Raw genomic sequence first — 229233 nt, 5'->3', positions numbered from 1 at the left:
ACCGTGATCGACTGGTGGCGCGGCCCCGGCGCCCTGCTTCTGGGTCTTGATGGTACCCGGCTGCACGAAGCCAGCGCGCCAATCCGTCTGCTTGTGCCGCTGGCCGGGGCGCTCATAATCGGCGCCCTGATTACCGCGCTGCTCAAACCGCCGCGGCAGACTGGGATTGCCAGCGTGATCGAACGGCTGGTCTATCACCAGGGCTACCTGCCGATCCGCACGGCGGCGGTGGAGTTCTTCACCGCGGCGCTGGCAGCGGCCTCGGGGCAGTCGGTGGGCCGCGAGGGCGTGGCCGCCCACGTGGGGGCCGCCTCGGGAAGCTGGCTCGGCGGCCGGCTGCAGCTGCCCAACAACAGCGTGCGCACCCTGGTGGGCTGTGGCGCCGCGGCGGGCATCGCCGCCTCGTTCAACACACCGCTGGCGGCGGTCATGTTCACCATGGAAGTGGTGATGATGGAATACACCATCGCCAGCTTCGCCCCGATCATCATCGCCGCGGTGGCGGGCGCGCTGACCACCTATAACCTCACCGGGATCCACCCGGAGTTGTTCGCGGCCGAACCCGGCCTGCACGGCATGACCGAGCTTCCCTACATCGTCTTCGTCGGCGCGCTCATGGGCCTGGCGGCGGCCGCGCTGACCCGGGCCACGGGCTGGCTGACGGATGGCTTCAGCCGCATGCCGGTGATGGTCCGCATGGGTCTGGCCGGGCTGGCAGCCGGCCTGTTGGCCTTGCCGTATCCACAAACGCTGGCGCCGGGTTTCGACACCATCAACCTGGCCCTGGCCAGCGAACTCGGCCTGGGACTGGCGCTGGGACTGGGTCTCGCCAAGCTGGCGACCGCGGCGATGGCGACCGCCGCCGCGATCCCCGGCGGCGTCATCCTGCCCGCCTTCGTGATTGGCGCGGCGTTGGGCAGCGCCCTTGGCGCGGCTGGCGGTATGCTGGCACCGTCCCACGCCAGCGACCCGGGCTTCTACGCGCTGATCGGCATGGGCGCGATGATCGGCGCGCTGCTGCATGCGCCGCTTACCGCCATGGTGACTCTGCTGGAACTGTCCGACCGCACCGAGTTGCTACTGCCGGGGATGCTGGCCCTGATTCCCGCGCTGGTAATATCCCGGCGCTTCACCGGCGGCGACTCCATCTTCCAGATGCTGCTGCACCGACGCGGCCTGGATTACCGCAACGACCCGGTATCCCAGTACCTGCGCCGGGCGAGTGTGACCGCGACCATGAACCGCAGCCTCGCCGTCATCGACGACCCGATCGACCCCGACGGTCTCCGGCAGCGGCTGGTCAAACGCCCCGTGGAATGGCTGCTGCTGCGCCGGCCAGAGGCCCGCGTCACCCTGCTCCGCTCCGCCGCCCTGATGCGCTATCTGTCAGCCGCGGAGGAGGACGAGGACGTGGGCCTGCCCGAAGCCGTCGCCGTGCGCGATATCCCGGGCAAACGCCTGGATGCGGTGGCCATCGATATTCGCGCCACGCTTCAGGAAGCCCACGATCAGCTGCAACGCACCGAGGCCGATGCGCTCTACGTGATCCGCCGTCAGGCCGGCGAGGGCAGCCCGGTCTTCGGGGTGCTGTTACCCGAGGATATCGAGCGGGCCTATCACCCCTGAACGCGCCGTGCGCCCGGCCACATTGCTCTACAATGCCGCGCCCGGACGTCCCTGTCCGCGAAAACAGCCCGTCTACGCTCAAGGAGATAATCAATGCTCTGGATACAGGCATTCCACGTCATTTTCATGGTCACCTGGTTCGCCGGGCTGTTTTATCTTCCGCGCCTGTTCGTCTATCACGCGGATGCCACCGACGCGATCAGCATGGACCGGTTCTGCGTCATGGAACGTCGGCTGTCGATCCTGATGAGCATTGGCGCCGCCCTGACCATCGCGTCCGGGCTGTGGCTGCTCTGGAATCTCGGCCTGTCCTGGCTGTCGGGCAACGGCTGGATGCACGCCAAGCTGCTGCTGGTGGTCGGCCTGGTGGGCTACCACGGCTGGGGCCAGGTTCAGGTCAAGCGCTTTCGCGAACAGCGGGCCACCGGCAGCGCCCGCTACTACCGGCTGATGAACGAGGTGCCGGGCGTGTTCCTGATCGCGATCGTGGTGCTGGCGGTGGTCAAGCCATTCTGACCTGGCATCGATCGGTGCCATGAAAAAGGCCCGCCGAAGCGGGCCTTTTCATCATCGTGAGCGCGTTTCGGCTCAACCCTTGCCGGCACCCTCCTGGTTCGGATTGCCGGTCTGACTCTGCAGGTAGTTCTGCAGGCCCATGCTTTCCACCAGCCCGAGTTGCGTCTCGAGGAAGTCGATATGCTCTTCCTCGTCGGCCAGCACCTCGGCAAACAGCGCGCGGGTGGTGTAGTCCGCGATCTTTTCGCAGTATCCAATGGCTTCCGAATAAAAGGCGTGGGCTTCATGCTCGGCATCGAGATCGCACTTAAGCATTTCCGGCACGTTCTCGCCGATGCGCAGCTTGCCCAGGTCCTGCAGATTGGGCAGGCCCTCGAGGAACAGGATGCGCTCGATGAAGCGATCCGCGTGCTGCATTTCCTCGATGGATTCCTGGTACTCCTTGGCGCCGAGCTCGTAGAAGCCCATGTCCTTGTACATGCGCGCATGCAGGAAGTACTGGTTGATGGCGGTGAGCTCGAGCTTGAGCCCCTGATTGAGGTACTCGAGTACCTTGGCGTCACCTTTCATGCGATCTCCCGACGTAGCGGCGTTGGCTTTGCGCCGGAGTATAGCACTTCAACGCCCGGCATCAAACCGTAAGCGTCTGTTTTTATTGATTTATTAGTTGCTTCTAGCTCGCATTCGCGGTCGCAGGCAGGAACGGCGCCGGCAACAGCCGGGTCTTGCGATGCTGCTCTTGCAGCGTTTCCGCCAGAATTTCGCGTGCACAGGGCGCGCAGCAGCCACAACACTCGGCCACACCGAGACGCCGCTGCAGCTCGCGCATGTGGCAGGCGCCCGAGCGGACTTCCTCGCGAATCTCGCGTTCGGTAACACCCTTGCAGAGACAGACGTACATCCGGCTTCTCGAACCAAGCAACTATGCGCAGTTAACCGCAAATGAGAATGAGTGTCAAACCACTAGAAGGTGGGACCTCATCCGCATAGCTTAATAGGAGTGATTTGCATTCAGGAATAGGGTTGGCTAGAGTATCGGCAGATTCGGTAGCGCGCTTTCCCGGCACCGTCCGCCTGGCGGAGGTGCCGCGCCGGATCTAACCAACAAAACAACAAGGCCGCGGCGACCTCACTCGCACACGGCCCGACCGTCCTCTCCCCCAACTACGCCCGACTCGCCTCCGAGGGTCGGGCATTTTTTTGCCCGCCCACCGCCTCCGGCAGACAGTCGGCCAGCTCCCTGAGCGCGCGCCGGTAAACGTCGCGCTTGAAGAACACCACCTCGTCCACCGGATGCCAGTAATCCACCCACCGCCAGCCGTCGAACTCGGGATGATCGGTGCTGTCGAAACGCACGCAGGATTCGGGGGCCTCCAGACGCAGCAGAAACCATTTCTGCTTCTGTCCGATGCACAGCGGGCGGCGATGACGGCGCACAAAACGCTTGGGCAGTCGGTAGCGCAGCCACCCGCGGGTAGCACCGACGATGCGCACGTGTTGCTGCATCAGCCCGACTTCTTCCTGCAGTTCACGGAAGAGTGCCTGCTCGGCGCTTTCGCCCGCCCGCACGCCTCCCTGCGGAAATTGCCAAGCATCCTGGCCGATTCGCTTGGCCCAGAGCACCCGACCGTCTTCGTGGGTGAGGATGATTCCGACATTGGCACGAAAGCCGTCCGAATCGATCACGGTCTTACCTATGAAACACTTTCCCCGATTCTTTCACACCGGGGCTGAATGTGCCAAAGGCGTCATCCGGCGGGCCCCGAACGGGCCCGCCGGCATCGGTTGGATGCGATCAGAGCGCTTCGCAGCTACCGCCTTCGGCCATCCAGCTACTGCCATTTGCTTCAGCGCATTCGTCCTGCGACACCCCGAACAGCATCTGATGACCGTCGGCGCAGTCCACCTTGCTGAAACAGGTGCCGCCCGAACCCGCGTCATCGCTGCTCATGGCCTGATCGCCGCCATCCGCGGCCCCGGCATCGGCCTCCGATCCGCTGTCCGACTGGCCGCAACCGGCCAGGGCCAGCACCAGAACAATCCCCGTCAATCCCGATTTCCACATTATCTGTTCCTCCTGTGCGCGGCCGGCGGGCCGGCCGTTTATGATTGTTGCGCGGAACATCTTTCGTGTCCGCAGGCCCAGTCTAGCGGTGAGACGCGCCGGATGCAGCCAATCCCCCGATTGGCGAAGCGATACCCGGCTGCCGTAACCTCTCGCGCTCGCACTCGATGGACGTTTGAATCATGCAGCTGGCGGCATTCGATCTGGACAATACCCTGCTCAACGGTGACAGCGATTACCTTTGGGGCCGTTACATCTGCGATCAGGGAGTCGTGGATGCCGCCGAGTTCCGGCGCCGGAATGACGCGTTCCATGCGCAGTACCTGAACGGCACCCTCGACATCCACGCGTTCCAGCGTTTTGCTCTACAACCGCTGATCGACAACCCGCTGACCACCATGCAGACCCTGCGGACCCGCTACGTGGCCGACTGCATCGAGCCGGTCGTCGCGCCCGGCACGCCGGCACTGATCGACTGCCACCGCCGGCGCGGCGATACGCTGCTGATCATCACCGCCACCAACCGGTTCATTACCGAGCCGATCGCGGAACTGCTCGGAGTCGAGCATCTGCTGGCCACCGATCCGGAATTCGTCGACGGCCGCTACACCGGCCGCATCCAGGGCACCCCCTGCTTCCGCGACGGCAAGATCACCCGGCTGGAGGACTGGCTGGCGGCCCACGGGCCGTTCGAGAGGATCACGGCCTACTCGGACTCCCACAACGATATTCCGCTGCTCGCGCGCGCCGACCGGGCCGCGGCGGTCGACCCCGACGACCGGCTGGCCGAACACGCCCGGCAGCAGGGCTGGCCGGTGGTCAGCCTGGTGGATCAGCCCGGCGCCGAGGTGTTCCGCACGGTGACCGGCGCCGGCTGACCGTCAGCGATAGCGAACGCGATAGGTCAGCCGGGTTTCGCCCTCAGCCGGGACTTCCAGCGACCAGGCGGCACGCTGGGCGTCGACCTTCTCGTGGTCGGCACTGGCCGACATCATGGTCCAGTCACCGGGCATGGATTCCACCACCCGGACCGTCACCGGCTCCGACCTGGCGTTCTCGATCACCAGTTCACGCTCGATTTCCCGCGCCTGACCGTCCCGCTGGGTATCGGTGGTGGTGCGCTCGGCGGTGATGTCGAACGCGCGGCCGAGCTCCAGCTCGACCGGCGCGCCGACGGGCGTATTGCCGATGCCGGCTTCGCCGATCAGTAGGGGTGTGGTGCCATCACCATAGACGCGGATGGTACCGGCCGGCATGGGCTGACCTAGGGTGTTCTCGAAACCCACCCGGATGCCGGCATGGGCCCGCTGGCGGTTGCCGTCGAGATACTGCCAGCCATTCTCGAAGCGGTACTCCCGCTCGACTTCGATGCGCTGTTCCGGCATCAGCAGCACGCTGCGCTGCTCCCCGTCGGCCAGGGTCACCGCCTGATCCAGTTCGTAGCGGTAGTAATCGGCGGCCTGCTCGGCCTGCATGCCGTCCGCGGCTGCCGACTCGCTGCGCATCATCATCACCTTGGGCTGACCGCCCTGCCGCGCGACGTCCCCGGCGATCAGCGCCAGCTGCGCCTGCTGCCAGTCCGTGCCGGCGTTGTTGCTGATAACCGCCTGTGCCCGCAGGGTCAGTTGCTCGGCGTCCTGGTCGAGGCTGGCCACATACTCGGTACGCCAGCTCATGCCCTCCACCTGATAGAGCATCTCCAGCGCCTGGCGTCCGCCCTCGTCCGCCCGGATGTCCAGTTGCAGTGCGCCGGCCGGCAACGCCGTGTCCGGTACCGAGTCCAGCGCCAGCCGCCAGGGTGACTCCGCGTCCAGCCATTCCACCCGATCATCCACGCGCACCATCGGCACGCTATCCACGGAAAGCAGGGTAGCCTCGCGGGTGACATCGCCGCCGCTGCCATCCGCGCGGCGCAGCGTCACGGTCTGCCCGACCAGCGCGGCCAGCATGGCTGCGCGGTCGTCACCGCCGTCGCGATAACGCGATCCCAGCAACTCGATGCCGTCGCCAGCCAGCCAGAAGGTTTCCGGCCGAATCCGATCGGGCAGGCTGGCCAGCGTCAGTGTCTGGCGGCCCTTGTCCAGCGGCAGGTCGTGGGTATCGGCCACCAGGGCCGCCCCGCTCTGATACAGGGTCAGCGCCTGTTTACCGTGATTATCCGCCCAGGCGACACCCATCAGTACGGTGCCAGCCACCATCATCGCTATTCGCATCATCGTTTTCCTCTTGAGTGCCGGTCAGGCGCGAACATGCGCGGGGCGGCGGCCGCTGTCAAAGCCGCTCAGGGGCGGCCACCCCGCGATCCACATTGGCCACGCGCATCAGGTAGGTCACCAGCAGAATCGCCGGCACCCCCGCGATGGCGGTCAAAACAAAGAACCAGACGTAACCGAAGCCGTCGACCGCCATGCCGGAAAACCCGCCGATGAATTTGCCGGGCAGGGTCATCAGCGATGAGAACAGCGCGTACTGGGTGGCCGTATAAGCGGTATTGGTCAGGCTCGACAGATAGGCGATGAACGCCGAACCGGCCATGCCGCCGGCGAGGTTGTCTGCGGAAATCGTCATCGCCAGGCCCACCAGCCCGGGATCGCTGCGGGTGGCCAGCCAGGCGAATACCAGATTGGTGCCCGCCGCCAGCACCGCGCCGGCCAGTAGCGGTCGCATGATGCCGTAGCGGGCCACCAGCACGCCGCCCAGCACGGCGCCGCCGATGGTCATGCCCACCCCGAAGATTTTTGCCACCGAGGCGATTTCCTCGAGGGTATAGCCCATGTCCAGATAGAACGGATTGGCCATCACGCCCAGAGTGATGTCGGTTACCCGAAAGATCGCCACGAACACGAGAATCGCCAGGGCCAGGTGGCCGTTGCGGGCAAAAAAATCCAGGAAGGGACAGACCACGGCCTCCAGCAGCCAGGCGGTGATCTGCTGGAGTCGACGTGGCCAGTGCGGGCTGCGGGCGAGAAAATCCACCACCCGCTGTTCGCGCTGCTCGGTGCCCGATGTCACCACCACGTCGGGTTCACCGACGAACAGCACCGTGACCATGCCCACGCCCATCAACCCCGCCATGACCAGATACACCTGCGGCCAGTCGATGTCGGCGGCCAGATAGAACGCCCCCGCCCCGGCGGTCAGGATCGCGATGCGGTAGCCGGCCTGATAGGTGGCCGCCATCGCTCCCTGCCAGGAGCCGGGCGCGGCCTCGATGCGCCAAGCATCGATGGCGACATCCTGCGTTGCGGAAGCAAACGCCACCAGCAACGCCCACAGGGCCAGGCCGCGCAGATCCAGCTGCGGATCGGTCACGGCCATGCCGACCAGTCCCGCGGCAATGCCCAGCTGGGCCACCAGCATCCAGCTGCGCCGGCGTCCCAGCAGGCGGGTGACCAGCGGCAGCGGCAGCCGATCGATCACCGGCGCCCAGAACACCTTGATCGAATAGGTAATGCCCACCCAGGAAAAGAAGCCGATAGTGGTACGCGACACGTCTTCCTGGGTCAGCCAGGCCGACAGCGTGGAAAACACCAGCAGAAACGGCAGCCCGGCGGAGAACCCGAGCAGGCCCATGCCAAGAATGCGCGGCTTGCCGTAGACGGCCAGCGCCGCCCGCCAGCGGGCGACCGGCTCAGAAGGGCCAGTCATAATCCATGATCAGGGGTGCGTGGTCGGACAGCCGCTCGGCCTGGAAGATATCGGCGCCTTTCACCCGCTCGACCAGCCCGGGCGTGATCACCTGATAGTCGATCCGCCAGCCCACGTTCTTGGCCCAGGCCTGACCCCGATTCGACCACCAGGTGTAGCGGTCGGGCCGGTCATCCACCACGCGAAACCCGTCGACAAACCCCTGCTCGCCAAACAGCCGGTCCAGCCAGGCCCGTTCGTGCGGCAGAAACCCCGAGTTCTTCTGGTTGGACTTCCAGTTCCTGATGTCCTTTTCGGTATGGGCGATATTCCAGTCGCCGCAGACAATCAATTCGCCGTTGGCATCGCGCCGGCGCTGCAGGAATCCCGGAAAGTATTCCAGCCAGCGTTCCTTGGACGCCTGGCGATGATCCCCCGACGATCCGGACGGGGCGTAAAGGCTGGCCACGGCGAGATCCCCGAAACGGGCCTCGATATAGCGGCCCTCGCCGTCGAACTCCGGCTCACCCATGCCGCGGATCACCTCGTCGGGCTCGCGTCGGGCATACAGGGCCACGCCCGAATAACCCTTGCGCGCCGTGGCCTCGTGGTAGGCGCAGTGATAACCCTCGGGCCAGAACACGGGGTCAGGCGCCAGCTGATGCTCCTGGGCCTTGAGTTCCTGAATCGCCACCACGTCGGCGTCCTGGCCAGCCAGCCAGTCGAAGAACCCCTTGCGGGCCGCAGCGCGAATGCCGTTGGCGTTGAACGAGATGATGCGCATCGGGATGAAGGTCGGTGCGGGCGCGGCTATCATACCGAAAGCATTCGACACTCCGTTCCCATGCAGGATCACAAGACCCGCTTTCTGGACCTGGCGTTCGACCACGGCGCGCTCAGGCTCGGCGAGTTCACCCTCAAATCCGGCCGCGTCAGCCCCTACTTCTTCAACCTGGGCGCCATTGCCGGCGGTAGCGCCATGGCCACTCTGGCCGACTGCTATGCGCGGGCGATCCTGGATGCCGGGATCGAACTGGACGGCCTGTTCGGCCCCGCCTACAAGGGCATCCCGCTGGTCACCGCCACTGCCTGCGCCCTGGCCGGCCACGACGTGGACCTACCGTTCACCTACAACCGCAAGGAAGCCAAGGACCACGGCGAGGGTGGTCAGCTGGTGGGGGCGAAACTCGCCGGCCGCATCGGCATCGTGGACGACGTGATCACCGCCGGCACCGCCGTTCGTGAGGCGATCGCGCTGATCCGGGCCAATCAAGCACAACCCTGCGCGCTGGTGGTGGCGCTGGATCGCCAGGAACGCGGCACCGGCAACCGCTCGGCACTGCGCGAACTGGCCGAGGACACGGGCATCCAGCCGATAGCCGTGTGCACGGTCGACGACCTGCTGGCATATCTGACCCGCCATCCGGGACAGGAGAACGTAGTCGAGGCGATCCGCGCCTATCGGCGGACTTACGGCGACCTCGGCTAAACCCCGCGCGGCACATGCCGTTAACCGGGCGATGAATCACTACCTCACCTGCCCGCTCGCCCTGCTGGTACTGTGCCTTCCGTTCACGGCCGCCAGCCAGCTTTATCGCTGGACAGACGAAGCCGGCAAGACGCATTACGGCGATCGCATTCCCCCGGAATACGCCCGCGGCGAGCGCGCGGTGCTCAACCCCAACGGCGACGTGGTGGATCGCCGGCCGGCCGAACCCTCCCCCGCCCAACTGGCAACTCTGCAGGCGGAACGCGACCAGGCCCGGCGTGACGAAATCGAACGGGCGCGGCGGGCCGCCCATGACCGCTCGCTGACGGCGACCTACACCACCCTCGAGCAACTCGACGCGGCCTACCGGGATCGTCTCGATCTGCTGGACGCCCGGCTTTCACTGGCCCGCCAGGCACTGAACAAAGCCGATGTGCAGCTGGCGCGCACCCGTCAGGGCGAGGCGGGCGAAGGCGATATCGAGGTACTGGAGGCATCCCGGGCGCAGCAGGCCGAAGTCGTGGACCGCCTGGCACAACGAAGGGACGACCTGGCGGCGCGCCACCAGACCGACCGGCAGCGTTATCGCACGCTGACAGAGGCGCGCTGAGCGCCGCTCAGCCCGATCCCGGCCGAATCAGTGTCCCCACCCCGGCATCGGTGAACAACTCCAGCATGATGGCGTGCTCGACGCGCCCATCGACGATGTGCGCGGCATTCACCCCCGAGGCCACTGCATCCAGCGCGCAGCGAATCTTGGGCAGCATGCCGCCATGGATCACGCCCGACTGGATCAACGTCTCCACCCGCGCCGGCGACAGTCCGGTAAGAACCGTACCGTCGGCGTCGAGCACGCCGGCGGTGTTGGTCAGCAGCATGAGTTTCTCCGCCCCCAGCACCGAGGCCATCTTGCCCGCCACCAGATCGGCGTTGATGTTGTAGGACCGGCCGTCATCGCCCACACCGATGGGCGCGATCACCGGGATGAAGTCGTCCTCGTCCAGCCGCCGGACGATGGCCGGATCGATGGCCGAGACCTCGCCGGCATAACCCAGGTCCACCAGTTCATCCGCCCCGCCTTCCTGCATGGTCAGCTTGCGGGCGCGAATCAGCCCGCCGTCCTTGCCGGTCAGTCCCACCGCCCGGCCGCCGTGCTGATTGATCAGATTGACGATCTCCTTGTTCACCAGTCCGCCGAGCACCATTTCCACCACGTCCATGGTTTCGGCGTCGGTCACCCGCATACCGCCGACGAACCGGGTTTCCTTACCCAGGCGCGCCAGCAGTTCGCCGATCTGCGGCCCCCCGCCATGCACCACCACCGGGTTGATACCCACCAGCTTCATCAGGGCGATATCACGGGCGAAGCCGCGCTTGAGCTCCGGCTCGGTCATGGCGTTGCCGCCGTACTTGATCACCACCGTCTTGCCCGCGAAGCGGCGGATGTAGGGCAGCGCCTCGCCCAGCACCCGGGCGACCTGCATGGCCTGTTCAGAGGTTAGCGACATGATTGCTGTGTCCGTTGCGCAACTAGTTAGCGACTACTTACGTCCCGATGAGCCGAAGCCGCCGGCGCCCCGCTGGCTGGTTTCGAATTCATCGACGATCTCGAACGCGGCCTGCACCACCGGCACCAGCACCAGTTGCGCCACCCGCTCGCCGGGCTCAATGGTGAAGGTGGTCTGTCCGCGATTCCAGCAGGACACCATTAACTCACCCTGGTAATCGGAGTCGATCAGCCCCACCAGATTGCCCAGCACGATGCCGTGTTTGTGGCCCAGACCCGATCGGGGCAACACGACGCCCGCCAGGTCGGGGTCGGCGATATGAATGGCCATGCCGCTGGGCAACAGCTCGGTATCCCCTGGTGCCAGCGTCAGGGGCGCGTCCAGGCAGGCCCGCAGGTCCACCCCCGCCGACCCCGGCGTGGCGTAATCCGGCATCGGAAAATCGCGCCCGAGGCGCGGGTCAAGCAGTCGAATCTGGAGTTTGTGCATCGGACAATCGTTGGGAAATGAGTTGGGCCAGCTGCTCGGCCAGCCGTGTCTTGGGGGCCTGCGGCAGGTGGCAATCGCCGCCTTCCCAGCAGACATAAAGCGCGTTGTCGGGTTGATCGAAGCCACGATCCACCCCGACCAGGTTTCCGGCCAGCATGTCCGCGCCCTTGGCAATACGCTTGGCCCGGGCCTGGGTTTCGAGGTCGCGGGTTTCGGCGGCGAATCCCACCACGAACGGCCGTGGCCGGGCGGCCGCCACCTCGGCCAGAATGTCGCGGTTGCGTACCAGTTCGACGTTCGAGCCGGCCTCGTCCTTCTTGATCTTGTGGGTCTCCCGGCGGGCCGGGCGATAGTCGGCCACGGCCGCCGCGGCGATGAACACATCGGCCTGCTCGACTCGGGCGAACACCGCTGCATGCATGTCATCGGCCGTCTCCACCGGCACCGCCTCAACCCGGTCCGGCACCGGCAGATCGGTAGGCCCGGTCACCAGTGTCACGCGGGCGCCGGCTGCCACACAGGCCGCCGCCAGGGCATATCCCATGCGTCCGGACGATCGATTGGTCAGATAGCGCACCGGGTCCAGCGGCTCCCGGGTGGGGCCGGCGGTAATCACTACATGCCGGCCAGCCAGCTCGCCAGCCTGCGGCGCCAGATGCGCGGCCAGCGCATCACGGATGGCTTCTGGCTCCAGCATGCGGCCGGCGCCGCTTTCCCGCTCCGCCAGTTCGCCATCATCCGGGCCCAGAATGGTCACGCCGCGTGCCGCCAGCGTCTCGCAGTTCGCCCGCGTGGCCGGATGGGCCCACATCACATGGTTCATCGCCGGCGCCACAAGAACAGGAGCAGTGGTGGCCAGGCACAGGGTGCTGAGCAGGTCGTCTGCCCGCCCCTGGACCAGCCGGGCCAGGCAATCGGCGGTGGCCGGCGCGATCAGCACCCGCTCGGCCCAGCGCGCCAACTCGATATGGCCCATGCCCAGTTCGGCGGACTCGTCCCAGAGACTGCGACGCACGGCCCGGCCGGACAACGCCTGCAACGTCAGCGGCGTGATGAAACGGCAGGCGCCCTCGGTCATGACCACCTGCACCTCGGCACGGGCTTCCACCAGCCGGCGAGTAAGCAGCGCGGCCTTGTATGCGGCAATGCCACCGGTTACGCCCAGCAGAATGCGACGTTGGGAAAGCGCTTTCATAAGAACCCTTTGCCAGAGCCTTCATAGTCTACCGGCTTTGCCGGCCCACGGTGATTGCGCAGCCCGGCCGGGATTGGCACCGTAACCGGGATTTTCGGAGCCGCGCCATGCCCATCACCGACTGGCCCGTCGACGAACGGCCCCGTGAAAAACTGCTCGACCGGGGCGCCGGCGCCCTGACCGATGCCGAACTGCTGGCGATCTTCCTGCGTACGGGTGTGAGCGGCATGAGCGCGGTGTCGCTCGCCCGTCAGCTGCTCGATGATTACGGCGGCCTGACCCCGCTGCTGGCCGCAGACCGAGACGAGTTCTGCCAGGGTCACGGTCTGGGAACCGCCAAGTTCGTGCAACTGCAGGCGGTGGTGGAAATGGCGCGGCGGTACCTGGCCGAGCGTCTGGACCGGTCGGAACCCCTGACCGACCCCGCTGCCACCCGCGACTACCTGATCGCCCGGCTGGCGCGCCAGCCGCACGAGGTCTTCGCGGCGCTGTTTCTGGACACGCGCCATCGCGTCCTGGCGTATGAGGAGCTGTTCCGGGGCACCATCGACGGCGCCGCCGTGTATCCCCGGGAAGTGGTCAAGGCCGCCCTGCGCCACAACGCCGCAGCGGCTATCTTCGCCCACAACCACCCGTCCGGCATTGCCGAGCCATCCGAGGCCGACCACAGTCTGACCCGCCGGCTCAGTGACGCCTTGGCTCTGGTGGACATCCGCACGCTGGATCATTTCGTGATCGGCGCCGGGGAGACCGTGTCGTTCGCGGAACGCGGCTGGCTCTGATCTGAGGCAACCACCTAACTCACAAGCATTTGTTGCATTGCATCACTTCGCGTGCTACAAACTGGTGCACGCTCCGCTGTGGTGCGAGGGACTGCTACTACTAACTGGAGTTGGCATGAAAACATCTGCAACGCTTCTCACCACCGCCTTGTTGGCGAGTCCGCTGACGGCGCTAGCCGTGCAATCGAATTACACCTATGTCGAGGGTGATTTCGTCGCACACGGCGAGGCCGAAACGCGCTTCGGCGGCTTCCGTAGCGAAGAGGATTATGACGGCTACGGCTTCAAGGGCTCGATCGACATCACGCCCAACCTGTTTATCGAAAGCTCGTACGACGAGCTCGATGCCGACAACAACGGCGGCGAGCTGGAGCTTTTCTCCGGCGGCCTGGGCCTACGTGCGCCCATCGGCGACAACGCCAATCCGCTGGACATCTACGGTGTGGCCACCTACGAGAGTCTTGAGGAAAACGATGGTTCCGGCATCGAGGCCGACGGCTTTGGCGTGACCGGTGGTCTGCGCTGGCAGGCGACCCCGACGCTGGAAATCAATCCGTATGCCAGCTACTTGGACTACGGCGAGATCGACAACTCCAACGCCGACCTGGATGGTATGCGCTTCGGCGTGGACGGCGTGCTAAACGTCAATGAAACCTTCGCGCTCACCGCCGGCTATCGCACCACCAAGCTGGATATCGAAGGTCCGGGCGGCGATGCCAGCCTTGACCTGGAAAACGAGATCCGCCTCGGGGGCCGCATCTATCTTACGAAGTAAGTAGCGCGATCAATCCTGCCCGGCCGTACGGCCGGGCAGGCATCCGCCGTTGCCAACGCCGCCGGTAGCTGGTATAAAGCGCGGCTTCGCATTACCCGTTCAAACAGCGTCGTCGAGGCTTTCCATGTCGCGAGTCTGTCAGGTCACCGGCAAACGCCCGGTCACCGGTAACAACGTTTCCCACGCCAATAACAAGACCCGGCGCCGATTCGAACCGAATCTGCACTGGCACCGTTTCTGGGTGGAATCCGAAAAGCGCTACGTGCGGCTGCGCGTGTCCGCCAAGGGCATGCGCATCATCGACCGGCAGGGCATCGACACCATCCTGGCCGACGTCCGCAAGCGTGGGGAGAGAGTCTGATGCGCGAAAAAGTGAAACTGGTTTCCACCGCCGACACCGGGTTCTTCTACACCACGTACAAGAACAAGCGGAATACGCCCGACAAGATCGAGATGAAGAAGTACGATCCGGTGGTGCGCAAGCACGTGATTTTCAAGGAAGGCAAGATCAAGTAGGTCTCGCCTCTCCCAGACTGGAATACCCGAACGCCGGTGCCACACACCGGCGTTTTTGTTGGCGGCCTTCGGCCCGCCACTTCCGCCTGTCAAGGTCCCGCAACATTCCCCGCCTAGCCTGACGAGTTGATCAGACACCCTCAGGCGGACACACATGATGAATGGCATCCGAAGCGCAGCGCTGTTGCTGCTGGCCGGCGTGGGCACCACGGCCGTGGCCGCTGACTACACGTACGTGCAGGCCGACTGGATCGCCGCCGGCGACATCGACCGCAGCGGCCTCAATAGCGGCTTCACCGAGGAGTACGATGGTTTCGCGGCCGAGGGCGCCATCAGCCTGCTACCTGCAGTTTTCGTCCAGGCACGTTACGACGATCTTGAGGGGGAGCGCGGCGGCGATGCGCGGTTCCTGCAGCTCGGCGCCGGCCTGAACCACGATCTCGGGCAATACGCATCGCTGGTCGTTGACTACGACCTGGCGCTGGATATCTATGCCCTGGCCAGTTACGAGGATATCGATGCCGATGGCGCCAGCGGCGACGGTCTGGGTGTATCCGGTGGGCTACGCTGGCACCCCGTCCCGGCCCTCGAGATCAACCCGTCAGTCGGCTACGTGGACTACGACGAACTCGACGACTCGACCGCCACGCTGTCCGGCTTTCGCTATGCCCTGCGCGGCCTGTTCCAGGTGTCGCCGCACATTGCCCTGAGCGCGGCCTATCAGGTCACGGCGCTCGACCTCGATCTGGCCGCCCGCGAAACCGATCTGGATTTCGAGAAGGAATTCCGGCTCGGGGTCCGCTACTACTTCACGGTGCAGGAATGAACGCTGCTCAGGGCAGATCTTCCAGCAGCTCATCCTTCTTCTCTTCGTAGTCCTCCTCGCTGATCAGGCCCTGATCGCGCAGCCGCTTCAGCGACTGGAGCCGGGTTTCGATGCGCTGCCACGCGTCGTCGCCGGCTTTTGTCGATTCAGCTGGCCTGTCATCACTCCCGGCTGCGGGTGACGGCGAGGTTTTCGGCGCATCGTCGGCCTCGCCCGTCGGGCTCGCGGCCGGCGCAGCCGGCATCGTCCCGATCTCTGCTGTCGATGACGGTGAGGTCAGCTCGTCAGCAGCCTCGCCGGACGGCGAGCCTTCTGCCGCTGCCGGCCCGTACTTCAGGGACTGCGCACTGCGGTCGGCGCCAAGCGAGGTGGTCGCCGGCATGCTCGCGCGCGCGGACTCGATTGCCTGTGCCGTGGCATCCAGCTGCACCCAGTCACGCCGATCCCCGCGCCACTGCCAGGTGTCCCGCTCGACCAGTCGTGTCCCGTCGACGTCGCCGCCCTCGATTCGCGACCCCGGCTTGAGAGGGTTGGTCTGCGGATCCCGGAAGGAACTGTAGACATTATCAAGTTCATCGAAAACCAGATTGAGCTGGTCCTCCTTGAAGAAGACCCGAGCTGTCGTCGCCAGACGTTCGCCCGAGAATCCGAATCGTCCGTCCTTGCTCCGAAAGAACATGAGGAACACATCCTGATTCGGCTGGGCTCGCGCCAGCGCCTCCGCAAGCCCCTCGGCAACCGCACCAAGGCGCGCCGGCGAGGCAAGCGTCACCACCCCTTCATCCGCCGAATGAATACGCATGGACAGCAGCAGTGCCTGCAGCTGTTCAGGATCGAAAGCTGCCGGGTGATCATTGACCGGCTGGGCACCCAAACCGGTCGGAATCAACTGGAGAAGGATATTGTCGGTCCGCTCGATGTTGACGTAATCTGGCGGCAACTTTCCGGGCGTCGAACCGCCCACATCCGGCAACGGGAAAACACTGCATCCCGCCGCCAATGCGGCAACCCCCAGGGTCAGATGAATTCCCAGTTTCCGGATATCTACCGCCATCAACTTCTCTCCCCAAAAACTTGCCAAAGCAGAAAGGGCCTGAGACTACCGCAAACCCGTCGAACACCAAAAGAAAAGGCCGGGCAACCAACGGAAGCCCGGCCTTCGGTCTTAACGCAATCGCGTCAGGTCAATATCAGAAAGCGAAGAAAGCACCCACGTTAAAGTTGTCCGACTCGATCGTGTTGCCGTTCTGCGCCTCGGACTCCACGTCGGAGTACTCGGCCAGAAGCGTCAGGTTCGGCGTCAAGCTGTGGTAAATGCCAGCGGTAATCTTGCTGTTCTTATCGAGCAGCGTGCCTAGATCACCAGCATTCGCATCAAGGTTGGATTCACCATAGTTGATGCCATACTTAGTGGCCCCAGCGGTGAAGGTCAACTGGGCCAGACCACCATCGGAATCGCGTGCACTACCCGTCGCATCAAAGCCGTTGAACAGCAGCGCCGTCGCGCCGAGGCCCTCGGTGGTGTAGTACGACAGGAACAACTCCAGCGGACCGAAGGCCTGCTTGTAGTTCACATCGAAGCCGGTAGCCTCTTCCTCGACGCAGACGCCGTCGCCTGGCGCGGCATCGGCGGTGCAATCCACGTCCATCGACATGCCGTTGACCGATACGAATCCGCTGCTCCATCCATAACGTAGCTGACCATGGAAGCCGGGCGCGCTCTCAGCAACACCCAGTGATGTTGCCGCAGTGAGCGAATCGATGGTCTGGAAAATGCCGGCGGTGGCCGTAAAGCCGCCGAAGTCCGGCGTGGTGTAGTTAATCTGGGACAGGGTATCGGTGTAGATGTAACCTAGGCCGATGGAACCCAGCGACGTGTTGGCCGGCGCGCCGACCGCATTCGGGCTGGCACCTACGCCCGGAATGGTCATGTCGTTGATGATGGCGTCAAAACCGAACAGGCCGAAGTCGCGACCCATCTTGACGCTACCGAAGTCGGCGTTGCCGAACTTCAGAAACACCTGACGAGCATCGATACCAGTTGTGGCTAACCCAACATTCGTGGCGCCAGCGGTCTGCTGCAGGTTAGGAGAGCCTCCATCGTTGCTGACGATGCCGGGATAGAACCCGAATGTGCCGGAAACATCCCAGCCGTTCTGCTGCGTGGCCACAGTGAAAACGATCGCCGCCGGCAGCAGGCCGGTGCGCACATTCGAGAACTGATCCTCACCCGAGTCGGCGTTCTGCATACACGCCACCGCCCCGGTCACTGCGCCAGGATTGTCATCACAACTAATGTTTACGTAGTGGGCATTGACGTTGCCGTTGACGGACAAGGTCCAGTCACCGGCCTTCATGTCGACTGCCTGCGCTGCAGGCATCGCGCCGAACGCAAAGGCTGCGCCCGCCGCATGAACCGCGAGTTTGTTTAAACGCATCGTTGATTCCCCTCCAAGTGGAATACCAATCCGGGTCCCCAGGAACCGGACCCGCCAGTTCCAGAGTCGTTAGAGTCCGCATCGCGAACCACGGGCCCGGCCTGCACTGCGAAGTAGCAAGCCGTGTGCCATTGACTGCGCCACGGGAAAATCCCCGTACTCTCGCTCATTAACCCGTGCCCCAAGGTCATCATGTCTCGTTTGCGACGGACCCTGTCACGTTTTATGAACAGTTATGGCGCAGCTGTCAAGCCACTCGAGTAATGCACCGCAACATATTGGCCGCAAACGGATGCCGCTCGACCACGGGACGAAACGGCCGGCGCTGACCGCCCCGTTTGGATGCACGCCCGAGACCAGCCCTCACGATACGGCGGATTGATTGCGTAACGATGTCAGCAGCAGATTGCCGTAGGTGTCCGTTTCGCCGGCCCAGCCGGGCGCCAGCCAGATGGTGGCCACCGCGTCGCGAACAATCGCGGGCCCGTCGGCCCACCATCCGGCCGGCAGCGCATCACGCGCGTAAACCGGCACCCGGTCATCACACCCATCGACCACGACATGTTCCTCGGCATCGACCGACGCCGACGACTCGGCGCGCTGAGGCAGGGACATATCCAGTTCGGGCCCGGCCAGGCCCAGCCGTACGGTGACGACCTCTACCGGTTCATCCAGCCGATAGCCATTCTGCCGCTCGTGCGCCGCATGAAAATCCGCGTGCGCGTGGGTCATGCCGCGCCAGGCAATGCTGAGCGCCGCACTCTGGCCCTGATAGCGGATATCCAGAGACGCGTTGGCAGTGATTGTGGTCGCATCGACGCCTTCGGCGCGCAGTTCCGCCTCGCCTTGCGCCCGCAGCTCGGCCAGCCAGGCTTCGATCCGCGAATCCGATAGCGCGGCGGCCGCTTCCAGCACGCTGCGCGACATCTCCCGAGAACGCCTCGCTACCAGCATGCCCAGCGCCGACAGCACCCCGGCGTGCACCGGCACCATGGCCCGGGTCATGCCCAGCGCGTCGGCCAGCGCGCAGACATGCAGCCCGCCCGCCCCGCCGAAACACAGCAGCGTACGTTCGCGCGGGTCCTCCCCCCGCTGAACCGACATCACCCGCAGCCCGCCGGCCATGGCCTCGTTGACCACCGCGAGGATGCCTTCGGCGGCAGCCATGCGGTCGGTGCCCAGTTGTTGCGCTACCGCATCCACCGCCGTTTGCGCGGCGGCCATATCCAGCGCGGTATCGCCGCCCAGCCGGGTCGAGGCCGGCAGGCGACCCAGCACCATATTGGCGTCGGTGACGGTGGCCTCGGTACCGCCGCGCCCGTAGCAGGCCGGCCCGGGGTCAGCACCCGCAGAAGACGGCCCCACAGCCAGCAGACCACCCGCGTCCACCCGGGCCAGCGAGCCGCCGCCCGCGCCCAGCGTGTGCATGTCGACCATCGGGACCGCCACCGGGAAACCGCCGATCTCGCCGTTGCTGGTCAGCGGGATGTCGCCGTCAATCAGCGCCACATCGGTACTGGTGCCGCCCATGTCGAACGTCAGCAACCGTTCGCGGTCGGCCAACCGCCCGACGAACCGGGCACCGACCAGGCCGGCGGCCGGCCCGGAAAGCAGCATGTCCACCGCTCGTTCGCGGGCTCGTTCGACCGACATCGTCCCGGCCGTGCTATGCATCACCGAGAACTCGCCCACCGCCGACCGCAGCCGACCCAGATAGCGCCCGACACGCGGGCCGAGGCTGGCGTTGATCCAGGTGGTGATGCCGCGTTCGTATTCCTTGTATTCGGCCAGCACCGCGCTGGACCGGCTCACGAAATAGTCCGATGCCAGCGCCTCGGTCAGACGCCGCTCGGCGCGGTCGTCGAAGAACGAGTACAGCAGATTGATCGCCACCGCCTCGGGCGCCAGTTCGGCCAGATGTTGTTCGAGCGCCGCCAGGCTGGCATCGCCAAGCGGTTTCACCTCGCCGCCGCGAGCATCGCTGCGCTGGTCGACCGCCAGGCACAACTCGGGGGGAACCGGGATCTTTCGAGGCGCCGGTTCCAGCGCGTACAATTCACCACGCGCCTGCCGGCCGATGGTGAGCACGTCGGTCAGGCCCTCATTGGTGACATAGGCAGTCACCGCGTGGTGCCCTTGCAGCAGGGCGTTGGTGGCCACGGTGGAACCGTGAACCAGATTAGCCTCGGCGATATTCAGCCGCGCCAGTCCCTCGGTGACCGCGCGCTCGGGCGCCGCCGGCGTGGAGGCGACCTTGGCCACGCGCAGATGCTCACCGTCGAAAGCGACGAAATCGGTAAAGGTGCCGCCGGTGTCGACGCCGACCAGAAGATGAACCCGGGAACCGGGCGCGCCGCGAGTGGTCATCAGCGGATATCAACCTAAGGAGCATGAGTCAGGCCATGAATAACGACGTGCTTGTCGATGCGCAAGGTCTGACGCGTCGCTATGGCCTGATTCGGGCGGTTGCCGGGCTCGATCTGCAACTGCGCAACGGCGAAATCCTGGGCCTGCTCGGTCCCAACGGCGCCGGCAAGTCCACCACCCTGCGCATGCTGGCCGGCTGCCTGGCCCCGTCCGAAGGACGCGTGCTGATCCGCGGCCTCGACATGGCCCGGGCGCCCAGCCGGGCCAAGCGCCACCTGGGCTATCTGCCGGAGCGCCCGCCGCTGTACCCGGAACAGACGGTACGCGAATACCTGGCGTTCTGCGCCCGGTTGCATCGCATTCCCCGGCGCGAGCAGGGCGCGGCGGTGGCCTCGGCCATGACCGACTGCGGCCTGGCCGACATGGGCAGTCGCCTGATCGCGCACTGTTCCAAGGGCTATCAGCAGCGGGTGGGTATCGCCCAGGCCATTCTGCACCGGCCGGACGTGGTGATCCTCGACGAGCCCACCGCCGGGCTCGACCCGAACCAGATCCGCGAAATCCGCGCCCTGATCCGGCGACTGGGCGAGTCGCACAGCGTGATCCTGTCCAGCCACATCCTGCCGGAAATCCAGGCCACCTGTGCGCGGGTGGCCATCATTCACGGCGGGCAACTGGTGTTCGACCGGCCGATGCGCGACATCGAGGGCGACGAGCGTCCGCGAACGCTGCGCCTGGGGCTACGCCGGCCGCCCGGCGAAGACGTACTTTCCTCGGTATCGGGCATCGAACGGGTCGAGGCAATCGAGGAAGGTCTGTGGCAACTGACCTGCGCGCCCGGCGCCGATCCGCGCGAGGCCATCGCCGGTCAGGCCGCGCGGGATGACTGGGGCCTGTTCGAACTGAGTCAGCCGCGGCGTGCGCTGGAGGATATCTTTACCGAACTGACCAGCGCCGATCGCCCTGCAACCCGGCAGGCGGCCTGATGACGTCAGTCTGGATCATCGCCCGCCAAGAACTGGCGCGGCTGTTCGTATCTCCCCTGGCCTGGACCATGCTGGCGGTGGTGCAGTTGCTGCTGGGGCTTCTGTTCGCCATGAGTCTGGCCGACCTGATGCTCAACCCGCAGCGCCTGGGTGATTACAGCGGCGTGTCCGAGGTGATCGGCGGCGGGCTGTTCCGGTTTGCCACCATCATCCTGCTGCTGGTCATCCCGTTGCTGACCATGCGCCTGTTTGCCGAAGAACGTAAGGCCGGCACGCTGGACCTGCTGCTGGCCTCGCCCGTCACCCTCACCGGCCTGGTCCTGGGCAAGTTTGCCGGCATCCAGGCGTTCCTGACCCTCATGCTCGGCCTGACCGCGCTGATGCCGCTGTCACTGAGCCTGGGCACCCAGCTCGACCTGGGCATGCTGGCAGCCGGCCTGCTCGGGCTGTGGCTGATGATGGCGGCGTTTGCCGCCGCCGGGATCTTCATCTCGTCGCTGACACGCGAACCCACGGTAGCGGCCATCGCCACCTTCGGGCTGCTGCTGGGCATCTGGCTACTTCACGCCGTGTCATTCTTCGACTGGCAACCAGCCATCATGGGCATGACCCTGCCGCTGGGGGACCTCGCCCGCCAGCTGTCGCTGATCGGTCACTACGACAACCTGCTCTACGGCATCTTCGATACCGGGGATGTCGCCTACTACCTGATCTTCTGCGGGCTATTCCTGGCGTTGACTGTCCAGCGGCTAGACATGGAGCGGCACTGATGAGGGTTCAGCATGCCCTGACCATCCTGCTCATGATCGCCGTGGCGGCCCTGCTGGTATTCGTCAGCGGCCGCTACACGCTGCATGCGGACTGGACCCACGCCAACCGCAATTCCCTGACGCCGGCGTCGCAGCGCATTCTCGACTCGATGCCCGGCGAAATCCGGTTCATCGCTTACGCTTATCCGGGACCCATCCGCCAGTCCATCCGGGATCAACTCGATCGCTACCGCCGCGCCGACGACAGCGTATCCCTGACCTTCGTCGACCCGGCGGAGGCACCACAGCGCATGCGTGAGCTGGGCGTGCGTCGCGATGGTGAGGTGCGGGTGAGCTACGACGAGCGCGACGCCACGCTCGACGATCTCACCGAACAGTCCGTCACCAGCACCCTCCAGCGCCTGGCCGCGGGTCGAGACCAATGGGTGGTGTTTCTCACCGGACACGGCGAGCGCGATCCGCAGAATGAGGAACCCGGGGGCTACAGCCAGTTCAGCGCCGCGCTGGGCCGACAGGGACTCAAGACCCGGCCGCTGAACCTGGGCGAGTCGCCGGCGATCCCCGACAATACCTCGGTGCTGGTCATCGCCAGCCCCCAGCAGTCACCCTTGCCCGGCGAGGTCGAGCTGATCCGCGATTATCTGGACAACGGCGGCAACTTGCTGTGGCTCACCGACCCGAGCACGCAGGACCCCATGCCTGGCCTCGCGGACGCACTGGGACTGCAGTGGCAAACCGGCACGGTAATCTACCCGGACTATCAGGCCCTGGGCACGGGACATCCGGCGCTGTCGCTGGTGGTCAATTATCCCCGCCACCCCGTCACCGAGCGGCTCGAGGGCCTCACGCTGTTCCCCTTCGCCGGGGGTGTCAGCGTGGGCGACGACACGGCCTGGGAGGCTGCTAGTCTTATCCGGACACCGGCCCGCTCGTGGCTGGAAACCGGCGAGCTTGACGGCGAGGAAGTCAGCTTTGCCGAGGACGACGGCGACCGTGCCGGACCCGTGACCATCGGCATGGCGCTAGAGCGCAAGACCGGCCCCCCCGAGGGTGACGGGTCAGCCAGCACGCCGGCCGGACCCCAGCGGGCCGTGGCCCTGGCCGACAGCGACTTCGCCACCAACGCCAACCTAGGCACGCTCGGCAACCGGGCGTTCGCGATGGCGCTGATCCAGTGGCTGGCCCACCGGGATTCGCAGATAGCCGTCGACGTGCCGGTCGCCCCGGACGCCTCGCTGACTCTGGCGCCTTGGGAAACGCGCTTCATCTGGCTGGGATTCGTGATCGCCCTCCCATTGTTGCTGCTCGCCATCGGTCTGGGCCGTTGGTGGTGGCGCCGGCGCGGCTGAACGGCCATGCGCGCACGCACGCTTCTCAATCTGGGACTGATTTCCGGTTCGGTGGCCATGGGCGCGCTGCTCTGGCTCGACCGGCCGGCCGAACCGAAGACGGAAACCCTCACGCCGCTGCGCGGCGAACAGATCGAGCGGATACGCATCACCACCCCCGATCAGCCGACCATCGACCTCGCCCGTACCGATACCGGCTGGCGACTCGATGCGCCGGTGACGGCCCGCGCGGATCAGGCAACGGTGAATCAGGTACTGCGGCTGGCATCGACCGCGTCCAAACGTCGCATGGCGGCGGGCCAGGTAGAGCTCGGGAGGCTGGGATTGCTGGAACCGGTCGCTGAAGTGCAGTTCGACGACGCGCCGGCCATCCAGCTTGGCGGCAGCGAGGCGGTCAAGGGCTTCCGGTACGCCCAGGTGGGGCGCGATATCCACCTGATCAACGAGCCCAACATGCAGGCCCTGGGCGGTGATTACAGCGACCTGATCAGCCGCCGGCTGCTGCCACCCGATGCCCGCATTACCCGACTGACGCTGCCGGAACGGCAACTCAGCCCCAACCAACAGGGTGGCTGGAACATCGAGCCGGCGACCGACGCGGCGAGTGCGGATGCCGCCCAGCGCACGGTGGACCTGTGGGAACACACCCAAGCAATGTGGGCCGGGCCCGCAGGCGACGCGCCAGCCCCGGAAACCGTGGTCATCGAAACCGCGGACCACGGCAGGTTCACGTTTGGCGTGGTCGCGCGGGAACCGCAACTGCAACTGCGCCGAGAGGACCTTGGTGTCGTCTTCCAGGTCGGGGCAAACCGGGCGGCGCCGCTGCTGGAGATGACCCATGCCGGTGCGTCTTCACTTAAGAACCAGCCGGATGTCGAACTGACGCCGGCCGACGAGTAGCCCCGGATGAGCACGACCGGCCCGGTCCTGTTGCCGTCCGGCGGGAAACGCTGATGCCGGAACTACCGGAGGTGGAAACCACCCGCCGGGGGCTGGCGCCGCACGTGGTCGGCCGGCACGTGGTCACGGTAACCGTGCGCCAGCCCCGCCTGCGCTGGCCGGTCACACCGCAACTGGCCCGGGACCTGCCCGGGCGCCGGATCGATGCCCTGACCCGGCGGGCCAAGTACCTGCTGCTGGCCGCCGGTGACGGCCACCTGCTCATGCACCTGGGTATGTCCGGGCGCCTGCGTATTGTCCCGACGGACACTCCGGCCGGCCTGCATGATCATCTGGATATCCGACTGGACTCGGGGCAGGTCATGCGCCTTAACGACCCGCGCCGTTTTGGCTGCGCCCTGTGGTTGCAGCATCCCCCCGACGAACACGCGCTGATTGCGGGACTGGGCCCGGAGCCGCTATCACCCGAATTCAGCGGCGACTGGCTCTATGCCCGTTCGCGCGGCCGGCGGGCCGCGGTCAAGGTATTCATCATGGACGCCGCCAACGTGGTCGGGGTGGGTAATATCTACGCCAGCGAAGCGCTATTCGAGGCCGGCATTCACCCCAGCCGCCCCGCCGGCCGCATCGGCCGCGTCCGCTACGCTCGGCTTGCCGCCGCCATCAAGCAGACGCTGGCACGCGCCATCGACGCCGGCGGCACCACCCTGCGCGACTACATTGGGGTGGACGGCGGCACCGGCTGGTTCCAGCTATCGCTAGCGGTGTACGGCCGCGAGGGACAACCCTGCCCGCGCGACGCCACCTCGGTACGCCGCCGGATCATCGGCCAGCGCAGCACGTTTTTCTGCCCGCGCTGCCAGATCTGATCGGCGAACGGCGCCAGCCCACCGCTGGCGCCGCGGCTTGAGTGGATTGGCTATGGCACACTCAGACAGTGACTGACGAAACGCACGAACCCGCCGGCCCGACCCCGCACTACCGCGAGGCCTCGCTATGGTCCAAGCTGGCCCGGAATGCCGGCGATGCCGGTCGCCAGGCGGTGGAAAAGGCCCTGCAACTACACTACGCGGCCCGCCGGCCGGACACGCCGGCCTGGGCCCGGCGCACCGCATACGGCGCGCTGGCCTACTTCATCATGCCCCTGGATTCGGTCCCGGACTGGCTGGTCGCGGTGGGCTACACCGATGACCTGGCCGCGCTGGCGCTGGCGGTCAGCACCCTGTCGGCCTACATCGATGATGATGTCCGACAGCTGGCGCGGGCACGGCTGACCCAGTGGTTCGGAGAATAGCAGCGTGGCGCCGAAACCGGTGCCGCTGACTTGTCGTTGCCAAACGAACGGGGTACACGGGAGTCTCGCCACAACAATCTGGAGAAGGAGAACATCATGGGCATTCTTTCCTGGATCATTCTCGGCCTGATTGCCGGTGCACTCGCGAAGTGGATCATGCCCGGCAACGATCCCGGCGGCCTTATCGTGACCATGCTGATCGGCATCGCCGGTGCCTTCGTGGGCGGCTTCGTGGGCTCGCTCGTGGGTCTCGGCACCACTGGCGGTCTGAGCCTGGGCAGCATCGTCACCGCCATCATCGGCGCCCTGATCCTGCTGGCCGGCTACCGCGCGCTCAACCGCTGAGCGATCGGGACGGCATCCGGCCGCAGCCGGTCGGTCGTAGCCATACCGGACGCGCCCGGTCCGTTCATCCGGCCGGGCGCGTTTTCGAAACGGTGCTTTGCCAAAGCACCGGCACGGGGTGCACTATCCCCGGCGTCACATCAAACCAATTAAGGCGTCACTGAACGCCCACACGGAGGAGACCGCATGAGTATCGGCAAGCCGAGTCTCGTGCTCGTCGCCGCCATGAGCATCGCCATGGCGGCCGGCGCCCACGAACCCAAAAAACACGACTACCCCACCAAGGACCGCGTCGAGTTCGTCCTGGACTGCATGGGCACACTGGGCGGCGTGAACCTCACCACCATGTACAAGTGCTCGTGCGCGATCGACGAAATCGCCAAGCAGGCGTCCTACGACGCCTTCGTGGCCATGGATACGTTCAACCGCGGCCGCAGCGCCGCCGGCGAACGGCCGGAAATTCTCCGCGAGGGGCCGGCAGCCACGTCCGCTCGAAGCCAGCTTGCCGAGGTCATGACCCGAGCCGCGGATCGCTGCATCATCGAGAACGAGGATTTCGTTCCGGAAACCCGCGGGGGTGGTGACGATGATGACGACTGACCCCGACCGCGGACACCGTTACTGATGCCGGGCGCTGACGACACCGGCGTTACCCGCCATGAACTGAGTGACCTGCGCGCCCGCGCCCTGACCCTGGAAGCCCGGCTCAACGAGGTGTTCCTAGGTCAGCCGCAGGCGGTGCGGTTGTTGCTGATCGCGCTGTTCGCGCGGGGCCATGCGCTGCTGGAAGGTGATGTGGGCGTGGGCAAGACGACGCTGCTGCGCGCGCTCGCCCGCGCCACGGGCGGGGCGTTCGAGCGGCTGGAGGGCACCATCGACCTGATGCCCAACGATCTGCTCTATTACACCTACATCAATGCCGAGGGCCGCCCCCAGGTGGACCCCGGCCCGCTGGTCCGCCACGGCGAAGCGCTCTCGTTCTTCTTCTTCAACGAGGTCAACCGGGCCCGGCCGCAGGTGCATTCCCTGTTGCTGCGCGTGATGGCCGAGCGTAGCGTCACTGCCTTCAACCGCGAATACCATTTCCCGCGGCTGCAGGTGTTTGCCGACCGCAATCGGGTGGAGAAGGAAGAAACCTTCGAAATCCCCTCCGCCGCGCGCGACCGTTTCCTGATGGAAATCCCGGTGGAGATCAGCGACGACAACGACATCCGCCGTCAGCTGATGTTCGACACCCGCTTCCACGACACCGATGAGCTGCTGGACAGCCTGGAACCGGCGCAGCTGCCGGTCGAGGACATCCACGCGGCGGCCCCGGCCATCCAGGGTCAGGTGCAGGCCGGGCCGGCGCTGGAACGCTATGCGCTGGCGCTGTGGCAGGCCACCCGGGATCCGATGGCCGCCGGAGTCGAGGTCGACGGGGTGGAGATGGCGGACCTGATCGAGGTGGGAGCCAGCCCGCGCGGTGCCGGAATGCTGATCCGGGCTGCCCGCGTGGCCGCCTGGCTGGCGGATCGCGAACACGTCCAGCCCGAGGACATCCAGACGATCTTCCACGCCACCATGGCCCATCGCGTATTCCTGCAGCCGGTGTATGAACTGCGGCGCGCCCGCATCGCCCCGGCATTGATGCGCGGCATTCTCGCTCGCGTCAGCGCGCCCTGAGCGCGCATCGCGGCTTCCACCGGACCGCCATGGCTGCCAGCACGCCCGCGCCCACCGACTTCGACTACCGCCTGATCTGGCGCAGCCGGTATCCCCGGCCGGGCCATCACGCCAGCACCATGGCCGGCGCCGGACACGAGTTCCGCGCCCGGGCCCCATTACTGGATGCGCCCGACCCGCGCCGACTGGCGCTGCGGGCCAGTCTGGCGGACCCTTTCGGCCGCCTGTTCGTCAACCTATTCAATCAGTACAGCGCAATCCCTGTATATGCGCTGGTCGATGACAGCGCCTCGATGGATTTCGAGGGGGCCACCAGCAAGCGCGAGCTGCGGCATCACTTTCTGGCGTCGCTGGCGATGTCGGCCCATCGCACCGGCGACCCCTTCGGCCTGGCGGTGTGCGGCAGCCGTGCCGAGCGGCCGTCGTTCACTCCTGCCACTTGCAATGCCGCCCTGGTCGAGGATCAGCTGGCGCAGCTGCGCGACCGGCCACCGAGCGCATCCGACGCCACCGGCCTGCGCCGGGCGGCCGGCATGATCGGCCGGCATCGGGCGCTGGTGTTCCTGGTATCCGATTTTCATCTGCCGGTCGAGATGGTGAATGGACTGCTCGGGGATCTGGCCCGCCACGAGGTGGTGCCGATCGTACTAAGGGATTCGGCCGAGGACCTGGCCCGCGCCGGTAACGGGCTGGTGCGTATGCGCGACGCCGAAACCGGCCGGGCCCGAACCCTTTGGATACGGCCCGGCCTGCGAGCCCGGGCCGCACAGGCCGCCCGGGACCACCGCCAGTGGCTGGAACGGCTGCTGACGGGGCACCAGTGCCGCCCGTTCTTCCTGGAGGATGCCGTGGACCGCGACCGCCTCAACCGGTATTTCGCGCAATGATCCGGCGGAACTGGGCCCTCCTGCTGACGCTGACCGCCGGTCTAGCCCACGGGGCGGACGAAGCGCCGCCGCTGGGCTGGGCCGAATCCCCGGCACAGGACGCGGGCATCGTGGCCGTCGATACCCAGGCGCCCCGGCCGTTCGGCCAGGTGGTGGGCGACCGGCTGGTGCTGACCTACCGGATCACCGTGGCCTCCGACGCCACCCTTCAGCGCGCCTCCCTGCCGCTACGCCGACGTATCGACGACTGGCTGGAACGTCAGGAGGTCGAGGTTTCCACCCGGCGTACCGACGACGGCCAGCAATACACCATTACCCTGACCTACCAGACCTTCGATACCCCGCTGGGCGTGACCACGAAGACGGTGCCCGGTTTCGAAGTGCGCTTCAGGCGCCCCGACCAGCCGCCCGCCACCGCCCGCATGCCGGCCTGGTCGTTTGCCCAGTCACCGCTGCTCAGCGAGACCGTGGCCGACGAGGGCGAGAACATTGTTTCCATGCAGCCCGATGTCGAGCCGTTCTCCGCCCGGCGTCGCGGCCACACCGCCCTGCTGGCGGCCTCGGTGCTGCCGCTAGCCGGGGGACTGGGGTGGCTGCTGTGGCTATACCAGCCCTGGCGGCGTCGCCACGCCAGGCATTTCGCCGAGGCGCTGGCCGCCATCCGGGCGCAACCCCGGACATCATCACCAGAAGCCCTCGCGGCGGCGTTCCGCCATGTGCACCGCGGCTTCGACCGGACCGTCGGGCAGGCGGTGTTCGCGGCCGACGTGGACGCGTTCTGCCAGCGATTCCCGCGCTTCGCGGCCTGTCGCGAGGAAATCGACACGTTCTTCGCGGATTCTCGGCGACTGTTCTTCGATGAGCAGATGCCGGATCACGGTGATCCCCGGGCGGCGCTGGAAGCCATCGCCGTACGCCTGCGTGACGCCGAGCGCGAAACCCGATGAGCCCGTTCGACCTTGGCCTGATCCGACCCTGGGTGCTGCTGGCCCTGCCGCTGGCGCTGCTGCCATTCCTGGCCCCCGCCGTCGCGGCGCTGAACCATCCCGGGATTCAGGGGCTGCCGCCGGACCCGCTGTCGCGTCTGATCGATTTCGGTCTACGGCTGGCCGGTTGCCTGGCCGTTACCGCCATACTGGTGGGGCTGGCCGAGCCCTATCGGGATGGTCGGCAGACCACCGTCACCAGCCAGGGCGCCCAGGTGGCCATCGTACTGGACCGAAGCCGCAGCATGAACGACACCTTCGCTGGGCGGTCCACCGAGGGTTCGTCCGAAGTCGGCAAGGCCCGGGCCGCCAGCGAGCTATTGCTGGATTTCGTGAACCGGCGGCCGGACAACCTTTACGGGCTGATCGAGTTCAGCACCTCGCCGATCTTCGCCCTGCCCCTGACCACCCATCTCAGCGCCATCCGCGCGGGCCTGGAAGCCGCCGCCGAGGACGGCCTGGCGCTCACCTCGGTGGCCGGCGCGTTAGGCATGGCTGCCAACCTGTTCGAGGAGCAGGCGGCTCAGGGGTCGCGCGTGGTGCTTTTGGTGTCCGACGGTGCGGCTGCCATCCCGCCGGATGCCGCCGGCACCATCCGCCAGTGGTTCCGGCAGCGCGATTTGCGCCTTTACTGGGTCTACATGCGCACAGCCGGGCATCCGGCCCTGGCCATGGAAGGGGAACCCGACGACGAGGCTTCCTCCCCGGAGCAGAAGCTGCACGATTATTTCCGAGGGCTGGGCGTACCCTACCGTGCCTATCAGGCAGACAACCCGGAAGCCATGCGGCGTGCCATTGCGGACATCGACCAGCTGGAGCGCGAAACGCTGCGCACCCCGGTCTCGCTGCCCCGCCAGGGCCTCGCGCCGTTCAGTTATACCGCGGCACTGGCACTGGTGGGCCTGCTGCTCGCCGCCCGGGCCGCAACCCTTCGGAGATGGGCCTGATGCGTTTTCGACAACAACTCATCCTGGCTTGGGCGCTGATCGGCCTTGGCGCGATCGGCCTGGTCCTGGCCGGCCTCGGTTGGTGGCAGTCCGCGCGGATCGACCGCCTCGTGGCCGAGGGCACTCCGGAGGCGCTGGCGCAATCCGATGCCCCGGCTGCCCGTTTCGCCCTGGCCTATCGCCAGCGGCGCAACGGGGCGCCGCGCGAGGCTGCGGAAATCTACCGCCAACTCATTCCGCAGTTGCAGTTGCAGGATCAGGCGCTGATCGCGACGCACTACAACCTGGCCAACCTGTACTTCCTCCTGGCAGCCAACGCGGCGGATGAAACCCGCCTCAGCGAGATGGTGCCGCTGGTGCTGCAGGCCCGCTCGCATTATCAGCGGGTGCTCTACCTGCAGGCGGATCACTACGCGGCGAAGTACAACCTCGAATACGTGGAACGGCTGATGCAGACCCGTGACTGGATCGGCAGCCAGTCCGAGGTCGGCTCGAACATCGAGCGCCGCGACAGCGGCACCGGCTGGGTGAGCGTGCATGAATTGCCGGACGGGCTGCCATGAGGCGATGGTCGGCTGGCCGCCCCGGCCCCACCACCCTGTGGTTGAGTGCTGCGGCACTGGCCCTGGTGATAGCGCTGGTCAACCCCGGCCTGCCGGGCGAGCGACTGGTCTACGACTATCTGTTCGTGATCGATATCAGCCAGAGCATGCTGGTGCGCGATTATCTGGACGACGACGGTCAGTCCGTGAGCCGGCTTGCGACCGCCCGCAAGGCGGTGGACGACACCATCAGCCGGCTGCCCTGCGGGTCGCGCGTGGGCGTGGGCCTGTTCACCGGCTGGAACAGCGCCATTGCCTTCCGGCCGATCGAGGTCTGCGGGCACCGCGACGAACTGGCGAGCGTGGTCGAGCGCGTCGACTGGCGCATGACCTGGGTGCCCCAGAGCAACGTCGCCCGCGGACTCTTCGCCACCATCGACCAGATTCACGACTGGCCCCGACCCCCGGCGCTGATCTTCCTGACCGACGGCGACGAAATGCCGGCGGTCGACGCGGACAACCGCCCGGACCCGCCCGCCAGCCGCGACCGGGTCCGGGGCATGCTCGTCGGCGTGGGCGCTACCTCGCCGTCACCGGTGCCGAAGTTCAGTCTGAACGGCGATAACCGTGGTTTCTTCACCCAAGGCGGCGAACCGCTCACTTCAAGGTTGGCGGCAGGCTATCTGGAAACACTGGCTGCGGATACGGGCTTCGGCTATGCGCGACTCAACCGACCCGAGCAGCTGGCGGAAATCAGCACCGATCCGGCATTTTCACGTCCGGTAGCCAGCACGCGCGGCATCGGCTGGGTCGCCGCCCTGCTCGCGCTGGCGTGCCTGGTATGGCGTTACCTGCGGCCACACCGGCACCGGCTCGTCCGACGGGCTTGTGGTGCCACCGAATAGTTTGCCGCGAGCCAGGCGCAACCGGTGAATCCGAGGGCAGGTCAACGCGTAATTGGCTGATAAGAGGTGTGATACCCATTGACGCTTATATGGGGCTATGGTACCCAGTGAATTCGCTTAAGCGTCAGAGATAGGACGTATAAGCGCGTCAGGAGAATTCCGCACGGTGGCAATCGGCGGGAACCGCAATGCGGAATAACAAGCGGGCTTAAGCCCATTCATGCACGGAGGAGATTGAAATGAGCGACAGGAGACCGACAGCCAAGCACTTGATGACAAGTGCATTCACTGCTGCGGCGTTGGTGGCTTCCGGTGGCGCGATCGCCAACGAGAAGCTCAGCAGCATGGCGGATGACCCGAGTAACTGGATCATGTGGGGCGGTGACTATACCGGTCAGCGCTACAGCCAGCTGGATCAGATCAACGCTGACAACGCCGACCAGTTGCAGCCGGTGTGGACATTCTCCACCGGCGTCCTGCGTGGCCACGAGGGTGGTCCGCTGGTCAAGGGCAACATGATGTACATCCACACGCCATTCCCCAACAAGGTGTTCGCGATCAGTCTCGACACCAAGAAAATCGTGTGGAAACACGAGCCCAGCCAGAATCCGGACGTAATCCCGGTCATGTGCTGCGATACTGTTTATCGCGGTCTGGCCTATCATCCAAACGGCACCATCTTCCTGCAGCAGGCCGATACCACGCTGAAGGCATTGGATGCCAAGACCGGCGAGGTCAAGTGGGAAATAGTAAACGGCGACCCCGACAAGGGTGAAACCAACACCAACGCCCCACTGGTGGTCAAGGACATGGTCATCACCGGTATCTCCGGCGGTGAGTTCGGCGTACGCGGCCACGTGACCGCCTACAGCGTCGAGGACGGCAGCCAGGTATGGCGTGCATACAGCACCGGGCCGGACGATTCGATGCTGATGGATCCGGAAAAGACCATCGACGCGGCCACCGGCAAGCCGGTTGGCAAGGATTCCAGCCTCAAGAGCTGGAAGGGTGATCAGTGGAAGATCGGTGGCGGCACCACCTGGGGCTGGTTCACCTACGATCCCGACGCCAATCTGCTGTACTACGGCACCGGCAACCCCTCCACCTGGAACCCGAATCAGCGTCCGGGCGATAACAAATGGTCGATGACCATCTTCGCGCGCGACGTCGACACAGGCATGGCCAAGTGGGCCTACCAGATGACGCCCCACGACGAGTGGGACTATGACGGCGTCAACGAAAAGATCCTGGTCGACCAGAAGATCGACGGCAAGGATCGCAAACTGGTGGTGCACTTCGACCGCAACGGCTTCGCCTACACGCAGGACCGCCTGACGGGTGAGCTGCTGGTTGCCAAGAAGTACGATCCGGCCGTCAACTGGGCCACCGAGGTCGACATGGAAACCGGTCGTCCGCAGGTGGTGGACAAGTACAGCACCGAAGTCCAGGGCGAAGATGTCAACGTGAAGAACATCTGCCCGGCGGCCCTTGGTTCCAAGGACCAGCAGCCGGCGGCGTTCTCCCCGAAGACCGGCCTGTTCTACGTACCCACCAACCACGTGTGCATGGACTACGAGCCGTTCAAGGTGGACTACACCGCGGGTCAGCCGTACGTCGGCGCCACCCTGTCGATGTATCCGGCCCCCAACTCGATCACCAATCCGGTCAACCCGGATGAGGCGGACGAGCCAAGGCTGGGCACCTTCATCGCCTGGGACGCCACCAAGGGCGAAATCAAGTGGTCCATCGCCGAGCCCTTCTCGGTGTGGAGTGGCGCCCTGGCCACCGCGGGTGACGTGGTGTTCTACGGCACGCTCGAGGGCTACCTGAAGGCGGTTGATGCCAAGACCGGCAAGGAGCTTTATCGCTTCAAGACCCCGTCAGGCATCATCGGCAACGTCAACACCTGGAAGTATGACGGCAAGCAGTACATCGGCGTGCTCTCGGGCATTGGTGGCTGGGCCGGTATCGGCATGGCTGCCGGGTTGACCGACCCGAACGCCGGCCTGGGCGCCGTGGGTGCCTACAAGTCGCTGTCGCAGAACACGCAGCTGGGCGGCGTCCTGACGCTGTTCGCGCTGCCGGATAGCGCACTCTAAGTCGACCGACAACCGTTGGTGGACACGCGCCCGCACCCTGCTTCGGGGTGCGGGCGCTTTTCTTGCGGGACGCGCCCCGGACAGACACACTGAGGCCACCCGACATCGATCACGATATAGGTGCGAAATGAGGATGACCCGCCGACTCTTTTCCCTGTTTTTCCTGACCCTGGTACTGGGCACGGCCGGCCTGCAGGCGGCCTGCTCCGAGAGCCAGAGCAAGACAGCATCGAACGACAGCGCGACCGAGGAACCGGCCGGCGCTGACGAGAGCCAGGACAGCGGCAACACCCAGGTGGCCGCGGCCGACACCGAATCAGAGCCCGCCGATGATGCGGCCTCGAACGACGATGGTGGTGGCGATACGTCCGGCAAGCCGTACGACGTATCCTGTGACGACGATCACTGCGTCGCCAACGAGGCCGTCGTCACCGGCTACGAGAAGTATCACGCCCACTGCCATACCTGCCACGGACCGAACGGCGTGGGCAGCACCTTTGCGCCCAGCCTCGTGGACCGCCTGGAGGACCTGAACCAGGGCGAGTTCACCGGCATTGTCGCCAACGGCAAGAAGCGGTTCGATTCGACCACCGGCACCTACTCGGTGATGCCGGCCTGGAAGGACAACCCGGACGTGATGAGCAACGTCGGCCAGCTCTGGGCCTATCTCAAGGCCCGCTCGGATGAAGCGCTGCCGGCGGTTCACCCCGATCCGAAGTAAGGGGCCGCGAGCGGCCACCATTGTGCTGCTGCTCGCCCGACCCTTTCGCCTGATGGCCATCGCGAGATGGCTCGCTTATCGCCTCCTGCCGGCCATGCTGATGGCCGGCAGCGGGGTTGCCGGCGCCGCCCTGCCGGTATCGGAAATTGCCCCCGGCGTGTTCGTGCACCAGGGGCATGCCGAGCAGGCCAACGAGGCCAACGGCAATGACATCGCCAATGCCGGCTTCGTGGTCGGCGACGATTGCGTCGCGGTTATCGATACCCTGGGCTCGCCGGCACTGGGCCGCCAGTTAGCCGCCAGCGTGGCCAGCCGGACGGCTCTGCCGATCTGTGCGGTGATCAACACTCACGTGCACCCGGACCATCTGCTGGGCAACAGGGCGCTGACCGGCGATGACCGGCCACTGCTCGGGCATGAGCAACTGCCGCGGGCACTCGCCGCACGCGCTGACGGCTATCTGGCGGCAGCAAACAGTACCTACGCGGCGGATGCCGATGCTTCCTGGATTGTTGCACCAACCACCACGGTTGCCGATACCCGGCGAATCGACCTGGGTGGCCGCACCCTGGTACTGGAAGCCTGGCCGACCGCCCACAGCAACACCGATCTGACTGTCTTCGACACAGCCTCGGGCACTCTGTGGACGGGGGATCTCGTTTTCCTCGACCGGATGCCGGCGCTCGACGGCAGCATCAACGGCTGGCTGAACGTGCTCGATGAACTGTCGGGCCGCTCGGGCGTCAAACGAATAGTGCCCGGACACGGACCGGCATGTGCGCCCTGGCCGGCCGGCAGCGCGCCGTTGCGACGCTACCTTGGCCATCTCCGTACCGAGGTGCGGGACGCGATCCACCAGGGACGCACGATCGAGCAGGCGATCGCCAACATCGGCTATGACCGCGCGCAGGACTGGCCGCTGTTCGATCGAGTTCACCGGCGCAATGTCACCGCGGCATTCGCGGAACTGGAATGGGAGTAGACGTCATGGCCAACCACCGACCGCGCACGATCCGTCGTCTGCTTGCACGGCAATTCATTGCCGCGACCGCAATTGCCGGCCTTCTCGGCCCGACGATGGCCCGCGCCGCGACAGCCGACGACGAACAAATCCCCGAATCCAGCGCCTGGCCCAGCCTCAAGGCGGAACACTTCGGTGACCGGCAGATCCGGGATGGCGAGGCGATCATCGGCCTGGATGCCCCCTATCGCGCCGAGGACGCCGCCATCGTGCCTATCGCCATCACCGACAAGCTGTCATCGGACGATGAGCGTCGCATCGAGCGCCTGTGGCTGGTAATCGACAACAATCCGGTGCCGATGTCGGCCGAGTTCGAGTTCGGGCCGGCCGCGGCCAGCGCCGATATCGCCACCCGCGTCCGGGTGAACGCCTACACCCACATGCGGGCCATCGCGGAAACCGGTGACGGCCAGCTCTACATGACCACCCGCTACGTCAAGGCCAGTGGCGGCTGCTCCGCGCCTGCCTCGAAGGACCCGGATGCTGCCCTGGCCAACATGGGGCAGATTCGTCTGCGCGAGCTCAGCGGGTCGGACAAGCCCGGGCGGCGCATCCAGATGCTCACGCGCCACCCCAACCACACCGGCCTGCAGATGAACCAGGTCACCCGGCTGCACGTGCCGGAGCACTACGTGAACGCCATCGAGATCAACGCCGGGGATCGCAACGTCCTGAGTGCCACGATGACGTTTTCACTCAGCGAGAATCCGAGCCTGCGCTTTTCCTATCAGCCGGCCGGATCGGCACCGCTGACGATTGCGGTTCGGGATACCGAGGAAAACACCTTCACCGCCGAGTACGCTGCCGCACCATGAAGCGGTGGGTCGAAGTCTCAGTCAAAACGGACGCGATCGCGTTCCCTGAGGGTACCGAGCCCCCTGGCGATATCCGGTTTCCTGGCACCCCGGAAAACCGCGCGGGACACAATCAAGGCGACGACCGTGGCAGTCGCCAGTCGCCTGCTTGCGGCAGTGTACGGTCCCCTGCGGAGCCCGATCGGCGATTGACGTTTCCGCATCCCCGGTCCAGGGTCAGCCTGCGCCTGCCGGCGCCATCCTGTTGTGGGACCGCCGCCATCCGCAACCCATTGCACCGAACGAGTCATCTTCACCCAGATTGCAAGCGAGGATTCCAATGAGAACACGTTACCTGGCATGGGCCGGCGGCATCACCGCCGCCCTGTTCGCCACCGCTGGCCTCGCCGCGGAGGAACGGGAAGCATTCCGGGCCTGCGCCGATCCCAGCAACATGCCCATGGTGAACGAGGCCGGCGAAGGGTTCGAAAACAAGATTGCCGAGTTGTTCGCCGACAAGCTGGGCTTGCCGCTCGAGTACTACTGGGTCCCCCAGCAGATGGGCTTCGGGCGCGTCTCGCTCAAGAATTTCCTCGACGACAAGAATCGCTATGCCTGCGATGTGGTGCTGTCGGCCGGTTCCGGCTTCGATGTGGGCCAGACCACGCCGGCCTACTTCCGGTCCACCTACGTGATGGTGTTCCCCGAAGGCGCCGGCCTGGACGACGTCCGGGAGCCTGCCGATCTGCTCGATCTGCCGGCTGACAAGCGCGAGAGCCTGCGAATCGGCGGGTTCACCAAGTCGCCGCCAGTCACCTGGCTGCAGCGCAACGGCATGCTCACCAACCTGGTGGGCTACCGTACCCAGTCCGGCAGCCGCGATTTCGATCCCGGCGACGTGATCCGCAACGAACTGGTCAACGGCGACCTGGATATCGTCATGCTCTGGGGGCCGATCGGCGGCTACTACGCCCAGCAGATCGACACCCCCAAGCTTCGTGTCGTCCCTTTCGAGCCCGGCGAGGGCCTGGCCGTCTCGTTTCCCATCCGGATGGCGGTACGCTACGGCGAGAACGAGTGGCTGGAAACCGTTTCCAACCTGATACGCGACAATCGTGATGAGATCGAGTCCATTCTGGCCGATTACAACGTACCCCTGGTACCGCTCACGGAAGCCGATAAGGCCGTGCCGGATGACGACGATTGATAGATAACGCGTCGCACGAGACGCGACACCACGGAGGATGATGTGAAGCGACATACCCTGACCTGCCTGCTGGCCGCAACGCTGACGCTATCAGCCGGCATGGCTGCTGCCGAGACCGATGACGACGCCGAATTCTCGCAAGCCAACCAGCTGCTGTTCCTGGAGAACCATCTGGAGGGCGCAAATGGCCCAATGGTCTACGAATACCAGCTGACCAAGCGGGCGACCAAGGCCGGTGAGGATGATCTCAGCGAGGGCATTCGCATGACCAGCAAGCCCGACGCGGAGGCACAGGCGCGCAACGTCTCGTTCGACTACGACAGCGGCGACGACAACGATTACGTGCGCAAGGTACCCTCGGCGCGCGGCAATCCGGTAATCATGATGTTCCTGCAGCGGGACGTATCCGAAATGGACCGGCTCACGGGTGGCTCCTGGCGCTACTTCCAGAAGCAGGTGAAGCTGGCGCTGGAGCACGAGTCCGAGGTCGAATCGGTCACGGTCGACTACAACGGCGAACAGGTATCGGCACAACAGATTCGGCTGATGCCCTATCGGAACGCGGAACGCCCTCAAATGGCCCCCTACCGCCACAAGGTCTACGAGTTCATCGTCTCCGAGTCGATTCCGGGCGAAGTGTATGAAATCCGCACCCGGGTGCCCGCCGAGGAGGGCGACCAGCCGCTGATCGAGGAATCACTGCGGCTGACCGGCGTGCGGCCGGCAGGCGACGGCTGAGTGGGATGCGGGCCGGACGGCTGACCATAAGCACGTTCTTGACCGGCTGTCTCGCGCTGGCCACTAGTGCCCCGGCATCGGATCGCCAATGCCGAAGCGTGGCGGTGCTGCCTTTCGACCTGGTCGATACCAGCCTTCAGGCTGATCTGGAAGGCCGCCAGCCGGAAGATCTCGCCCGCGTTCGACGCGCCACGGCGCGCGCCCGCACACTGCTCGCCGAACTACCCGCATTCTGTCCGGTCGATGTCGCCCCAGCGTCCTCGGCCATCGACCGGGCCCGGGAGCGGTATCGCTACCTCCATCGCTGCAACGGCTGCGAACTCGGTATCGCAAGCCAGCTGAACGCGGAACTCGTCCTGGTGGGCTGGGCACAGAAAGTCAGCAGCCTGATCCTCAACATCAACGCGGTCATCCGCGAGGTTGATACCGGTATCGATCTGGCCGGCGGCTCGGTGGACATGCGCAGCAACACCGATGAAGCCTGGCGGCGGGCCACACGCACCCTGGTCAGCGATATCCTGCGCCGCAGCTACAACGCCACGGTGTCGAAGGTTCAGTCGCCCGAGGCCGCGAAGTCCACGATACCGCGCAGAATCGAGTTGACCTCGCGCGCGAATCCGACCGCGCCCTCGGCCGCAAGCGCTTCCGGCAGCAGGTAGGTCTGGATGAGCACCGTCTCGCCCTGCGCCAGCACGGTGACCTTGCAGGGCATGTACACCATCAGCGCCGGGTCGATATCGATGGCGCGGCGGGCGTACTCCAGATTGCAGAAACTGACGATGTACGCGTCCGGAAAATCCGGGTGGCCGCGCCGGCGAATGGGGTCGCCCAGATTGTTGCGGGCGGTGATCGCGAAATTCTCCTGGGTGATCGCCAGCTCCAGATCAATCATCACATCGGCAACCGGCTTGTCCGTCGATCGCGCATAGCGCAGATCAGCGGCGCTCGGGTCCTGGGTACAGGCCGTGACAGCGGTGGCCAGCACGACGCTCAGCAGCGCCCGCGTCAGCGCGCCGGCAGGTAGGCGCTTGCGCTGCGTAGCGGATTGAGACATCGCTGTTCCAGCCATCCCCGTGGCAGACGCCGCGTTTCACCGGCCCGCGCCATCTGCATGGCGATGCAGATGGCGCCGGTAACCACTCCGGGCTGTTCCAGATGCACGTGGTGGCCGCTGTGCTGCGCCACCAGATGCACGGCCCCCGGGTGGGACTCGACGAATTCCTGCTGCATATCCCGCCATAACTCCTCGGACGCCACTGCCGAGGCGTTGGCCGAGCGGATCGGGCGTCCGCGCGACACCACCACCAACGGCAAATCCGGCGGCAAGCTGGTTTGCTGCACCTGAAGCGCGCTGTCGCGGAATGCCGCCAGCTCGGTATGGACGGTGCGATTGGTCACCGCACGATAGGTCAGATGCTCCACCACCGGCCGGATACCAGCCGGCAGGGCCGGCGGAATAGTGGCCGGCGAGAACACCATGAACCGGCCCCGCGGCGCCACGGCCGTGCCGGCCTGCTCGTAGCGCTCGATCTGGCGCGCCTGGCTAGCATCAACCAGCACCAGACCGGCCACGTCCTCCGGATACTGATGCTCGAACAACTGCATGTTCCAGCCGCCGAAGGAGTGGCCAACCAGGACGTAGGGCGGCGCCTCATCCGCCTGCTGCAGCAACTTGTGTAGCTCACGCGCGATCACCGCGCTACTGCGCGTCCCCGGGGTGGCCCGGCTCCAGCCATAGCCCGGGCGGTCATAGCTGCAGACGCGGTTGCTGTCGGACAGCCATGGCTGCACCCGCGACCAGTCGAGGGACGTCCCACCCAGCCCGGAATCCAGCACCACCGTTGGGGCGCCCTGCCCCGTGCAGTGCAGGTGCATGCGATGGCCTTCCACCTCGAACAGCGAGCCCGGCGCCGCATACTCGGTGTCCGCCGAAACCATTCCGACGCCGATCAGCATCAGTACTGCCAAGCCGCAGATCCGATTTATCATTCGAGCAACTCCCGTGTGGGCACCGGGCCGCATCAGGTGCCAGCCTACCGCATACGGCCGGGCAACGAATCAGGACGCACCAATACCAAGCATGAAACAGGCCAGAACTGTCACCTTGCCGGTCAAGGTCGTGCCTGGCGCCTCGCGCACCGAAATTGCGGGCTGGCTGGGTCATCGGCTGAAGCTCCGGGTACGCCAGCCAGCCCATAGGGGACAAGCCAACGTCGCCGTGATCGCGCTGATTGCCCAACAGCTGGCGTTATCGCCGGCTGACGTGCGAATCAGCCGCGGCGCCGCCACCCCCGTCAAGACGCTGATCATCGACGGGCTGGACGCCGCTACCCTGCGCGACCGGCTGAAGCACCTGACCGGTGCGACCCCGGATTGACCGGCCAGGGCCGCACCCGGTGTAGACTCGACCCGCGATCACCTCGAATGGTCTGCGATGCCGGATCCCGTTTTCATTATCGGCCTGCTGGGGGCCGTCGGCCTGTTCTTTCTCGCCCTGGGCGGTGCCCGCGTACGCCGACGCCCGGGAGCGGCGCTGCGCAATGGTCTGTTCGGATGCACCAGCCTGGGCCTCGCGGCCCTTCTTGGCGCCATCGGTTTCAATCTGCTGACCTATCAGCGGCTCAGCGCGGAGCATCCGGTTGCCACCCTCGCGTTCGAGCAACTCGCGGACCAGCGGTTTCGCGCCCGCCTGGAACTGCCCGAGGCGCCCGCGCGGGTCTACGAACTGGCCGGGGACCAGTGGCAGCTGGATGCCAGGTTTCTGAAATGGCACACGCCGCTGGTGCTGTTCGGACTGGAACCGCGCTACCGGCTGGAACGGCTGACCGGCCGCTATCGCACCGCCGAGGACGAACAGTACCGCCTGCGCAGCGTGCACCAGCTAACCGACGACGCCGGCCTGGATCTCTGGACCTGGGCCGAGCGCCATCCGGCCTGGCTGCCGATGGTGGATGCCAGTTACGGCAGCGCCACCTATCTGCCCATGCGTGACGGGGCCCGCTACGAGGTCCGGGCCACCGCGTCGGGACTACTGGCCCGCCCGGCCAACGACATTGCCCGCCGGGCGGCCGGCGACTGGTAGTCAGGCACCGCGCACCGGCGGAAACAGTGCATAGCCGCCGGTGGCATGCAGCACCGGGCGCGACTCGCCCTCGCTGTGGATCACCACGGTGCCGGTTACCTGCCGGCGGCCCACGCGCAGCAGCCTGGCCTTCGCGATCAGAGCGGCCGGCGGCGGGCGACGCAGGAACTCGATGTTCAGATGGCTAGTCACCCCGTACTGCCCGTGCTCGGCGTGGGCGATCACCGCTGCGTACATGGCCGTATCGACCAGCATCATCAGCACCGGCCCGGAAATCGTCCCCCCGAGGCGCAGCATCCGGTCGTTGTAGTGCAGCTTGACCCGCGCGCCATCGGCCAGGTCGAGGACCTCGAACCGGAAGCCCTCCGCCAGGTCGACGTTGTCGGCAATCATCCGCTCGATGTCGGCGGGGCTTACCTCGCTCATTGCGTTCCTCCCTGTTGCACAAGCCCGATCGCGCCGTCGATACCCAACTGACACGCCAGCACCAGCAGAATCATCTTCACCAGCCAGCGGAAGCGGCTCTCGTCGACCAGCCCGATCAGCCAGCGTCCCAGCGCCGTGCCCGCCACCACTGCCAGGGCCATTGGCCAGAGCAGGTCCAGCTGCCCGCCCAGCCCGAATCCTGCCACCGCGAAGGCCAGAATCTTGGCCGCGTGGCCCGCTGCCTGGCATACCGCCATAGTGGCGATGACGGTCTCCTTCGGCCATCTGCGGTCGAGGAAGAACGGCGCGATTATCAGCCCCGTGGCGCCGACCACCGTGCCCAGACCGCCCGAAAGCACCCCCGCCACCACCAGTCCCGGCGTGCCGGCCAGGCGCAGCCGTGCAAGCCATCCCGGCACCAGGGCCAGCAGCAGGAATGCGGCCATCGTGATACGCACCACATCCGCCGGCGCCGCGACGACCAGCGGCGCCAGCGCGAACGGCGCGGGCAGCGCCCCCACCAGAAACAGCCCGAAACCCGACCACCGCACATGGGGCAGATAGGCCACCACGCGGGCGGCGTTGGATACCAGCTGAACCGCCGCATGCAGCGGCACCGCCATGGCCGGCGTGAACCCCAGCGCGTACAGCGCCGCGATCAGCAACGTGCCGCCACCAAGCCCGGTGAGGCCGGACAGCGTGGCCGCCGCCAGCGCGATACCCGCGAGAACAAGCGCCATCATGGGCGCGGATTCTACGTCGAAAGCGGAACCAGACGCCGCTTTCTGTGTGCTGCAACGAAAACGGGGCCGACGCTCGCGCGCCGGCCCCGTTCAGCGAGGACTGACCTGTAAGGCCCGGATCAGGCCGGCAACGCGCCGGACTTTTTCGCCGTGTGGGTGGCGATAAGGTCCATCAGCGGCGGCGCCAGGCAGTCGTATGGCTCGAGCCCGAGCTCACGCAGCCGGGTGCGCACGGCGTCCATGTTGTCCGGATTCTCCCCCGACTCGATGATCGAGGACACGAATGCGGCAAACTGCGGGGCCGACCAGCCGGACTCCGGCGACAGCTCGGTGTGCACGAAATCCAGCCCGTAGAAGGGGTGGTCGGTATTCTCGATGCGACCGAACATGTGCACCCCGCACTCCTTGCAGGCGTGGCGCTGAATGGGGGCGCTCTCATCCACGATCGCCGTCTTGTCGCCGTTCTCGGCCACCGACACCGCATCGCGGGAAACCACGGCCACCAGCGAGAATCTCGCTCCCTCGGGCTTCCAGCACTTGGTGCACCCGCAGGCGTGGTTGTGGGCGGTCTGCGCGCCGACCGACACCTTCACGGGATTGCTGGAACAGTGGCACAGCAGGCTGCCGCCCTGAAAATTGTCCGATCCCGGCTTGATGCCGTTATCGATGGCCGGATGAATGGACACGTCACTTGCGCCTCCACCGCCGCCTTTCAACGACTCAACAAAAGACTTGATGCTCATTGGCGTTCGCTCCTGATCGGTTGTTATCGCTCCTCCGGCACGGCCCGGTTCGCCCTCAAGGCGGACCGGATTCCTCCGTGCAGCCGGGCGGCCCGTTCAGCAACGAATCCACCCGGCCCCTCCATCCTCCTCGGAGAAATAGCGATTGTCCAACCGGCGCGTGTCATCGGCAGGTCAACGACCAACCGGAGTCAGCACCGGCGCGGGATCACAGGCGCCAGGCATGCAACCGCGACAGCAATGCGAGTGCCCACGCCGGCGCATGTGCGCGTTTCCACTCGCCGGCCGCGAACTTGTTGGCCTCGACATAGGTGGGGTAGGCGTGGATGGTGCCGAGGATCTTGTTCAGGCCGATCCCCTGCTTCATTGCAGTCACGAATTCGGCGATCAGCTCGCCGGCGTGCGGGCCCATGATGGTGGCGCCAATCACCCGGTCCGTGCCGGGCTCGGTTAGCACCTTGACCACGCCTCGGGCATCGCTGTCGGTGATGGCCCGGTCCAGATCGTCGATGCCGTAGGTGGTGACCTCGTACTCGATACCCTCACTCGCCGCGCTGGTCTCGTTATGGCCGACATGGGCGATTTCCGGGTCGGTGAACGTCACCCAGGGGATCACCGAGTAATCCACCCGGAATTTCCGGAACGTGCCGAACAGCCCGTTGACCGCCGCGAACCAGGCCTCATGCGCCGCCACGTGGGTGAACTGGTAGGGCGCAATGGCATCGCCGCAGGCGTAGATGGTTGGGACAGTGGTCTGCAGGAATTCGTTGACGCCGATGGTGCGATCCGCCTCGATGCCCAGATCCTCGAGCCCGAAACCCTGGAGACGCGCGGCGCGCCCCACGGCCACCAGCAGGCGGTCGAATTCGATTTCCACCGTTTCACCGCCATGCTCGCAGACCAGCACCTGCCGGCCGTCGTCCAGCCGCACCGCCACGGCACGATGCCCGGTGCGCACCGCCACGCCCTCGGCTTCCAGGCGCTGGCGCAGGCTGGCCGCGATTTCCGGGTCTTCCGGCATCATCAGCCGGTCGAGCATTTCCACCTGGGTCACCCGGCTGCCCAGGCGGGCGAATGCCTGGGTCATCTCGCAGCCGATGGGGCCGCCGCCCAGCACCACCAGACGTCCCGGCAGTTCCTGCAGCTCCCAGAGATTGTCGGAGGTCAGCACCGCCACCGAATCGATGCCCTCTATCGGGGGCACCACCGGTTGCGCCCCGGTAGCCAGCACGATGGCCCGGGCGCTGAGCCGCCGACCGTCGTCGAGTTCCACCGTCCAGGGATCAACCAGCCGGGCGCTGCCCTGTAGACACTCCACGCCCAGGCCCTCGTAGCGTTCCACCGAGTCATGCGGCTCGATACGCCGCACCACCTCGCGAACGCGGTCCATAACCTGCGCAAAATCGAAATCCGCCGAGGCGGTGTGGACGCCGAAGTCCCCGCTGCACTTCACGTCGTACAGGAAACGGGCCGTGCGAAGCAGCGCCTTCGAGGGCACGCAGCCGGTATTCAGGCAATCGCCACCCATGCGATCACGCTCGATCAGGGTGACCTTCGCCTTGACCGCTGCGGCGATATACGCCGCCACCAGACCACCCGAGCCGGCGCCGATCACGATCAGGTTGCGGTCGAACCGAACCGGGCGCCGGTAGCCGCGCAGCGCCTGGCGGCTGCGGAACCATTCCAGTCCCTTGCGGGCCACCAGCGGGAACAGACCCAGCAGTACGAACGAACCGATCAGACCCGGCGACAGGATGCCCCCCAGGGATTCCACCTGGCCCAGCTGGGTGCCGGCGTTCACGTACACCACGGTGCCGGGCAGCATGCCGATCTGACTGACAAAATAAAATGTGGCCATCCGGATGGGCGTCAGCCCCATCGCCAGGTTGATCACGAAGAACGGAAACGCCGGCACCAGACGCAGCGCGAACAGATAGAACGCCCCGTCCTTCTCGACTCCGCGGTTGATGGCGGCCAGCCGGCGACCGAAGCGGCGCTGGACCCCGTCGCGCAGCAGGAAGCGGGCGGTCAGGAACGCCAGCGTGGCGCCGACGCTTGAGGCAAACGAAACGATCAGCAGCCCCCAGCCAAGCCCGAACACCGCCCCCGTGGCCAGCGTCATCACTGCCGCACCGGGGATCGACAGGGCCGCGACCAGCACGTAAACGGCAAAGAACCCGGCTGCCAGCAGCAGCGGCATCTCCTGTCGCAGGCCCTCGATCGCTCCGCGCTGGGCGTCCAGACAGGCCAGGGAAAACAGTTGCCCCTCGCAGGCCCCGCCCAGCCAGCGACCGGGATCCAGCAGGAACCAAGCAGTCAGCAAACCGGCGATGCCGGTCACGAGCAACAGGCGGGTCAGGATCATTGGGATCATCTCCGGGCTAGGCCGGCATTGGTTCCGTATCGAGTAAAGACCGCGCCCGGCAACTTCATATTGCCGGTCCGGCGCGGCCCGCGAATCTGCTAGGATACGCGGCCTTTGAACCCGCGCACCGCGCTCTTGCCACGCTCATCATGATGTACGAAACCGACAATCTCCGGATCAAGGGCATCAAGGAGCTCGTCACCCCCGACGCGCTGATTGACGAACTGCCCATCACCGACGCCGCCGCCGAAACGGTGCATAACGCCCGCACCCAGATCCAGGACATCCTGCAGGGCCGGGACGACCGCCTGCTGGTGGTGGTGGGGCCCTGCTCCATCCACGATGTGGCGGCCGCTCGAGAGTACGCGGAAAAGCTCATGGCCGCGCGCCATGCCTATCGCAAGGACCTGCTGATCGTGATGCGGGTGTATTTCGAAAAGCCGCGCACGACGGTGGGCTGGAAGGGCCTGATCAACGATCCGGACCTGGATGACTCCTTCCACATCAACAAGGGTGTGCATCTGGCGCGCAAGCTGCTGCTGGACCTGGCCGATCAGGGCATGCCGGCCGGGGTGGAGTTCCTCGATCTGATTACCCCTCAGTACCTGGCCGATCTGGTGGCCTGGGGCGCCATCGGCGCCCGCACCACGGAAAGCCAGGGCCATCGTGAACTGGCCTCCGGCCTGTCCTGCCCGGTTGGATTCAAGAACGGCACCGGCGGTTCCATCAAGCTGGCCGTGGACGCTGTGGGCGCGGCCCACCATCCGCATCACTTCCTGTCACTGACCAAGGCCGGCAACTCGGCCATCTTCGCCACCAGCGGCAACCCGGACACGCACATCATCCTGCGCGGCGGCAGCAACGGCCCCAACTACGATGCCGACGCCGTCACCGGCGCCGTAGCGCAGCTGGAGAATGCCGGCCTGCCCGGTCACCTGATGATCGACTTCTCGCACGCCAACAGCCGCAAGCAGCACAGGAAGCAGCTGGAAGTCGGGCACGACGTGGCCGGCCAGATTTCGGCGGGATCCCGCGCCATTTTCGGCGCCATGATCGAATCCCACCTTAGTGAAGGCAATCAGTCGCTGGGCGCGCCCGACGAGCTTGAATACGGCAAGAGCGTGACCGATGCATGCCTGTCCTGGGCGGATACCGAGCCGCTGCTGGCCGAACTCGCCCGCGCCGTGGCCGAACGCCGGGACGTGGCCACCGCCGAGGCTTCCTGACGCCCGGTCACTGCACCGGGCCCGCCTGACTGCCTACCAGTAGGGGCCCGGCAGCAGCGCGGCCATCACCATGCCGCGCAAGGTAGGCTTTTCCTCTTCGGTACCCGGGCGCTTGCCCCGCGCCACCGCCGAAGACGGGAACATGTGGAAGGCCTTGTTCAGCACGTAGTCGTTGACCTTCGGCCACAACGCATAGCTGACCTGGGCCGTGGTGCCCAGGGGCGAGGCGATACGCTTGGGCCGTTCGATCACCGCCGATACCACCATGTCCCCTGCCTGCTCGGGCGTGAGTGTGGGCACGTAGTCGTAGAGCTTGGTCGGGGCGATCATCGGCGTGCGCACCAGCGGCATGTAGATGGTGGTGATATCGATATTGCGCGACGCCACCTCCCCGGAAATGCAGCGGGAGAAGGCATCCAGTGCCGACTTGCTGGCCACGTAGGCCGAGAACCGCGGCACGTTGGTCAGGCAGCCGATGCTGGAGATGTTGATGATCTGGCCCGTGCGGCGCTTGCCCATGCCCGGCAGCAGCGCCATGATCAGCCGCACCGCACCGAAATAGTTCAGCTGCATGGTGCGTTCGTAGTCGTGAAACCGCTCGAACGACTCGAACGCCGAGCGCCGGATCGACCGCCCTGCGTTGTTGATCAGAATGTCGACGTGGTGATGGTCGGCCAGGACCTTCTCGACCATCGCGTCGATGGCTTCCATCTTGTTCAGGTCGCAGGGATAGGTCCAGGATTCGACACCCATCTTGGCGATGATTTCCCGGGTCTCGGCCAGCTTGTCGGGATTGCGCGCCACCAGGCACACCTTGGCCCCACCCTTGGCCAGCTTCTTGGCGGTGATGAAGCCGATGCCCGACGAGGCCCCGGTGATCAGCACCACCTTGCCGCGGACCCGCGTCATCAGGCGCTTGGGCACCTTGACGTCGTAGTCCATGTGCAGTTCCCAGTAGCGCCACAGGGTCTCGGCATAATCCGCCAGCGGCGGGCACTTCACCTTACTGCCACGCAGGGCGCTACGGGTGTTGCGATCGTCGAATTCGGTGCGGTTGTTGACATAGCCCAGAATCGATAGGGGCACGCCCAGGGCCGATGAAAGCTGCTTTTCCAGCGTGCGGGCCATCGGCATCCGACCGGCAATCTGGCGGAAGGTCTGCTCGAACCCGGCCGGAATGTCCTGGGTGGGCAGCTGGCGCACGAAACTGGGCCCGTGGGCGGCTTCCATGAAGGTCGCCAGCATCCCGCCGGCCGACGGCGCCTTCTGCTGCAACAGGAAGTAGGCCCGGCCGTCCCATTTGTCGGCTTCCAGGTGGGCGATGCGATCGGTGGCATCCACCACGTAATCCACCGGCGCGATCGGCATCTGGCCACCACCGATGCCCAGCAGCGGCATCCATTTGGGTACCCGGTCGCGGATGGTCTGGATGGCCTTGAAGAAGTAGTAGGGCCCGTCGACCTTGTCCATCTCGCCGGTTTCGCTGTGGCCGACGACCATGCCGGGGCGGTACACCCGCCAGGGCACCCGGGCGTGCTCGCGCACGATCTTCTCGGATTGGAACTTGGTGCGGTAATAGGGATGCCGCAGGGGCTGGCCCTCGTCGAACATCTCGTCGCTGAAAACGCCGTCGAATTCGGCGCCGGCCACCGCCACCGATGACATGTGATGCAGGCGGACATTACCGCCCAGCTCGTTGGCGAAATCCACCAGATTGCGCGTGCCTTCGTTGTTCACCCGGTCGGCCACGGCATCCGACATACCCATGTCGTAGACCGCGGCCAGATGGAAGACATGGTCGATCTCGTCGGCCAGAGACCGCCGGGTGGCGGCATCGGTCACCCCCTGACGGGTGATGTCGCCCCAGACCGGGATCAGCCGCTCCTCGGACACGCCCAGGCGTTCACGCAGGGCGTCGTACTTGTCCGCGCTGGCCTTGCGCATCAGTACGTAGACCCGCGACCCGCGCCGCTTGAGCAGGCGTTCTACCAGAAACCGACCGATGAAGCCGGTGCCCCCGGTAACCAGATATTTCATGTCACTCGCTCCCCGTTACCCCGATCCACCGGGTCGATTCGATACACCGTGGTGCCACGCCTGCAGTCCCTGTCGTGGTCATTCTAAACCGGCCGGGCTAGACCACCATTCGCAGACCGATCACCGCCGACAACACTATCAGGCAAACCAGCCAGACTCCCATCGCCATCAGCCCCGACTGCTGTGCGGCTCGGGCCTCGATCCAGCAGCGCGGCCGCACCCCCTGCCAGCGAAACACCAGATTGGCCGCCAGATTCACGCAGACAATGTTCACCGCCAGCAGCAACGCCGCACCCGCAGCGGCCGGCCAGTCCGCGGCGGACAGCATGAGTCCCACTGCGGCCACCGGCGGCAGCAGTGCCACCGCCACCATCACGCCCACCAGGGCCGCGGAAACCCCGGTGGTCAGCGACAGAACCGCCGCCGCCCCCGAGGCCAGGGCCATGGCCACGCCGGCCGGGCCGACATCCGTACGGCTGGTCAACTCGACCACCGGCTCGAATTCCCCGCCCATGATCAGACCCAGCACGAAAGCGATGGCACCCGCCAGCACCAGACCACCGCCGGTGGCCGCCAGCGCCTGGGTCATGAGCTGGCGATCTCCCAGCGAGGCCCCCAGGGCCAGCGCGATATTCGGCCCCAGTAGCGGCGCAATCACCATCGCGCCAATCACCACCGCGACGTTGTTCTCGACCATGCCGATCGCGGCCACGATCGCCGACAACCCGGTGAGCAGGAAGAAGTTCAGATCCATGCGGGCGCCGCGCTCCACCTCGTGGAACAGCTCCTCGCGACTGCGGCCGCCGCCATTCGCGGTCTGCGGCTTGTCGGCCTCCTCGCGCGGCAGCACCGCTTCGGGCATCTGCAGCATGATGCGCCAGTCGCGTGATTCTGCCGGTCCCTGCAGCGCATCCAGCAGTTCCTGCAGCTGTTCCTCGTACACTAGGATGCGAACACCCAGACGGTCGCCGCCAGCTTGCGGCCACCAGCAATCCAGCACCTCGTGGGCCCGGGCCAGTTCCGTGACACGCTCGACGTCCCCCGCCGGCACCGTGATCTCGATCAACCGCATTGTCCCCCGCCCGTTCGCGTTACCGAAGGTATATCAGCGCCTTATGGTATGCGCCGCGGTCCCGCGTTACCATCCGGCGACTGCATGCCACCGTTGGGGAGCCGAGCCATGGCCGACACCATTTTCAGCAAGATCATCAATCGCGAGATCGACGCCGATATCGTCTACGAGGACGACCAGTGCCTGGCCTTCCGCGATGTCAATCCCCAGGCCCCGCTGCACCTGCTGCTGATTCCCAAGAAGCCGATCGAAAAGCTCGCCGACGCCGGGGCCGATGATCAGGCCCTGCTCGGCCACCTGATGCTCAAGGCCGGCGATATCGCCCGCGCCGAGGGCTATGGCGAGGCCTTCCGCCTGGTCACCAACAACGGCGCGAACGTGGGCCAGAGCGTGTTCCACCTGCATCTCCATATCCTGGCCGGACGTAGTTTCGAGTGGCCGCCGGGCTGACCGCTTTGTGCCGGCCTGAACCGATCGGTTAAACTGTGAACACCGGATGACGGCACGTCGCGCCCGTCCGGTCTCCCCCAGATTCAAGGTGACTGCATGACCGTTGCTTCCCAGGAGATCAACCACCTGGACGACGAGCCCATCGAGGACGTCCAGGGCCGCCCCGATCCGCGCCGGATTCCCATCAATCAGGTGGGCATCCGCGACATCCGCCATCCCGTGCGCATCCGCGAACGGTCGGGCGGTGATCAGCATACGGTCGCCACCTTCAGCATGTACGTGAACCTGCCCCATCACTTCAAGGGCACCCACATGTCGCGATTCGTGGAGATTCTCAACAGCCACGAGCGCGAAATCACCGTGGGTTCGTTCCGCGACATGCTGCACGAGATGACCCAGCGCCTGGAGGCCGACAACGGCGACATCGAGATGTCGTTCACCTACTTCATCGAGAAAGCGGCGCCGGCCACCGGCGTGACCAGCCTGATGGATTACGAAGTGACGTTCCGGGGCGAACAGAAGGGCGACAGCAGCGACATGTACGTCAACGTGCAGGTCCCGGTAACCACGCTCTGCCCCTGCTCCAAGAAGATCTCCCGCTACGGGGCGCACAATCAGCGTTCCCACGTGAACATCACCGTTCGGGCCGACGAGTTCTTCTGGCTGGAGGAACTCATCGAACTGGCCGAAAGCCAGGCATCTTCCGAGCTTTACGGCATCCTCAAGCGCCCGGACGAAAAGGTGGTCACCGAGCGCGCCTACGAGAACCCGAAGTTCGTCGAGGATCTGGTGCGCGACATCGCGGCCAAGCTCAACGAGGACGAGCGATTCCGGCGGTATGTGGTGGTGGCGGAGAACTTCGAGTCCATCCACAATCATTCGGCCTACGCGAAAATCGAGCGGGACAAGGACGAGAATCCGGTCTATTAGCGACGCAAGCTCGAAGTTACCCGCCCATCGGCAGTCGCATCCCAACGAAAGGCGACTTGCCAAAACGGGCTTCAGCCGGCCTGCCGGACGCGCCTCAACCCCCTACTCCCATTCGATAGTCGCCGGCGGCTTGCCGGAGATGTCGTAGACCACGCGGCTGATGCCGTCCACGCCGTTGATGATGCGGCGCGAGACGTCGTCGAGGAAGTCGTAGGGTAGATGCGCCCAGCGGGCGGTCATGAAGTCGATGGTCTCCACCGCACGCAGCGCAATCACGTGCTCGTAGCGACGACCGTCGCCCATCACGCCGACGCTGGCCACCGGCAGGTACACGGCGAAGGCCTGACTGACCTGGTCGTAAAGATCGGCGTCGCGCAGGTTCTGGATGAAGATGGCGTCCGCCGCCCGCAACTTGTCCGCGTAGGCTTTGTGCACCTCGCCGAGAATGCGCACGCCCAGCCCGGGGCCGGGGAACGGATGACGCATGATCATGTCGCGCGGCAGACCCAGCTCCAGCCCGATGGCGCGGACTTCGTCCTTGAACAGCTCGCGCAGGGGCTCCACCAGCTTGAGCTTCATCGCCTCGGGCAACCCGCCGACATTGTGATGTGACTTGATCACGTGGGCCTTGCCGGTGGCTGCCCCGGCGGACTCGATCACGTCCGGGTAGATGGTGCCCTGGGCCAGCCATTCGATGCCTTCCAGTTCGGCGGCCTTTTCCTCGAACACGTCGATGAAGGTGTTGCCGATGGCCTTGCGCTTGACCTCGGGGTCGGTCACCCCGGCCAGCCGCTCGAGAAAGCGTTGCTCGGCGTTGACGGCCACCACGTTCACCCCCATGTGCTGGGCGAAGGTGGCCATGACCTGATCCGCCTCACCCAGGCGCAGGAGCCCGTTGTCCACGAATACGCAGACCAGCCGGTCGCCGATGGCCTCGTGCAGTAGTGCAGCGGTCACGGATGAGTCCACACCGCCTGACAGCCCCAGCAGCACCCGGCCCTCCCCGACCTGCGCACGAACCCGCTCGATCTGGTCCGCGATGATATCGGCCGAGCGCCAGGTACCCGTCGTGGCGCAGATATCGCGCACGAAGCGTTCCAGGATGCGGCTGCCCTGCTTGGTGTGAGTCACCTCGGGGTGGAACTGCAGGCCGTAATAGCCGCGTTCGTCGTCGGCCATACCCGCCAGCGGTGCGCCATCAGTCTCGGCGATCGACTTGAAGCCGTCCGGCAGCCGTGTCACCCGATCGCCATGGCTCATCCAGACATCCAGCAGGCCATGGCCCTGCTCGTTGATGTGGTCCTGGATATCGGTCAGCAGGCGGGAGTGCCCACGCGCCCGCACCCGGGCATAACCGAATTCGCGCTGGGCCGAGGTTTCCACACCGCCGCCGAGCTGTGCGGCCATCGCCTGCATGCCGTAGCAGATGCCCAGCAGGGGCACACTCAGTTCGATCACCACCGGCGGAATCCGCGGCCCGTCGTCGATGGTCACCGACTCCGGGCCGCCGGACAGAATCACCCCCACGGGGGCAAATTCGCGGATCGCCGCTTCGGGGGCATCCCAGGCGTAGATCTCGCAGTAGACATCGGCCTCGCGCACCCGCCGCGCGACCAGTTGGGTGTACTGGGACCCGAAATCCAGGATCAGGATCTTCTCTTGGTGGATATCCATCCGGCTTCGCATCCGTAATTGGTGACAAGCAGCGGGAAATGCCCGCCGTGGATCAGGGTGTGCCGCCGGGCCGGCGCCACGCGGGATGGCCGTCAGTCGACCCGATAGTTGGGCGCTTCCTTGACGATGCTGACGTCGTGCACGTGGGATTCGCGGATACCCGCCGCGGTGATCTGCACGAATACCGGTCGGGTGCGCATTTCCTCGATGCTGACACAGCCGGTGTAGCCCATGGAGGCCCGCAGGCCCCCGATCAGCTGGTGCACGATGCCGCCCAGCGGACCCTTGTACGGCACGCGACCCTCGATGCCCTCCGGCACCAGCTTCTGGATTTCCTCGCTGGGGTCCTGGAAATAGCGGTCCGCGGACCCCGAGTCCCCGCTCATCGCGCCCAGCGACCCCATGCCGCGGTAGGACTTGTAGGAACGGCCCTGGTAGAGCTCGATCTCGCCCGGCGCCTCCTCGGTGCCGGCGAACATGCCACCCACCATCACGGTATTGGCTCCGGCGGCAATCGCCTTGGCCAGATCACCGGAATAGCGGATACCGCCATCGGCGATCAGGGGCACGCCCTTGTCCCGCAGTGCGGCCGCCACGTTGGCAACCGCCGAGATCTGCGGCACGCCGATGCCGGCCACCACCCGGGTGGTGCAGATCGAGCCCGGCCCGATACCCACCTTGATGCCGTCCGCCCCGGCCTCGGCCAGCGCCAGGGCCCCTTCGCCGGTGCCCACGTTGCCGCCGATGACCTGCAGGTCGGGCCAGCGTTTCTTGATCGCCGCCACCCGGTTCATAACCCCGCGCGAATGCCCGTGGGCGGTGTCGACCACGATCACGTCGACACCGGCTTCCACCAGGGCGGTGACCCGGTCCTCGGTATCGCCGCTGGTGCCCACCGCGGCTCCCACCCGCAGGCTGCCACCGGTGTCCTTGGCGGCGTTGGGGAAATCGCTGGACTTCTGGATGTCCTTCACCGTGATCATGCCGCGAAGCGAGAAGTCATCGCTGACCACCAGCACCTTTTCGATGCGGTGACGGTGCAGCAGCGTCTGGATCTCGTCACGCGAAGCCCCCTCGCGCACCGTCACCAGTTTCTCGCGCGGCGTCATCACGCTGGTAACCGGGGCGTCGAAGTGGGTTTCGAAGCGCAGATCTCGGCTGGTAACAATGCCCACCGGCTGGTCGCCGTCCACCACCGGTACGCCGGAGATACGCCGCGCGCGGGTCAATTCGATGACCTCGCGAATGGTGGCCGAGGGTGTGACCGTAATGGGATCGGAAATCACCCCGGATTCGTATTTCTTGACCGTGCGCACATGCGCGGCCTGATCCTCGGCCGTCATGCTCTTGTGGACGATGCCGATACCGCCCTCCTGCGCCAGCGCAATCGCGAGGCGGGCTTCGGTCACCGTATCCATGGCCGCCGATAGCAGCGGAATATTGAGCGTGATCTCGCGGGTCAGCCGGGTGGACAGATCCACGTCCCGCGGCAGCACGTCCGAATAGGCCGGTGTCAGCAGGACGTCGTCGAAGGTCAGTGCTTGCTCGCTGATGCGCATGGGGCTACCGTGCCGCGGGAACCGAAGCGCGCCACAAAGGGGCGCTTGCCGAAGGCGATTATAAAGGCCCGCCGCATCGATTGACCATGACCGATACCGCCAGCACCAGAAACGTCTACCAGGTTTCCGAACTGGTGGCCGCCGCCCGGGAGCTGCTCGAGCACAGCTTTCCCCTGCTCTGGGTCGAGGGGGAGGTCTCGAATCTGGCCCGGCCCCGCTCCGGACACTGGTACTTGACCCTCAAGGATGAGCAGGCCCAGGTGCGCTGCGCCATGTTCGCCAACCGCAACCGCCGCGTCGGGCAACCGCCCGAGGACGGCGACCGCGTCCAGGCCCGGGCCCGCGTCAGCCTCTATCCGGCCCGGGGCGATTTCCAGTTGATCATCGAGCATCTCGAGGATGCCGGCGCCGGCGAGCTGCAGCGTGCATTCGAAGCGCTGCGCAACCGGCTCGCCGAAGAGGGGCTGTTCGATGACAGTCGTAAGCGCCCGACCCCCGCCGTGCCCCGCTGCATCGGCGTAATCACCTCGGCCACCGGCGCCGCCCTGCGCGATGTCCTGTCGGTGCTGCGGCGGCGCTATCCCGCCGCCCGGGTGGTGATCTACCCCACCGCCGTGCAAGGTGCGAACGCGGCCGGCGACATCGTCCGGATGCTCGAGCGGGCCGGCGAACGGGGCGACTGCGATGTGCTGCTGCTGGTGCGCGGCGGCGGCTCGCTCGAGGATCTGCAGTCCTTCAGCGAGGAAGCCGTTGCTCGCGCCATCCGCGCCTGCCCGATTCCGGTGATCAGCGGTGTGGGACACGAGGTGGACATCACCATCGCGGATTTTGCCGCGGACGTTCGCGCCGCCACCCCCTCGGCGGCCGCCGAAATGGTCTGTCCCGATCTCGACGAGTGGCACCAGCACCTGGATGCCCTGCTGCGGCGCAGCCACACCAGCCTGCAGCGCCGGATGGAGCGTCTGGGCCAGCGGCTGGCCAGCCTGCGCACGCGCCTGGCCCGGCGCCACCCCGCCCGCACCCTGGAACAGCGCATGCAGCGGGTGGACGAACTGGAACAGCGCCTGCGACGCCTGGCCCGACGCCGGCATCAGGAAGCCGGTCAGCGCCTGCATGGCCTGACCCGGCGGTTGCGGAGCCATCATCCCAGCACTGCCCTGCGGGCCACCCAATCGCAGCTGGCGGGCCTGCAGCGGCGTCTGGGCATTGCCGTGCAAGCGCGGCTGGGCGACGAGCAGCACCGCTGGCGGCTCGCCATGCGGGCGCTGGATGCGGTCAGCCCGCTCAATACGCTCACGCGCGGTTACGCCATCGTCCGCGATGAGCAGCAGTGCGTGATTACCGATGCGGCCGAGGTCCACCCCGGCGACGACATGCAGGTCCAGCTGCGCCGGGGCGGGCTGGAATGTCGGGTGACCGGCACCGTCGCGCAAGCTTCGGGCAGTGGTGATAAGGTTTGACCGGTTAACGCCGATACCCTTGATCAGAGTCCCTTCAACCAACAGCCCGATCAACAGTCACGGGCCCGGAACATGCCCATGTGGAATCAACCGACACGCCTGATCTCTCGCCGGAGCGCTGCGACCCTCGGCGGCCTGTTTCTGCTGGCTACCCTCGGCGGCTGCGCCAGTACGGAGCCCGCCAAGCCCGCGGCTGTGGATCTGCCCAGCAGTGACGGCAACACGCGGGTCACGGCAGCAGACGTACCCCGGCAGGCGCCACCGGTGCCCGATCACACGGAGGTGGCGCTGCCGAACGGCACGGAAGTCGTGGCCAACACCCCGGCCGGCAAGATGATCATCGGCGCCGGCCCGGGCCGGCTGCGAACCTACAGCTGGAACGGCGCCACGCGCTGGGCGGTGCTCACGCCCCGCCAGGAACGCTGGGCCGGCAGCCTGGGGCTGCACTACGAGGGCCAACCCGAGGACTGGCAGCCGCACGAGGGGCTGACCCGGGTGAAACTCGAGGAAGGCCAGCGTCACTTCGACAATGTCGACGACGCCATGATCTGGATGCAGATCCGGCGCTTGCACTTTGTGCACAGCAACGACGGGCTGGTGGTGGGCTGGCGTCGCCAGCCGGCAGAACAACAGCTGCAGGTCGAGGTCTGGCAGTTCTACATCGACGGCGAGAAGCCATCATTCATGCCCGGGGCCAAGGACTATCTGATCGACGTGCGCCAAGCCCCCGTTCGCGCCGCCGACAACCGCCAGTAGCCGCGCCCCGTCAGCGTTTTCTTGCCGACGCAGGCCCGCGTTTGCCGTAGGGGTTCTCGCCGGTCCGGAAGACCAGCTCCACCGGCGTCCCCCGCAGACCGAAGGCGTCCCGGAAGCGACGCATCAGATAACGCTTATACTCGGCCGAAAGCCGCGCCGTCTGATTACCGTGGATCACGATCCGGGGCGGATTGCGGCCGCCCTGATGGGCATAGCGTAGCTTGATCCGCCGTCCGTGCAGGGCGGGCGGCGCGTGAGCCAGCACCGCCTGTTCGAGCACCCGGGTCAGAGCCCCGGTGGACAGATCGGCGCCGGCCGCGTCGCGAGCCTCGCGCACCGCCGCCATCAGCTCCCGCAGGCCCGAGCCATGCTTGGCCGAGATGGTGCAGATGGTCATGAAATCCAGATGCACCAGCCGGCGGCGCAGGTCCTCGCGCAGCGCGCGGCGGCGTTCCTGATCCAGGCCATCCCACTTGTTAATCGCCAGTACCACCGCCCGGCCCAGATCCACCATCAGGCCGAGTAGACGCACATCCTGGGCTTCGAGGCCGCGCTGGGCATCCACCATGATCACCACGATATGTGCCGACTCCGCAGCCTGCATCGCCTTGATCACACTGAATTTCTCCAGCGGATCCTCGATACGGGAACGGCGCCGGATCCCGGCGGTGTCCACCACCCGGAAGCGCTCGCCGTCGTGCTCGAACTCGGCTGCCACCGCGTCACGGGTAGTGCCAGGGGCATCCATGGTCAGCATGCGGCTCTCGCCGAGCAGACGATTGACCAGCGTGGACTTGCCGGCATTGGGCCGCCCCACCACCGCCAGGCGGGTGCCCGCGGCGCCGTCGTCAAGATCATCACCGGACGGCGGCAGATCGGCCACCAGACGCTGGATCAGGGCCTCGATACGGCCGCCGTGGGAGGCAGAGATGGCATCGGGCGCGCCCATGCCCAGGGCATGGAATTCTGCCACTGCCTCCTCCGCGATCCGGCCCTCGGTCTTGTTGACCACCGGATAGACCGGCACGGTCAGGTGTCGCAGCCGGTCGGCAATCGCCAGGTCCCCGGGCAGCAGGCCGTCACGGCCGTCCACCAGAAACACCACGGCATGGGCCTCGGCCAGCGCAATATCCGTCTGCGCGGCGGCCAGGGCATCGATTTCGGCGTCGTCCACGCCCAGCCCGCCGGTATCGACCACCAGGAACCGGCGCTCACCCGCACGCACCACGCCGTACTGCCGGTCACGGGTAACGCCTGGCCTATCCGCAACCAAAGCGTCCCGCGTGTCGGTCAGACGGTTGAACAGCGTGGATTTGCCGACGTTGGGCCGCCCGACCAGCACTACCACCGGCAGATCCGGCTGCATGTCAGCGTTCTTCCGGTTCAGTCTTCGGCGTCGGGGAAGACGCCCTCGACGGCGACCACCGTGCCCTCGGCGCCGAGCACCAGAATCCGGTCGCCGACCACTACCGGCGCCGATCGAACCGGCTCGCCCACTACATCGGCATAGCCGATCGGCGTGCCGTCCTCCGGAATCATCCAGTGCAGATAACCTTCGTAATCGGCCACCATCACGTAGGACTTGTACATCACCGGTTGCGTGAGGTTGCGATAGGCCAGCGCCTCGTTGGTCCATATGGTGGCGCCGCTGCGGCGGTTGGTGGCCAGAACGCGGCTGCTGCGATCGGTGACGAACAGCTGGCTCGGGTTGAACGTCAGCCCGGTACGGCTGCCGATCTCCCGCGACCAGCGCACACGGCCACTGGACAGCGCCAGTGACACCAGGCGGTCGCCGACGCTGGCGGCGTACAATACGCCGTCGGCCAGCAAGAGTTCGGCATCCACATCTACCACCCGCTCGAGCTCGGTGCGGCCGGCGGGCGCGGCAACTCGCTGTTCCCAGAGCTGTTCGCCCGTACCCAGACTCAGCGCCAGCACCTTGCCGCTGTCGAGACCGGCATAGACGGCATCGCCGTCGATCAGCGGCGCCGCGCCACCGCGTAGCGTCAGGGTGGGAACCTGGCGTTCCACCGTCCAGCGCCGTTCGCCGGTGGCCAGTTCCAGCGCCACGATCCGACCATCCAGCGACCGTGCCACCACCGTGCCATTGCCCGCAGCCGGCGGCACCAGCAATTCACTGGACAGGGTCACCGCCCACTGTCGACTGCCATCGTCGGCCGACAATGACACCAGCTCGCCGTCGCGGGTGCCGATCAGGAGCCGGCCATCAATGTGAACCGGCCCCGATACCAGCCGCAGCTCGGTATTGGTGCGCCAAGCGAGGCTGCCATCCTCGATATTGATAGCGCTGACACGGCCGTTGCGGTTGGCGGTGTAGACACGGGCACCATCCAGGGCGAGCCGGAAACCGGACACCTTCTCACCAGCGCCGTCGCCACCACTGCGCCGCCACAGCACCTCTCCCCGGATCAGTTGCCGATCCAGATCGGGCAGCGGCGACGGCTCGGGCAACGCCCCGCCGTCACTGGCACAGCCGGCCAGCAGGCCGGCCGCGAGTATGGTCATGCCTGCCAGAACTCTCACGGCGCCTCCGCCGTCGCGGTCCGGGTAGGCGCCACGTCGGCCAGCTTGCGCTGCAGCGCCGCCGGATCGGCGTCCGACGGCAGATTGTCCAGCGCTCGCTGGTAGGCCTGTCGGGCCGCAGCGCGATCCCCGCCGGCGGCGTGGATATCACCGGCCAGTTCCGCGTAGAGCGGCGCGAACAGGTCCGGATGATCGGTATCCAACTGGACCAGGGCCGCCTCGGCGTCGCCATCGTCCCAGATCAGCCGTGCCTGACGCACCCGCGCCAGGTGACGCAGGGGTGCCTGCTCGGCGTAATCGATCACCCACTGCAGTGCCTTACGGGCGCGTTCGTTATCATCGGCCTGCGCGAAATGACGACCCAGGGCCAGGCCCGCCTTGGCGGCGTAGGGGCTGCTGCCGTAGTCCGACTGCAACTGATCCGCCAGATCGACCAGCGCCTGATCATCGGCACCACTCTGCTGAAGCGCAGCGAACTGCTGGTAGAGATCGGCCGCGGCCATCGACTGGTTCTCGACATAGGCCTGCCAGCCCTGCCAGCCGACAATCACGGCCAGACCCACCACCACGCCGATGACCAGCGACGCGCCGTTGGCCCGCCACCAGGTCTTGATGCGCTGAACGTCTTCGTCTTCGTGCTCGTCTGCCATGGTTATCGCTGTTCCTTGTGTTCGTCGTTCCCACCGGGCCCGGCAAGGTACCGCCCGAGGCGGTCCGGCAACTCGTCCCGGCCGACCTGCTCGGTCTCCTGATCAACCCGCAGGTGTTTGATCTGGACCACGCCCTGCGCGGCCTCTTCCTCGCCCATCACCAATGCCAGCGCGGCACCACTGCGGTCGGCGCGCTTGAACTGGCTCTTGAAGCTGCCACCACCGGCATGCGTATGCAGGCGCAGATGCGGCAGCGCATCGCGCAGAGTTTCGGCCAGCAGCATCGCATCCCGTCCGGCATCGCCACCCCGGTGGACCAGGTAGGCATGTGGCGCGACCTCGTCCGGAGCCGTGCCCTGATCCTGGATCAGCGCTACCAGTCGTTCCACGCCCAGCGCAAAACCCACCGCAGGGGTGGGACTACCGCCGAGCTGGTCGACCAGCCCGTCGTAACGGCCGCCCGAGCATACCGCATCCTGGGCCCCGAGTTGATCGGTCAGCCACTCGAACACGGTACGGGTGTAGTAGTCGAGCCCCCGCACCAGCCGGGGATTCACGGTGTAGTCGATGCCCATCGCATCGAGACGCGCCCGCAGGCCGTCGAAATGCTCGCGCGACTCGGGGCCGAGACTGTCCTCGAACGCCGGTGCCGCGGCAATCACCGGCCGCATCTCGGGATTCTTGCTATCGAGAATGCGCATGGGATTGCGCTCCAGTCGCCGACGGCTGTCCTCATCGAGTTCATCCACCCGATCGCTGAAGTAGGCCATCAGTTCCCGGCGATAGTCCTGTCGCTCCTCGACCGTACCCAGCGAATTGATTTCCAGCCGCAGCCCGGTCAGGCCGAGCCGCCGCCACAGGCGTGCGCACAGCGCGATCTGCTCGGCATCAACATCGGGTCCGATCAGACCGTAGGCCTCGACTCCGAACTGATGAAACTGGCGGTACCGTCCTTTCTGCGGGCGTTCGTAACGAAACATCGGCCCGGCATACCAGAACCGCTGCACCTGGTTGTGCAGCAGACCGTGTTCGATGCCGGCCCGTACGCAGCCGGCGGTGCCCTCCGGGCGCAGCGAGACACTGTCGCCGCCGCGATCCTCGAAGGTGTACATCTCCTTTTCCACGATGTCGGTGACTTCACCGACGGCGCGGGTAAACAATTCGGTGCGCTCCAGCAGCGGGAGCCGGATCGGCTGGTAGCCGTAGGCGGCAAAGGTTTCACGACAAACGCGCTCGAGCGTCTGCCAGGCGCTGGCATCGCCCGGCAGGATGTCGTTCATGCCGCGGATGGAGCGCACGCCCCGGCCGCTCATGCGGCGCCCCCGCCCCGCGCCGGGGGCGTTGGCTGTGACGCGCGGCAACTCACTGGATGGAGCCGTCGGCCTGGACGGTAAAACGGGCGGTGCGGTCGGGGCCGGCATCCTCGCCAGTGAACAGGGTGCGTTCACCCATGGTGATGGTAACGCCCGGTGCAAAGCCCAGCACCACACGATAGGGCGGATCGCCATCCACCACGCGCATGTTGCCGCCACCGATGATCCCCTGGATCAACCGGTTGCCTGAAGCGTCCCGTACCTCGACCCAGGAGCGATCCTCGAAGCGCAGCACCAGCCGCGTATCGCCCGCGCCGTCACCGCCGGATCCGGCCGTGGTGTCGTCGGCCGGGCGCTCCGGGGTTTCCGCCGGCTCGGGCGTTTCGTTGCCGGCCACGGTTTCGTCGGTTACCGGGTCCGTGGGAACGGATGGCGACTCGGCGGCGCCCTCAATGGGCGGCGTCCGGATGGTCGATTCGGCCGTGGGTATCGACGATTCCTCATCGGTCGATACGCTGGCTGGCTGGTCGCTGGCGGGTGCCGTCGATGCCATCTCGCCATCGCCGTTGCCGCCGCCCGGCAGGACCTGCCAGCCGAACACGGCAATCAGGCCCAGCAGCAGTATTACCGCCACCGCGCCCACCACCCGGCGACCACCGGGGGTGACGTCCTGCGGGATCACATCGACCTGACCGGGCGAAGCCGGGCTGGGTCCCGGCACACCGGTCCATTCGCTGTACGCGGCCATTACCTCGTCCTCGGGCACGCCGAGGGCCTTGGCACACTTGCGATAGTAGCCACGCACGAAGACCGGCTGAGACAGCCGGTCGAAATCGTTGTTCTCGAGTGCTTCGACGGTACCGCGGGCGAGCATCGTCTGGGCCGTCACCTCGTCCAGTGACAGATCCTTGGCTTCACGGGCGCTGCGAAGCAGATGCCCCGGGGACACGCGCTTGCGCGGCGCGGGATCCGCCTCGGGTGCCGAGTCCGCTTGGCCGTTGCCATCCTCCTGGGAGTCGTCAATCATGGGATTCGTCTGTCAATTGATCCATGGTGCGCTTGTCATCGGGCGCGGCCTCGTTGTATCGGCGCAGGTAGCGTTGCGCGGCGCCTCGTTCGCCCAGCGCCAGTTCGTTGCGGGCCGCGAGCAGCAGCAACTCGGCAGGCAATTCGGCCGCGTCCTCGCGGCGCTGAACAAAAGCACGCGTGGTCATGTGATCGCCGCGCCGGAACGTGATCCGCGCCATCTGCGCCAGCGCCGGTCCGTAGGCCGGATCGGCACCCAGCGCGCGGCGCAGAAAAGATTCCGCATCACCGTCTCGCCCGGCCCGCGCCAGGCAAATGCCCGCGTTGGCCAAGGCAACCGCCGGCGTAGTGTACTCCGGGTGCTCTGCTGCCCGGTCGAATCGCGATATCGCCTCGTCGACCCGACCGCGCTCACACAGGAACGCGCCGTAGCTGTTCAAGATAGCGGGCGAATCGGTCGAGGCCAAGGCCCGCTGGAAATGCGTGTCGGCCCGGTCGAACGATTCCAGCCGAGCGTAGACGATACCAAGCCCCCAGTTGGCGCGGACATGCTCCGGCTCGAAAGACAGGGCCCGCTTGAGCTTGTCCAGTGCCTGTTCGTTGCGGGACTTGCGCAGATAGTCGATGCCCAGATCCGCATTGGCGTCGGCTGCCTGGGCGGCGTCGGCATTCGCGTTCGGGCCAGTCGCGCAGCCAGAGCCAGCCCCGGCCAATCCGAGGCCCAGCAGCAGGACGGCCGCGGTCAGCCGGCTCATGCCTCGGCGCGTGGCGCCGCCACCCGGATGGGCACGTCGCGAAAGTGCCGCCGCTGCCGGTCCTGTACCCGCCCCACCAGCTGGCCACAGGCAGCGTCGATGTCGTCGCCGCGGGTTCGCCGCACGGTGGTGCGCAAGCCGTGATTGTGCAGGCGGTCCTGAAACGCCCGGATATCGCGCTCGACGGGCCGGTTGTAGCCGGACCCCTCGAACGGATTGAACGGAATCAGGTTGACCTTGGCCGCGCGCTGTCCGAGTAGCCGGATCAGGGCATCGGCGTGAGCCGGCTGATCATTCACCCCGGCCAGCAGCACGTATTCGTAGACCACATGCGCACGGCGATCCTTGCCGGCGGTGTAGCGGTCGCAGGCCGCCATCAGCTCGTCGAGCGGGTACTTGCGGTTGATCGGCACCAGTTCGTCGCGCAGATCGTCGATCGGCGCATGCAGCGACACCGCCAGCGCCACATCCACCTCCTCGCGCAACCGGTCCATGAACGGCACCAGCCCGGAGGTCGACACGGTCACGCGACGCTTGGACAGTCCGAACCCGAGATCATCCAGCAGGATGCGCAGGGCCGGCACCAGCTGGCGGTAGTTGGCCAGCGGTTCACCCATGCCCATGAAAACGATGTTCGACAGCACCCGCTGATCGGTGCCGCGATCGCCGCGCAGGCCATGTTCGGCCTGCCACACCTGACCGATGATCTCGGCCGTGGTCAGGTTGCGGGCCAGGCCCTGCTTGCCGGTGGCGCAGAAGCTGCAGTCGAGCGCGCAGCCCACCTGGGAGGACACGCACAGGGTGGACCGCTCGCCCTCTGGGATGTAGACCACCTCGATGGCGTTGGCGCGGTCATTGCCATCCACCCCCAGCAGCCACTTGCGAGTGCCGTCGGTGCTGCACTGCTCGGCCACCACGCCGGGAGCACGGATTTCGGCGATTTCCGCGAGCCGCGCCCGCAGGGCACGGCTGAGGTCGGTCATGGCCTCGAAATCGGTGACGCCCCGGCGATAGATCCACTGCATCACCTGCCGGGCACGGAAGGCCGATTCCCCGATTTCCGCGAAGAACGCCACCAGCCCGTCGCGGTCGAGGCCGAACAGGTTGATGCGTTCGTTGGCGGGGGCAGCGCTCATGATTCAGCCGCGCGGGCAGATCTGCTCGTCGGAAAAGAAGAAGCCGATTTCCTGCGCCGCAGTTTCCGGTGCATCCGAGCCGTGGACGGCGTTGGCGTCGATGGTCTCGGCAAAATCGGCGCGAATGGTGCCGGGAGCGGCTTCCTTGGGATTGGTCGCGCCCATGATCTCGCGATTGCGGGCGATGGCGTCTTCACCCTCGAGCACCTGCACCAGCACCGGGCCGGAGGTCATGAAGCCGACCAGTTCGCCGAAGAAGGGCCGCTCGCGATGCACGGCATAGAACTGTTCTGCCTCGCTCTGGCTGAGATGCGCCATGCGGGCCGCGATCACGCACAGGCCGGCCTTTTCGAAACGACTGATGATGTCGCCGATCACGTTCTTGGCGACGGCATCGGGCTTGATGATGGAAAGGGTCCTCTCGACGGCCATTGGGGCTCCCGCTTGTTGTCGTTGATAACACGACGGCCCGCGTCGCTTGCGGGCCGGTCAGCCGGGCAGTTTAGCCCGCAATGCCGCAGTGCGGCAACGAATCCGCTGGTTCAGGACACCAGATTGAACGATTCACCACAGCCGCAGCTGTTCTGGGCGCGGGGATTGTCGAAGCGGAACATGCGGTTCAACCCTTCCTGCTTGAAGTCGAGCGTGCTGCCCTCGAGCATCGGCAGGTGCTTGCGGTTGATGACCAGCCGCGCGCCATGCTGCTCATAGACCTCGTCATCCGGATCCAGTTCGTCGGCATAGTCCATCGTGTACATATAGCCGCTGCAGCCCGACTTGCGCACACCCACCCGCAGGCCGATACCGGCCCCGCGCTGGGACAGCTGCTCCCTGACTCGCTCTGCGGCTTTCTGCGTGAGTTCAATGCTCATGATCGGTACCTGCCTCTCAAGCCTCTACCGGTTGATATTCGAGTGCCGACGTCAGCGCATCGCTAACCACCAGCAGCGCGCCGCGGCGCTCCGGCGGGGACGACAGCGCCTGTTCCATCTCCGCGACCGTGAGACCACGCGCAGCCGCCCGCGTTCGATTCCGCACACGCTCGCACACGTAATCCGCCGCGGCTACCGTAACTGGGCAGCCGCGTACCCGGAATGCCGCCTCCCGCACGCGGTCGTGATCAAGCCACAGCCACAACGCCACGTAGGCGTCCGGGGTCTCGGCGCGCCCCGGGATGGCACCCGGTCGCAGTGCCTCCAGTCTGTTTGCCGGCGTGAAGAAACGCGCATGCACCACCCCGGACAGCTGCATCAGACCGCCACCGCATCCGCCAGTGCCCGCAGCCGCTCTATATGGGCGGTAATCACGCGCCCGGCCGTGTCGACGTCCGCCCCACTGGTGAAGCGGCCTAGCGACAGCCGCAGGCTGGCCGCCGCCAGCGCCGGATCGCGGCCCATCGCACGCAACACGTAGGAGGATTCCGCACTGCCGGCGGCGCAAGCCGAGCCGCGGGACACCGCCAGGGGCGGCTCGCCGGCGGTGCAGGCGTAGTGCAGTGCGTCGGCGTGCACGCCGCCCACACTGACGCTGAGCAGCCCCGGCGCCACCCGATCGGGCCCGCCGTTGCGGACCAGATCACCGACCGCGGCCAGCTGCTGCCACAGCCGGTCGCGCAGCTCGCCGATGCGGCGGCTCTCCGCCGGCGCATACGCGGCGGCCAGCTCATAGGTCTTGCCCATGCCCAGAATCTGATGGATGGCCGGCGTGCCCGGACGCAGGCCCCGCTCCTGCCCACCCCCATGCCAAACCGCAGCCAGGTGCGGCGCTGGCCGCCGCCGCACGAACAGCGCACCCACGCCCTTGGGGCCATGTAGCTTGTGGGCGGACAGAGACACCAGATCGGCGCCGATCGCGTCGACATCCAGCGGTAGTTTGCCCGCGCCCTGGGCCGCATCGACATGCAAGGCCGCTGGATGGTCTCGCAGCGCCTCGCCGATGACCGCCAGATCCTGGCAGACACCGGTTTCGTTGTTCACCTGCATCACCGACACCAGTCGGGTATCCGGGCGCAGGGCCGCGGCCAGTGCCGCCGGATCACAGAAGCCGTCGGCGTCCACCGGCAGACGGGTGATGGCCCAGCCCTGTGCCTCGAGCGCCGCCATCGGCCCCAACACCGCAGGGTGTTCGGTGCACAGCGTGATCATGTGGCCGGGCTGGCGGGCGAACGCCGCCGCCACGCCCTGTATCGCCAGATTGTTGGCCTCGCTGGCGCCGCTGGTCCACACCAGGTCTGCCGGCTGTGCGCCGATCGCGGCGGCTACCGGCTCCCGCGCCTGCGCCAAAGCCTCCGCGGCCTGCCGGCCCGGCTCGTGCGCGGCGGTGGGATTGGCCCCGTGACGAGCCAGGGCGTCAGCCATCACCTCGATCACCCGCGGATCGACCGGCGTGCTGGCGGCGTTGTCCAGATAGATGCCCGCCCGGCTCATGCGCCCATCACCGCCGGGTTGAGACCGGGCATGGACTGGCTGCGCGCCACCTGCGGCAGCACCGCCAGAAAGCGGTCGATCTCATCGGCGGTATTGTCCTTGCCAAGGCTGACGCGGATGGCGCCGCGCGCCACCACCGGGTCGACGCCCATGGCCAGCAAAACGTGGCTGGGCTCGCCGGAGCCGGACGCACAGGCGGATCCGGAGGACACAGCGAAGCCGAACTGGTCCAGCGCCATCAGCAGGCTTTCGCCCTCGAACCCGGGCACGGCGAACTGCAGCGTGTTGGGCAGCCGCTCGGCCTCGGCAGCGAATATCACCGCCTCGGGCAGTGCCGCCGCCAGACCGGCCTGCAGCCGGTCGCGCAGCCCCGCCGTGTGTTCATGGCGTGACGCCCGTTCGGCCTTGGCCAGTTCGGCGGCGGCGCCGAAACCGACGATGGCGGCGGTGTTTTCGGTGCCGCCGCGCAACCCGCCTTCGTGGCCACCGCCGTGCAGCAGCGGACGAATGTCCACGCGCTTGTCCAGCACCAGGGCCCCCACGCCCTTGGGCCCGTAGATCTTGTGGCTGGAGATCGCCAGGGTATGCGCGCCGGTATCCGCATAGCGCATCGCAAGCTTGCCCGCCCCCTGGACGCCGTCCACATGCAGCAGCGCTCCGGCCGCCCGCACGCGGTCGGACACCTCGGCGACCGGCTGAATGGCGCCGGTTTCGTTGTTAGCGACCATGACTGCCACCACCGCGACATCACCCGTGCCCAGCTGGCGGTCGAGATCGGCCAGATCCACACGACCCTGGCCATCCACGGCGATGGTAGCGCTGGGCACATCCATGGCCTCGGCGGTTTCCAGCACGGCGGGATGCTCGATCGCGCTGTAGAGCAGCCGGCCGCGGCGGCATGCACTCAGGCCCTTGAGCGCCATATTGTCCGCTTCGGTGCCCCCGGCGGTGAACACCACCTGGCCGGGATGGGCCCCGACCAGCGCCGCGACCTGTTCGCGGGCGGTATCAATGGCAGCACGGGCGGACCGGCCAGGCGCATGGCGGCTGGCCGCGTTGCCGAACTGATCACGCAGATGCGGCAGCATGGCCGTCAACACCCGCTCGTCAAGCGGGGTAGTCGCATTGTGATCGAAGTAGACGTTCATGCCGATTTCAGGGTGGTCGGCGCGGCCACGGGCTGCGTATCGAGCTCCGCCAGGGTGATCGCGCCGAGATAACCCTCCACGTGTCGGGTCAGACCGGCCCACAGGCCGTGGGTGCCGCAACGCTCGTCATCCCGGCAGCCATCGGGGCTGCCGCAGGCGGTCGCGTCCAGCGACTCGCCCACCGCGCTCAGGACATCCGAGACGGTAATACGGGCAACACCGCGCCCCAGCCGATAACCGCCGCGTGCACCACGGGTACTGTGCAGCAGGCCCTGCTGGCGCAACTGACGGAACAGCCGCTCAAGATAGGCCGGGGAAATGCCCTGCCGGCGGGCCACGGCAGCCACGCATACGGGCTCGTCGGCACCGTGGCGAGCCAGATCCACCATGGCGCTGACGGCATAGCGTCCTCGCGATGTCAGCCGCATGTCCAGCGAATTCCTGCTTTATTCCCGACTTTCAAAGTCGGGATTATACGTCAGTCTAGTCGGCATCTGCAGCGCGGCGCCGCGGATCCAGCGCCCGCAACAGCCCGCGCAGAAGCCGTAGTTCCGCGGCCTCGAGCTGGCGCCGCCCGAGCAACCGCCGGAAGCGGCGCATCATGTGCCGGGGTTCGTCGGGGTCGAGAAAATCCCCGGCCCGCGCCACCGCTTCCAGATGGTCGTACAGCCCTTCCAGTTCCGCCGCGGTGGCCAGCGGGGGTGCCTCGGGCGACGGCCCCGGCCCCGGCGCCGCAGCCATGCGCAGTTCGTAACAGACCAGCTGCACTGCCGCCGCCAGATTCAGGGAGGCGAAGTCAGGGTTGCAGGGAATCTGCAGGTGGACATGACAGCGGTCCAGCTCCTCGTTGGTCAGCCCGCTGCGCTCGCGACCGAACACGATGGCGGTGGGCCCGCCGTTGCTCATGGTTCGATACGCCGCTTCGCGCGCGTCCACCACCGGCCAGGGCAGTCGCCGCGACCTTGCACTGGTGCCGATGACCAGCGTGCAGTCGGTCAGCGCGGCATCGAGATGGTCCACGACTCGAGCGCCAGCCAGCACGTCATCCGCCCCGGCGGCGCGGGCGGTGGCAGCGGCATGGGGAAAACGATCGGGGGCGACCAGCGCCAGGTCCGCCAGCCCCATGGCCTTCATCGCCCGCGCGGCGGCGCCGATGTTGCCCGGATGCTGGGGCGCCACCAGCACGATGCGCACTGCCGGCACGCCGCCCGTGCCCTGGTTTTCGTCATCCATGCTCATTCCCCCGGAAGCCCGCGCGATGGCCGTTTCACGGCGTGTCTGCCGCTGGATTTGCTATTCTAGTGGTCCTTCCACCCTTGCTTGCGACCCTATGGACCCACTGGCGAATATCGCCGTGTCGGCGGCGCGTGCCGCCGGCAATATCTGCATGCGCCATCTGCGCCAGGGGCGCGGCTTCGACGTGCGGGAAAAGGGACGCAACGACTTCGTCACCGAGGTCGATCACCAGGCCGAAGTGGCGATCATCGATACCATCCGCCGCGCCTACCCGGATCACGCCATCCTGGCCGAGGAATCCGGCCACAGTCCGGCGCGCCGCCAGGCGGATGTGGAGTGGATCATCGATCCCATCGACGGCACCACCAACTTCATTCACGGTATTCCCCACTTTGCCGTGTCCATCGCCTGCCGGGTGGGCGGGCAGCTGGCCCACGGGGTGATCTTCGATCCTTACAAGGACGAGCTGTTCGTGGCCAGCCGTGGTCGTGGCGCCATGCTCGACGGCCGGCGCATCCGCGTCAGCCAGTGCCATCAGCTGGGGCCGGCACTGCTGGCCACCGGCTTTGCCTACCACCGTCAGACAGGCATGGCGAAGTACTTTCCGGCCTTCGAGTCGCTGCTGAACAAGTGCGGCGACATCCGGCGAGGTGGTTCCGCAGCACTGGACCTCGCCTGGGTGGCGGCCGGCCGTCTGGACGGCTTCTGGGAGTTCGGCCTCCAGCCATGGGACATGGCAGCGGGGGTGATTCTGGTGATCGAGGCCGGCGGCATGGCCACCAGCCTGGGTGACGGCGATCCCCTGGAAACCGGCGACGTGGTCAGCGGCGCCCCCAAGCTGCAGCCGATGCTGCGCGCAACCATAGAGCACGCGCTCAAATAAGCCGCAGCCGGCGGAACCGGTGCTACATGTGCTCTTCGGCAGTCTCTTCCTTGGGCGGGAACAGGTCTTCCTTGTCCAGATAGAGCCACAGCGCAAGCGAGCTGGCGACGTAGATCGAGGAGTACGTCCCCACGACAACGCCGGCAATCAGTGCGATGGAGAAGCCCTCGAGCGCTTCACCGCCGATGAACAGCAGCGCCAGCAGCACCAGCAGCGTGGTCAGGCCCGTCATCAGGGTGCGGGCCAGGGTCTGGTTGATGGAGCCGTTGACCACCTCCTGCGGGGTGGCCTTGCGCATGCGCCGGAAGTTCTCGCGAATGCGGTCGAAAATCACGATGGTGTCGTTGAGCGAGTAGCCGATCACCGCGAGCAGCGCCGCGATCACGGTGAGATCGAACTCGATCTGCAGCAGGGAGAACAGCCCGAGCGTGACCACCACGTCATGGGCCAGCGCGGCAACCGCGCCCACCGCCAGCTTCCAGTGGAAGCGGAAGATCACGTAGATGAGGATGCCGATCAGGGCGTAGAGCAGCGCCAAGCCACCCTTGTTGGTAAGCTCTTCGCCCACCTGCGGGCCGACGAATTCGATTCGCCGCATCTCGACGCCGGACTGCGCCTGCTCCAGTACGCGGAGCACATTGCTGCTGACCTGCGCCGATTCCGTCCCCTCCTGCGGGGCCAGGCGGATCAGAACATCACGTGAGCCGCCGAAGAACTGCACCACGGCGTCGTTGTAGCCACCATCGGCAAGTGCGGCACGTACGTCGTTGAGTTCAACCGCCTCGGGGTAGCCCACCTCGATGACCACACCACCGGTGAAATCCACGCCGAGGGCCAGCCGCTGGGTAACCAGTGAGCCCACGGCAATCGCCAGCACCACCAGGGAAATGATCACTGCGACCTTGCGCAGGCCGACAAAATCGATGCGGGTATCGGGACGGATCAGGCGCATGGTCAGACGGACACCGATTGCAGCCGCTGACGGCGGCCGTACACCAGGTTGGCCAGGGCACGGGTGCCGATGATGGCGGTGAACATGGAAGTGAGGATGCCCAGGGACAGGGTCACCGCGAAGCCCTTGATCGGGCCGGTACCGAAACCGAACAGCACCACGGCCGCGATCAGGGTGGTGACGTTGGCGTCGGCAATCGAGGAAAGGGCCTTGTCGTAGCCGCTGGCGATCGCCGATTGCGGCGCGCTGCCGCTATCCAGCTCCTCGCGGATGCGCTCGAAGATGAGCACGTTGGCATCAACCGCCATGCCCACGGTGAGCACGATGCCGGCGATGCCCGGCAGGGTCAGCGTGGCCTGCAGCAGCGACAGCAGCGCCACGATCAGCAGTACGTTGGTGAACAGCGCCGCGTTGGCAAACACGCCGAAAGCCCGGTAGTAGACCAGCATGAACACCACCACCAGCAGGAAGCCGATGATCACCGCATTGCGGCCCTGGGCGATATTGTCCTTGCCCAGGCTCGGCCCGACCGTGCGCTCCTCGACAATCTGCACCGGTGCGGCCAGGGCGCCGGCGCGCAGCAGCAGCGCCAGATCATGGGCCTCGTTGCTGCTCAGGCCGGTGGTCTGGAAGCGCTTGCCGAACACGCCGCGGATGGTGGCAACGCTGATGACTTCCTCGATCTTCTTGCGTTCGTAGACCGGTTCGCCATCGACATAGCGGGTTTCGATCTTGTTCTCGATGAACAGCACCGCCATGGGATCACCGACGTGCTCCTGGGTGGTGTTGAACATCCGCTCGGCCGCGGCCCCGTTCAGGGTGACAAACACCGCCGGCTGATTGCTCTGCTGATCGAAACCGGAGGACGCGTCCACCAGCTGATCGCCCGAGGCAATCACGTCCTCGTCCAGCAGGATCGGCTCGCCGCTGCGGCGCTGATGAAGCTCGGTGCCCGGCGGCGCGACGCCGGATTGTTCGGCGGCGCGCGGGTCTTCGCCTCGCGCAACCAGCCGGTACTCCAGCGTGGCGGTCTTGCCCAGCAGCCGCTTGGCCTGGGCGGTGTCCTGCACGCCCGGCAGTTCCACCACGATGCGATCCTGCCCCTGGCGCTGAACCAGCGGCTCAGCCACGCCGATCTCGTTGACCCGGTTGCGCAGGGTCGTCAGATTCTGCTCGAGCGCGAAGTCGCGGATGCGCTCGGATTCCTCTTCCGACAACGTCACCACGAGCGTGGTGGATTCGTCCTCCGATACCCGGACATCCAACTCGGAGAACTCGCTGTTCAGTGCATCCTGACCGGCGTCGAACGCGGACTGAGTGGGAAAGCGAATCTTGACCTGCTGGTCATCGCGGAAGGCGCGCGAATAGCGAATGTCGTTGTCGCGCAGATAACGTGGCAGATCGCGGGCATAACGATCGTACGTTTCCTCGATCACCGTTGCCATGTCCACTTCCAGCAGGAAGTGCACGCCGCCACGCAAGTCCAGACCAAGATTCATGGGCTTGGCGCCCAGCGAACGCAGCCAGTCAGGCGTCGTGGGCGCAAGGTTGAGAGCCACGATGTAGTCGTTGCCCAGCGCCTGCTTGAGCGCGTCCGCCGCACGCAGTTGGGCTTCGCTGCTGCCCACGCGGATCAGCAACTTGCCCTCATTGATGCTGGCGTCCCCGCTTTCGATGCCGGCCGCGCTCAGTTCGCTGCGTACCCGCTCGGTCAGTCCGGCGGCCACACTGCTGCCGTCATCGCGCGAGATCTGTATCGCCGGCTGTTCGGGGAAGATGTTGGGCAGCGCGTACAGGGCGCCGAGCCCGAGCACGACCAGCAACAGCAGATACTTCCAGAGCGGGTAACGGTTCATGGCAGACGCGGGTCGGCAGCGGCGGTTGGCAGCGTCACCGCGGGAAACAGGAGGTCGGAGTCAGGTGTCGCGTACTCGTCGATCACGTCAGAGCGTCTCCAGCGTACCCTTCGGCACTACGCTGGAAACGGACTGCTTCTGGACCTTGATCAGGACGCCGTCAGCCACTTCGATGGCGATGAAATTCTCGCCCAGATCCCGCACCTTGCCGGCGATGCCGCCCTGGGTGACCACCTCGTTGCCCTTCTCCAGGCTTTCCAGCAACTGGCGGTGCTCCTTCTGGCGTTTCATCTGCGGCCGAATGATCATGAAGTACATGAACACGAAGAACAGGCCCACCATGATCAGCGTGGGCATGATGCTGGGACCGGCGGCCTGCGCACCCTGCGCATAGGCAGGCGAAATCAGAAAATCCAACATGTTTCTGGTCCGGTGATGGAGTCGGGTCGGCGTCGAAAGCGCGGCATTATGCCACAGCCGTCCGGTCAGACGCCGGCAACCACCGATGGTTTCATCATCACGGCAGAAACTCGCGCGCCAGCGCGGCGAACCGGTCCTCGGCGATGGCCTCGCGGATGCGGCGCATCAGCCCCAGGTAGTAGGCCAGGTTGTGCCAGGTGTTAAGCCGCGCGGCGAGAATCTCCCCGCAACGGTAGAGATGATGCAGATAGGCCCGACTGTAGCGGCGGCACACGTAGCAGTCACAGTTGGGGTCGAGCGGACCGGTGTCGTGGCGGTGGGCGGCATTCTTGATCTTGACCGTGCCCACGGAGGTGAACAGATAGCCGTTGCGGGCGTGGCGGGTAGGCATCACGCAATCGAACATGTCCACCCCGGCAGCCACCCCTTCGATCAGGTTGGCCGGCGTGCCCACGCCCATGAGATAGCGCGGCGCCGCGGCCGGCGCCTCGGGCAGCGTGGCGGCCAGCACCTCGGCGCGTTCCTCGTCGGTTTCGCCCACCGACACGCCGCCGATGGCATAGCCATCAAAGCCGATATCCACCAGCTGGCGCATGGATTCCCGCCTGAGCGCCGGATACACGCTGCCCTGGTTGATGCCGAACAGGGCATTGGCATTGTCACCATGCGCCGCCCTGCAGCGCGACGCCCAGCGCATGGACAGCGCCATCGAGCGCCGCGCCGCGTCCTCGGCAACCGGGTAGTCGGTGCATTCGTCAAGCACCATCACGATGTCCGAGTTCAGCGCGTGCTGAACGGCAATCGCATCCTCCGGGGTGAGTCGTCGCTTCGAGCCGTCCAGCGGCGAGCGGAAGGTTACGCCGTCCTCGTCCATCTGCCGGATATCGGCCAGGCTCCAGACCTGGAAGCCGCCGCTGTCTGTCAGGATCGGGCGATCCCAGCCCATGAAGCCGTGCAGCCCACCGTGCGCGCCGATCACTTCGGTGCCCGGCCGCAGCATCAGATGGAAGGTATTGCCGAGAATGATGTCCGCGCCCAGCGTCTGCAATTCCTCCGGCAGCATGCCCTTGACCGTGCCGTAGGTACCCACCGGCATGAATACCGGCGTTTCCACCACGCCGTGGCTCAGGGTCAGGCGGCCGCGGCGCGCCTGACCATCGCGCTTGATCAGCTCGAATTTCATCGCGGGCGAAGTGTAGCGGTAATCGTCGTCGAGCCGAATGCAGACCCCGGCCGGCATGGGTACTATCGAGGCCGACTCCGCCACACTCCGAGGGCTCCTGACATGCAGGCGCGCTGCCTACTCCCCGTCCTGCTGGCGACCAGCCTCGCCGCCCATGCCGCCGATGAAGCGACGTTGCCGGCATTGCAGGCGCTGGCCGGCGATCAGGCCCGCGTCAGCGCATTGGTAGTCGACCTGGGCAGCGAACGGACACTGGCGTCGCTGGAACCCAAGAGCCGGCTGACACCCGCCTCGGTGAGCAAGCTCTATGCCGCCGCCGGTGCGCTGGCGCGCTGGGGACCGGATCACCGCTTCGTCAATCGCGTGGTCTCCGGCGGCAAGGTACGCGACGGCAAGCTGGCCGGCGACCTGATGCTGATCGGCGCCGGCGATCCGGGCCTGGATCACAGCCGGCTGTCGCTGCTGGCCAGCCGACTGCGCCAACGCGGCATCGAACGTGTAAGCGGCGACCTGGTGATCAACGACAGCCTGTTCGGCCCGGTTACCTGTCTGACCGAAGACCGCTGCGCCGCCCGGCAGGTCAGCGAGAACAGTTACGACGCCCCGCTGTCCGCCGCCGGCGTGAATTTCAGCAACGTCGAAGTCACCATCATTCCCGGTCGCGAACCCGATCAGCCGGCCCGGCTGACCCTGATGCCACCGGGACTGGAAGGCTTCGCCCTGCGCGGTGACATCGCCACCGGCGAGCCGGATACCCGGGCCGCCTACTGGGCCTGGCGGGCCACCGACGGCGACCTCCAGACCCTGCATCTGGCCGGCGTGGTGCCGGCCGGCGGCGGCCACTTCTCGCTGCTGCGGTCGGTGTCGGAGCCCAGCCGTTACGCCGGTCAGGTGCTCAAGGCCGTACTGGCCGGCCAGGGCATCGACGTCGCTGGCACGGTGCGCGTCGATCACGCGCCGCCCGACCCGGACCTGGTCACGCTTGCCGAGGAAACCAGCCCCACCCTGGCCAATCAGCTCCGCGACATGATGGCTTACAGCAACAACTACATGGCCGACGTACTCACGCTGGGACTGGCGACGGAGGCGGACGGCCCGGGCCCGGCGCAATCCGGACTGGCGGCCGCATCCACCATGCTGGCAGAGCTCGGCCGGCGCGCGAATGCCGAGGCCCAGCCCTGGCTGGGCGCATTTCCCGACGACCCGCCGCTAACGCTGACCACCGGCAGCGGCCTGTCCGTGGACAACCGGCTGTCGGCGGCCGACGTGGTGTCCCTGCTCGCCTACATGTACCGGCAGCCGGCACTGTTCCCGGCGCTGATCGGCAGTCTGCCGGTACCCCAGTACACGCCGTCCCGGTCGGTGAAGAACGGCAACAACGACTTCGCCATGCGGGTGGCGGCCAAGACCGGCTCCCTGACCGAGCCGGTCAGCGTGCGCGCCTACGCCGGCTACCTGCGGCTCAAGGATGGCGGCTGGGGCGCGTTTGCCATCCTCATCAATGGCACGGAGGCGAAACCGGAGATCCGCTTCGAGGACAGCATGGGCGCCATCCGCGAGGATCTGGAGCGGATTCTGGCGGAGTACTAATGCGCAGGGGCCGGCGGGCCCGTTATAATTCTGCCGCCGAGCCCGGGTGGCGGAACTGGTAGACGCGTCGGACTCAAAATCCGATTCTGGCAACAGAGTGCGAGTTCGAGTCTCGCCCCGGGCACCAGGTTAAGTGCGAGTTGTTCGGCCCGTCCGCGGGCCGCATCCTCCGGACTCGCTTCGCTCGCGTCGATTTATTCCTGATAAATCGATCGAGTCTCACACTAGGCACCACACGGCGCTGGCAAACGTCAGCTAGAACTGGATGCCGCCCCCGCCACCACCGGGCATGCCGCCGGGGCCGCCCATACCGCCGGATTCCTGGCCGGGCACATACAGGCCGGAGCCGGACTGCTGCCGGCGCATTTCCTGGAGTTCCTGCATGGTCTGTTCGATCGACTGCTTGGCGGCGTCGGGAAACTGGGCCAGCGCCTGGGACAGATCCTCGGCGTCGAGCTCGAAGTGGATCGGCAGGCTGCCGGCCGGCGTCATCAGGTTGGTGTAGCCCTCGTAACGCACTGATCGCTGCTCATCGCGCTCGCCCGATTCGGTGACCGGGATCATCATGCGGATGGAGCCGCTGCGACCGTCGGTAACGGTTTCCTCGCGGTAGAGATTGTCCGCGTCGAGCTTGATTTCCGGGAGTTCCTGTTCGGCGGCCATGGTCGGTTACTGCGTTTGAATCAATAGCGTGAAGGATAACACCGCACCGCAACAGATCAGCGGCGAAGGCGATCGAGATGCGCCAGGGCCTTGCCGATACGGTCCTGGAGCTCGGCATCGAAGGCCTCACGTACCGCAATACTGGCCTCGACCAGTTCCGGTGCCTGACGCACGCTCTGCTGAATGCCGTCGTAGAGCGCAAGCGTGAGTCTGCCGCCACCGATGTCCGAGCCTTCCAGCAACTGGGTGGAAGCGGATACGGCTACCAGCGGGGTATCGGCGCCGGGCTGCGCATGAATGATGTACTGCACGCGCAGGACGTAGGTATTCACCGGGACATCATCGACCCCGCCGCCGGCGCGATAGCCGTTCGCCTCGATGGCCTGGTTCACCGCACCGCGCACGGCCTCGGTGCCGAACAACTGCTGCATGGAACCAGGCACGCCGCCAATGGCGCGGACATCGGGCTGAATGATCGGCGCCGCCTTCTGCGCGAACGCGGCCAGGGGCAGAACGATGGCCAGCAGGGCCAACCAGCGGATGTACATGACGAGTCTCCCAACCGGGTGAATGGCGACCTCAATATGCCACAGCGCCGGCCGCCGGGACTGCCGGTCAACCGGTATTGCGCATGCCCGCCGCCAGCGCGTTGATGCTGCGCAGCACCGGGTCCAGCCATTCGTCCCCGCCATCTCCCCGATGGTGGGCGATGGCCACCCGCTGGATCTGGTTCAACGGATCCAGATACGGCCGGCGGCGCGCCAGCGAACGCTGTAGCACCGGGTTGTCGTCCAGTAGCCGCCGGCCCTCGGTGAGGATCAGGATTTCGTCGCGGGTCCGCTCATACTCGGTACGGATGGTCTGTTCGAAGCGGGTGCCGATGTCCGGGTTCTCGCACAGCCCGGCGTAGCCGGCGGCGATGTCCATGTCGGCTTTGCACAGCGACATCTGCACGGCATCCAGGAAGGCGCCGAAGAACGGCCAGCTCTCCAGCATGCGCTGCAACGGCGCCTCGCCGTGCTGACGGCGATAGGCAGCCAGGGCCGTACCCACGCCGAACCAACCCGGGAGGGTGTGGCGGGACTGCCCCCAGGCAAACACCCAGGGAATAGCGCGGATGGAGGACTTGCTGCGCTCGTCCGGCCGCCGGTGACCGGGGCGCGACCCGATGTTGAGCGCGCCGATCTCGGTAATCGGCGTGGCGTCGTAGAAGAAATCGAAGAAGCCGGGGGTGTGTTCGGTGAGTTCGCGATAGTGGCGCTCCCCGGTCTCGGCCAGATCGGCCATCAGATCGTCGTAGCCGGGTGGATCCTCACGCCCGGGCAGGCTGGCCGCCATGGCGCCAGTCAGGCCCAGCGTGATCTCGTTGACCGCAGTTTCCGGGTTGCTGTACTTGGCGAAGATCATCTCGCCCTGCTCGGTGAACCGGATGCGCCCGCGCACCGTGTCCGGCGGCTGCGAGCGGATGGCGGTGTAGGTGGGGCCGCCGCCCCGCCCGACCGTGCCACCTCGGCCGTGGAACAGCACCGAGTCCACCCCGGCGGCGTCGCAGATTGCCACCACCCGCTGCTGGGCGCGGTACAGCTGCCAGCGGGAGGCCAGAATGCCGCCGTCCTTGCAGGAATCCGAGTAACCCAGCATCACCTCCTGGGTGGGGTCCGCGGCGAGAAAGCGCCGATAGGCCGGATTGGCCAGCAACGCCTCCAGCACCGGTTCGATGTGGGTCAGGTCTTCCACCGTCTCGAACAGCGGGCTGATGCGCACCGAGCATCCCGCGGACCGGGGCGGATCGTAGGCGCCGGTCAGCCGCAACAGGAACACCACTTCCAGCACATCGCTGACCGCATGGGTCATGGAGATGACGTAGCTGCCGAAGGCGCCGTCACCAAGACTGGCACGCATATCGGCAATCGCGCTCATGCTGGCCAGCGTATGTCGGGTGTCGGCACTTATCTCGGCCCGCTCGGCCTGGAAGGGCGGGGGTTGTTCGATCAAGTCGGTAAGGCAACGCTCGCGTCCGGCTTCATCCAGCGCGGCGTAATCGATCGGCTCGTCCAGCGCCCCCAGGACATCGGCCACGCAGGCCTCGTGGCGGCTGGATTCCTCGCGCAGATCCAGCCGCGCGAGATGAAAACCGAAGGTATGAGCCAAGCGCAACAGATCCTTGATCCCCGCATCAGCCACCGCGGCGTCACCGTGGCCGATCAGGGATTCGCGGATCAGCTCGATATCGTCGATGAAGGCTTCCGCGTCCTCGTAGGCCACCGCCGGCCGCTCGGAACGCTGAGCCCGCAGCCGTAGCTCGGTCTGCAGCTGATCGTGCATCGCCTGTAGCCGGCCGCGCATGAAAAACAGCTTGCGGCGGTAGGGCTCGGTGGCGAAACGCTCCGGGCGTTCCCCGGCATGGGCGGCCAGTTCCTGCTCGTCGGTATCCAGACTCTCCAGCAGCGCCTGGCTGGGCTGGCACCAGCGCTGCGCATGGCTGAGCTCGCGCATCAGTTTTTCGGTGCGCCGCAGGTATTCGGCCAGAATCTCCCGGGCGGCCATGCGCAGGGCATAACGGGTTTCGTTTTCGGTGACGAAGGGATTGCCGTCGCGGTCGCCGCCGATCCACGACCCGAAGAACAGCACCGGGGGCGCCGGGGCATCGTCACCGTAGACCAGCTCCAGCGCCCGTTCGAGGTTGCGGTAGATGCGCGGCACGCTGGTGAACAGCGATTCGCGGAAATAGTAGAGCCCGTTGCGGATTTCATCTTCTACCGTGGGCCGGGCGCGGCGCAGTTCCTCGGTCTTCCACAACACCTGGATGTTGAGCCGCAACTCGTCCTCCAGCCGCTGGCGGGCCACCTCGCCCACGGACTCGTCCGCCAGACGGTTCATCAACTCGAACATGCGCCGCAGCGCCTCCAGCACCACGCGCGGCTTGGCCTCGGTGGGGTGGGCGGTGAATACCGGCGTGTACGACAGCCGCTCGAGCAGACGGCGGACCTGCTCGCCGGAGACGCCGGCGTCGTGCATCTCGCGCAGGCTGCGCTCAAACGAGCCCCGCCACTCGGCCCCGCCCCGCTCCATCAGCGCCCGGCGGGCCCGGTGGGCGTGGATTTCCTCGGCCAGGTTGGCCAGATTGAAGTAGATGGCGAAGGCCCGGACCACCTCGGTTAGAACCGCCGGGGGCAACTCGGTGGCCAGCTCCTCCATGCGCCGGGCCAGGGCCTCGTCGCGGCCGTCCCGTAGCTCGATGTAGCCACGCCGAAATTCCTCGACATGATCGAACACCTGCGCCGACGCATGCGCCCGCAGCACATCGCCCAGCAGCGCACCGCAGCCGCGCACCAGCGCCCGCAGATCGCTGTCGTCGGGCGCGTCGAAATCCTCATTCGCCATGGGGCCAAGAATAGCAGCAACGAACCCGGATCGAGGCCGGCTCATGCTACCGTTAGCCGCCATGAAACCCGGCTTCGAGTTCTGCCCCGACTGCGGCGCACCGATCACGCACGAAACGCCCGCCGGCGACGACCGCGCCCGCGACGTCTGCAGCCGCGACGGCAAGATCTTCTACCACAACCCCCTGGCAGTGGTGGGCACCGTGGCCGAGTGGGAAGGTCGCATCCTGATGTGCCGGCGGGCGATCGAGCCACGCCGGTATTTCTGGACCCTGCCGGCCGGCTTCCTGGAACTGGGAGAAACCGCCGCCGACGGCGCCATCCGGGAAACCCGCGAGGAAGCCTGTGCCGAGGTGGATATCGGCCCGCTGTTCTCGCTGATCAACGTCACCCACATCGGTCAGATTCACATGTTCTATCGCGCCACCCTGCGCGGCGGCCACCACGCACCCGGACCGGAAAGCACCGAGACGGTGCTGATGGACGAAGCCGACATCCCCTGGACCGAGCTGGCCTTTCCCACCGTCTACCTGACGCTGGAACGCTATTTCGCGGACCGACGCTCCGGGCGGTTCACGCTGCATGACGAGGACCTGGCCCGCGGCGAATGGCGCCGAATGGGCCTGCGCGAGAAGCCCACCCTGCCCGCCTGACTCAGCCGTTCTCGGCGGTGCCGAACACCGCGCCGGTTCGCCCCAGCTCGGCATGGGCCTGGTCGGCCGAGCGCCAGCGAAACCGGAACAGTGCCGGGCACCACTCGCCCGCCTTGCGCAGCCACCCGTGCCGCTCGATCCAGAGCGCATACTCGACATAGACCGGATCCAGCGCCAGGTGCCGCTCCTCGGTACGGGCCCGGACGTAGTAGATGGCGTTGACCAGGAACAGCAGCAGTGAGTTGCGCACGGCGTCGTCCCAGCCGCCGGCGGCCACGAACGGTACCGCAATAAGCCAGTAACTAAGATTCTTGGCGATGTAGGCCGGGTGTTTGGTCACGCGGAACGGGCCGCTGGTGATAATGCCCCGGTGGGTAAGGTTGGAAAAACGCAGGCCGAAGGCCACCGTCGCCCAGGCGTAGATCGCCGCCAGGCCGATGATCAGCACGGACCAGACCAGCGTCAGCGTGTCCGAGCCGGCCAGCCAGTTCTGCCAGCCGAAACCGTCGCTGTCGTAGGCCAGATAGGTCGCGCCGATCACACCCCACAGGGGCTGATAGCAGGCCAGTGCCGACAGCCAGCCGAGCAGCGTCGGCTCGGCCGAACGGATATGGCTGTCCAGCCAGCGCATGGCCAGCGTGTAACCCAGCACCCCGAATACCAGGTCCACCAGAAAGGTCATTTCCAGCGCCACCCGGAACCACCGGGCCTGATCCCAGAGCGCGCCGGTTTCGATTCCCTGCAGCACGAAGGCCAGCGAACGGGCCAGCAACGCGAACATCAGCGGCAGGAAGAAGGCCTTGATCAGCCAGCCCCGGGCGAACTGCCCGAGAACCGCGCGGTCCACCAGCTGCCAGCGGCCCAGTACCGCCATGCCCGCGTGCCAGGCGCCGTCGAACGGCTCGCCCAGACGGGCGTCGAGCCACGCGAAATACGGCACCGCCAGCACCGCCAGCCAAGGCCAGACATCGCGCAGCACGTAGAAGAACGGACCGTAGAACGTCCCCGCATATTCCGGGAATAACCAGTAGCCGAAGCCAATGATCACGAATGCCGAGTAAAGCCCCAGCAGCTTGACCGCCACGCGCCTGACGTCCGGCGGACCGGCCCGGCGGTCCGCGCCGCACTCCCGATAGCGACGAAACCAGAGGGTTTCTGCCAGCATCATCGGCATCGCCGCGACTAGGCAGATGAACAGTGCCTCCTGGACCTGATTCAGCCCGAGATCGCGCCAGGCCAACGCCAGCAGGCCACCGGCCAGACCGGCCAGACCCAGCAGGCTGGTTGCCGGATGCGTGGCGGATGCGGGCGGCTTGGAAGGAGTGACAGTCGAGGACATCACGCACCAAAAGACAGGGGTGTCGCCGAAGCTACACCCCTGTTATACCAACCGATTGTCGGGTCGGCGATTACTGACCGAAGTGCACGGTCCAGCCGCGCCACCACTCGGTCTGAGCCTGGGCGTCGGCGGAACTCACCGGGCCCATGTAGCTGTCGGCTTCACTCACGGCACTGCTCGGGCTCACGGCAGTCGTGACCTGGTAGGAGGCCGGATCAACACTGATGGTGTCGTCTTCCATGCCCTCGAAGGTCACGGTGCTACCGTCCTGGGCCATGCCCGCGAACCAGTCCTCTTCGAACGTGTCACCGTCCGGCTCCGCTGCGCCGACGCTGCAGAAGTAGGCCAGACCGAACGCGTTCAGGTCTTCGTCAACTTCGTCATCGTTGTCGATACAGCTGGTGCCGGCAACCGCGGCACTGGGCGCACCCATCAGGGTGGCACCGTCGGCAATGACGACATTCTCGAAGTTCGCGCCGTAGCCTTCACGCAGCAGCGCGCCGCCGGACTCGCCGTCGCCCCAGATCAGGAACAGACCGTTGGCCAGAACCGGGCGACTGACGGGCATGGCGCCGAAATTGTCACCATCGTTGTCCGATTCCGTGCCATGGTCACCCAAGCCGTTGGCCTGACGCACGATGAAGTTCTTGATCGTGCCGCGGAAGCCGAGGTCGATATCCAGACCGTCGTCCTCGGCGCCGTTGATCAGGATGTTGCTCTGGTTGACCGCGCCACCGAACCACTCGATGCCGTCGTCATTGGAGCCGATGACCTGGATGTTGTTGATGGTGGTGCCGCTACCAACCCCTTCCAGGGTGAGACCCTGCACTTCGGCGTCGGGCGCGAAGGCAACGCCGGACTCGGCGATGATGACGTAGCTCACCGTGCCGCTGCTGTCGCCATCGTCGTTGCCACCGAAGAACACGTTGCGGTTGGTGGCTTCGCTGGTCAGTTCGTTGGGAATGTTGCCGGCATCTTCGGTGCTGTTGGTCCGGGCATAACCATTCAGCACCAGGCCACCCCAGTCACCGCGACCGGTAAGGTCGGTCGGATCACCGTCGATTTCACGGGCGAAGCCGGCTACAGGCACGGCCCCCATGATGATCGGCTGTTCCATGGTGCCCTGGGCGTCGATCTGGGCGCCGCGGGTCACGCGGATGGCAGACGCCGAACCCTGATCGGCATAGATCTGCACGCCGGATTCAATCGTCAGCACGACTTCATTACCGGGAGACGGCGGGGTCGCATCCTCGGCATCACCGGTGCCCACGAATACTTCGCCATCGAGCACGTAGACGTGATCGTTGGTAAGCGTGGTGTCCGCGAGAATGTCCTGGTCCAGCACGCAGACGGGGAATTCCGGGTTGGCCGAGCCGCCCTCGAAGTAATCACCATCGTCGAACAACACCACGGTGGTGCCCTCGTCCGTGGTACCACTAGGGCAGTTCGGCGACGAGGCCGGGGTGATGTCGGCAGAAGAGCCATCCGTCGGGTCGATGTTGTCGACCAGCGGATGAATATCCTCGGGAAGCAGCATGCCGAGCTGGTTGAAGGTGCTCATAGGATCACCGATGGCGCCTGCACCCGAGGTCCCGGACGTACCCGAAGTGCCGGAGGTGCCAGAAGTGCCGGAGGTGCCAGACGTACCAGAGGTGCCCGAGGTACCGGACGTACCGCTCCCCGAGGTGCCGCCCTCACCGCCGGAGCCGCCGGAACCGCCCTGACCGCCGGAGATGTTGCCGGTGATCAGATCGCCGCCCTCGCCGCCGCAAGCGGAGAGCACCAAACCGAGAACTAGGGCGCTACAGATGGAGCGCGCAGGTTTAAAAGACATGTCGTGTATCCCTCCCAAATGGATTAATTCGTTGCGTAAGCAAGGGCTGACGCTTACCGGTGCCAAGTTAAGCGCGGGCTATTGCAATTGCGTGACAATCAGAAAACTTCCCAGGACAGCGAGGCCCCGAACGAGCGGCCCAGAATGAATCGCTGCTGGAGCAGCGGGCCCTGCATGAACTCGATCTCTTCGTTGAGCAGGTTTTCAGCCTTCAGCTTGAGATTGCCGCGCTTGAAAAAGCCCAGGCTGTAGGTGAGATCAACAAAAGTGCTCGGCTGCTGGAACACGTCCGGACGGCCGTTGGCCCCGGCGGCATCGAGTCGCTCGCCGACCCGGTTCAGTGCCAGCGTCCAGTCATGAATGGCGCCGTCATAACCCAACTGGAAGTTGAACACGGTGTCGGCCTGCCCCTGCAGCCGGCGCTGCCGATTGGTGGCAATACCGCCGGGGCCGATTTCCACTTCCGATTCGGTAATGGTGAAATTGGCCTGCACGTAGCTCTTCTTGAGTAGGTCCGATTCCGGCAGCAAGCCGATGTCCGAAAACCAGTCGAGGCCGGCGCGCCCGTCGATCTCGAAGCCGTAGACTTCGCCGGTTTCGCCGTTGGTGAACTGGATGCGCTGACCGCCGCCCGCCACCGGCAGGAACTGCCGCTCGATCGGATTCTTCAGGTCCTTGAGGAATACACCGGCTGTCACTGCCTCCTTGGCCGAGGGATACCACTCCCAGCGAAGGTCGTAGCTCTCGATCTCCGTGGCCTCCAGATCCGGGTTGCCCGCGAACTGTTCTCCGGTATCCGGGTCCAGGAAAAGCGTGTCCGATATCTCCACCAGCAGGGGATAGGACACCGACTTGCCGGTCGTGAAACGAACCTGGGTGTTCTCACTGGAGAACCAGGTCAGGCCCAGCGACGGCAGGGTGTCGGTGCGGTCGAAGCCGCTGACCGTTCCTGCGTCGTCGGTCACTGACCTTGGCGTTGTCACTTCGTAATCCGCCTCCTCGCGGCGAACTCCGAGTGTCAACCGCAGCAAATCCGCCCAGCGCAGATCGGTGAGTGCATAGAAACCCGAGACATCGGCGGTCCCGAAGTAACGGTCCGAACCCACGGTTCGCTCAGAGAAATTCACCGTGTCGCCAATGGTGAAATCGTTGATGATTAACTCGGGAATCGGCTGCGACAGGTCTGCCAGCGAACCGGCCGGCTCGAAGTTGAAACGCCGCGTCACCGAGACACGTTCCTGGGCAGAGTCTGCGAGGCCAACCTTGATCATCGGGGTCAGGCGCCCCCAGTCGTTCAGCGGGAAGGTCAGATCCAGTCCGTAGCTGTTGACCTCATCGGTGACAACGTTGAACTCGCGCTGCAATGCGTCTTCAGCGGCGAATTCCAGCGGGTCGTCGTTGAACAGCGGGCCCTGGTAGTTCCAGGTGCGACGATCGGGCCGATCGCGGTCGCCGTCCGCGGTCTGGGCGCGCCAGTCGACCTGCACGAAATCGAAGTCATGCGAACCTACCAGCTGGTGCAGCAGGGTCTCGCGCTGGTTGAACTCGAGCAGAAACTGGCGCTCGCGGAATTCGTCACTGACTACGCTGATGCCGTCCGCGATCGAGGTCCGGTCCTTGGTGTCGCGAATGAAGAAGTTGTTCAGCGACAGCGAATGGTTTTCCCACTCGCCGCTGAAGACAGCCAGCGCGCTCATGCGGATGTCGCGCTCGGTGCGGCGGTCGGTGAAATCCTGCTGCACGCGCAGCGTGTCGATGCTATTGCCTTCGTAGGTAATGTCCCGCTCCTCGATGAAGCGGTACTTATGATCATAGGAGGCCGAGGCCAGCACGCCGAAACGGCCATAGCTGGTATCGAAGCCCTTGCCACCACTGAGGCTGCCGCCGACGTCTGCCGGCAGTTCCATGGTTTCGGGAAGGTGCACGTCGTTGAAGCTCTTGCCGAGCGCAATGCGCTCCTGTTCATTGGCGACCGACTGCAGGTTGCCGCCGGCCGCCCGGATCGGCCCCGGCAGCGCCCGGGCGCCGTTATCCTGGCCGAGGAAATCCTCGACGCTGCCGTCGTAGGTGGCACCGGTCTCCCCAGTACTCGCCGAATTGGCACCAGTAGAAACGGACAGATCGACGAACCCCGACTGCGGCACCTTGCGGGTATTCAGCGACACCAGACCCGCGCCGAATGCGCCCGGCTGATCGGCCGAATAACTTTTCTGCACCTCGATCCCGGACAGCACCCCGGCGGGAAAAAGGTCCAGCGGCACCGACTGCCGTACCGGATCGGTACTGGGCAACGGCGATCCGTTGAACTGAGCGTAGGTGTACCGCGACGGCTGGCCGCGGATGACCACGAACTTTCCCTGCTCCAGTGTCAGGCCCGACACGCGGGTCAGTGCTTCCGCCGCGTCACTGTCGCCGGTACGCGCAATCTGCTCGGCGCCCAGTACCTCGGTCACCTGCGAGGATTCGCGCTGAAGCGTGAAGGTCGACGCCACGCTGCCTTCGATAAAGGGCGCGGTCACGGTGTACTCGGCCAGCTGCACGCCGGAGGGCGCCATTTCCACGCTGGCGGTCACCGCCTTGCCGGGAATCACGCGGATGTTCTCCAGCGTCTGCGCGGCGTAGTCGGGATGCACGATGGACAGGGTGTAATTGCCGGGCGGCAGTTCCGCCTGGTACTGACCGGCCTCATTGGTGCGCATGCGGGTCTGGGTGCCGGCCACGAATATCTCGGCGCCGACGATCGGAGCACCATCTTCCACCGACACCACTTCGCCTTCCAGCAGTCCGGGCTTGAACGCGCCCACAATACGCTGCTCCTCGGTCTGGCCGGCCAGGACCGGATCGGTCCCGGAACTCTCGATAGCCACGTCTGGCTCGCGGCCGCTGCGCAGCGTCACCAGAATCTGGATGTCTTCCTCGTCAGCGGTGAGTAGATCGAGTTCGAGCAGGGTCTCGCCATCGCGTACCAGCCTGACGTCGCGGCGTCCCGCGGCAATGCGAGCGTAGATGGCGCCGGCCGGGCTGCTGGTGTCCACCGTGTCGCCATCCACCTGCATGTCCACGCCGGCCACCGGACTGCCGTCCTCGGCAAACACGAACAGCCAGACGTCGCCGCCGGTCTGGGCGAAGGCAGGGGCACACAGGCTGAGCACTGCGAACAGGGCTAGCGCACGATAGAACATGATTCGGCTCGCTGTCGGGGGCCGGCGCGTTACGCGCACAGCCAGGGATCGCTACGGCATTCCTGCATGTACTGGCGTAACTGGGTGGCCTGGCGAACCAGATCCCCCTTGGTGAGTCGGCTGAGATGCGCCTCCGCCGCATCGAACTTGCCGGCCTTGAACAACGAGTAGGCCAGGGCATAACGGATGTTCTGGTCTTCCAGCAGCCCCACGCGATTGAGCGAGGCCTGGGCACCGGCAACCTGCTCGTAGCGCTCCAGCTCCACCAGAATCGCCACGCGCTGACGCATCTTTTCCTTGGGATCCCGCACGCGGGCATTCAGGTTCAGCGCCCGGAAGAGCTGGCCGGCACGCCGGTGGAACTCGGCAGCCTCGTGCGTCAGCTCGGGGTGGACGGCAGCGGCCTTTTCGTAGACATCCGCCGCGGCCTTGCCGCGGCCGGTCTCGAAATACACCTGCGCCAGGGCCTGGGTGATCTTGGTGTTCTCGGGGAAGCGCAACTGGGCGTATTCCAGGAACGACAACGCCTCGTCGCTCTCGCCGCCCCGGTGCAGCGCCACGGCGATCGCAAGATAGTCCTCGGGTCCGCCCTCGATTTCGCCGAGATAGCGGCGACCCAGTTCCGCGGCCGACTGGTAGGTGCCCAGTTCCATCATGTAGAACACTTGGCGGCGCAGGAACTGGTGGTTGTCCGGATACCGCGCCAGGCCCGCTTCCAGTGCCCGGAACGCACCGACCGGCTGATCCAGCTTCCAGTGCGATTCGGCCCGGAGGATGTAGAGCGACGGATACTTCGACGCCGCGCTGCCCGCCTTGTCGATGGCGTCCAGGGTGTCCGCATATTCCTGTAACCGGAAGTGCGCCTGACCCAGATAGACGTAGATCACCGGCTTGTCCTGACCGGCGGTAATCGAGTCGCGGAAATCGTCTCGCGCCCCGGCGGGATCATCCCGGTTCAGGCGCGCGAGGCCGCGCAGGGTGTAGAAGCGCACCCGGTCGAGATCTTCCGCCGACGGATCGATATCGGACAGTACGGTCAGCGCACGATCGTAATAGCCGTCGCCCACCAACAGACCGGCGAGTGAGAGACGGTCCGACACGGTCAGATCGCTGGTGTCGCCGTCGGCCGGCATCTGTACCGCCGGCTCGCCGGTGCCCTCGTCCTGGGCCAGGACGGCGGGGCCGGCGATGGCCAGGGCCAGCGACAGGAACGCAGCAGTGAGCGTGGGGCGCATGGGAATCAGACTCCGCGACATCCGTTTAGCTGAGATCGAAGCTGATCCGCTGGCGCACCCAGGTCTTGACCGTTTCGCCCTTGTACTTGGCCGGGGTGAAACGCCACTGCTGGATGCCCTGCGCGGCAATCTGATCGAACACGCCGCCCGGCTCGGCGCTGAGCACCTTCACCTGTTCCACGGAACCGTTCTCGTCGACCAGCACGCTGAGCAGCACGTAACCCTCGACCCCCTCGGCACGGGCCTCGGCGGGATAGTTCATCGCACCCTGACGGATCGGCCTCGGGGCCTCGTCGACGGTGTCGCCGGTCATCACCACGTCGCGGGATTCCCCCAACAGGTCATCGCTGGCGCCGGCCACGCCGTCCATGTCCACCGCGGGAATGCCCAGATCCAGACCCGGCAGCGAGGAATCCAGACCGCGCAGCGGGTTCTGTGGCGGGTCGAGCGGATCGCGCTCGGGCGGCGGCTCCGGCTTCTGGACCACCTGCTCCGGTTCCGGCTGCTCCAGCTTCTCCACCGAGAACTCGGCGCTGGTGGTGCGATCCTCGCGATCCGGTGCCCGCGAGAACTCGTTCATCAGCACCACCAGGCTGAAGATGGAAAGCGAACCCGCCACCATGTAGGACAGGGCAATGCCGTGACGGCGTACGTGTGTTGCATTCATGTCGATAACTCCTTCTGCCGATGTGCGGAACAATCAGGTCCGGCCGCCCGCTTCATCGCGGGTGGCCACGCCCACGTCGGACGCGCCGGCCAGTCGCGCCTGATCCACCACCTCCACCAGTTTCTGCGACGGCACGTTGCCGTCGGTGACCACCAGTACCGAGCCGCTGGTGCTGACCTCGAGCAGGTCCTTGAGCCGGCTCTGGATCACCCAGGTCTGCACCGGCTGCCCGTCCAGATAGGTCTGGCCGGAGCCCTCGATGTAGATGCGCACGGCCTTGGTCGACGAGGGCTCGGCGGTGGACGCCTTGGGCCGGTCGATGTCCAGGTCCATGTCCTTGACGAAGGTCGTGCTGACCATGAAGAAGATCAGCAGGATGAAAACCATGTCGATCAGCGGCGAGATGTCGATGCCCTGCTGCTCTGCGCTTTCCCGTTGCCGGTACTTCATTGCTCGCCTCCATCGGCGCTGACCGCGAGTTCGCGGCTGCTGAGGATGTCCTTGATCTGGGCCAGTTCCATCTCGATCACCCGCTGCTTGCGGTCGAGAAAGCCCTTGATCACCAGCCCGGGAATCGCCACCGCCAGCCCCAGCTGGGTGGTGAACAGCGCCTGGGAAATGCCGGCCGCGATGCCGCCGTTGCGGGTATATAGCGCGGCGTCGTCCAGGGAACGGAAGGTCTCCATCATCCCGGTAACGGTGCCGAGCAGACCCAGCACCGGGGCCACTGCGACGATCGCGCCCACCAGCTTCCGGTAGCGCTTGATCTCCATGAAATGGTCGGCCAGCGCGTCATCCAGCCGCCGACGAAGATGCGCGCCGCCGCTGCGGGCCACGGCCAGGCCGTCACGGGCGGCCTGCTCGATGATGCCGCGGGCCTTGCCGCCCCGGCCTTCGATCTCGCGGCGCAGGACCACCCGCACGGAGATGTTGCCGCCGCGCCGCAGCACCGCCGCGCGGTAACCCAGCCCGAACCACAGCACCAGCGTGGCCAGTACCAGCCAGGGCATCACGTAGCCCCCGGCCTCATAGTAGAACTGGGCCCGCTCGAACAGGAGACCGAGCTCCATCAGGCCGGGCTCCCCGCGTGGGCCATGCGCGGCGTGGCGCCGTCACGGCCGGCGTGGTAGAGGTTGGTCACCCGCAGGGCGGCCTTCTCCATGCTGTCCTTGATGCGCTCGGCCCAGGACGACAGCACGTTGCCGACCAGCAGCGTGGGGATCGCCACCATCAGGCCCAGCTCGGTGGTGACCAGCGCAGTGGAGATGCCGCCGGAAAGCAGCTTGGGATCACCGGTGCCAAACTTGGTGATCACATCAAACGTGCTGATCATGCCGGTGACGGTGCCGAGCAGACCGAGCAGCGGGGACACCGCGGCAATCACCAGAATCATGGCGCCGAAGCGGTTCAGATGTCCGCTCTCCGCCAGGATCGACTCGGAAATGATGTCTTCCAGGTGCTCGCGCTGCCGATCCATGTTGCGCAGGGCCGAGCCCACCACGCGGGCCGCCGAGCCCTTGAACCGGCCGCAGGCCTCTAGCGCATCGTCCATGCGGCCTTCACGCACCAGCGCGCCGACCTCGCGTTCGAGCTTGCCGGTGCGGGAGCTGGCCCGGGCCAGGAAGGCGATGCGCACCAGGATCAGCAACAGGGCCACACCGGCCAGCCCCATGATGATCCAGGCGATGGTGCCGCCGCTTTCGATGTGCTCGATCACCGATTCCGCGCCGGTTCCCTCGGCACTGGTGTCCAGCGACTCGTACAGGAACAGCGGCAACACCGCCGGGCTGGCGCCCTGGGCGATCTCGCGCACGGTGTCGGTCGCGGCGTTCTCCCAGATCTTGTAGCGGCCGCCGCCGGCCGGGGCGAGCACGCCCGCGGCGTCGGGCGATACGCCGTAGGCGGCAATCCCGCCCACCTTGATCAACTGCCCGTCGATGCGGCTGCCGTCCTGGGTGAAGAAGGCGCCATCCGAGGTGCGCATCTCGCTGCGTTCGGTAATCAGTTCGCGGGCGGTAGCAAAGGTCTCGCGCACTTTCTCGTCGTCGCCAAGCTCGGCGAAATCGTCCCCGCCCAGCTTGTCGATGCCGTAGTCGGCGAGCGTGGATTCGGCCTGCGAGAAGGTGCCTTCCAGCACCTGCTGGGCATTGCTGGTCGAGCGCGTGCGCTCCTGGATCAGCTTGAGTTCCTCGCGGGCCTGGTTCTGCCGGTCCTGCACCGCCACCAGCTGGCTCTGCAGCTGATCCACGCGGCCCTTGACCTGCCCGACCTCACGCGAGGCCCGGGCTCGAAAGTCCTGGAGACTGCGCTCCAGCTGGGCCTTCTGCTCCACCAGAAACGCGAACTCGCGCTTGAACGCCTCTTCCAGGCGCTGCTCCACGCTTTCCTCCGAGGGTTCGGCTGCCGGGGCCGGTGCCGCGGGTGCGTCCGCGGACGGCGCATCGCCGGCCGGGGCGGGCTCATCCTGCGCCTGAACCGGGGCCAGCCACAGGGCCGCCGCAAGCGCGGCGAGCCGCCAACCATTGTTGATGACAGTCATTACTTCTCCCCTCGGGATTCGGCCTGGGCGATGTCGGTGGGGGTGTCGGCGGAGGCGCGGCGGATGCCGGACTCGCCGATGGCATTGGGCAGCTCGAAGAACCCGGTGCGCACCTGACGTTCGAAGGTCTGGAACAGCTCGCTGACCAGGCGGCCGCTGTCGTCGACCGGCTGGTAGCGCCACTGGTCGCCGTCGCGCACCACGTTGCCGTAGGCGCCGCCGCTGGTGCGGTAGAACATCATCACCATCCCCAGACGCGCGACGTCGGCCAGCCGCTCCTCGCCGTCGTGGCGAACGGTCTGCTGATACAGGCCGTTGTCGCCGGTCAGGCGGATCTCGTCCTCGTAGAAGGCCCACAGGGTGTTGATCGCCTTGTGCGGGGTGATCACGTCCTGTTCCACCCGGCTGCGGATCTGGTCGAGTTCCGCCAGGCGCTCGTCCCGCTTGAACGGGAGGCGGCTGTCGACCATCGATTCGGAGGCCTCGATGATGGCCATCACCACCGGCTCCAGCTGATCGGCGTCGGCACCCGCCTCTTCCGCATCCTCGCGGGCGCTGGCCATCCGGCCCTCGACCTCGTCAAGCTGCAGCTGCGCCTGCTCGAGACTGGCCTCGGCCTCGCCCCGCTGGCGCGCCAGCGCGTTCATGCGGCTGCGATGCTGGTCCTTGGCGCCGGCCAGCTCGTCGTTGAGTTCCTCCACCTCGCCGCGCAGCTCGATCAGCTGCTTCGACAGGTTGTCGATGGAGTCCTGGGCGGCGGCCGATCCGCCGGCCGCGAGCAGAATGCCGGCCAGGGTCGGACGCCAGGGTAATATCGACCACGAACGCGTCATCGGTGTCTCCCGAGATGTAGTACACCGGGGGCCGCGCCGCCGTCTAACCATGGCTCGGCGCAGTCCCCCGGGAAGCTCGGGACACAAGATGCGCGGCGAATGTTGCAATATTGTGTCGGCCGGTCATCGAGCCGCTGCCGGGCCTTTCAGAACGGACACCGGCAACCGGATCCGGTTGCCGGTTCAGCCGCCCCACCTGTCGTTTGCGCACCGCAACATGCGCGGGGCAGCTGTTATCATTGCCACCATTGCATGACGCCCGGAGCCATCTGATGACATTCGTCGTCACCGAGAACTGCATCAAGTGCAAGTACACCGACTGCGTGGAAGTCTGTCCGGTGGACTGCTTCCACGAGGGGCCCAACTTTCTGGTGATCGACCCCGAGGAATGCATCGACTGCACTCTGTGCGAACCGGAATGTCCGGTCGAGGCGATCGTGTCGGAGGACGATCTATCCGAGGATCAGCAGCATTTCCTCAAGCTCAACGAGGAGCTGTCCGCCGAATGGCCGGTGATCACCGAGATCAAGGACCCCCCCACCGACGCCAAGGAGTGGGAGGACGTCCCGGACAAGCTGAAGTACCTGGAACGCTGAGGCGCGCCCCGGCTCAGCCCTAGCTGTCGCGGCCGGTCACCTCGCGAATGATCGCCGCGATCGGCAGCCCCGCCGCCAATACCCGGCCGTCCTCGGTCACGAGGGTGGGGGTGCCGCGCAGATTCATGGTTTTCGCGGCCAGCCGGTACTGATCCGCCACCGGGTTGTCGCAGCCGGCATCCCCGCCAGTCCGTTCGCCCCGGAATGCCCGGGTCAGCGCCTGCTTGCGGTCGGTGGCACACCACACCGCCTGCGCCCGCTTGAATGCATTGGAATCGGGACCGGACAGCGGATAGAACAGGTAGCGCACCCGGATGCCAGCCGCCAGCAACCGGTCCATGCCCTCATGCAGACGCCGGCAATGGCGGCAGGCCACGTCGGTGAACACGGTCAGCGTGTGCTGCGCCTGTCGCGGCTCGTACAGGATCATGTCCTGCTCGGCGACGGTCCCGATCTTTTCCAGCCGCCAGTCACGCCGCTCGGCCTCGGCCAGATTCACCTCTTCCTGCAGATCGATCATGTCGCCATCGAACAGATAGCGGCCATCGGCGCTGATGTAGCCCACCACGCCGGACTGGGATATCTGCCACATGCCCGGCATCGGCGTCGGGGAGATGTCCGCTGCCGCCACCCCGGGGAAGCGCGACGCCACCTCGGCCCGGAAATCCGGGTCCGATAGATCACCGGCGTGCACAGGCATCGCATGGCCCGGCACGAGCAGCATCAACAGAAAAACGGCGGGAGTTCGCATCATTGCCGTGATAGACCGTGGCCAGGGATAGTCGTTCGTCGCTCAACCACGGGGGTGATGCTGACGATGCAGGTCCTGCAGCCGCGCCCGGGCGACGTGCGTGTATATCTGCGTGGTGGACAGGTCGGCGTGCCCGAGCAGCATCTGCACCGCGCGCAGGTCCGCCCCGTGGTTGAGCAAGTGGGTGGCGAAGGCGTGCCGCACCCCGTGGGGCGACAGGCCCTGACGGATCCCGGCCCGTGCGGCGTAACGCTTGATCAGATGCCAGAAGTTCTGCCGCGTCATCACCTTCCCGCGACTGGTGATGAACACGGCATCGGTACCGGGCCGGCCGTCGAGCAGGGCCGCCCGGGCCCGGTGCAGATAGGCCTGCAGCCAGTCCTGGGCGGCCTCGCCCACCGGCACCAGCCGCTCGCGCCCGCCCTTGCCCATCACCTGGACCACACCCTGGCGCAGATTCACCTGATGACGCTGCAACCCCACCAGCTCCGACACCCGCAGCCCGGTGGCGTACATCAGTTCCAGCATCGCCCGGTCGCGCAGGCCCAGGTCGGTCTGTGTATCCGGGGCGGCCAGCAGGTCGTTCACTTCGGTCTCGGTCAGCGTGTGGGGCAGACGACGACCCAGCCGCGGACTGTCGATCAGGGCAGTAGGATCGTCTTCGCGTCGACGCGCGGCCACCAGCCAGCCGTAGAAACGACGCAGACTCGACAGCAGCCGGGCGGCACTGCGGGGACTGGCGCCAGCCCGCTGGCGCCGGCCCAGGCAGTCCAGCAGATCGGCGCGCTGCGCTCCGGCCAGCCTGCCGCCGTGGCCAAGGGCCAGCGCCACCTGGCGCAGGTCCGAGCGGTAGGCCGCGAGGGTGCTGTCGGCCAGGCCGTATTCGGTCCAGAGCTGATCGAGAAATGACTCGATCAACTGCTGGTCCTCGGCGGAGAGCGCATCGGGGTGGGCCATGGCTGATGCGTATACTACGCCTCCACATCCGAGCGATCGACCGTCATGCCCGCCGCTGAATCCGCCGGACCAAGACAACGCTACGAGCAGGATCTGGCTGATCCCGATTTCCAGTCCGATCCGGCCCAGGCCGCTGCAGTCGACGCCCTGCAGGCGATTCACGATGCCCTGATCGATTCCCCGCCCAAACGCCTGCGCCGGGGCTGGACGCCGGTCAACGGCCTCTACCTGTGGGGCGGCGTGGGCCGGGGCAAGACCTACCTGATGGACCGATTCTTCGAATCGCTGCCCTTCACCCGCAAGCGGCGCAGCCATTTCCACCGCTTCATGCACCAGGTCCACCAGCGCCGGCGGCATTACAGCGACAAGCGGGATCCCCTGAAGCTGATCGCCCGGGAAATGGCCCACGACCGGGTGCTGTGCTTCGACGAATTCTTCGTCGCCGACGTGGCCGATGCGATGATCTTGGGCCGTCTGGTGACCGAACTGTTCGAACAGGGGGTGACGCTGGTGGCCACCTCCAACATCCCGCCCGACGATCTCTACGCCGGGGGCCTGCAACGTGAGCGTTTCCTGCCCGTGATCGACCGCATCCAGAAACACTGCGAGGTGATGGAGCTGGATCACGGCCTCGACTACCGCTTGCGCCAGCTGGAACGGGCCGAGATCTATCACCACCCGCTGGATGCCGATGCCGAGGACAACCTTGCCGCCTACTTCCGTGAAATGGCCGGCAGTAGCAGCGAATCCAACACCCACCTGGAAATCAACGAACGTGCGGTACCCGCGCGACGGCTCGGCAGCGACGTCGTCTGGTTCAGCTTCGACGACCTCTGCCGCGGCCCCCGCAGCGCCGAGGACTACTGCGAGATCGCCCGCTGTTTCCACACCGTGCTGGTATCCGGCATCCCGGTACTCGACAACGCCGAGAACGACCCTGCCCGGCGGCTGATCAACCTGATCGACGAGTTCTACGATCGGGGGGTCAAGCTGATCGTGTCGGCCGAGGCAGCGCCGGAGGACCTGTACACCGGCAAGCGTCTGGCCTTCGAGTTCGAACGCACCATCAGCCGCCTGCGCGAGATGGGCAGTCACGACTATCTGGCCGCTGCCCACCGGCCCTGAATACCGGCAAACGCGGAAACCGAATCATGAGTGATAACCACCCGACCGGCGACGCCTATTCCGCCCAGACCTTCTACGACGATGTCGCATTGCTGCTCGAACAGACGCTGGCCGAACAACCAGCACGGCAGGACCTGCGCCTGAAGCTGCTGGAGGTCTATGCCGCTGCCGGCAGACGGGACGCCTTCGCCGCGCATGCCCGCGCCTACAAGGCCAATCTCGACGAGGGGCTGCCCGGCGACTGGTTCAAGGTGCGCGAACTCGGCGACAGCCTCCTGTTGCCCGGACATGATTCCGACCCGAAGGCCGACCGCGAGTCTGCACCTCGCAGCAAGCGCTTCGGCGAAACCGATGCCGACACGCCGCTCGGACGCACACTGTCCGGCCTCGGCACCGACTACGAACGGTGCCGTGGCGAAACCGGCTTTCTCGACCGTTTCGACGAACAGCGGATTCGGTTGACCGGTCGCCCCCTGCCACCGTTGTACGAAGCTATCCGCCTGAGTGCCGAGAATGGCGGCGCCCGGCTGTTTCTGGCACGCAACGCCGCCAACGACCTGATCGACCAGAAACTCGCCAATGCCCTGCTGCAGGGTCTGCTGGCGGTCCAGACCAGACGCCGGGAACTGGTGGCGGCCACCCGCTCGGGGGTCCACGGCGTGGCAGTGGCAAGCGTTGCTGCATTCCTGGGCCTGGCTTGCCGGTTGCACATTCGCGACGGCGACGGACAGACCAGCCAGGCCCGGCTGGAACAGGCTGAGCAGCTTGGGGCGGTTATCATCTCGCATCGCGCCGGCATTCACGGCAGACAGACCGGTACCCGGGCGGCGGCCGCGGCGGCCCTCAACGAACTTCGCGAACTGGCGACCGCCGACTGGCTGAAAGATCCGGATCAGCGCCTGCTGGTGAACGGCCTGGCCGCCGGCCCGGCCCCCTTCCCTTCAATGCTGCGCGATGCCCACGCCGGCCCCGGACGGGCCCTGCGCCGGGAACTCATCCGCCAGACCCGTCACCTGCCGGATGCCGTTGCCGCGCCGCTCGACCACGGCCTGGATGCCTTCAATCTGTTCGTGCCCTTCCTCGGCTATCAGGCCACGACCCTGATCGGAGCGGAACAGCCGGCAGCCACGACGAAATCCCCCGAGCCGGACCACCCGCCTGACCGGCGCCGGGTTCACTACAGTACCGACCAGGTTGCCGCGGCCGAGCGCATCCTCCACGCCCCCGGTCACGCCAACACCCAGCGCGAGCACGCCTGGCTGCGGGCCACCGGTCGGGTGGACTATCAGATGGTTGCGGAGGAGGACGTCGACCGGGCCGCCGAGGCGCTGGCCCGTCTGGAGGGGTTCGTCGTATCAAGGCGTTCGGCCCGGGCTCTGGCCACCGGGCTGACGGCCGCCCGCGACAACCCGCGGGACCGGGCAGTCGCAGTGCTGATCGAGAACGGCCTCCGCACCGACGGCAGCCGAGACTGATTGCGTCAGTCGCGGCGCGCGAGCGAGTGATAGCGCTGCCAGGTCTCGCGATAGGCGGCGACCTCGCGATCCCAGCGCGCCCGGTCCCAGCCCAGTTCGCCCCGACAGAGCGTTTCCACCGCCGGCAACACCGCCTCGCCCCCGGATGACAGCAACAGGCCCAGGCGGGTACGGCGCAGCAGCAGATCATCCAGGTGTTCCACCCCCTCATGGCGCAACGCCCAGCGCAGCTCCGCCCAGGTGAAGGGCGTGTCGCCGACCGTCGCCGGTTCCTCCAGCGCCCGCACGCCGGCCGCGTGGGGGCCGTAACGACCGGCCAGCCTATCCCCGCCGCCGGAGAGAATGGCGGCATCGGCGGACAGTCCTGCCAGCGCGGGTAGCCGGTCCGTCAGCGTGGCCAGCACCTCGCGGGCGGTGACCCGGTAGGTGGTGAGCTTGCCCCCGGTGACGTTGACCAGCCCCTGTTCGGCCCAGATGGCGCTGTCGCGCGAGGCCTCGCCGGGATTGTCCGCCGCGCCGGCCACCACCGGCCGCACCCCCGAGAAACTGCTGACCGCCCGGTCGCGGGCAAGCCCCAGACCGGGCACGTAACGGTCCACCGCCGCCATGATGTAGTCACCCTCGGCGTCGGTCATGCGGGGTGGGGTGTCGGGAAAATCGGCATGATCGAGATCGGTGGTACCCACCAGCGTGGCCCCGCACCAGGGCACCGCGAACATCGGCCGGCCGTCGTCGGGATGAAACAACATCACCGCCCGTTCCAGCGGCCAGTCGGTCCGGCGGAACACCAGATGACTGCCGCGCAGCGGGCGCAGCCGTGGCGCACCATCCAGCTGTCGCCGCAGCCGATCGCTCCAGGGTCCAGTGGCATTGATCACGGCGGTGGCCATGACATCGGTCCGGCGATCCGTGATCCGGTCGTGCAGACTCACCCCGCAGACCTGCCCCTGCCCGTCACGACAGAGGGCGTCGACCCGGGCGTAATGCAGCGCCTTCCCGCCGTCGGCCAGCGCTTCGCCGATCACCCGCAGCACCAGCCGCACGTCGTCGGTGCGGGCATCGGGATAGACGAAGGCGCCGCGCAGCCCGTCCGTGGCCAGATAGGGCAACTCGTTGATCACCGCATCCCGGCCGCGGTAATGGGCATGCCAGCGGCCGGCCATCAGATCGTAGACCGCCAGCCCCAGCCGCGTGACCAGCCGGCCGGGCCGGTGGCCGGCATAGACCGGCATCAGGAAGTCCATCGGCTCCACCAGGCCCGGCGCAGCGTCGAGCAGGGCCTGGCGTTCGTGCAGGGATTCACGGGTGAGCCGCCACTCGCCGTTGGCCAGATAGCGCAGCCCGCCGTGGACCAGCTTGGTCGACCAGCTGGAGGTGCCGCTGGCGAAGTCGTTCTGCTCTACCAGCAGCGCGCGCAGGCCCGCCCGGGCGGCTTCCCGCAGGATGCCGGCGCCGGTAATGCCGCCGCCGATGACGATCAGATCCCAGGGACGATCGATCTCCGACCAGAGCCGGTCGCGCCAGTCCGCGTGGTGGAACATCGGCCGCGTCAGCGGCCCGGCTCTTCGGGCACCAGCGCCGCCAGATCCCGGACCGCTACAGCCAGATGCTCGAAGCCGGGCTGCTCGGTGCCGCGCAGATCGACCAGACGCTGCTGCACGAACGCGGCCCGACTGCCCGGGGCATTCAGCCAAGCGTCGACATCGGGTTCACCCTGGTCAGTTTTGATCAGGATGTCTGCAACCAGCCGGGCATGGGCCCGGTAGCAGTCATCGCGCAGGCTGGCCCGGGCCAGCGCCTGCCAGCGACCCTCGGCGGCCAGTCCCTGGATCGTCTGCTGCAGCCACTGCAGCGACAGGGTTTCCCCCACCCGGAAGTAAACCGACGCCACGCGGTCCGGTTCGGCGTCGCAGCGCCGGGCGATGCCCAGCATGTCGAACAGCCCGCCGGCGTTGTCGACGGCCGCCAGCTGTCCCGCCAGGGCCGACGGCACGCCCTCGGCTTCCAGCGCCTCGGTGCGGGCCCGGTAGTGCGCCTCGTAGGCCCCGACAAACCGGGCCGGCAGATCGGCCAGCAGCTGTCGAGCGGGCGCCCGGTTGGCGTCCAGCCAGGCAGCCATGTCGGTCTGGCCCTCGGTGCGAGCCAGCAGCCAGCCCACGGCGTGCTTGAGCAGGCCGGTGATTCGCTTGAGCAACCGGTACTGGCAGTCGGTGGTGACCTGATTGTCCAGCGCCTCCACCGCCTCGAACAGGGATTCGCTGTCCAGCGCCTCGGCCGCCAGCAGATAGGCCCGGACCACCGCGGCACGATCCACACCGCGCTCGGCGGCCAGCCGGTGCGCCAGGGCGATGCCCATGCGGTCGACCAGCTGGTTGGTGGCCAGGGTGGCGATGATTTCCCGCCGCAACCGGTGCCCGCGCACCGCCGCCGCATGCTCGTCGCGCAGGCGCGGCGGGAAACCCGACAACAGCAGCTGTGCCAGCTGCGGCTGGTCCGGCAGGTCGCTGTCCAGCACGTCCGCGAACAGCGCAATCTTGGCATAGGACACCAGCACCGCCAGCTCCGGCCGGGTCAGGCCGAGGCCGTCGCGGATGCGGTCATCGATCACGTCGTCACCCGGCAGCCCCTCGATCGCGCGATCCAGCAGGCCGTCACGCTCGAGCATGCGCATCATGTTGACGTGCTCGTCCAGGCGGGCGGCGGCGTCGGATTCCAGCAGGCTGATCAGCTGCGTCTGCAGATAGTTGGTGCGCAGCACCAGCTGCGCCACGTCCTCGGTCATCGATTCCAGCAGGGCGTTGCGCGCCTGGCGTTCCAGTTCGCCGGCGGCCTCCAGTGGGCCCAGGGCAATCTTGATGTTCACCTCCAGATCGGAGGAATCCACCCCGCCGGAGTTGTCGATGGCATCGGTGTTGATGCGGCCGCCGACCAGCGCGTACTCGATGCGCCCGGCCTGGGTCAGGCCCAGATTGCCGCCCTCGCCCACCACCCGGCAGCGCAGTTCACGGCCGTCCACCCGCAGGGCGTCGTTGGCCCGGTCTCCGACCTGGGCGTGGGATTCCGTGCGGGCCTTGACGTAGGTGCCGATGCCGCCGTTCCAGAGCAGATCCACCGGCGCGGCCAGCAGGGCATGAATCAGCTGGTTGGGCGCATACGCCTTGTGTTCGATACCGAGTACGGCGCAGGCGGCTTCCGAGGGCGCCACGGATTTCTCGCTGCGTTCGAACACGGCGCCACCCGCGGAGATCACGCTGGTGTCGTAGGCGTCCCAGCCCGAGGCCGCGGCCGTGAACAGGCGCTCGCGCTCGGCGTAGCTGCGCTCGATGTCCGGATCGGGGTCGAGAAAGATGTGGCGATGGTTGAACGCCGCCAGCAGCCGTATCTGCCGGGACAGCAGCATGCCGTTACCGAACACGTCGCCACCCATGTCGCCGATCGCGACCACCGTGAACGGTTCGTTCTGGATATCGGATCCCAGTTCCCGGAAGTGCCGCCGCACCCCCTCCCAGGCGCCGCGCGCCGTGATGCCCATCACCTTGTGGTCATAGCCGGCGGAGCCGCCGGAGGCGAAGGCATCATCCAGCCAGAAGCCGTACTCGGCGGAAATCTCGTTGGCCAGATCGGAAAACGTCGCGGTGCCCTTATCCGCGGCCACCACCAGATAGGGATCGTCGCCGTCATGGCGCACCACCGCCGGCGGCGGCACCACCTCGCTGCCGTGGTTGTTGTCGGTGATGTCGAGCAGTGCGCTGATGAAGGTGCGATAGGCCGCCCGACCCTTGTTCTGACGGGTATCCCGGTCATCGTCGGGCGACTCGTTCTTCACCACGAAACCACCCTTGGCCCCGACCGGCACGATCACCGCGTTCTTGACCACCTGGGCCTTCATCAGCCCCAGCACCTCGGTGCGGAAATCCTCCCGCCGGTCCGACCAGCGCAGGCCGCCCCGCGCCACCCGGCCGGCGCGCAGATGAATCCCCTCCACCGTGGGCGCATAGACAAAGGCCTCGAACATCGGCCGCGGTTCCGGCAGTTCCGGCAGCCGCTGCGGATCCAGCTTGAGGCTGATCGCGGTCCGCGGGCGGCCCTGATCGTCACGCTGGAAATAATTGGTGCGAAGCGTGGCCAGCACCACCGCCAGGCAGGCGCGCAGCACCCGGTCGGCGTCCAGGCTGACCACGGCGTCCAGCCCCGCGTGGATGGTCTCGACATGGACCAGTTCGCGCGAGCGCCGATCGGCCAGGTCGGGCTCGCAGCGGTCGTGGAACAGCCCCACCAGGGCGGTGGCCAGATCCGGGTGTTCCGCCAGACGCTGCTCGATGCCATCCAGGCTGTAGGGCAGCGGCGTCTGGCGCAGATAACGGGTGATAGTACGCAGCAGCGCCACGCCACGTGCCGCCAGCCCGGCAGTCAGCACCAGCCTGTTGAGGCTGTCGTCCTCGGCACGGCCGGCCCAGACCTCGGCAAAGGCGCTTTCCAGCCGCGCGATGTCGTCGTCGCCGAGCACGGCGGCAAGTGGCCGGATCTCGAAGTCGTGAATCCAGGCCGGATCAGCCCCGGCCGGACGCACGGTGAAGGGGCGCTGGCGGGTTACCTGCAGGCCGAAATTCTGCAACACCGGCAGCATCTCGGACAGCGGGGTTTCCGCGCCACGGCCGTAAAGCCGCACCGCCATCACGCCATCGCGGCGGATCAGCCGCAACCGCGGCTGGTCATCGGCCAGTGTCTGGAGTTCCCGCGCATCAGCCACTGCCCGGGCTGCCTCGTGGCGTTCCTGATAAGCCGCGGAGAATGCCTCGGCATAGGCGGCCAGCGCCTCGGGCGCGTCCGGGTCGTCGGCCAGCGCGGCGCGGAAGGCGTCCGGCCAGCGGCGGATGGCACGCAGCAACTCGTTTTCCATGACCGCCACGTCGGGGTGGTGATCGGTCCCCGGCGGCGTGGCCACGCTGAAATGCATCCGCACCAGGCCCCCACGCAGGAACTGCGACCAGGAATCACGGGGCTCCCCTCCGAGCATTTCGGCCAGCCGCCTGCCGATGCGGTGGCGCACATCCACCGAATATCGCTCGCGCGGCAGATGCACCATGCAGGAGAAGAAGCGGCCGTAACGGTCACGGCGCAGAAACAGCCGCATGCGCTGGGATTCACGCAGCGCCAGCATGCCCATCGCGGTGCGATAGAGTTCTTCCTCGCCGCTCTGGAACAGCTCGTCGCGCGGATAGGTTTCCAGCAGATAGTGCAGCGTCTTGGCGGCATGGCTGCGGGGCCGCAGCGCGGCGCGGGCGACCACCCCGCGTACCTTGCGCCGGAGCATGGGAATCTCGCGCGGGCTGGCCGCATAGGCGTCGCCGGAAAACAGCCCCAGAAACCGATGGGCGCCGATCACGTTGCCGGCATCATCCAGACGCTTGACCGTCACCACATCCATGATGTCGGCATGGTGCAGCCAGCTGGCGGTATTGGATTTGGTGACCACCACCGGACGGGTGGACATGGCGTGCTTGTCCAGTTCGGCGGACGGAGCCAGGTAACCGTCCGGGTCCAGCCCGGGACGATCCTCCCGCAGCAGACCGAGGCTGGAATCCGGCACCGTGGTCAGCCCGTCATCCGGCCCCGCCGCGCGCTGCCGATAGCCAAGAAAGGTGAAATGGTTGTCGCCCAGCCAGCGCAGAAAGGCCTCGGCCTCGCTGCGTTCCTCGGCGTCCGCGCCGGCGGGGGCCCGGGCGGTGTCGTCGATCGCCTGCTGCAGCGCGCGGCGCATGGCAGTGAAGTCGTCCACCACCACCCGCAGGTCATCCAGGATCACCGGCAACCGCGCGCTCAGCGCGTTTTCATCGTAATCCGGTTCGGCCTCGAACTGCAGGTGGATGAAGGATTCCTCATCACCGTGGATGTCGCTGTCGGCCGGCCCCAGCACCCTCACGCAACGGTGTTCGGCATCACGGGATACCCGCAGCACCGGGTGCAGCAACCAGTCCGGCACGCCGCCGGCGGCGCGTACGGCCATGCCGAGGCTGTCGACCAGAAACGGCATGTCCGCGGCCACCGTTGCCACCGCCCGGGTCCGGTCGCCGGCCGGATAGTCGGGGCGGTAGACCTCGATGCAGGCCTGCTGTGGCGTACGGGGATCGGCCAGCCGACGGTGGCGCCGCGCGATGGCCAGCAGGGCCTCCGCCGAGCGTTCGTGGAGATGTCCGGGATGAGCATCGCCGAGATAGGCGCGCAGGAAAGCTGCAAAATCGGGCGGATCATCCGGTGCGGGTGCTGCCTCGGCAGCCCGAACAAGGTTTTCGATATCAGCGGGCTGGGACAGATCCACGGCGACCCCGGTCGAGACAACTTGCCGCCAGCCTAGCGCCGCCCGGACGCCGGGCCAACCCGAGCCATTGAATCAGGCCGCGCGCCCCGGTTCTGCCATCCCGGTCGCGTCAGCGCGCGGCGGCGGCGTGATCGGCCTGGGTCTCCGGTGCGGCCGCCTGGAATGCGGCCATGGTGAGACAGCTGCGGTACACGCGCCGCAGACAGGGGTAACTACTCAGGTCCACGCCATAGCGCTCGGCCAGACTCACCTGCGGCACCAGACAGACATCCGCCAGGCTGGCCCGGTCGCCGAAGCAGTAGGCCCCGTCATGATCGGTACCCGCGAGAATCGACTCCATCGGCGCAAAGGCCTTGTGCAGCCAGTGCACGAACCAGCGGCTGCGTTGCTCGTAGTCGAGCTTCATCTCGTCGCGCAGATAACGCAGCGTGCGCAGGTTGTTCAGTGGATGCGTGTCGGCCACGGCGATCTGGGCAAACGACCGGATACGCGCGCGCAATTCGATGCCCTCGGGCAGCAGCGGGCGCTCGGGGTAGCGTTCCTCCAGGTACTCGAGGATGGCCGAGGACTGGGTAATCAGCAGATTCTCGTCCACCACCAGCGCCGGAATCAGGCCCTGGGGGTTCAGGTTCAGATAGGTCAGGCGCTCGGCCGGGGCATTGCCCACATCGAGAAAGATGGACTTGTAGCTGACGCCCTTGATGTTGAGCGCGATGCGCACGCGGTGGGCCGACACACTGCGGTAGTGGGTGTAGAGCTGAAGCATGACCGGATTATTGCGGCAATCGTGGGGCCGGAAGTATACGCGCTACCACAACCACGCCGCGCCCCGGACCCCGCTGGCATCGCCGTGTGCGGCCGGGCGGACGGTCGTCACCACCTGGTCCGCGAACACGAACGGCGCCCACAGCGCCGGCAGATGGTCGTACAGCCGCGACACCTGCGACAACCCGCCACCGATCACGATCACAGCCGGGTCCAGCAGGTTGATCACGCCCGCCAGGGCCCGCCCCAGCCGGTGCTCGTAATCGGCCAGCACGGTTTCCGCCAGCGCCTCACCCTGCCCGGCCCGGGCCACGATCTCGCGGGCATCCAGCTCGGCCCCGCCGCGTTGGTGATAATCGGCGGCCAGCGCCGGCCCGGACAACCACGTTTCCAGGCAGCCGGTCCGCCCGCACCAGCAGACCGGTCCCGGCCACTCGGATGGATCCCGCGCCCAGGGCAGCGGATTGTGTCCCCACTCGCCGGCGATGCCGTTGGCCCCGGCCAGCAGCTGCCCGCGGTAGACGAAGCCCCCGCCCACGCCGGTGCCGAGAATCACGGCGAACACGCTGTCGGCACCTGCCCCGGCACCGTCGGCGGCCTCGGAGACGGCCAGACAATCGGCGTCATTGGCCAGTCGTACCGGCCGGCTCAGGGCCGCCTCCAGATCCCGCCCCAGCCGCTGCCCGTTGAGGCAGACGGAGTTGGCGTTGCGGATCAGACCGGTGGCCGGCGACACCGAGCCGGGCGTGCCAACGCCCACGCTGAGTTCACCGGTGCCGACCTCGCGCTCCAGCGCGGCAACCAGATCGCGAATGGCGATGACGGTGCCGCGATAATCGCCAACCGGCGTGGCGACCCGCCGTTCGACCGCCACCGTGCCATCGGCATCAAGCACCACGCCGGCAATTTTGGTCCCACCTAGGTCTACTCCTATACGCACCCTATTCGTATTGCTGTTTTTCATTTTGAACAGATGACATGGGATACACGATTGGCCATACGAGCGAGCACTCCGCCATGCTCAGGTCAGGACCCTCAGCTGAGCATTGCACCAAGCCAGCATCACCGATCAGCACTCCAGCGCGCTACTGCCCAAATGCCCGCGAAACCCGCGGCCGTCCACGCGAGGGGAAACCGCGTCGACGAAATGCTGACCACTGGGACCAGATGCGAGACAGGCCCGATTTTCTCGAGCGCACCCTCTGCCGCGCGATGGAGATGTGTGACATGGTGCCCAGAAGGTCATTACGAGAGCCGGTACATTCATGGGAGCGCCCCTCCTTGCGTCCCCGTTCCGTCCGTTCTTCCTTGCCACCGCGATATATGCGGCCGCAACAATTTTTGCGTGGATAGGCCACTTGTTTACTGGATGGCCAATCCCGCTGGGTGAAAATCCCGTGCGCTGGCATGCACACGAAATGCTGTTCGGCTTCCTGCCGGCGGCGATCACCGGCTTCCTGCTCACTGCCATGACCAACTGGACCGGCGCGCTGCCGCTACGTGACCGAGGACTGCTTGCGCTGGTAATGCTCTGGCTAGCGGGACGCGTGGCAATGTGGTGCGCCGGCTGGTGGCCGGCTTGGTCGGTGGCCGCGATCGATATCGCTTACCTGCCGGTCCTGGCGCTTTACGCCGGCGGGGTCCTGCTGCGTTACGGCAACCGGCGCAATCTGTTTCTCGTCGGCGTCCTGGGTCTCTTCGCCCTGGCCAATGTGTTGTTCCACCTGCAGTCCTTGGACGTAGTGGAAAGCACGGTGCTCGGCGAGCGCATGGCCATGAACCTGATCACACTATTGATGGTCGTGATCGCCGGCCGCATCACGCCCGCGTTCACGGGCAACTGGCTGAGCATGCACGGCCTCGACCCGACGGTAGTGCAAACAGTCCCAGCCCTGGACCGCGCCGCCATCGCCGCGACCGCCCTCATGATCCCGATTGATTTCGCTGTCGGCCCGGTTCTGACCGGCTCCCTGATGGCGCTGCTGGCATGCGCCCTCAACGGTGCCCGCCTGGTGCTCTGGGGCGGCTGGCACATACGGCATGAGCCCCTGCTCTGGATCTTGCACCTAGGGTACGCCTGGATCGTGCTGGCACTGCTGCTCAAGGGCCTGCAACCGTTCACTGCGGGGATCCCGCCTACGGCTTGGCTGCACGCCATAGGCGCCGGCGCAGCCGGCACCCTGATCATGGGCGTTATGACCCGGGTCTCGCTAGGGCATACCGGTCGCTGCCTGGCGCTGCCTCGGTTCGGGGTGACCATGTACGTCGCGGTCCTCGCGGCCGGCACGCTGCGTGTGGCCGCAGCCATAGGGGCGATCGATTACCGCGCTGGGCTCACTGCCAGCGCCGTTGCCTGGATCGCGGCGTTCGCGCTTTTCGCGGCCGTCTACTGGCCCATCCTGTCGCGGCCGCGCGCCGACGGCCGGCCCGGCTGAGGACTTAATTCGGGCTGCAGGCTTCGAGATCGCCTCTCTGACCGCGCGAGGCATCGCGCTCCAGCTTTATTGCCTTAAAGAAGTATTTTTGATACTCTTTTAAAATATTCAATGCTGGAGCATCTGCCATGCCGAGCGCGATCCTGGAAAAGCTCAGAAGGGAGCGCAGCAGAAAGCTGGGACTGCTCAACATTCTGGAGCGTCAGCTGTGCGGCATACGCGGCGGCGACACGCCGGACTACGAATTGATGCTACAGATCCTCCTCCATCTCGGCGGCCGGCCGGGCGGGCAGTACAGTCCGCTGGAGGAAGCCCTGCTCAATCACGTGGCGGCGCTTTGCCCGGACCTCAACTTGTCCGCAACCCGGCTCGCGCGCCGCCATCGCCATCTGCAGCGCCGCGGCGAGACGCTCTCCGAAACCGTCGCCCAGGTCCTGGACGGACATCTGGTATCACGCGCCAGGCTGGTACGTGCCGGAAGGCGGTATACCGATGCCTGCGGCGAGCACCTCCGCGACGAGGAAGACAACCTCTTCACACCCCTGGCGGAAAACCTCACAACCGCCGACTGGCACGCGCTGGAGGCGGCGCTTGCTCCGCTGGCGGCGGCCCTCGGGGAAGACGTTCCCGAGTACGAGGCCCTGGCAGATCGACTGACGGCCGAAGGCGCCGGGACATGGCCGTGGCGCGTGGCCGAGGACCAGAGCTGCCCGGTGTGCTCGCAGGCGTAGGCACCCACTATGACTTACGTCGTCACCGACAACTGCATCAAGTGCAAGTACACCGACTGCGTGGAGGTCTGTCCCGTCGACTGCTTTCACGAAGGACCGAACTTCCTGGCGATCGACCCCGAGGAGTGCATCGACTGCAGCCTCTGCGTCCCCGAGTGCCCGGCCGAGGCGATCTACGCCGAGGAAGACCTGCCGCCGGATCAGGAACACTTCCTGGCGATCAACGCGGAGCTGGCGCCACAGTGGCCGGTGCTTACCGAGAAAAAGCCGGCGCCCGCGGACGCGGACGAATGGAACGGAGTGCCCGACAAGCTGCCGTTGCTCGAACGGTAGACCGACTACCCACACCCCCAACAGAAACGAGGAGCGCCGCATGACGGTCGCCGAATCCCTGCAAGCGCTGCGGGAGAAGATCGAGAGCCGCAATCCCGCCGAGCCGGAATTCCAGCAGGCGGTGAACCTCGTGCTGGACAATCTTGGCCCGGTCGTGACCCGGCATCCGGAGTACGCCGACGCCAAGTTGCTGGAACGCATCTGCGAGCCGGAGCGGCAGATCATATTCCGGGTGCCCTGGGTCGACGACGCCGGAGAGGTGCACATCAACCGTGGGTTCCGGGTCGAGTTCAATTCCGCCCTGGGGCCGTACAAGGGCGGCTTGCGGTTTCACCCCTCGGTCGGCCTCGGCGTCGTCAAATTCCTGGGATTCGAGCAAATCTTCAAGAACTCACTGACCGGCCTGCCGATCGGGGGCGGCAAGGGCGGCTCGGATTTCGATCCCAAGGGCAAGTCCGACGCCGAAATCATGTTCTTCTGCCAGTCGTTCATGACCGAGCTCTACCGGCACATCGGCGAATACACGGACGTGCCGGCCGGTGACATCGGCGTCGGCACGCGCGAGATCGGCTTCCTGTTCGGGCAGTACAAGCGCATCACCAACCGCTACGAGTCCGGCGCCCTGACCGGCAAGGGCCTGGTCTGGGGCGGCGCGCGGGTGCGTACCGAAGCGACCGGATACGGCACCGCCTACTTCGTCGAGGAAATGCTGGCGGCCAACGGCTCGGGGCTGGACGGACGGCAGGTAATCGTCTCCGGCTCGGGTAACGTCGCCATCTACGCCATCAAGAAGGTGCAGGCCCTCGGCGGCCGGGTGGTGGCCTGCTCGGATTCGAGCGGCTACGTATTCGACCGCGCGGGCATCGACGTCGAGCTGCTGCGCCAGGTCAAGGAAGTCGAGCGCGGCGGGATTGCCGTGTACGCCGAGCGCCGCGGTGCGGTGGCATCCTATGCTCCCGGGAAACCGGTGTGGGAAGTGCCATGCGAGGTTGCCCTACCCTGCGCCACTCAGAATGAGCTGGACACCAGCGCGGCCAAGCAACTGATCGAGTCTGGCGTTATCGCCGTGGCCGAGGGCGCCAATATGCCATGTACCCCCGAGGCCGTGCGGCTGCTGCGCGACGCCGGCGTGCTGTTCGGTCCCGGCAAGGCGGCGAACGCCGGAGGCGTAGCGACCAGCGCCCTGGAAATGCAGCAAAACGCCTCGCGCGATTCCTGGACATTCGAATACAGCGAGCAGCGTCTGCGCGAGATCATGCGCGACATCCATGCATCCTGCTTTGAAACAGCCGGCAAGTACGGTCGCCCGGGCGACTATGCGCTCGGGGCGAATGTCGCCGGTTTTTGCCGGGTGGCGGACGCGATGCTTGCGCTCGGCGTTATCTAAGCACTAGCCGCTACCGGCGGGCCGCGGCACAGCATAACCACAATCGGAGAACCCGAATCGTGAAGCTGACTCTCTACACCGACTACTCACTGCGCGTGCTCATGTATCTCGGCGTGCGTGACCGCGGCCGCGCCACGATCTCCGAGATTGCATCCAGCTACGGCATCTCGCGCAACCACATCATGAAGGTGGTTTACGAGCTGGGGCGGCTGGGCTACATCGAAACAGTGCGCGGCAAGTACGGCGGCATCCAGCTGGGACGACATCCGGAGGAAATCAATGTTGGCGAGGTGGTGCGGCACACTGAGAGCGGGTTCGATCTGGTGGAATGCTTCGGACCGAACAACACCTGCTGCCTTACACCGGTGTGCGTGCTCCGCGGCGCACTTGACGAGGCATTGCAGGCATTCATCGGCCGGCTCGACCGCTACACACTGGCCGATCTGATCGCACCCCGAAACAGCCTTCTCAAAGCGTTGGCAATGGCCTGAGCATTAGAGATCGTCGGTCATGGCCGCCGCGTCCAAGCCCGCACGATCGAGCACCGTAATCTCTCGACCGTTGACCCCGATAAGCCTCCGATCCTTGAACCGCCGCAGCAGGCGCGAGAGAGTCTCCGGCTGCAGCGACAGGCGCGCGGCGATCACGTTCTTAGCCAACGTCAGCCGGATCACATCGCGTTCCGTGTCGTGCGTGGAGGTCTCCCGCAGCAGGAAATTGGCCAGGCGCAGCGCACCATTCTGGAGCGACAGAGCCTCGATCTCGGCCACCCGCTCGCGCAGCCGCATGCTCATGCGCCAGCATCCCGAAGCAGCCGTGAGTGGACGCCACCAGCGTCTGGCGCAGCAGTTCCGTGGGAACCCCTGCCAGCTCGGCCGGCTCTATGGCCGAGGTGTTAACCGGGTAGCTGTGATCCGGCATGAACATTACGGCCTCCGCGAAGCTATCGCCCGGCCCGGCGAGATGGATAATCTTCTCGTTGCCATCGCGGCCGATCCGGAACAGCTTGACCTGGCCGGAGCGCACTAGATAGAAGCGATCCGCAGGCTCGCCTTGCTCGAACCGTGTTTCGTTGCGCTGCAGCCGGACCACACGGGTGCCCGCCAGCACCCTCGCCAGCAGGTCGTCGTCCAGCACCTCGAGCACCGGATGCCGCCGCAGCTCCAATTCGCTCGGCGGGTCTGTTTTTGCCGCCGTCATGATTATCCTTTGGTTTGACCGGGATCAAGGCAAAGAATCTGCAAGCCCAGCAAGTATTGCAATACGCACGCCCACGAAAGAACAGACTGACATGGCGAACTGGTACCCGTTTCTCATGCTTACCCACCTGGTCACTGTGGCGCTGACGCTGGCTCTGTTCCTGCTGCGCGGCTGGTGGCTGCTGCGCGACTCTCCGCGGCTCGAGAACGGGTGGGTGCGTATCGTGCCGCACATCAACGATACGCTGCTGCTGGCCAGCGCCGTCGGCCTGATGATTATCGTGCACCAATATCCGTTCGTGAACAGCTGGCTTACAGGCAAGGTGCTGGCGCTGGCCGCCTATATCTTTCTGGGGAGCATCGCGCTCAAGCACGGCTCGACCAGACGCGTGCGCATCGCCGCTTTCGTCGCCGCCCTGGTTGTGTTCGGCTACATCGTGGTAACGGCGATCACCCGGAACCCGATGGTACCGCTGACGCCGATCAACGCGACCTGAGGCGACTTCATTCCATGCGCCGCCACCGCCCGACTCTTCCAAGGCTGATCGACGACGGCGCCGCACAGCTGTTTCCAGGCTATTTTGCCGTGGTCATGGCTACCGGGGCGCTATCCATCGCCGCGCACTTGCTGGCAATGGGCTGGCTGGCCTGGCCGCTGCTGGTGGCTGGCACTCTCACCTACGCCGTTCTGTGTGTCCTTACCCTGATCCTGCGCACAACGCCCGGCGGCGTGCCGGCCGATTTTCTGCCGCTCCTGAAGGGCTTCACGCTGTTTTTTGGGCTGCCGAAACCTGGTGGATACCGCTGCGTATCGGCCTGACCGCGTGGCGCCATCTTGCCGCGCGACACCCGCTGGCCTACGGCCCTCAGCTCTGGGGCATGGTCTTCCCCCTGGCGATGTACACCACCGGGACGCTGCGGCTGTCCGATGCACTCGCGCTGCCGTTCCTGACCCTGATCCCGCAGGTGACCGTCTGGGTGGCACTGATCGCCTGGCTGGGCACTACCACTGCCATGTGCTTGCATCTCGTGCGCCGGTACCGGCCAACTGCCGATATCACAACGGAGCGCTGGCCCTGACGGACAACAAACGCCTTGATCCGGATCAATCGCACCGAGGATGGTGAGGGATAGCATCCGCTAGTGACAGCGCCGATCGATGCATGCGACTGTGAACCGGAAAGGGAGGGGCAATACTATGAGCCAGGCCGGCCTGCCGACTCCAGAGGGACGAACCAGTGCACGGATGCTGGGCGTGACCACCTTCGCGTGGAGCGCCTGCTTTGCGGCCTGGACCATCTTTTCGATACTCGGCGTTCGCATCCAGTCCGAGCTGGGGCTTTCGGAGGCGGAGTACGGTCTGCTGATCTCCGCGCCGATACTGACCGGTGCTATCGCCCGCCTGCCGCTGGGCATCCTGGCCGAACGTTTCGGCGGCCGCTGGGTCACGCTCGCCGCCATGCTGGTCAGCGCAGCGGCCACCTGGCTGTTGGCCTCCGCCGTCACTTACGGGCAATTCATCCTCGCAGCGCTGGCGCTTGGCCTATCGGGCGCGGTCTTCATTACCGGTATCAGCTTTGTCGCTAGGTGGTATCCGCGCGAGCGACACGGGACCGCCTTCGGATTGTTCGGCATCGGGCAGGTTGGCGCGGCCGCCACCAATTTCGGCGCGCCCATTCTGGTCTCCGCCCTCGGATGGGAGGACACCGCCCGCGTCTACGCCATAACCTTGCTGGCGGTTGCGGTCCTGTTCTGGTTGTTTACCCAGGAGGACCCCGTGACCGTGGAGCGCCGCCGCACAGGCGCCGGCGGCACCTCGTTCGCAAAGCAGATCCAGCCCCTGCGCTACCTGCGCGTCTGGCGCTTCGCGCTCTACTACTTCTTTGTATTCGGTGCCTTCGTCGCCCTGGCCTCCTGGCTGCCGCGCTACTACACCGGCGTCTATGGTCTGGAGCTGGGAACAGCCGGCATGCTCACAGCCATCTTCTCTTTCTCCGCCGCAGTGTTCCGGGCCCTTGGCGGCTGGCTGTCCGATCGCTGGGGTGCGCGCCGGGTGATGTACATCACCTTCATCATTTCTCTAGCCTGTCTATTCCTACTCTCCTACCCGCCGACCACATACATCGTGGAGGGGAAAAGCGGTTTGATCGAGTTTCGGCTGGCAGCGCCGCTCAGCGGCTTTGTCGCGGTTACCTTCCTGCTTGGGTTCGTGATGTCGCTAGGGATGGCGGCCGTATACAAGCACATCCCCGTGTACTACCCGGAGAATGTCGGCTCAGTCGGCGGCATGGTCGGAATGATCGGCGGTCTAGGCGGTTTTTTTCTTCCGATCGCCTTTGGCGCGCTAACCGATCTCACCAATATCTGGCAGACGGCGTTCATGGCGCTGTTCGCCGTCGTTGCCGTGAACCTGACCTGGATGCACTTCGCAATCCAAGGCATGGAGCGTCGAATCCTCCCAGATCTCGACCAACTGCAATATCTGCCGGAAGGCATCCCGTTAGGCCAGGAGCCTGACACTGCGCCACCCGCAGCAGGCCAGCAAGGAGCCAAGAGATGAGCCATTTCCTCGATCGACTGACCTACCTAAAGCGCACCCGGGAGGGCTTCGCGGCCGGCCACGGCCGGACCACCGACGAGGACCGCTCCTGGGAGAAGGCCTACCGCCAGCGCTGGCAGCACGACAAGATCGTGCGCTCCACGCACGGCGTAAACTGCACCGGCGCCTGCTCCTGGAAGATCTACGTCAAGGACGGTTTGGTCACCTGGGAAACCCAGCAGACCGACTATCCGCGTACGCGTCCGGACCTGCCCAACCACGAGCCGCGCGGCTGCCCGCGCGGGGCCAGCTACTCCTGGTACATCTACAGCGCCGCACGCCTGAAGTACCCGATGATGCGCGGCACGCTGCTCAAGCTCTGGCGCGAGGCGCGCGCCGAGTACACCGATCCGATCGCGGCCTGGGCCTCGATCGTCGGCGACGAGGACAAGCGCCGCAGCTACCAGAAGCGCCGAGGCCTTGGTGGGCTGGTGCGCGCGGACTGGGACGAGGTCAACGAGCTGATCGCCGCGGCCAACGCCCACACCATCGAGCGCTGGGGCCCGGACCGTATTGCCGGCTTCTCGCCAATCCCGGCGATGTCGATGGTGTCCTACGCCGCCGGCACCCGCTATCTGTCGCTGATCGGCGGGGTCTGCCTGTCCTTCTACGACTGGTACTGCGACCTGCCGCCGGCCTCGCCCATGACCTGGGGCGAGCAGACCGACGTGCCGGAATCGGCCGACTGGTACAACAGCAAGTTCATCATGATGTGGGGCTCGAACGTGCCGCAGACGCGCACGCCGGATGCCCATTTCATGACCGAGGCCCGCTACAACGGCACCAAGATCGTGGTGTGCTCGCCCGACTACGCCGAAGCCACCAAGTTCGCGGACCTCTGGCTGTCGCCCAAGCAGGGCACGGACGCGGCCCTGGCCATGGGCCTGGGCCACGTGATCCTGAAAGAGTTCCATATCGACAACCCGACGCCCTATTTTCAGGACTACTGCCGGCGCTACACCGACATGCCCATGCTGGTCCGGCTGGATGAGAGCGGCGCCGGCAATGTCCCGGGCCGGCTACTGCGACTCAGCGAGCTCGAGGGCCAATCCGCGGACAAGCACGGTGACTGGAAGACCGTGGTCTGGGACGAGTTCTCGGACGGCCCGGTCGCGCCCCAGGGCACGATCGGCTCGCGCTGGGACGAGAGTGGCCGCTGGAACCTGGAGGAGAAGGCCGACGGCAGCGGCGCGGATGTGCGCGCACGGCTGTCGCTGATCGACACCGCCGACGGGGTGGCCACGGTCTGCTTCCCCTACTTCGGCGGCGTCGAGCACGAGCAGTTCCAGCACAACACGCAGTCAGACGTCCTGCAGCGCAAGGTTCCGGTCAAGCGGGTCCGGCTGGCGGACGGCAGCACCGCAACCGTGGCCACGGTGTTCGACCTGATGGTCGCGCACTATGGCGTCGACCGCGGCTTCCAGGACGACACCGCCGCGTCGTCCTACGAGGACGACGTGCCCTACACGCCGAAGTGGCAGGAGGCCATCACCAGCGTCCCCGCCGACCACGTGATCCGGGTGGCGCGCGAGTTCGCCGACAACGCCGCCAAGACCCACGGCAAATCGATGGTGATCCTCGGTGCCGGGCTCAACCACTGGTACCACATGGACATGAACTATCGCGGCATCATCAATATGCTGGTGATGTGCGGTTGCGTGGGCCAGAGCGGCGGCGGCTGGGCCCATTACGTGGGCCAGGAGAAGCTGCGCCCGCAGATCGGCTGGCTTCCGGTCGCCTTCGCCCTGGACTGGGCGCGGCCGCCGCGGCACATGAACGGGACGTCCTACTGGTACGCCCACACGGATCAGTGGCGCTACGAGAAGCTCGACATCGACGAGATCCTGTCGCCGCTGGCGAACGAGGACGAGTGGCCCGGCAGCCTGATCGACTACAACGTACGCGCCGAGCGCATGGGCTGGCTGCCGTCGGCGCCGCAGCTCAACCGCAACCCGCTCGAGATCGCGCGCGAGGCCGCCGCGGCCGGCAAGGATCCGAAGGAGTACGTGGTCGAGCAGCTCAAGTCGGGTGCCCTGCGGCCGGCCTGCGAGGATCCCGACGCCCCCGAGAACTGGCCGCGCAACCTGTTTGTCTGGCGCTCGAACCTGCTCGGCTCCTCCGGCAAGGGCCACGAGTACTTCCTCAAGCACCTGCTGGGCACCGACGACGGCGTCCAGGGCAAGGACCTCGGCGAGCCGGGCATGCAGCGGGCCGAGGAGGTGGTCTGGCACGAGCAGGCGCCCGAGGGGAAGCTCGACCTGCTGGTGACGCTGGACTTCCGCATGTCCACCACCTGCCTCTATTCGGACGTGGTGCTGCCCACCGCCACCTGGTACGAGAAGGACGACCTCAACACCTCGGACATGCACCCGTTCATCCATCCGCTGTCCGAGGCGGTGAACCCGGCCTGGGAATCACGCTCCGACTGGGACATCTTCAAGGGCATTGCCGAGAAGTTCTCCGACGTGGCCGAAGGCCGGCTGGGGGTGGAGCAGGACATCGTCACGCTGCCGCTGCTGCACGACACCCCGGGCGAGCTGGGCCAGCCGTTCGACGTAGCCGAGTGGAAAAAGGGCGAATGCGAGCCGCTGCCCGGCAAGACCATGCCCAACATCCTGACGGTGGAGCGCGACTACCCGGCCACCTACCAGCGCTTCACGTCGATCGGACCGCTGCTGGAGAAGCTTGGCAACGGCGGCAAGGGCATTTCCTGGGACACCGCCCACGAGGTGGACTACCTTGGCAAGCTCAACGGCCGGCACGTCGCCGAGGGCGCCCACCACGAACGCCCGCGCCTGGAGACCGCGATCGACGCCTGCGAGGCGATCATGTCGCTGGCGCCGGAGACCAACGGCGAGGTCGCGGTCAAGGCCTGGGCCGCCCTGGAGAAGTTCACCGGCCGCGAGCACGTGCACCTGGCGGCCAACAAGGAAGAGGAGAAGATCCGCTTCCGCGACATCCAGGCGCAGCCGCGCAAGATCATCTCCTCGCCGACCTGGTCCGGGATCGAGTCCGAGAAGGTCTGCTACAACGCCGGCTGGACCAACGTCAACGAGCTGATCCCCTGGCGCACCCTTACCGGCCGCCAGCAGTTCTACCAGGACCATAAATGGATGCGGGCCTTCGGCGAGTGCTTCGTGTCCTACCGGCCGCCGGTCAACACCAAGACCTGGAAGCAGATCATCAACACCAAGCCCAACGGCAACCCGGAGATCGTGCTCAATTGGATCACCCCGCACCAGAAGTGGGGCATCCACAGCACCTATAGCGACAACCTGCTGATGCTCACGCTGTCGCGCGGCGGACCCATCGTCTGGCTCTCGGAAACCGACGCGCAGAAGGTCGGCATCGAGGACAACGACTGGATCGAGCTGTTCAATGTCAACGGCGCGGTCGTGGCGAGGGCGGTGGTCTCGCAGCGGGTGCGCGAGGGCATGGCGATGATGTACCACGCCCAGGAGCGGATCGTGAACACCCCCGGCTCCGAGATCACCGGCAACCGCGGCGGCATTCACAACTCGGTGACCCGTACGGTGGTCAAGCCGACCCACATGATCGGCGGCTACGCCCAGCAGAGCTATGGGTTCAACTACTACGGCACCGTCGGCTCCAACCGCGACGAGTTCGTCGTGGTCCGCAAGATGGACCGCGTCGACTGGCTGGAAGGCGACGACGAGTCCATCCTCGCCCAGGAGTATGTGCGATGAAAATACGAGCCCAGATCGGCAAGGTCCTCAACCTGGACAAGTGCATCGGCTGCCATACGTGCTCGGTGACCTGCAAGAATGTGTGGACCTCGCGCGAAGGCATGGAGTACGCCTGGTTCAACAACGTCGAGACCAAGCCCGGCGTCGGTTACCCCAAGGACTGGGAGAACCAGGACCGCTGGAAGGGCGGCTGGGTACGCACCGGCCGCGGCGACCTCGTGCCCAAGCAGGGCGGCAAGTGGCGGCTGCTGGCGAAGATCTTCGCCAATCCCCACCTGCCCGAGATCGACGACTACTACGAGCCGTTCAACTTCGACTACCAGCGGCTGCACAACGCTCCGGCGTCCAAGGCCCAGCCGACCGCCAAGCCCTACTCGGCGATCACCGGCAAGCCCATGGAAAAGATCGAGTGGGGACCGAACTGGGAGGAGATTCTGGGCGGCGAATTCGCCAAGCGCAAGCGCGACTACAACTTCGAGAACGTGCAGAAGGAGATCTACGGACAGTTCGAGCACACCTTCATGATGTACCTGCCGCGGTTGTGCGAGCACTGCCTCAATCCCACCTGCGTGGCGAGCTGCCCGTCCGGGGCGATCTACAAGCGCGAGGAGGACGGCATCGTCCTGATCGACCAGGACAAGTGCCGCGGCTGGCGCATGTGCATCTCCGGCTGCCCGTACAAGAAAATCTACTACAACTGGCAGTCCGGCAAGTCGGAGAAGTGCACCTTCTGCTACCCCCGGATCGAGGCGGGCGAGCCGACCGTGTGCTCCGAGACCTGCGTTGGCCGCATCCGCTACCTCGGTGTAGTCCTCTACGACGCCGACCGCATCAAGGAGGCCGCGAGCGTGCCCAACGAGGAAGACCTGTACCAGGCCCAGCTCGACATCTTCCTGGACCCACACGACCCGGAGGTGATCCGTCAGGCGCGCGCGGACGGCGTGCCGGATTCCTGGCTCGAGGCCGCCAAGCGCTCGCCGGTCTACAAGATGGCGATGGACTGGAAGGTAGCCTTCCCGCTGCACCCGGAGTACCGGACCCTGCCCATGGTCTGGTACGTGCCGCCGCTGTCGCCGGTGCAGGCGGCGGCCGACGCCGGCAAGATCGGCTCGGACGGGCTGATCCCCGACGTCGAGTCGCTGCGCATCCCGGTCAAGTATCTGGCCAACATGCTCACCGGCGGCGACGAGCGGCCGGTAACCCACGCCCTGCGGCGACTCCTGGCGATGCGCGTGTTCAAGCGCTCACAGACGGTCGAGGGAGAGCCACGCTACGACGTGCTCGAGCAGGTGGGGCTTGACGAGCATCTCCTGGAAGACATGTACCAGACCATGGCGATCGCCAACTACGAGGACCGTTTCGTGATCCCCACCAATCACCGTGAGCTGGGCACGCCCGACCCTTACGGCGAGCGCAGTGGCTGCGGTTTCAGCTTCGGCGACGGCTGCCATACCAACGGCATCACCCGCACCAACCTGTTCGGCAGCAAGAGCCCGCGCCAACGCGAGCATCCGCCCGCGACCGAATCGGAGTCCTCGAAATGACGGGTGTCGCAAACGACCTCGGCCCTCCACTGAAGGCGGTCTCCGCGTTGCTCAGCTATCCGGACGCGGAGCTTCAGGCGCATATCCATGAGGTGGCCGCGGTGCTGGAGCCGTGCACCGAGCTGACAGCTGAGGATCGCCGGATCTTGGACGTCTTCGCCGACTGGATCGCCGACACGGAGTTGCTCGAGGTGCAAGCCGCCTACGTCGAAACCTTCGACCGCAGCAAGAAGGTTTCGCTGTATCTGTTCGAGCACGTATACGGCGAGTCGCGGGACCGTGGCCCGGCGATGATCGAGCTGGCCAACGCCTACCGCGAGTGCGGCCTCGAAATCGACGCGCGTGAGCTACCGGATTTCCTGCCGATGTTTCTCGAGTTTTTAACAGAGCTGGACGAGCCTGCAGCCCGCGAGTGGCTGGCGGAGGTCGGCCACATCCTGCAGCAGGTGCATGTGCGCCTGATCGAGCGCGAGAGCCACTTCGCTGCACCCCTGCGCGCGCTGCTGTGCCTGGCCCGGCTGGAACCGGTGCCCGAAGCCCTCACGCAGATGGTTTCCGAGGAGGTGCGCGACGATACGCCGGCCATGCTGGACCGGACCTGGGAGGAGGCGCCGGTTACCTTCGGCCCCGACCAGCCGGCAATGAGCTGCGGCGCCACCAAGCAGGAACCGGCCGAACAGCGGGTCCAATGGATGGACTTTCGCGACCGGACCGGAAGCGACCGCGGCTAGCCTGGAGAGACAAAAGATGCAGTACCTAAACTATCTGTCATTCGAGATCTATCCCTACATCGCCGGGACCGTGTTCCTGCTTGGCAGTCTGGTGCGCTTCGACATGAGCCAGTACACCTGGAAGACCAACTCCAGCCAGCTTCTGGACAACTCGGCACGCTTCCAGATCGGCAGCATTCTGTTCCATGTGGGGGTGATCTTTCTGTTCTTCGGCCACCTGATCGGCCTGCTCATGCCGCACTCGATGTACCCCTACCTGGGCCTGACTGCCGGCGGCAAGCAAATCCTGGCCATGATCTCTGGCGGCATCGCCGGCGTCGCCGCCCTGGTCGGCGCGACCATCCTGCTGCATCGCCGGCTATTCCATCCGCGGGTGCGCGCACACTCCACGCGTATGGACATCTTCATCCTCGTGCTGCTCTACATGCAACTCGTCCTGGGCATGTTCACCATCCCAGTGTCCTACCAGCACCTGGACGGCTCGGTCATGATCGTGCTCGGTGAGTGGGCGCAGCACATCGTCACCTTCCGGCCCGGCGCGGCGGAGTACGTGGCCAACGTGCATTGGGTCTACAAGGCGCACATCTTCCTGGGCGTGACCACATTCCTAGTGTTCCCGTTCACGCGCCTGGTGCATATCTGGAGCGCGCCCCTGACCTATGTCACCCGGCAGTACCAGATCGTCCGGCAACGGCGAGTCTAGAGGGAAACCGCCATGACAATGCCACTGGTCAACCGCGTGATAATTCCGGAGGAGCAAATCAACCGGGAGTCGGGCGAGATCGAACACGGCAGTATCGAAGAAAAGCGCGCCGAGGCCGCGCGCCGGCTGGCGATCCGCGAACTGCTGCGCCAGCGCGCCAAGACGATCGGCATCGAGACACGGGACCGGCTCGACGAGGCGATCGACGAACTGCTGGATCGCGAGGTGCCGACACCAGATGCGGACGAGCAAGCCTGCCGCCGGTACTTCGAGGCCAACCGCGACCGTTTCCGGTCGCCGGAGGAAATCGAGCTGCGTCACATTCTGCTGGCGGCCGCCCCGGACGACGCGCAGGGACGCACGGCCATGCGGGACACTGCCGAGGAGCTGGTAGCGACGCTCAAGGAGGTGCCGGAGCGCTTCGATGATCTGGCCGCCGCGCACTCGCGCTGCCCTTCTGCGGAGGACGGCGGCCACCTGGGCGTGATTAGCCGCGGCGATACCGTGCCCGAACTGGAAAACGTGGTCATGCGTTTGCCGGTGGGGCTGGCCGAGCGCCCCGTTGAAACCCGCTATGGCTTCCACGTGGTGGAGATTCTGACACGCGCCGGCGGCGCGCCACTCGACTACGACCACGTCCAGCACCTGATCGCGGAGTACCTGCGGGAGCGCTCCTGGCGTCGCGCCATCAGCCATTACCTGCAGGTCTTGGTCGCTGAAGCCGACATTCGCGGCATCGACCTGGAAGCCACTGAAAGCCCTCTGATGCAATGAGCGATATGCAGGTTCCCACCGCCGACTCGACGCCCCCCGACATCGACAGCTTCGAGGGCCTGGTCGCCCAGGCCTGTGCCGAGCCCGAGCCTACCAAGCTGCTGGTGGTGCTGGTCGGCGTTGAACCGATATTCCATCAGCAGGCCGATGGCACCGCCGTCCCGGCCGAAGGCGAAGGGAGCCTAACCCCGATGATGGTTAGGGACCTGGCACTGACGCCGGACCTGACGCTGGCGGACGTGGTCGAGGCAGCTGACGCCACCCGCCAGCCCTGGCAGTTTTTGATGCTCGCAGTGCTGCCCGGTCGGGAGGGCCGCGCGCCGACCACCCAGGAGTGCGACCCTCACCTCAAGCGCATGGCCAAAGCGATTTTGACCGGAGGTGATATCAGTCGCTTTGCGTGGTTCAATCGAGCCGGGGAGCCAATCTATATCGAAAACCCACTGCAACCGATGTGACTGCGAGGCGACTTAATGTAACGCCTCCAGAGTGCCTCGTCCTTAATTCCGGCGTATATCTCTGACCGCTCATGACGCTTCCTCCTGCGCTCAAATCATAGGGTAGGTGTGTCCACCAAACCCTAGGCAATCCACCATTTGAGCTTTGCAAATCCCGACGCGCGCCGTTCCCCGCGTCATGAAACCGCAATCGGCTCATGGCATGTTCGGATTGCAACCGACACGGGAAACACGAAATGCGGCGGATCCACCGGATACGGGCCCGGCTCCAGGCCGTGCTGTTCACCATGGCCGGCACCCTGGTGCCGGGCGGGGTGCCCTTCGGGCTGATCGACCACGGCCGGGATGCAAGCCATAACCGGAGCTAGAGCGCCGCGGCCACGGCCGGCAGGGCGGCGGTGCAGTCGGCAGTCAGGCGCAGGTCGAACAGTTCATCGGCGCGGGTCCGCCCGAGATTGACCGCCGCCAGCGGCTGACCGGCAGCGCGGGCCGCACGCACGAAACGCAGGCCCGACCAGATCATCAGCGACGAACCCACCACCAGCAGGCCGTCGGCGTCCGCCAGCAGCTGTCGTACCCGGGCCACCCGGCGGCGTGGCACGTTCTCGCCGAAGAAGACCACGTCCGGTTTCAGTACCCCGCCGCAACGGCGGCAACCCGGGACGCGGAATCGCTGGCTCCGCGCGGCGGCCACCGGGCTGTCGCCGTCGGGGGCGGCCTCGTCTCCGCTGGTCGACAGTCCCGGATTGGCCGCGGCCAGCCGCCGCTGAAAGGCGGCCCGCGAAAAGTGTCCACCGCAGTCGAGGCAGATCAGCCGATCCAGCCGGCCGTGCAGGTCCACCACCCGGGTGCTGCCCGCCCGCTGATGCAGCCGGTCCACGTTCTGGGTTACCACCCCGGTAACGCGGCCGGCCGCCTCCAGCGCGGCCAGCGCCCGATGGGCGGGGTTCGGCGCCGCCGCAGCCACCCGGGGCCAGCCGCTGAAACTGCCGGCCCAGTAGCGCTGGCGCCGCGCCGGGCTGGCGCGAAAGGCCTGGCCGGTCATCGGCTGCTGGCGCTTCCAGGCCCCATCCGCATCGCGATAGTCGGGAATACCCGAGGCGGTGCTCATGCCGGCCCCGGTGAGCACCAGCCAGCGGGGGACCTGCCGCATCAGGTCAATCAGCGGTGCCGGCGCATCGGTGGCCACCGGACCCGTCACGCGGTGATATCCCGCGCCGCCAGATCCCGGCGCAGCGTGGTCGCATCGGTGAACCGCAGGGCCGACCAGCCGGCGGTGCGGGCCGCGTCCACATTGATCTGCCGGTCGTCGATCAGCAGACATTCTCCCGGCCCGGCGCCCAGCCGGGTCTGGACCCGATCGAACACACGCGGATCGGGTTTTGCCAGTCGCTCCTGGTGCGATGCCATGGCGTGCCGGAACAAGCCCATGAAATCGAAGCGGGCAAGGGCGGCGCGCCAGTGCACCGGATTGGTGTTGGAGTAGCAGGCCACCGGGTGACGGGCGGCCAGCGCCCCCAGCAAAGCCGGCGTGTCGTCGATGGTTCCGCGCAGCATGTCGGCCATGTGCCGTGCCAGTACCACCGGCCCCAGCGGCCGGGTCAGGCGGGCATCGAGCGCGGCCAGGAAGCCGGCCTCGTCGAGATCACCCCACTGGAACTGTTCCGACAGCGAACGCCGCTGGCTGGCGAAGGCCTCGCGCAACGGCTCGCGCAGTTCGGCCACCGGCGTACCGGATTCGGCCGCCAGCCGCGCCAGCGTGGCCTCCAGCGGCTCGACGTCGATCAGCACGCCGCCCAGGTCGAAGATCAGCCACACGGTTCAACCGCGCTCGGCATCCAGCAGCTGGCCGACCTTTGCCACGTAGGCCTGCATTGCGGACTCGGCATCCGTGCCTTTGAGCCTGGCCCAGGCGTCGTACTTGGCGCGGCCCTTGAAGTCGGTGATGCCCGGGCGCTTGCCCGCGACGTCACCGGCGGTGGCCTGTTTGTAGTGGGCGTAAAGCGCCAGCAGGTCCTCGTTGCTGGGCCGCTTGGTCAGGGTCTCAACGTCCTTCTGTGCCTGTTCGAACTCCGCTTTCACATCGGCCATGGCGGGTGACTCCTTGTAGTTGGCGGGCGCCGACAGCTACCGGCGCCGCAGATCCAGAAATCGGCAGGCTACGGGGTTGCGGTCATCCGCAGCCTGGTAGTCGTCGGCAACGGTCTCCCAGGCATCCGGGTCCAGCGCGGGAAACCAGGTGTCACCAGGATATGTACCGTCGATGCGGGTGATCAGCAGCCGGTCGGCCCGGGGCAGCGCCAGGCCGTAGACCTGCGCCCCGCCGATCACCATCAGCTCGGCTGCCCCCTCGCCCGCGGCCAGAGCGATGCCGGCCTCGAGGTCGCCCACCCGGCGCACCCCGTCGGCCCGGAAATCGGCCCGGCGTGTAAGCACCAGGTTGTCACGATCCGGCAACGGACGGCCGATGGACTCGAACGTGCGGCGCCCCATCAGAATGGGCTTGCCGGTGGTGTGCTGGCGGAAATGGCGCAGATCACGGGGCAGATGCCAAGGCATGCCGCCCTCATGGCCGATCACGCCGTTGTTGTCCATGGCCACGATCAGGGAAATCCGCACGGGTACTCCTTCGCCGGTGACGCGCGCAGTCTAACCGAGGCGGTGTGGATGCGGGATCGGGCCGCAGACGGCTAGACTGAGCGCCGATATCGCAAGCCGGCCGCGAATACTGCGGCCGGCCGCAACGAGATGACGCCATGGCTGTTGCTCAATCGGACATCGCCGATCACAAGTCGGGGCTGGTGCGCGACCTGCAGGCGATCCTGCCCGCCGAGTCGGTCCTGCACCGCACCGAGGATCTGGCCCCCTTCGAGTGCGACGGGCTCTCGGCCTACCGGCAGTTGCCGATGATCGTGGTGCTGCCGGATACCGTCGACCAGGTACAGTCGGTGATGCGCCTGTGCAGCGACAGGCGCGTGCCGATCGTTGCCCGCGGCGCCGGCACCGGCCTGTCGGGCGGCGCCCTGCCGCTGGACAACGGGGTGCTGCTGTCGCTGGCGCGGTTCAACCGGATTCTGGACATCGACGCCGACAACCGCTGTGCCCGACTGCAGCCGGGGGTACGCAACCTCGCCATCTCCGAGACCGCGGCGCCGTACGGGCTGTACTACGCACCCGATCCTTCGTCCCAGATCGCCTGTTCCATCGGCGGCAACGTGGCGGAGAACTCCGGCGGCGTGCACTGCCTGAAATACGGGCTGACGGTGCATAATCTGCTGGAACTCAAGATGGTGACGGTGGATGGCGAACTGCTGACCATCGGCAACCGGGCGCTGGATGCCCCGGGCTACGATTTCCTGGCGCTGATGACCGGCTCGGAAGGCATGCTGGGGGTGATCGTCGAAGTCACCGTCAAGCTGCTGCCCAGCCCCGAATCCGCCCGGGTGATCCTGGCCGCCTTCGACGATGTCGAGCGGGCCGGCGAGGCGGTTGCGGCGATCATCGGCGCCGGCATCATCCCCGCCGGTCTGGAGATGATGGACGGTCCCGCCATCCGCGCAGTGGAGGATTTCGTCCATGCCGGCTATCCCACCGATGCCGCGGCCATTCTGCTGTGCGAGGTCGATGGCACCGAGGCCGAGGTGGCGGAACACATCGAGGCGGTCACCGCGGTGGTCGAGCGCGAGGGCGCCACCGACGTACGGGTATCCCGCGACGATGCCGAGCGGGCCCTGTTCTGGTCCGGACGCAAGGCGGCCTTCCCGGCCATGGGCCGCATCGCCCCTGATTACTACTGCATGGACGGCACCATCCCGCGCCGGCATCTGGCGCGGGTGCTCAAGGGCATCTACGCCCTGTCCGAGGAATACGGCCAGGGCGTGGCCAACGTATTCCACGCCGGCGACGGCAACCTGCATCCGCTGATTCTCTACGATGCCAACAACCCCGGCGAGCTGGAACGCACCGAGGCCTACGGCGGGAAGATCCTAGAGCTGTGCCTGGAAGTGGGCGGCACCATCACCGGCGAACACGGCGTCGGCGTGGAAAAGATCGGCCACATGTGCCTGCAGTTCAACGACGCCGAACGGGATCAGTTCCACGCCATCAAGGCGGCCTTCGACCCGCATGGCCTGCTCAACCCCGGCAAGGCCGTGCCCACGCTCCACCGCTGCGCCGAATTCGGCGCCATGCACGTACACAACGGCGAACTGCCGCACCCGGAACTGGAGCGACTGTGACCGGCACCGAGGACCTCATCTCGGCCTTGCGCGAGCGCATTGCCGCCGCCCACGACCGCGGCACGCCGCTGGCCATCCGTGGCGGCGGGACCAAGGCCTTTCTGGGACATCGGGTGGAAGGCGCGTTCCTGGACGTCAGCGCGCTGACCGGCATCGTGGACTATCAGCCCGGCGAACTGGTGATCACCGCCCGCGCGGGAACCCGGCTGGCCGAGCTCGAAACGGTGCTGGCGGAACACAACCAGATGCTTCCGTTCGAACCGCCACACTTCGGCGCCGACGCCACCCTGGGCGGCACCATCGCCGCCGGGCTGTCCGGCCCGCGCCGCCCCTGGGCGGGAGCCGCTCGCGATCTGGTGCTGGGCACCCGTGTGATCAACGGCCGGGGCGAACTGCTGCATTTCGGCGGCGACGTGATGAAGAACGTGGCCGGCTACGATGTGTCGCGGCTGATGGCCGGGGCCCACGGAACGCTCGGCGTGCTGATCAGCGTGAGCCTGAAGGTGTTGCCCCGACCCGCCGCGGAAATCACCGTCGTCCAGCAACTGGACGCCACCGCAGCAATCCGGCGAATGAACGAGCTGGCCGCCAAACCCTGGCCACTGTCGGGCGCGTACTGGGAGGCCGGTGCGTTGTATCTGCGCCTGTCCGGCGCCGAGCGTGCCGTGGATGCCGCCTGCGATGCGATCGGCGGTGAAGCCGATGATGATCCCGAGCGCTGGACGCGCATCCGCGAGCTGCAGACGCCGCTGACCGCCGACACCGACCGGCTGTGGCGGCTTTCGGTGCCGCCCGCCGCCCCGCTGGCCGACCTGCCCGGCCAATGGGCCCTGGACTGGGGCGGGGCCCAGCGCTGGCTGGTCACCGACGCGGACGCCAATGACATACGCACCGCGGCCGAGCGGGCCGGTGGCCACGCTACCCTGTTCCGCGGTGACGGCGATGCCCGCTTTCATCCGCTGCCGGAAGCAATGCTGGAGCTGCACCGGCGGGTCAGGAAATCCATGGATCCGGCCGGCATTCTCAATCCGGGCCGGCTTTACGCCGAACTCTGACGGCTCGGTTCGACGGTTTGTGATGCGAGGCCGGGAGACGGTCGGCCCTGATACCCGACCTGCCGGCAGATTTCCGGACGAGACTGCGAAGCCATGGCGACACGAATCTCGCTCGTGACCACGACGCTCAACGCCGAGACCTACCTGGCGGATTGCCTCGCGTCCATCGCCAGCCAGCGCTACCCGAATCTTGAACACATCGTCATTGATGCCGGTTCAACCGACCGCACGACGGATATCCTGGAGACTCACGCCGATCAGATATCCGAACACCGGGTGGTGCCCGGCATCGGCATGTATGCCGGTCTCAAACTCGGCTTTTCGATGTCCACCGGTGATGTCATGGGCTGGATCAATGCCGATGACGTGCTGCATCCCGGCGCCCTGAGCCTGCTCGATCTGCTCTTTGCCCAGAACCGGCAGGTCAGCTGGGTAACCGGGCGCCCCTGTCTGATCGACGACGAGAATCGCGCATTCGCCATTCCCGAGCACCGGTACCGCTCGCGCCGTCGGTTTCTGGCGGGCGATCGCCACTGGATCCAGCAGGAAAGCACCTTCTGGCGACGCGACTTATGGGAGCGGGTCGGCGGCCTGGATGAGACACTCGACTACGCGGGGGACTTCGACCTCTGGTTCCGCTTCTACCAGCAGGATCGCCTGTTCCTGCTCGATTGCCTGCTCGGAGCTTTCCGGGTTCACCAGCAGGGCCAGCTTTCGCAGCAGCATGCCAGGGAGTATCAACGGGAAGTCGATCAGGTTTACGGCCATTTCCGAAAGGCGCAATCGCGCTCGGCCAGAGCGGCATCGGCATCGCTGGCCATGCTCGACAGCCTTATCCGGACGCGCGCGCACCGACATCCCGGCCAATGTACCGCCGTGTTGCAGGCACTTGGCCTGACCGAGACGATATGCTTTGCACCGCTGCTGCAATTTGATCCGGTCAGACAGATTTTCCATACCAGCGATCGCTGGATGTAACCGGGATACTGTTAGCTTCATGCAGACATCCATTCTTGCAGACATTCTGTCGACGCCGGACGGCCAGGAGGCCGACCGCATCCTGCGCGCCTGCACCCATTGCGGCTTCTGTACCGCCACCTGTCCCACCTATCAGCTGCTGGGCGACGAACGCGACAGCCCGAGGGGCCGCATCTACCTGATCAAGCAGGTGCTGGAAGGCGCCGAGCCGACCCGGGCGACCCAGACCCATCTGGATCGCTGCCTCACCTGCCGGGCCTGCGAAACCACCTGCCCCTCCGGGGTGGAATACGGGCGGCTGGCCGACATCGGCCGTGACCTGGTGGATCGGCAGGTACGCCGTGGCCCGGCCGAGCGCTTCATGCGCTGGGGGCTGCGGCGGTTCATGGCGTATCGACGTCGCTTTGCGCTGCTGCTGGCAATCGGCCGTCTCGCGCGACCATTGATGCCCACCGTCCTCAAGGCCAAGATCCCCCCGCGCCAGACCGCGGGAAACTGGCCGGACACGGCTGGCGCAACGCGAACCATGCTGGTACTCGACGGCTGCGTGCAGCCGGCTACTGCCCCGCGCACCAACGCCGCGGCGGCCCGGGTACTAGCCCGCCTGGGCATTCGGCTGGTGCGTGTTTCCGAAGCCGGCTGTTGCGGTGCCCTCCCCCAGCATCTGAGTGCCCGTGACGAGGCCCTGGCCTTCGCCCGGCGCAACGTTGATGCCTGGTGGCCATACATCGAGGCCGGGGCGGAGGCAATCGTGGTGACAGCCAGTGGCTGCGGCGCACAGCTGGCGGAGTACGCCCACCTGCTGCGCAACGATCCCGACTACGCCGACAAGGCGGTGCGGATCACCGAACTGGTCCGTGATCTGGGCGATATCCTGGCAGACGAGGACCTGACGGGATTTCGGCATCTCGGTGCCGGTCAGCCGGTCGCCTACCACCCGCCCTGCACGCTGCAAAATGCGCCCGGGCTGCAGGACCGTGTGGCCGGCGTACTCAAGGCCGCGGGATTCACGCTGACACCAATCCGGGACAAGCATATCTGCTGCGGATCGGCCGGCACCTACTCGATCCTGCAACCGACGATGGCCAACCAGCTTCGCGACGACAAGCTGACCAACCTTCAGGCCGGCCAGCCGGCGGTCATCGTCACCGCCAACATCGGCTGCCAGCTGCATCTGGCCACCGCTGCCGCGGTACCGGTGCGCCACTGGATCGAGCTGCTGGATGGCTGACGACGCGCCGCCGACCGACCTGCTCGACTACCTCGCCGACAGTCTGGGCGACCCGCCCCCGCGCCGCATTCTGCTCGTCGCCGAGGACGACGCGGCACTGACGTCGCGCATCCGTGAACGGGTGCCCGACGCCAACTGCCTGATACTGCCGCCAGGTGATATGGACGATGCCCACGTGGGAGAACAGGCATTCGAACTGGGAATCGTCGCCGACCTGGTGGAGAGCCGACCGGCCCGCACCGCCGCCCAGGCCCTGGGCCGGCTGCGTGACATCTACACCCACCGGTTCTGGCTGATCGTCAACCCGACCGCCGCCTGGACCAACGCCGACCTCATCGGCTACGGCCTCAAGCGGGCCGGGCGCTTCGGGGACTGGCGGCTCTACCGGTTCAACATCCACGACTACAAGGACGTCCCGGATTGGCTAAACAGCCGCTACTGGGCCAATCCGGAGCGGTGGGGGCAGGAGCGCTGGTAGGTGGCAGCCCAGGCATAACGTATGTGTCGCCACCTCGGTCGCGAAGCCGGTTGCAGGATCGAGTAGGTGCCGGCCGATCCGCAGCAGATATGCTTGTCCCGGATTCGCCGATCCCGATCTAAACTGCTTGCGTTTGATCTATTCCGGACCCGGACAGGCGCCATGAATGGCGCCCTACAGCGGATGCCCTTGTAGGGCCGCTTTCAAGCGGCCGGTCGTCAACGGTTGCCGGCTCAACCATCGTCGGCTTCCGCCGTCAGCGCCTTCACCGACAACCGCCGAATCGCACTGATCGCCGCCTCCCAGCAACCTTCATGACACAGACCGGCCATGGCGGCGTCCTCGTAGCCCTGTATCGCCGCCTCGATGCAGGCCTCGCGCACGCGTTCAGCCAGGGCGGCTGCATTATCGGGTTCGGTCATTGCCTTGCCTCCAGGAATTCCGCGAGCACCCGCGCATGGTTGTGTTGTTCGTTCCGGGCGGCGTAGAGCAGGGTCAATCGGTCGTCGCGGGCTACCTCGACCAGGGGGCACAGCGTAGCCGCATCCATGGCCGCCAGTTCGTCGCGATACGCGGTGCGGAAGGCCTCCCACCGCTCGGGCTTGTGGCCGAACCAGCGTCGCAGTTCGGGTGATGGGGCCACGTCACGGCACCATTCGTCCAGTTCGGCCCGCTGCTTGGACAGGCCGCGCGGCCACAGGCGGTCGACCAGAACCCGGCGGCCATCGTCGGCCGAGGAAGATGCATAAACACGTTTGATCCGGATGCTCATGAGGCGTGGGCAGTCTCGGCGGTTGGCGATAGCTGGTGCGGGATATTCTTGATCTGCCAGTTTGCCTTAGCCCAGGCCAGCACCGTATCGACATCCGCCGCGGCCAGATCCGCGGGCGGTGACTGGCCCAGTCGATCCAGCGCGGCCAGCAGGCCGGGCACGGGCCGCGACGGATCGATCGCCGCGGCGCCCTCGCTTTTGCTGAACTTGCGGCCGTCGGCATGGGCGATCAGCGGCACGTGCCAGTAATCCGGCACCGGCAGACCGAGGGCCTGCTGCAGCAGGATCTGTCTTGGTGTCGAGGTCAGCAGGTCCGCGCCCCGTACCACCTCGGTCACGCCCTGGGCGGCATCGTCCACCACCACCGCAAGCTGGTAGGCGAACTGTCCGTCGGCCCGGCGCACCACGAAATCGCCGACGTCCTTGGCCGGATTCTGCGCAATCGCACCCTGAATGCCGTCCTGGAATGCCAGATCGCCTTCGGTGGTGCGAAACCGAACCGAACGCGGCGACCGCCCGGCCGGCAACCCGTCGCGGCAGGTGCCCGGATACACCGGCCCTTCGATGCCGGCCGGGCCGGTCTGCGCTTCCCGCCGGGTGCAGCCACAATCGAACACCCGGCCCGATTCGCGCAGCTGATCAAGGGCCGCCTGATAGGCGTCAAGGCGGCGGCTCTGGTAGAGCACCGGGCCGTCCCAGGTCAGGCCGAAGGCCTCCAGGGTGCGCAGGATGTCGTCGGCCGCGCCCGGCACTTCCCGGTCGCGGTCGATATCGTCCATGCGCAGCACCCAGCGGGTGCCGCGGCTGCGGGCGTGAACAAAGCTGGCCACCGCGGCCAGCAGCGAGCCCGCATGCAGCGGGCCGCTGGGCGACGGCGCGTAACGCCCGACCGGTTCGGTGTCGGTCATCGATCAGAGAACGACGTCGAAGCCCTCGAACTGGGGCGGGCCGAGGTACATCCCCTTGGTGTCACCCGCCCCGGCGTGGGCCTTGCGGAAGGCCTCCGATTTCGTCCAGGCCTCGAACGCCTCGCGTGACTCCCAGATCGAGTGCGAGGCGAACAGGGTATGGTCCTCGTGCGACGGCCCCCGCAGCAGCTGGAATTCGCGAAAACCCGGCACGCCTTCCAGATGGCTGTCGCGGGCGCGCCAGACTTCCTCGAAATCGGCCTCGCGGCCCGGGGCAACGCGGAATCGGTTCATGGCGATGAACAAGGCACTCTCCATTGGTCGGAATCAATGGTCATTCTGACCGCCGATCAGCAGTTTTCCAAAACCGCGTCGAGCCGTTTCGGCGATACCTTGACCGCCGTACCCAGCGGCTGGGCGAATACCTGCACCCGGTATTCCTCGATCATCCAGCGCAGGTCGATCAGGTTGTCGGGACGCTCGCCGCGCCGGGCCGCGTGCGCCGCCCGCTGCTTGTAGGCAATCCAGTAGGGGCTAATCTGGCGCAGGCGCTCACGATCGGCCCCGCTGCCCGCCTCGCGCAGCTTGTCCAGGCGCTGTTCCAGGGCGGCCAGGTAACGGTCCAGATGGCGCGGATCGGGCATGTGGCTGATAAAACCCAGGTGGATCAGGTGCGCCAGTTGATCCTGCATGTCCTCGACGCAGGGCATGGCATCGAGGCTCAACCCCCGTGACAGGCGCCGGCGCAACTGCGCGTAACGCGTCAGTGCCGGCGACAGGCGGTCCCAGAGCGCCACCGCATCGCTGATGATCGCGCCGCGCACCGTCTCCGACAGGACTTCGAACCCGGCGGCATCGCGCGGGGCCTCATCCACCCGCGCTCCGATCACCGCCTGCAGCAGATCAGCCAACAACGGCCCTTCCGGATCGGCATCCAGCGACGCCAAAATGCCGCTATCGGCCAGCGCGGTATCAGGCGACGGCGGCAGCGGCTGGGTCGCCTGCTGCTTGAAACCGGTGAGCTCGCGCTTGAGAAATCTGGCCGGCTTGCGCGCGGCCAGCCGCAGAAGCCGGATCACGCCGCGGCGGTGCTCGCGTTCGGCCCCGGCAGGATCATCGAGCAGCACCAAGTCCACATGCTCGCCCCGGTCGACCAGCGCCGGCACCGCGCGCAGAGTGACGCCGCCATGATCCAGTTCCACGAACCCGGGCAGATCGGTATCCGGCCATTCGGTTAGTTCCCGCCGTTCGATACCGTGATCCGGGCGGGACTGGACCGCCTCGCGCGCCCGCTCACCCAGCCGCTGGCGCAGGGCATGCAGATCCCGGCCGCTGTCCAGCACCCGGCCCTGCTCGTCGATCACCTCGAAGCGCATCTGCAGATGCCGGCTCGGTGAAAAGCCCTGCCAGGCATCCGCTGGAATGGCGCTGCCGGTCATGGCCCGAACCGCCTCGCGCAGCCGATCCCGCAGGCTGCCCGAGGCGAAATCCAGCCGCTCGGCGGCGGCCCGGGCGAATTCCGGTACCGGCACCACCTGGCGGCGCTGGGCCTTGGGCAGGGCCTTGAAGTACTCGCGGATCTTCTCCTCCAGCAGACCCGGCACCAGCCAGTCCGCCCGCTCGTCGGGAAACTGGTTGATCATCGGCAGCGGCAGCCGCGCGGTGACACCGTCATCCGGGTCCCCCGGCTCGAAGCGGTAGACCAGGCCGATGGGCACGTCGCCCAGACGCAGCACCTCGGGAAACGCGTCGGCCGGCAGATCCAGCCCCGCGTGGCGCAACAGGCTGTCCTCGTCGAAGCGCAGCGCGGCATCGCCATGGTCGTTGATCCAGGCCATCAGCGACTTGCGGTCGCAGACCGCGGCCGGCAACACTTCGTCGTAGAACGCAGCCTGGGTGGTTTCGTCCACCAGCAGATCGCGACGGCGAAAGCGGGCCTCGCGATCGGCGATATCGGTCACCAGTGTCTGGTTGTGGGCCAGGAACTCGGGCAACCGGTTGCGATTGTCGGTCACGGCAAAGGCGACCAGCCCGTCGCGGATGAATATCTCGCGGGCCGCGGCCCGGTCGATGCGGCCGTAGTCCACCTTGCGGCCGTCGGCCAGGGTCAGGCCGAACAGTTTCACCCGCTCGCGCCCCGCCACATGCCCGCGCCGCTTGGCCCAGTGCGGCTCGTAATGCTCGCACTGCACCAGGTGGGCGGCGGCCTGCTCGATCCAGGCCGGCTCCACCATTGCCACGTGGTGGGCGTACAACCGGCTGGTCTCGATCAGTTCGCCGGCCACCAGCCACTTGGGGTTGCGGCCGGCCAGTGCGGACCCGGGGAAGATGCGGAAGCGCCGTCCGCGGGCGCCCAGATACTCGCCCCGCTCGTCGAGCTGCCCGACGTGATCCGGCAGGCCGGCCAGCAGCGCCGAATGCAGGGCGTTGTAGTCGCTGTCGGCCAGCTTTGTGGCCAGCCGCTGATTGGGCAGGCCGATGTCGCTGCCGATGCGGCGCAGCTGGCGGACCAGGTCCTCCCACTCGCGCAGGCGCATGAAGTTGAGGAAATGCTCGCGGCACCACTTGCGCAACTGGTTACCGGAGCGTTCTCGCTTGATCGCGGCGAAGGCATCCCAGACCCGGAGCAGGCCGATGAAATCGGACCGGTTGTCGGTGAACGGCTTGTGCGCCTCGTCCGCCGCCTGCCGGGCCTCGGCCGGGCGCTCGCGCGGATCCTGGATGGTCAGCCCCGCGGCCAGCACCCGCAGGGCCGGCAACACCCCCTGATCGTGGCCAGCCAGCAGCATGCGGCCGATGCGGGGATCCAGCGGCAGCCGGGCCAGTCGCCGACCCAGCTTCGTGATCCTATGCCCATCCTTGCCGCGCGTCAGCGCCTCCAGTTGCTGCAACAGGTTGCGGCCGTCCTGGATATGGCGGCGTTCGGGCGGGTCGACGAAGGGAAAGTCCTCGATATCCCCCAGCCGCAGATCGGCCATGGTCAGCAGCACGCTGGCCAGATTGGTGCGGCGGATTTCCGGGTCGGTAAAGGCCGGGCGATTGTCGTAGTCGTCTTCGGCGAACAGCCGAATGCAGATGCCCGGCGCCACCCGCCCGCAGCGGCCGGCCCGCTGGTCGCAACTGGCCCGGGCGACCGGCTCGATCGGCAGCCGCTGCACCTTGGCGGCGGTGGAATAGCGGCTGATGCGGGCCAGCCCGGTGTCGACCACGTAGCGGATGCCCGGCACGGTCAACGAGGTTTCGGCCACATTGGTGGCCAGCACCACGCGGAAACCGTTGCTGGAGGCGAAGATGCGATTCTGAGCCGAGCGGGTCAGGCGGGCGTAAAGCGGCACGATTTCGGCACCGGCGAATTTCGAGCCCGCCAGCGCTTTCGCCAGATGTCGTTCCGTGTCCCGGATATCGCGCTCGCCGGGCAGGAACACCAGGATGTCGCCGGGGCCTTCCCGCCAGAGTTCGCGCACCGCGGCCTCCACGGCTTCGGGCTGATCGGTGCCCTCGTCCGGCGGGCGGTAGCGCACCGTCACCGGGTAGCTTCGACCCTCGACATCGATGACCGGCGCATCATTGAAGAACGCCGAAAAGCGTCCCGGATCGATGGTAGCCGAGGTGACGATCAGCTTCAGATCGGGCCGTTTCGGCAGCAGCCGCTTGAGGTAGCCCAGCAGGAAATCGACGTTGAGTGTGCGCTCGTGGGCCTCGTCAATGACGATGGCCTCGTAGCGGTTGAGGAACCGGTCCCGCGCGGTCTCGGCCAGCAGGATGCCGTCGGTCATCAGCTTGACCTGGGTAGCCTCGCCCACGCTCTGCTCGAACCGCGTCTGGAAACCCACCAGCCCGCCCAGCGGCACCGCGACCTCGTCGGCGATGCGCTGGGCCACGCTGCGGGCCGCCAGGCGGCGCGGTTGGGTGTGGCCGATCAGCCCGCGCGCCCCCAGTCCGGCCTGCATCAGGATCTTGGGCAACTGGGTGGTCTTGCCGGAACCGGTGGCGCCGCAGACCACCACTACCTGATGATCACGCACCGCCGACGCAATTTCCTCGGCGCGGGTCGATACCGGGAGTTCCGCGACCAAGTCGATGGCCGGCCGAGCCGCCAGGCGGTCGCGGGTTTTTGCCGCGCTCGCTGCCACCTCGGTTTCCAGCGCCCGGCGCTTGTCCGACGATCGCGCACTCTGTAGCTGACTGAGCAGGCGGTGGCGATCGCGGGTTTGTAGCTCTTCCAGCGGCGACCCGCGGTCGTTATGTGCGCTCATGACGCCGCGTGAACCGCGGTGCTGGTCGTGTTGCGATTCACTCAAGTGCCGGAAAACGGATTTTCGATCACGAGATCACCGATCCGCTGGCCGTGCTGCATATCCTCGGTGAGCAGGCGCCGGCAACCAGCCTCGCGCGCGGCGGCTATGATCAGGCTGTCGTAGAAGCTGTAGCCGTAACGCGGCTGTAATTCGACCGCGTCGCGATAAAGACCGGGCGACGGCATGACATGCCAAAGCGGTGCCAGCACGGTGTTGAGAAACCGACCTGCATCAGTCGGCGTTGCCGGCGTGGCGAGTTTGGTCAGGATGATATTCAGCGTTTCCTGAACCACCTGAAAACTGATTACGCCGGACCCTTCGGCCAGCGCCCCGTCTACCACCGCTGACGCACGATCCCGCTTGCGCTGGTCCTTGTCATCGAACAAATAGACCAGCACGTTCGAATCCAGAAAATCAGCGCTCATTCATTTCCTCGCGGGTGAACCTGCGCCCGTCGGTGCGCAGCTTTCCCCGCAATTCGTCCAGCACCGCCCGGGCTTCCTGCAATTGCTGATCACGTCGGGCGTAATCGGCCAGCCAGCGGCGAAACTCGGCGTTGAGGGTGGTGTGCTCGGCGCGGGCACGCGCCCGGGCCGCCTCGATCAGCGCATTATCCGCACTCAGCGTAATGTTCTTCATCACTTCACACTGTTTTCGTGTACACGAGAATAGTGTACACAACTCTGCTGCCTGGTTGTCATGGTCGGATTGTTAACCTGTCGCGGTTTGCTAAAGCGCCGCCGCTCATGACCGATACCCAGACTTTCGACTACCTCATCGTCGGCGCCGGCTCGGCCGGCTGCGTGCTGGCCGACCGACTGAGCGCGGACGGCCGCTTCTCGGTCTGCCTGCTGGAGTTCGGCGGCAGCGACCGCTCCCCGCTGATCCGGATGCCCGCGGCGCTGTCCATTCCCATGGGCATGAAGCGCTACGACTGGGGGCTGTACAGCGAGCCCGAGCCGGGCCTCAACGGCCGGCGCCTGCACCATGCCCGCGGCAAGGTGGTCGGCGGCTCGTCGTCGATCAACGGCATGGCCTGGGTGCGCGGCAGCGCCGGGGATTTCGACGACTGGGCCGCGCGGGGCGCCACCGGCTGGGACTACGCCCACGTGCTGCCCTATTTCCGGCGCGCGGAGGACTGCCTGTACGGTGCCGATGACTACCGGGCCACCGGCGGGCCGGTCGGCGTGTGCAACGGCAACGGCATGGCCAACCCGCTCTACCGGGCCTTCATCGAGGCCGGGGCCCAGGCCGGCTACGGACACACGACCGATTACAACGGCCACCGCCAGGAGGGCTTCGGGCGCATGGACATGTCGGTGCGCGACGGCGAGCGCTGCTCTACCGCCCGCGCCTATCTCGAACCGGCCCGGCGACGGCCCAATCTGCAGGTCATCCGGCACGCCCTGGCCGAGCGAATCCTGCTGGATGGCCATCGCGCCACCGGCCTGGTCTACCGACGCGGCGGCCGCTCGCATCGGCTGCAGGCCCGGCGGGAGGTAATCCTCGCGGCCAGCGCATTCAATTCGCCCAAACTGCTGATGCTCTCGGGCATCGGCCCGGCGGCCCACCTGCGCGAGCACGGCATCGAGGTGGTCCACGACCTGCCCGGCGTAGGCGCCAATCTGCAGGATCATCTGGAAATCTGGGTGCAGCACACCTGCCGGCGGCCGATCAGCCTGAATGGCCGCCTCGGCGCGCTCAGCAAGCTCGGCATCGGGGCCCGCTGGCTGTTACGCCGCGACGGCCTTGGCGCCAGTAACCAGTTCGAGGCCAACGGCTACATCCGCAGCCGGGCGGGTCTGCGCTACCCGGACATCCAGTTCCACTTCCTGCCCGGCGCCATCGCCTACGACGGTTCCAGCGCCGCGCCCGGTCACGGCTTCCAGGCCCACCTGGGGCCGAACAAGCCGGACAGCCGCGGCCACGTCCGCCTTCGGCCCACGGACCCGCAAAGTGCGCCGGTGCTGACCTTCAACTACCTGCAGGAGGACGCCGACCGCGAGGCGTTCCGCACCGGCCTGCGCCTGACGCGGGAAATCTTCGCCCAGCCCGCCCTGGACGACTATCGGGGCGAGGAGCTGTCACCGGGACCGGCGGTTACCACCGACGACGAGATCGACGCCTGGGTGGCCGAGCATGCGGAAACCGCCTATCACCCCTGCAGCACCTGTCGCATGGGCACCGATGACCTGGCCGTGGTCGATCCGGCCTGCCGCGTGCACGGCATCGGCAATCTGCGGGTGGTGGATTCCTCGATCATGCCGCGCCTGACCTGCGGCAACATCAACGCGCCCACCATCATGCTGGCCGAAAAGGCAGCCGACGCGATTCTGGGGCGGCCGCCGCTGGCCCCGACGGACGTCCCGGTCCACGAGCCACCGGCCTGGCAGACACGCCAGCGGACGTCGACACCCAAGCGCCCACTAGCGGATTAAGCTCGGCAGGTCAGCCGGCGTTATGCGCCTTCATCTGCTTCGACCATGCCGCATAGTCGGTCAACGGCAGCCACTCCATGTCCACGACGGTATGGCCGGCCGAGTCGCGCCAGACGGGCAGCTGATGGATCAGCTCGTCGAGATGCTCGGCCGAGTCCACGGCAATCACGCCGACCACCTCGTACTGACCGGCCACCTTGTAGACCCACTTGATCACGCCCGCATCGCGAGCGCCCATCACCGCCTCGGTTTCCGCGATCCAGACGTCGAAGAACTCGGCCAGCGACATCGACTCCGGCTTGACCAGCTGCACACGAAAGAAAACGTCCATAACCTCTCCCTGTTTGCCGAAGCCCCCGGCGTGCCCCGAGACTAGCACCATGGACATTCATGGTGACCAGATCCAGGGCGCTCGCCGCCAGCAGGAAGACAGCCTGGCGTGGACGAGCCTGGGCGACTTTCAGCTTGCGGTGGTGGCCGATGGCATGGGTGGTCACCCCGGTGGGGATGTGGCCAGCAACGCAGCCATCGACAGCTTCGTGGATTACCTGCGCGCCACGTCCGCCGAACGCTGGCAACAACCGCCTGCTGTCCTGGAAGCGGCTCTGCGGGCCGCCGACGCGCGCCTGCACGTGATCGAGCGTGACGACCCCGCCCTCGCCGGACTGGGCACCACGCTGGCGGCACTGCTGTTCGCCCCCGATGCCGTCTACCGGGCCAGCGTGGGCGACAGCCTGATCTACCGCCTGGACGGCGACAGGCTTGCCCGGGTCAACGAAGTCCATGGCGACGGGCCCATGGTATCCAGCTGCCTGGGACCGGCACTTACCCGTGTTGACGTTGCCCAACTGCCGCCGGCCAAGGCACCGCACCCACGTTATCTGATTGCCAGCGACGGCATAGAGACCCTGCCCGAATCCGCACTGGCCGAGGCAATAGGCACGGCGGTCAGCGCCCGGGCGGCGGTTACCGACCTGCTGACCCGGATTGACAGCACCAACGCGGTAGCTCAGGACAATGTCACCGTGGTCGCGGCCCTGCCCGACTACTGACCGAACAGGCCGTCGAAGAGGTCGCGCGCCTTGTCACCGGCCCGTTCCAGTATCCCGGGTTTCGCTGACTCGCTGGCGCCGTCCGCCAGCACCACGCCACAGGGATCATCCGTGGCAAAGGTGCGATCGAATGCCCCTTCCGCGATCAGCGACAACCCGCCCGTGGTGATAGCCGCGCCGACACGGCCGGCCGCCTGCAGCTTGGCGGTCAGGTCGCCGGAGGTGGGGCGCGGTCTGGTGAGGGTACCGCCGATGGAAAAGCCGCCGGCCAGCGTGCCCAAATTCACCCCGATGCCGCTGCGCGCGGTGGGCTTGACCCGGATGGCCACCGCCTCGGAGGCCAGGTCGATCACCGCGTTACCCAGAACGTTGACCTTGTCGGTCTGCATGGCAATGGCCTTCTCCCCCTGCGCCACGCCGTCCTTGATCGCCAGCTTCAGAGCCGCACACACCAGATCGGTACGGGCCTCCTCGTCGGCCAACGGGTTGATCTGCTGCAGCACCGAAAACACCACATCGGCGCCGATGACATTGGTGGCGTTATTGCCCAGCGTGCCCCGGCCCACCGACAGCTGCAGATCCCCGTTGAAGTTGCCGGCCACCGCCGCCGGGCTGCTCCCGGCGCCCTCCCCCTGCAACCGGAAATCACTGGGGGCCGCGTCGATGAGATCGGCATCAGCCAGGGCCGGCAGTTCGCCCGGCCGGAAATCCGCCAGTTGCACGCCGAGGGCCAGTACCGGCGGGGAGGGGTTGGCGTCCAGGCCCAGCGTCGCCTCGAGCTGCCCGCCGGCAAGCTGCGCCCGGATCGGGTCGATGCGCAGCTTTCCGGCATCCAGGGCCAGCGTGGTTTCGAGGTCTTCCAGCACCAGGCCGTTACTGATGACGCGACCGGCGGTGACATCAATATCGGCGTCCAGCGCCTGCAGTGGGGCCAGGGGCATCGGCGTATCCGAGATCAGGCGGTCTTCACCGGACTTGGCGGCCTCGCCCTGGAACGGCCGCAGATCGAACTGGTCCGAGGTCAGCTCACCGGTCAGCCGCGGACGCTCGCCGCCCCGCACCAGCCGTCCGGAGCCGCTGAGATCGGACTCCCCCAGCCGCCAGTCGAATGCGTGAACCCGGTACTCGGCATCGGTGTCCCGCAGGCGCTGCCAGGCATCCATTCGGGCGTCGATCTGAAGCGCCCGCTCGCGGTAGCGGCCTTCCAGTTCGAGCGTCATCGGCCGGTTGGCGCCGGGCGCCTGCAATGTCAGACGGGACACCGTGGCCTGCTCGGCCTCGGTCCGCTCATCCGGCCGATAAACAACCTGGGCATCGCGCAGGGTGACAGTCCGGGGGAAACCTACCGTCCAACCGCTCTCGTCATCTCCCTCGGCGGCATCCGCTGGCGAGCGGCCCAGTTGCCAGTTGGCGCCATGTTCGGAATGACGTGCCAGACGGACTTGCGCGCCGGTCACGGTGACGTCGCGCAGATCGATCGTGCCGCTGAGCAGGGGCAACAGCGCCACGCCGATGTCGATGCGCTCCGCAGCAATCAGCGGCCCATTATCAGCCCAGTCCGCATTCGCCAGCGACACCGACGCCGCCGACAACGCCGGCGGCCAGCCGCGATCCAGGCGCAGGTCGCCCCCGATCCGGAAATCACGCCCGATGGCTTCGGACACCGCCGTTTCCAGCGCAGCCCGGTGCTGGCCCACGTTGTAGAAAAGCCAGATGCCGACCAACGCCAGGAGCAGCAGTCCCGGCAGCCCGAAACCCGCCACCAACAGCCATCTGCGCACGTGCATCTCCCGATCCGGCCCCGAAAACCATTGTGGCACGGCTGCCCGAGGGACCGGCGGCCGCGTAGAATGACGATCCGCAATCCGCTCACGACACCGCACGCAACCGGCGGTCGCCAGCAGCCATGTCCTTCAACACGATCGAGCACAACCGCCGTCAGAATCACCTGACGGGCCGCGACGAGGTGTGGCTGTTCGGGTATGGCTCGCTGATCTACAAGGCGGATTTCGCCTTCCTGGAACACCGGCCGGCCACCATCGAGGGCTGGGCGCGACGCTTCTGGCAGGGCTCGCATGATCACCGCGGCACGCCGGACGCGCCCGGCCGCGTGGTCACGCTGATTGAGGCGGCCGGCGAGACTTGCGGCGGCATGGCCTATCGGGTCGCCCCCGGCGTATTCGAGCATCTGGATCACCGGGAGAAGAACGGCTATCTGCGGCTGGTCACGCCGCTGACCTTTGCGGACGGTGCCACCGCCGAAGGGCTGGTCTACATCGCGGGACCGGATAATGCCGCCTTCCTGGGGCACGCGCCCGACAACGAGATCGCGACGCACATCCGCCACGCGGCCGGGCCCAGCGGCCGCAACCGGGACTATCTTTTACAGCTGGATGAGGCGCTGCGGGAACTGGGTTTCGATGACCCGCACGTGCGCACCGTGGCGGACGAACTACGAGCGCAGGAGTCCGCCGCTAGTACGGCTCCTTGAACGGCCGAAGATCGATTTCCTGAGTCCAGGCCGACGGGTGCTGACAATGCAGGTGCCAGTAGGTGTCGGCAATGGCGTCGACATCAAGCAGTCCGCCCTCGCCCTTGGCCTCGGCCAGCGCCGGCACGAACTTGCGCACCCGCTCGCCGTCCACCCCGCCGTCAATCAGGACATGCGCGACGTGGATGCCCTGCGGGCCGTACTCGCGGGCCATGCTCTGGCTGAGCATGCGTAACCCCGCCTTGGCGGCGGCGAAGTGGGCAAATCCCGGCTTGCCCCGCAGACTGCCCGACGCGCCGGTGAAGATCACCGTGCCGCGCCCCAGCGGCACCAGCCGGCGGGCCGCCTCGCGGCCAACCAGGAAGCCGCCAAAACAGCCCACCCGCCAGAAATCCTCGAACTGGGCCGCAGTGAGCTCGCGGAAGTCGATGATAGCGTTGTTGCCGGTGTTCGAGACCACCACATCCGCCGGGGCGTGGTCCGCGGTGTCCGCCATTGCGCGATCGAACAGGGCGATCACGTCCGCTTCCACCGTCACATCGGTGGGCACCGCCTCGGCACTGTTCCCGGCGGCCCGGATAGTCGCCACCACCTGGTCGATCTTGGCCGGTGTACGGCCGGCCACGAACACGTGATACCCCTCGGCGGCAAAGCGTCGGCACACCGCGGCGCCGATGCCCTGTTCCGCGCCGACGCCAACAACAATGGCACTGGGACGAGTCATGAGCATGCTCCCTGGTTCCGGGCAGGACGAAACGCCCGCCGCCTGTCGTCAGACGGCAATGGGCGCCTTGATGGCCGGGTGGCTTTCGTAGCCCGCCACCCGGATATCGTCGAACGTGAATGCGAACAGGTCGGTCACGTCCGGATTGAGTTCCAGCTGCGGCAGCGGCAGCGGTTCGCGGGTGAGCTGCTCGTCGGCCTGCTCGAGATGATTCGAGTAGAGGTGCGCATCGCCGAAGGTATGCACGAAATCGCCCACACCCAGGCCGGATACCTGCGCCACCATGTGGGTCAGCAATGCATACGAGGCGATGTTGAACGGCACGCCCAGGAAGATATCCGCGCTGCGCTGGTAGAGCTGGCAGGACAGCCGGCCGTCGGCCACGTAGAACTGGAACAGCGTGTGGCAGGGCGGCAGCGCCATGTGGTCCACCTCCGCCGGGTTCCAGGCCGAGACGATGTGGCGGCGGGAATCCGGATTCTCGCGGATCGACCGCAGCACGTTGGCCAGCTGGTCGATGGCGCCGCCGTCCGGCGCCGGCCAGGACCGCCACTGGTAGCCGTAGACCGGGCCCAGGTCGCCGTTCTCGTCGGCCCATTCGTCCCAGATCGAAACGTTATTGGCCTTGAGATAGCCGGTGTTGGTATCGCCGGCAATGAACCACAGCAGTTCGTGAATGATCGCGCGCAGATGCAGCTTCTTGGTGGTCACCATCGGAAAGCCGTCATTCAGGTCGAAGCGCATCTGCCAGCCGAACACCGAGCGGGTGCCGGTGCCCGTGCGGTCGTTCTTGTCCACCCCGTGCTCGCGCACGTGGCGCATCAGCTCGAGGTACTGACGCATCAGTTGCGCACTCCCTGCTGATTCACCCCGCGATGCGCCAGCGCCAGCAACAGCAGGCCGCCGGCGATCATCGGCAGGCACAGCAGCTGTCCCATGGTCATCCAGTCGAAGGCAATGAAACCGAGATGGGCGTCCGGCTGGCGGAAGAACTCGGCGGTAAACCGCAGCGCGCCGTAGCCGATGAGAAAGAACCCGGATACCACCATCCGGCGGCGCGGCCGGCGCGCCACGAACCACAGCAGCGCCAGCAGCACGATGCCTTCCAGCGCCGCTTGGTAGAGCTGCGAGGGGTGGCGTGCGAGCGCGTCGACCTGCGGATAGATCATCGCCCAGGGCACATCCGTCGGCCGGCCAACCAGCTCGGCATTGATGAAGTTGGCAATGCGGCCGAAGAACAGACCGATCGGGATCACCGGGGCCACGAAGTCGGTCACGTCGAAGAACTGGCGGCCGGTCTTACGGGCGAACCATGCGGCCGCCGCGAACACCCCGAGCATGCCGCCGTGGAAGGACATGCCGCCCTCCCAGATCAGGAACAGCTGCAGCGGGTCGCTAAGCAGCAGTTGCGGCTGGTAGAACAGCATGTAGCCGACGCGCCCGCCGACCACCACGCCCAGCACGACGTAGAAGAGGAAGTCGCCCACCTCGTCGCGGTCCCAGTGGACGTGGGCCGCCCGCGTGCGCCACACGGCCACGCCCCAGCCGACGAGAAACGACAGCAGGTACATCAGGCCGTACCAGTGCACGGCCAGCGGCCCGAGACTGATGGCGACCGGATCGAATTGCGGGTGCACGAACATCGCCGCGGAGTTTAGCAGGCACATCTGGCCGCCGGGCGGTGGCCGGCGCCCGGCCGGTCATTCGCCGATGCGCGCCACCCCGATGGTATTGGCGTCGGTGCCGAACCAGATGGCGTCGCGCTCGGCGTCATACACCATATGCCGCACGGCGCCACCGCCGCTGGGAATCGGCTCGTTGGCCACGTAATCCGATACCGCCGGATCGAACGCCACCAGCCGGTTGGGATTGACCCCGGTTTCCACGAACCACAGCCGTCCCTCGCCATCCATGGTCATGCCGTAGGGAAGCGCCTGCTTGCCGCCGGGCGCTGCCCATTCCGTGAACTTCCCGGATGGCGGGTCGAGCCGGCCCAAATAGCCGCCCAGGTAGTCCACGTACCAGATGGCGCCGTCGTCGGCGATCGCCAGCCGGCGCGGCCGGGCATCGTCGCGCTGGATCTCGTACTCGCGCACCTTCAGGGCGCCGGGCTCCAGCCGCGCCAGCTTGCGGGTGCCAAACTGCGTGAACCACAGCATGCCGCTGGGTGCGATGCGCAGCCCGTACGGCCGCGCCCGCTCGGTGGGCAGCTTGATCACGTCGAATTCGCTGCGGTCCGGATTCAGCCGCCCGATGGCGTTGTAGCCCTGCATGGTGAACCACAGGTCGTCATCGGGCCCGAACTGTTGAGTGTGCGGATCCCCATTGCCGCCGGGCAGCCGGAACGTCTCCTGATCACCGCTTGCCGGATCGACCCGGATGATGCGGGCGTTGCGGTTGCCCGCCACGTAAAGCTTGCCGTCGGGCCCGGTAATGACGTTGTGCGGCCCGGTGCCACGGGCCAGATCAAAGCGCTGGAACTCGCCCGATTCGGGATCCAGCCGGGCGATGTAATCCCCGGTCTGTCCGACGAACCAGATGCGGCCATCCGTCGCCACCGTCGGGTCGCGCGGCCGGGTATCCTCCCAGGGCACGGTCCATTCCTTGATCGACACGGCGATTTTCGCCTGGGCCTCGGCCAGTGCCAGCGGCGCGTTGGCCACCAGACCCAGCGCGATCAGCAATCGAATCACGGGCATGCCGCACTCCATGAAAATGCATCCTGTCGCCATCATGGACCACGGCCCGGCGCGGGGGTTCGGTTTCCGGCGGCGATGATGCCACCCTGTCCTTTCCGTTCCGGCATTCACGGGCGCCACCATGACCAATCGACTCACCGACCAGACCAGCCCCTACCTGCGCCAGCACGCCGACAACCCGGTGGACTGGTGGCCTTGGTGCGACGAGGCCCTGGCAACAGCCCGCGCCGAGGACAAGCCGGTGCTGCTGTCGGTGGGCTATTCCGCCTGCCACTGGTGCCACGTGATGGCTCATGAGTCGTTCGAGGATGACAGCATCGCCGCGCTGATGAACGCGCACTTCGTAAACATCAAGGTCGATCGCGAGGAACGGCCCGATCTGGACAAGATCTACCAGATGGCGCACCAGATACTCACCCAGCGGCCCGGCGGCTGGCCGCTGACCGTGGTGATCGACCCGCATACCCAGACCCCGTTCATGGCCGGCACCTATTTCCCGGCCACCGCCAGCCTGGGCATGCCCGGTTTCGCCGACGTGCTACGCCAGGTGGCCGACTGGTACGCCGGCAACAGCCACAAACTGGGCGACCAGAAACAGCAGCTGGACAAGATATTCGCCCGCCTGGACCCGGCGCCCGGCCAGCTACCCGACCGCAAGGCGCTGACCCGCGCCGGCAAGGAACTGGCGGCCAGCTTCGACCGCAAGTACGGCGGTTTCGGCAGCGCCCCGAAGTTCCCGCACCCCGGCAGCCTGGCGCTGGCCGAACGCCTGGGCCGGCGCGGCGACGAACGCGCGGCCCGCATGGCCAGCTTCAGCCTCGAACAGATGGCCGCGGGCGGCCTGTTCGACCACCTCGGCGGCGGCTTCTTCCGCTACAGCGTGGACGACCGCTGGGCGATTCCCCATTTCGAGAAGATGCTCTACGACAACGGCCCGCTGCTGGCTGCCTGCGCCCAACAGGGCCTGACCACTACCGCCCACGCCACCGCCGACTGGGTCCTGCGCGAGATGGCCGCGCCCGAGGGCGGCTTTTACAGCAGCCTGGATGCCGACAGCGACGGCCATGAAGGCGCCTTCTACGTCTGGTCGCAGGCAGCGGCCGAATCAGCACTTGGGGATGCCTACCCACTTTTCGGCGCCGCCTATGGCCTGGACCGGCCGCCCAACTTCGAAGGCCGCTGGCACCTGCAGCGCGCCGACGACGACGCAACCCTGGCCGAGCAGTTCGGCCTGGCGGTGGATACAGTGGCAGAGCGTCTGGCCGCGGCACGCCAGACGCTGTTCGAGCAGCGCGCCGCCCGCACCCGGCCCGACCGCGACGACAAGATCCTGACCAGCTGGAACGCCCTGATGATCGGCGGCCTGTTCACCGCCGCCGATGCGCTGGACCGCGCCGACTGCGCGACCGCCGCCGATGACGCCCTCGCCATGATCCGTCAGCATCTCTGGTGCGACGGCCGGCTGCTGGCCGTCCACGCCGGTGGTCGCAGCCACACCAGCGGCTTTCTCGACGACTACGCGTTCCTGCTGGACGCACTGCTCACCGCCCTGCGTACCCGGTGGCACAGCCCGGATCTCGCCTGGGCGACGGACATCGCCGACGCACTGCTGGCCCATTTCGCGGACGACGCCAACGGCGGGTTCTACTTCACCCCCGACGATCACGAGCCGCTGCTGCACCGCCCGCGCCCGTTCCAGGATGAATCCACCCCGGCCGGCAACGCCGTGGCCGCCCGCGCGCTGCTGCATCTGGGCTGGCTGATCGGCGAACCGCGGTATCTGACCGCTGCGGAACGGACCCTGGCTGCCGGCGCCACGCTGATGAACGACTACCCCATGGCGCACTCGAGCCTGCTGCTGGCACTGGACGAGTATCTGGACCCGCCGCCGGTGGTGATCCTGCGCGGCGGCGATCCGGATGGGGTGCGCACCTGGCGGCAGGCTGCGGCCAGAACCAACGCCCTCGCCACTGTCTACGTCATCGCCGCGGATGCCGCCGACCTGCCCGCAGGTGTGGCGGATAAGCCAGCGGAACCGGACGGCCCGGTGGCCTATGTCTGCCGGGGAACGGTCTGTGCACCGCCGGCCCGGTCGGTGGCTGAGCTGGAGGCGCGGCTTGGATGATGCGGGGTTGGCGGTGACGGGGCGTCGGCCGGCATGAGCAAAGCCCCGTCAGCGATTCAGCACAAGAATAAGGAAGATTCCGCCCCGCTAAAGCGGTCCGGGTAACTTTCTTGTGCAACAAGAAAGTTACCAAAGAAACGCTTCCGGCGGGCGAGTCCCGCCCCGAACGGGGTTCGGGGCGGGATGCCCCGTGCGCTTCGGTCGGCGAGGGGGTGTTTCGACGGCACGTCCATGTGCCGGCGAAAACCGCGCGCACTTTCCTGTGCGCGCCCCTACGGGCCGGGAACCTCGCCGCCCTGCAGTGCATACTTGTGGTTGGCGCGGCATCCCTGCCGCGCAAGGCCACTTTGGACATCCCTGTCCAAAGGGCTCGTCCCGACGGGAATCAAGAGGTGCCACATCCGGGTGTGGTTGCCTCTTCCTTCCCGTTAGCGCTTGCCGGCAACGAGCATCGCCCTTAATCCCGGTCTACGGCAAGAACGACCCCGGCCACTGCCCCTTCTGCCAAAGCGAAAACCCATCCATCGCCAGTGCAATACTCATGTGCACGAACGCCCCCGGCCAGATCGACCCCGCTCGCAGCGACAGAATGCCCAGCAGGATGCCGAAGGCCACCGCCCCGGCGGCCTCCGGCCAGGGCTTGGTGAAGTGGATCATCAGATACGGCAGGCTCATCAGGAAAATGGCTGACGCGCCGTAGACCCGTGCCAGCGCGTGCAGCAGAAAGCCCCTGAAGAAGAATTCCAGGCACACGAACTGCAGCAGATAGACGCATTCCCAGGCCAGCAGATCCAGCCAGCTGCGTCCGGCCAGCAAATAGAACGGATAGGTGTGCTGGAACTCGGTGGTGAAGCTCACCACAAAGGCGAAGCCCACGATCGGCGTGGCCAGCGCGGCCGCCCAGGGCAGATACCGGGTGGTGTCATGCCAGCCGATGCCGTAATCGGCCAGCCGGTGGCCCAGCACCCACCGGATCACCGCCAGCGGAATCAGCACATACCCGACCAGCAGCACGCCGGCCCACCAGACATTGCCCAGCAACTGGCCCCAGGTGCTACGCAACAGCCGGAGAGCCTCAAGCCGCCCGAGCCAGGCCTCGAGTACACCCTGGAACACCTCGTAGAACCGCAGGTAATTCATGCCCAGCAGACAGACCGCGACGGTCAGCAACACCGGCGCCAGGGCGCGCCAGTTGGCAATCTCGGCCGATCGCCAATCACGGTCGATCGCATCCAGGGCGGCCGCCAGCCGGCGGGGATGGAACCGGGCCATCCAGTCAGTCAATGCCGTATACCTCTCGGGGTGACGCGGCACCAACGTGCCGGATGGCGGATTGTTCTACCGAACGCGGGTGGTACCCGTATGACGGCAAGCGCAGACCACGCGGGTTGCAGCCGACCCGAAGTGCGGCTTCAACGGGCCAGCCCGTGACCGATAGCCACGCCGGCCAGACACAGCAGCACCGAAGCCACCACATAAGCCGCGGCCGGCAGCATCGCCCCCTCGCGGATCAGGGTCAGGGTTTGCAGGGAAAAGGCGGAAAACGTGGTGAAACCACCCAGCACACCCACCATCAGAAACAACCGCAGCGAATCATCAAGCCAGGCGTGTTCGGTCACCCCCGCTATCCAGCCGATCGCGGCGGAACCCAGCAGGTTCACCAGCAGCGTGCCCCAGGGAAACGCGCTGTCCAGACGCTGATCCACCAGTCCGACGCAGGTATAGCGGGCCACGCCGCCGAGGGCACTGCCCAGCGCCACCATCAACCAGTTCATGTGCTGTGCCCGCTCCGCCGAAACAATCGAAATCCCCACCAATATCGCGGATAACGCCCGAACCCCGTTCGATCATAGCAGCGGTTGGTTGCCTGCCGGGGGCACAAGCATTAGCCTTGCTGACTTTCCACGGTAGCGGCGGGTACGTCGCTGCCGTCTTTCGTTGCAGCTTACGCCTGATCTGCAGGGGATCGAGGGCCTGTTAACGCTACCGCCGATCGCCGCGTTGCTGTCCCAAAATGCGGCGAGGCAAGGCGCGAGGAGAGAAGTTTGGTCAGCCAAATGAACGACGAGCAACGCCGCATCGGCGCATTTTGGGCGCAACCCTCGCCCCGAGAGGCGGAGCGGGGCCCCGCCGCGCAGCGGTGGGGTGCGACCCTCAGCGGGGCGAACGAGTTCGCTGTCGCGGGGCTACTTCCGTCCGCCGGCGGTCGCATCCCGGCTATCGCCGGGAACCCTGCTCCTCGCCTCGAACGGAAAGGGACGCGGGCCATTTTCCCGCAATCCGGCGCTGCAAAGCCCGTCCGTGGGCTTTGCCCTTCGGGCCAGCCTCCGGCTGTCCAGAATGGTTCCGGACCATTCTGTGTCGCTCGCTCATGTAGTGACACTACACCGCACTCGCTCCGCCTTGTCTTGCGGAAAAATGGTCCGCGGCGCGGCGATCTCGATAGCGTTAACAGGCCCTAACATGGATTTTCGCGCCGAGCTACGGCAGCGGCTGGGGCTCGACACCGTCGAGTACCGGCACAATCTGTCCCGCCCGGAACTGTTCCGGGCCGCCCTGGACAATGATCGCGGCCGTATCCGCCCGGACGGCCCGGATGACGAACCGAAGGCCTGGGCCACCAAGCTCGGCGTGGACGGCCCGCTGGTGTTCTATTCCGACCCCTCCTGCACCGGCCGTCCGGTGGCCGACACCTTCGCCGTAGCCTGGCCCGAGGTGGAAGACAAGCTGTGGTGGAAGGCCGATCTGCAGCGCTTCAATCCCGATCACTTCGGCCGGCTGCTCGAACGCGTGGTGGCGCACCTGAACCGGCGGCAGTCGACGCTGTTCGTGCAGGACGTCACCTGCGGCTGGGATCCGGCTTACGCCGTGCCCTACCGCTTCGTCGGCGAGTACGCCACCCACGCGCTGTTCGCCCAGAACATGTTCGCCAGCGGCGTGGAAGGCGTGACCAACGCCGCCGACAAGCGCTGGACCATGCTCAACGTGCCCAGCTTCCATTGCGACCCGGACCGCGACGGCACCCTGAGCCAGCGCGCGGTCATCATGGACATCCGCAACCGCATCGGCCTGGTGCTGGGCCGGGCGGACTACTGCGGCATCGTCAAGAAGACCATGTTCACGGTGATGAACTACCTGCTGCCGGAGATCGACGAATTGTCGATGCACTGCTCCGCCAACGTGGGCGACCACGACGACGTGGCGGTGTTGTTCGGTCTGTCCGGCACCGGCAAGACCACGCTGTCGGCCGACCCGCGCCGCCAGTTGATCGGCGACGACGAGCACGCCTGGACCGCCGACGGCGTGTCCAACTTCGAGGGCGGCTGCTACGCCAAGCTGATCGACCTGGACAAGGAGGCCGAGCCGGTGATCGCCGCGGCCCTGTCCATGCCCGGCACGCTGATCGAAAACGTCCCGGCCCTGCCCGGCAAACCGCTGGCCGAAACCGACCCGCAGGAGCTGGACCTGACCGACGGCTCGATCACCGAGAACACGCGCTTTTCCTATCCGCTGGACGCTAACCCCAATGTTGCCGAGGGTGCGCGCGGCGGGCACCCGGAAACCATCGTGCTGCTGACCGCCGATGCCTTCGGGGTGCTGCCGCCGATCTCGCTGCTGGACGCCGAGGACGTGATGTATCACTTCGTGTCCGGCTTCACCGCCAAGCTGGCCGGCACCGAAGTCGGCGTCACCGAACCACAGGCGGCGTTCTCAGCCTGCTACGGCTCGCCGTTCATGGCGCGCAAGCCGCCGGTTTACGCCGACATCCTCGCTCGCAAGATGAAGAGCCACAAGGCCCGCTGCGTGCTGCTGAACACCGGCTGGTCGGGCGGGCCCTACGGCCAGGGCAAGCGCATCTCGATCAGGCACACGCGAGCGCTGCTCAACGCCGCGCTGGCCGGCGAACTGGATAACGTGGCAACCGATACCCACGACATCTTCGGCCTGCGCATGCCCCGCAGCTGCCCGGGCGTGCCGGCCGAAATCCTGGACCCCCGCCAAACCTGGGCCGACAAGGCCGCCTACGACGCCCAGGCCCGCGAACTGCGCGACATGTTCCGGCAGAACTTCACTGACAAGGGCTTCGATCAGCTCGGCATTCAGCCGGCGATGTAGCGCCTCCCATACGGCACCGTGGCCATTCGCAACACCCGCCACTCGTGAAGGTCAAAGAACTGATAAAACGTATCGAGGAAGATGGCTGGGAGCGGGTACGCATGAAGGGCAGTCATCGCCAGTTCAGATATCCGGTGAAGGGCGGGACCGTCACCATCGCCGGTAAACCGAGTGTTGATGTTCCGCCCGGCACCGCGAACAATGTCCTGAAGCAGGCAGGTCTCAAGCGTTAGGTGGCGGAAATGAAGTATATGGTTGTCATTGAAGAAGGCCCCACCAGCTGGGGAGCGTACGTCCCGGACCTACCCGGCTGCGTTGCCGCGGGGGAAAGTCGCGAAGAAGTATTGGCACTGATCCACGAAGCCATCGAATTCCATCTCGAGAGCGTCAGGCAAGAAGGCGAGCCGGTTCCGGTTCCGCATTCGAGCAGCGAGTTCATCGAAGTTACGGCGGCATGACTGAGGCGTTCATGCGCAGGCGATAGCAATGACGCAACGCAAGCAATTGAAATATATCCATGAAGGACAGTATGTCGCCGAAGTTTATGTAGAACTGATCGAAGACGAGACAGGTTGGTCTCCCTACCTCAGCCTTGAAGACGCCTATAAGCTTGACGATGTCAGGGACTCGCTTCGCCGCGGAAACCTGGAATCAGCGGCGAAACACGGACGCATTTACGAACTGCATCCAGTCGCCATTTGATAATCGCATGACAGCCCCTCGAGGCGCTGCCACGTGCGCGGCGGTGCTGCTCGCCGCCAATCCGGTGCGGGACGTTGCCGACAAAAGCCCGAGGTAGTGCCGGTGCGTTAAACTTCCGCGAAAACCGGTTCGACTGCCCCGGGAGACAAACACATTGCTGTTCCGACTGGTCATTCTCGTCGCGCTCGTGCTGGTGGGCTGGTATCTGTTCCGCAAGCTGACCGCGCCGACGCAGACACCGCCCGACAACAGCCGCAGCCGCGGCGAGTACCGCCCGATGGTGGCCTGCGAGCGCTGTGGCGTGCATGTGCCGGCGGATCAGGCCCTGACCCGTGGCGGCGCCAGCTACTGCTGCCGCGACCACCTACCCGACGACCGCTGAACCCGCGCCCATCCGCCGGCCCGGCAACGCGAACGACCCGTTCCGCGTGAGCACCAACCCAAGCACCATCACCCCGCCCTTCGTCGAGCAGGACTGGCGCGCCATGCGCGCGCTCAACCTCTACCGCTGGGTCGTGGCGGTGGGCGCGGCGGTGCTGTACCTGAACGACGGCACAGTCACCCTGTTCTCGGTGATGTGGCCGGAGCTGTTCGCCTTCGCCAGCGTCGCCTACCTGCTGCTGTGCATTCCGTCGGCAGTGGCCGCCTACCGGCGCTGGCCATCGCTGAATACCCAGGTCTATCTGCTGATCGGCACGGACATCGCGTTCGTGGTGGCCCTGGTGCTGGCCAGTGGCGGCGTGCGCGACGGCCTGGCGGTGCTGCTGATCGCCCCCCTCGCGGGCGCCAGCATGCTGGTACGACCGCGCATGGCGATGCTGTTCGCGGCGGTGGCCAGCCTGGCGCTGCTGGGCGAGGAAGGCTGGCGGTATCTGCGCTATGCCGACGACTCGGCGGCCTGGGTACAGACCGGCATCCTCGGGGCGCTGTTCTTCCTCACCGCGCTGACCGCCAGCACCCTCGCCCGTCAGGCCCGCGCCAACGCGGCGCTGGCAGCGGCCCGCAAGTCGGAACTGGACGATCTGTCGGCCCTGAACGAGCGCATCATCCAGCAGATGACCATCGGCCTGCTGGTGATCGACGAACGGCGCTGCGTGCGGCTGATCAACCGCGCCGGCCGCGACATGCTGGGCATCGACAACGGCGCCATCGGCCAGCGCCTGGCCAGCGCCATGCCCGCGCTGTCCTGGTCGCTGCAGGCCTGGCTGCTCTCGCCCGGCCGCACGTCCGACCCCGTCGGTGCCGGGGAACACAGCGTGATTCCCCACTTCAGCCGGCTGGGCACCGGCGAGCAGTCGCCGATACTGATTTTCCTGGAGGACGCCCGGCGGGTCAGCGAGGCCGCCCAGCAGATCAAGCTGGCCGCCCTGGGCCGGCTGACCGCCAGCATCGCTCACGAAATCCGCAATCCGCTGTCCGCCATCAACCACGCCGGCCAGCTGCTGGCCGAATCCGACCAGCTGGAACCGCCCGACCACAAGCTGCTGGACATCGTGCACCGGCACACCCAGCGCATCGACGCCATCGTGCAGAGCGTGCTGGGTCTGTCGCGCCGCGGCCAGGCCCTGCCGTCCCGGCTGGACCTCGACGAATGGCTGCCCCGCGCCGTCGGCGAGTACCAGCAAAGCCACGACACCCCGGCCGATATCCGCCTCGACACGCTGCCGGCCGGCCTGACCATCCAGGTGGATGCCAACCAGCTGCGCCAGATTCTCTACAATCTGCTGGACAATGCCGAGCGGCACGCCCGGCGCGACGATGCCCCGCTGATCATCCGCATCGGCGCCGGGCGCACCCCGGCCGGCGAAATCTGGCTGGACATCGCCGATAACGGCCCCGGCATGCCCGACCACGTGGCGGAACACCTGATGGAACCCTTCTTCACCACCGACAACGACGGCACCGGCCTGGGGCTGTACGTAACCCGGGAGCTGTGCGAAAGCAATTTCGCCCGCATCAGCGTGGCCCAGGTCCGCCCGGGCGCGCGCTTCCGCATCCTGTTCGCCCGGCCCGGGTCGCTGGAGCCGAGACTCTCGTCCACCTACCAGACCGAGGCCACCGGATGACAACCGGCAACGAACCCCGCCGGCGCGTACTGGTGGTCGATGACGAGGCCGACATCCGCGAACTGATCGAGATCACCCTCGGGCGCATGGGGCTGGACACCGTCGCCGCCGCCGACCTCGGCCAGGCCCGCACCGCCCTGGCCGATCAGCCGTTCGACCTGTGCCTGACCGACATGCGCCTGCCCGACGGCAACGGGCTCGACCTGATCCGCCACATCGAGGCCCGGCATCCGGCGCTGCCAGTGGCCGTGATCACCGCCTACGGCAATACCGAGGCGGCGGTGGAAAGCCTCAAGGCCGGCGCCTTCGATTTCGTATCCAAACCGGTGGACGTGCATCTGCTGCGGCGGCTGATCGACCAGGCGTTGAAAGTGGGTGAACCACCCACCGCCTCCCGGAACAATCACCGCGGCGGCGAATCGCCCCGTCTGCTGGGCGACACCCCCGCCATGCAGCGCCTGCGCCAGACCATCGCCAAGCTCGCCCGCAGCCAGGCGCCGGTGTACATCACCGGGGAATCCGGCACCGGCAAGGAACTGGTAGCCCGCACCATCCATACCCAGGGCCCGCGGGCGGCGATGCCGTTCGTGCCGGTGAACTGCGGAGCCATTCCCACCGAACTGATGGAATCGGAGTTCTTCGGGCACGTGAAGGGGGCCTTCACCGGCGCCGCCCGTGACAAGGACGGCCTGTTCGTGGCCGCCGAGGGCGGCACCCTGTTCCTGGACGAGATCGCCGACCTGCCGCGACACATGCAGGTCAAGCTGCTGCGGGCCATCCAGGAACGCGCCGTGCGGCCGGTCGGGGCCGAAAGCGAAGTCCCGGTGGACGTGCGCGTCATCTCCGCCACCCACCGCGACCTCGCCGATCTGGTCACCAGGGGCGAGTTCCGCGAGGATCTCTACTTCCGGCTGAACGTGATCGAAGTCCACGTGCCGCCGCTGCGCGAGCGCGAGGCCGACATCCCCGAACTGGCTGATTGCATTCTTGCCGGGCTGGCCCGGCATCTGGGCCTCGACCCGGCGCCGATGCTGTCCCCGACCGCCCGCGAGGCGCTGCAGAATTACCGCTTCCCCGGCAACGTGCGCGAACTGGAAAACATCCTGGAACGCGCCGTGACGCTATGCGAGGACGCCGAGATCGGCCCCGAGTACCTGCGCCTGCATTCCCCCCTGCACCGCTCGGCCGGCGTCGAACCCGAACCCGCCAACGCCCCCGACGGCGACGAGTCACCAGCGGCCGGCACCGCCCTGGGAAGCCAGTTGGAAGACGTGGAACGCCAGAGCATCCTCAAGGCCCTGGAAGCCACCCGCTACAACAAGACCCGCGCCGCCGAGAAACTCGGCATCAGCTTCCGGGCACTACGCTATCGGCTGAAGAAGCTGGGGATCGACTGATCACCCGGCGCCACCAGGCCGAAAACGGGCGACACAAACTGACGCAGCACGTCACATTATGACGTTTGCCGCCCGCCTACGACGTAGGAACTATCTGACGTGAAAAGAAAAACCCAGAATTGGCGGAATTCCGCCGGGCACCGTATTCAGGCACGGCCCTTGCTGACGATAACCCCGAAGACGTCAACAAACCTGGAACGTCTCGCTACGCTTCAACCATCGAAGGAGTTTTCAATGGTCAAGACCATGCACAAGCAACAGGGCTTCACGCTCATCGAACTGATGATCGTGGTTGCCATCATCGGCATTCTGGCTGCTATCGCCATTCCGGCCTACCAAGATTATGTGAAGCGATCGAAAGTCACGGAATTAGTGACGGCCGGCAGCGCCTGCAAAACTTCAGTGGCTGAATACTGGCAAACTAATGGAAATCTCCCGACAAATCTCGAAGAATCCGGATGCCGCAGCGCTACTAGCCAGTATGTAAGCTCCATCGGTGTATCGAATGGCATTATCAGTGTCACGTCGCAGAATATTCCCGATGCGAATGGAGATTACGTGCTAACACCTGACGTCTCAGGCGATACTATTGAATGGAGTTGCACAAACTCTACTATTTCTGACACGTATCTACCAGCTAATTGCCGAGGTAGCTAATTTATTAATCAAGAATCAGAAATTAGGGGCCCAATCGGGTCCCTTTTTTTGATAAAAAACCATAGAACAAGCGGAATTGCGGAATTAGAGACGGAGACGGGATCAGGGGAGACGGGGTCACAGGGGAGAGGGGTCAAGGGGAGAGGGGTCAGGTCTTGTCTTTAGGGGAGAGAGGGGAGAGGGGTCAAGGGGAGAGGGGTCAGGTCTTGTCTTTTGCCCCAAACTTGAGAGGGGAGAGGGGTCAGGTCTTGTCTTTTGCCCCAAACTTGGGAACGTGCAACACTTTAAAAGTTGAACAACTCTCGCACCGGCCCGTCACGCCACCCCGACACTGAATCCATGCCCGTCACCCACTCACAGGATGAGGCGCGTCCTCCATCCGGTCTCGCCTGGTCCGCGCGCCTAGTCTGGCGGCGGCTCGGGGCGTGTCATCCCATCCTGCTTTGCGGTGGTCTGCTGGTGGCGTTTCTCGCATTCCATATCCCGATACCGTTCACGGACAAGGCGTACGACGCCCATCGGGTAGCGATCTCGCTGGTCATGGCGCTGTTGCTGATGGGTGGATATCCTCGGCCCGCGCGCTGGATATTGATTGTGGTCACCTTTCTCACGGCATGGGGACTCGCGGCGCTGGTGCAATCGCCGCGGCCCGTCGAGGGCCTGGCAGTGCTGATGACGCATCTGGCCCTGCTGTTGGTGGGTTGGCGGACATTCGCATCGGCGCGAACAAACCCTTCGCTGGCCACCCGCAGCTGGCAAGCGGTGGCGGTAGTCGCTGCAGTGGTCTATGCCGTGCGAACCGGGGCGGCGATCGTGGCCGGCATGCATGCGGACCAGGTGTTGCTGCGGGAAGTGTTTTTCGGCTTTGCCAACGTGCGTCACTTCGCCCAGCTGACGCCGCTTTTGCTACCGGTGATTGCCAGTGCCGCCTGGCCGGCCGATGGGCAGGTGCATCGCGCCTGGAGACAGGCCGCCTGGGCCGCCCTGGTGGCATGGTGGATGCTAGTATGGCTGAACGGCAGCAGCGGCGCGTTCTACGCCATTTGGATCGGGCTCGCGATAACGGTGGCGATCGCCGGCTGGCGGCGGACGGGGTGGCTGGTCAAGACAACGGGGATCGCTTTCGTCGCGGCGCTGGCAATCATTTATCTACTGGATGCGATCACCCCCCTGCTGCGCGGCGTGCTGGAAAGTACTGCACCAGGCCTTAGCGGCCGCAGTTGGCTGTGGCCGCATGCGCTTTCACTGATCAACGCACAGCCGTGGCTGGGTTACGGGCCAGGGCAGTTTGCGTATCTGGTGCCGACGGGTCCGGGGCACCCACACAATCTGGTGTTGTCGTTCGCCCTGGACTACGGGTTGATCGGGCTGGCCCTGGTGGGGCTGCTGTTCTGGCGTTGGTTCTCGCCGCTGCGGCTGGCGCGAGAGGTACGCGCGTTGCCGGAGGTTCAAGCATGTTGGCCGGTAGCACTGATCGCGGCAGCATTCGGCGGCCTTGCCCACGCCACGGTCTCCGGGGTGACGGTGATGCCGCTGTCACAACTGGTTCTGGCGGTGACACTCGGACTGCTTGCCGGGAGTCGCCGGGCCTCGCCGGTGCCCGCTTCCGGTGGCGGCATGGTCATCCGCGCCGGCAGCACCGTCGTAGCGATCGTCCTTGTGGCCAGCATTGCCTTCTCGCTGCCGAGTAGCTGCGGTTACGAAAAAGCAGACGCCGCCTGCCGGTATTCACCAGCATTCTGGGGACAGTATCCATCCGGGGCGGGTGAACCGTTGTACGACGAAGGCACGAGATAGCCATGGCCCGACCACTGCGCTTGGAGTTTGCCAGCGCGCTGTACCACATTACCAGCCGTGGGGACCGACGAGAGGCCATCTACGAAGATGACCAGGACCGGATGCTGTTTCTGGACATTCTGGGCGAGGTGGTCGAACGGCTCGGCTGGCGATTGCATGCCTACTGCCTGATGGGCAATCACTACCACCTGATGGTGGAAACGCCGAGGGCGAACCTCGCCGCCGGCATGCGGCAGCTCAACGGGGTTTTCACGCAGAGTACGAATCGGCGGCACGGGCGCGTCGGTCATCTGTTCCAGGGGCGCTACAAGGCGATTCTGGTTGAGCGGGACGCCTACCTACTCGAATTGTCTCGCTACATCGTGCTCAATCCGGTGCGAGCCGGCATGGTGGCGCGACTTGCGGAATGGCCCTGGAGCAGTTACCGGGCCACGGCCGGGCTGGATTCCATACCGCCGTGGCTGACGGTTGACTGGCTGCTGGACGCATTCAGCGCCAACCGGTCAACCGCGCGGGCCAGCTACGCGGCGTTCGTGGGGGATGCAGCGGGAACGGGTTCGGTGTGGGCCGATCTGAAAAGCCAGGTATTTCTCGGGTCCGACGCGTTCGTGGCGGACATGAAAGAACGCATCGAGGATGCCGGCCAAGACAAGGAGATACCCAGACGCCAGTGGCTGCCCGAGGCCAAATCGCTAACGGAGATCGCGGCGGCGGCCGAGACCCGCGACGAGGCGATACGCATAGCGCATGCGAGTGGCCGCTACACGCTACGCGAGATCGGCGAGCACTTCGGATTGCATTATTCGCGGGTCAGTCGCATTGCCAGAAAGCGCGGGCCATGAATTCGACCTGATGCGGTCAATTATCCTGCGCACAGGCTTTCGGGCTGGCCGTGTTCACCGGCACGAAATGAAACCAGTGACGGACCATGGCGGGATGCAACACGGCCTGTCTTTCCGCGGCCAGATCCGCGCGGGTCACGTTTCGGCTGACCTCACCGGCACGCCGGAAATCAACGGCAACATTGTCCGATGCGTCTTCCATGCGGCTGAGAAAGTCGTACCAGGTCAGGCGAAGGTCACGCTGCTTTATCTGTGCGAAGTACGCCACGCCACCGGGGTCCAGGATTTCAACCGGCGCCTCGAGATAATCGAACGGCCCGGGCGCATTCGGTAGCAGCAGGTGGTTGCTGCGGCCGTCCTCGAGCCGCAGGTTGGCGAACATGTTGAATGATTGCGCGGTCTTGAGCCCCAGATAGGGCGTGATGCCGTTGACGAAAAACAGCGCGATCAACAGCCATGCCCAGACCGGCGTTCGCAGCACGGGGCCATCCCTGAAGTTCGCTGCCGCCGGCGATACGCCACTGGCCCGAATCATGGCAAGCAGGCCGATTGGCAGAATCAGCCACAGTATCCCCAGTTGCGCGTAGGAGCCGTTGGCGGCCAGCGCCGTCAGGCCCAAGACGTATAGCCCCAGCACGACCAGACCAGGCAGCCGGCGAGCCCGCTGCAGGCGAGCACGACTATCGGCATCGGACTCGAGCCAGGCGTGCGCGAAAGGCGGCAGGAACAGGCAGTGCAGTGCGATGGTCAGCGTGGAAAACGGTGCATAGAAGGAGTAACCGCTTAGCGCCAGCAGTGAGTGAAATGCGATGCCCAGATAAACGCCAAGCTGGCGCAGCGACGGTATCAGCAGACAGGCAACGATGAAGGTCTCGATGACGAGGGTGCCGTACATCGCCGACCAGTGAAGCCAGGCCTGACCGACGATCATGTCCGGCAACGGCAGGTGCTGAAGCAGTACCACCGCACAGCTGACGGCCGGATCGAGAAAATCGGTGTTGACCTTGTGGAAGACGCCGAAGAAGTACATCAGCAGGAGCAGCCACCGCCCGATCGGCGCGAAACGGCTGATGAACCAGCGCCAACTCTCGCCTCGCAGCCAGGCTTCCAGCCCGGCCGCAAGCACCCCCAGCACCAGGAAATTTTTCAGCATGCTGTGGTTGGAAAAGACCGGCGCCTGCAGCACGCCGTCGATGGCCAGCGCGGCAATCAGCAGCAGGAAGATCCGGCGCGACAGCGGGAACAGCGCCAGCGCCAGGCCGAGAACCCCCACGGCATAGCTGCTCGGGTAGAGACCGACGCCGTAGTTGTAGGCATAGATCAGGACATGCAGAAACCCGAACACACCGAAGGTGAACAGGAAGAAACCGTACGGCGCTTTATGCCAGCCCTTGCCGGCTTCCAGGCCTTCCCGCCCGAGCATCAGCAGTACCGCGGCGCGGCCAGCACGCAGCAACGGGTAGGACCAGCGCGCCCGACCCGCGGTGGCGGTCAACATGCCGACCAGACGATTGAACCGGGCACTTGATGAAGAAAGCAGCGTCAACAGGTGCATGGCATCGGCGCCGCCGTATACCTGACCATCGCGTTCGACCAGCATGCCCTTGTCCGGCGCAAGCCCCCGATCAATAAACGCCCGGCGCGCATCGGGGGCAGTTCGCAGGTCGATCAGTTCGGGGACTCCAGCACTGTCACGAAGCCGGAGATAACGGACAAAGCGCGCGCAGAACGGGCATTCGCCATCGTAGTAAATGCGTATCGGCGCCATCCGGTGCTCCCATGATCGCTTGACCAACCGGCAGGCCGATCGTTGGCAAGTCAGTCAATCCCGATGGCTGATTATCGGCTGACGGCCACCAGTCCATACCAAGCCAGAGGCATCGGCATCAGGTTGAGTTGGCCCGAAAGCGCAAGGACAGAATGCGAGAACTTCAGCCTCATCGCACAACCGTCAACGTTGAGGATTCCCCACAAACGCCTGCGGCGAGATAATCCGCTGCCGGTAGATACCTGCTTCAAACAGGCGCTTGTCGCCCGTGACCAGTCGGAGATCGGCCCTCGCGGCGAGCAGTTCCCAGAGGTGCTGGTCGCCGGAGTCCGGTGCCAATACGGTTGGCTGCGGCGAAATCACGATCGCATGCTCGGTCAGGGTAACCAGTAGATCGTCAATATCGGGATCGCCCAGCCCATGAATATCGCGCAGCCTAGGGCGCAGGATGACTGCGCGGTATTCGGCGAGCAGAGGCTCGGACAAAACGAACGGAAACGCGGCGCCGAGCATACTATCCAGGATGCGTGCCACCGGGGATGTCGTTTCGCCGGTCAGTAGCCCCGCGATGACAACATTGGTATCGACGACAACAGCGCCGCTCATGTATCGCGGTGACGGCGCACTTCCTCGTTCGCGATCTGCTGCGCCTGATCCGCCGTCATCCGACTCCGCGAGCGTGCCCGCTCGACAAGTTCTTCCGCCTGCTCTCGCGTCTTGATGCCATAAAACTCGAGGCTTTCGTCAATGAGTTGGCGGATGGATTTGCCGCGGCTGGCGGCAGCTTCCTTCAACGCGCGATAGCGTTGGTCGTCGATAGTGATTGTAATTCGGCTCATCGAATAACGACGGTGTTAATGCACTAAAGCATCATAGCACGCACGGGCAACCCGCGACAGCCGGAAACAAATCCGCGAGGTCATAGAAGACCCTTCGATTCGTCCAACAAAAAGGCCCGCCGGCTAACCGGCGGGCCTTGATGTGGCACTTAGGACTCTCGCCGGATCATTCGCCACCCACGGTAATATCGCCCCGGATCGACTCCAGCGTTTTCTCACCGATACCCGGTACCTCGGTGACGTCCGACTTGCTGGAAAAGTCGCCTTCGGCTTCGCGATACTCGACAATCGCCTGGGCTCGGGCTTCGCCGACCCCATCCAGCGTTTGTAACTCCGCCTGGGTGGCGGTGTTGACGTTCACGGCAGCAGCTGCGGCGGCAGCGAACAGGGCGATGATGGATGTGACTGTTATCTTGAGTACTCGCATCCCCGGTCTCCTCTGATACACGTTGTACATGGTCATAATCATCGGCATTACTCGCCGACGGTTCCGAGCCTAGCCAACGTACCCTTGGGGATGCAAGAGTGCAGCAACAATCGCTTATCCGGCGTAGTTTTCTTGGAATATCCGCAGAGAGTCAGACGATATCGGTTCAATCGCGTTCGCAGGCAGTTATCCGAGTCGCTTGCAGCGTCCGCAGAGCGTCATTGATCGGGCCGGTATGATCATCCCCGGGCGTCGAACTAGCAGGTCGGATGAATCCGACCCTACGGCGGTGCCTGCTATCGGGTGCTTGCGCTCCAGTGGAGCGCTACTCATGGCGCCGGCCTGATCGTCCCCGGGCGCCGGAATCAGCGGGTCGGTTGCACCCGACCCTGTGGCCGATCCGGTTTTAGCGGCGGTAGGCCAGCGTCAACCCGTCCGCGATCGGCACCATGGCCAGGTCCACCCGGTCGTCGGCGGCAAGGTGGCGGTTGGCGGCACGGATGGCTTCGGTGGCTTCGTCGTCGCAGGTCTCGTCGGCAACGCGGCCGTCCCACAGGGTGTTGTCCAGCATGATCAGGCCGCCGGGGCGCACCAGGGCCATGCAGCGTTCGTAGTAATCGATGGTGCCGGTCTTGTCGGCGTCGATGAAGGCAAAGTCGTAGCGGGCGAGATGGCCGGCGCGGACTTCGGCATCCAGGGTTTCCAGGGCGGGCGCGATATGCAGATCAACGATATCGGCCACACCGGCCCGAGCCCAGTAGGTCCGGCCGATGGCGGTGGTGTCGGGATTGATGTCGCAGGCCAGCAGGTGACCATCGCGGGGCAGCGCTTCGGCCATGCACAGGGCGCTGTAGCCAGTGTAGACGCCGATCTCGATACCGCGGCGGGCGCCCATCAGGCGCAACAGCAGGGCCATGAGCTGCCCCTGTTCGGGGGCGATCTGCATGTTGGCATCGCTGCGCTGCGAGGTTTCGGCCCGCAGCGCGGCCGCCGGTTCCGATTCCCGCAGGCTGTTGGCACAGAGATAGTCATGCAGGGCCGGGGGCAATCCGATGCTGCGTTGAGACATGGCACGCTCCTGAAGTCACGATCAGGCCCACAGCCTGCATGCGCGGCGCCACGGCGTCACGCCCGCGTTTCACAGTAATCTGACCAGGTTGCCGACACGATCCAAGCCGGAGCATCACCCGATGCCGACCTCCGCCCTGCTGATCCAACTCACCGATCTCCACCTGCTGGCCGACCCGGCCGAACCGCTCGGCGGCTGTCACAACCAGCCGGCGCTGGATGCGGTGCTGGCGGATGTCCGGCAACGTTACCCGGCCCCGGACGGGCTGGTGCTGACCGGGGATCTGGTCCACGACGAAACGCCGGCGGGTTACCAGCGACTGGCGCGACAGCTCGCCGGCCTGCCCTGCCCGATCTGGGCCATTCCCGGCAATCATGACGACCCGGCTGCCATGAAACAGTATCTGACCGGCATCGGGCTGCGCGGGCCGGTGTCGATCGGCGCCTGGCAGCTGCACCTGCTGGATTCACGGGTTGCCGGTTCGGCGGCGGGCCGGCTGGGTCAGCCACAGATGGCTGCTCTGCTGGATGCACTCGACCGATCCCCCGACACGCCGGCGCTGGTGGCCTGCCACCACCCGGCCGGGCCGGTCGGGGCCGGCTGGCTCGACGCGATGCGGCTGGCCGATGGCGATGCGCTGCTGTCGCAACTCGCCGCGCGGCCGCAGGTCCGTGCGCTGATCGGCGGTCATGTCCATCACAGTAGCGATCGGCGCGTGCTGGGCTGCCGTCAGCTCACCACCCCGGCCGTGACCCGCCAGTTTCGTCCCCGCAGCGAACGACCGGTGATGGACCACGCCCACGCCCCCGGCTACCGCGTGTTCCGGCTGGGCGGGAATGGCGAACTGCGAACCCGGGTTCACCGGGTGCCCACGGCCCGGACGGCCCTGCGCGGGAATCCGCCTGTGGATAAAATTGGGGATAAATCCCGCCAGGGCCGATGATATGCGGCTTTCCGATTATTGGGCTTGCACAACCAATTTTTCTGTAACCGGAAATTTATCTTTCGATTCAGCCGCTTGAAGAATTCACTACCCCTCGCTCGCGATGCACTGCAGCAAAAACCCGTCCCTTGTATCCCGTCGACGAAATGTGCATAACCGCCGCTGGCCAACCGGACGTGGCGAACCATGAGCCAGAGATTCGATGAATTAAAGCGGCTAACTAACTGATCGTGAACAGGTCGGACGGGTAGTTCACAGAAGCTGTGGATAACTTTGTGGACACAGTTGGGAAGATGCGCCGAAGTGGGCGTTTTAACGGGGGTTCCGCCTAAGCGGCGAAATTGTAACCAGAGGTTCACAGGGTATTAAAATCAGTCAGTTACGATCTGAACAGACCTTGCCCTGAAACCTGGACAGAGAAACCGGCCGCCGCGGTCAGCCGCTGTGCATAATTGCGCGGCTCGCTGCTATGATCGGTCCATGGCAGCGCCCCCGAATGTCCTCGTCCTGTCCGGGCACGATCCCAGCGGCGGCGCGGGTTTTCAGGCTGATCTGGAGGCCATCGGCGCGCTGGGCGCCCACCCGGCCGGCGTGCTGACCGCCCTGACCCGTCAGGACACCCACGACGCCTACGACGTCTGGCCGATCCCGGACGAACGCTTCGCCGCCATGCTGGACACGCTCACCGCGGACATGCCGTTCGCCGCGATCAAGGTGGGCCTGCTCGGCAGTCCCGGCCAGGCCCGATGTATCACCGACTTCCGACAGACCCGTCCGGGCACCGCGCTGGTGGTGGACCCGGTGCTGCGCGCCGGCGGCGGGGGCCAGCTGGCGGCAGACCCGGTTGCCCGGGCGCTGATCGACGTGCTGCTGCCCATTGCTACCCTGAGTACTCCCAATGCCGGCGAGGCGCGCCTGCTGTGCCCGGACGCGGCCGATCTGGACGACTGCGGCCGGCAACTCTCGCGGGGGCAGCCGGGCTGGGTGCTGATTACCGGCGGCGACGAACCCGGCGACACCGTCACCAATTCGCTGTTTCACGATGGCGCGCCGGTCCGGCGCTTCCACTGGCCGCGGCAGCCGCATCGCTTCCACGGCTCCGGCTGCACCCTGGCTGCCGCGGCCGCCGCGCGCCTGGCCGCCGGCGATGACGTCCCGGCCGCGGTGGCTGCCGCCCAGCAGTACGTGGCCGACGCACTGGCCGCCGGTTTCATGCCGGGCGGGGGGCAGATGATCCCGGGCCGCCTGCCCCGTCGCGCGCCTTGACCGCGCTGGCCAGTGGCGGCGTCTATGCGCTGCTCGATCTCGACACCATTGCCCCGGATCGGGCGCTGTGCCTGGCCCGGGATGTCATCACGGCCGGCGTCGGTGTGCTGCAGCTGCGCGACAAGCACCGGCGCACCGACGCCGTCTGGCGGGCGAAGCTGGGCGAAAGCTGCCAGACCCACCGGGTGCCGCTGCTGATCAACGATGATCTGAACGCGGCACAGCGGGCGGACGGCATTCATCTGGGCCTGGGCGACACGCCGATTGCCGATGCCCGCAGGGCGCTGGGGCCGGACGCGCTGATCGGCGCCACCTGCCACGCCAGTCTGGATCATGCCGTGCGGGCCGCCGACCAGGGGGCCGATTACCTGAGCTTCGGTCGCTTCTTCGTCTCGCACACCAAGCCCCATGCGCCACCGGCCGACCCGGCCGTGCTCACCCGGGCCCGGGCACGCTTTGCCCAGCCGATTGTGGCCATCGGCGGCATCAATCCGGACAATGGCGGCGAACTGGTGGCGGCCGGCGCCCAGTGGTTGTGCGTGGGCCACGGCCTGTTCGCCAGCGCCGATCCGGCCGCCACGGTGCGCCAGCTGCGCGCCCTGTTTCCAACCGACTGAAGGATCAAGTTCATGCCAAGTTCCAGCGACCTGTTCGATGCCGCCCGCCGCGTGATCCCGGGTGGCGTGAACTCGCCGGTGCGGGCGTTCAGCTCGGTGGGCGGCACGCCGCCGTTCATCGACCGGGCCGAGGGGGCCTGGCTGTTCGACGTGGACGGCAACCGCTACGTCGACTACGTCGGCTCCTGGGGGCCGATGATTCTGGGTCATGCCCACCCCGATGTGGTGAAGGCGGTGCAGGCGCAGGCGGGCAAGAGCCTGTCCTTCGGCGCCCCCTGCGAGCTCGAGATCCGGCTGGCCGAGAAGATTTGCGAACTGGTGCCCTCGATCGAGGCCGTGCGCATGGTCAATTCCGGCACCGAGGCGGCCATGACCGCCCTCCGGCTGGCACGTGGCCACACCGGTCGCGACAAGGTGATCAAGTTCGCCGGCAACTACCACGGCCACGTGGATGCCCTGCTGGTCAAACCCGGCTCCGGGTCGCTGACGCTGGGCCTGCCGGCCTCGCCGGGCATTCCGGCCGGGGTGACCGCCGACACCCTCACCGCCGAGTACAACGACCTGGATTCGGTGGCCGCCATCTTCGAGGCCAACCCCGACGAGGTGGCCTGCGTGATGGTGGAACCGGTGGCCGGCAACATGAACTGCGTGCCGCCCGTGGCCGGGTTTCTGGAAGGCCTGCGCGAGCTGTGCGACCGCTACGGCGCCCTGCTGGTGTTCGACGAAGTGATGACCGGCTTTCGCGTGTCGCTGGGCGGTGCCCAGGGCCATTTCGGCGTCACCCCGGACGTGACCGCCCTGGGCAAGATCGTGGGGGGCGGGATGCCGGTAGGCGCGGTGGGCGGCCCCCGCACGGTGATGGATGGCCTGGCCCCGACCGGGGCGATCTATCAGGCCGGCACGCTCTCGGGCAATCCGCTGGGCATGGCCGCCGGGCTGGCCACCCTGACGGCGATTTCCGCGGCCGGCTTCCACGACCGGGTGGCCGCCACCACCCGTCGTCTGTGCGAGGGCCTGGAGGCCGCCGCCAGCCGGCACGGCGTTCCCCTCACCACCCAGCAGGCCGGCGCAATGTTCGGCATCTTCTTCACCGACCAGCGGCCGATCACCCGGTTCGAGCATGTGGCCGCCTGCGATGCCGAGGCATTCAAGGCGTTCTTCCACGCCATGCTCCAGCGCGGCGTATATCTGGCGCCTTCGGCATTCGAGGCCGGCTTCGTATCGGCCGCCCACGGTGCCGTGGAACTGGACGCCACCCTGGAAGCCGCCGATGCGGCGTTTGCCGAACTGGCCGCCTGATACCATTCGTTCGCCTTCCGTTTCCCGAACCCAGCGCTAGTTCCATGGCCAACGCCGATCCCGTCCGTTCAATCCGCCAGCCCGGGTTTCTCACCCGGATGCGGGCCCGCCTCAACCGGGGCGATTCCTGGCTGACCTACGACCTGCGCAACCTGCTGCCGGGCGAGACGGTGGACCAGGACGCCATCGACGAACTGGAAACCCAACTGCTGCTGGCGGACCTCGGCGTGGCCGCCACCGCGCAGGTGGTTGATCGGCTGCAGACGATGTTCGACGGCGGCAGGCTGCGTACCCGCCGCGACGTCGGCGAGGCCCTGCACGAGCACCTGGGCACCCTGCTGGCTTCGGCCGACGAGCCACTGACCATTCCCGATCACACCCGGCCGTTCGTGATCCTCATGGTGGGCGTGAATGGCGCGGGCAAGACCACCACCATCGGCAAGCTGGCGCAGAAGTTCCGTGACCAGGGACTGTCAGTGATGCTGGCGGCTGGCGACACCTTCCGCGCGGCCGCGGTGGAGCAGTTGCAGGAATGGGGCCGGCGGGTGGACGTGCCGGTGATCGCCCAGGCCACCGGCTCGGACCCGGCATCGGTGGTGTTCGATGCCTTTTCCGCCGCCAGGGCCCGGGGCACGGACGTGCTGATCGCCGACACCGCAGGACGGCTGCACACCCAGGCCAACCTGATGGAGGAACTGCGCAAGATCAAGCGCGTGCTGGGCAAGCTGGACGAGTACGCCCCGCACGAGATCATGCTGGTAGTGGATGCCACCGCCGGGGGCAATGCGCTGCAGCAGGCGGTGGCCTTTCACGACGCCATGGGGCTGACCGGCCTGACCCTGACCAAGCTGGACGGCAGCGCCCACGGCGGTATCGTGTTCGCCATCGCCCAGCGGCTGGCCCTGCCGATCCGTTTCGTGGGAGTCGGCGAGAGCGTGGAGGACCTGGGACCCTTCAATGCCGGCGAGTTCATGGAGGCGCTGTTTGACGCCCGTGATTCGTGACTGGTGACTGGTTAGCAGACCGGCTACGAACACGGCATGCTCTTGCCAGTCACGAATCACCAGTCACGAGTCACATGAACCCGTGAACATCGTCGAATTCCATCAGGTGGCCAAGCGCTACCCGGGCGGGCAGATCGCGCTGGAAGGCGTGGACCTCACCCTCGGCCGCCAGGAAATGGCGTTTCTGACCGGGCATTCCGGGGCCGGAAAGTCCACCCTGCTCAAACTGATCGGCCTGATCGAGCGGCCCACCCACGGCCAGGTGATCGTCAACGGCAAGAATCTGGCCCGCATCGGCCGCGCCGGCGTGCCGCGCTACCGCCAGCGGGTGGGCCTGATCTTCCAGGACTACAACCTGCTGTTCGACCGCACGGTGTTCGACAACGTGGCCCTGCCGCTGGTGATCCGCGGCATGCGTCATGCCGACATCGTGCGCCGCACCCGCGCCGCACTGGACACCGTCGGTCTGCTCTCCCATGAACGCAAACGGCCGATCACGCTCAGCGGCGGCGAACAGCAGCGGGTGGGCATTGCCCGGGCGGTAGTGGGCCGGCCGCATCTGATTCTGGCCGACGAGCCCACCGGGAATCTCGACCCAGCCCTGTCTGCCGAGATCATGCGTCTGTTCGCCCGCCTCAATCAGGCCGGCACCAGCGTGCTGATCGCCACCCACGACATCGCCCTGGTGGAGTCGCTGGGCTACCGGCGCGTCGCCCTGGATCACGGCCGGGTGGCGGCCTGACATGGCCCGCAACCACCGCGAAACCCAGTTCGCCCCCGCCCGGCTGGCGCAGCAGCACGCCCGCGACCTGATCGAGAGCCTGGGGCGGCTCTACCGCACCCCCGTGGCCAGCCTACTCACGGCCTGCGTGATCGGCATCACCCTGGCCCTGCCCGGCGGCCTGCGGCTGCTGCTGACCCAGCTCGACGCCCTGTCCTACCAGTGGCAGGACACGGTGCAGGCCTCGCTGTTCCTGAACGGCGATGTCGACGCCGAACGCGGGCAGGCCCTGGCCGCCAGCCTGGCCGAGCGGGAGGACATCGCCGGCACCCGCTTCATCTCCCGCGAGGAGGCGCTGGCGGAGTTCCGCCAGTTATCCGGATTCGGCGAGGCCATCGACGCCATGGCGGGAAACCCGCTGCCGGCGGTGATCACCCTGCAGCCCTCGCCGGACCTCGATGCCGACGGCGTCAGCGCGCTAATCGAGGCCCTGGGCGAGCGCCCGGAAGTCGACCAGGCCCGGCTCGATCAGGCCTGGCTGAAGCGGCTATATGCGGTGCTGGATGTGGCCCGCCGGGCGGTGGGGCTGATCGCCGTGCTGCTGGCCTTTGCGGTGGTGTTCATCGTGGGCAACACCATTCGGCTGGACATCGAGAACCGGCGCGAGGAAATCGCCATCATGAAACTGCTGGGGGCGCCGGACGGCTTCGTGCGCCGGCCTTTCCTCTACAGCGGCTTCTGGTACGGATTCGGCGGTGGCCTGCTGGCCTGGCTGCTACTGTCGATCTGCCTGCTGGCCCTGTCCGGTCCGGTTGAGCGGCTGGTGAGCCTGTATGGCAACGATGCCGGCATGGCCTGGCTGAGCTGGCGCGAGAGCGGTTTCCTGATCGCCAGCGGGGTGCTGCTGGGCTGGCTGGGATCGGCCTGGACGGTAGGCCGCCACCTGCGCGCCATCGAGCCACGATAGGCTCGGCGAATCCCCACCATTCGATTTTCAAATCAAGCGTTTGCGAAATGGTGCGGCGCGGAACTCCCGTGCACGTCCGCGGTCTCAGGCAGTAGAGATTTGAGGCGATAACTGCTATATTCAGGGTAATCAGAAAAGTCCCTTACGGAGGCTTTAAAGCATCATGACAACTGCCAACGCAATCAAACTGCACAGCCAGCGGCTGCCCGCACCCCAGTCCGGCAGTCTCGGGGCCTATGTCCAGGCGGTTTCCGGCATTCCGGTGCTGGACATGGACGAAGAGCAGCGTCTGGCGCGCCGTCTGCGCGACGACAGCGATCTCGAGGCGGCCCAGACACTGGTGCTGTCCAATCTGCGCTTCGTGGTGCATGTGGCGCGCGGCTACGCCGGCTACGGTCTGCCGCTGGGTGATCTCATCCAGGAAGGCAATGTGGGCCTGATGAAGGCGGTCAAGCGCTTCGACCCGGACGTGGGCGTACGGCTGATCTCCTTCGCCGTGCACTGGATCCGGGCGGAGATTCACGAGTTCATCCTGCGCAACTGGCGCATCGTCAAGGTGGCCACCACCAAGGCCCAGCGCAAGCTGTTCTTCAACCTGCGCAGCGCCAAGAAGCGGCTGGGCTGGCTCAATGACAAGGAGGTCAAGGCGGTGGCCGACGACCTCGGCGTCAAGCCCGAGACCGTGCTGCAGATGGAACGCCGGCTATCCGGCAGCGATGTGTCCTACAACGCGCTGCCCACCGCCGGCGACGACGAAAACGTCTACTCGCCCGAGGACTACCTGGCCACCGGCGAGGAGTATGATCCCGCCGCCGGGGTCGAGAACGGCGACTGGGAAAGCCATCAGCACAGCAACCTGTCGCGGGCGCTGACCACGCTGGATGACCGCAGCCGCGACATCCTCAACAGACGCTGGCTCAACGAGGACGGCAAGACCGGCCTGGCCGAACTGGGCCAGAAGTACGGCGTTTCCGCCGAACGCATCCGGCAGCTGGAAAACAGCGCGATCCAGAAACTGCGGAAGGCCATGGTCCCGGCCTGACCCGCGCGCAGCCTCCCTACCCGTGATCGGGCCGGCGCCTCGCGTCGGCCCGATTTTTATTGTCCGACCCGAGTTTCCAACCGTCATGAGTGACCACGTCCGCAATATCGCCATCGTCGCCCACGTCGACCACGGCAAGACCACACTGGTGGACAAGCTGCTGCGCGCCAGCGGCACCCTGGAGGGCCGCGGCGCGGAAACCGAGCGGGTGATGGACTCCAATGCGCTGGAACAGGAGCGCGGTATCACCATCCTGTCCAAGAACACCGCGATCGACTGGAACGGCTACCGGATCAATATCGTCGACACCCCCGGCCATGCCGATTTCGGTGGCGAAGTCGAGCGCGTGCTGTCGATGGTGGACGCGGTCCTGCTGCTGGTGGACGCCGTGGACGGCCCGATGCCGCAGACCCGGTTCGTGACCAGCAAGGCCTTCGCGCTGGGCCTGAAGCCGATCGTGGTGATCAACAAGATCGATCGCCACGGCGCCCGGCCGGACTGGGTGCTCAACGAGACCTTCGATCTGTTCGACCGCCTGGGCGCCAGCGACGAACAGCTGGATTTCGTCACCGTCTACGCCTCGGCCCTGCAGGGCTACGCCGGCCTCGACCCGGAGGTGCGTAGCGGCGACATGGAGCCGCTGTTCGAAACCATCGTCAACCGGGTGCAGCCACCCGAGGTGATCGCCGAGGGTGCGTTCCAGATGCAGATTTCCTCGCTCGACTACGACCGCTACAAGGGCGTGATCGGCACCGGCCGGGTGCGTCGCGGGCAGATCACGTCGAACAGCCCGGTGACGGTGCTCAACCGCGACGGCAAGCCCCGTCAGGGCCGGATCCTGCAGATCTTCGGCTTTCTCGGCCTCGACCGGGTCGAGGTCGAGCAGGCGGGGGCGGGCGACATCGTCGCCGTTACCGGCATCGAGGACCTGGGCATTTCCGAAACCCTGTGCGACCCGGAGGTGCCGGAAACCCTGCCCACCCTGTCGGTGGACGAGCCGACCATGAGCATGACCTTCGGCGTGAACAAGTCACCGTTCGCCGGCAAGGAAGGCAAGTACCTCACCAGCCGGCAGATCCGCGAGCGCCTGGAACGGGAGCTCAAGACCAACGTGGCCCTGCGGGTGGAGGCCACCGAGGATCCCGACCGTTTCCGGGTGTCCGGGCGCGGTCTGCTGCATCTGGGCATTCTGCTGGAGAACATGCGCCGCGAGGGCTACGAACTGGCGATCTCGCGGCCGCAGGTGATCGTGCGGGAGGTCGACGGCCAGCTGCAGGAGCCCTGGGAAGAAGTGGTGGCCGACGTGGAATCCGACGACCAGGGCACCGTGATCCAGATGCTGGCCGAGCGCGGCGGCAAGATGCAGTCCATGACCCCCGACGGCCGCGGCCGCGTGCGGCTGCTCTACCACATGCCGGCGCGCGGGCTGATCGGCTTTGCCACCGCCTTCGCCTCGGCAACCTCCGGCACCGGCCTGCTCTACCACGTGTTCGACCACTACGGGCCGCGGGTAGAGGATGCGGTGGCCGAGCGCATCAACGGCGTGCTGATCGCCAATGCCACCGGCAAGGCCCTGGCCTACGCCCTGTTCAACCTGCAGGAGCGCGGCCGACTGTTCGTGGGCTCGGGCGAGGAGGTCTACGAAGGCATGGTCGTGGGCATCCATAACCGGGACAACGACCTGACCGTGAACGCGCTCAAGGGCAAGCAGCTCACCAACGTGCGCGCCTCCGGCAAGGACGACGCGCTGAATCTGTCGCCGCCAATCCGGCTCAGCCTGGAACAGGCGCTGGAGTTCATCAACGAGGATGAACTGGTGGAAATCACCCCGGCGGCCATTCGGTTGCGCAAGTCCGGGCTGACCGAAACCGATCGCAAGCGCGCGGCCCGCGCTTGATCGAGGCAGGGGTCATCCCCACCTCCTGACACTGACTCACCGGCAAAAGGATCAACCATGAACGACAAGCGCGTCCTGTTCGTCATCACCAGCCACGACACCCTCGGAGATACCGGCAATCCCACCGGTTATCATCTGGCCGAGGTCTCGCATCCCTATTACGTGCTGGCCGAGGCCGGTTTCATCATCGAGTTCGCCAGCCCCAAGGGCGGGCAGGTGCCCATGGACCCGAACAGCCGTGACACCGACGACCCGGTCAACAAGCGTTTCCTCGAGGACGAAATCGTCAACAACAAGCTGGGCGGGACGCTATCCGCGGACCAGATCGATCCGAGCCGCTACGCCGGCATCTACTTCCCCGGCGGTCACGGCACCATGTGGGACCTGCCCGAGAACCCCTCGCTGGCCGAGGTGACCCGCACCGTGGATGCACAGGGCGGCGTGGTGGCCGCGGTCTGCCACGGGCCGGCGGCCCTGCTCAACGTCAAGACCGAGGACGGCCGTTGGCTGGTGGACGGCAAGCGGGTATCGGTGTTCACCGACGAGGAAGAACGGGCGGTGGAACTGGACCAGGTGGTGCCCTTCCTGCTGGCCTCGGCCCTAACCGAACGCGGCGCCATCCACGAGGCGGGCGACAACTGGCAGGAGCAGGTGTCGGTCGACGACCGCCTGGTCACCGGCCAGAACCCGGCCTCGGCCCGGGCCGTGGGCGAGCACATCCGCGATCTGGTCGAGGCGCGGCTGGCTGCCTAGGAACCTCTGACTGGTTCCCCGCGACCTGCGTTGATACCGGCCTGCCGCCGGCCCGTTCTGCTACCGTATTCCTGGTCCGGCGGCGAATCCGGCCGCGCTGAAACAAGGCAGGCAACACAGTGCACATCATCGTGGTGGGGGGCGGCCCGGTCGGCGACAGCCTGGTCGGGCTGGCCCTGAAGGACGGCCACAACGTGGTTCTGGTGGAGGCCGACGAGGACACGGCCGAGGACTGCGCCCGGCGCCATGACGCGCTGGTGCTGCATGCCTCGATCACCGAGGATGACGTGTTCGAGGAGGCCGGCGGCAGCCGCGCCGACGCCCTGATCGCCGCCACCAGCGACGACGCCGCCAACCTGATGGCGATGGTGCTGGGCCAGGAGGCCGGCATCGACAGCCTGACCAGCGTGGTCAACCACAAGTCGCACACCCAGCTGTTCGAACGGCTGGGCATCCGCGTGATGGTGGACCCGGAAGTGCTGGTGGCCCAGCATCTGCTCGATCTGGTGCTCTATCCGGATGCCGAGGACGTCACCACCCTCGCCGGCCGGGAGCAGTTGTTCGAGTTGACCCTGTCCGCGGATTCCCCGTTGCTGACCGCCAGTCTGGCCGAACTGAAAGCGGATGAAGCGCTTCCGGCGGATCTGGTGGTGGCCTCGGTCACCCGCGACGACGAGCACTTCTTCCCGCGGGGGCAGACCCGTTTGCAGGGCGGCGACCGCGTCATCGTATTCGCGCCGCAGGGCACACCACAGGATGTACTGTCGCGCCTGAACGGCGCCGATTCGTGATCCGCACGGCCACCGGCGGCCCCCACGGGCCCGTGCTGCGTGGCATCGGCATCCTGCTGCACGTGCCGGCGGCGATGGCCGTCCTGTCCATTCCCGTCGCGCTGCTGTTCGGCGAAACGGCCGGCGTCGGCGCACTGGCAATCACCTTCATCTGTGCCCTGGCGCTGGGGCAACTGCTGTTCTGGTCCTGCCATGACGCGGCGGAAACCCGCCGGCGGCACGCCTTCCTGATCGCCGCGCTGTCCTGGCTGGCGGTTTCAACGCTGGGCGCCCTGCCGTTCTATCTGTCCGGCCATGCCGCGTACGCACAGCCGCTGGACGCGCTGTTCGAGTCGCTGTCGGGCTTCACCACCACCGGTATCAGCCTCGTCGCCGATCCCGCCACGCTGCCGGCCCATTTGCAGTGGTGGCGCAGCTTCAGTGAATGGGTGGGCGCGGTCGGGGTGATCGTGGTCATGCTTTCGGTCCTGCCCACCCATCAGAGCGCCCTGGCCCTGTACCGCTCCGAGGCCCGCCGTCAGAAGATCCTGCCCTCGGTGCGCACCACGGTGCAGGCGATCTGGTCGATCTATCTGATCTACACCGGTCTGGCCATCAGCTTGCTGTGGCTGCTGGGCGAACCACTCTGGCAGGCGGTGAATCACGGCATGACCGCCATCGCTACCGGCGGCTTCACCGTGGTCGCCGATCCGATCACCGATGCCGGGCCGGCCCGGCAACTCGCCTATGGCCTGATCACCATCATGGGCGCCATCGGCTTTGCCCTGCACTATCGTTTCATCCGCAGCGGACGCGGGCTGTTCAGCGGGCTGGAGGCGCGCAGCTTCTGGTGGATTCTGCTCGGCGGCGCGCTGCTGATCACGCTCGAAAACGCCCTGGCGGCGCCGGACGTTGCCTGGTCGGAAAGCCTGTTCGTCTGGGTGATGGCTGTGACCACCGCCGGCTTTGCCCACGGCGACGTATCCGCCTGGCCGCCGCTGACCCTGATGCTGCTGACGCTGGCAGTCACACTCGGGGCAATGGCCGGTTCCACCAGCGGCGGGCTGAAACTGGCGCGGCTGGTGACCCTGTTCAAGGCTATCGGCTGGAGCCTGACCGCGGCCGCCCGCTCACCCCATCAGGTGATGCGCTACATGATGGACGGCGAGGCCCTGACCCGCGCCGAGGCCGGCGAGCGGGTGCGCGCGGCCACGACGCTCACCATCGGTTGGCTGCTGTTAGCACTAGCCGGTCTGTTCGCCATGCTGCACTTCGTGCCGGCGGATACGCCCCTGGGCAGCACCCTGTTCGAGGTATTCGCCATCCAGTCCAACACCGGCATGTCGGCCGACGCCATCGACTACGACACGCTACCCGCCGGCGGCAAGCTGGTGGCAATGCTGCTGATGTGGACCGGCCGCCTCGAGATCGTGCCGGTGATGGTGATGATCGCGCTGATCATCGAGCGTCGCCGCTAGCCCCGCACGGCCCGGGCCGCCCATACCCGAAAGCCTTCTAGCCTGCGTCCTCGGCAATGCCGCGAAGATACTCCATGCCCGCAGCCAGCCGGGCGAGTGATTCATCGCGGCCCAAAAGCCACAAAGTCTGGTCGATGGGCGGCGACACCGCAGTGCCGCTGACCGCAATGCGTATCGGCTGGGCGACCTTGCCCAGTCCGACCTCGGCCTGTTCGGCCACCCGGTGGACCGCGGCGTGGATGGCCTCCGGCTGCCAGTCGTCGAGACCGGCAAGCGCCGCGTGCACTTCCGCCAGGCGCTCGGCCGCCGGGGGCTTGCCGTGCTTGTTGACCGCCTTGTCCTCGTAGCCGGTCACCGGCTGGTAGAACATGGCGGCCTTTTCGGCCATTTCGACCAGGGTGCGGGCGCGTTCGCGCAGCACGTCGATGACGTCGGTCAGTGCCGGACCGCCGGAGGGGTCAATACCCTGGCGCTGCAGATGCCAGGAGAATTCGGCTTCCAGCCGGTCGGCAGGTGCGGCCTTGATGTGCTCCTGATTGACCCACAGCAGCTTGTCGGGATCGAAGGTGGCAGCACCACCCTGTACCCGGCTGATATCGAAATGGGCCAGCATCTCGTCGACCGAGAAGATTTCCTGATCGCCGTGGGCCCAGCCAAGACGCACCAGGTAATTCAACAGGGCCTGCGGCAGGATGCCCTGCTCGCGGTAGGCCATGACACTGACCGCGCCGTGACGCTTTGAGAGCCGCTTGCCATCGGCGCCCAGAATCATGGGGACGTGGGCATACTGCGGGGGCTCGGCACGCTCGCCCGCCGCGCCGATGTCGATCAGCGCCTTCAGAATGGCGAGCTGGCGAGGTGTGTTGTTCACGTGATCGTCGCCGCGGATAACGTGGGTGATGCCCATGTCCATGTCGTCCACCACCACACAGAAGTTATAAGTGGGGGTGCCGTCGCCGCGGGCGATGACCAGATCGTCCAGTTCGCTGTTGGGCAGGATGATGTCGCCCTTGACCAGGTCATGAACGACGGTGTCGCCGTCCTGCGGCGTGGCGAAGCGGATCACGGGATCGACCCCGGCCGGCGGCTCCGGCAGAACCTTGCCCGGAGCCGGGCGCCATGTGCCATCGTAGCGGGGCTTGTCACCACGGGCCCGGGCGGCCTCGCGCATGGCCTCCACATCCTCGGCGCTGCTGTAACAGGGATAGGCGTGGCCGGCTTCGACCAGTTGGCCGATCAGCGCGCGATAACGCTCGAAGCGCTCGGTCTGGTATTCGATGCCGCCGTCGTGTGCCAGCCCCAGCCAGGCCATGCCGTCGAGGATGGCCTGCACCGCTTCGGGGGTGGAGCGTTCGCGATCGGTGTCCTCGATGCGCAGGCGAAAAACACCGCCGGACTGGCGGGCGTGCAACCAGGAATACAGCGCAGTGCGGGCCCCGCCCACATGCAGATAGCCGGTGGGCGACGGGGCGAAGCGGGTGGTGACGGCCATGGTGGTCTCGCAACGAAAGACGGCGCACCGAGGCGCGCCGTCCGATAACCGAAAATGCTTTTCTGAGTGCTACTTCTTGCCCATGCCGTAGCGCTGGCGGAAGCGCTCCACCTTACCGGTCGCGTCCATGATGGTCTGCTTGCCGGTGTAGAACGGATGGGTGGCGCTGGATACGTCCAGCTTGACCAGCGGATACTCCTTGCCGTCTTCCCACTCGATGGTTTCGTTGGTCTGCGCGGTGGAGCGGGTCATGAACGCCAGCTCGCCGGAAATGTCCTTGAACACGACCGGGCGGTAGTTGGGGTGGATGTCCTGTCTCATTGTCGCTGCTCTGGTTGCCTGGTTGCCGAATGCCGTGGACCGGCGATAGCCTGACAGTATAGCGTGACTCTCAGTGCCGTGTCAGCCCTCGCATTGCTGGCAATGGATGACTCAAGGACTACGCCTGTGTCATCGCGAGCCGTCGACAGACGGCGCGGCGATCTCGGGCACGGGCAACATCAGCCGGGAGATTGCCGCGGCCCCGGTCGGGGCCTCGCAATGACCGCTGCCGTCATCGCGAGCAAAGCGCGGCGATCTCCTGCCCGGATGCGGGCGGGCCCCTTATATCGGCCTACGCCGGCTCGAGCTGGCGGCGGCTGAGGCCGACGGCCAGCATCAGGCCGTCGATATCGAACGTTTCGCAGGCTTCGCCGGCGGGCGAATCGGCGATTGAAAGACTCATGGCCAGCGTCTCGCCGGCCAGCCAGTCGCGGTGGGCGTCGATGGCCGCAGCCAAGTCAGCGGAAGCGGCGAACTGCACGTCGATACGGTCGGCCACATGAAATCCGGCGCTCTTGCGCAGGCGCTGGATGCGGTTGACCACTTCCCTTGCCAGACCACGCTGGCGCAACGCGGGCGTAATGGCGCCGTCCAGGGCCACGGTAACGCCGTCCTCGCGGCCGACCAGCCAACCCTCGACACCTTCGGCCTCGATCAGCAGGTCGCCCTCGTCCAGTTCCACCGGATGATCGGCGATGGTCAGGGTCAGACAGCCGTCGCGCAGGTACTCGTCGATCTGCTCGTCGGTAAGTTCGGCCACCGCCTGGGCGACGGGACGCATCAGCTTGCCCAGCCGTTTGCCAAGCTGCTTGAAATTCGGTTTGGCGCTGCGGGTAACCAGATCACCGGTACCGGCGACGAACTCGATCGCGTCGATATTGACCTCGTCACGCACGATCGCGGCCACGGCTTCGACGTCGGCCCGGACTACCGCCGGTTCCTCCACCACCAGAATGCGCGATAGCGGCTGGCGGACATTGATACCGGCCTCGTTGCGCAGGGCCAGCACGTTGCCGACGATGGCCCGGGCCAGCGCCATGCGCCGTTCCAGACCGGCATCGATCAGGGCTTCATCGGCCGCGGGATAATCTGCCAGATGAACCGATTCGCCCGGCGCAACCGCCAGATTGCGGTACAGCCATTCAGCGAAGAACGGGGCGATCGGCGCCATCAACCGGGCAACGGCGGTCAGACAGCTCAGCGTGGTGTGGTAGGCGGCACGCTTGTCGTCGGCATCGGCCTCGTCGGCCCGGGCACCGGCCCAGAAGCGTTCCCGCGAGCGGCGGATGTACCAGTTGGACAGTTCGTCGACGAAGCGCTCCACGGCCCGGGCGGCAATGGTGGGGTTGTAATCGTCCATCGCGGCGACGGCCTCGCCCGCCGTGGTCTGTAGCCGGGACAGAATCCAGCGATCCAGTTCCGGTCGCTCGGCCACCGGGGGCGCCCCGACCGCCGGGTCGAAGCCGTCGATGTTGGCGTAGGTGGCAAAGAACGCGTAGACGTTCTCAAGCGTGCCGAAAACCTTGGCGCGGGTGTCGCGCAGGCTGCGGTCGGCATACTTGGTGTTGTCCCAGGGTGGACTGGTGGCCAGCATAGTCCAGCGGATGACGTCGGCACCAAAGGTGTCCAGCGCCTCGAACGGGTCCACCGTGTTGCCTTTGGATTTGGACATCTTCTCGCCGCGGGCGTCCAGCAACAGGCCGTTGACCACGACGTTTCTGAACGCCACCGATTCCTCGGTGAGCGCGGCGATGGCATGCAGGGTGTAGAACCAGCCACGCGTCTGGTCCACGCCCTCGCAGATGAAATCCGCCGGGAAGTTGGCCTTGAAGGTGTCGGCGTTCTCGAACGGGTAATGCCACTGGGCGAACGGCATGGCACCGGAATCGAACCAGACGTCGATGATCTCGGGCACCCGCCGCATGGTGCCGCCGCCCGGGGCCGGCCAGGTAATGTGATCCACATGGGGGCGATGCAGATCGAGGTCAGCATCATCGGGCACCGCATCCCCGGCTTTTCCCCGCAGTTCTTCGATGGACCCGATGACCTCGACATGCGACGGATCGGTATCCGACACCCAGATGGGCAGCGGCGTACCCCAGTAGCGGTGGCGCGACAGGGCCCAGTCCACGTTGTTGGCCAGCCAGTCGCCGAAGCGGCCGCGGCCGACGTGGGCCGGATACCAGTTGATGGTCTCGTTGAGCGTGACCAGCCGATCCTTGTGCGGGGACGTGCGCACGAACCAGGACTCCACCGGGTAGTTCATCAGCGGCGTGCCCTTGCGCCAGTCGTGCGGATAGTTGTGCACGGTGACGTCGCGGGCGAACAGCAGGCCGCGGTCCTTGAGATCGCGCGCGATGATCTTGTCGGCATCCTTGAACCACTGCCCGCCCACCAGCGGCCAGTCGGCGGCAAAGTGGCCGTCCCGCTCGACGGGATTCAACAACGGCAGGCCGTTGGCCTGGCCGGTGGCATAGTCGTCGGCGCCGAAGGCCGGGGCGATGTGGACAATGCCGGTGCCGTCCTCGGTGGACACGAAGTCCGCCGGCACCACCCGCCAGGCGGAATCGGCCTCGGGGTGATCGGCGAAGTGATCGAATACCGGGGTGTAGCGGGTATCGACCAGGTCGCGTCCGGTCAGGCGCCCGATCACCTCATAGTTCTCCCCCAGCAGCCGCGGCGCCGCCGCTTCGGCAAGGATTAACGTTTCGTCGGCAGCGTCATCGCCGGTCGGTCGGGCCCTGATGTAGTCAATATCCGGGCCCACCGCCAGACCGGCGTTGGCGATCAACGTCCAGGGCGTGGTGGTCCAGGCCAGGAAGTAGCTGTCTTTCTCAGCGGCCAGCGGAAAGCGGATGGTCACGCTCGGGTCCTGCACTTCCTGGTAGCCAAGGCTGACCTCGTGGCTGGACAGCACGGTGCCCGAGCCCGGCGAGTACCAGTGAATCTTGTGGCCCTTGTAGAGCAGGCCCCGGTCCCACAGCTTTTTCAGCAGATACCAGACCGATTCGATGTATTCGTTGGCGAAGGTGACGTAGGGGGCATCCAGGTCCACCCAGTAGCCGATACGCCGGGTCAGGTCGTCCCACTGCGCCTTGTAGCGCAGCACCGATTCCCGGCAGGCGGCGTTGTACTCGGCAATTCCGTAGGCCTCGATGTCCTCGCGGGACTGCAGGCCGAGTTCCTTCTCCACCTCGATTTCCACCGGCAGGCCATGGGTGTCCCAGCCGGCCTTGCGGTCCACCCGAAACCCGCGCATGGTCTTGTAGCGGCAGAAGGTGTCCTTGACCGTGCGACCCAGCACGTGATGGATGCCCGGCCGGCCGTTGGCCGTGGGCGGGCCTTCGTAGAAGGTGAAAGTGGGCGCATCGCGTCGCGCCTCGCCACAGCGTTCGAACACGCGCTCGGCCTCCCACCAGCCGCGGATCTCCGCGTCCAGCGTGGGCATGTCGAGCGTCTTGTGTTCGGAAAACTGGGTCATGGTTTTTTGCGCCGCGGCATCTTACCGTTTGCGCCGCGCCGACGCATCCGCCGGCGGCACCGGATCGTGCCCACCCTCGCGCAACGGATGACAGCGGATGATGCGCCGGGCCGCCAGCCAGCCGCCCCGTAGCGGCCCGTGCACCCGCAGCGCTTCCAACGCATAGGCGGAACAGCTCGGATAATAGCGGCAACGCGGGCCCAGCAGCGGCGAGAGCACGACGCGGTAGAAATGAATCGGCAGGCTCAGCAGGACGACCGCGATACCGCGCAATCGATCCGACCAGCCCTTTGATTCGTGCATGTTCATCGGGGCCGCGATTCTATCGAATTCGGTGGGCCGGTGGCCGCTTGTTAGAATCGGGGCCATGGATGCCAAGCTGCAACAACTGAAAGACACCTTCGAGATGCTGCCCGATTGGGAGGAGCGGTACCGCTTCATCATCGATCTGGGACGCAAGCTCGAACCGCTGCCCGAAACGGCCTACCGCGACGAGAACAAGGTGCGCGGCTGCATGAGCCAAGTATGGCTGATTGCCGACGAGGCCGGGGACGGTGAGCAGATCCGGTTCCTGGGTGACTCGGACGCCCACATCGTGCGCGGCCTGATCGCCGTGCTGCTGCTGATCTACTCTGACAAGTCCCCGCGGGAAATCGTGGACACCGACATCCAGGCCATCTTCGAGGAACTGGCCCTGGAGCAGCACATCACCGCCAACCGGCGAAACGGGTTGCATTCGATGGTGGAGACGATCCGCCAGCTCGGGGCGCAACGGCTGGACGCCAGCGCCTGACGATTGCCGGCCAGGTCCATCGAGCACATAAAACCGGGCGGTGCCTGGGCACCGCCCGGTCGGTCCTGACACAGCGCTCGCGCTACTCGAACTTGGAGGTCAACCCGATAATCACCGTGCGTTCCGGGCCGGGCCGCAAGCCGTTGGCGTAGTCCACCGGGAACAGCTTGTCACTGAGATTGCGCCCCTGCAGCCAGAGCGTGGTGCCGGTGTTGGGCAGCTGGTAGCTGGCCCGTGCCGAGTAGATGGTGTGGCTGGGCACGTTGCCGAAGATGATCGGCTCACGGATTTCCGAACTCCCGGTCGGCCGGGTGGGATTGGCCGGATCGATTGGATTGCCGTCCTCGTCGGCCACGGTGACAACGTCACTGTTCAGGCTGCCGGAGAAGAAATCCCCGAAGTGATGAATCGTGGCGCTCAGATGCCAGCCCGCCTCGTGCTCCATGCCCAGCGTGAGGTTACCCGCGTGTTCCGGCACTTCCGGAATGCGGTTGCCGTCCACCGGGCCCGAGGTGAACTCGGCCTTGGTGTAGCTGTAGGCCAGCTCGGCGAACAGGTTCAGTCGTGAACCGGTGAGCGCCGCGGAGTTGAAGCGCCCGCCCAGATCGAACCCGTAGGAGCGGGAATCGTCGTTGTTCACCACCAGGTTGGTGCCGTCGATAGTGATGGGCTCCTGGGTGATGGTGTCCTTGTACTTGTTGTAGAAGACTGCGCCTTCCATGCGCAGACCCTGGAACGCCGATGTGCGGAAACCGACCTGCGAGTTGATCCCGGTTTCCGGCTCCAGCGGGAAGTCGTCGGCGGTACGGGCGAAGGCCGGCGTGTAGCCGCGGCCGACATTGGCGAACCACTGGGTGCGTTCGTAACCGTCGTAGACCACGCTGAGGCTGGGCAGCACCAGGGTGTTGTCGTCTTTTTCGCGCGGCGAACCGGGCCCGCTGTCGTCGATGATGACCTCGCGCTCCTGGGTGTAGCGTTCCACTCGAATGCCGGGCGTCACGGTCCAGAAGCCGATGCGGATGGCGTCCTGGAAAAAGCCGGACACGGCGTCGGCGTCGAACTCGGCCAGGGAGTTCTCCTCGCCCGTTGTCGGCTCGGTGACGCCGATGCCGGTACGTCCGCGATTGCCCTCGTTCAGCAGTTCGCCGGTATTGCCGACCGGTTCCCGGTTCTCGAACTCGTGCACTTCGTAGCGCAGGCCCCACTGGAAGTTGTGGGTGACACGGCCGGTCTGAATGCCGGCCAGCTGGAAACGGGTTTCCAGGCCGGTGGTCTGGTAGCTCCGGTCGCGGCCGATCATCACGCCGCTCACGCCCGGCTGGAAGAAGAACGCCGGATCCTCGTAACCGCCCGGGCTGAAATCCGGCACACCGTTGTTCACGTCCACCTCGTCCGGCTCCACCGTGAAGCGCGGCCGCTCGAGATCGGTGTGGAACAGCTTGGTGGACATGGACAGCGTGTCGCTGAGCTGCCAGTCGTGGGTGAGGTCGAATTTCCAGTAGTTGATCGAGAAGTTGTTGTTCTCCTGGGCGAAACGACCGGTCTTGCGGCGCGGGTTCGCGGCGTACTCGGCGGGCAACAGGTTGCTCTCGTCGTAGTCGGAACGTTCACGGAAATAGGTGATCGAGAGGCCCAGCTCCTGGGTGTCGTTGATCGCCAGATCACCGCTGGCGAAGAAGTCGTCGTAGCTGAAGTCCTCGATATCGAAGCTGCCGTCGGCATCCAGCCCCGAATAGGACAGCACCAGCCCCAGTGGGCCGTCGGTGCGGGTATGCATGATGTGACGTTTGAAGGTGCTCGGGTCGCCACCGGCCAGTTCCACCGTGGTTTCCGGTGTTTCCGTGGGCCGCTTGTTGATGAAGTTGATGATGCCGTGGTTGTTCAGCGGTCCGTGCAGCACGTGGCCCGCGCCCTTGAGCACGTCAACCCGCTCGAGGCGTTCCTGCGGCGGGGTGTAGTGGGCGCTGGGGTCGATGTAGGTGGAGGCGTTGATCGGCACGCCATCCTCCATCAAAAGCACCTTGCGCGAGCGCCGGGCGGGCGCGCCGCGAATGGCGATGCCGGACCGCCGGCCCAGCACGTCGTCGTAGATGGTGCGCACGCCCGGGGCGAAGTCGAGCGTGTCCATCAGCGTGTAGGGCTGATAGGTCTCGATCTGATCCTCTGTGATCTGGGTGGCCGCACCCGGGGTCTGATCGACCTCGGTGGGCAGGGTGGCTTCGATGTCGATGGGCGCCAGGGCGCCGGTTTCACCCTGGGCCTGGACCGCATGACCGGCGAACAGGAACAGCGTGCCGAATGCCAGCGGCGCCGCGCGACCGGCCTGTGTCTTGATGGACATGAAAGCGTTCTCCTCCGTGACGCAGCACCCGGTTCCGGGCTCAGACCTGGCGGGCGTGCCGACCGACTGAACGTGGCCGGCTTTATGTTCCCCCTGGCACTGCGTCGTTATGTCTCCGGTCGCCCCTGGCGACCCCCGACACAGACGCTAATCGCTGGTCCCCAGCCTGGATAGTGGACATCTTCCCGATTTCATTCCCGGCGGCGGCCGATCGGCCCATCGGCGGGGTTCAATCCGCCGGCGCGAACGCGGTCAGCGGCAGCGTCACGCTCACGCGCAGACCTTCGCCCTGGTCGCCCGCCTCCAGCATCATCGCGCCGTTGAGCGCGACCACCCGTTCCCGCAGACCGCTCAGCCCCATCCCGGGGACCAGCCGATCCGGCCGTCCGGCACCATCGTCGGTAACATCCAGACGCAACCGTGCGCCGGCCTCGATCCACAGACGGACCGCCGCCCGGGTGGCCGCCGCATGGCGGGCCACGTTGGTCAGGCATTCCTGTACCGCCCGATAGACGGTGACCTGCACCGCGTCGTCCGGCATCTCCGTCAGATCGCAGCGGGCCAGCACCCAGTCGACCTCCGGATGCCGGCGCTGCCAGTCGGCCACCATCCCGTCCAGCGCCTGGGCCAGGCCGAGGTCATCCAGCACCGGCGGCCGCAGCTGCTTGAGCAGACGTCGCACCTGCTGTTGCAGATGTTCCAGGCCATGCTGCATCGCCCGCACGCGTTCGGGCATGGTAGCCGTGTCACCGGCCTCGGCCGACCAGGCCAGGGTGCTGAGCCGGGAACGCAGCCCGAACAGGTGCGGGCCCATCTCGTCGTGCAGCTCGCGGGCAATGCTGCGGCGTTCATCCTCCTGCATGGTCACCAGCCGCCGCATGAGTGCCGCGCGCTCCGCGTTGTGGCGCGCCAGCACGTCAACGAGATGATTGAACCGGCGCTGGGTATCGGCCAGCTCGGGCACGGCATCGGTGGGCAGGCGCACGGTGAAATCGTCGGTTTCCAGCCGACGAAACGCCTCGTGCAGACCGCGCAGGGGTGCCAGACCGAACCAGAACCCGGCGTAGACCAGCAGGCAGATCGCCACCAGCAGACCCAGCATCAGCGGCAGCAGACCGGTGACCTCGCCCCAGACCTCGGCGACTTCGTCGTCGGGCGTGGCCTGGATGCGGATGCTGGCGTTGCCCCAGCCGTGGAACTCGATGTCGGGAAAATCGCGATCGGCCGGCACGATCAGATGCTCGAACCAGGCCGGCGGGGCCGCGTCACCGGATGGCTGATTGAGTACCACCCATTCGCCCGGCGCCGAAGCCACCGAGACGCGCACGTGGCGCAGGTCCTGGAACACTCGCGACAGGCGCTCCACGTCCTCCCGCGACAGCAGGTGACGCGTATCGGCCACGAAGAAACCCAGCAGATCGCGGCTGAACAGCAGGTTGGCGTCGATTTCTTCCACCGTGGCCTGACGCGCGCCCTGGAGAATGACCGCAACCGCTGCCCCCACCCCAAGCAGCAGCACGCCGGCCACGATGGCCAGCAGTCGCAGTTTCAGCGACAGGCTGCGGCGACGGCGCACGGGCGGCGCCGGGCCGGCATCCGGCTCATCGCCGACCCGCGGGCCGGCGCCATCATGAGGGCTGGGTGACATCGGCGACACAACTCGAGTGGCGCGAACGATCATGCCACGAGCCCGGCTTGTGCCCGGCCCGTGGTCGCCGGATCGGGCATTTCGCCCGATTGCACCGGGTCGGCGCCGGGCGCATGATCGAGCGGATCATTCCCGTCACCGCCCGACCATTGAGTTCCACCTCCGCCATCCTGATCATCGACGATCACGAAGTGGTTCGCGGCGGCTGCCGCGAGCTGCTGGAGCTGCGCCGCTTCGGCGCCTGCTGCGAAGCCAGCAGCGGTGAGGAGGGCTGGCAGCTGCTGCAGGACAGGCGCCCGCAGCTGGTGATCCTGGATCTGTCGCTGCCGGACGTGCACGGGCTGGCACTGATCGAGCGCATCCGCGCCCGGCCACGTCCGCCGCGGGTGCTGGTGTTCACCATGCACGACGACCCCACCTTCGCCGCCCGCGCGCTGCGCGCCGGGGCCGCCGGCTACATCACCAAGACCAGCCCGCCGGAGTACCTGCTGGAAGGCGTGCGCGACATCCTGGCCGGAGAGGTCTATCTCAGCCCGGACATGGCCGAGGCACTGGCGGTCAGCCGGGTGAGCGCACTGGCCAGCCCGGTGCAGGCGCTGACCCCGCGCGAGCAGGACGTGTTCCGCCTGGTTGCCAGCGGCCACAGCAATGCCGCCGCGGCCGATACGCTGGGGCTGTCGCACAAATCGGTGTCCAACTATCTGGTACGCATCAAGCACAAGCTGGCGGTCGACAGCATTGCCGACATGGTGCGCCTGGCCATGCGCTATGACGGCACGTCGGAACACGCCCCGCCGGCCAGCGACTGACTGACATCGCAGCGGCTTGCCAGCCGCCGACAAACGCGTTTAAGTCGACCCCGTACAACAACATGACGGGAGGAGACGATGGCAGCAGGCGAACTCAGCTATGTCCACGGCGCCAGCCCGGTGCCGCTGCTGGGCGACACCATCGGTCGGGCCTTCGATCGAACGGTAGCCGAGCACAGCGACCGCGAGGCCCTGGTCAGCCGGCACGAAAACCTGCGTCTGACCTACCGCGAGCTGCAGGCGCGGGTGAACGAGTACGCGGCGGCGTTTCTGGCCCTCGGGCTGGCGCCGGGCGATCGCATCGGTATCTGGTCGCACAACAACGCGGCCTGGCTGATCACGCAGCTGGCCACCGCCCGGGCCGGCCTGGTGCTGGTCAACATCAATCCGGCCTACCGACGGTCGGAGCTGGTCTATGCACTGAACAAGGTGGGCTGCAAGGCGCTGATCCTGATGCCGGCCTACGCCAGCAGCGACTACCTTGGCATCGTGCAGAGCGTGGCCCCCGAACTCGCCGAATGCGAGCCGGGCCGGCTACAGGCCGCCGAGGTGCCGTCGCTGCGCCACGTGATCCGACTGGGCCCCGACCCGACGCCGGGCATGTTCAATTTCGACGCGCTGCCGGGCCGGGTGACGCCGCCGCATCGCGAGCAGCTCGACGAGATCGCCGGCACCCTGCAGGCCGACGACCCCATCAACATCCAGTTCACCAGCGGCACCACCGGCAACCCCAAGGGGGCGACGCTTTCGCACCACAACATCCTCAACAACGGCTTCTTTGTCGGCGAGGCCATCCGCCTGACGCCCGAAGACCGGCTGTGCGTGCCGGTGCCGTTGTACCACTGCTTCGGCATGGTGATGGGCAACCTCGGCTGCATTACCCACGGCAGCACCATTGTCTATGCCAGCGAGGCCTTCGACCCCGGCGCGGTGCTGGCAACCGTGGCCGCCGAGCGCTGCACCGCGCTCTATGGCGTGCCCACCATGTTCATCGCCGAGCTGTCGCATCCGGATTTCGGCAGCTTCGACCTGTCATCGCTGCGCACCGGCATCATGGCCGGCTCGCCCTGCCCGGAGGCGGTGATGAAGCGGGTTATCGACGAAATGCACATGAGCGAGGTCACCATCGCCTACGGCATGACCGAGACCTCGCCGGTGAGCTTTCAGACCGGCGCCTACGACAGCCTGGAAAACCGGGTGGGCACGGTGGGCCGGGTGCAGCCGCACCTGGAAGTCAAGATCGTGGACGAGGCCGGGCGGGTGGTGCCGCGCGGCGAGCCCGGCGAACTCTGCACCCGAGGCTACAGCGTGATGCTGGGTTACTGGGACGACGAGGCGAAGACCGACGAAGCCATTGACGCCGCCCGCTGGATGCACACCGGCGATCTGGCCACTCTGGACGAACACGGCTACTGCCGGATCGTCGGGCGGCTGAAGGACATGGTGATCCGCGGCGGCGAGAATATCTACCCGCGCGAGATCGAGGAGTTTCTCTACCGCCATCCGGATATCGAGGACGTCCAGGTGATCGGCGTGCCCGACGAGAAGTACGGCGAGGAACTGTGCGCCTGGATCCGGCTCAGGGCCGGCGCCACCGCGGACGAGAAGGCCATCCGCGACTTCTGCGAGGGCGAGATCGCCCACTACAAGATCCCGCGGTTGATCCGGTTTGTGGAGGACTTCCCCATGACCATCACGGGCAAGGTGCAGAAATTCCGCATGCGCCAGACCATGATCGAACAGGGCTGAGTCACCTCTGATTTATTCCGCGCGGCCTGCGCCAGAGCCACGGCTGAGGGATGTTCACACCACCAGCGCGGCGCCCCCGACGATGATCAGCGCAACGGCCCACAGGTAATCGGTGTTCAACCACGCTGATCGCAGCAGACGCAGGCCGAGGTAACGATAGACCAGCCAGGCAACCAGCCCGGCCGCCAGGATCATGGCCAGGGTGTGGACGGCGACCATCAGCACCGCGGCAGAGACACCCGCCGGCAGCATCGCCGCATGGTCTGCATGATGTCCCGCGTGTCCGAGTCCCAGAAACGCCGGTACCAGCATCAGGCCGGCACCGTGGGCAGTGGCCATGAGAAACGACCACAGCGTCAGGCGACGCGGTCCGACGCGGGCGAGAGCGCGCGGATGCCGCGGCATCCACAGCTTGTACAGCCCGAACCCGATGAGCAGCAGTGCCGCACCCAGCTGCAGGACCGCGTCATGGGGCAGCGCCCGGTCGAGCAACGCCACCGGCACCAGCACGGCGGCCATCGCCAGCAGGTGGCCGCCGCCGATGGGCCACAGGGCTCGCCAGACAGCCCCACCACGGCCGGCCTGCAACCCGTTGGATACGGCAAACAGCCAGCCCATGCCCGGGTTCAACCCGTGAAACAGGCCCAGGCCGATAGCCGCGACCCAGGCCCAGTGTGCATCCATGCGCCGCTATCTCAAGGGTAGGCGAACGATTCCGTGGAGCAGTCGCCTCCGTGCAGCCGCACCTGGTGGGCGCGATAGCCTTCGCCGAAACTCACGAAGAAATCCGGGTCCAGCGTCATCGTCCCGTCTGCGGCGATGTCGGCCTTGACCAGCGCCCCCGGCACGCCACCGGGGTAGAACTGGTCGTCCCAGCTGCTGTACAGCGAGTTGGTGAAATATACCCGGCGCCCGTCGCGGCTGATCTCCACCATTTGTGGCCCACCCGCGAACGGCTGACCATTCGGATGCGGGGTGGCATTGACCACACCGCCCAGTTCGATGGTGCCGTTGAGCTTCGGCGCCATCGGGTCGCTGACATCGTATTGCCGCAGCTGCCCGATACCCCAGCAGGCGACATACAGATAGCGGTCGTCCAGCGACAGATCGATGTCGGTGACCAGCGGGGGCACCGCCTCGAATCCCTTGAGCAGCTCCGGCAACTGATCGGCGGCGGCCGGCTGCGCCGGAATTTCGGCCGTTTTCTCGATCCGGAATTCCTTGCCGTCGCGATACCAGGTCCAGATGGAACCCGCCAGGTTGGTGGTATCGACCACCACCCCCAGAAAACCGTGCTGGCGGGTGGGGTCATGCGCCGGGCGCAGTTCCAGCGCCATCTGGTGGTTTTCGCCCAGGTCGATGACCTGCCGATGCTTGCGCGCGGACAGATCCCAGAAGTGGATCCGATGCCCGTACTGGTTGCCCAGCAAGGCCTCCGGCACCAGGCCATTTTCGAATTGCGGCGGCTTGCACCACTCGCTCGTCATGGCGATGTCGTGGGCAATGTGCCACCAGAAGTCGTAATGCAGATCCTGGGGGCCGCGGTCGATTTCCCAGCGACCGAGGATTTCCAGACTCTCGCAGTCCATCAGGAAAATGCCCGCCGGCCCCTCATCACCATCCGGGCCGGCTCCGCCAAGGGTGCTGATATAAATCCCCTCCGGCCCGCAATGAATGGTGTGCGGACGAGAATAGCCGGTTTTGGACAGCAGCTCGTCGGCCTCGATCGTCTTGACGATCCGTGCCTGAGCGGGATCGGGCTGGGTATCAATGATGTGCAGTCGCGACGATCGCAGGCCCGGCACGATCAGGTAACGCCGCTGGACGAACGGGTGACAGGACTGCGGCCCCAGCATCGAGCTGCAAGCATTCCAGCCGAAGTGGTGGAGCTCGTCACCGGTGTTGGGCATTTCAACCCGGTGCACCTCCTGTGTGTAAGTCGGTGACGCCGGGTCGAAGTCCACGACGGCGATGGCGTCCGGCCGGCTCCCGTCCGGGCACAGCAACGCGACATAGCCGTACTGCTCCGCGGGGCCGGCCATGGCAAGCCGCGGGGAAGGATAGAAAGTCGGATCGGGGCGAAGGGTAGTGGCCATCGGTTTGCCTCCTCGTGGCGAACGCCACGAAGTTGCCACAGCCACGCCTGGACATCCACCAGACCTGGTTCCACTCAGTCTGGTCGATCGCCACCGGCCCGGCAAATGACGCGATCCTGGGGTCTGAATGTTCCCCGCCCGGGCGCGGAATCGCAGGATTCCGCATGCGCCAGATCATTATCGACGAAAATGCCGGCATCGGTTGCCTCCGGGGCCGTCGATAACGTTACACTATAACGATGCTATCAAAGCGCCTCTCCCTGCGACTGCTTATTACCGCCTTGCTGGCGGTGCAGTTGCTGGCCGCGGCGCACGCATTCGAACACCCGGTCATCGGCCATGCAGACCACGCCTGTGTGGTCTGCACGCAGGGCGGTGGGCTGGATATCGTCCCGCCGGCCGGTGCCGCAACCGCTGCGCTGTCGGTTACCCAAGGCATACCAATACCGGCCGCGCTGCTCCGGCCGCCGGCGTGCCCCGCTCTTCCCTACCGCAGCCGCGCACCGCCCGTCCTGTCCTGATTCGTTCGATCCGCCGTCTCCGCCTGCCGCGGGGGCGATTGCATCCGGCGCTCCCATGCGCCACCGATCAGGACCTTTCCCATGCGTATTCTTGTCTCCGGCGCCATCCTGGCGCTGAGTCTCGGGGCGGCGACGGCCGCCGAAACGGAAACCCTCGAACCGATCGCCGTCGAGGCCCTGCCGCTGGGCGACCGCGGCGAGGCCGAGGCCCTGCAACCCGCGGCCGTGGTGGCCGATGATGAACTGCTGCGTCAGCGCGACAACAGCCTGGGCCGCAGCCTGGACGGCGAACCCGGCGTGTCCTCATCGGACTTCGGGGTGGGTGTGGGCCGGCCGGTCATCCGCGGCCTGTCAGGCGCCCGCGTGCGGGTGCAGGAGAACGGGCTCGGGTCCGGTGACGTGTCCACCCTCAGCGTGGATCACGCCGTGTCCATCGACCCGCTGTCGGCCCACCAGATCGAAGTCCTCAAGGGCCCCGCCACCCTGCTCTACGGCTCCGGCGCCATCGGCGGCGTGGTCAACGTGGTTACCCACCGCATCCCCCGCGCCGCGCCCAGCCGGCTGACCGGACACATGGATCTGGCAATCGGGGATTCCACCCTGGATGATTCCCTCGCCCGGCTGGACCTGTCGGGCGGTGCAGGGCCCCTGGCCTGGAACCTCCAGGGCGGAGTCACCGAAAGCGACGACTACCAGGCCAACGACAACCGGCCGATCGGCAACAGCTTCTCGGAAACCGACCAGTTAAGCGGCGGCGCCGCCTGGACCGGCGATCGCGGGTACCTGGGTGCGGCCATCAGCGGCTTCGGCAGCGAGTACGGCATTCCCGGTGAGGACGCCGTGATCAACATCGACCAGGACCGCGTCGATCTGGGCGGCGAATGGCTCGATCCTTTGCCCGGATTCGACCGGCTCGAGTTCGCCGGGGCCCACACCGACTATCTGCATGACGAAGGCGGCGAAGTCTTCTTCGCCAACGAGGAAACCGAGCTGCGCCTGGCCCTGACCCACGGCGCTGCTGCCGGCTGGACCGGGGCCCTGGGCATCCAGGCCTTCGACCGCCAGTTCGAGGCCTTCGGCGAGGAGGAAGTGTTCGTGCCGCCGGTGGATACCCGCAATGTAGGTCTTTTCGCGGTGGAGGAACGGCCGGTCGGCGCCTGGACGCTGCAACTGGGCGGCCGGATCGAGTATCAGGAACACCAGGCCGAGGGCGGCAACCCGGACCGCGACCACACGCCGGTGAGTCTATCCGTGGGCGGGCTGCGACCGCTGGGCAACGATGTGGTGCTGGCTATCAATCTGGGCCGGTACCAGCGCGGGCCGGCGGCCGAGGAGCTCTACAGCAATGGCCCGCACGAGGCCACGCAGACCTTCGAGCGGGGCGATCTCGATCTAGACGAAGAGACCGCCAACAGCCTCGACCTGGGACTGCGGCAGACAGCGGGCCGACTGCGCTGGTCGATCAATCTATTCGTGACCGACTATGCCGATTTCGTGTTCCTGGATACCGTGGATGCCGGTCTCAATGCCAACGGTACCGGCACCCCCGCCCAGGACGGCCAGGCCGATCGCGTAACCGAGGACGGCATGTTAGATCCCGCCGGTGAACTGCTCCTGCTGGATTACAACGCCGCCGATGCCATGTTCTACGGTGCCGAATTCGAGCTGGGCTACGACCTGCTGACCGGCGCGACGGGCCTGACCGCCCGGGTATTCGGGGACATGGTCCGCGGCGAACTGGACGACGACACCAACCTGCCCCGCATCACCCCGGCACGGCTGGGACTGGGCCTCGACCTCACCCGTGGCCCCTGGCAGGCCAGCCTCGAAGCCCTGACCGCCGACGAGCAGAACCGCACCGCACCGCTGGAGACTGCCACCGACGGCTACACCGATGTCACGGCCTTCATCGGGGTGGAACTCCCCGGCGCGGGCGCCCGCACGCAGCTGTATCTGCGCGGCGACAATCTGCTGGACGAGGAGATCATCCGGCACACCTCGTTCCTGCGCATCCCGCAACCCGGGCGGCGCTTCAGTGCGGGGTTGAGCGTGCGATTCTAGGCGGATCATCGTCATGCCTGACGGCGCCGCGAGAGCCGGCGCCGTCAGGCATGCGATATCATACGGGCCAGTCTAGCGGGGTTGTTATGTCCGAACTGCTGATCACCAACGCGCGCCTGGTCAACGAAGGCGCCATCACCGACGCCGACGTGCTGGTCCGGAACGGCCGGATCGAGCGCGTCGATCGTGAAATCGTCGCGCCCACCAATGCGCAGGTCATCGACGCCGACGGCCGCCATCTGCTGCCCGGCATGATCGACGATCAGGTGCATTTCCGCGAGCCGGGGCTGACCCACAAGGCGGACATCGCCCATGAATCGGCCGCGGCGGTGGCCGGGGGCATCACCACCTACATGGAGATGCCCAACGTCAAGCCGCCCACCATCGACGCCGATGCGCTGGCGGACAAGCACGCGATTGCCGCGCGCACCAGCCGCGCCAACTACAGCTTCTACCTGGGCGCCACCAACGACAACATCGAGGCCATCAAGCGCCTGGACCCGCTGAACAACTGCGGCATCAAGGTGTTCATGGGGGCCTCCACCGGCAACATGCTGGTGGACAACGACGATGCCCTGCACGCCATCTTCGCGGCCGCGCCGGTGCCCATCATCACCCACTGCGAGGACACACCGACGGTGCTGGCCAACGAGGCCGCCGCGCGCGAGAAGTACGGCGAAGACGTGCCCATGAGCGAGCATCCCTACATCCGCTCGGCCGAGGCCTGCTACAAGTCCTCCTCCAAGGCGATCGCACTGGCGAAGGAACACGGCACCCAGCTGCACGTGATCCATCTCACCACCGAGCGCGAACTGGAGATGTTCGAACCCGGCCCGGTGGCCGGCAAGCAGATCACGTCCGAGGGCTGCGTGCATCATCTGTTCTTCGATGAACGCGATTACGCCGAGAAGGGCACGCTGATCAAGTGCAATCCGGCGATCAAGACCTCGGCCGACCGCCAGGCCCTGCTACGCGCGGTGGCCGAGGACCGCATCGACGTGATCGCCACCGACCACGCGCCACATCTGCTGGCCGAAAAGAACCAGCCCTACTTCCAGGCGCCCGCCGGGCTGCCGCTGGTCCAGCACGCGCTGCTGTCGGTGCTGGAGCACATGCACCGCGGGCTGTTCTCGCTGGAGACCATCGTGCGCAAGACTTCGCACAATGTGGCCGAACGCTTCCAGGTCACCGAGCGCGGCTTCGTTCGCGAAGGTTACTGGGCTGATCTGGTTCTCATCGACACCGAAAAGCCCACTATCGTGGATGATTGGCCGATTCTGTCGAAGTGCGGCTGGTCGCCATTTGCCGGCACCACGTTCCGTTCGTCCATCGCGGCCACCATCGTGTCTGGTCAAGTGGCCTACCAGGAAGGTAAAGTTGGCATCGGCTGTACGGGTCAACCCCTGACATTCTCGAGGTAAGGGCGATGGAAACCAGTGACCTGCGCAAGGCGGGACTCAAGGCGACACTGCCGCGGCTGAAGATCCTGCAGGTCCTTGAAGCAAACAAGGCCGACCACCTGTCGGCCGAAGACGTCTATCGCATGCTCATGGATGAGGGCGAGGACGTCGGCTTGGCCACCATCTACCGGGTACTGGCGCAGTTCGAGGACGCCGGCCTGGTGATCCGCCACCACTTCGAGGATGGCCACGCTCTGTTCGAACTCGAGCAGGGGCATCACGATCACATCGTGTGCGTCAAATGTGGTCGCATCGAGGAATTCTTCGATCGCGACATTGAACAGCGCCAGCGCAAGATCGCCGAGGACAACGGCTTCGACCTGTCCAAGCACACGCTCGTGCTCTACGGCGAGTGCCAGAACACCAACTGCAAGAAGGGCGACAGCTAGCCGACCATCCGACCGGGTCGCCGCGCCGGTGCCGCCCGCCAGATTCCAACCAGGTACCCCGATGATTCAACCGCACGGCTCGTCCGAGCTCGCCCCCCGCTTTGTTGCCGATAGCGCCCAGCGCGACTCACTGATCACGGAAGCCGACACTCTTCCGGGACTCACGGTCTCCTCGGCTGCCGCCGCCAACGCCGTGATGCTGGGCGCCGGCTATTTCAATCCGCTTACCGGCTTCATGAACAAGGACGATGCCCTGTCGGTCGGCGCGACGCTGCGCACCACGGCAGGCCTGTTCTGGCCGGTGCCGGTACTCAACCTGGTGGAAGACCCCGCCGCCCTGGCCGGCGCCAACCGCATCGCCCTGCGCGACCCCAACGTCCCCGGCGAGCCGGTTCTGGCCATCCAGGACGTCGAGGGTATCGACGAGATCAGCGCCGACGAGCTGGAAGCCTTGGCCGAACAGGTATTCGGCACCACCGACCGTAACCATCCCGGTGTGGGCACGTTCCTGTCCCAGGGCCGGTTTGCGGTGCACGGTCCGATTCAGGTGCTGAATTTCAGCTATTTCGAAACCGATTTCCCCGATACCTTCCGCACCGCCGGCCAGATCCGCGAGGAATTCGCGCGCCGCGGCTGGGAGCGCGTGGTGGCCTTCCAGACGCGCAACCCCATGCACCGCGCCCACGAGGAGCTGTGCAAGATGGCCCTGGCCGACACCGGCGCCGACGGCGTGCTTGTGCATATGTTGCTAGGCAAGCTCAAGCCAGGCGACATTCCGGCCGACGTGCGCGACGCCGCCATCCGCAAGATGGTGGAGCACTATTTCCCCGAGAACACTGTGATGATCGCCGGCTACGGTTTCGACATGCTCTACGCCGGCCCGCGCGAGGCGGTACTGCATGCCCTGTTCCGCCAGAACGCCGGCTGCAGCTATCTGATTGTCGGCCGCGACCATGCCGGCGTCGGGGACTACTATGGCCCGTTCGACGCCCAGACCATCTTCGACGAGCAGGTGCCGGAGGATGCCCTAGCCATCGATATCTACCGCGCCGACCACACCGCGTTCTCGAGGAAGCTCGGCAAGGTGGTAATGATGCGAGACGTGCCGGATCACACCAAGGACGATTTCGTCCTGCTCTCCGGCACCGCCGTGCGTGACATGCTGGGCCGCGGCGAAGCCCCGCCCGAGGAGTTCTCGCGCCCGGAAGTCGCCGAGATCCTCATGGCGCATTACCAGCAGCAGGACGGGTAACGCCGGGTTGGGCCGGATTCATCCGACCGTTCGGCCACCTCGGTGGCGACCGACCGGGCCGGCGCCATGAATGGCGCCCCACCAAGAAACCGCAGGTAAATAACGGGACAACCCTGCGGGCCCGCCGGATCAACAGGGGATATTCGTATCCGGTTCCGGGGGGAAACCGGACGTGGCTGCGCCTGTTCGGCTACCGGCCCACCCCTGACGAGAGGCGGGCCGAGCCATTCTCACGGACCTTGCTAGGCCTCGGGACGCAGCGCGTAGCGCCCGCCGCCGATCAGGGCTACCGCAAGACCGCCGAACAGATAAAAACCCTGTAATTCCAGCGCCCAGGCTCCGCGCTCGGTCAGAGCGAAGATTTCGTGGGTGTGCGCCAGGGCGATGGCAAACAGCATGTTGACCACGATCAGCACGCCGCCGATCCGTGCGTACAGCCCCAGGATCAGCATCATCGGGGCGACAACCTCGCCCACGTAGACGCCATAGGCAAGCAACCCGGGTAGCCCCTGATTGGCGAGCATGCCTTCAACCCCGCCGATTCCCCCGATGATCTTGGGAATGCCATGGCCGAGCATAGCCAGACCGATGTAGGCACGGAGAATGAGTTTGCCAATGTCCGCGGTATTGTCGTTCATATCTTCGCTTGCGAGTTGGGCCTCGTCCGGATTCTAGCGCGCCGAGTGATCGGCTGTCGCGTCATTATCCGCTTGCCAGCTCTGGGGATTCCGCCGCCCGCCAGCAGTACCAGGCCGCCACCGACCGCCAGGGCGCCCAGACCGTCCCCGCATCGGCCAATACCGCGGGGGATGGCATCTCGCAGCCCCGGATGACGGCGTAGCCCTTGCGCACGCCAAGATCGTCTACCGGCCAAACATCGGGCCGGCCCAGCCGGAAGATGAGCAGCATTTCCGCCGTCCAGCGGCCGATGCCACGCACCGAGGTGAGCCGGTCGATGACGGTCTCGTCGTCGAGCCGACGCAGCCGGCGAATGCCGGGCAGGCGGCCGTCCAGACAGTGTGCAGCCAGGTCACGCGCCGCGCGCAGCTTGTTGGCGGACAGTCCCGCACCGCGCAGTTGCTCGTCGTCGAGCCGCTCCAGGCCGGCTGCACTAGCCCGGTTGTCGCCGAACAGTGCCAGCACGCGCCGGTGAATCGTCCCGGCAGCCTTGCCGGACAGCTGCTGATAGACAATGGCTCGCAACAGCACCTCGAAGGTATCGCCGCGCATGCGGTCTGCGCCGAAGCGCACCGGCCCGACCCGTTGGATCAACCCCGCCAGCCGCGCATCGGTTGCACTCAGCGCCTCGGCGGCGACGGCCGGGTCATAGGTCAGAACGCTCAAGCAGCGTCGCCCACGTCCTCGTGGAAAAATCGCCCCTCCAGCGTGGGATGGATGATACCCACTCGCACTACGAAATCCCCGAAGTGCTCGCCGGGTTCACGCTCGGCGGCATAGCGGTGAATCATGGGTACCAGTTCGGCCATGATCTCGTCCTCGCCGATGTTCTCGCGGTAGAGCTTGTTGAGCCGATCGCCGGTGAACGACGCACCGAGATACAGGTTGTACTTGCCCGGTGCCTTGCCGGTGAAGGCGATCTCGCCCAGATAGGGGCGTGCGCAACCATTGGGGCAGCCGGTCATGCGAATGACAATGGCCTTATCGTCCAGCCCGGCGTCGGCCATCACCGCATCCAGCTTGCCGATGAAGCCGGGCAGGTAGCGCTCGGACTCCGCCATCGCCAGACCGCAGGTGGGGAAAGCCACGCAGGCCATCGCAGCCTGGCGCAGCGCCGTCTGGCTGCCGCCGCCATCCAGGTTGTACTGATCCACGAGGGTCTGCACTGCCGGTCGATCCGCTTCTTCGACATTGGCCACGATCAGGTTCTGGTTGCAGGTCAGCCGGAATTCGCCGCGATGCACGCCGGCCAGTTCACGCAGGCCAGTCATTAGCTGCTGGTGCTCGAAATCGGCAATGCGGCCATTCTCGATCAGTAGCGTCAGGTGCCAGCGCCCGTCATCGCCCTGGGTCCAGCCGAAACGATCCCCGTTGCCGGTGAATATCGCTTCGCGCGGGGCCTCGAGCGAAAATCCCAGCCGGTTGTTCAACTCGTCCCGGAACCAGTCGAGACCATTGTCGTCCAGTGTGTACTTGAATCGGGCCCGCTTGCGGTTCACCCGGTCGCCGTAATCCCGCTGAATCCCGATCACGTGTTCGGATACCGCCAGCACCTGATCCGGTGTGCAGAAACCGATGACCGATCCCAGCCGCGGGTAGGTGGCGGGATCACCATAGGTGGCACCCATGCCGCCGCCGACCGAAACATTGAAGCCAAGCAGTTCGTCGCCGTCGGCGATGGCGATGAATCCGAGATCGTTGGCGTAGACATCGCTGTCGTTTTCGGGGGGGATGGCGATTGCGATCTTGAACTTGCGAGGCAGATACTGGCTGCCGTAGAGCGGCTCGTGGTCCGGCTCGCCACCGGACTCGCCGTCGAGCCAGAGTTCCTCGTAGGCCTTCGAGCGCCACAGCAGGTGCTCGCTCACGCGATGGGTCCAGTCGTGGACCTCGGCGTGCAGGCGCGAACGGTGCGGGTTGGTGTTGGCTACCACGTTGCGATTGACATCGCCGCAGCCGCCCTTGGCATCCAGCCCGGCCGCGTCCACCGCCTGCAGCAGCGGCTTGAGATGCTCCTTGAACACCCCGTGGTACTGGAACGTCTGGCGGGTGGTAACCCGCAGCGTGCCATTGGCGTAGGTGCGAGCGATCTCGTCCAGTGCCAGCCATTGCGAGGCCGTGAGTACGCCGCCGGGCAGCCGCAGGCGCACCATGAACTGATAATGGGGCTCGAGCTTCTGCTGCTTGCGCTCGGCGCGCAGATCACGGTCATCCTGCTGGTAGAAGCCGTGGAACTTGGTCAGCTGGGTGTCGTCATCAGCCACCGCCCCGGTGGCGCGGTCGGCCAGGCTTTCGGCGATGGTGCCGCGCAGATAGTTGCTGCGCGACTTGATGTGCTCGACATCGTTGAAGTCGGGTTGAATCTCGGGCATAGGTTTGAAGAGGTTTCGAGTTTGATGTTTCGGGTTTCAAGTTGCACACGGAACTCCGAGCACTACTGCCTGAAACCCGAAACGTGAAACTTGAAACTCGGAATGTCAGTAGACGTCCCGCTGGTAACGCTTTTCCTTCTGCAACCGCTTGAGATAGTCGGCGGCCGCGTCGGCACTCATACCGCCCTGCTCGGCGATTATATCGCCCAGGGCGTCGTGCACGTCACGGGCCATCCGGTCGGCGTCGCCGCAGACGTAGACATTGGCGCCATTCTCGAGCCAGCCGTACACGTCCCGGGCCTGTTCCCGCAGACGATGCTGCACATAGACCTTGTCGGCCTGGTCGCGCGAGAACGCCACATCCAGACGGCTGAGCAGGCCGTCGCGACGCCAGCGCAACCAGTCGGTCTGGTAGTAGAAGTCGGTACGGAAATGCGGCGCGCCGAAGAACAGCCAGTTGTCGCCGCCGGCGCCCTGCTCTTCGCGCTCCTGCAGGAAGGCACGGAACGGGGCGACGCCGGTACCCGGCCCGATCATGATCAGGGGCGTGTCGTTGTCGGCCGGCAACTTGAAGCTCTTGTTGGCGTCGATGTAGACCGGCACCGTGTCGTCCTCGCCCACCCGGTCAGCCAGATGGGTGGAGGCCACGCCCAGGCGGTCGCGGCCGTGGCTGTGATAGCGAACCGCCGCCACCGTCAGGTGCAGTTCGTCCGGGTTGGCGGCATGACTCGAGGCGATCGAGTACAGCCGTGGCGGCAGCTTACGCAGCAGGCGAACAAAATCCGAGGCTGACAGGCCCGGAACCGGGTATTCACGGACCAGATCGGTGAGGTCGCGACCGTAGACATAGTCGGCGAAGGCATCGCGCTGATCGTCGCCGAGCAGATTCTGCAAATCACCGGATTCGGCCAGCTGGGCGTATTGCGTGACGAACGGCCGCGTCAGCGTGGTGATCTCGTACTGGTGGCGCAGCGCATGCGCCAGGCTGACTTCGCCGTCAACGCCGGTGACCCGGGCATCGCCGTCCAGCTGCAGGGCCGCCAGCAACGCGTCCACCGCGGCCGGCGGATTGCTCGGTACCACCCCGAGCGAATCGCCCGGGGTCCAGATCAGGCCGGAATCCTCGGTATCCAGCTCGATGTGACGAACCTCCTTGTCGGACCCACGGCCGTTGAGCACAGTGTTCGCCAGGATTGCCGCGCCATGGGGGTTCTTGCGGGTAGGCGCCTGCGGCGTCCGCGCGGCGGTGGGCAGCGAAGTAACCGTGGGGTGCGCGTCACCGGCCGGTTCGGGCGCGGCAAACTTGGCCAGCACATCGGCGGTCCAGGCTTCCGCGGCGTCGTCGTAATCGACGTCGCAATCCACGCGGTCGATCACCCGGGTACCCCCAAGCTCGGCCAGACGCTCATCGATCACGCGGCCGGTCTCGCAGAAATGCTCGTAGCTGGAATCACCCAGGGCGAGCACCGAGAAGCGGACCCCGTCGAGCTTCGGCGCCTTCTTGCCGTGCAGGAACTCGTAGAAATCCTCGGCGTCGTCCGGAGGTTCGCCCTCACCGTGGGTGGAAACCACCACCACCAAGTTGCTTTCCTGCTTGAGGTCCTTGGGCTTGTAGTCGGCCATATCGGCCAGCCGCGCGGTAATGCCACCGGCCTGGGCGGCATCGCGCAGGCTGCCGGCCACGCCCTCGGCGTTGCCCGTCTGCGACCCATAGAGGATGGTCAGTGTCTGCGAACTGCCCGCAGCGGCGGCAGGGGCAGCATCGGCCACCGCGCCGGGTTCCGCCAGCGCCGCGTTCAGGCCGGCCAGATACCCGCTGATCCATGTCGCCTGCATGGGCGACAGGGATTCAACCAGCGATTCCAGCTGGGCGGCCTGACTGGCGTCGAGCGGACTGCTATGTTCGCGAATCTGTGCGGCTTTCATGACGTTGGTCTCGTGGCATACGGGCCGAATGGGCACAGGCCCTGAGCGTGACGTGCAGCCTACGCTCGCATCGTTATATTTAAAATATCTTGTTCATTATTTTTTTATAACTTTTTATGCAGATCGCCGCCCGTCCCGGTTGTTGCTAGAGTGCCGGTACCGCCCGTCAATCCGCCTTCCGCTCTTGCGTGACCCGGCCACCGCCATGCCCCTCTGGCCCTGGATCCTGAGCCTCTGCCTGTGGCTGAGCGCCTGCGCGGTAGCACCGCCGCGCCAGCCGGACAACCTCTGCGCCATCTTCCACGAGAAGGACGGCTGGTATGACGACGCCCATGCCGCCGAAAAGCGCTGGGGCACCCCCATCCCGGTGCAGATGGCCATCATCTTCCAGGAATCCGCCTACCAGCAGGACGTGCGCCCACCCCGCACCCGGCTGCTCTGGGTGATCCCCTGGACGCGGCCCTCCTCGGCCTACGGCTACACCCAGGCACTGGACAGCACCTGGGCCTGGTACCAGCGCGACAGTGGCAACAGCTGGGCCGACCGCGACGACTTCGAGGACGCCGTGGACTTCGTGGCCTGGTACGTGAACCAGAGCCATCGCCAGATCGGCATCGCCAGAAACGACGCCTACAGCCAGTATCTGGCGTATCACGAGGGTCAGAACGGCTTCAAACGCCGCACTTGGGCGAACAAGAAATGGCTGATCAACGTGGCCTATCGCGTCAGCGCACGCGCCGACCGCTATACCCGGCAACTGGCCGGTTGCCGTGAGGATCTGGAAAGCGATGGCTGGTGGTTCTTCTGGTAACCCTCTGATGTCAGACCAGCGCCGGCGTGTAGTGATCGACCAGCAGCAACGTGAAAATCGCCATCAGGTAGACGATGGAATAGCCGAAGGTCTTCATCGCCAGCCCCGGTCGCGGCGCGTACTTCAGACGAATGGCGTAATACAGGAACCAGCCGCCCAGCACGCTGGCGCCGACCAGGTACAGCAACCCACTCATGCCCACGGCGAACGGCAGCAGGGTCACCAGCACCATCATCACCGTGTACAGCAGCACCTGGGTGCGCGTGTACGCCAGTCCGTGCGTGACCGGCAGCATCGGGATGTCCACCTCGGCGTATTCGCGATGCCGCTCGATCGCCAGCGCCCAGAAGTGCGGCGGTGTCCAGACGAAGATGATCAGGAACAGCAGCAGCGAATGGGGATCGATGGTATTGGTCACCGCCGACCAGCCCAGCACCGGCGGCGCCGCCCCGGCCGCCCCGCCGATCACGATGTTCTGGGGTGTCGCGCGCTTGAGGTAGAGCGTGTAGATGCCGGCGTACCCGACCAGCGTCAGCAGCGTCATCCAGGCGGTAAGCGGGTTGACCAGCCAGTGCAGCACCGCCATGCCCAGCAGGCCGATGACCAGGGCAAACATCGAGGATTCCGGCACGCCCAGATGGCCTGTCACTAGCGGCCGGCCGCAGGTCCGCGCCATGCGGGCGTCGGCCTGACGGTCCAGAATCTGGTTCAGGGCCGCCGCCGAGGCCGCCATCAGGCCGATGCCGGCAGTGCCGAACACGAGCGCCGGCCAGGGCACCATGCCCGGTGTGGCCAGAAACATCCCCACCATGGCGGTGAACACGATCAGCAGCACCACCCGTGGCTTGCACAACTCGTAGTAGTCGGCCAGCCGCTGGGCGAACGTGGGCCGCGCCAGGTCGATGGAATTGGCACTCACGAGAGCCTTGCCCCCATCTGCCAGCTTGCGTGATTCACCGCCATAAGCACCAATAATAGCAATGCCGCCCCCCCGTTGTGGGCCACCGCCACCAGCAGCGGCAGATGGGCCACCACGGCGGTAATGCCCAGAACGATCTGCAGTGTGACGGCCAGCAGCAGCGCGCTGGCCAGCCAGCGCCAGCGATCATCGCGCCCGCCGGCCCGCCAGAGCACGCTGGCCAGCACCAGCATCACCACCGCGACCACGATCGCGCCCAGGCGATGCACCCAGTGGATGGTGGCGCGGGGTTCGGCGTCGAGCACGCCATATTCGTAGTTGATCCCCAGCCCGTGCCACAGGGTGAAGGCCTGCGCATAGTCGGTGTCCGGCCACCACTGGCCCTGGCAGGTGGGAAAATCCGGGCAGGCCAGCGCAGCATAGTTGGTCGAGGTCCAGGCGCCCAGGAACAGTTGCGCGAACAACGCCACCAGCGCCACGCCGGCCAGCAGCCGCAGCCGCGACCAGGCGGCCCAGCCGCTGAAGTGGCGCCCCTGGCGCAGCAGGCACCACCACAACAGCGCCAGCGTGGTCATGCCGCCCAGCAGATGGGCTGTCACCACCAGCGGCTTGAGCAGCCAGGTCACGGTCCACATGCCGAGAATGCCCTGGAAGATCACCAGCCCCACCAGCATCCACGGCAACACCCGCTGCTGATGTGCCCGCTTCCGGCGGCGCCAGGCCATCCATGCCATCGCCAGAATCAGCAGTCCCAGGGTGCTGGCGAGATACCGATGAATCATCTCCTTCCAGGCCTTGGGCGCTTCAACCGGCCGTTCCGGGAATGCCGCGTTGGCGGCCTCGGTTTCGGCGCCCAGGGCGGGCACATCCAGATGGCCGTAACAGCCCGGCCAGTCGGGGCAGCCGAGCCCGGCATCGGCCAGCCGCACGTAGGCGCCAACCGTGATCACCACGAATGCCAGGGCGATGGTCAGCAGGTTGAGACGGTAGAAGCGATCGCTCATGAACGTGGTTTCCGGCAATGCCGCAGCGGCATCAGCCGATGTGGGAAAGCTTGAGCAGATGCTTGATGTCCTTGAACAGGGCATCGGCCGGGCTGTCCAGACCACGCGGGTAGTACAGCACCCAGTTGCCCAGCGGATCGATCAGGTAGATCACCCCGCTGGCAGCCGGGGCGGAGGCCCGCTCGTCGAGAAACGTCCGCAACCGGTCGCCGCCGGTCACCACCCGCAGATCGGGATGACCGTTGTCACGCAGCGAGACATCCGCGGCATCACCGGTCACCAGCACCCGCTGTACCCGGGCGGCCCGCCGGTGCAGCAGCGTGCGCACCTGCCGGGAATCGGCCAGCACCGCCTGACACACGTCCCCACAGCCTCCCGGCGCCACAGTAAGCACGGTCCACAGCTCGTCGAACAGTTCGCGCCCGGCAACCGCGCCGTTGTCGTCCTGAAACTCGGTTTCGGGCAGCGCCTGGACCGGCTGCACCAGCACTCCCTTGCTACCGCCACCAGTAGGCATCCAGCGCGGCACGGCGTAGTACATCAGCGCGGCCAGGATCAGCGGGCCGAAGAAAAGTCCCACCAGCACCAGCAGTTTCAGTCGCGATCGGGTTGTCGGTTGCGTCATGCGCGTCGCTTCGTGTTCATGATCAGAAATATCACCAGCACTGCCAGCGCCATGGCGTACCACTGCACCGCGTAGCCGATGTGCCGCTGCGGCGGAATCCCCACCGACTGCCAGTCGCGCTCGAATCCGTCCGGCAGTGACTCGTCCAATAGCACGATCCCGGCCAGCACCGGCGCCTCGTACTGACATTCGACCTGCGCGGCGGTCGGATAATTCAGCACCCGCGGCCAGTCCGACTGTTCACAGGCATCCGGCGCAGCCAGCCGCATCCCCGGTTCCGGCAACGACCGCCAGAGTCCGGTGACACGCTGCCGGCCGGCCGGCACATCGGGACGCGGTGGCTCGGTGCGGTCGCCGCTCCGGGGCACCCAGCCGCGGTCTATGAATACGAGTCGGCCGTCATCCAGACGCAGCGGCGTCCACACACGGTAACCGGCGGCGCTCTGCCAAATCTGGTTGTCCAGCAGCAGCTGGCGCTCAGCCAGATAGCCACCCGACACCACCACCCGCCGGCCGTACTGCGATGCCGGCTCGGTAGCGTCCGCCAGACGCATCGGTTCTGCCTGGCGTGCCGTACTTCTCTGCTCTAGGATGGCCTGCTTGTCCTGCGCTCTCTGCAGTTGCCAGGTGCCCAGCCCGCCCAGCACCAGCATCCCCGGCAGAAACACGAGCCAGGCCCACCAGGGCGGACGGAACCTCAAGATTCAATGGCCAAAATCATCATCGTCATCTTCCTCGTCGCCATCGTCACGGCCCTGATGGCGGGCATGGTCTTTCTGGTCAAGGACGACGGCGAGAGCAAGCGTACCGTACGGGCGCTCACGTGGCGGATCAGCCTGTCACTGGCCCTGATCGCCCTGCTGGTGATCGGCTACGCGGCCGGCTGGATCCAGCCGCACGGCGTGATGCCGCGCTGACACCCGGCGCTGTCCGGCAACGGCGCCGGGCCCGCCCTCAAAGTATATAGACGAAGACAAACAGGCCCAGCCACACCACGTCGACGAAATGCCAGTACCAGGCCACGGCCTCGAAGCCGAAGTGGTCGTGCTCGGAAAAGTGGCCCTTGAGACATCGCCCCAGGATCACGATCAGCATGATCGTGCCCAGGGTCACATGCATGCCGTGGAAGCCGGTGAGCATGAAGAAAGTCGAACCGTAGATGCCCGAACTCAGCGTCAGGTTGAGATCCTGATAGGCGTGGATGTACTCCTCGGCCTGGAAGAACAGGAACGCCAGGCCCAGCGCGACGGTCGCGGCCAGACCCAGGTTCAGCTTGAGCCGGCTGCCCTCCTTGAGGCCCCAGTGCGCGATGGTCAGCGTCACACCCGAAGTCAGCAGCAGGATGGTGTTGAGGAACGGCACCCCCCAGGGCGGGATGATCTCGAACTGGCCACCCACCTCGGCCGGACCGTTGGTCGGCCAGCTGGCCTCAAAGCCCTTCCAGAGAAACTCGTTGGTGGTGAACTCCGTACCCTCGCCCGCCAGCCATGGCACCGACAGCACGCGGGCGTAGAACAGTGCGCCGAAGAAGGCACCGAAGAACATCACCTCGGAGAAGATGAACCAGCTCATGGCCCACCGGAATGTCATGTCCTCCTGGGCGCCGTAGGCACCGCTACGGTTTTCGCGGATCACACCGCGGAACCACACGAAACTCATCACCAGCACCATCGCCAGACCCGCGGCCATTGCATAGGCGCCAATGCCGTCGGAGCCATTGAGCACCGCGGCGAACCCGCCGAGCATGACGATCATGCTCACGGTCATCATGAACGGCCAGGCACTGGGCTCCGGCACGTAGTACTGCTCGTTTCGTGTCTGGACCGACATGGTTCTCCCTCTCTACCTGATGACCACAGCCGTCTAGCGCGGGTGGCCGGGTGTTGTTCTGGTCGGCTGAGTCATCAGCCGCTCATGCTGATGAATATCGCGACATAGAAACCCACGGCCACCGCGACGAGCACCGCCGCGGTGACCAGATTACGCCGCCGGAGTGCCTTGTCTTCAGGCATGCTTCTCCGGCACCGCGGTGATTTCCCTGGGATCGATCGTCGGCGGGGTCTCGAAGGTGTGGTACGGCGCCGGGGAGGCCACCGTCCATTCCAGGCCCCGGGCGCCTTCCCAGACGCGGTCCGTGGCCTTCTGGCCGGCGCCGCGCATGCACTGGATCATGTTGTAGATGAACACGAACTGCCCGATGAAGAAGGCGAACGCGCCCACCGACGAGATCACGTTGAACTCGGTGAACTGGGTGGCGTAGTCCGGGATGCGTCGCGGCATGCCGGCCAGGCCCAGGAAGTGCTGCGGGAAGAACAGCACGTTGATCCACACGGCCGACCACCAGAAGTGGAACTTGCCCAGCGTCTCGTTGTACATCACGCCGGTCCACTTGGGGATCCAGTAGTAGATGGCGGCAATGATGGAGAACACCGCACCCGGTACCAGCACGTAGTGGAAATGCGCCACCACGAAGTAGGTGTCGTGGTACTGGAAGTCCGCCGGGGTGATCGCCAGCATCAGGCCGGAAAAGCCACCCAGCGAGAACAGGGACACGAAGCCCAGCGCGAACAGCATGGGCGTTTCGAACGTCATCGCCCCGCGCCACATGGTGGCCACCCAGTTGAACACCTTCACGCCGGTTGGCACCGCGATCAGCATGGTGGCGAACATGAAGAACAGTTCGCCGGCCACCGGCATGCCCACGGTAAACATGTGGTGAGCCCAGACGATGAACGACAGGAAGGCGATCGAAGCCGTGGCATAGACCATCGAGTCATACCCGAACAACGGCTTGCGCGCGAAGGTCGGGATGATGGTCGACACGATGCCGAACGCCGGCAGAATCATGATGTAGACCTCGGGATGCCCGAAGAACCAGAAGATGTGCTGGAACATCACCGGGTCGCCGCCACCGGTGGCGGAGAAGAAGGTGGTACCGAAATAGCGATCGGTGAGCAGCATGGTGACCGCCCCCGCCAGTACCGGCATGGCCGCGATCAGCAGATAGGCGGTGATCAGCCAGGTCCACACGAACAGCGGCATCTTCAACAGCGTCATCCCCGGGGCGCGCATGTTGAGGATGGTCACCACCACGTTGATGGCGCCGGTAATCGACGAGATGCCCATCATGTGGATGGCGAAGATCATCAGCGGCAATGAGTCGCCCGACTGCAGCACCAGCGGTGGATACATGGTCCAGCCGGCCGCCGGGCCGCCACCGTTGACGAACAGCGTCGACAGCAGCATGGCGAAGGCAAAGGGCAGGATCCAGAAGCCCCAGTTGTTCACCCGCGGCAGGGCCAGATCGGAGGCCCCGATCATCATCGGCACCATCCAGTTGGCCAGCCCCACAAAGCCGGGCATGACCCCACCGAAGATCATCACCAGCGCATGCAGGGTGATCATCTGGTTGTAGAAGTCGGGATCGACGAACTGGATGCCCGGGCCGGTGAGCTCGGCACGGATGATCAGCGACATCACCCCGCCGATGAACAGCATGGTCAGGGAGAAGATCAGGTACAGGGTGCCCAGATCCTTGTGGTTGGTGGTGCTGATCCACCGCATGATCCAGGGGAAGAACCCGTCCTTGAGCGTGACCGGTCCGTGGTGATGGTGGTCGTCGTGACCTGCCTCGTGTGCGTGACTCATTGCCTGACTCCGCTAGAAAATCTTAACGCTTTGCCTTGATCTGGGACGGCTGGACCACGTCGCCGGTGTCATTGCCGAACGCGTTGCGCTCGAACGTGATCACCGCTGCAATCTTCCGGTCGGACATCCCGTCCTTGTAGGCGGGCATGGCGCCCTTGCCGTTGAGTACCCGGTCGATATGCGTATCCAGTGACCCGGTCGCGATCTCGCTGTCCTTCATCGCCGGGAATCCCGCCGCCGGCATGCCGGAGCCGTCGGCCTGATGACAGGCCGCGCACTGGCTGTTGTAGATTTCCTCGCCTTCGGACATCAGCGTGTCCATCGGGATGTCACCGCCGCCGGCATCACCGCCACCAGTATCGGCCTCCGCCACCTGGGTGGATTCGCCACCCGCATCCGACGCGGTTTCCTGCGCCGACGCGGCATCGCCTGCATCAGCGGTCTGCGTGCCGGCCGCGTCGCCGCCATTCTCGGCCACCCAGGCGTCGAACTCGTCCTGACTCACGACCTCGACCACGATCGGCATGAAGCCGTGACCGCGGCCACAGAGCTCCGAGCACTGGCCGCGGTACACGCCGGTTTCCTCCGCCTTGAACCACATCTCGTTGATGAAACCGGGGATGGCGTCCTTCTTGCCGCCCAGCTCCGGTACCCACCAGGCGTGGATGACGTCATCGGCGGTCAGCAGGATGCGTACCTTCTGGTCCACCGGGACCACCATGCGGTTGTCCACTTCCAGCAGGTAGTTATCGACGGTGTTCGGATCGATGCCGGAATCCAGCTGGCGCGCGGCGTTACTGTCCTGAGCCAGCCGGCTGTAGATGTTCACGCCGCTGTCGATATATTCGTACTGCCACATCCACTGGTAGCCGGTCACCCGCACGGTCATGTCGGAGTTGCTGGTGTCCTCAACCCGGATGAGCGTGCCGGCGGCGGGAATCGCCATGCCGATGAGGATCACGAACGGCACGATGGTCCAGGCGATCTCCACGCTGGTGGACTCGTGGAACTGCGCCGCCTCCACGCCGCGCGACTTCCGGTGCGCGATCAGCGAATAGATCATGGCGCCGAACACCACCACGCCGATGGCCACGCAAATCCAGAAAATCAGCATGTGCAGGCCGTAGATCTCGCGGGTCATGGCCGTGACGCCCTTCGGCATGTTCAGCCCCCACTCTGCCGCCGCCGGTCCGGCGATCACGGCCGACAGCGCGGCCGCGAGATAGCTCAGTCCTTTCATTTTCAACCGTCCTCTCCGATTGTCACTTGCCGGCCCATCGCCGCCCCCCGCAGCCACCGCCGCAAACGGCTGGCGACGGCGGCGCGCTCCTCGTCGGTCAGGCACTGCCCCAACACGCAGCCCTGCCCGTGCGAGCCCAGCCAAAGTCGCGATGGGCTGGTCACATACGGTCCGGGTTCCAGTCGCACCTGTGTCCAGGCCCGCTGAAACTCCCAACGCCGTTCCGGCTGATGACGGCCGGCTTCCACCCGGACCATGTCATCGGCCACCGAAATCACTTCCCGGTATGCATTGTCCCGCATACCCCACCAAAGTCCCGCCGCCAGCGCCGCCATCTCCAGGCCCGCGAACGGCAATACCATCCAGAACCCCTGCCACGCCAGGATGCCGGCAATGCCGAACGACACCATGCACATCCCGGCGAAGAACACGCATGCGTGCTCGACGCTCAGCGAGGCATTGGGACGGATGACCAGGCGCGACATGTCAACGTGTGCTGATGGCGAGCAGGTTGCCCCGATGGTGGAACCAACCGGATTCTAGCCAGCCCGCACTGGGCTGGCAAACGCCGGTGCTATGACAACGTTCCGGAATTACGCCAGATGTCGACCAGTGGTTGCACAGCAGCCTCCGGATTCGCCCCGGGTTCGATTACGACCCGAGCTGCCGTCTCCGGCAAACGCGCCTGCAGACTGGCCACGTTGTCGCGCCAGCGCGGCTGCACCGGCGGCAGAACATTCGCCACCCAGCCGGCCAGCCATGTGCGCCGGGCGATGGCCTCGGCCGACAGCAGCGCATGATTGAGACAGCCCAGCCGCATGCCTACCACCAGCAGCACCGGCCAGCCGTGGCCGGCCACCCAGTCCGCGGTATCCAGCGTGGGGGTCAGCGGCACTCGCCAGCCACCGGCGCCCTCGACCACGACCAGATCCGCGCTGGCGGCCAGGCGGGCATGAGCAGCGTCCAGCACCGCCGGATCAATCACCAGCCCGCTATCCGCCGCCGCCAGATGCGGCGCCACCGGATCGGCCAGGGCCACCGGATTGACGTCGTCATAGTGGAACCCACCACCCGCGGCCTCGATCAGCGCCAGGGCGTCCTCGTTTCGCAGACCCTCGGGGGTGCGCTCGCAGCCGGCCGATACCGGCTTGAACGGCGCGACGCGCAAGCCCGATGCCCGCAGCGCCCGGATCAGCGCGGCGGCCACATGGGTCTTGCCGATCTCGGTATCGGTGCCGGTCACAAACAGACTCGGCGTCATGTAGCGCCCTCGGTCGCCGGCGTCAGATCCTCCACGAACGACGCCACGCGGTCGGCGAACTCTCGCTCGTGCGACAGGAACGGCGCATGGGCGGCCCGGGCCACCCGCCAGAGCTGCGCCCGCGGCAGTTGATCGACCATCCAGGCCATGGCATCGGGGTGGGCCATGCGGTCGCGCTCGCCGGCCACCGCCAGCACCGGCATATCCAGACCGGCCAGCGCCGGCCGCAAATCCGCCTCGTGCAGCAGATCGAGGCCCGCCTCCAGTCCCGGCAGGCTGGGCGGACGCGCCAGCAACTCGTTGCGCAACTGCCGCACCAGATGCCGGGCACCGGGCTCGGCCAGTACCTGCAGCATCAGGAATTCCTGCAGCGTACTGGCGAAATCTGCGGCCAGACCGCGCCGGGTCTCGGTCAGCGCCGATGGTTTCATGCCCCAGGGCCAGTCGCCGCCGCGCACGAACCGCGGCAGGCAGCCGACCAGAATCAGCCCCCGCACCTGACCGGGATGGCGCCGCGCCGCGTTCAGGCAGACCAGGCCGCCCAATGACCAGCCCAGCAGCACGCCGGGGCCAGCCATCCGCTCCACCAGATCGTCGGTCCAGTTGTTGAGCCCCACCACCAGGGCATCGCGGCCGCCGTGACCGGGCAGGTCCAGCGCCTGCACGTCCAGGCGTCCGGCCAGGCGGGATTGCAGCGGATCCCAGATACGGGCGGACACACCCCAACCCGGCAGACAGGTCAGACTGGCCGTCATGCAACCGTTTCCGCACGGCGCACGCAATCCGCCAGCGCCGTCAGCAGACCATCCACCTGCTCGGCGTCGTGGGCGGCGGTCAGCGTCACCCGCAACCGCGCGGTGCCCTCCGGAACCGTGGGCGGGCGAATCGCCGACACCAGATACCCCCGCTCCAGCAACGCCCGGCTGGCCGCCAGGGCATCAGCGTCGCTGCCCAGCACCAGCGGCTGAATGGGTGTGAGGAAAGTTTCGGGTTTCGGGTTTCGGGTTTCGGGCGAGGCATGGGCTAAGTCACGGATGCTATCGTCGAGGACGATGCCGAGCTGCTCGCATCCGCGCCGGAATCGGGCAATCAGATCGAACAGATGGTCGCGACGCCACTGGTCCGCCTGCAGCCGCCGCAACCCGGCGCTGGCCGCTGCCGCCACCGCAGGCGGCGGCGCGGTGGAGAAGATCAGCGTGCGCGCCCGCTGGATCAGATACTCGATCAGCGCCTCATCGCCGGCCACGAATGCGCCGGCTGCGCCCACCGACTTGCCGAGCGTGGCGACGTATACGTCGGGACTCGGGACTCGGGACTCGGGACTCCGCGAGGGCGCCGCGCATGCCCCGCGCCCGCCGCCGAGCACGCCGAAGCCGTGGGCGTCGTCCACCATGGTCCAGGCGTCGCGGCGGGCGGCGGCCGCCATCAACGCCGGTAACGGCGCCAGGTCGCCGTCCATGGAGAAGACACTGTCGGTGACCAGCAGCCGGTGACCGGATCCGGCTTCAGCGAGTTGCGCGTCGGCGGCCGCGGAGTCGGCGTGGGCATACACTCGCTTGGCGGCGCCGGACAGGCGGGCTCCGTCGATCAGGGAAGCGTGGTTAAGCGCGTCGGCAACGATGGTATCGGCCTTGCCCATCAGTGCATCGATGATGCCGACATTGGCCGCGAAACCGGTGGCGAACAGCAGCGCCCGGGGCCGGCCGAGGTAATCGGCCAGCTGTTCCTCCAGTTCGGCGTGGGCCCGGTTGTGGCCGCTGATCAGCTGCGACGCCCCGCTGCCACTGCCGGTCTGCCGGGCGGCGGCGGCCATGGCCTCGGCCACGCCGGGGTCGGCGGCCAGGCCCAGGTAATCGTTGCTGCAGAAGTTGATGCATCGACGGCCGCCGATCTTGATGCGCACGCCGTGGACCCCCGTGACCGCATGCCGATGGCGGTAGCGCTGGCGGCCTTCCAGCGCCGCCAGCTCACGCGCCAGATGCGCACCCAGCGACGGGGTCACTGCCCGGCGGCAGCCTGCGGCGCAGCGTCGGCGGACGGGCTGGCCGCGTTTTCCGGCAATTCGGTGTAGCGCGGCTGCGCTTCGGGATGCATGCCGAGCTTTTCCAGCAGCGCCAAATCCTTCCGATGCTGCGGATTAGCCGTGGTCAGGAGCTGGTCCCCGTAGAAGATGGAGTTGGCTCCGGCCAGGAAACACAGTGCCTGGGTGGATTCGCTCATGTCCTCGCGGCCGGCAGACAGGCGCACGTAGGAGGCCGGCATCAGGATGCGTGCCACCGCGATAGTGCGCACGAAATCCAGTTCATTGATGGGTTCCACGCCATACAACGGGGTGCCCGGCACCTGCACCAGATTGTTGATGGGCACGCTCTGGGGATGTTCCGGAAGATTGGCAAGGGTCTTCAGGAATTCCACCCGGTCTTCGGGTTCCTCCCCCATGCCCACGATGCCACCGCAACAGACCTTGACCCCGGCGTCGCGCACCGCCTCCAGCGTCTCGAAGCGGGTCTCGTAGCTGCGGGTGGTAATGACTTCCTCGTAGTAGCGCTTGGAGGAATCGATGTTGTGGTTGTAGTAGTCGAGCCCGGCGCCGGCCAGCTTTTCCGCCTGCCGTGACTCGAGCATGCCGGCGGTGACACAGGTCTCCAGCCCCTCGGCCTTGACCGCCCGCACCATGTCGATCACCCGGTCCAGGTCCTTGTCCTTGGGCCGGCGCCAGGCCGCGCCCATGCAGAAGCGCGTGGCGCCCGCCGCCTTGGCACGCCGGGCGGCATCCACCACCTGCTCCAGCGGCATCAGTTCCTCGCGCTCCAGGCCGGTCTGGTAGCGGATGCTCTGCGGGCAATAGGCGCAATCCTCGGGACAGGCACCGGTCTTGACCGACAACAGCGTGGACAGCTGCACGGCGTTGGCATCGAACTGGGCACGGTGCACACTCTGGGCGCGATGTAGCAGGTCGCTGAACGGCAGCTCGAACAGGGCGGCGACTTCCGCCGAAGTCCAGTCGTGGCGCGGCGTATCGAGGGTCGAATCGGTCATGCGGGCAGTCTGGGGTTGGCGTGATGAAGACGCGACGATTGCCCATCGCCCGTTAGCTGTCAACCTGAGATGCTGATGACGGTAAACAGCTGGTTACGCTCCGCACAATCGATAGCGTACCCGCCGCACTGCCTGCTGTGCGGCGCACCCGGCCAGCCGGACCGGGACCTGTGCGCCGGTTGCGATCACGACCTGCCCCGGCTCGGCGACATCTGCGCCACCTGCGCCCTGCCCCTGCCCGGAGCTACCGCCACCCGCTGCGCCCGTTGCCTGCAGACGCCGCCGCCCCAGGACGCCGCCGTCGCCGCCCTGGACTACGCAGCTCCGGTGGACTGGCTGATCACCCGCCTCAAATTCAGCCGTCAGGTCAGTCACGGACCGCTGCTGGCGGCCCTGCTCGCCGACCGCCTCGCGGCGGCCGGGACCGATGCGGACATGCTGGTGCCGGTGCCACTGCACCCGCGTCGCCGGCGCGAACGCGGCTTCAACCAGGCGGCGGAGATTGCGGCCGGGCTGCGACGCCATCTCGGTGTACCGGTGCGACCTGATCTGGCCATGCGCCGCCGCGAAACCGGCCATCAGGCGGATCTGCCCGCCCGCGAGCGCGCCGCCAACGTTCGCGGGGCCTTCCGGGTCGCGGCCCCGGTGGCGGGCTACCGCATCGCGGTGGTCGACGACGTGATCACCACCGGTCATACCGTGGCCGAGCTGGCCCGCACACTGATCGCGGCCGGCGCCGACCGGGTGGAGGTCTGGGCGCCGGCCCGGGCACCAGCGCCAGGAGGCCGGCAGTAGCCGACTGCCCCGCACGGCGATAGGCTTGCGCGAGTTTCAGCGCGTTCGTTCGGAGTCGCCATGCTGCGTTATCTGCTGCCCGATAATCTTCGTCCCGGTACCCGCCCCGGCGCCCTGGCCCACGACAGCGAGGCCCCCCGCCAGCATCCGTTGGTGATCCGGCATATGTCGTACGACCCGGCGGGCGCGACCGAGGCGGATTACCAGAACTTCGACCAGTGTCCGGACATCACCGCCTCGACACGGCTGGACTGGCTGCATTTCCAGGGCGACGTCCCGCCCTCGGTCCTGGCCCGCCTGCGGGATTCCTTTGGCCTGCATCCGCTGGCAGTCGAGGACGTGCAGAACCTCGGCCAGCGACCCAAGCTGGAGATATTCGACGACTGTCTGTTCGTGACCCTGGCGCTGCCCCGACGCGATGCCGGTAACCTGCGCTTCGAGCAGGTCAGCGTGTTCGCCTCCCCGCAGCTGGTGCTGAGCTTTCACGCCGGCAGCGACGACATCACCGCTCCGATCCGCCAGCGCATTCAATCCGGCAAGGGGCGCATCCGCCACGCCGGGGCTGATTACCTGTTGTATGCGCTGATCGATCTGATCGTGGATTTCGACTTCCCATTGCTCGAAACCTATGCCGACGAACTCGACGCGCTGGAGGAGGACATCTTCACTCGCCCGCGCCAGAACCCGGTCAGCCACATTCATCACATCAAGAGCGATCTGATCGGCCTGCGCAAGGTGCTTTGGCACCAGGCGGCCATGCTCGGGGAGCTGGTTCGCAGCGAACACCCGCTGCTGGTCGCGGATAACCTGCCGTACTACCGCGACGCCGAGGACCATGCACGCCGCGTCAACGACTTGCTCGACGGCTACCGGGATGCCTGCAGCAGCCTGCTGGACACGCATCTGTCGCTGTCGTCGGCCCGGCTCAACGACACCATGAAGGTGCTCACGGTGATCTCCACCATCTTCATACCGCTGTCGTTCGTGGCCGGCCTCTACGGTATGAATTTCGACACCGATCTGCCGGGCAACATGCCGGAACTGTCCCTGCCATACGCCTACCCCGTCCTGCTGGGCGGCATGCTCACACTGGCGGTGGGCATGCTGATCCTGTTCCGGCGCCGAGGCTGGTTATAAGTCCCCTCTGGTTCATACCCCGGCCGGGCTAAGGCACCTGCGGTCGCGCGCCTCCTACACCGACGCGTACTCGCTGCCCCCGTCAAGCCAGCGTTCGGCCAATAGCGCCACCAACCGCGGATGTGCCGCCAGCAATCGGTCCGCCGCAGCCTGGGCGGCCGGGGCCAGATCGGCATCGCGCATGACGTCGGCCATGCGGAAATTCACCGCGCCGGTCTGACGCGTGCCCAGCACCTCGCCGGGGCCGCGCAGGGCCAGGTCCTCGCGGGCGATCACGAATCCGTCGGTGGTGGCCCGCAGGGCCGACAGCCGCCGGCGGGCCAGCTCACCCAACGGCGGCTGATACAGCAGCACGCAATGACTTTCCGTACGCCCGCGGCCCACCCGCCCGCGCAACTGATGCAGCTGAGCCAGGCCCAGCCGCTCGGCGTTCTCGATCACCATCAGCGAGGCATTGGGCACGTCCACCCCCACCTCGATCACCGTGGTGGCCACCAGCAGGTCGAGGTTGCCGGCCGCGAAAGCCCGCATTACGGTTTCCTTGTCGGCGGATTTCATCCGGCCGTGGGCCAGCCCCACCCGGCAGTCCGGCAACGCCTGGGTGAGCTCCTCGGCGGTGGCTTCGGCCGCCCGGGCCTGTACCTGTTCGGTTTCCTCGATCAGCGTGCATACCCAGTAGGCCTGGCGCCCGCCCGCGCAGGCGGCGGCGATGCGATCCACGACGGCGTCGCGCCGGGTGGCGGGCACCGCGGCCGTGGTCACCGGGGTGCGGCCGGGCGGCAGTTCATCGATGATCGAGGTATCCAGATCGGCATAGGCACTCATGGCCAGGGTGCGGGGAATCGGCGTGGCGGTCATGATCAGCTGATGCGGGGTGAGCGCACCGGCCTCACCCTGATCGCGCAGAGCCAGCCGCTGGTGCACGCCGAAGCGGTGCTGTTCATCCACCACGGTCAGCCCCAGGCGGCCGAATCCCAGGCCGGACTGGAACAGAGCATGCGTGCCCACCGCCACCAGCGGTTCCGAGCCGGCCAGCGCGGCCCGGGTGGCATCCTCGGTGCGGCCGCCGATCACTGACCGCACCGGCAGGCCCAGCGGGTCCAGCCACCCGGCAAGGGTGGCGGCATGCTGCTCGGCCAGCAGTTCGGTCGGGGCCATGAACGCGGTCTGCCAGCCGGCCTCGGCGGCCGCCACGGCGGCAGCGGCGGCGATCAGGGTCTTGCCCGAGCCCACATCGCCCTGCACCAGACGCAGCATGGGCTCGCCGCCGGCGATATCGGTCAGCACGTCGTCCAGCACCCGCCGCTGGGCCGCTGTGGGCTCGAAGCCCAGTTGCTGCAGGAACTGCCGCAGCAGCCCGCCCGAGGACACCAGCCGCGGCGCCTGGCGCTGGCGAATGCGGCGCCGCCGTTCCCGCAGACCGGCCTGGTGCGCCACCATTTCCTCGAACGCCAGCCGCCGCACGGCCGGATGCCGACCTTCCAGCACTGCGGCGAGGTCGGCGTCCGCCGGCGGGCGATGCAGAACTCGCAGCGCTTCGCCCAGGGGCGGCAGCTGCTGATCCGCGCGGATTTCATCCGGCAGCGACTCGGGCAGAAAACCCGATTCGTCCAGCCGCTCCAGCAATGGCTCGATCAGCCCCCGCAGGCGAGCCTGGGTCAACCCAGCGGTGGTGGGATACACCGGCGTCAGGCGATCGGTCGGCGCCTGTCCGTCAGCGGGACCCGACAGCACCCGGGTTTCCGGATGCACCATTTCCAGACCGCCCGGCGCCGCCCGGACTTCGCCGAACACCTGCAGCCAGACACCGGGCACCAGACGGTTGGTCTGACCGGCCCCGAAATGAAAGAAGCGCAGGCGCACCCGATGCGCTCCGTCGGCCAGCACCACATTGAGGCTGCGGCGGCGGCCATGGCGGATTTCCGCATGTTCCACACAACCCACCGCCAGCGAAGAGGCGCCGGGCCGAAGCGCCGCCAGCGCCACCACCCGGGTGCGGTCCTCGTAGCGCAACGGGGCATGCAACAGCAGGTCCACCACCCGCTCGACGCCGAGCTGCGACAGCTTCGCCGCCAGTCCGGAACCGACGCCGGGCAGCGCGGTGACCGGATCGCTGGCGGCGACTGGCACGTCAGTCGGCCACTACCAGAATGGCGTCGGCCTCCACCCGGGCCCCCTTGGGCAGCGACCCCACCCCGACCGCGGCCCGGGCCGGGAAGGGCTCGGCAAAGGTCTCCGCCATCACCTCGTTGACTGCGCCGAAGTCACCCATGTCCACCAGATAGATATGCAGCTTGACCACGTCCGCCAGGGTGGCGCCGCCGGCCTCGGCCACCGCGGCGATGTTGGCGAATACCCGGCGGATCTGCCCGGGCATGTCATCCTCGACTAGCGCCTGGGTGTCGGGGTCGAGCGGGATCTGGCCGGACACGTACAGCGTGTTGCCGGCGCGCACGCCCTGGGAATAGGCGCCGATGGCCTGGGGCGCGCGGTCGGTCTGAATCACTTGGCGGGTCATGGTGGCGAGGCATCCTCTGTCTGGGTGAGTGAACGTACCGCCGCGGCCAGGGCCGGCACCAGCGCGGCCATGCGCTGGTAGTCGAGCGTGCCCGGAATGTCGAAGCGGGTGTGGTAGTTGGGGTTCCGATAATAGGCGGTGTCGGTGACCATCGCTGCCGGCCAGCCGTGCGGCCAGTAGTTGCGGTGGTCGGAGTTGTCCAGCCCCGGAAAATCGAGGGGACTAGCCAGATAATGCACCGGGACATCGCCGCCCGCCCGCATGCCGGCCTGCACCTGCTGCATCAATGGCCGGTCGCGCCAGCGCCCGATCAGGCCGACGAAATTGCCGGTGGTGGGATACCACCACCCCAGCACCGGTACCGGAAAGCGCTGGGTGCCGGGCAGATCGCGGAAGTACCCGAGCATCTCCAGGGCCAGCATGGCGCGCACCTCGACGCCCGCGGCCACCAGTTGATCGGCATGGTGGGCGCTGCCCATCGCACCCAGCGAGAAGGCGGGCTGCTCTTCCAGCGTGAAGGCCACCAGTTCCAGACCCACGGCCGGCTCGTAATCGGCCAGCATCCGCGCCAGTTCGATCAGCACCGCCACGCCGCTGGCGTTGTCGTCGGCGCCGGGCAGATCGCCGTGGACGTCGTAATGCGCCCCCACGATCACCCGGGGCGCATCGGCCGGTCCGCGCCGAGCGACGATGTTGCGGTAGGTGTTGCCACGCACCTCGAATGGCTGTTCGCGGGTGGTCCAACCGGCCCGCTCGAGTTGTTCCTCGATGTAGGCCGCCGCCCGGTCGAGACTGCCGGGATGATCGAAATTGCGCGGCGGGTCCAGCGTCGCCAGAAACTCGACATGGCCGGCCAGAGTGGCGGGTTCCGCGGCAGCGGCATCGGCCATGGGCATCAGCGCCAGCAACGCGGCGGCCAGCGCCCTCACGCGCGGGCGACGCGCTCGACCACCGACAGGCGGCGCAGCCGGCGGATCAGGCGGGCAAGCTGGCCCCGGTCGGTCACCGCCACCAGGAAACGGATGCTGGAAATCGAACCGCTGCGTTCGGGCGACTGCACGCTTTCGATGTTGCAACCGGCATCCGCCAGCTTGGAGGTGAGCTTGGCCAGCACGCCGCGTTCATTGCGGGCCTGAATCCGCAGTTCCACCGGATATTCGCCGGTCACCGACCCCGACCAGGTCAGCTCCACCCGGTCCGAGGGGCGGACCTTCTTGGCGCTGAACTTGCAGCCGAAACGGTGCACGACCAGACCCCGGCCCACGCTGACCAGGCCGTGGATGGCATCCCCCGGCACCGGATGACAGCACTTGCCGAACTCCACCACCAGCCCTTCCGTGCCCTGCACCGCCAGCGGCTCGCTGCGACGCCGTTCGCGCTGGGCCGCGCTGGGCGGCAGGAAGTGGCGAGCCACCAGCGGGGCGAGCCGCTCCCCCAGGCCGATGCTGGAATACAGCGATTCCATGTCCGGCTCCTCCATCTCCGCCAGGCCGTGTTCGCGATCGTCCCGGCTGAGCCGCCGCAGCGACAAACCGAGTTCACGCAGCGACTTGTCCAGCAGACGCTGCCCCAGCCGCGCGGCCTTGTCCTCCCGCTGGTTCTTGAGATGGTTGCGAACGCCGCTGCGAGCCTTGGCGGTACGCAGGAAATGCAGCCAGGCGGCGTTGGGCCGTGCATGCTTGGCGGTGATTACGTGCACCACCTGCCCAGATTCCAGCTGACTGTTGAGCGGCGCCAGCTGACCGTCAACTCGTGCAGCCACGCAGTGATCACCCAGTTCGGTATGTACCGCGTAGGCAAAATCCACGCAGGTGCCGCCCTTAGGCAGCCGGATGATCTCGCCCTTCGGGGTGAACACGTAGACCTCGTCCGGCACCAGATCCACCCGCAGGTTATCCAGGAACAGCGCCGAATCCGGATCTCCGGCGTGATACTCCAGCAGGGTACCCAGCCATTCGCTGGCGTCGGCATCCATGGCGGTCATGCGAGCCGGGCCGTCCTTGCCCAGCTTGTACTGCCAGTGCGCGGCGATACCGCTTTCCGCGATGTGGTGCATCTCGCGGGTGCGGATCTGCACCTCGAACTTGACCCCGCCCCGGGCCATCAGGGTGGTATGCAGGGACTGGTAGCCATTGACCTTGGGGTTGGCGATGAAGTCGTTGAACTGTTCGGTGATCGGCCGGTAACAGTGGTGCACGATCCCCAGCGAGCGATAGCAGGCATCGACCTCGTCGACGATCACGCGAAACCCGTAGAGATCCACCACGTCGAGAAAGCGCCGGTGCTTCTCGCGCATCTTGCGGTAAATGCTGTACAGGTTCTTGCGCCGGCCGATGACGTTGGCCTCGATGCCTTCGCGGGCCAGCGCGCTGGCCAGGGTTTCCTCGATTTCCCGTACCAGGCTCTTGCGATCGCCCACGATCGACGCCGAGGCGCGCTTGAGCACCTCGTAACGCTTCGGGTGGAGGGCCTCGAACCCCAGCTCCTCGAGTTCCTGGCGCAGAGAATTGATGCCCAGCCGCCGCGCGATGGGGGCGTAGATGTCCAGCGTTTCGGTGGCCACGCGCCGGCGCTGCACCGGCTTCATCGAGCCCAGCGTGCGCATGTTGTGGAGCCGGTCGGCCAGCTTGACCAGGATCACCCGCAGGTCGCGGGTCATCGCCAGGATCAGCTTGCGGAAGTTCTCGGCCTGGGCCTCGGCACGGGAGCGGAACTGGGCCTTGTCCAGCTTGCTGACGCCGTCCACCAGCAACGCCACCTCCTCGCCGAAGGAGCGGGCGATCTGCTCGCGCGCGGTATCGGTGTCCTCGATCACGTCATGCAGCAGCGCCGCCGACAGCGTGGTGGCGTCCATGCGCATTTCCGCGAGGATGCGCGCGACCGCCAGTGGATGGTAGATATAGGGTTCGCCGGACTTGCGGAACTGGCCCCGGTGCTGCTGTTCGCCGTAGGCATGGGCGCGTCGCACCATGCCGATCTGTTCCGGCGTCATGTAGGTGCGCAGCAACTCGATCAGCGTATCGATACCATACTCACGCGACACACGCGACGTGTGCAGCGCCGTGCTGATGCGATGAATGCCGGTCGATATCACCATGGTCCGATTTGGGCCCGCGGGGGCTGTCCCTGCCCGAAGACACCAGACTACTGCCAAAGTGCCCGGCATGTCAGCAGGCCACCGGACACGGCGCGGATACAACAACGCCGTGCATGGGCACGGCGTCGGTTATTCCGGCTTGTGCGGCGCAGGCCGCCCGGATTCAGGCTTCGCTGTCGTCCTCGGCCGGCTTCACCTTGGCCGCGGGCTTGAGATCCTCGTCCTCTTCAGCCAGCTCCTCGGCAGGCGGCGCCGGCGGGCCGTCCTGGCTGGTGGGCACCGGCGGCAGATCAACCTCTTCGAGAATGCTCCGGCCCACCAGGCCTTCGGCGATTTCGCGCAGCGCCACGACGGTGCTCTTGTCATCTTCCCAGCCGACCTGGGCATTCGCCCCGCGCGCCAGCTGTCGCGCGCGCTTGGAGGCGACCAGGGTCAGGTCGAACTGGTTGCCCAGTTGGGCCATGCAATCTTCTACGGTGACTCGCGCCATGGATGCTCGATGCTCGTTATGGTGAACCCAGTAGTTTAAGCAATACCGCCGCGTGATGCCAGCACCGAAAGGAAGACGCCGGTCAGTTCCTCGACCGCGGCGTCGAAGTCATCGTTGGTCACGTGGTGGTCGTATTCATGGGCGTGGGCCAGTTCCTCGTCGGCCTCGGCCATGCGGCGGGCAATCGTGGCCTCGTCATCCAGCGCCCGGTTGCGCAGCCGCCGTTCCAGTTCGTCCCGAGACGGCGGCTTGATGAAGATGGTGGTGACATCCGGACTGGCCGCCCGCACCTGCCGCGCGCCCTGCCAGTCGATATCCAGCACCACGTCGAGGCCGGCTTCCAGCCGGCGCTCGGTTTCAGCCCGGCCGGTGCCGTAGCGCCGGTCGAATACGCGGGCGTGCTCGAGGAACGCTCCGGCCTCGATCATGGCCACGAAGCGGGCTTCGTCGATGAAATGGTAATCCACCCCATCGGTTTCCCCGGCCCGCGGCGCCCGGGTGGTGTACGACACCGAAAAGCAGACCTGACGGCCATGCCCGGCCAGGCGCTCGATCACGGCATGGGTCAGGCTGGTCTTGCCCGCGCCGGAGGGGGCCGAGATGACGAACAACCGGCCTCGGGATGTGTCTGCGGAATCGGTCATTTATTCGATGTTCTGGACCTGCTTGCCGCTTTTCACGGTAAGGCATTGATTCATTTTAACTATATTGGCTTTTATCGTGAATCGGCTACAAATGGGGCTACACAAAACCCGAGCGTTGATCGGACTAGACATAGTCATTCGGCGGCTAGGAATTGGCCAAATCAGGCACTAGCGGAATCAAAAACATCAGCGCGCCGCCAAGCGGCACGCAGTCTAAAGCAATCCGACCTGTTGAGCACCGAGACTTGATCGAGACATTCCGGACGTCCCTACCACCATTCGAACGCTACTGTCTCAGCTTAATAGCATGGCGTTGTTCCTCCATCTCTCTTATCAAGCGATTCAACTCACGCATCGCCGGACGCACTGATCCGCGATACGCATTTTGTGAGACTCGCGCCTTACCGTCCGGCGTCCGAGGGCCAGTTGACCGCAGCCAAGGTTTCGTCTCCCTGATGCGAGCGGCCTGGCGACGCCGAGCCTCGGGTGTCCAACGCTTGCCTTGCATCACTATCCCTCCGTTCAGTTTGTTTCGCGGAATTTGTTTCCGACTCGGAACTTCTCTGACGATGGTTATTCACCTGCTGGTCCCCGTGAGCGATGTTCGCTTGACGGACGAACGCGACAGATTTCGGGCCCTTCATCTCAGACAGCGTTTCGACCGTTGAGCGGGTCTGACTCTGCGCACGGAGTGCCAGCTTCAAGTAGCTCTCCACTAGCTCTAATGAATCCGCATTGGCTGCCTTATATGCAAGGTTGTTAAAGACCGCATTCAGCGCGTGCACGTGAGTCACAAGTATTGCCTCTGAGTCGCTCAAATCACCCGCAGCGGCCAATTCCACTTTCGCCCGAAGATCCCTCGCGATCGCGCCGGCGCTAGGCACATCCCCTGATGGCACCGTAAAGCTCTTGAACGTCAACGCTGCGAGATTCGTGGCGCCCAGCAACTTGACCGATGGATCGTCTCGGTCAGCACGTTGAGGATCGGCGGTACTCGCCCGCTTACCGTTATGCTCGGACATGACTATCACTCCTCATTAATCTATCTAGCCTTCAGAATTCCATTGGCTTGGACCGGCCGGCTCATAAAGCCGACCGGCGTGGTCATTCGATTGGTCTGAACACCGGGCTACCACTTTGTCCAAGGCCCAGTTCGTTGCCAGTCGGCCCGACGCAATCCGTTGGGAGACGTTCGTTTCGGCCGATGGCGAGTGGGTACAGGTACGGATATGGATACTGGTATTGCTGAAGCACATCAGTGCGGATGCCTTGATGCCTCCAGAGCGCCCGCCTCAACCGCCAGCAATTCATCAATGACCGAGTAATAGAGAGCCTCGGGAAGGCTCCGCTGCCTCCAATCAATTGTCACGGTGCGGACTGACGCCCGGATCATCGCGCCCTCGAGCGATTTCAGCGACACGCGATCGGGCCGCGTGGCAGCGCCGGTTAGCGAGACGAAGTGCCGGTAAAGCAAATGTGAATGACGTAACCGATATCGCCCACGCTTGCGTGGCTTACCGATCAGCGAATGGACTCGGTAGGGCCGATAAAGAAACGGCTCCGAAAGCCCAGTCGGCTCATGCACCCGAAAATGAACGAACACCCGCGGCGAGTTATAGATGATCGCTGTTTCGTGACTAAGATACGAAACCAAGACCTGGCGCTCGTGAATCAGAGGTGGGGCCGAAACCAGCTTTCCATCGTAGGGCGCATCGTTAGCCATCCGAACTCTCCCGCGCTGAACCAGCATCTGCCGGGAGAGACTGCCGAACACCGGGGATTGACGATCTCAGCCGCTCCAGTTCGGAAATTAGCTGGCGTAGCCGGTCATCACCGTATCCGGCAATGCGGGCCGCGATTACCGCTTCAATCTCGTGCTCAGGCCATGCCACGGCCCGGTCGCTGAGCTTGACCGGCTTGGGGAATAGCCCCTGTGAGATCCGAAGCGCTCGAGTGCTTGGCGGATACGGAATGCGTTTGGCCAGTTCCGAAGGTGGCAACAAGCGGAGAGCAAAATCCGACGGTAGGTGATCTAGTGTGGTCATCTGAACTCCATTGATCGGTATGGAATCCAGATTGGAGCAACGCGATTGAAAGTCAGCTAAACGGTCTTTTACGACTTTCGCAGTCGCTCCAGTAGAGCGTCTTGGTTCCCGCTTTGATCGTCGGGTAATCGTGCTTCATGCTTTTTTAGCCGCTGCCCGACATTCTGAGGAGACATCTCGAAGCGTTCAGCAATGTGCTGCAATGCACCTCGCCGGCCATAAACACGCGCATGTCTATGGAACGCTGCATAGATGCGCGCATCCCTGGCAGCCAAATCACCATCTTCCTCCGCAACCTGCTTGGAAATACCGCCGCGGCGCCTTTTTCCTTGCCGCATGGCTTCCACGTTCTTCAACCGCCCTGCATAGACAAGCGCCTCCAGCAAAAGAACAATCCTATGTGCGTCTAATGGATCAACAACCTGGTCCAACTCGGGCAGATCGGAGCCGTCCTTACTGTCTTGCTCTACGGTAGCGGCAATGACCCAGTCGCGATGCAGCCTTTTGTCGGGATCAAGCCCCAGCATCATCGCGGCAAGCTGCCAAACATCGAATTCAGCAACCCTGGCCAGAGCATCGGATAGGGCCTCGTCTCGCATCCGCACACCTGCAATCGGTTCTGATAACGTCGCTCTAAAGAGTGACAACACCTTCCATCACAGATCAGCACCATACAATCCTTGCAGATCAAGGAAAGCCCGCTGGCGATAACGAAGGCTCGGTATGCCCCCTCATCCGGAAGAAGCAGCACGCCATGCTATCGACCAGCTCCTGAGCGCGGCCGGCTGGGTAATTCAAGACCGTGACGGTTTCAATCGAAACGCCTCAACCGGCGTAGCGGTTAGAGAATTTCAGCTCCGGAAAGGCCCCTGCGACTACCTTCTCTTTGTTGACGGGAAGGCGGCAGGCGTTATTGAGGCCAAGCCAGCCGGCACAACGCTCAGCGGCGTGGCCGAGCAATCCGAACGCTATATGGATACCGTTCCGGATCACGTGGCCCAATGGAATAGCCGGCTTCCCTTTGCATATGAATCCACCGCCGATGAAACCCTATTTCGTGATCGTCGCGACCCCAGGCCCCGCTCGCGAAATATCTTTGCGTTCCACAAACCTGAAACACTGTTGGAGTGGCTGCAGAACGACACCACGCTGCGCGCCCGGCTGGCAGCCATGCCGCCGCTCGACCACACCGGATTGCGCGACTGCCAGATCGAGGCGATCGAGGGCCTCGAGCGCTCTCTGGCAGACGACAAGCCGCGCTCACTCATTCAGATGGCTACCGGCGCCGGGAAGACCTTCACAGCCTGCACATTCAGCTGGCGGCTACTGAAGTACGCTGAGGCCGGTCGCATTCTGTTCCTGGTGGACCGCAACAACCTGGGCGACCAGACCCTCAAGGAATACCAGAATTATCTCGCCCCCGGCGCGGCGCACCGTTTCACGAACACCTATATCGTTCAGCACCTAAGCTCCAACAAGCTCGACCCCGACGCCCAGGTCGTCATCACCACCATCCAGCGGCTATACGCGATGCTCAAGGGTGAAGAACTGGCAGAAGACGCCGAGGAAACGTCTTCTTTCGAGACATGGGACGGTGAACAGGGCGACATTCGCCCCGTGCCCTATAGCCCGCGCATCCCCATCGAGACTTTTGATTTCATCGTCATCGATGAATGCCACCGCTCCATATACGGCATCTGGCGACAAGTGCTGGAGTATTTCGACGCCTACCTGCTGGGCCTGACCGCCACCCCCTCGAAACACACTCTCGGTTTTTTCCACAGTAATCTGGTGGCTGAATACCCCTACGAGCAATCCGTGGCGGACGGCGTCAACGTTGGCTACGAGGTCTTCCGCATCGACACCCAGGTCACCAGCAAGGGCGGTTCGGTGGATGCGGGTTTTCATGTGCCCGTGCGCGACCGCCGCACCCGTGCCATCCGCTACCGTGAATTGGACGACGCGCTGGAATACACCGGTCAGCAACTGGACCGCTCCGTTACCGTCCCCAACCAGATACGCGCGGTGCTCCGTTGCTACCGAGACAATCTCTTTACCGAGCTATTCCCCGGCCGCAGCGGCCACTGGGTGCCCAAGACCCTCATCTTCGCCAAGGATGACAACCACGCCGAGGAAATCGTCACTCTGGTGCGTGAGGTCTTCAACGAGGGCAACGAGTTCGCCAAGAAAATCACCTACCAGACCAGCGAAAAACCGAAAGAACTCATCAAGGCTTTCCGGGTTGACCCCTTCCCCCGCATCGCTGTCACCGTGGACATGATTGCCACCGGCACAGACATCAAGCCCGTCGAATGCGTCATCTTCATGCGGGATGTGAAATCGGAAGGCTATTACGAGCAGATGAAAGGCCGCGGCGTGCGCACCATCCGCGATGCCGACCTGCACCAGGTCACGCCCGATGCCAAGACCAAGACCCGCTTCGTACTCATCGACGCCGTGGGCGTGACCGAAACCCAGAAATCCGCCTCCCAGCCACTGGAGCGCAAGCGCAGCCTGGCCTTCGACAAGCTGCTGGAACAAATCGCCCAGGGCCGGCGCGATGACGACGCGGTTTCCAGCCTGTCCGCGCGTCTGGCGGCCCTGGACCAGCAGATAGACGACGAAGACCGCAGCCGCATCAGCCAGGCCACCGACGGGCGCACACTCAAACAGTTGGCCCATGGCCTGCTCAACGCCATCGACCCGGATTACCAGCAGGCGCAAGTGCTGGAACGCCACGGTGAAACCGCCACGGACGCGCAGGCCGAACAAGTCGCCGAAGCCCTCAAGGACGAAGCCTGCACCCCCTTCGACGACGCCGAGGTCCGCAAGACCCTTGTCGCCATCAAGAAGAAAACCGATATAGTCATCGACGAATGGACGTCGGACAGCGTCGTCATAGCCGAATACGACATGGGCCAAGCCCAGGAACGCGTCACCAGTTTCAAGGACTTCATCGAGGCCAACAAAAACGAACTGCTGGCCCTGCAAATCCTGTATAGCCAGCCCTACGGCAAACAACGGCTTACCTACGCCGCCGTCAAGGAACTGGCGCAGAAACTCACCGACCCGCCGCACCACCTGACCACCGCCGATGTCTGGCAGGCCTATAAGCGCCTGCATACCACCCTGGTACGCGGCGCGCCCAGCGACAAGGTGCTTACGGACATCATTTCCCTCGTTCGCTTTGCGACCGGCCAGACCGACGTATTGGAGCCCTACGACGTAGGCGTGCGCCAGCGCTTCAACCTGTGGGCGGGGCGGCAGAAGAAGGCCGGCCGGCAATTCACCCAAGAACAGATGAGCTGGTTGGAAGCGATTCGGGATTATCTGGCCGCCAATGTCGAAATCGAACCGGCGGACCTGATGCGCGACCAGCCGTTTTCGGATTGGGGTGGGGTTGTGGCGGCCAAGGATGTGTTCGGCGCTGAACTGAAGCCGATGCTGGATGAGCTTGGGGAGGTGTTGGCGGCGTGAGTGAACAGAATGTAAACCCACCCCTTCCCGAGTGGCGCGAAGCAAATATTGAAGAGGTAGCCGAGGTAAACCCGAGCGGCAAAGCTGTCTCGGTTGCGGACGACACCGAGGTCACGTTTTTACCGATGGCAGCGGTGGAGGAACTGACAGGCAATATTGATAGCTCTGTCAGAAAGTTGTTCGGAGAGGTCAAAAAAGGCTACACCCGCTTCCGCGACGGCGATGTCCTTTTTGCCAAAATCACACCATCAATGGAGAACGGAAAGGTCGCTGTTGTACGCGGGCTCAGAAACGGAATTGGCTGCGGCTCTACCGAATTTCATGTCTTACGGCCCCGCGAGGGGCTGGACGCAGACTATCTACGCTATTTCTTGGTGCAATCAGCGTTTCGGCAGGATGCTCAACGAAACATGCGCGGCGCGGTGGGTCAGCTTCGTGTGCCGCCGGCGTATATGCGTGAGGCGAAAATTCCGGTTGCGCCTCGCGACCAACAAACTGAAATAGTTGCCAAAATCGACGAACTCTTCAGTCAGATCGACGAAGGCGAGCGCGCCCTGGCGCGCGTGCAAAAGCTCGTCGAGCGCTACCGCCAGTCCCTGCTCAAGGCCGCCATCACCGGCGAACTCACCCGCGACTGGCGCGAAACAAACGCCAGCAATGGTCAACCGCCCGGCGAATCCGGCGAACAACTCCTCCAGCGCATCCTCAAGGCTCGCCGCGAGGCGTGGGTTAACTCCGAGTTGGAGCAGATGGCGGCGAAGAGCAAGCAGCCGAAGAATGATGACTGGAAGAAAAAATACAAACTCCCGGAATACAAGCTATCTGCTGACCTTCCCGACCTGCCGGCCGGATGGGCTTGGTCCACACTCGGCCAACTATTCGACGTATTTGTAGGCGGAACCCCTTCCCGGAAAGAAGCGAATTATTGGAGCGGGTACATCAACTGGGTTAGTAGCGGCGAAGTCGCATTCTGTAGAATTTCCGAAACTCGCGAGACGATTACTGAACTAGGATTGCAGAAATCGGCTGTTCGACTGCATCCACCCGGCACCGTATTACTCGCGATGATTGGCGAAGGGAAAACGAGGGGTCAGGCGGCTATTCTCGACATTACAGCGGGCCACAATCAAAATGCAGCGTCAATACGCGTGGGCGACACGCCGATCCCGCCGGAATACATTTTCTGGCTATTGAAGTTCCGCTACGAAGCGGTTCGCGCCATGGGCCAAGGCGGTAACCAGCCAGCCTTGAACGGCGGCCTCGTAAAGGAAATTCCGGTCCCTTTACCTCCAGTGGCCGAAGCAGTTGAAATTTGCGAGAGATTAGAAGTGAGCGAAGCTGCCATTCAAGCGGCCAGTGACGAAGTGCAAAGGGTCGGTGAAAAGGCGTCTGCACTTCGCCAGTCAGTTTTAAACGCTGCCTTCTCCGGCGTACTCAATATTGCTACTAAAAGCGTGGCTGCCTGATGTATTTCCTCTACGCCGACGAAAGCGGAGACGTCGGCTTACATAACAGCCCTACCGACTTCTTTTGTTTAAGCGGCATCGTTCTGCACGAACTGCGGTGGCACGACACGCTGGAGGCTATCATCCAGTTTCGGCACCATATGCGCGCGCAACATAACCTGAAGCTGCGCGATGAAATACACGCCGCCGATTTCATCCACCATCCCGGCGAGATGAAACGCATCGTCAAATCCATGCGATTACGCATACTGCGTGAGGCCATAGACTTTCAGGCCGCGCTACCCGACATCACCATCATCAACGTTGTGGTAGACAAGCGAAACAAGGCAGCGGACCAGGACATCTTTGAGATCGCCTGGACCACGCTGATTCAGCGCTTTCACAACACACTCTCACACAAGAATTTCCCGGGGCCACAAAACGCGGACGACAGGGGACTGTTGGTGGTCGACCAGACCGATGAGGTGAAGCTACGGAATCTGAGCCGCCGGATGCGCCGCTACAATCCCATACCGCGTGCCTATGGTACGGGCAGTTTTGCCGTGCCCATAACCACGATCGTGGAAGATGCCGTCCACCGGCACTCAGGGCATTCCTACTTCATTCAGTTGGCGGACGTTAACGCCTACTTTCTGCAGCAGAACTACAGCGCCTGCAAATACGTCAGGCGAAAAGGCGGGCAAAACTATTTCAGCCGGCTGGACCCTGTGCTGTGCCGGGTTGCCAGCCGCACGCATCCGGAGGGGATCGTTGAGCGGTAGACAAAAAGAA

225 protein-coding genes, 1 tRNA gene and 1 pseudogene (1 of these 227 only partly in view) are annotated in these 229233 nt (G+C 66.0%); 106 read left to right on the top strand and 121 right to left on the bottom strand.

Features of this window, described 5'->3' with window-relative positions; all coding sequences use genetic code 11:
- Both RM532_RS05640 and RM532_RS05635 read left to right on the top strand, forming a co-directional pair.
- Positions 1–1626, top strand: partial view of a chloride channel protein gene (locus RM532_RS05640; protein WP_311652203.1) — the 3' portion only. The gene continues 156 nt to the left of window position 1, outside the view; the window shows 1626 of its 1782 coding nt (coding positions 157–1782); its start codon lies off the left edge, out of view; it ends in the stop codon at positions 1624–1626.
- Positions 1627–1719: 93 nt separating this feature from the next.
- Positions 1720–2142: a CopD family protein gene (locus RM532_RS05635; RefSeq protein WP_311652202.1), complete on the top strand. Its 423-nt coding sequence runs from the start codon at positions 1720–1722 to the stop codon at positions 2140–2142.
- Positions 2143–2214: 72 nt separating this feature from the next.
- On the opposite strand, the gene bfr is transcribed toward RM532_RS05635, so the two are convergent.
- From bfr to RM532_RS05615, 4 genes are all read right to left on the bottom strand, one after another.
- Entirely contained in the window at positions 2215–2712 is a 498-nt protein-coding gene (gene bfr / locus RM532_RS05630) for a bacterioferritin (protein ID WP_311652201.1), read from the bottom strand.
- 103 nt (positions 2713–2815) lie between these two features.
- Complete coding sequence (locus RM532_RS05625) at positions 2816–3043, bottom strand: bacterioferritin-associated ferredoxin (RefSeq protein WP_311652200.1); 228 nt, start codon at positions 3041–3043, stop codon at positions 2816–2818.
- Between the two features lie 263 nt (positions 3044–3306).
- The gene (locus tag RM532_RS05620; RefSeq protein WP_311652199.1) at positions 3307–3828 is read right to left on the bottom strand and encodes an RNA pyrophosphohydrolase; all 522 of its coding nucleotides are present in this window, start codon (positions 3826–3828) and stop codon (positions 3307–3309) included.
- A gap of 109 nt (positions 3829–3937) precedes the next feature.
- Positions 3938–4192 carry a hypothetical protein gene (locus tag RM532_RS05615; protein ID WP_311652198.1) on the bottom strand — a complete coding sequence of 85 codons (255 nt, stop codon included), beginning with the start codon at positions 4190–4192 and terminating at the stop codon, positions 3938–3940.
- A 197-nt stretch (positions 4193–4389) separates the two neighbouring features.
- Here RM532_RS05615 and RM532_RS05610 point away from each other — a divergent pair, with 197 nt between their 5' ends.
- Positions 4390–5085 (top strand): histidinol-phosphatase, encoded by a 696-nt coding sequence (locus RM532_RS05610; RefSeq protein ID WP_311652197.1) that lies wholly within the window; start codon positions 4390–4392, stop codon positions 5083–5085.
- A gap of 3 nt (positions 5086–5088) precedes the next feature.
- Here the strand turns inward: RM532_RS05610 and RM532_RS05605 are convergent, their stop codons facing one another.
- The 3 genes from RM532_RS05605 to RM532_RS05595 are packed head-to-tail and all read right to left on the bottom strand — an operon-like array spanning position 5089 to position 8618.
- Positions 5089–6423 carry a DUF4139 domain-containing protein gene (locus RM532_RS05605; RefSeq protein WP_311652196.1) on the bottom strand — a complete coding sequence of 445 codons (1335 nt, stop codon included), beginning with the start codon at positions 6421–6423 and terminating at the stop codon, positions 5089–5091.
- A gap of 55 nt (positions 6424–6478) precedes the next feature.
- The gene (locus tag RM532_RS05600) at positions 6479–7855 is read right to left on the bottom strand and encodes an AmpG family muropeptide MFS transporter (protein WP_311652194.1); all 1377 of its coding nucleotides are present in this window, start codon (positions 7853–7855) and stop codon (positions 6479–6481) included.
- On the bottom strand, positions 7839–8618 hold the full coding sequence (locus RM532_RS05595) for an exodeoxyribonuclease III (RefSeq protein WP_349255274.1): 780 nt from the start codon (positions 8616–8618) through the stop codon (positions 7839–7841). Before RM532_RS05595 ends, RM532_RS05600 begins: the two co-directional genes overlap by 17 nt.
- A 60-nt stretch (positions 8619–8678) precedes the next feature.
- Between RM532_RS05595 and pyrE the strand changes: the two genes are divergently transcribed.
- Both pyrE and RM532_RS05585 read left to right on the top strand, forming a co-directional pair.
- Positions 8679–9323, top strand: coding sequence for an orotate phosphoribosyltransferase (gene pyrE / locus RM532_RS05590; protein ID WP_311652191.1), 645 nt, complete (start codon positions 8679–8681; stop codon positions 9321–9323).
- A 31-nt stretch (positions 9324–9354) separates the two neighbouring features.
- Entirely contained in the window at positions 9355–9933 is a 579-nt protein-coding gene (locus RM532_RS05585; RefSeq protein WP_311652190.1) for a DUF4124 domain-containing protein, read from the top strand.
- Between the two features lie 7 nt (positions 9934–9940).
- Here RM532_RS05585 and argB read toward each other — a convergent pair whose 3' ends face one another.
- From argB to coaBC, 3 genes are read right to left on the bottom strand one after another with little or no spacing between them, the layout of a single operon-like run.
- Positions 9941–10831 (bottom strand): acetylglutamate kinase, encoded by an 891-nt coding sequence (argB, locus tag RM532_RS05580; RefSeq protein WP_311652189.1) that lies wholly within the window; start codon positions 10829–10831, stop codon positions 9941–9943.
- Between the two features lie 33 nt (positions 10832–10864).
- A complete protein-coding gene (dut, locus tag RM532_RS05575; RefSeq protein ID WP_311652188.1) occupies positions 10865–11320 on the bottom strand; it encodes a dUTP diphosphatase in 456 nt (151 codons plus the stop codon).
- Positions 11292–12515: a bifunctional phosphopantothenoylcysteine decarboxylase/phosphopantothenate--cysteine ligase CoaBC gene (gene coaBC / locus RM532_RS05570; protein WP_311652187.1), complete on the bottom strand. Its 1224-nt coding sequence runs from the start codon at positions 12513–12515 to the stop codon at positions 11292–11294. The genes dut and coaBC overlap by 29 nt, the downstream gene beginning before the upstream one ends.
- 107 nt (positions 12516–12622) lie before the next feature.
- Here coaBC and radC point away from each other — a divergent pair, with 107 nt between their 5' ends.
- From radC to RM532_RS05545, 5 genes are all read left to right on the top strand, one after another.
- Positions 12623–13297, top strand: coding sequence for a RadC family protein (gene radC, locus RM532_RS05565; protein WP_311652186.1), 675 nt, complete (start codon positions 12623–12625; stop codon positions 13295–13297).
- Between the two features lie 115 nt (positions 13298–13412).
- Positions 13413–14072, top strand: coding sequence for an outer membrane beta-barrel protein (locus RM532_RS05560; RefSeq protein ID WP_311652185.1), 660 nt, complete (start codon positions 13413–13415; stop codon positions 14070–14072).
- 124 nt (positions 14073–14196) lie between these two features.
- Complete coding sequence (rpmB, locus tag RM532_RS05555; RefSeq protein ID WP_311652184.1) at positions 14197–14433, top strand: 50S ribosomal protein L28; 237 nt, start codon at positions 14197–14199, stop codon at positions 14431–14433.
- Positions 14433–14588, top strand: coding sequence for a 50S ribosomal protein L33 (rpmG, locus tag RM532_RS05550; protein ID WP_311652183.1), 156 nt, complete (start codon positions 14433–14435; stop codon positions 14586–14588). The genes rpmB and rpmG overlap by 1 nt, the downstream gene beginning before the upstream one ends.
- Before the next feature lie 157 nt (positions 14589–14745).
- Complete coding sequence (locus RM532_RS05545; RefSeq protein WP_311652182.1) at positions 14746–15414, top strand: hypothetical protein; 669 nt, start codon at positions 14746–14748, stop codon at positions 15412–15414.
- A gap of 7 nt (positions 15415–15421) precedes the next feature.
- On the opposite strand, the gene RM532_RS05540 is transcribed toward RM532_RS05545, so the two are convergent.
- The 3 genes from RM532_RS05540 to RM532_RS05530 all read right to left on the bottom strand — a co-directional run bounded on the left by RM532_RS05540 (position 15422) and on the right by RM532_RS05530 (position 20219).
- Entirely contained in the window at positions 15422–16468 is a 1047-nt protein-coding gene (locus RM532_RS05540; RefSeq protein WP_311652181.1) for an SHOCT domain-containing protein, read from the bottom strand.
- Positions 16469–16604: 136 nt separating this feature from the next.
- Entirely contained in the window at positions 16605–17852 is a 1248-nt protein-coding gene (locus RM532_RS05535; protein WP_311652180.1) for a porin family protein, read from the bottom strand.
- A gap of 363 nt (positions 17853–18215) precedes the next feature.
- Positions 18216–20219 (bottom strand): hydantoinase/oxoprolinase family protein, encoded by a 2004-nt coding sequence (locus tag RM532_RS05530; RefSeq protein WP_311652179.1) that lies wholly within the window; start codon positions 20217–20219, stop codon positions 18216–18218.
- 23 nt (positions 20220–20242) lie between these two features.
- Here RM532_RS05530 and RM532_RS05525 point away from each other — a divergent pair, with 23 nt between their 5' ends.
- From RM532_RS05525 to RM532_RS05425, 21 genes are all read left to right on the top strand, one after another.
- The gene (locus RM532_RS05525) at positions 20243–21205 is read left to right on the top strand and encodes an ABC transporter ATP-binding protein (RefSeq protein WP_311652177.1); all 963 of its coding nucleotides are present in this window, start codon (positions 20243–20245) and stop codon (positions 21203–21205) included.
- On the top strand, positions 21205–21975 hold the full coding sequence (locus tag RM532_RS05520; protein ID WP_311652176.1) for an ABC transporter permease: 771 nt from the start codon (positions 21205–21207) through the stop codon (positions 21973–21975). The genes RM532_RS05525 and RM532_RS05520 overlap by 1 nt, the downstream gene beginning before the upstream one ends.
- Positions 21975–23324: a GldG family protein gene (locus tag RM532_RS05515; protein WP_311652175.1), complete on the top strand. Its 1350-nt coding sequence runs from the start codon at positions 21975–21977 to the stop codon at positions 23322–23324. The genes RM532_RS05520 and RM532_RS05515 overlap by 1 nt, the downstream gene beginning before the upstream one ends.
- A gap of 6 nt (positions 23325–23330) precedes the next feature.
- A complete protein-coding gene (locus tag RM532_RS05510; RefSeq protein WP_311652174.1) occupies positions 23331–24224 on the top strand; it encodes a DUF4340 domain-containing protein in 894 nt (297 codons plus the stop codon).
- A gap of 53 nt (positions 24225–24277) precedes the next feature.
- Positions 24278–25093, top strand: a complete 816-nt coding sequence (gene mutM, locus RM532_RS05505; RefSeq protein WP_311652173.1) for a bifunctional DNA-formamidopyrimidine glycosylase/DNA-(apurinic or apyrimidinic site) lyase — start codon at positions 24278–24280, stop codon at positions 25091–25093.
- 68 nt (positions 25094–25161) lie between these two features.
- Positions 25162–25518: a YkvA family protein gene (locus RM532_RS05500; RefSeq protein WP_311652172.1), complete on the top strand. Its 357-nt coding sequence runs from the start codon at positions 25162–25164 to the stop codon at positions 25516–25518.
- A 96-nt stretch (positions 25519–25614) separates the two neighbouring features.
- On the top strand, positions 25615–25863 hold the full coding sequence (locus tag RM532_RS05495; protein ID WP_311652171.1) for a GlsB/YeaQ/YmgE family stress response membrane protein: 249 nt from the start codon (positions 25615–25617) through the stop codon (positions 25861–25863).
- Positions 25864–26049: 186 nt separating this feature from the next.
- Complete coding sequence (locus RM532_RS05490; protein ID WP_311652170.1) at positions 26050–26463, top strand: hypothetical protein; 414 nt, start codon at positions 26050–26052, stop codon at positions 26461–26463.
- A gap of 24 nt (positions 26464–26487) precedes the next feature.
- Positions 26488–27528 (top strand): AAA family ATPase, encoded by a 1041-nt coding sequence (locus tag RM532_RS05485; RefSeq protein WP_311652169.1) that lies wholly within the window; start codon positions 26488–26490, stop codon positions 27526–27528.
- 29 nt (positions 27529–27557) lie between these two features.
- Complete coding sequence (locus RM532_RS05480; protein ID WP_311652168.1) at positions 27558–28415, top strand: DUF58 domain-containing protein; 858 nt, start codon at positions 27558–27560, stop codon at positions 28413–28415.
- On the top strand, positions 28412–29362 hold the full coding sequence (locus RM532_RS05475) for a hypothetical protein (protein ID WP_311652166.1): 951 nt from the start codon (positions 28412–28414) through the stop codon (positions 29360–29362). Before RM532_RS05480 ends, RM532_RS05475 begins: the two co-directional genes overlap by 4 nt.
- Positions 29359–30348 carry a vWA domain-containing protein gene (locus tag RM532_RS05470; protein WP_311652165.1) on the top strand — a complete coding sequence of 330 codons (990 nt, stop codon included), beginning with the start codon at positions 29359–29361 and terminating at the stop codon, positions 30346–30348. The genes RM532_RS05475 and RM532_RS05470 overlap by 4 nt, the downstream gene beginning before the upstream one ends.
- Positions 30348–30911, top strand: a complete 564-nt coding sequence (locus RM532_RS05465) for a hypothetical protein (RefSeq protein WP_311652164.1) — start codon at positions 30348–30350, stop codon at positions 30909–30911. Before RM532_RS05470 ends, RM532_RS05465 begins: the two co-directional genes overlap by 1 nt.
- A complete protein-coding gene (locus RM532_RS05460; RefSeq protein ID WP_311652163.1) occupies positions 30908–31795 on the top strand; it encodes a vWA domain-containing protein in 888 nt (295 codons plus the stop codon). Before RM532_RS05465 ends, RM532_RS05460 begins: the two co-directional genes overlap by 4 nt.
- Before the next feature lie 272 nt (positions 31796–32067).
- On the top strand, positions 32068–33894 hold the full coding sequence (locus tag RM532_RS05455) for a methanol/ethanol family PQQ-dependent dehydrogenase (RefSeq protein ID WP_311652162.1): 1827 nt from the start codon (positions 32068–32070) through the stop codon (positions 33892–33894).
- 133 nt (positions 33895–34027) lie between these two features.
- Positions 34028–34615 (top strand): c-type cytochrome, encoded by a 588-nt coding sequence (locus tag RM532_RS05450; RefSeq protein WP_311652160.1) that lies wholly within the window; start codon positions 34028–34030, stop codon positions 34613–34615.
- Positions 34616–34667: 52 nt separating this feature from the next.
- Positions 34668–35597 (top strand): quinoprotein relay system zinc metallohydrolase 2, encoded by a 930-nt coding sequence (locus RM532_RS05445; protein WP_311652159.1) that lies wholly within the window; start codon positions 34668–34670, stop codon positions 35595–35597.
- 5 nt (positions 35598–35602) lie between these two features.
- Entirely contained in the window at positions 35603–36451 is an 849-nt protein-coding gene (locus RM532_RS05440) for a quinoprotein dehydrogenase-associated SoxYZ-like carrier (protein WP_311652158.1), read from the top strand.
- A gap of 319 nt (positions 36452–36770) precedes the next feature.
- Entirely contained in the window at positions 36771–37637 is an 867-nt protein-coding gene (locus tag RM532_RS05435; protein WP_311652157.1) for a quinoprotein dehydrogenase-associated putative ABC transporter substrate-binding protein, read from the top strand.
- Between the two features lie 42 nt (positions 37638–37679).
- Positions 37680–38375 (top strand): hypothetical protein, encoded by a 696-nt coding sequence (locus tag RM532_RS05430; RefSeq protein ID WP_311652156.1) that lies wholly within the window; start codon positions 37680–37682, stop codon positions 38373–38375.
- 98 nt (positions 38376–38473) lie between these two features.
- Positions 38474–39034, top strand: a complete 561-nt coding sequence (locus RM532_RS05425) for a DUF3280 domain-containing protein (RefSeq protein WP_311652155.1) — start codon at positions 38474–38476, stop codon at positions 39032–39034.
- Here the strand turns inward: RM532_RS05425 and RM532_RS05420 are convergent.
- Positions 38929–39429, bottom strand: a complete 501-nt coding sequence (locus RM532_RS05420) for a DUF302 domain-containing protein (RefSeq protein ID WP_311652154.1) — start codon at positions 39427–39429, stop codon at positions 38929–38931. The two genes, RM532_RS05425 and RM532_RS05420, sit on opposite strands and share 106 nt — an antisense overlap.
- Positions 39381–40343 (bottom strand): alpha/beta fold hydrolase, encoded by a 963-nt coding sequence (locus tag RM532_RS05415; RefSeq protein ID WP_311652153.1) that lies wholly within the window; start codon positions 40341–40343, stop codon positions 39381–39383. The genes RM532_RS05420 and RM532_RS05415 overlap by 49 nt, the downstream gene beginning before the upstream one ends.
- A 112-nt stretch (positions 40344–40455) precedes the next feature.
- Between RM532_RS05415 and RM532_RS05410 the strand changes: the two genes are divergently transcribed.
- Both RM532_RS05410 and RM532_RS05405 read left to right on the top strand, forming a co-directional pair.
- Positions 40456–40752, top strand: coding sequence for a DUF167 domain-containing protein (locus RM532_RS05410; protein WP_311652151.1), 297 nt, complete (start codon positions 40456–40458; stop codon positions 40750–40752).
- A 57-nt stretch (positions 40753–40809) separates the two neighbouring features.
- Positions 40810–41457, top strand: coding sequence for a hypothetical protein (locus RM532_RS05405; RefSeq protein ID WP_311652150.1), 648 nt, complete (start codon positions 40810–40812; stop codon positions 41455–41457).
- Here RM532_RS05405 and RM532_RS05400 read toward each other — a convergent pair whose 3' ends face one another.
- The 4 genes from RM532_RS05400 to RM532_RS05385 all read right to left on the bottom strand — a co-directional run bounded on the left by RM532_RS05400 (position 41458) and on the right by RM532_RS05385 (position 45734).
- Positions 41458–41883 carry a PaaI family thioesterase gene (locus tag RM532_RS05400; protein WP_311652149.1) on the bottom strand — a complete coding sequence of 142 codons (426 nt, stop codon included), beginning with the start codon at positions 41881–41883 and terminating at the stop codon, positions 41458–41460.
- A complete protein-coding gene (locus tag RM532_RS05395) occupies positions 41880–42626 on the bottom strand; it encodes a TSUP family transporter (RefSeq protein WP_311652148.1) in 747 nt (248 codons plus the stop codon). The genes RM532_RS05400 and RM532_RS05395 overlap by 4 nt, the downstream gene beginning before the upstream one ends.
- Before the next feature lie 119 nt (positions 42627–42745).
- Entirely contained in the window at positions 42746–43369 is a 624-nt protein-coding gene (gfa, locus tag RM532_RS05390; RefSeq protein ID WP_349255271.1) for an S-(hydroxymethyl)glutathione synthase, read from the bottom strand.
- 208 nt (positions 43370–43577) lie between these two features.
- On the bottom strand, positions 43578–45734 hold the full coding sequence (locus RM532_RS05385; protein ID WP_311652146.1) for an FAD-dependent oxidoreductase: 2157 nt from the start codon (positions 45732–45734) through the stop codon (positions 43578–43580).
- A gap of 149 nt (positions 45735–45883) precedes the next feature.
- Here RM532_RS05385 and RM532_RS05380 point away from each other — a divergent pair, with 149 nt between their 5' ends.
- Complete coding sequence (locus RM532_RS05380) at positions 45884–46960, top strand: 3-deoxy-7-phosphoheptulonate synthase (RefSeq protein WP_311652145.1); 1077 nt, start codon at positions 45884–45886, stop codon at positions 46958–46960.
- 33 nt (positions 46961–46993) lie between these two features.
- On the opposite strand, the gene RM532_RS05375 is transcribed toward RM532_RS05380, so the two are convergent.
- Positions 46994–48997 carry an SDR family oxidoreductase gene (locus RM532_RS05375; protein WP_311652144.1) on the bottom strand — a complete coding sequence of 668 codons (2004 nt, stop codon included), beginning with the start codon at positions 48995–48997 and terminating at the stop codon, positions 46994–46996.
- A gap of 97 nt (positions 48998–49094) precedes the next feature.
- Positions 49095–50069 (bottom strand): TIGR00341 family protein, encoded by a 975-nt coding sequence (locus tag RM532_RS05370; RefSeq protein ID WP_311652143.1) that lies wholly within the window; start codon positions 50067–50069, stop codon positions 49095–49097.
- 108 nt (positions 50070–50177) lie between these two features.
- Between RM532_RS05370 and RM532_RS05365 the strand changes: the two genes are divergently transcribed.
- Positions 50178–50519 (top strand): histidine triad nucleotide-binding protein, encoded by a 342-nt coding sequence (locus RM532_RS05365; RefSeq protein WP_311652142.1) that lies wholly within the window; start codon positions 50178–50180, stop codon positions 50517–50519.
- 96 nt (positions 50520–50615) lie between these two features.
- Positions 50616–51449 (top strand): GTP cyclohydrolase FolE2, encoded by an 834-nt coding sequence (gene folE2, locus RM532_RS05360; RefSeq protein ID WP_311652141.1) that lies wholly within the window; start codon positions 50616–50618, stop codon positions 51447–51449.
- 102 nt (positions 51450–51551) lie between these two features.
- Here folE2 and guaA read toward each other — a convergent pair whose 3' ends face one another.
- Together guaA and guaB are read right to left on the bottom strand one after the other, a co-directional pair.
- Complete coding sequence (gene guaA / locus RM532_RS05355) at positions 51552–53123, bottom strand: glutamine-hydrolyzing GMP synthase (RefSeq protein WP_311652140.1); 1572 nt, start codon at positions 53121–53123, stop codon at positions 51552–51554.
- A 92-nt stretch (positions 53124–53215) separates the two neighbouring features.
- Positions 53216–54682 (bottom strand): IMP dehydrogenase, encoded by a 1467-nt coding sequence (gene guaB / locus RM532_RS05350; protein ID WP_311652139.1) that lies wholly within the window; start codon positions 54680–54682, stop codon positions 53216–53218.
- 86 nt (positions 54683–54768) lie between these two features.
- Here guaB and xseA point away from each other — a divergent pair, with 86 nt between their 5' ends.
- Positions 54769–56142 (top strand): exodeoxyribonuclease VII large subunit, encoded by a 1374-nt coding sequence (gene xseA, locus RM532_RS05345; RefSeq protein ID WP_311652138.1) that lies wholly within the window; start codon positions 54769–54771, stop codon positions 56140–56142.
- 78 nt (positions 56143–56220) lie between these two features.
- Positions 56221–56898, top strand: coding sequence for a hypothetical protein (locus RM532_RS05340; protein ID WP_311652137.1), 678 nt, complete (start codon positions 56221–56223; stop codon positions 56896–56898).
- 10 nt (positions 56899–56908) lie between these two features.
- On the opposite strand, the gene der is transcribed toward RM532_RS05340, so the two are convergent.
- From der to RM532_RS05270, 14 genes are all read right to left on the bottom strand, one after another.
- Positions 56909–58264 (bottom strand): ribosome biogenesis GTPase Der, encoded by a 1356-nt coding sequence (gene der / locus RM532_RS05335; RefSeq protein WP_311652136.1) that lies wholly within the window; start codon positions 58262–58264, stop codon positions 56909–56911.
- A gap of 17 nt (positions 58265–58281) precedes the next feature.
- Positions 58282–59442, bottom strand: a complete 1161-nt coding sequence (gene bamB / locus RM532_RS05330; RefSeq protein WP_311652135.1) for an outer membrane protein assembly factor BamB — start codon at positions 59440–59442, stop codon at positions 58282–58284.
- Positions 59439–60092 (bottom strand): YfgM family protein, encoded by a 654-nt coding sequence (locus RM532_RS05325; RefSeq protein WP_311652134.1) that lies wholly within the window; start codon positions 60090–60092, stop codon positions 59439–59441. The genes bamB and RM532_RS05325 overlap by 4 nt, the downstream gene beginning before the upstream one ends.
- Before the next feature lie 2 nt (positions 60093–60094).
- Entirely contained in the window at positions 60095–61405 is a 1311-nt protein-coding gene (gene hisS, locus RM532_RS05320; RefSeq protein WP_311652132.1) for a histidine--tRNA ligase, read from the bottom strand.
- 49 nt (positions 61406–61454) lie between these two features.
- Positions 61455–62432 carry a RodZ domain-containing protein gene (locus RM532_RS05315; RefSeq protein WP_311652131.1) on the bottom strand — a complete coding sequence of 326 codons (978 nt, stop codon included), beginning with the start codon at positions 62430–62432 and terminating at the stop codon, positions 61455–61457.
- Positions 62425–63186 (bottom strand): type IV pilus biogenesis/stability protein PilW, encoded by a 762-nt coding sequence (pilW, locus tag RM532_RS05310; RefSeq protein ID WP_311652130.1) that lies wholly within the window; start codon positions 63184–63186, stop codon positions 62425–62427. The genes RM532_RS05315 and pilW overlap by 8 nt, the downstream gene beginning before the upstream one ends.
- Positions 63183–64322: a dual-specificity RNA methyltransferase RlmN gene (gene rlmN, locus RM532_RS05305; RefSeq protein ID WP_311652128.1), complete on the bottom strand. Its 1140-nt coding sequence runs from the start codon at positions 64320–64322 to the stop codon at positions 63183–63185. The genes pilW and rlmN overlap by 4 nt, the downstream gene beginning before the upstream one ends.
- A 3-nt stretch (positions 64323–64325) precedes the next feature.
- Complete coding sequence (ndk, locus tag RM532_RS05300; RefSeq protein ID WP_311652127.1) at positions 64326–64754, bottom strand: nucleoside-diphosphate kinase; 429 nt, start codon at positions 64752–64754, stop codon at positions 64326–64328.
- Between the two features lie 110 nt (positions 64755–64864).
- A complete protein-coding gene (locus RM532_RS05295; protein WP_311652126.1) occupies positions 64865–65194 on the bottom strand; it encodes a HesB/IscA family protein in 330 nt (109 codons plus the stop codon).
- Positions 65195–65210: 16 nt separating this feature from the next.
- Complete coding sequence (locus RM532_RS05290; protein WP_311652125.1) at positions 65211–65573, bottom strand: iron-sulfur cluster assembly scaffold protein; 363 nt, start codon at positions 65571–65573, stop codon at positions 65211–65213.
- Positions 65573–66748: a cysteine desulfurase family protein gene (locus RM532_RS05285; RefSeq protein WP_311652124.1), complete on the bottom strand. Its 1176-nt coding sequence runs from the start codon at positions 66746–66748 to the stop codon at positions 65573–65575. Before RM532_RS05285 ends, RM532_RS05290 begins: the two co-directional genes overlap by 1 nt.
- Positions 66745–67896 (bottom strand): cysteine desulfurase family protein, encoded by a 1152-nt coding sequence (locus RM532_RS05280; protein ID WP_311652123.1) that lies wholly within the window; start codon positions 67894–67896, stop codon positions 66745–66747. Before RM532_RS05280 ends, RM532_RS05285 begins: the two co-directional genes overlap by 4 nt.
- On the bottom strand, positions 67893–68324 hold the full coding sequence (locus RM532_RS05275) for an Rrf2 family transcriptional regulator (protein ID WP_311652122.1): 432 nt from the start codon (positions 68322–68324) through the stop codon (positions 67893–67895). The genes RM532_RS05280 and RM532_RS05275 overlap by 4 nt, the downstream gene beginning before the upstream one ends.
- Before the next feature lie 55 nt (positions 68325–68379).
- The gene (locus tag RM532_RS05270; protein ID WP_311652121.1) at positions 68380–69129 is read right to left on the bottom strand and encodes an RNA methyltransferase; all 750 of its coding nucleotides are present in this window, start codon (positions 69127–69129) and stop codon (positions 68380–68382) included.
- Positions 69130–69226: 97 nt separating this feature from the next.
- On the opposite strand from RM532_RS05270, the gene RM532_RS05265 reads away from it, so the two are divergent.
- A complete protein-coding gene (locus tag RM532_RS05265; protein WP_311652120.1) occupies positions 69227–70015 on the top strand; it encodes an inositol monophosphatase family protein in 789 nt (262 codons plus the stop codon).
- A 22-nt stretch (positions 70016–70037) separates the two neighbouring features.
- Here the strand turns inward: RM532_RS05265 and secF are convergent, their stop codons facing one another.
- From secF to tgt, 4 genes are all read right to left on the bottom strand, one after another.
- Positions 70038–70967, bottom strand: coding sequence for a protein translocase subunit SecF (gene secF / locus RM532_RS05260; RefSeq protein WP_311652119.1), 930 nt, complete (start codon positions 70965–70967; stop codon positions 70038–70040).
- Between the two features lie 2 nt (positions 70968–70969).
- Positions 70970–72823, bottom strand: a complete 1854-nt coding sequence (gene secD, locus RM532_RS05255; RefSeq protein ID WP_311652118.1) for a protein translocase subunit SecD — start codon at positions 72821–72823, stop codon at positions 70970–70972.
- Positions 72824–72910: 87 nt separating this feature from the next.
- Entirely contained in the window at positions 72911–73240 is a 330-nt protein-coding gene (gene yajC / locus RM532_RS05250; protein ID WP_349255273.1) for a preprotein translocase subunit YajC, read from the bottom strand.
- Between the two features lie 100 nt (positions 73241–73340).
- The gene (gene tgt / locus RM532_RS05245) at positions 73341–74426 is read right to left on the bottom strand and encodes a tRNA guanosine(34) transglycosylase Tgt (protein ID WP_311652218.1); all 1086 of its coding nucleotides are present in this window, start codon (positions 74424–74426) and stop codon (positions 73341–73343) included.
- A 102-nt stretch (positions 74427–74528) separates the two neighbouring features.
- On the opposite strand from tgt, the gene dacB reads away from it, so the two are divergent.
- Entirely contained in the window at positions 74529–76016 is a 1488-nt protein-coding gene (gene dacB / locus RM532_RS05240) for a D-alanyl-D-alanine carboxypeptidase/D-alanyl-D-alanine endopeptidase (RefSeq protein WP_311652116.1), read from the top strand.
- A 40-nt stretch (positions 76017–76056) separates the two neighbouring features.
- Positions 76057–76143 (top strand) — tRNA-Leu (locus RM532_RS05235).
- A gap of 128 nt (positions 76144–76271) precedes the next feature.
- Here RM532_RS05235 and RM532_RS05230 read toward each other — a convergent pair.
- The 3 genes from RM532_RS05230 to ppc all read right to left on the bottom strand — a co-directional run bounded on the left by RM532_RS05230 (position 76272) and on the right by ppc (position 80063).
- Positions 76272–76679 carry a hypothetical protein gene (locus tag RM532_RS05230; protein WP_311652115.1) on the bottom strand — a complete coding sequence of 136 codons (408 nt, stop codon included), beginning with the start codon at positions 76677–76679 and terminating at the stop codon, positions 76272–76274.
- A 56-nt stretch (positions 76680–76735) separates the two neighbouring features.
- Positions 76736–77227 carry a hypothetical protein gene (locus tag RM532_RS05225; protein ID WP_311652114.1) on the bottom strand — a complete coding sequence of 164 codons (492 nt, stop codon included), beginning with the start codon at positions 77225–77227 and terminating at the stop codon, positions 76736–76738.
- A 67-nt stretch (positions 77228–77294) separates the two neighbouring features.
- Entirely contained in the window at positions 77295–80063 is a 2769-nt protein-coding gene (gene ppc, locus RM532_RS05220; protein ID WP_349255272.1) for a phosphoenolpyruvate carboxylase, read from the bottom strand.
- A 61-nt stretch (positions 80064–80124) separates the two neighbouring features.
- On the opposite strand from ppc, the gene RM532_RS05215 reads away from it, so the two are divergent.
- On the top strand, positions 80125–80715 hold the full coding sequence (locus tag RM532_RS05215) for an NUDIX hydrolase (RefSeq protein ID WP_311652112.1): 591 nt from the start codon (positions 80125–80127) through the stop codon (positions 80713–80715).
- Position 80716: 1 nt separating this feature from the next.
- Here the strand turns inward: RM532_RS05215 and RM532_RS05210 are convergent, their stop codons facing one another.
- The 9 genes from RM532_RS05210 to RM532_RS05170 all read right to left on the bottom strand — a co-directional run bounded on the left by RM532_RS05210 (position 80717) and on the right by RM532_RS05170 (position 92344).
- A complete protein-coding gene (locus RM532_RS05210; protein ID WP_311652111.1) occupies positions 80717–82054 on the bottom strand; it encodes a hypothetical protein in 1338 nt (445 codons plus the stop codon).
- Positions 82055–82124: 70 nt separating this feature from the next.
- Positions 82125–83615 carry a hypothetical protein gene (locus RM532_RS05205; RefSeq protein WP_311652110.1) on the bottom strand — a complete coding sequence of 497 codons (1491 nt, stop codon included), beginning with the start codon at positions 83613–83615 and terminating at the stop codon, positions 82125–82127.
- Between the two features lie 371 nt (positions 83616–83986).
- Positions 83987–87070 carry a TonB-dependent receptor gene (locus RM532_RS05200; protein WP_311652109.1) on the bottom strand — a complete coding sequence of 1028 codons (3084 nt, stop codon included), beginning with the start codon at positions 87068–87070 and terminating at the stop codon, positions 83987–83989.
- Between the two features lie 29 nt (positions 87071–87099).
- The gene (locus RM532_RS05195; protein WP_311652108.1) at positions 87100–88305 is read right to left on the bottom strand and encodes a tetratricopeptide repeat protein; all 1206 of its coding nucleotides are present in this window, start codon (positions 88303–88305) and stop codon (positions 87100–87102) included.
- A 25-nt stretch (positions 88306–88330) separates the two neighbouring features.
- Entirely contained in the window at positions 88331–88972 is a 642-nt protein-coding gene (locus RM532_RS05190) for an energy transducer TonB (RefSeq protein ID WP_311652107.1), read from the bottom strand.
- A 33-nt stretch (positions 88973–89005) separates the two neighbouring features.
- Positions 89006–89422: an ExbD/TolR family protein gene (locus RM532_RS05185; RefSeq protein WP_311652106.1), complete on the bottom strand. Its 417-nt coding sequence runs from the start codon at positions 89420–89422 to the stop codon at positions 89006–89008.
- Complete coding sequence (locus RM532_RS05180; protein WP_311652105.1) at positions 89419–90042, bottom strand: MotA/TolQ/ExbB proton channel family protein; 624 nt, start codon at positions 90040–90042, stop codon at positions 89419–89421. The genes RM532_RS05185 and RM532_RS05180 overlap by 4 nt, the downstream gene beginning before the upstream one ends.
- A complete protein-coding gene (locus RM532_RS05175) occupies positions 90042–91511 on the bottom strand; it encodes a MotA/TolQ/ExbB proton channel family protein (protein ID WP_311652104.1) in 1470 nt (489 codons plus the stop codon). The genes RM532_RS05180 and RM532_RS05175 overlap by 1 nt, the downstream gene beginning before the upstream one ends.
- Positions 91511–92344 carry a DUF3450 family protein gene (locus RM532_RS05170; protein ID WP_311652103.1) on the bottom strand — a complete coding sequence of 278 codons (834 nt, stop codon included), beginning with the start codon at positions 92342–92344 and terminating at the stop codon, positions 91511–91513. Before RM532_RS05170 ends, RM532_RS05175 begins: the two co-directional genes overlap by 1 nt.
- 272 nt (positions 92345–92616) lie before the next feature.
- On the opposite strand from RM532_RS05170, the gene fdxA (RM532_RS05165) reads away from it, so the two are divergent.
- Positions 92617–92940: a ferredoxin FdxA gene (gene fdxA, locus RM532_RS05165; protein WP_311652102.1), complete on the top strand. Its 324-nt coding sequence runs from the start codon at positions 92617–92619 to the stop codon at positions 92938–92940.
- 19 nt (positions 92941–92959) lie between these two features.
- Here fdxA (RM532_RS05165) and RM532_RS05160 read toward each other — a convergent pair whose 3' ends face one another.
- Together RM532_RS05160 and xerD are read right to left on the bottom strand one after the other, a co-directional pair.
- A complete protein-coding gene (locus RM532_RS05160; protein ID WP_311652100.1) occupies positions 92960–93640 on the bottom strand; it encodes a DsbC family protein in 681 nt (226 codons plus the stop codon).
- A gap of 93 nt (positions 93641–93733) precedes the next feature.
- Positions 93734–94648, bottom strand: coding sequence for a site-specific tyrosine recombinase XerD (xerD, locus tag RM532_RS05155; RefSeq protein WP_311652099.1), 915 nt, complete (start codon positions 94646–94648; stop codon positions 93734–93736).
- A gap of 45 nt (positions 94649–94693) precedes the next feature.
- Here xerD and zapE point away from each other — a divergent pair, with 45 nt between their 5' ends.
- Both zapE and RM532_RS05145 read left to right on the top strand, forming a co-directional pair.
- Positions 94694–95773, top strand: coding sequence for a cell division protein ZapE (zapE, locus tag RM532_RS05150; RefSeq protein ID WP_311652098.1), 1080 nt, complete (start codon positions 94694–94696; stop codon positions 95771–95773).
- A gap of 26 nt (positions 95774–95799) precedes the next feature.
- Positions 95800–97248: a pyridoxal-phosphate dependent enzyme gene (locus tag RM532_RS05145; RefSeq protein WP_311652097.1), complete on the top strand. Its 1449-nt coding sequence runs from the start codon at positions 95800–95802 to the stop codon at positions 97246–97248.
- Positions 97249–97253: 5 nt separating this feature from the next.
- On the opposite strand, the gene RM532_RS05140 is transcribed toward RM532_RS05145, so the two are convergent.
- From RM532_RS05140 to RM532_RS05125, 4 genes are all read right to left on the bottom strand, one after another.
- Positions 97254–98789 carry a glycerol-3-phosphate dehydrogenase/oxidase gene (locus tag RM532_RS05140; protein WP_311652095.1) on the bottom strand — a complete coding sequence of 512 codons (1536 nt, stop codon included), beginning with the start codon at positions 98787–98789 and terminating at the stop codon, positions 97254–97256.
- Between the two features lie 8 nt (positions 98790–98797).
- Positions 98798–103567, bottom strand: a complete 4770-nt coding sequence (locus RM532_RS05135; RefSeq protein ID WP_311652094.1) for an NAD-glutamate dehydrogenase — start codon at positions 103565–103567, stop codon at positions 98798–98800.
- Positions 103568–103676: 109 nt separating this feature from the next.
- Complete coding sequence (maiA, locus tag RM532_RS05130; protein WP_311652093.1) at positions 103677–104333, bottom strand: maleylacetoacetate isomerase; 657 nt, start codon at positions 104331–104333, stop codon at positions 103677–103679.
- A gap of 42 nt (positions 104334–104375) precedes the next feature.
- Positions 104376–105296 (bottom strand): ROK family protein, encoded by a 921-nt coding sequence (locus tag RM532_RS05125; protein ID WP_311652092.1) that lies wholly within the window; start codon positions 105294–105296, stop codon positions 104376–104378.
- Between the two features lie 301 nt (positions 105297–105597).
- On the opposite strand from RM532_RS05125, the gene RM532_RS05120 reads away from it, so the two are divergent.
- Positions 105598–106767 carry an NnrS family protein gene (locus tag RM532_RS05120; RefSeq protein ID WP_311652091.1) on the top strand — a complete coding sequence of 390 codons (1170 nt, stop codon included), beginning with the start codon at positions 105598–105600 and terminating at the stop codon, positions 106765–106767.
- Positions 106768–106771: 4 nt separating this feature from the next.
- On the opposite strand, the gene RM532_RS05115 is transcribed toward RM532_RS05120, so the two are convergent.
- Entirely contained in the window at positions 106772–106897 is a 126-nt protein-coding gene (locus RM532_RS05115) for a hypothetical protein (RefSeq protein ID WP_311652090.1), read from the bottom strand.
- Here RM532_RS05115 and RM532_RS05110 point away from each other — a divergent pair.
- The 4 genes from RM532_RS05110 to RM532_RS05095 are packed head-to-tail and all read left to right on the top strand — an operon-like array spanning position 106896 to position 109709.
- Positions 106896–107498: a hemerythrin domain-containing protein gene (locus RM532_RS05110; RefSeq protein WP_311652089.1), complete on the top strand. Its 603-nt coding sequence runs from the start codon at positions 106896–106898 to the stop codon at positions 107496–107498. The two genes, RM532_RS05115 and RM532_RS05110, sit on opposite strands and share 2 nt — an antisense overlap.
- Positions 107499–107507: 9 nt before the next feature.
- Positions 107508–107831 (top strand): ferredoxin FdxA, encoded by a 324-nt coding sequence (gene fdxA, locus RM532_RS05105; RefSeq protein WP_311652088.1) that lies wholly within the window; start codon positions 107508–107510, stop codon positions 107829–107831.
- A 40-nt stretch (positions 107832–107871) separates the two neighbouring features.
- On the top strand, positions 107872–109218 hold the full coding sequence (gene gdhA / locus RM532_RS05100) for an NADP-specific glutamate dehydrogenase (RefSeq protein ID WP_311652087.1): 1347 nt from the start codon (positions 107872–107874) through the stop codon (positions 109216–109218).
- A 59-nt stretch (positions 109219–109277) separates the two neighbouring features.
- A complete protein-coding gene (locus tag RM532_RS05095; RefSeq protein WP_311652086.1) occupies positions 109278–109709 on the top strand; it encodes an RrF2 family transcriptional regulator in 432 nt (143 codons plus the stop codon).
- Positions 109710–109712: 3 nt separating this feature from the next.
- Here RM532_RS05095 and RM532_RS05090 read toward each other — a convergent pair whose 3' ends face one another.
- Entirely contained in the window at positions 109713–110012 is a 300-nt protein-coding gene (locus RM532_RS05090; protein ID WP_311652085.1) for a Crp/Fnr family transcriptional regulator, read from the bottom strand.
- Between the two features lie 97 nt (positions 110013–110109).
- A pseudogene (locus tag RM532_RS16010) lies at positions 110110–110418 on the bottom strand (Crp/Fnr family transcriptional regulator); the annotation flags it as partial.
- Between the two features lie 91 nt (positions 110419–110509).
- Here RM532_RS16010 and RM532_RS05080 point away from each other — a divergent pair.
- The 11 genes from RM532_RS05080 (at position 110510) to RM532_RS05030 (ending at position 121301) form a co-directional block, all read left to right on the top strand.
- Entirely contained in the window at positions 110510–110914 is a 405-nt protein-coding gene (locus tag RM532_RS05080) for a SirB2 family protein (protein ID WP_311652083.1), read from the top strand.
- A gap of 14 nt (positions 110915–110928) precedes the next feature.
- Positions 110929–111237 (top strand): TDT family transporter, encoded by a 309-nt coding sequence (locus tag RM532_RS05075; protein WP_311652219.1) that lies wholly within the window; start codon positions 110929–110931, stop codon positions 111235–111237.
- On the top strand, positions 111216–111497 hold the full coding sequence (locus RM532_RS05070; RefSeq protein ID WP_311652217.1) for an SLAC1 family transporter: 282 nt from the start codon (positions 111216–111218) through the stop codon (positions 111495–111497). The genes RM532_RS05075 and RM532_RS05070 overlap by 22 nt, the downstream gene beginning before the upstream one ends.
- Before the next feature lie 118 nt (positions 111498–111615).
- Positions 111616–112977 (top strand): MFS transporter, encoded by a 1362-nt coding sequence (locus RM532_RS05065; RefSeq protein WP_311652082.1) that lies wholly within the window; start codon positions 111616–111618, stop codon positions 112975–112977.
- Complete coding sequence (locus RM532_RS05060; RefSeq protein ID WP_311652080.1) at positions 112974–116723, top strand: nitrate reductase subunit alpha; 3750 nt, start codon at positions 112974–112976, stop codon at positions 116721–116723. The genes RM532_RS05065 and RM532_RS05060 overlap by 4 nt, the downstream gene beginning before the upstream one ends.
- Complete coding sequence (gene narH / locus RM532_RS05055; RefSeq protein WP_311652079.1) at positions 116720–118267, top strand: nitrate reductase subunit beta; 1548 nt, start codon at positions 116720–116722, stop codon at positions 118265–118267. The genes RM532_RS05060 and narH overlap by 4 nt, the downstream gene beginning before the upstream one ends.
- Positions 118264–118998 (top strand): nitrate reductase molybdenum cofactor assembly chaperone, encoded by a 735-nt coding sequence (gene narJ, locus RM532_RS05050; protein WP_311652078.1) that lies wholly within the window; start codon positions 118264–118266, stop codon positions 118996–118998. Before narH ends, narJ begins: the two co-directional genes overlap by 4 nt.
- A gap of 16 nt (positions 118999–119014) precedes the next feature.
- Positions 119015–119701: a respiratory nitrate reductase subunit gamma gene (gene narI, locus RM532_RS05045; protein WP_311652077.1), complete on the top strand. Its 687-nt coding sequence runs from the start codon at positions 119015–119017 to the stop codon at positions 119699–119701.
- 12 nt (positions 119702–119713) lie between these two features.
- Positions 119714–120475 (top strand): peptidylprolyl isomerase, encoded by a 762-nt coding sequence (locus RM532_RS05040; RefSeq protein ID WP_311652076.1) that lies wholly within the window; start codon positions 119714–119716, stop codon positions 120473–120475.
- A 5-nt stretch (positions 120476–120480) separates the two neighbouring features.
- The gene (locus RM532_RS05035) at positions 120481–120933 is read left to right on the top strand and encodes a hypothetical protein (protein WP_311652075.1); all 453 of its coding nucleotides are present in this window, start codon (positions 120481–120483) and stop codon (positions 120931–120933) included.
- Positions 120934–121169: 236 nt separating this feature from the next.
- Positions 121170–121301: a hypothetical protein gene (locus tag RM532_RS05030; protein ID WP_311652074.1), complete on the top strand. Its 132-nt coding sequence runs from the start codon at positions 121170–121172 to the stop codon at positions 121299–121301.
- Here the strand turns inward: RM532_RS05030 and RM532_RS05025 are convergent.
- From RM532_RS05025 to RM532_RS05010, 4 genes are read right to left on the bottom strand one after another with little or no spacing between them, the layout of a single operon-like run.
- Positions 121298–122134: an NAD-dependent protein deacetylase gene (locus tag RM532_RS05025; protein ID WP_311652073.1), complete on the bottom strand. Its 837-nt coding sequence runs from the start codon at positions 122132–122134 to the stop codon at positions 121298–121300. The genes RM532_RS05030 and RM532_RS05025 overlap by 4 nt on opposite strands.
- Complete coding sequence (locus tag RM532_RS05020; protein ID WP_311652072.1) at positions 122131–122751, bottom strand: HAD family hydrolase; 621 nt, start codon at positions 122749–122751, stop codon at positions 122131–122133. Before RM532_RS05020 ends, RM532_RS05025 begins: the two co-directional genes overlap by 4 nt.
- A gap of 3 nt (positions 122752–122754) precedes the next feature.
- Positions 122755–123024 carry an acyl-CoA-binding protein gene (locus RM532_RS05015; RefSeq protein WP_311652071.1) on the bottom strand — a complete coding sequence of 90 codons (270 nt, stop codon included), beginning with the start codon at positions 123022–123024 and terminating at the stop codon, positions 122755–122757.
- 36 nt (positions 123025–123060) lie between these two features.
- Positions 123061–123552, bottom strand: a complete 492-nt coding sequence (locus RM532_RS05010; RefSeq protein ID WP_311652070.1) for a dihydrofolate reductase — start codon at positions 123550–123552, stop codon at positions 123061–123063.
- Positions 123553–123689: 137 nt separating this feature from the next.
- On the opposite strand from RM532_RS05010, the gene RM532_RS05005 reads away from it, so the two are divergent.
- The 5 genes from RM532_RS05005 to RM532_RS04985 all read left to right on the top strand — a co-directional run bounded on the left by RM532_RS05005 (position 123690) and on the right by RM532_RS04985 (position 128913).
- On the top strand, positions 123690–125171 hold the full coding sequence (locus RM532_RS05005; protein ID WP_311652069.1) for an FAD-linked oxidase C-terminal domain-containing protein: 1482 nt from the start codon (positions 123690–123692) through the stop codon (positions 125169–125171).
- A complete protein-coding gene (glcE, locus tag RM532_RS05000; RefSeq protein ID WP_311652068.1) occupies positions 125168–126226 on the top strand; it encodes a glycolate oxidase subunit GlcE in 1059 nt (352 codons plus the stop codon). The genes RM532_RS05005 and glcE overlap by 4 nt, the downstream gene beginning before the upstream one ends.
- A 93-nt stretch (positions 126227–126319) precedes the next feature.
- A complete protein-coding gene (locus RM532_RS04995) occupies positions 126320–127204 on the top strand; it encodes a glycosyltransferase family 2 protein (protein ID WP_311652067.1) in 885 nt (294 codons plus the stop codon).
- 19 nt (positions 127205–127223) lie between these two features.
- Entirely contained in the window at positions 127224–128435 is a 1212-nt protein-coding gene (gene glcF / locus RM532_RS04990) for a glycolate oxidase subunit GlcF (protein WP_311652066.1), read from the top strand.
- On the top strand, positions 128428–128913 hold the full coding sequence (locus tag RM532_RS04985) for a DUF6231 family protein (RefSeq protein WP_311652065.1): 486 nt from the start codon (positions 128428–128430) through the stop codon (positions 128911–128913). Before glcF ends, RM532_RS04985 begins: the two co-directional genes overlap by 8 nt.
- Positions 128914–129146: 233 nt before the next feature.
- Here the strand turns inward: RM532_RS04985 and RM532_RS04980 are convergent, their stop codons facing one another.
- The 7 genes from RM532_RS04980 to RM532_RS04950 are packed head-to-tail and all read right to left on the bottom strand — an operon-like array spanning position 129147 to position 135530.
- Positions 129147–129335, bottom strand: a complete 189-nt coding sequence (locus tag RM532_RS04980) for a hypothetical protein (RefSeq protein WP_311652064.1) — start codon at positions 129333–129335, stop codon at positions 129147–129149.
- On the bottom strand, positions 129332–129685 hold the full coding sequence (locus RM532_RS04975) for a DUF488 domain-containing protein (protein WP_311652063.1): 354 nt from the start codon (positions 129683–129685) through the stop codon (positions 129332–129334). Before RM532_RS04975 ends, RM532_RS04980 begins: the two co-directional genes overlap by 4 nt.
- Positions 129682–130593: a tRNA glutamyl-Q(34) synthetase GluQRS gene (gene gluQRS / locus RM532_RS04970; protein WP_311652062.1), complete on the bottom strand. Its 912-nt coding sequence runs from the start codon at positions 130591–130593 to the stop codon at positions 129682–129684. The genes RM532_RS04975 and gluQRS overlap by 4 nt, the downstream gene beginning before the upstream one ends.
- Positions 130594–130596: 3 nt before the next feature.
- Positions 130597–130899: a heme-degrading protein HmuQ gene (gene hmuQ / locus RM532_RS04965; RefSeq protein WP_311659560.1), complete on the bottom strand. Its 303-nt coding sequence runs from the start codon at positions 130897–130899 to the stop codon at positions 130597–130599.
- Positions 130900–130943: 44 nt separating this feature from the next.
- Positions 130944–134849, bottom strand: coding sequence for an ATP-dependent RNA helicase HrpA (hrpA, locus tag RM532_RS04960; protein ID WP_311652060.1), 3906 nt, complete (start codon positions 134847–134849; stop codon positions 130944–130946).
- 41 nt (positions 134850–134890) lie between these two features.
- On the bottom strand, positions 134891–135316 hold the full coding sequence (locus tag RM532_RS04955) for a PIN domain-containing protein (RefSeq protein WP_311652059.1): 426 nt from the start codon (positions 135314–135316) through the stop codon (positions 134891–134893).
- Positions 135306–135530, bottom strand: coding sequence for a hypothetical protein (locus tag RM532_RS04950; protein ID WP_311652058.1), 225 nt, complete (start codon positions 135528–135530; stop codon positions 135306–135308). The genes RM532_RS04955 and RM532_RS04950 overlap by 11 nt, the downstream gene beginning before the upstream one ends.
- Before the next feature lie 107 nt (positions 135531–135637).
- On the opposite strand from RM532_RS04950, the gene betA reads away from it, so the two are divergent.
- Positions 135638–137329 (top strand): choline dehydrogenase, encoded by a 1692-nt coding sequence (gene betA / locus RM532_RS04945; RefSeq protein WP_311652057.1) that lies wholly within the window; start codon positions 135638–135640, stop codon positions 137327–137329.
- 10 nt (positions 137330–137339) lie between these two features.
- On the opposite strand, the gene RM532_RS04940 is transcribed toward betA, so the two are convergent.
- The gene (locus tag RM532_RS04940; protein WP_311652056.1) at positions 137340–137660 is read right to left on the bottom strand and encodes a muconolactone Delta-isomerase family protein; all 321 of its coding nucleotides are present in this window, start codon (positions 137658–137660) and stop codon (positions 137340–137342) included.
- Between the two features lie 49 nt (positions 137661–137709).
- Here RM532_RS04940 and RM532_RS04935 point away from each other — a divergent pair, with 49 nt between their 5' ends.
- Positions 137710–138381, top strand: coding sequence for a PP2C family protein-serine/threonine phosphatase (locus RM532_RS04935; RefSeq protein ID WP_311652055.1), 672 nt, complete (start codon positions 137710–137712; stop codon positions 138379–138381).
- Here the strand turns inward: RM532_RS04935 and RM532_RS04930 are convergent.
- Positions 138375–140162 carry an AsmA family protein gene (locus RM532_RS04930; RefSeq protein WP_311652054.1) on the bottom strand — a complete coding sequence of 596 codons (1788 nt, stop codon included), beginning with the start codon at positions 140160–140162 and terminating at the stop codon, positions 138375–138377. The genes RM532_RS04935 and RM532_RS04930 overlap by 7 nt on opposite strands.
- Before the next feature lie 125 nt (positions 140163–140287).
- Between RM532_RS04930 and RM532_RS04925 the strand changes: the two genes are divergently transcribed.
- Complete coding sequence (locus tag RM532_RS04925; RefSeq protein ID WP_311652053.1) at positions 140288–140872, top strand: gamma-glutamylcyclotransferase; 585 nt, start codon at positions 140288–140290, stop codon at positions 140870–140872.
- On the opposite strand, the gene RM532_RS04920 is transcribed toward RM532_RS04925, so the two are convergent.
- From RM532_RS04920 to RM532_RS04905, 4 genes are read right to left on the bottom strand one after another with little or no spacing between them, the layout of a single operon-like run.
- Entirely contained in the window at positions 140856–141596 is a 741-nt protein-coding gene (locus tag RM532_RS04920; RefSeq protein WP_311652052.1) for an SDR family NAD(P)-dependent oxidoreductase, read from the bottom strand. The genes RM532_RS04925 and RM532_RS04920 overlap by 17 nt on opposite strands.
- Positions 141597–141644: 48 nt before the next feature.
- On the bottom strand, positions 141645–142439 hold the full coding sequence (locus RM532_RS04915) for a thymidylate synthase (protein WP_311652051.1): 795 nt from the start codon (positions 142437–142439) through the stop codon (positions 141645–141647).
- Positions 142439–143239, bottom strand: a complete 801-nt coding sequence (gene lgt / locus RM532_RS04910) for a prolipoprotein diacylglyceryl transferase (RefSeq protein ID WP_311652216.1) — start codon at positions 143237–143239, stop codon at positions 142439–142441. The genes RM532_RS04915 and lgt overlap by 1 nt, the downstream gene beginning before the upstream one ends.
- Before the next feature lie 57 nt (positions 143240–143296).
- Positions 143297–144295, bottom strand: a complete 999-nt coding sequence (locus tag RM532_RS04905; RefSeq protein ID WP_311652050.1) for a Vgb family protein — start codon at positions 144293–144295, stop codon at positions 143297–143299.
- A gap of 121 nt (positions 144296–144416) precedes the next feature.
- On the opposite strand from RM532_RS04905, the gene RM532_RS04900 reads away from it, so the two are divergent.
- Positions 144417–146420, top strand: coding sequence for a thioredoxin domain-containing protein (locus tag RM532_RS04900; RefSeq protein ID WP_311652049.1), 2004 nt, complete (start codon positions 144417–144419; stop codon positions 146418–146420).
- A gap of 468 nt (positions 146421–146888) precedes the next feature.
- On the opposite strand, the gene RM532_RS04895 is transcribed toward RM532_RS04900, so the two are convergent.
- Both RM532_RS04895 and crcB read right to left on the bottom strand, forming a co-directional pair.
- Positions 146889–147704: a CPBP family intramembrane glutamic endopeptidase gene (locus RM532_RS04895; RefSeq protein ID WP_311652048.1), complete on the bottom strand. Its 816-nt coding sequence runs from the start codon at positions 147702–147704 to the stop codon at positions 146889–146891.
- 128 nt (positions 147705–147832) lie between these two features.
- Positions 147833–148195, bottom strand: a complete 363-nt coding sequence (gene crcB, locus RM532_RS04890; protein WP_311652047.1) for a fluoride efflux transporter CrcB — start codon at positions 148193–148195, stop codon at positions 147833–147835.
- A gap of 688 nt (positions 148196–148883) precedes the next feature.
- Between crcB and RM532_RS04885 the strand changes: the two genes are divergently transcribed.
- The 10 genes from RM532_RS04885 (at position 148884) to RM532_RS04840 (ending at position 157997) form a co-directional block, all read left to right on the top strand.
- Complete coding sequence (locus RM532_RS04885) at positions 148884–150536, top strand: phosphoenolpyruvate carboxykinase (ATP) (protein ID WP_311652046.1); 1653 nt, start codon at positions 148884–148886, stop codon at positions 150534–150536.
- A gap of 44 nt (positions 150537–150580) precedes the next feature.
- Positions 150581–150769 (top strand): type II toxin-antitoxin system HicA family toxin, encoded by a 189-nt coding sequence (locus RM532_RS04880; protein ID WP_311652045.1) that lies wholly within the window; start codon positions 150581–150583, stop codon positions 150767–150769.
- A 9-nt stretch (positions 150770–150778) separates the two neighbouring features.
- Positions 150779–150994 (top strand): type II toxin-antitoxin system HicB family antitoxin, encoded by a 216-nt coding sequence (locus tag RM532_RS04875; RefSeq protein ID WP_311660447.1) that lies wholly within the window; start codon positions 150779–150781, stop codon positions 150992–150994.
- Between the two features lie 28 nt (positions 150995–151022).
- On the top strand, positions 151023–151238 hold the full coding sequence (locus RM532_RS04870) for a hypothetical protein (protein ID WP_311652043.1): 216 nt from the start codon (positions 151023–151025) through the stop codon (positions 151236–151238).
- A 154-nt stretch (positions 151239–151392) separates the two neighbouring features.
- Positions 151393–151620 (top strand): PP0621 family protein, encoded by a 228-nt coding sequence (locus tag RM532_RS04865; RefSeq protein WP_311652041.1) that lies wholly within the window; start codon positions 151393–151395, stop codon positions 151618–151620.
- Between the two features lie 46 nt (positions 151621–151666).
- A complete protein-coding gene (locus RM532_RS04860) occupies positions 151667–153304 on the top strand; it encodes a sensor histidine kinase (RefSeq protein ID WP_311652040.1) in 1638 nt (545 codons plus the stop codon).
- Positions 153301–154701: a sigma-54-dependent transcriptional regulator gene (locus RM532_RS04855; protein ID WP_311652039.1), complete on the top strand. Its 1401-nt coding sequence runs from the start codon at positions 153301–153303 to the stop codon at positions 154699–154701. The genes RM532_RS04860 and RM532_RS04855 overlap by 4 nt, the downstream gene beginning before the upstream one ends.
- Before the next feature lie 234 nt (positions 154702–154935).
- Positions 154936–155358, top strand: a complete 423-nt coding sequence (locus RM532_RS04850; RefSeq protein WP_311652038.1) for a pilin — start codon at positions 154936–154938, stop codon at positions 155356–155358.
- Between the two features lie 339 nt (positions 155359–155697).
- Positions 155698–157155: an O-antigen ligase family protein gene (locus tag RM532_RS04845; protein ID WP_311652037.1), complete on the top strand. Its 1458-nt coding sequence runs from the start codon at positions 155698–155700 to the stop codon at positions 157153–157155.
- Between the two features lie 2 nt (positions 157156–157157).
- A complete protein-coding gene (locus RM532_RS04840; RefSeq protein ID WP_311652036.1) occupies positions 157158–157997 on the top strand; it encodes a transposase in 840 nt (279 codons plus the stop codon).
- A 16-nt stretch (positions 157998–158013) separates the two neighbouring features.
- Here the strand turns inward: RM532_RS04840 and RM532_RS04835 are convergent, their stop codons facing one another.
- The 5 genes from RM532_RS04835 to RM532_RS04815 form a co-directional block, all read right to left on the bottom strand.
- Positions 158014–159765, bottom strand: coding sequence for a DCC1-like thiol-disulfide oxidoreductase family protein (locus tag RM532_RS04835; protein ID WP_311652035.1), 1752 nt, complete (start codon positions 159763–159765; stop codon positions 158014–158016).
- Between the two features lie 183 nt (positions 159766–159948).
- Positions 159949–160371, bottom strand: a complete 423-nt coding sequence (locus RM532_RS04830; RefSeq protein ID WP_311652034.1) for a putative toxin-antitoxin system toxin component, PIN family — start codon at positions 160369–160371, stop codon at positions 159949–159951.
- Positions 160368–160604 carry a hypothetical protein gene (locus RM532_RS04825; RefSeq protein ID WP_311652033.1) on the bottom strand — a complete coding sequence of 79 codons (237 nt, stop codon included), beginning with the start codon at positions 160602–160604 and terminating at the stop codon, positions 160368–160370. Before RM532_RS04825 ends, RM532_RS04830 begins: the two co-directional genes overlap by 4 nt.
- 166 nt (positions 160605–160770) lie before the next feature.
- Complete coding sequence (locus tag RM532_RS04820) at positions 160771–161031, bottom strand: ComEA family DNA-binding protein (protein ID WP_311652032.1); 261 nt, start codon at positions 161029–161031, stop codon at positions 160771–160773.
- A gap of 406 nt (positions 161032–161437) precedes the next feature.
- Positions 161438–162100, bottom strand: coding sequence for an O-methyltransferase (locus RM532_RS04815; RefSeq protein ID WP_311652031.1), 663 nt, complete (start codon positions 162098–162100; stop codon positions 161438–161440).
- Between the two features lie 121 nt (positions 162101–162221).
- Between RM532_RS04815 and RM532_RS04810 the strand changes: the two genes are divergently transcribed.
- From RM532_RS04810 to RM532_RS04755, 12 genes are all read left to right on the top strand, one after another.
- Positions 162222–163043, top strand: coding sequence for a metallophosphoesterase (locus RM532_RS04810; RefSeq protein WP_311652030.1), 822 nt, complete (start codon positions 162222–162224; stop codon positions 163041–163043).
- A gap of 480 nt (positions 163044–163523) precedes the next feature.
- Positions 163524–164309, top strand: coding sequence for a bifunctional hydroxymethylpyrimidine kinase/phosphomethylpyrimidine kinase (gene thiD / locus RM532_RS04805; RefSeq protein WP_311652029.1), 786 nt, complete (start codon positions 163524–163526; stop codon positions 164307–164309).
- A complete protein-coding gene (locus tag RM532_RS04800; RefSeq protein ID WP_311652028.1) occupies positions 164306–164926 on the top strand; it encodes a thiamine phosphate synthase in 621 nt (206 codons plus the stop codon). The genes thiD and RM532_RS04800 overlap by 4 nt, the downstream gene beginning before the upstream one ends.
- A 12-nt stretch (positions 164927–164938) precedes the next feature.
- Positions 164939–166225 (top strand): glutamate-1-semialdehyde 2,1-aminomutase, encoded by a 1287-nt coding sequence (hemL, locus tag RM532_RS04795; RefSeq protein WP_311652027.1) that lies wholly within the window; start codon positions 164939–164941, stop codon positions 166223–166225.
- 44 nt (positions 166226–166269) lie between these two features.
- Positions 166270–167229: a signal recognition particle-docking protein FtsY gene (gene ftsY / locus RM532_RS04790; protein ID WP_311652026.1), complete on the top strand. Its 960-nt coding sequence runs from the start codon at positions 166270–166272 to the stop codon at positions 167227–167229.
- Between the two features lie 88 nt (positions 167230–167317).
- Positions 167318–167971 carry a cell division ATP-binding protein FtsE gene (gene ftsE, locus RM532_RS04785; protein ID WP_311652215.1) on the top strand — a complete coding sequence of 218 codons (654 nt, stop codon included), beginning with the start codon at positions 167318–167320 and terminating at the stop codon, positions 167969–167971.
- A gap of 1 nt (position 167972) precedes the next feature.
- Complete coding sequence (gene ftsX / locus RM532_RS04780; protein ID WP_311652025.1) at positions 167973–168917, top strand: permease-like cell division protein FtsX; 945 nt, start codon at positions 167973–167975, stop codon at positions 168915–168917.
- A gap of 163 nt (positions 168918–169080) precedes the next feature.
- A complete protein-coding gene (gene rpoH, locus RM532_RS04775; protein WP_311652024.1) occupies positions 169081–169959 on the top strand; it encodes an RNA polymerase sigma factor RpoH in 879 nt (292 codons plus the stop codon).
- An 85-nt stretch (positions 169960–170044) separates the two neighbouring features.
- Complete coding sequence (typA, locus tag RM532_RS04770) at positions 170045–171856, top strand: translational GTPase TypA (RefSeq protein WP_311652023.1); 1812 nt, start codon at positions 170045–170047, stop codon at positions 171854–171856.
- 57 nt (positions 171857–171913) lie between these two features.
- A complete protein-coding gene (locus RM532_RS04765; protein WP_311652022.1) occupies positions 171914–172609 on the top strand; it encodes a type 1 glutamine amidotransferase domain-containing protein in 696 nt (231 codons plus the stop codon).
- A 119-nt stretch (positions 172610–172728) separates the two neighbouring features.
- The gene (locus tag RM532_RS04760; RefSeq protein ID WP_311652021.1) at positions 172729–173400 is read left to right on the top strand and encodes a potassium channel family protein; all 672 of its coding nucleotides are present in this window, start codon (positions 172729–172731) and stop codon (positions 173398–173400) included.
- Positions 173397–174857, top strand: coding sequence for a TrkH family potassium uptake protein (locus RM532_RS04755; protein ID WP_311652020.1), 1461 nt, complete (start codon positions 173397–173399; stop codon positions 174855–174857). Before RM532_RS04760 ends, RM532_RS04755 begins: the two co-directional genes overlap by 4 nt.
- A gap of 37 nt (positions 174858–174894) precedes the next feature.
- On the opposite strand, the gene gltX is transcribed toward RM532_RS04755, so the two are convergent.
- From gltX to yidD, 4 genes are all read right to left on the bottom strand, one after another.
- A complete protein-coding gene (gene gltX / locus RM532_RS04750; protein ID WP_311652019.1) occupies positions 174895–176349 on the bottom strand; it encodes a glutamate--tRNA ligase in 1455 nt (484 codons plus the stop codon).
- A gap of 69 nt (positions 176350–176418) precedes the next feature.
- Positions 176419–176670, bottom strand: coding sequence for a type B 50S ribosomal protein L31 (locus RM532_RS04745; RefSeq protein WP_311652018.1), 252 nt, complete (start codon positions 176668–176670; stop codon positions 176419–176421).
- Positions 176671–176962: 292 nt separating this feature from the next.
- Positions 176963–180151, bottom strand: coding sequence for an isoleucine--tRNA ligase (gene ileS / locus RM532_RS04740; RefSeq protein WP_311652017.1), 3189 nt, complete (start codon positions 180149–180151; stop codon positions 176963–176965).
- A gap of 21 nt (positions 180152–180172) precedes the next feature.
- On the bottom strand, positions 180173–180454 hold the full coding sequence (gene yidD / locus RM532_RS04735; protein ID WP_349255270.1) for a membrane protein insertion efficiency factor YidD: 282 nt from the start codon (positions 180452–180454) through the stop codon (positions 180173–180175).
- Positions 180455–180518: 64 nt separating this feature from the next.
- On the opposite strand from yidD, the gene RM532_RS04730 reads away from it, so the two are divergent.
- A complete protein-coding gene (locus RM532_RS04730) occupies positions 180519–180944 on the top strand; it encodes a SufE family protein (RefSeq protein WP_311652016.1) in 426 nt (141 codons plus the stop codon).
- Positions 180945–181026: 82 nt separating this feature from the next.
- On the opposite strand, the gene RM532_RS04725 is transcribed toward RM532_RS04730, so the two are convergent.
- Together RM532_RS04725 and RM532_RS04720 are read right to left on the bottom strand one after the other, a co-directional pair.
- Complete coding sequence (locus tag RM532_RS04725) at positions 181027–183285, bottom strand: TonB-dependent receptor family protein (protein ID WP_311652015.1); 2259 nt, start codon at positions 183283–183285, stop codon at positions 181027–181029.
- A gap of 229 nt (positions 183286–183514) precedes the next feature.
- On the bottom strand, positions 183515–184933 hold the full coding sequence (locus RM532_RS04720; RefSeq protein ID WP_311652014.1) for a histidine kinase: 1419 nt from the start codon (positions 184931–184933) through the stop codon (positions 183515–183517).
- Between the two features lie 113 nt (positions 184934–185046).
- On the opposite strand from RM532_RS04720, the gene RM532_RS04715 reads away from it, so the two are divergent.
- Together RM532_RS04715 and RM532_RS04710 are read left to right on the top strand one after the other, a co-directional pair.
- Positions 185047–185742: a response regulator gene (locus tag RM532_RS04715; protein ID WP_311652013.1), complete on the top strand. Its 696-nt coding sequence runs from the start codon at positions 185047–185049 to the stop codon at positions 185740–185742.
- A gap of 78 nt (positions 185743–185820) precedes the next feature.
- Positions 185821–187491: an AMP-binding protein gene (locus RM532_RS04710; RefSeq protein ID WP_311652012.1), complete on the top strand. Its 1671-nt coding sequence runs from the start codon at positions 185821–185823 to the stop codon at positions 187489–187491.
- 54 nt (positions 187492–187545) lie between these two features.
- Here the strand turns inward: RM532_RS04710 and RM532_RS04705 are convergent, their stop codons facing one another.
- From RM532_RS04705 to RM532_RS04695, 3 genes are all read right to left on the bottom strand, one after another.
- Positions 187546–188175 (bottom strand): hypothetical protein, encoded by a 630-nt coding sequence (locus RM532_RS04705; protein ID WP_311652011.1) that lies wholly within the window; start codon positions 188173–188175, stop codon positions 187546–187548.
- Between the two features lie 11 nt (positions 188176–188186).
- Positions 188187–189587 (bottom strand): selenium-binding protein SBP56-related protein, encoded by a 1401-nt coding sequence (locus RM532_RS04700; protein WP_311652010.1) that lies wholly within the window; start codon positions 189585–189587, stop codon positions 188187–188189.
- Positions 189588–189832: 245 nt separating this feature from the next.
- Positions 189833–190021: a hypothetical protein gene (locus RM532_RS04695; protein ID WP_311652009.1), complete on the bottom strand. Its 189-nt coding sequence runs from the start codon at positions 190019–190021 to the stop codon at positions 189833–189835.
- A 168-nt stretch (positions 190022–190189) separates the two neighbouring features.
- Between RM532_RS04695 and RM532_RS04690 the strand changes: the two genes are divergently transcribed.
- From RM532_RS04690 to sat, 4 genes are all read left to right on the top strand, one after another.
- Entirely contained in the window at positions 190190–192169 is a 1980-nt protein-coding gene (locus tag RM532_RS04690; RefSeq protein ID WP_311652008.1) for a TonB-dependent receptor, read from the top strand.
- 86 nt (positions 192170–192255) lie between these two features.
- Positions 192256–193590, top strand: coding sequence for a dihydroorotase (locus RM532_RS04685; protein WP_311652007.1), 1335 nt, complete (start codon positions 192256–192258; stop codon positions 193588–193590).
- A 5-nt stretch (positions 193591–193595) separates the two neighbouring features.
- The gene (gene fur / locus RM532_RS04680) at positions 193596–194018 is read left to right on the top strand and encodes a ferric iron uptake transcriptional regulator (protein ID WP_311652006.1); all 423 of its coding nucleotides are present in this window, start codon (positions 193596–193598) and stop codon (positions 194016–194018) included.
- Between the two features lie 61 nt (positions 194019–194079).
- Positions 194080–195270 carry a sulfate adenylyltransferase gene (gene sat / locus RM532_RS04675; RefSeq protein ID WP_311652005.1) on the top strand — a complete coding sequence of 397 codons (1191 nt, stop codon included), beginning with the start codon at positions 194080–194082 and terminating at the stop codon, positions 195268–195270.
- Between the two features lie 242 nt (positions 195271–195512).
- Here sat and RM532_RS04670 read toward each other — a convergent pair whose 3' ends face one another.
- The 4 genes from RM532_RS04670 to RM532_RS04655 form a co-directional block, all read right to left on the bottom strand.
- A complete protein-coding gene (locus tag RM532_RS04670) occupies positions 195513–195908 on the bottom strand; it encodes a DoxX family protein (protein ID WP_311652004.1) in 396 nt (131 codons plus the stop codon).
- 64 nt (positions 195909–195972) lie between these two features.
- Positions 195973–196614, bottom strand: coding sequence for a DNA-3-methyladenine glycosylase family protein (locus tag RM532_RS04665; protein WP_311652003.1), 642 nt, complete (start codon positions 196612–196614; stop codon positions 195973–195975).
- Positions 196611–198320: an assimilatory sulfite reductase (NADPH) hemoprotein subunit gene (gene cysI / locus RM532_RS04660; protein ID WP_311652002.1), complete on the bottom strand. Its 1710-nt coding sequence runs from the start codon at positions 198318–198320 to the stop codon at positions 196611–196613. The genes RM532_RS04665 and cysI overlap by 4 nt, the downstream gene beginning before the upstream one ends.
- A gap of 105 nt (positions 198321–198425) precedes the next feature.
- A complete protein-coding gene (locus RM532_RS04655) occupies positions 198426–200246 on the bottom strand; it encodes an assimilatory sulfite reductase (NADPH) flavoprotein subunit (RefSeq protein WP_311652001.1) in 1821 nt (606 codons plus the stop codon).
- 205 nt (positions 200247–200451) lie between these two features.
- Between RM532_RS04655 and RM532_RS04650 the strand changes: the two genes are divergently transcribed.
- The gene (locus RM532_RS04650) at positions 200452–201057 is read left to right on the top strand and encodes a transglycosylase SLT domain-containing protein (protein ID WP_311652000.1); all 606 of its coding nucleotides are present in this window, start codon (positions 200452–200454) and stop codon (positions 201055–201057) included.
- A 10-nt stretch (positions 201058–201067) separates the two neighbouring features.
- On the opposite strand, the gene cyoE is transcribed toward RM532_RS04650, so the two are convergent.
- The 4 genes from cyoE to RM532_RS04630 are packed head-to-tail and all read right to left on the bottom strand — an operon-like array spanning position 201068 to position 204306.
- On the bottom strand, positions 201068–201976 hold the full coding sequence (cyoE, locus tag RM532_RS04645) for a heme o synthase (protein ID WP_311651999.1): 909 nt from the start codon (positions 201974–201976) through the stop codon (positions 201068–201070).
- The gene (locus tag RM532_RS04640) at positions 201973–202980 is read right to left on the bottom strand and encodes a COX15/CtaA family protein (protein ID WP_311651998.1); all 1008 of its coding nucleotides are present in this window, start codon (positions 202978–202980) and stop codon (positions 201973–201975) included. The genes cyoE and RM532_RS04640 overlap by 4 nt, the downstream gene beginning before the upstream one ends.
- A 31-nt stretch (positions 202981–203011) precedes the next feature.
- Positions 203012–203605 (bottom strand): SCO family protein, encoded by a 594-nt coding sequence (locus RM532_RS04635; RefSeq protein ID WP_311651997.1) that lies wholly within the window; start codon positions 203603–203605, stop codon positions 203012–203014.
- Complete coding sequence (locus RM532_RS04630) at positions 203602–204306, bottom strand: SURF1 family protein (protein ID WP_311651996.1); 705 nt, start codon at positions 204304–204306, stop codon at positions 203602–203604. Before RM532_RS04630 ends, RM532_RS04635 begins: the two co-directional genes overlap by 4 nt.
- Before the next feature lie 6 nt (positions 204307–204312).
- On the opposite strand from RM532_RS04630, the gene RM532_RS04625 reads away from it, so the two are divergent.
- Positions 204313–204522 (top strand): twin transmembrane helix small protein, encoded by a 210-nt coding sequence (locus tag RM532_RS04625; RefSeq protein WP_311651995.1) that lies wholly within the window; start codon positions 204313–204315, stop codon positions 204520–204522.
- Positions 204523–204559: 37 nt separating this feature from the next.
- Here RM532_RS04625 and RM532_RS04620 read toward each other — a convergent pair whose 3' ends face one another.
- From RM532_RS04620 to bioB, 8 genes are all read right to left on the bottom strand, one after another.
- Positions 204560–205435 carry a cytochrome c oxidase subunit 3 gene (locus tag RM532_RS04620; RefSeq protein WP_311651993.1) on the bottom strand — a complete coding sequence of 292 codons (876 nt, stop codon included), beginning with the start codon at positions 205433–205435 and terminating at the stop codon, positions 204560–204562.
- A 174-nt stretch (positions 205436–205609) separates the two neighbouring features.
- Positions 205610–207253: a cytochrome c oxidase subunit I gene (ctaD, locus tag RM532_RS04615; protein WP_311651992.1), complete on the bottom strand. Its 1644-nt coding sequence runs from the start codon at positions 207251–207253 to the stop codon at positions 205610–205612.
- 22 nt (positions 207254–207275) lie between these two features.
- Complete coding sequence (gene coxB / locus RM532_RS04610) at positions 207276–208493, bottom strand: cytochrome c oxidase subunit II (protein ID WP_311651991.1); 1218 nt, start codon at positions 208491–208493, stop codon at positions 207276–207278.
- Positions 208494–208495: 2 nt separating this feature from the next.
- Complete coding sequence (locus RM532_RS04605) at positions 208496–208978, bottom strand: DUF2244 domain-containing protein (RefSeq protein WP_311651990.1); 483 nt, start codon at positions 208976–208978, stop codon at positions 208496–208498.
- Positions 208979–209067: 89 nt separating this feature from the next.
- Positions 209068–209754, bottom strand: coding sequence for a dethiobiotin synthase (bioD, locus tag RM532_RS04600; protein WP_311651989.1), 687 nt, complete (start codon positions 209752–209754; stop codon positions 209068–209070).
- A complete protein-coding gene (locus RM532_RS04595; RefSeq protein ID WP_311651988.1) occupies positions 209751–210509 on the bottom strand; it encodes an alpha/beta fold hydrolase in 759 nt (252 codons plus the stop codon). Before RM532_RS04595 ends, bioD begins: the two co-directional genes overlap by 4 nt.
- A complete protein-coding gene (bioF, locus tag RM532_RS04590; RefSeq protein WP_311651987.1) occupies positions 210506–211756 on the bottom strand; it encodes an 8-amino-7-oxononanoate synthase in 1251 nt (416 codons plus the stop codon). Before bioF ends, RM532_RS04595 begins: the two co-directional genes overlap by 4 nt.
- Entirely contained in the window at positions 211753–212793 is a 1041-nt protein-coding gene (gene bioB / locus RM532_RS04585) for a biotin synthase BioB (RefSeq protein ID WP_311651986.1), read from the bottom strand. Before bioB ends, bioF begins: the two co-directional genes overlap by 4 nt.
- A 75-nt stretch (positions 212794–212868) precedes the next feature.
- Between bioB and RM532_RS04580 the strand changes: the two genes are divergently transcribed.
- Entirely contained in the window at positions 212869–213588 is a 720-nt protein-coding gene (locus RM532_RS04580; RefSeq protein ID WP_311651985.1) for a ComF family protein, read from the top strand.
- A gap of 60 nt (positions 213589–213648) precedes the next feature.
- Positions 213649–214725: a magnesium/cobalt transporter CorA gene (gene corA, locus RM532_RS04575; RefSeq protein WP_311651984.1), complete on the top strand. Its 1077-nt coding sequence runs from the start codon at positions 213649–213651 to the stop codon at positions 214723–214725.
- 54 nt (positions 214726–214779) lie between these two features.
- Here the strand turns inward: corA and recG are convergent, their stop codons facing one another.
- The 10 genes from recG to RM532_RS04530 all read right to left on the bottom strand — a co-directional run bounded on the left by recG (position 214780) and on the right by RM532_RS04530 (position 224118).
- Complete coding sequence (gene recG / locus RM532_RS04570) at positions 214780–216855, bottom strand: ATP-dependent DNA helicase RecG (protein WP_311651983.1); 2076 nt, start codon at positions 216853–216855, stop codon at positions 214780–214782.
- A 1-nt stretch (position 216856) separates the two neighbouring features.
- Entirely contained in the window at positions 216857–217243 is a 387-nt protein-coding gene (locus RM532_RS04565; protein ID WP_311651982.1) for a Rid family detoxifying hydrolase, read from the bottom strand.
- The gene (locus tag RM532_RS04560; RefSeq protein ID WP_311651981.1) at positions 217240–218172 is read right to left on the bottom strand and encodes a M28 family peptidase; all 933 of its coding nucleotides are present in this window, start codon (positions 218170–218172) and stop codon (positions 217240–217242) included. Before RM532_RS04560 ends, RM532_RS04565 begins: the two co-directional genes overlap by 4 nt.
- Positions 218169–220340, bottom strand: coding sequence for a RelA/SpoT family protein (locus RM532_RS04555; protein ID WP_349255269.1), 2172 nt, complete (start codon positions 220338–220340; stop codon positions 218169–218171). The genes RM532_RS04560 and RM532_RS04555 overlap by 4 nt, the downstream gene beginning before the upstream one ends.
- Positions 220341–220503: 163 nt before the next feature.
- Positions 220504–220830, bottom strand: coding sequence for a DNA-directed RNA polymerase subunit omega (rpoZ, locus tag RM532_RS15915; RefSeq protein ID WP_349255268.1), 327 nt, complete (start codon positions 220828–220830; stop codon positions 220504–220506).
- Positions 220831–220865: 35 nt separating this feature from the next.
- On the bottom strand, positions 220866–221474 hold the full coding sequence (gene gmk, locus RM532_RS04545; RefSeq protein ID WP_311651980.1) for a guanylate kinase: 609 nt from the start codon (positions 221472–221474) through the stop codon (positions 220866–220868).
- A 401-nt stretch (positions 221475–221875) separates the two neighbouring features.
- Positions 221876–222496: a hypothetical protein gene (locus tag RM532_RS04540; protein WP_311651979.1), complete on the bottom strand. Its 621-nt coding sequence runs from the start codon at positions 222494–222496 to the stop codon at positions 221876–221878.
- A gap of 233 nt (positions 222497–222729) precedes the next feature.
- A complete protein-coding gene (locus tag RM532_RS04535; protein WP_311651978.1) occupies positions 222730–223197 on the bottom strand; it encodes a hypothetical protein in 468 nt (155 codons plus the stop codon).
- Entirely contained in the window at positions 223190–223519 is a 330-nt protein-coding gene (locus RM532_RS15910; protein WP_349255267.1) for a helix-turn-helix transcriptional regulator, read from the bottom strand. Before RM532_RS15910 ends, RM532_RS04535 begins: the two co-directional genes overlap by 8 nt.
- A 68-nt stretch (positions 223520–223587) precedes the next feature.
- Positions 223588–224118: a hypothetical protein gene (locus RM532_RS04530; protein WP_311651977.1), complete on the bottom strand. Its 531-nt coding sequence runs from the start codon at positions 224116–224118 to the stop codon at positions 223588–223590.
- Positions 224119–224242: 124 nt separating this feature from the next.
- Here RM532_RS04530 and RM532_RS04525 point away from each other — a divergent pair, with 124 nt between their 5' ends.
- The 3 genes from RM532_RS04525 to RM532_RS04515 are packed head-to-tail and all read left to right on the top strand — an operon-like array spanning position 224243 to position 229223.
- The gene (locus tag RM532_RS04525; RefSeq protein ID WP_311651976.1) at positions 224243–226996 is read left to right on the top strand and encodes a type I restriction endonuclease subunit R; all 2754 of its coding nucleotides are present in this window, start codon (positions 224243–224245) and stop codon (positions 226994–226996) included.
- Positions 226993–228462 (top strand): restriction endonuclease subunit S, encoded by a 1470-nt coding sequence (locus RM532_RS04520; protein WP_311651975.1) that lies wholly within the window; start codon positions 226993–226995, stop codon positions 228460–228462. Before RM532_RS04525 ends, RM532_RS04520 begins: the two co-directional genes overlap by 4 nt.
- Positions 228462–229223, top strand: a complete 762-nt coding sequence (locus tag RM532_RS04515) for a DUF3800 domain-containing protein (protein ID WP_311651974.1) — start codon at positions 228462–228464, stop codon at positions 229221–229223. Before RM532_RS04520 ends, RM532_RS04515 begins: the two co-directional genes overlap by 1 nt.
- The last annotated feature ends 10 nt before the right edge of the window (positions 229224–229233 follow it).

It is taken from the genome of Spectribacter hydrogenoxidans, from assembly GCF_031846275.1.
Classification (GTDB): Bacteria; Pseudomonadota; Gammaproteobacteria; order Nevskiales; family Salinisphaeraceae; genus Spectribacter; species Spectribacter hydrogenoxidans.
The sequence above is the reverse complement of the archived record's forward strand: the minus strand, read 5'-3'. Positions and strand labels throughout refer to the sequence as shown.

Bases quoted from the DNA above. Each gene is read 5' to 3' on its own strand.
- RM532_RS04765 (WP_311652022.1), top strand. From the start codon at position 171,914: ATGAACGACAAGCGCGTCCTGTTCGTCATCACCAGCCACGACACCCTC.
- RM532_RS04555 (WP_349255269.1), bottom strand. From the start codon at position 220,340: ATGGTGATATCGACCGGCATTCATCGCATCAGCACGGCGCTGCACACG.
- RM532_RS04870 (WP_311652043.1), top strand. From the start codon at position 151,023: ATGACGCAACGCAAGCAATTGAAATATATCCATGAAGGACAGTATGTC.
- RM532_RS05525 (WP_311652177.1), top strand. From the start codon at position 20,243: ATGAGTCAGGCCATGAATAACGACGTGCTTGTCGATGCGCAAGGTCTG.
- rpoH (WP_311652024.1), top strand. From the start codon at position 169,081: ATGACAACTGCCAACGCAATCAAACTGCACAGCCAGCGGCTGCCCGCA.
- RM532_RS04605 (WP_311651990.1), bottom strand. From the start codon at position 208,978: ATGTCGCGCCTGGTCATCCGTCCCAATGCCTCGCTGAGCGTCGAGCAC.
- RM532_RS05480 (WP_311652168.1), top strand. From the start codon at position 27,558: ATGGCTGCCAGCACGCCCGCGCCCACCGACTTCGACTACCGCCTGATC.
- RM532_RS04935 (WP_311652055.1), top strand. From the start codon at position 137,710: ATGGACATTCATGGTGACCAGATCCAGGGCGCTCGCCGCCAGCAGGAA.
- sat (WP_311652005.1), top strand. From the start codon at position 194,080: ATGATTCAACCGCACGGCTCGTCCGAGCTCGCCCCCCGCTTTGTTGCC.
- RM532_RS05125 (WP_311652092.1), bottom strand. From the start codon at position 105,296: ATGAAAAACAGCAATACGAATAGGGTGCGTATAGGAGTAGACCTAGGT.
- RM532_RS04625 (WP_311651995.1), top strand. From the start codon at position 204,313: ATGGCCAAAATCATCATCGTCATCTTCCTCGTCGCCATCGTCACGGCC.
- gdhA (WP_311652087.1), top strand. From the start codon at position 107,872: ATGACGGTCGCCGAATCCCTGCAAGCGCTGCGGGAGAAGATCGAGAGC.
- RM532_RS04835 (WP_311652035.1), bottom strand. From the start codon at position 159,765: ATGGCGCCGATACGCATTTACTACGATGGCGAATGCCCGTTCTGCGCG.
- betA (WP_311652057.1), top strand. From the start codon at position 135,638: ATGACCGATACCCAGACTTTCGACTACCTCATCGTCGGCGCCGGCTCG.
- RM532_RS04995 (WP_311652067.1), top strand. From the start codon at position 126,320: ATGGCGACACGAATCTCGCTCGTGACCACGACGCTCAACGCCGAGACC.
- RM532_RS04820 (WP_311652032.1), bottom strand. From the start codon at position 161,031: ATGCGAGTACTCAAGATAACAGTCACATCCATCATCGCCCTGTTCGCT.
- RM532_RS04845 (WP_311652037.1), top strand. From the start codon at position 155,698: ATGCCCGTCACCCACTCACAGGATGAGGCGCGTCCTCCATCCGGTCTC.
- typA (WP_311652023.1), top strand. From the start codon at position 170,045: ATGAGTGACCACGTCCGCAATATCGCCATCGTCGCCCACGTCGACCAC.
- RM532_RS05455 (WP_311652162.1), top strand. From the start codon at position 32,068: ATGACAAGTGCATTCACTGCTGCGGCGTTGGTGGCTTCCGGTGGCGCG.
- RM532_RS05375 (WP_311652144.1), bottom strand. From the start codon at position 48,997: ATGAAATATCTGGTTACCGGGGGCACCGGCTTCATCGGTCGGTTTCTG.
- RM532_RS04905 (WP_311652050.1), bottom strand. From the start codon at position 144,295: ATGCCCGTGATTCGATTGCTGATCGCGCTGGGTCTGGTGGCCAACGCG.
- RM532_RS04565 (WP_311651982.1), bottom strand. From the start codon at position 217,243: ATGACCCGCCAAGTGATTCAGACCGACCGCGCGCCCCAGGCCATCGGC.
- ndk (WP_311652127.1), bottom strand. From the start codon at position 64,754: ATGGCCGTCGAGAGGACCCTTTCCATCATCAAGCCCGATGCCGTCGCC.
- RM532_RS04720 (WP_311652014.1), bottom strand. From the start codon at position 184,933: ATGTCACCCAGCCCTCATGATGGCGCCGGCCCGCGGGTCGGCGATGAG.
- RM532_RS04690 (WP_311652008.1), top strand. From the start codon at position 190,190: ATGCGTATTCTTGTCTCCGGCGCCATCCTGGCGCTGAGTCTCGGGGCG.
- RM532_RS05370 (WP_311652143.1), bottom strand. From the start codon at position 50,069: ATGCGGTTGATCGAGATCACGGTGCCGGCGGGGGACGTCGAGCGTGTC.
- RM532_RS05110 (WP_311652089.1), top strand. From the start codon at position 106,896: ATGCCGAGCGCGATCCTGGAAAAGCTCAGAAGGGAGCGCAGCAGAAAG.
- RM532_RS05090 (WP_311652085.1), bottom strand. From the start codon at position 110,012: ATGAGCATGCGGCTGCGCGAGCGGGTGGCCGAGATCGAGGCTCTGTCG.
- RM532_RS05475 (WP_311652166.1), top strand. From the start codon at position 28,412: ATGATCCGGCGGAACTGGGCCCTCCTGCTGACGCTGACCGCCGGTCTA.
- RM532_RS05175 (WP_311652104.1), bottom strand. From the start codon at position 91,511: ATGACTGTCATCAACAATGGTTGGCGGCTCGCCGCGCTTGCGGCGGCC.
- RM532_RS05325 (WP_311652134.1), bottom strand. From the start codon at position 60,092: ATGGCAGACGAGCACGAAGACGAAGACGTTCAGCGCATCAAGACCTGG.
- xseA (WP_311652138.1), top strand. From the start codon at position 54,769: ATGACCGATACCGCCAGCACCAGAAACGTCTACCAGGTTTCCGAACTG.
- RM532_RS05145 (WP_311652097.1), top strand. From the start codon at position 95,800: ATGAGTGATAACCACCCGACCGGCGACGCCTATTCCGCCCAGACCTTC.
- RM532_RS05035 (WP_311652075.1), top strand. From the start codon at position 120,481: ATGCAGGTTCCCACCGCCGACTCGACGCCCCCCGACATCGACAGCTTC.
- guaA (WP_311652140.1), bottom strand. From the start codon at position 53,123: ATGGATATCCACCAAGAGAAGATCCTGATCCTGGATTTCGGGTCCCAG.
- RM532_RS05120 (WP_311652091.1), top strand. From the start codon at position 105,598: ATGGGAGCGCCCCTCCTTGCGTCCCCGTTCCGTCCGTTCTTCCTTGCC.
- RM532_RS05015 (WP_311652071.1), bottom strand. From the start codon at position 123,024: ATGGCCGATGTGAAAGCGGAGTTCGAACAGGCACAGAAGGACGTTGAG.
- dut (WP_311652188.1), bottom strand. From the start codon at position 11,320: ATGCACAAACTCCAGATTCGACTGCTTGACCCGCGCCTCGGGCGCGAT.
- rlmN (WP_311652128.1), bottom strand. From the start codon at position 64,322: ATGAGCGCTGCCCCCGCCAACGAACGCATCAACCTGTTCGGCCTCGAC.
- RM532_RS05440 (WP_311652158.1), top strand. From the start codon at position 35,603: ATGGCCAACCACCGACCGCGCACGATCCGTCGTCTGCTTGCACGGCAA.
- RM532_RS04515 (WP_311651974.1), top strand. From the start codon at position 228,462: ATGTATTTCCTCTACGCCGACGAAAGCGGAGACGTCGGCTTACATAAC.
- RM532_RS05315 (WP_311652131.1), bottom strand. From the start codon at position 62,432: ATGATTGACGACTCCCAGGAGGATGGCAACGGCCAAGCGGACTCGGCA.
- ftsX (WP_311652025.1), top strand. From the start codon at position 167,973: ATGGCCCGCAACCACCGCGAAACCCAGTTCGCCCCCGCCCGGCTGGCG.
- RM532_RS05530 (WP_311652179.1), bottom strand. From the start codon at position 20,219: ATGACCACTCGCGGCGCGCCCGGTTCCCGGGTTCATCTTCTGGTCGGC.
- RM532_RS05215 (WP_311652112.1), top strand. From the start codon at position 80,125: ATGAAACCCGGCTTCGAGTTCTGCCCCGACTGCGGCGCACCGATCACG.
- RM532_RS04725 (WP_311652015.1), bottom strand. From the start codon at position 183,285: ATGTCCATCAAGACACAGGCCGGTCGCGCGGCGCCGCTGGCATTCGGC.
- RM532_RS05490 (WP_311652170.1), top strand. From the start codon at position 26,050: ATGAGTATCGGCAAGCCGAGTCTCGTGCTCGTCGCCGCCATGAGCATC.
- RM532_RS15910 (WP_349255267.1), bottom strand. From the start codon at position 223,519: ATGACCACACTAGATCACCTACCGTCGGATTTTGCTCTCCGCTTGTTG.
- RM532_RS05485 (WP_311652169.1), top strand. From the start codon at position 26,488: ATGCCGGGCGCTGACGACACCGGCGTTACCCGCCATGAACTGAGTGAC.
- RM532_RS04580 (WP_311651985.1), top strand. From the start codon at position 212,869: ATGACGGTAAACAGCTGGTTACGCTCCGCACAATCGATAGCGTACCCG.
- ppc (WP_349255272.1), bottom strand. From the start codon at position 80,063: ATGGCGAATGAGGATTTCGACGCGCCCGACGACAGCGATCTGCGGGCG.
- rpmB (WP_311652184.1), top strand. From the start codon at position 14,197: ATGTCGCGAGTCTGTCAGGTCACCGGCAAACGCCCGGTCACCGGTAAC.
- RM532_RS05275 (WP_311652122.1), bottom strand. From the start codon at position 68,324: ATGCGGCTGACATCGCGAGGACGCTATGCCGTCAGCGCCATGGTGGAT.
- RM532_RS05265 (WP_311652120.1), top strand. From the start codon at position 69,227: ATGGACCCACTGGCGAATATCGCCGTGTCGGCGGCGCGTGCCGCCGGC.
- rpoZ (WP_349255268.1), bottom strand. From the start codon at position 220,830: ATGGCGCGAGTCACCGTAGAAGATTGCATGGCCCAACTGGGCAACCAG.
- RM532_RS05115 (WP_311652090.1), bottom strand. From the start codon at position 106,897: ATGGCAGATGCTCCAGCATTGAATATTTTAAAAGAGTATCAAAAATAC.
- RM532_RS05195 (WP_311652108.1), bottom strand. From the start codon at position 88,305: ATGCGCCCCACGCTCACTGCTGCGTTCCTGTCGCTGGCCCTGGCCATC.
- mutM (WP_311652173.1), top strand. From the start codon at position 24,278: ATGCCGGAACTACCGGAGGTGGAAACCACCCGCCGGGGGCTGGCGCCG.
- maiA (WP_311652093.1), bottom strand. From the start codon at position 104,333: ATGCTTCAGCTCTACACCCACTACCGCAGTGTGTCGGCCCACCGCGTG.
- folE2 (WP_311652141.1), top strand. From the start codon at position 50,616: ATGACCGTTGCTTCCCAGGAGATCAACCACCTGGACGACGAGCCCATC.
- RM532_RS05560 (WP_311652185.1), top strand. From the start codon at position 13,413: ATGAAAACATCTGCAACGCTTCTCACCACCGCCTTGTTGGCGAGTCCG.
- zapE (WP_311652098.1), top strand. From the start codon at position 94,694: ATGCCCGCCGCTGAATCCGCCGGACCAAGACAACGCTACGAGCAGGAT.
- RM532_RS04670 (WP_311652004.1), bottom strand. From the start codon at position 195,908: ATGAACGACAATACCGCGGACATTGGCAAACTCATTCTCCGTGCCTAC.
- bioB (WP_311651986.1), bottom strand. From the start codon at position 212,793: ATGACCGATTCGACCCTCGATACGCCGCGCCACGACTGGACTTCGGCG.
- RM532_RS05465 (WP_311652164.1), top strand. From the start codon at position 30,348: ATGCGTTTTCGACAACAACTCATCCTGGCTTGGGCGCTGATCGGCCTT.
- RM532_RS05060 (WP_311652080.1), top strand. From the start codon at position 112,974: ATGAGCCATTTCCTCGATCGACTGACCTACCTAAAGCGCACCCGGGAG.
- RM532_RS04650 (WP_311652000.1), top strand. From the start codon at position 200,452: ATGCCCCTCTGGCCCTGGATCCTGAGCCTCTGCCTGTGGCTGAGCGCC.
- RM532_RS04925 (WP_311652053.1), top strand. From the start codon at position 140,288: ATGTCCTTCAACACGATCGAGCACAACCGCCGTCAGAATCACCTGACG.
- cysI (WP_311652002.1), bottom strand. From the start codon at position 198,320: ATGCCCGAGATTCAACCCGACTTCAACGATGTCGAGCACATCAAGTCG.
- RM532_RS05005 (WP_311652069.1), top strand. From the start codon at position 123,690: ATGGCTGTTGCTCAATCGGACATCGCCGATCACAAGTCGGGGCTGGTG.
- RM532_RS05610 (WP_311652197.1), top strand. From the start codon at position 4,390: ATGCAGCTGGCGGCATTCGATCTGGACAATACCCTGCTCAACGGTGAC.
- RM532_RS05435 (WP_311652157.1), top strand. From the start codon at position 36,771: ATGAGAACACGTTACCTGGCATGGGCCGGCGGCATCACCGCCGCCCTG.
- RM532_RS04595 (WP_311651988.1), bottom strand. From the start codon at position 210,509: ATGACGGCCAGTCTGACCTGTCTGCCGGGTTGGGGTGTGTCCGCCCGT.
- fdxA (WP_311652102.1), top strand. From the start codon at position 92,617: ATGACATTCGTCGTCACCGAGAACTGCATCAAGTGCAAGTACACCGAC.
- RM532_RS05420 (WP_311652154.1), bottom strand. From the start codon at position 39,429: ATGTCTCAATCCGCTACGCAGCGCAAGCGCCTACCTGCCGGCGCGCTG.
- narJ (WP_311652078.1), top strand. From the start codon at position 118,264: ATGACGGGTGTCGCAAACGACCTCGGCCCTCCACTGAAGGCGGTCTCC.
- thiD (WP_311652029.1), top strand. From the start codon at position 163,524: ATGGCAGCGCCCCCGAATGTCCTCGTCCTGTCCGGGCACGATCCCAGC.
- crcB (WP_311652047.1), bottom strand. From the start codon at position 148,195: ATGAACTGGTTGATGGTGGCGCTGGGCAGTGCCCTCGGCGGCGTGGCC.
- gfa (WP_349255271.1), bottom strand. From the start codon at position 43,369: ATGAGCATCAAGTCTTTTGTTGAGTCGTTGAAAGGCGGCGGTGGAGGC.
- gltX (WP_311652019.1), bottom strand. From the start codon at position 176,349: ATGGCCGTCACCACCCGCTTCGCCCCGTCGCCCACCGGCTATCTGCAT.
- RM532_RS05180 (WP_311652105.1), bottom strand. From the start codon at position 90,042: ATGGAGCTCGGTCTCCTGTTCGAGCGGGCCCAGTTCTACTATGAGGCC.
- RM532_RS04535 (WP_311651978.1), bottom strand. From the start codon at position 223,197: ATGGCTAACGATGCGCCCTACGATGGAAAGCTGGTTTCGGCCCCACCT.
- RM532_RS04815 (WP_311652031.1), bottom strand. From the start codon at position 162,100: ATGTCTCAACGCAGCATCGGATTGCCCCCGGCCCTGCATGACTATCTC.
- RM532_RS05380 (WP_311652145.1), top strand. From the start codon at position 45,884: ATGATGTACGAAACCGACAATCTCCGGATCAAGGGCATCAAGGAGCTC.
- RM532_RS04885 (WP_311652046.1), top strand. From the start codon at position 148,884: ATGGATTTTCGCGCCGAGCTACGGCAGCGGCTGGGGCTCGACACCGTC.
- RM532_RS05545 (WP_311652182.1), top strand. From the start codon at position 14,746: ATGAATGGCATCCGAAGCGCAGCGCTGTTGCTGCTGGCCGGCGTGGGC.
- pyrE (WP_311652191.1), top strand. From the start codon at position 8,679: ATGCAGGATCACAAGACCCGCTTTCTGGACCTGGCGTTCGACCACGGC.
- RM532_RS04525 (WP_311651976.1), top strand. From the start codon at position 224,243: ATGCCCCCTCATCCGGAAGAAGCAGCACGCCATGCTATCGACCAGCTC.
- RM532_RS05365 (WP_311652142.1), top strand. From the start codon at position 50,178: ATGGCCGACACCATTTTCAGCAAGATCATCAATCGCGAGATCGACGCC.
- ctaD (WP_311651992.1), bottom strand. From the start codon at position 207,253: ATGAGTCACGCACACGAGGCAGGTCACGACGACCACCATCACCACGGA.
- RM532_RS05040 (WP_311652076.1), top strand. From the start codon at position 119,714: ATGACAATGCCACTGGTCAACCGCGTGATAATTCCGGAGGAGCAAATC.
- RM532_RS05605 (WP_311652196.1), bottom strand. From the start codon at position 6,423: ATGATGCGAATAGCGATGATGGTGGCTGGCACCGTACTGATGGGTGTC.
- RM532_RS05210 (WP_311652111.1), bottom strand. From the start codon at position 82,054: ATGTCCTCGACTGTCACTCCTTCCAAGCCGCCCGCATCCGCCACGCAT.
- RM532_RS05460 (WP_311652163.1), top strand. From the start codon at position 30,908: ATGAGGCGATGGTCGGCTGGCCGCCCCGGCCCCACCACCCTGTGGTTG.
- dacB (WP_311652116.1), top strand. From the start codon at position 74,529: ATGCAGGCGCGCTGCCTACTCCCCGTCCTGCTGGCGACCAGCCTCGCC.
- narI (WP_311652077.1), top strand. From the start codon at position 119,015: ATGCAGTACCTAAACTATCTGTCATTCGAGATCTATCCCTACATCGCC.
- RM532_RS05140 (WP_311652095.1), bottom strand. From the start codon at position 98,789: ATGTTCCACCACGCGGACTGGCGCGACCGGCTCTGGTCGGAGATCGAT.
- glcF (WP_311652066.1), top strand. From the start codon at position 127,224: ATGCAGACATCCATTCTTGCAGACATTCTGTCGACGCCGGACGGCCAG.
- RM532_RS04530 (WP_311651977.1), bottom strand. From the start codon at position 224,118: ATGCGAGACGAGGCCCTATCCGATGCTCTGGCCAGGGTTGCTGAATTC.
- secD (WP_311652118.1), bottom strand. From the start codon at position 72,823: ATGAACCGTTACCCGCTCTGGAAGTATCTGCTGTTGCTGGTCGTGCTC.
- RM532_RS04705 (WP_311652011.1), bottom strand. From the start codon at position 188,175: ATGGATGCACACTGGGCCTGGGTCGCGGCTATCGGCCTGGGCCTGTTT.
- tgt (WP_311652218.1), bottom strand. From the start codon at position 74,426: ATGAAATTCGAGCTGATCAAGCGCGATGGTCAGGCGCGCCGCGGCCGC.
- RM532_RS04825 (WP_311652033.1), bottom strand. From the start codon at position 160,604: ATGAGCCGAATTACAATCACTATCGACGACCAACGCTATCGCGCGTTG.
- RM532_RS04710 (WP_311652012.1), top strand. From the start codon at position 185,821: ATGGCAGCAGGCGAACTCAGCTATGTCCACGGCGCCAGCCCGGTGCCG.
- rpmG (WP_311652183.1), top strand. From the start codon at position 14,433: ATGCGCGAAAAAGTGAAACTGGTTTCCACCGCCGACACCGGGTTCTTC.
- RM532_RS05600 (WP_311652194.1), bottom strand. From the start codon at position 7,855: ATGACTGGCCCTTCTGAGCCGGTCGCCCGCTGGCGGGCGGCGCTGGCC.
- RM532_RS05400 (WP_311652149.1), bottom strand. From the start codon at position 41,883: ATGAGCGAGGTAAGCCCCGCCGACATCGAGCGGATGATTGCCGACAAC.
- xerD (WP_311652099.1), bottom strand. From the start codon at position 94,648: ATGGCCCACCCCGATGCGCTCTCCGCCGAGGACCAGCAGTTGATCGAG.
- RM532_RS05340 (WP_311652137.1), top strand. From the start codon at position 56,221: ATGTGGAATCAACCGACACGCCTGATCTCTCGCCGGAGCGCTGCGACC.
- hrpA (WP_311652060.1), bottom strand. From the start codon at position 134,849: ATGAGCGCACATAACGACCGCGGGTCGCCGCTGGAAGAGCTACAAACC.
- RM532_RS04640 (WP_311651998.1), bottom strand. From the start codon at position 202,980: ATGAGCGATCGCTTCTACCGTCTCAACCTGCTGACCATCGCCCTGGCA.
- RM532_RS04620 (WP_311651993.1), bottom strand. From the start codon at position 205,435: ATGTCGGTCCAGACACGAAACGAGCAGTACTACGTGCCGGAGCCCAGT.
- RM532_RS05080 (WP_311652083.1), top strand. From the start codon at position 110,510: ATGGCGAACTGGTACCCGTTTCTCATGCTTACCCACCTGGTCACTGTG.
- RM532_RS05520 (WP_311652176.1), top strand. From the start codon at position 21,205: ATGACGTCAGTCTGGATCATCGCCCGCCAAGAACTGGCGCGGCTGTTC.
- RM532_RS05205 (WP_311652110.1), bottom strand. From the start codon at position 83,615: ATGAGCACCTTCAACCAGCTCGGCATGCTGCTTCCCGAGGATATTCAT.
- RM532_RS05270 (WP_311652121.1), bottom strand. From the start codon at position 69,129: ATGGATGACGAAAACCAGGGCACGGGCGGCGTGCCGGCAGTGCGCATC.
- RM532_RS05635 (WP_311652202.1), top strand. From the start codon at position 1,720: ATGCTCTGGATACAGGCATTCCACGTCATTTTCATGGTCACCTGGTTC.
- argB (WP_311652189.1), bottom strand. From the start codon at position 10,831: ATGTCGCTAACCTCTGAACAGGCCATGCAGGTCGCCCGGGTGCTGGGC.
- RM532_RS04540 (WP_311651979.1), bottom strand. From the start codon at position 222,496: ATGTCCGAGCATAACGGTAAGCGGGCGAGTACCGCCGATCCTCAACGT.
- gmk (WP_311651980.1), bottom strand. From the start codon at position 221,474: ATGACCGATTCCGCAGACACATCCCGAGGCCGGTTGTTCGTCATCTCG.
- RM532_RS04730 (WP_311652016.1), top strand. From the start codon at position 180,519: ATGGATGCCAAGCTGCAACAACTGAAAGACACCTTCGAGATGCTGCCC.
- RM532_RS05170 (WP_311652103.1), bottom strand. From the start codon at position 92,344: ATGACGCGTTCGTGGTCGATATTACCCTGGCGTCCGACCCTGGCCGGC.
- RM532_RS04955 (WP_311652059.1), bottom strand. From the start codon at position 135,316: ATGAGCGCTGATTTTCTGGATTCGAACGTGCTGGTCTATTTGTTCGAT.
- RM532_RS04985 (WP_311652065.1), top strand. From the start codon at position 128,428: ATGGCTGACGACGCGCCGCCGACCGACCTGCTCGACTACCTCGCCGAC.
- bfr (WP_311652201.1), bottom strand. From the start codon at position 2,712: ATGAAAGGTGACGCCAAGGTACTCGAGTACCTCAATCAGGGGCTCAAG.
- fur (WP_311652006.1), top strand. From the start codon at position 193,596: ATGGAAACCAGTGACCTGCGCAAGGCGGGACTCAAGGCGACACTGCCG.
- RM532_RS05495 (WP_311652171.1), top strand. From the start codon at position 25,615: ATGGGCATTCTTTCCTGGATCATTCTCGGCCTGATTGCCGGTGCACTC.
- RM532_RS04915 (WP_311652051.1), bottom strand. From the start codon at position 142,439: ATGCGTCAGTACCTCGAGCTGATGCGCCACGTGCGCGAGCACGGGGTG.
- ftsY (WP_311652026.1), top strand. From the start codon at position 166,270: ATGGCCAACGCCGATCCCGTCCGTTCAATCCGCCAGCCCGGGTTTCTC.
- RM532_RS04855 (WP_311652039.1), top strand. From the start codon at position 153,301: ATGACAACCGGCAACGAACCCCGCCGGCGCGTACTGGTGGTCGATGAC.
- RM532_RS04685 (WP_311652007.1), top strand. From the start codon at position 192,256: ATGTCCGAACTGCTGATCACCAACGCGCGCCTGGTCAACGAAGGCGCC.
- RM532_RS05225 (WP_311652114.1), bottom strand. From the start codon at position 77,227: ATGTACATCCGCTGGTTGGCCCTGCTGGCCATCGTTCTGCCCCTGGCC.
- yidD (WP_349255270.1), bottom strand. From the start codon at position 180,454: ATGCACGAATCAAAGGGCTGGTCGGATCGATTGCGCGGTATCGCGGTC.
- RM532_RS04950 (WP_311652058.1), bottom strand. From the start codon at position 135,530: ATGAAGAACATTACGCTGAGTGCGGATAATGCGCTGATCGAGGCGGCC.
- gluQRS (WP_311652062.1), bottom strand. From the start codon at position 130,593: ATGACCGACACCGAACCGGTCGGGCGTTACGCGCCGTCGCCCAGCGGC.
- RM532_RS05405 (WP_311652150.1), top strand. From the start codon at position 40,810: ATGCCGGATCCCGTTTTCATTATCGGCCTGCTGGGGGCCGTCGGCCTG.
- RM532_RS04715 (WP_311652013.1), top strand. From the start codon at position 185,047: ATGATCGAGCGGATCATTCCCGTCACCGCCCGACCATTGAGTTCCACC.
- corA (WP_311651984.1), top strand. From the start codon at position 213,649: ATGCTGCGTTATCTGCTGCCCGATAATCTTCGTCCCGGTACCCGCCCC.
- RM532_RS04900 (WP_311652049.1), top strand. From the start codon at position 144,417: ATGACCAATCGACTCACCGACCAGACCAGCCCCTACCTGCGCCAGCAC.
- RM532_RS05535 (WP_311652180.1), bottom strand. From the start codon at position 17,852: ATGCGTTTAAACAAACTCGCGGTTCATGCGGCGGGCGCAGCCTTTGCG.
- lgt (WP_311652216.1), bottom strand. From the start codon at position 143,239: ATGTTCGTGCACCCGCAATTCGATCCGGTCGCCATCAGTCTCGGGCCG.
- narH (WP_311652079.1), top strand. From the start codon at position 116,720: ATGAAAATACGAGCCCAGATCGGCAAGGTCCTCAACCTGGACAAGTGC.
- RM532_RS05540 (WP_311652181.1), bottom strand. From the start codon at position 16,468: ATGGCGGTAGATATCCGGAAACTGGGAATTCATCTGACCCTGGGGGTT.
- RM532_RS05515 (WP_311652175.1), top strand. From the start codon at position 21,975: ATGAGGGTTCAGCATGCCCTGACCATCCTGCTCATGATCGCCGTGGCG.
- RM532_RS05595 (WP_349255274.1), bottom strand. From the start codon at position 8,618: ATGCGCATCATCTCGTTCAACGCCAACGGCATTCGCGCTGCGGCCCGC.
- RM532_RS04840 (WP_311652036.1), top strand. From the start codon at position 157,158: ATGGCCCGACCACTGCGCTTGGAGTTTGCCAGCGCGCTGTACCACATT.
- RM532_RS04745 (WP_311652018.1), bottom strand. From the start codon at position 176,670: ATGAGACAGGACATCCACCCCAACTACCGCCCGGTCGTGTTCAAGGAC.
- coxB (WP_311651991.1), bottom strand. From the start codon at position 208,493: ATGAAAGGACTGAGCTATCTCGCGGCCGCGCTGTCGGCCGTGATCGCC.
- coaBC (WP_311652187.1), bottom strand. From the start codon at position 12,515: ATGAAAGCGCTTTCCCAACGTCGCATTCTGCTGGGCGTAACCGGTGGC.
- RM532_RS05290 (WP_311652125.1), bottom strand. From the start codon at position 65,573: ATGCAGCTGTCCGGGGTGGTGCATGCGCGTTTCTTCACGCCGGCAAAC.
- guaB (WP_311652139.1), bottom strand. From the start codon at position 54,682: ATGCGCATCAGCGAGCAAGCACTGACCTTCGACGACGTCCTGCTGACA.
- RM532_RS04940 (WP_311652056.1), bottom strand. From the start codon at position 137,660: ATGGACGTTTTCTTTCGTGTGCAGCTGGTCAAGCCGGAGTCGATGTCG.
- RM532_RS05450 (WP_311652160.1), top strand. From the start codon at position 34,028: ATGACCCGCCGACTCTTTTCCCTGTTTTTCCTGACCCTGGTACTGGGC.
- RM532_RS04810 (WP_311652030.1), top strand. From the start codon at position 162,222: ATGCCGACCTCCGCCCTGCTGATCCAACTCACCGATCTCCACCTGCTG.
- RM532_RS04635 (WP_311651997.1), bottom strand. From the start codon at position 203,605: ATGACGCAACCGACAACCCGATCGCGACTGAAACTGCTGGTGCTGGTG.
- RM532_RS04700 (WP_311652010.1), bottom strand. From the start codon at position 189,587: ATGGCCACTACCCTTCGCCCCGATCCGACTTTCTATCCTTCCCCGCGG.
- pilW (WP_311652130.1), bottom strand. From the start codon at position 63,186: ATGAGCCGGCTGACCGCGGCCGTCCTGCTGCTGGGCCTCGGATTGGCC.
- RM532_RS05230 (WP_311652115.1), bottom strand. From the start codon at position 76,679: ATGGCCGCCGAACAGGAACTCCCGGAAATCAAGCTCGACGCGGACAAT.
- der (WP_311652136.1), bottom strand. From the start codon at position 58,264: ATGCAGCCGGATCTGCCGGTGGTAGTGCTGGTCGGGCGGCCCAACGTC.
- RM532_RS05075 (WP_311652219.1), top strand. From the start codon at position 110,929: ATGCGCCGCCACCGCCCGACTCTTCCAAGGCTGATCGACGACGGCGCC.
- RM532_RS04655 (WP_311652001.1), bottom strand. From the start codon at position 200,246: ATGAAAGCCGCACAGATTCGCGAACATAGCAGTCCGCTCGACGCCAGT.
- RM532_RS04980 (WP_311652064.1), bottom strand. From the start codon at position 129,335: ATGACCGAACCCGATAATGCAGCCGCCCTGGCTGAACGCGTGCGCGAG.
- RM532_RS05200 (WP_311652109.1), bottom strand. From the start codon at position 87,070: ATGTTCTATCGTGCGCTAGCCCTGTTCGCAGTGCTCAGCCTGTGTGCC.
- bioD (WP_311651989.1), bottom strand. From the start codon at position 209,754: ATGACGCCGAGTCTGTTTGTGACCGGCACCGATACCGAGATCGGCAAG.
- RM532_RS05410 (WP_311652151.1), top strand. From the start codon at position 40,456: ATGAAACAGGCCAGAACTGTCACCTTGCCGGTCAAGGTCGTGCCTGGC.
- RM532_RS05585 (WP_311652190.1), top strand. From the start codon at position 9,355: ATGAATCACTACCTCACCTGCCCGCTCGCCCTGCTGGTACTGTGCCTT.
- RM532_RS05285 (WP_311652124.1), bottom strand. From the start codon at position 66,748: ATGAGCCGGGCGGGCATCTATCTGGACAACGCCGCCAGCACGCCGGTC.
- ileS (WP_311652017.1), bottom strand. From the start codon at position 180,151: ATGACCCAGTTTTCCGAACACAAGACGCTCGACATGCCCACGCTGGAC.
- RM532_RS04850 (WP_311652038.1), top strand. From the start codon at position 154,936: ATGGTCAAGACCATGCACAAGCAACAGGGCTTCACGCTCATCGAACTG.
- RM532_RS05625 (WP_311652200.1), bottom strand. From the start codon at position 3,043: ATGTACGTCTGTCTCTGCAAGGGTGTTACCGAACGCGAGATTCGCGAG.
- RM532_RS05185 (WP_311652106.1), bottom strand. From the start codon at position 89,422: ATGAAGTACCGGCAACGGGAAAGCGCAGAGCAGCAGGGCATCGACATC.
- RM532_RS05295 (WP_311652126.1), bottom strand. From the start codon at position 65,194: ATGAGCATTGAACTCACGCAGAAAGCCGCAGAGCGAGTCAGGGAGCAG.
- RM532_RS04975 (WP_311652063.1), bottom strand. From the start codon at position 129,685: ATGAGCATCCGGATCAAACGTGTTTATGCATCTTCCTCGGCCGACGAT.
- RM532_RS04830 (WP_311652034.1), bottom strand. From the start codon at position 160,371: ATGAGCGGCGCTGTTGTCGTCGATACCAATGTTGTCATCGCGGGGCTA.
- RM532_RS04920 (WP_311652052.1), bottom strand. From the start codon at position 141,596: ATGACTCGTCCCAGTGCCATTGTTGTTGGCGTCGGCGCGGAACAGGGC.
- RM532_RS05030 (WP_311652074.1), top strand. From the start codon at position 121,170: ATGCGGCGGATCCACCGGATACGGGCCCGGCTCCAGGCCGTGCTGTTC.
- RM532_RS04875 (WP_311660447.1), top strand. From the start codon at position 150,779: ATGAAGTATATGGTTGTCATTGAAGAAGGCCCCACCAGCTGGGGAGCG.
- RM532_RS05065 (WP_311652082.1), top strand. From the start codon at position 111,616: ATGAGCCAGGCCGGCCTGCCGACTCCAGAGGGACGAACCAGTGCACGG.
- secF (WP_311652119.1), bottom strand. From the start codon at position 70,967: ATGCGCCTGATCCGTCCCGATACCCGCATCGATTTTGTCGGCCTGCGC.
- RM532_RS05160 (WP_311652100.1), bottom strand. From the start codon at position 93,640: ATGCCTGTGCACGCCGGTGATCTATCGGACCCGGATTTCCGGGCCGAG.
- RM532_RS05385 (WP_311652146.1), bottom strand. From the start codon at position 45,734: ATGATCCTGACCCGCCTGTTGCTCGTGACCGGCATCGCCGGTTTGCTG.
- RM532_RS05395 (WP_311652148.1), bottom strand. From the start codon at position 42,626: ATGATGGCGCTTGTTCTCGCGGGTATCGCGCTGGCGGCGGCCACGCTG.
- RM532_RS05470 (WP_311652165.1), top strand. From the start codon at position 29,359: ATGAGCCCGTTCGACCTTGGCCTGATCCGACCCTGGGTGCTGCTGGCC.
- RM532_RS05445 (WP_311652159.1), top strand. From the start codon at position 34,668: ATGGCCATCGCGAGATGGCTCGCTTATCGCCTCCTGCCGGCCATGCTG.
- fdxA (WP_311652088.1), top strand. From the start codon at position 107,508: ATGACTTACGTCGTCACCGACAACTGCATCAAGTGCAAGTACACCGAC.
- RM532_RS05190 (WP_311652107.1), bottom strand. From the start codon at position 88,972: ATGAATGCAACACACGTACGCCGTCACGGCATTGCCCTGTCCTACATG.
- radC (WP_311652186.1), top strand. From the start codon at position 12,623: ATGCCCATCACCGACTGGCCCGTCGACGAACGGCCCCGTGAAAAACTG.
- RM532_RS05510 (WP_311652174.1), top strand. From the start codon at position 23,331: ATGCGCGCACGCACGCTTCTCAATCTGGGACTGATTTCCGGTTCGGTG.
- hisS (WP_311652132.1), bottom strand. From the start codon at position 61,405: ATGAGCGGCCGGGGCGTGCGCTCCATCCGCGGCATGAACGACATCCTG.
- RM532_RS05280 (WP_311652123.1), bottom strand. From the start codon at position 67,896: ATGAACGTCTACTTCGATCACAATGCGACTACCCCGCTTGACGAGCGG.
- hemL (WP_311652027.1), top strand. From the start codon at position 164,939: ATGCCAAGTTCCAGCGACCTGTTCGATGCCGCCCGCCGCGTGATCCCG.